This is a genomic window from Halorubrum lipolyticum DSM 21995, assembly GCF_000337375.1.
GTDB classification, from domain to species: domain Archaea; phylum Halobacteriota; class Halobacteria; order Halobacteriales; family Haloferacaceae; genus Halorubrum; species Halorubrum lipolyticum.
This window is the reverse complement of the sequence record NZ_AOJG01000041.1, coordinates 111,490-274,445: the sequence shown is the minus strand read 5'-3', so window position 1 is coordinate 274,445 and position 162,956 is coordinate 111,490. Positions and strand designations below refer to the sequence as shown.

199 protein-coding genes, 6 tRNA genes and 2 pseudogenes (1 of these 207 running past the window's edge) are annotated in these 162,956 nt (G+C 67.4%); 94 read left to right on the top strand and 113 right to left on the bottom strand.

Features of this window, described 5'->3' with window-relative positions; translation table 11 throughout:
• Positions 1–247: 247 nt before the first annotated feature.
• The gene (locus C469_RS16115) at positions 248–2,365 is read right to left on the bottom strand and encodes an ATP-binding protein (RefSeq protein ID WP_008008509.1); all 2,118 of its coding nucleotides are present in this window, start codon (positions 2,363–2,365) and stop codon (positions 248–250) included.
• Positions 2,366–2,494: 129 nt separating this feature from the next.
• Between C469_RS16115 and C469_RS16110 the strand changes: the two genes are divergently transcribed.
• On the top strand, positions 2,495–2,842 hold the full coding sequence (locus tag C469_RS16110) for a DUF5518 domain-containing protein (protein ID WP_008008507.1): 348 nt from the start codon (positions 2,495–2,497) through the stop codon (positions 2,840–2,842).
• A gap of 151 nt (positions 2,843–2,993) precedes the next feature.
• Here C469_RS16110 and C469_RS16105 read toward each other — a convergent pair whose 3' ends face one another.
• Positions 2,994–4,631: a tryptophan--tRNA ligase gene (locus tag C469_RS16105; RefSeq protein ID WP_008008505.1), complete on the bottom strand. Its 1,638-nt coding sequence runs from the start codon at positions 4,629–4,631 to the stop codon at positions 2,994–2,996.
• A 159-nt stretch (positions 4,632–4,790) separates the two neighbouring features.
• On the opposite strand from C469_RS16105, the gene C469_RS16100 reads away from it, so the two are divergent.
• The 4 genes from C469_RS16100 (at position 4,791) to moaA (ending at position 7,819) form a co-directional block, all read left to right on the top strand.
• Positions 4,791–5,216, top strand: a complete 426-nt coding sequence (locus tag C469_RS16100) for a universal stress protein (protein WP_008008503.1) — start codon at positions 4,791–4,793, stop codon at positions 5,214–5,216.
• A 38-nt stretch (positions 5,217–5,254) separates the two neighbouring features.
• Positions 5,255–6,034: an MBL fold metallo-hydrolase gene (locus C469_RS16095; protein ID WP_008008501.1), complete on the top strand. Its 780-nt coding sequence runs from the start codon at positions 5,255–5,257 to the stop codon at positions 6,032–6,034.
• 46 nt (positions 6,035–6,080) lie between these two features.
• Positions 6,081–6,746 carry a thiaminase II gene (tenA, locus tag C469_RS16090; RefSeq protein WP_008008500.1) on the top strand — a complete coding sequence of 222 codons (666 nt, stop codon included), beginning with the start codon at positions 6,081–6,083 and terminating at the stop codon, positions 6,744–6,746.
• Between the two features lie 68 nt (positions 6,747–6,814).
• Positions 6,815–7,819, top strand: a complete 1,005-nt coding sequence (moaA, locus tag C469_RS16085) for a GTP 3',8-cyclase MoaA (protein WP_008008499.1) — start codon at positions 6,815–6,817, stop codon at positions 7,817–7,819.
• 77 nt (positions 7,820–7,896) lie between these two features.
• On the opposite strand, the gene C469_RS16080 is transcribed toward moaA, so the two are convergent.
• The 4 genes from C469_RS16080 to C469_RS16070 form a co-directional block, all read right to left on the bottom strand.
• A tRNA-Arg gene (locus tag C469_RS16080) sits at positions 7,897–7,971 on the bottom strand.
• 64 nt (positions 7,972–8,035) lie between these two features.
• Positions 8,036–8,488, bottom strand: coding sequence for a lamin tail domain-containing protein (locus C469_RS17585; RefSeq protein WP_241430044.1), 453 nt, complete (start codon positions 8,486–8,488; stop codon positions 8,036–8,038).
• Positions 8,385–10,160 (bottom strand): DUF4350 domain-containing protein, encoded by a 1,776-nt coding sequence (locus C469_RS16075; RefSeq protein WP_449272124.1) that lies wholly within the window; start codon positions 10,158–10,160, stop codon positions 8,385–8,387. The genes C469_RS17585 and C469_RS16075 overlap by 104 nt, the downstream gene beginning before the upstream one ends.
• A gap of 710 nt (positions 10,161–10,870) precedes the next feature.
• Positions 10,871–12,172, bottom strand: a complete 1,302-nt coding sequence (locus C469_RS16070; protein ID WP_049911492.1) for a DUF1102 domain-containing protein — start codon at positions 12,170–12,172, stop codon at positions 10,871–10,873.
• A gap of 272 nt (positions 12,173–12,444) precedes the next feature.
• Between C469_RS16070 and C469_RS16065 the strand changes: the two genes are divergently transcribed.
• Positions 12,445–13,092 carry an AAA family ATPase gene (locus C469_RS16065; protein WP_008008494.1) on the top strand — a complete coding sequence of 216 codons (648 nt, stop codon included), beginning with the start codon at positions 12,445–12,447 and terminating at the stop codon, positions 13,090–13,092.
• Complete coding sequence (locus C469_RS16060; RefSeq protein WP_008008492.1) at positions 13,089–13,541, top strand: RNA-binding domain-containing protein; 453 nt, start codon at positions 13,089–13,091, stop codon at positions 13,539–13,541. Before C469_RS16065 ends, C469_RS16060 begins: the two co-directional genes overlap by 4 nt.
• 46 nt (positions 13,542–13,587) lie before the next feature.
• Here the strand turns inward: C469_RS16060 and C469_RS16055 are convergent, their stop codons facing one another.
• From C469_RS16055 to C469_RS16040, 4 genes are all read right to left on the bottom strand, one after another.
• A complete protein-coding gene (locus C469_RS16055; protein ID WP_008008490.1) occupies positions 13,588–14,148 on the bottom strand; it encodes a hypothetical protein in 561 nt (186 codons plus the stop codon).
• Positions 14,149–14,256: 108 nt separating this feature from the next.
• Positions 14,257–14,850 carry a GNAT family N-acetyltransferase gene (locus tag C469_RS16050; RefSeq protein ID WP_008008488.1) on the bottom strand — a complete coding sequence of 198 codons (594 nt, stop codon included), beginning with the start codon at positions 14,848–14,850 and terminating at the stop codon, positions 14,257–14,259.
• Between the two features lie 107 nt (positions 14,851–14,957).
• Positions 14,958–15,881: a DMT family transporter gene (locus C469_RS16045; protein WP_049911484.1), complete on the bottom strand. Its 924-nt coding sequence runs from the start codon at positions 15,879–15,881 to the stop codon at positions 14,958–14,960.
• A gap of 90 nt (positions 15,882–15,971) precedes the next feature.
• Positions 15,972–16,643, bottom strand: a complete 672-nt coding sequence (locus C469_RS16040; RefSeq protein ID WP_008008485.1) for an ArsR/SmtB family transcription factor — start codon at positions 16,641–16,643, stop codon at positions 15,972–15,974.
• Positions 16,644–16,804: 161 nt separating this feature from the next.
• Here C469_RS16040 and gpmI point away from each other — a divergent pair, with 161 nt between their 5' ends.
• The gene (gene gpmI, locus C469_RS16035) at positions 16,805–18,370 is read left to right on the top strand and encodes a 2,3-bisphosphoglycerate-independent phosphoglycerate mutase (protein ID WP_008008484.1); all 1,566 of its coding nucleotides are present in this window, start codon (positions 16,805–16,807) and stop codon (positions 18,368–18,370) included.
• Between the two features lie 70 nt (positions 18,371–18,440).
• A complete protein-coding gene (locus C469_RS16030; RefSeq protein ID WP_008008482.1) occupies positions 18,441–19,583 on the top strand; it encodes a thiolase family protein in 1,143 nt (380 codons plus the stop codon).
• 60 nt (positions 19,584–19,643) lie between these two features.
• Here the strand turns inward: C469_RS16030 and C469_RS16025 are convergent, their stop codons facing one another.
• Positions 19,644–19,928, bottom strand: a complete 285-nt coding sequence (locus tag C469_RS16025; protein WP_049911483.1) for a translation initiation factor eIF-1A — start codon at positions 19,926–19,928, stop codon at positions 19,644–19,646.
• A 122-nt stretch (positions 19,929–20,050) separates the two neighbouring features.
• The gene (locus tag C469_RS16020; protein WP_008008478.1) at positions 20,051–20,674 is read right to left on the bottom strand and encodes an AAA family ATPase; all 624 of its coding nucleotides are present in this window, start codon (positions 20,672–20,674) and stop codon (positions 20,051–20,053) included.
• Between the two features lie 189 nt (positions 20,675–20,863).
• Here C469_RS16020 and C469_RS17660 point away from each other — a divergent pair, with 189 nt between their 5' ends.
• The 3 genes from C469_RS17660 to C469_RS16010 all read left to right on the top strand — a co-directional run bounded on the left by C469_RS17660 (position 20,864) and on the right by C469_RS16010 (position 23,132).
• The gene (locus C469_RS17660) at positions 20,864–20,998 is read left to right on the top strand and encodes a hypothetical protein (RefSeq protein ID WP_008008476.1); all 135 of its coding nucleotides are present in this window, start codon (positions 20,864–20,866) and stop codon (positions 20,996–20,998) included.
• An 85-nt stretch (positions 20,999–21,083) separates the two neighbouring features.
• Positions 21,084–21,797 carry a carbonic anhydrase gene (locus C469_RS16015; RefSeq protein WP_008008474.1) on the top strand — a complete coding sequence of 238 codons (714 nt, stop codon included), beginning with the start codon at positions 21,084–21,086 and terminating at the stop codon, positions 21,795–21,797.
• A 72-nt stretch (positions 21,798–21,869) separates the two neighbouring features.
• Positions 21,870–23,132: a PQQ-binding-like beta-propeller repeat protein gene (locus C469_RS16010; protein WP_008008472.1), complete on the top strand. Its 1,263-nt coding sequence runs from the start codon at positions 21,870–21,872 to the stop codon at positions 23,130–23,132.
• A 159-nt stretch (positions 23,133–23,291) separates the two neighbouring features.
• Here the strand turns inward: C469_RS16010 and ndk are convergent, their stop codons facing one another.
• From ndk to rpl7ae, 4 genes are read right to left on the bottom strand one after another with little or no spacing between them, the layout of a single operon-like run.
• Positions 23,292–23,771, bottom strand: coding sequence for a nucleoside-diphosphate kinase (gene ndk / locus C469_RS16005; RefSeq protein WP_008008470.1), 480 nt, complete (start codon positions 23,769–23,771; stop codon positions 23,292–23,294).
• Positions 23,772–23,960, bottom strand: a complete 189-nt coding sequence (locus tag C469_RS16000; protein ID WP_008008468.1) for a 50S ribosomal protein L24e — start codon at positions 23,958–23,960, stop codon at positions 23,772–23,774.
• Positions 23,961–23,963: 3 nt separating this feature from the next.
• Positions 23,964–24,188, bottom strand: a complete 225-nt coding sequence (locus C469_RS15995; RefSeq protein ID WP_004046478.1) for a 30S ribosomal protein S28e — start codon at positions 24,186–24,188, stop codon at positions 23,964–23,966.
• A gap of 6 nt (positions 24,189–24,194) precedes the next feature.
• Positions 24,195–24,557 carry a 50S ribosomal protein L7Ae gene (rpl7ae, locus tag C469_RS15990; protein ID WP_008008465.1) on the bottom strand — a complete coding sequence of 121 codons (363 nt, stop codon included), beginning with the start codon at positions 24,555–24,557 and terminating at the stop codon, positions 24,195–24,197.
• A gap of 286 nt (positions 24,558–24,843) precedes the next feature.
• On the opposite strand from rpl7ae, the gene C469_RS15985 reads away from it, so the two are divergent.
• On the top strand, positions 24,844–26,289 hold the full coding sequence (locus C469_RS15985; RefSeq protein WP_008008463.1) for a bifunctional metallophosphatase/5'-nucleotidase: 1,446 nt from the start codon (positions 24,844–24,846) through the stop codon (positions 26,287–26,289).
• Between the two features lie 14 nt (positions 26,290–26,303).
• Here the strand turns inward: C469_RS15985 and C469_RS15980 are convergent, their stop codons facing one another.
• Positions 26,304–26,621, bottom strand: coding sequence for a DUF5785 family protein (locus C469_RS15980; protein ID WP_008008460.1), 318 nt, complete (start codon positions 26,619–26,621; stop codon positions 26,304–26,306).
• Positions 26,622–26,843: 222 nt separating this feature from the next.
• Here C469_RS15980 and C469_RS15975 point away from each other — a divergent pair, with 222 nt between their 5' ends.
• Positions 26,844–28,013, top strand: coding sequence for a glutathione-independent formaldehyde dehydrogenase (locus C469_RS15975; protein ID WP_008008458.1), 1,170 nt, complete (start codon positions 26,844–26,846; stop codon positions 28,011–28,013).
• A 65-nt stretch (positions 28,014–28,078) separates the two neighbouring features.
• Here the strand turns inward: C469_RS15975 and C469_RS17325 are convergent, their stop codons facing one another.
• Positions 28,079–28,246 (bottom strand): hypothetical protein, encoded by a 168-nt coding sequence (locus C469_RS17325; RefSeq protein WP_008008456.1) that lies wholly within the window; start codon positions 28,244–28,246, stop codon positions 28,079–28,081.
• Positions 28,247–28,409: 163 nt separating this feature from the next.
• Between C469_RS17325 and C469_RS17320 the strand changes: the two genes are divergently transcribed.
• Positions 28,410–28,562 carry a hypothetical protein gene (locus tag C469_RS17320; RefSeq protein ID WP_008008454.1) on the top strand — a complete coding sequence of 51 codons (153 nt, stop codon included), beginning with the start codon at positions 28,410–28,412 and terminating at the stop codon, positions 28,560–28,562.
• Positions 28,563–28,571: 9 nt separating this feature from the next.
• Here C469_RS17320 and C469_RS15970 read toward each other — a convergent pair whose 3' ends face one another.
• A complete protein-coding gene (locus C469_RS15970) occupies positions 28,572–29,699 on the bottom strand; it encodes a CobW family GTP-binding protein (RefSeq protein WP_008008452.1) in 1,128 nt (375 codons plus the stop codon).
• Positions 29,700–29,796: 97 nt separating this feature from the next.
• Between C469_RS15970 and C469_RS15965 the strand changes: the two genes are divergently transcribed.
• Positions 29,797–30,264 carry a hypothetical protein gene (locus tag C469_RS15965; protein WP_008008450.1) on the top strand — a complete coding sequence of 156 codons (468 nt, stop codon included), beginning with the start codon at positions 29,797–29,799 and terminating at the stop codon, positions 30,262–30,264.
• A gap of 495 nt (positions 30,265–30,759) precedes the next feature.
• On the opposite strand, the gene C469_RS15960 is transcribed toward C469_RS15965, so the two are convergent.
• Together C469_RS15960 and C469_RS15955 are read right to left on the bottom strand one after the other, a co-directional pair.
• On the bottom strand, positions 30,760–31,107 hold the full coding sequence (locus C469_RS15960) for a hypothetical protein (protein ID WP_008008448.1): 348 nt from the start codon (positions 31,105–31,107) through the stop codon (positions 30,760–30,762).
• The gene (locus C469_RS15955) at positions 31,104–32,141 is read right to left on the bottom strand and encodes an Mrp/NBP35 family ATP-binding protein (RefSeq protein WP_008008446.1); all 1,038 of its coding nucleotides are present in this window, start codon (positions 32,139–32,141) and stop codon (positions 31,104–31,106) included. Before C469_RS15955 ends, C469_RS15960 begins: the two co-directional genes overlap by 4 nt.
• Before the next feature lie 129 nt (positions 32,142–32,270).
• Here C469_RS15955 and C469_RS15950 point away from each other — a divergent pair, with 129 nt between their 5' ends.
• Positions 32,271–33,038, top strand: coding sequence for a response regulator (locus C469_RS15950; RefSeq protein ID WP_008008444.1), 768 nt, complete (start codon positions 32,271–32,273; stop codon positions 33,036–33,038).
• On the opposite strand, the gene C469_RS15945 is transcribed toward C469_RS15950, so the two are convergent.
• Positions 33,035–33,826, bottom strand: coding sequence for an isopentenyl phosphate kinase (locus C469_RS15945; protein ID WP_008008442.1), 792 nt, complete (start codon positions 33,824–33,826; stop codon positions 33,035–33,037). The genes C469_RS15950 and C469_RS15945 overlap by 4 nt on opposite strands.
• A complete protein-coding gene (gene mvk, locus C469_RS15940; protein WP_008008440.1) occupies positions 33,823–34,839 on the bottom strand; it encodes a mevalonate kinase in 1,017 nt (338 codons plus the stop codon). The genes C469_RS15945 and mvk overlap by 4 nt, the downstream gene beginning before the upstream one ends.
• A 137-nt stretch (positions 34,840–34,976) precedes the next feature.
• On the opposite strand from mvk, the gene C469_RS15935 reads away from it, so the two are divergent.
• From C469_RS15935 to C469_RS15925, 3 genes are all read left to right on the top strand, one after another.
• Positions 34,977–36,191, top strand: a complete 1,215-nt coding sequence (locus tag C469_RS15935; RefSeq protein WP_008008437.1) for an RNA-guided endonuclease InsQ/TnpB family protein — start codon at positions 34,977–34,979, stop codon at positions 36,189–36,191.
• Positions 36,192–36,376: 185 nt separating this feature from the next.
• Complete coding sequence (locus C469_RS15930; protein ID WP_008008436.1) at positions 36,377–36,979, top strand: mechanosensitive ion channel domain-containing protein; 603 nt, start codon at positions 36,377–36,379, stop codon at positions 36,977–36,979.
• Between the two features lie 45 nt (positions 36,980–37,024).
• On the top strand, positions 37,025–37,384 hold the full coding sequence (locus tag C469_RS15925; protein WP_008008433.1) for a DUF4870 domain-containing protein: 360 nt from the start codon (positions 37,025–37,027) through the stop codon (positions 37,382–37,384).
• A gap of 100 nt (positions 37,385–37,484) precedes the next feature.
• On the opposite strand, the gene rpsB is transcribed toward C469_RS15925, so the two are convergent.
• The 13 genes from rpsB to C469_RS15860 form a co-directional block, all read right to left on the bottom strand.
• The gene (gene rpsB / locus C469_RS15920; RefSeq protein WP_008008431.1) at positions 37,485–38,327 is read right to left on the bottom strand and encodes a 30S ribosomal protein S2; all 843 of its coding nucleotides are present in this window, start codon (positions 38,325–38,327) and stop codon (positions 37,485–37,487) included.
• A gap of 16 nt (positions 38,328–38,343) precedes the next feature.
• Positions 38,344–39,546, bottom strand: a complete 1,203-nt coding sequence (eno, locus tag C469_RS15915; RefSeq protein ID WP_008008429.1) for a phosphopyruvate hydratase — start codon at positions 39,544–39,546, stop codon at positions 38,344–38,346.
• Complete coding sequence (locus C469_RS15910; protein WP_008008427.1) at positions 39,546–39,725, bottom strand: DNA-directed RNA polymerase subunit K; 180 nt, start codon at positions 39,723–39,725, stop codon at positions 39,546–39,548. The genes eno and C469_RS15910 overlap by 1 nt, the downstream gene beginning before the upstream one ends.
• A 3-nt stretch (positions 39,726–39,728) precedes the next feature.
• Complete coding sequence (locus C469_RS15905) at positions 39,729–39,923, bottom strand: DNA-directed RNA polymerase subunit N (RefSeq protein ID WP_006628058.1); 195 nt, start codon at positions 39,921–39,923, stop codon at positions 39,729–39,731.
• 12 nt (positions 39,924–39,935) lie between these two features.
• A complete protein-coding gene (locus C469_RS15900) occupies positions 39,936–40,334 on the bottom strand; it encodes a 30S ribosomal protein S9 (protein ID WP_008008425.1) in 399 nt (132 codons plus the stop codon).
• Positions 40,328–40,777 carry a 50S ribosomal protein L13 gene (locus tag C469_RS15895; protein ID WP_008008423.1) on the bottom strand — a complete coding sequence of 150 codons (450 nt, stop codon included), beginning with the start codon at positions 40,775–40,777 and terminating at the stop codon, positions 40,328–40,330. The genes C469_RS15900 and C469_RS15895 overlap by 7 nt, the downstream gene beginning before the upstream one ends.
• The gene (locus tag C469_RS15890) at positions 40,774–41,127 is read right to left on the bottom strand and encodes a 50S ribosomal protein L18e (protein WP_008008421.1); all 354 of its coding nucleotides are present in this window, start codon (positions 41,125–41,127) and stop codon (positions 40,774–40,776) included. The genes C469_RS15895 and C469_RS15890 overlap by 4 nt, the downstream gene beginning before the upstream one ends.
• 39 nt (positions 41,128–41,166) lie before the next feature.
• Positions 41,167–41,251 (bottom strand) — tRNA-Leu (locus C469_RS15885).
• Between the two features lie 173 nt (positions 41,252–41,424).
• Positions 41,425–42,177, bottom strand: coding sequence for a DNA-directed RNA polymerase subunit D (locus C469_RS15880; RefSeq protein WP_008008419.1), 753 nt, complete (start codon positions 42,175–42,177; stop codon positions 41,425–41,427).
• Between the two features lies 1 nt (position 42,178).
• Positions 42,179–42,568 (bottom strand): 30S ribosomal protein S11, encoded by a 390-nt coding sequence (locus tag C469_RS15875; RefSeq protein ID WP_004046448.1) that lies wholly within the window; start codon positions 42,566–42,568, stop codon positions 42,179–42,181.
• A gap of 6 nt (positions 42,569–42,574) precedes the next feature.
• Complete coding sequence (locus tag C469_RS15870; protein WP_008008417.1) at positions 42,575–43,102, bottom strand: 30S ribosomal protein S4; 528 nt, start codon at positions 43,100–43,102, stop codon at positions 42,575–42,577.
• Positions 43,099–43,623, bottom strand: coding sequence for a 30S ribosomal protein S13 (locus C469_RS15865; protein WP_008008416.1), 525 nt, complete (start codon positions 43,621–43,623; stop codon positions 43,099–43,101). Before C469_RS15865 ends, C469_RS15870 begins: the two co-directional genes overlap by 4 nt.
• Before the next feature lie 57 nt (positions 43,624–43,680).
• Positions 43,681–43,766, bottom strand: a tRNA-Ser gene (locus C469_RS15860).
• A gap of 247 nt (positions 43,767–44,013) precedes the next feature.
• Here C469_RS15860 and C469_RS15855 point away from each other — a divergent pair.
• The 18 genes from C469_RS15855 (at position 44,014) to C469_RS15770 (ending at position 54,290) form a co-directional block, all read left to right on the top strand.
• Positions 44,014–45,054, top strand: coding sequence for a zinc-binding dehydrogenase (locus C469_RS15855; RefSeq protein ID WP_008008414.1), 1,041 nt, complete (start codon positions 44,014–44,016; stop codon positions 45,052–45,054).
• Positions 45,044–45,370 (top strand): hypothetical protein, encoded by a 327-nt coding sequence (locus C469_RS15850; protein WP_008008412.1) that lies wholly within the window; start codon positions 45,044–45,046, stop codon positions 45,368–45,370. Before C469_RS15855 ends, C469_RS15850 begins: the two co-directional genes overlap by 11 nt.
• 138 nt (positions 45,371–45,508) lie before the next feature.
• Entirely contained in the window at positions 45,509–46,087 is a 579-nt protein-coding gene (gene cmk / locus C469_RS15845) for a (d)CMP kinase (RefSeq protein WP_008008410.1), read from the top strand.
• Between the two features lie 88 nt (positions 46,088–46,175).
• Positions 46,176–47,153: an RNA-guided pseudouridylation complex pseudouridine synthase subunit Cbf5 gene (locus C469_RS15840; RefSeq protein WP_008008409.1), complete on the top strand. Its 978-nt coding sequence runs from the start codon at positions 46,176–46,178 to the stop codon at positions 47,151–47,153.
• Between the two features lie 75 nt (positions 47,154–47,228).
• Positions 47,229–47,299 (top strand) — tRNA-Pro (locus tag C469_RS15835).
• Positions 47,300–47,451: 152 nt separating this feature from the next.
• Positions 47,452–47,994 carry a hypothetical protein gene (locus C469_RS15830; protein WP_008008407.1) on the top strand — a complete coding sequence of 181 codons (543 nt, stop codon included), beginning with the start codon at positions 47,452–47,454 and terminating at the stop codon, positions 47,992–47,994.
• A gap of 268 nt (positions 47,995–48,262) precedes the next feature.
• On the top strand, positions 48,263–48,853 hold the full coding sequence (locus C469_RS15825) for a J domain-containing protein (protein WP_008008406.1): 591 nt from the start codon (positions 48,263–48,265) through the stop codon (positions 48,851–48,853).
• Positions 48,846–49,358, top strand: coding sequence for a hypothetical protein (locus tag C469_RS15820; protein ID WP_008008404.1), 513 nt, complete (start codon positions 48,846–48,848; stop codon positions 49,356–49,358). The genes C469_RS15825 and C469_RS15820 overlap by 8 nt, the downstream gene beginning before the upstream one ends.
• Positions 49,348–49,575 carry a hypothetical protein gene (locus C469_RS15815; protein ID WP_008008402.1) on the top strand — a complete coding sequence of 76 codons (228 nt, stop codon included), beginning with the start codon at positions 49,348–49,350 and terminating at the stop codon, positions 49,573–49,575. The genes C469_RS15820 and C469_RS15815 overlap by 11 nt, the downstream gene beginning before the upstream one ends.
• A 201-nt stretch (positions 49,576–49,776) precedes the next feature.
• Positions 49,777–50,013: a hypothetical protein gene (locus tag C469_RS15810; RefSeq protein WP_008008400.1), complete on the top strand. Its 237-nt coding sequence runs from the start codon at positions 49,777–49,779 to the stop codon at positions 50,011–50,013.
• Between the two features lie 169 nt (positions 50,014–50,182).
• Complete coding sequence (locus C469_RS16975; RefSeq protein ID WP_241430043.1) at positions 50,183–50,401, top strand: hypothetical protein; 219 nt, start codon at positions 50,183–50,185, stop codon at positions 50,399–50,401.
• Positions 50,401–51,258: a hypothetical protein gene (locus C469_RS15800; RefSeq protein WP_008008396.1), complete on the top strand. Its 858-nt coding sequence runs from the start codon at positions 50,401–50,403 to the stop codon at positions 51,256–51,258. Before C469_RS16975 ends, C469_RS15800 begins: the two co-directional genes overlap by 1 nt.
• Positions 51,259–51,265: 7 nt before the next feature.
• Positions 51,266–51,787, top strand: a complete 522-nt coding sequence (locus C469_RS15795; protein WP_008008394.1) for an HNH endonuclease — start codon at positions 51,266–51,268, stop codon at positions 51,785–51,787.
• Positions 51,788–51,799: 12 nt separating this feature from the next.
• Positions 51,800–52,051 carry a hypothetical protein gene (locus C469_RS15790; protein ID WP_008008391.1) on the top strand — a complete coding sequence of 84 codons (252 nt, stop codon included), beginning with the start codon at positions 51,800–51,802 and terminating at the stop codon, positions 52,049–52,051.
• Positions 52,041–53,063, top strand: a complete 1,023-nt coding sequence (locus C469_RS15785) for a hypothetical protein (RefSeq protein ID WP_008008389.1) — start codon at positions 52,041–52,043, stop codon at positions 53,061–53,063. The genes C469_RS15790 and C469_RS15785 overlap by 11 nt, the downstream gene beginning before the upstream one ends.
• Positions 53,050–53,331 (top strand): hypothetical protein, encoded by a 282-nt coding sequence (locus C469_RS15780; RefSeq protein WP_008008387.1) that lies wholly within the window; start codon positions 53,050–53,052, stop codon positions 53,329–53,331. Before C469_RS15785 ends, C469_RS15780 begins: the two co-directional genes overlap by 14 nt.
• Positions 53,321–53,542, top strand: coding sequence for a hypothetical protein (locus C469_RS15775; protein ID WP_008008385.1), 222 nt, complete (start codon positions 53,321–53,323; stop codon positions 53,540–53,542). The genes C469_RS15780 and C469_RS15775 overlap by 11 nt, the downstream gene beginning before the upstream one ends.
• Before the next feature lie 136 nt (positions 53,543–53,678).
• Complete coding sequence (locus tag C469_RS15770) at positions 53,679–54,290, top strand: tyrosine-type recombinase/integrase (RefSeq protein WP_008008383.1); 612 nt, start codon at positions 53,679–53,681, stop codon at positions 54,288–54,290.
• A gap of 126 nt (positions 54,291–54,416) precedes the next feature.
• Here the strand turns inward: C469_RS15770 and C469_RS17880 are convergent, their stop codons facing one another.
• Both C469_RS17880 and C469_RS15765 read right to left on the bottom strand, forming a co-directional pair.
• Positions 54,417–54,743, bottom strand: coding sequence for a DUF7344 domain-containing protein (locus tag C469_RS17880; protein WP_449272122.1), 327 nt, complete (start codon positions 54,741–54,743; stop codon positions 54,417–54,419).
• 437 nt (positions 54,744–55,180) lie between these two features.
• On the bottom strand, positions 55,181–55,429 hold the full coding sequence (locus C469_RS15765) for a hypothetical protein (RefSeq protein WP_008008381.1): 249 nt from the start codon (positions 55,427–55,429) through the stop codon (positions 55,181–55,183).
• 699 nt (positions 55,430–56,128) lie between these two features.
• Between C469_RS15765 and C469_RS15755 the strand changes: the two genes are divergently transcribed.
• On the top strand, positions 56,129–56,452 hold the full coding sequence (locus tag C469_RS15755; RefSeq protein WP_008008379.1) for a hypothetical protein: 324 nt from the start codon (positions 56,129–56,131) through the stop codon (positions 56,450–56,452).
• Between the two features lie 3 nt (positions 56,453–56,455).
• Here C469_RS15755 and C469_RS16540 read toward each other — a convergent pair whose 3' ends face one another.
• Together C469_RS16540 and C469_RS16535 are read right to left on the bottom strand one after the other, a co-directional pair.
• Complete coding sequence (locus tag C469_RS16540; protein WP_082230168.1) at positions 56,456–57,274, bottom strand: TaqI-like C-terminal specificity domain-containing protein; 819 nt, start codon at positions 57,272–57,274, stop codon at positions 56,456–56,458.
• Complete coding sequence (locus C469_RS16535) at positions 57,178–59,547, bottom strand: Eco57I restriction-modification methylase domain-containing protein (protein ID WP_449272123.1); 2,370 nt, start codon at positions 59,545–59,547, stop codon at positions 57,178–57,180. The genes C469_RS16540 and C469_RS16535 overlap by 97 nt, the downstream gene beginning before the upstream one ends.
• 1,130 nt (positions 59,548–60,677) lie before the next feature.
• Between C469_RS16535 and C469_RS15745 the strand changes: the two are divergent.
• Together C469_RS15745 and C469_RS16970 are read left to right on the top strand one after the other, a co-directional pair.
• A pseudogene (locus C469_RS15745) lies at positions 60,678–60,884 on the top strand (restriction endonuclease); the annotation flags it as partial.
• A 114-nt stretch (positions 60,885–60,998) separates the two neighbouring features.
• Entirely contained in the window at positions 60,999–61,697 is a 699-nt protein-coding gene (locus tag C469_RS16970; protein ID WP_147587335.1) for a hypothetical protein, read from the top strand.
• 246 nt (positions 61,698–61,943) lie between these two features.
• On the opposite strand, the gene C469_RS15740 is transcribed toward C469_RS16970, so the two are convergent.
• A complete protein-coding gene (locus tag C469_RS15740; protein ID WP_241430042.1) occupies positions 61,944–62,240 on the bottom strand; it encodes a winged helix-turn-helix domain-containing protein in 297 nt (98 codons plus the stop codon).
• Between the two features lie 29 nt (positions 62,241–62,269).
• Positions 62,270–62,566, bottom strand: coding sequence for a transcriptional regulator (locus C469_RS17795; protein ID WP_008008373.1), 297 nt, complete (start codon positions 62,564–62,566; stop codon positions 62,270–62,272).
• 239 nt (positions 62,567–62,805) lie between these two features.
• On the opposite strand from C469_RS17795, the gene C469_RS15735 reads away from it, so the two are divergent.
• From C469_RS15735 to C469_RS15695, 11 genes and pseudogenes are all read left to right on the top strand, one after another.
• Entirely contained in the window at positions 62,806–63,003 is a 198-nt protein-coding gene (locus C469_RS15735) for a hypothetical protein (protein ID WP_008008372.1), read from the top strand.
• Entirely contained in the window at positions 62,996–63,319 is a 324-nt protein-coding gene (locus tag C469_RS15730) for a helix-turn-helix transcriptional regulator (protein WP_008008371.1), read from the top strand. Before C469_RS15735 ends, C469_RS15730 begins: the two co-directional genes overlap by 8 nt.
• Positions 63,319–63,582 (top strand): hypothetical protein, encoded by a 264-nt coding sequence (locus tag C469_RS15725; protein WP_008008370.1) that lies wholly within the window; start codon positions 63,319–63,321, stop codon positions 63,580–63,582. The genes C469_RS15730 and C469_RS15725 overlap by 1 nt, the downstream gene beginning before the upstream one ends.
• Positions 63,579–63,854: a hypothetical protein gene (locus C469_RS15720; protein WP_008008369.1), complete on the top strand. Its 276-nt coding sequence runs from the start codon at positions 63,579–63,581 to the stop codon at positions 63,852–63,854. The genes C469_RS15725 and C469_RS15720 overlap by 4 nt, the downstream gene beginning before the upstream one ends.
• Positions 63,851–64,015, top strand: coding sequence for a hypothetical protein (locus C469_RS17075; protein ID WP_160163073.1), 165 nt, complete (start codon positions 63,851–63,853; stop codon positions 64,013–64,015). Before C469_RS15720 ends, C469_RS17075 begins: the two co-directional genes overlap by 4 nt.
• On the top strand, positions 64,012–64,140 hold the full coding sequence (locus tag C469_RS17655) for a hypothetical protein (RefSeq protein ID WP_261797451.1): 129 nt from the start codon (positions 64,012–64,014) through the stop codon (positions 64,138–64,140). Before C469_RS17075 ends, C469_RS17655 begins: the two co-directional genes overlap by 4 nt.
• Entirely contained in the window at positions 64,137–65,237 is a 1,101-nt protein-coding gene (locus tag C469_RS15715) for a tyrosine-type recombinase/integrase (protein WP_008008368.1), read from the top strand. Before C469_RS17655 ends, C469_RS15715 begins: the two co-directional genes overlap by 4 nt.
• Positions 65,238–65,575: 338 nt before the next feature.
• Positions 65,576–66,673, top strand: coding sequence for a DoxX family protein (locus C469_RS15710; protein ID WP_008008367.1), 1,098 nt, complete (start codon positions 65,576–65,578; stop codon positions 66,671–66,673).
• Between the two features lie 260 nt (positions 66,674–66,933).
• The gene (locus C469_RS15705; RefSeq protein WP_008008366.1) at positions 66,934–67,164 is read left to right on the top strand and encodes an AbrB/MazE/SpoVT family DNA-binding domain-containing protein; all 231 of its coding nucleotides are present in this window, start codon (positions 66,934–66,936) and stop codon (positions 67,162–67,164) included.
• Positions 67,165–67,538: pseudogene (locus C469_RS15700) on the top strand (PIN domain-containing protein).
• A 42-nt stretch (positions 67,539–67,580) separates the two neighbouring features.
• The gene (locus tag C469_RS15695; RefSeq protein WP_008008364.1) at positions 67,581–69,074 is read left to right on the top strand and encodes a replication factor C large subunit; all 1,494 of its coding nucleotides are present in this window, start codon (positions 67,581–67,583) and stop codon (positions 69,072–69,074) included.
• A gap of 42 nt (positions 69,075–69,116) precedes the next feature.
• Here C469_RS15695 and C469_RS15690 read toward each other — a convergent pair whose 3' ends face one another.
• Positions 69,117–70,349, bottom strand: a complete 1,233-nt coding sequence (locus C469_RS15690) for a sensor histidine kinase (protein ID WP_008008363.1) — start codon at positions 70,347–70,349, stop codon at positions 69,117–69,119.
• Between the two features lie 250 nt (positions 70,350–70,599).
• On the opposite strand from C469_RS15690, the gene C469_RS15685 reads away from it, so the two are divergent.
• On the top strand, positions 70,600–71,679 hold the full coding sequence (locus tag C469_RS15685; RefSeq protein WP_008008362.1) for a zinc-dependent alcohol dehydrogenase family protein: 1,080 nt from the start codon (positions 70,600–70,602) through the stop codon (positions 71,677–71,679).
• A 123-nt stretch (positions 71,680–71,802) separates the two neighbouring features.
• Here the strand turns inward: C469_RS15685 and C469_RS15680 are convergent, their stop codons facing one another.
• Both C469_RS15680 and C469_RS15675 read right to left on the bottom strand, forming a co-directional pair.
• Positions 71,803–72,696 (bottom strand): COX15/CtaA family protein, encoded by an 894-nt coding sequence (locus C469_RS15680; protein ID WP_241430041.1) that lies wholly within the window; start codon positions 72,694–72,696, stop codon positions 71,803–71,805.
• A gap of 572 nt (positions 72,697–73,268) precedes the next feature.
• On the bottom strand, positions 73,269–73,724 hold the full coding sequence (locus C469_RS15675) for a DUF5814 domain-containing protein (RefSeq protein WP_008008360.1): 456 nt from the start codon (positions 73,722–73,724) through the stop codon (positions 73,269–73,271).
• A gap of 172 nt (positions 73,725–73,896) precedes the next feature.
• Between C469_RS15675 and C469_RS15670 the strand changes: the two genes are divergently transcribed.
• A tRNA-His gene (locus C469_RS15670) sits at positions 73,897–73,969 on the top strand.
• Between the two features lie 169 nt (positions 73,970–74,138).
• Here the strand turns inward: C469_RS15670 and C469_RS15665 are convergent.
• Both C469_RS15665 and C469_RS16525 read right to left on the bottom strand, forming a co-directional pair.
• Positions 74,139–75,980, bottom strand: coding sequence for a sensor histidine kinase (locus tag C469_RS15665; protein WP_049911491.1), 1,842 nt, complete (start codon positions 75,978–75,980; stop codon positions 74,139–74,141).
• Between the two features lie 19 nt (positions 75,981–75,999).
• Positions 76,000–76,431 (bottom strand): hypothetical protein, encoded by a 432-nt coding sequence (locus C469_RS16525; RefSeq protein ID WP_241430040.1) that lies wholly within the window; start codon positions 76,429–76,431, stop codon positions 76,000–76,002.
• A gap of 136 nt (positions 76,432–76,567) precedes the next feature.
• Here C469_RS16525 and C469_RS15655 point away from each other — a divergent pair, with 136 nt between their 5' ends.
• Together C469_RS15655 and C469_RS15650 are read left to right on the top strand one after the other, a co-directional pair.
• The gene (locus tag C469_RS15655; protein ID WP_008008355.1) at positions 76,568–77,212 is read left to right on the top strand and encodes a hypothetical protein; all 645 of its coding nucleotides are present in this window, start codon (positions 76,568–76,570) and stop codon (positions 77,210–77,212) included.
• Positions 77,209–78,288 carry a hypothetical protein gene (locus C469_RS15650; protein WP_008008352.1) on the top strand — a complete coding sequence of 360 codons (1,080 nt, stop codon included), beginning with the start codon at positions 77,209–77,211 and terminating at the stop codon, positions 78,286–78,288. The genes C469_RS15655 and C469_RS15650 overlap by 4 nt, the downstream gene beginning before the upstream one ends.
• Before the next feature lie 70 nt (positions 78,289–78,358).
• Here the strand turns inward: C469_RS15650 and C469_RS15645 are convergent, their stop codons facing one another.
• Complete coding sequence (locus C469_RS15645; RefSeq protein WP_008008350.1) at positions 78,359–79,249, bottom strand: mechanosensitive ion channel family protein; 891 nt, start codon at positions 79,247–79,249, stop codon at positions 78,359–78,361.
• Positions 79,250–79,480: 231 nt separating this feature from the next.
• Between C469_RS15645 and C469_RS16520 the strand changes: the two genes are divergently transcribed.
• On the top strand, positions 79,481–79,840 hold the full coding sequence (locus C469_RS16520; RefSeq protein ID WP_082230167.1) for a hypothetical protein: 360 nt from the start codon (positions 79,481–79,483) through the stop codon (positions 79,838–79,840).
• A gap of 3 nt (positions 79,841–79,843) precedes the next feature.
• On the top strand, positions 79,844–80,173 hold the full coding sequence (locus C469_RS15635) for a hypothetical protein (protein ID WP_008008346.1): 330 nt from the start codon (positions 79,844–79,846) through the stop codon (positions 80,171–80,173).
• A gap of 248 nt (positions 80,174–80,421) precedes the next feature.
• Here C469_RS15635 and C469_RS15630 read toward each other — a convergent pair whose 3' ends face one another.
• Positions 80,422–82,107, bottom strand: a complete 1,686-nt coding sequence (locus tag C469_RS15630; RefSeq protein ID WP_008008344.1) for a Na+/H+ antiporter NhaC family protein — start codon at positions 82,105–82,107, stop codon at positions 80,422–80,424.
• 103 nt (positions 82,108–82,210) lie between these two features.
• On the opposite strand from C469_RS15630, the gene asd reads away from it, so the two are divergent.
• Positions 82,211–83,257, top strand: a complete 1,047-nt coding sequence (asd, locus tag C469_RS15625) for an aspartate-semialdehyde dehydrogenase (RefSeq protein WP_008008342.1) — start codon at positions 82,211–82,213, stop codon at positions 83,255–83,257.
• An 80-nt stretch (positions 83,258–83,337) separates the two neighbouring features.
• A complete protein-coding gene (locus C469_RS15620) occupies positions 83,338–83,964 on the top strand; it encodes a class I SAM-dependent methyltransferase (protein WP_008008341.1) in 627 nt (208 codons plus the stop codon).
• 18 nt (positions 83,965–83,982) lie between these two features.
• Here the strand turns inward: C469_RS15620 and C469_RS15615 are convergent, their stop codons facing one another.
• Entirely contained in the window at positions 83,983–85,974 is a 1,992-nt protein-coding gene (locus tag C469_RS15615; RefSeq protein WP_008008338.1) for a 3-hydroxyacyl-CoA dehydrogenase/enoyl-CoA hydratase family protein, read from the bottom strand.
• Positions 85,975–86,100: 126 nt separating this feature from the next.
• On the opposite strand from C469_RS15615, the gene C469_RS15610 reads away from it, so the two are divergent.
• On the top strand, positions 86,101–86,697 hold the full coding sequence (locus tag C469_RS15610) for a DNA-3-methyladenine glycosylase family protein (protein ID WP_008008337.1): 597 nt from the start codon (positions 86,101–86,103) through the stop codon (positions 86,695–86,697).
• 25 nt (positions 86,698–86,722) lie between these two features.
• Here C469_RS15610 and C469_RS15605 read toward each other — a convergent pair whose 3' ends face one another.
• The 8 genes from C469_RS15605 to C469_RS15570 form a co-directional block, all read right to left on the bottom strand.
• Complete coding sequence (locus C469_RS15605; protein WP_008008335.1) at positions 86,723–87,079, bottom strand: nuclear transport factor 2 family protein; 357 nt, start codon at positions 87,077–87,079, stop codon at positions 86,723–86,725.
• The gene (locus C469_RS15600; RefSeq protein ID WP_008008333.1) at positions 87,076–88,281 is read right to left on the bottom strand and encodes a potassium channel family protein; all 1,206 of its coding nucleotides are present in this window, start codon (positions 88,279–88,281) and stop codon (positions 87,076–87,078) included. Before C469_RS15600 ends, C469_RS15605 begins: the two co-directional genes overlap by 4 nt.
• Positions 88,282–88,351: 70 nt before the next feature.
• Complete coding sequence (locus C469_RS15595; RefSeq protein WP_008008332.1) at positions 88,352–88,921, bottom strand: hypothetical protein; 570 nt, start codon at positions 88,919–88,921, stop codon at positions 88,352–88,354.
• Positions 88,922–88,955: 34 nt separating this feature from the next.
• A complete protein-coding gene (mch, locus tag C469_RS15590) occupies positions 88,956–89,894 on the bottom strand; it encodes a methenyltetrahydromethanopterin cyclohydrolase (RefSeq protein ID WP_008008330.1) in 939 nt (312 codons plus the stop codon).
• 35 nt (positions 89,895–89,929) lie between these two features.
• Entirely contained in the window at positions 89,930–90,259 is a 330-nt protein-coding gene (locus tag C469_RS15585) for a hypothetical protein (RefSeq protein WP_008008328.1), read from the bottom strand.
• Between the two features lie 54 nt (positions 90,260–90,313).
• A complete protein-coding gene (locus C469_RS15580) occupies positions 90,314–90,769 on the bottom strand; it encodes a hypothetical protein (RefSeq protein ID WP_008008326.1) in 456 nt (151 codons plus the stop codon).
• Positions 90,770–91,337: 568 nt separating this feature from the next.
• Entirely contained in the window at positions 91,338–91,889 is a 552-nt protein-coding gene (locus C469_RS15575; protein WP_008008324.1) for a hypothetical protein, read from the bottom strand.
• A 75-nt stretch (positions 91,890–91,964) separates the two neighbouring features.
• Positions 91,965–92,309 carry a hypothetical protein gene (locus tag C469_RS15570; protein WP_008008321.1) on the bottom strand — a complete coding sequence of 115 codons (345 nt, stop codon included), beginning with the start codon at positions 92,307–92,309 and terminating at the stop codon, positions 91,965–91,967.
• Positions 92,310–92,399: 90 nt separating this feature from the next.
• On the opposite strand from C469_RS15570, the gene C469_RS15565 reads away from it, so the two are divergent.
• Both C469_RS15565 and C469_RS15560 read left to right on the top strand, forming a co-directional pair.
• Positions 92,400–95,132 carry an AAA domain-containing protein gene (locus tag C469_RS15565; RefSeq protein ID WP_008008319.1) on the top strand — a complete coding sequence of 911 codons (2,733 nt, stop codon included), beginning with the start codon at positions 92,400–92,402 and terminating at the stop codon, positions 95,130–95,132.
• A 157-nt stretch (positions 95,133–95,289) separates the two neighbouring features.
• A complete protein-coding gene (locus C469_RS15560) occupies positions 95,290–95,847 on the top strand; it encodes a diadenylate cyclase (protein ID WP_008008317.1) in 558 nt (185 codons plus the stop codon).
• Positions 95,848–95,966: 119 nt separating this feature from the next.
• Here C469_RS15560 and C469_RS15555 read toward each other — a convergent pair whose 3' ends face one another.
• Both C469_RS15555 and C469_RS15550 read right to left on the bottom strand, forming a co-directional pair.
• Positions 95,967–96,683, bottom strand: a complete 717-nt coding sequence (locus C469_RS15555) for a DUF47 domain-containing protein (protein WP_008008314.1) — start codon at positions 96,681–96,683, stop codon at positions 95,967–95,969.
• A gap of 105 nt (positions 96,684–96,788) precedes the next feature.
• Positions 96,789–97,838, bottom strand: coding sequence for a phosphoribosylaminoimidazolesuccinocarboxamide synthase (locus C469_RS15550; protein ID WP_008008312.1), 1,050 nt, complete (start codon positions 97,836–97,838; stop codon positions 96,789–96,791).
• 179 nt (positions 97,839–98,017) lie between these two features.
• Between C469_RS15550 and C469_RS15545 the strand changes: the two genes are divergently transcribed.
• Positions 98,018–98,707: a tRNA (cytidine(56)-2'-O)-methyltransferase gene (locus tag C469_RS15545; RefSeq protein WP_008008310.1), complete on the top strand. Its 690-nt coding sequence runs from the start codon at positions 98,018–98,020 to the stop codon at positions 98,705–98,707.
• Between the two features lie 6 nt (positions 98,708–98,713).
• Here C469_RS15545 and C469_RS15540 read toward each other — a convergent pair whose 3' ends face one another.
• A complete protein-coding gene (locus C469_RS15540) occupies positions 98,714–100,192 on the bottom strand; it encodes an ATPase domain-containing protein (protein ID WP_049911480.1) in 1,479 nt (492 codons plus the stop codon).
• A gap of 74 nt (positions 100,193–100,266) precedes the next feature.
• Between C469_RS15540 and C469_RS15535 the strand changes: the two genes are divergently transcribed.
• On the top strand, positions 100,267–101,751 hold the full coding sequence (locus C469_RS15535) for a PAS domain-containing protein (protein WP_008008306.1): 1,485 nt from the start codon (positions 100,267–100,269) through the stop codon (positions 101,749–101,751).
• A 17-nt stretch (positions 101,752–101,768) separates the two neighbouring features.
• Here C469_RS15535 and C469_RS15530 read toward each other — a convergent pair whose 3' ends face one another.
• Positions 101,769–102,854 carry a hypothetical protein gene (locus C469_RS15530; RefSeq protein ID WP_008008304.1) on the bottom strand — a complete coding sequence of 362 codons (1,086 nt, stop codon included), beginning with the start codon at positions 102,852–102,854 and terminating at the stop codon, positions 101,769–101,771.
• Between the two features lie 132 nt (positions 102,855–102,986).
• Here C469_RS15530 and C469_RS15525 point away from each other — a divergent pair, with 132 nt between their 5' ends.
• From C469_RS15525 to C469_RS15505, 5 genes are all read left to right on the top strand, one after another.
• Positions 102,987–103,511, top strand: coding sequence for a transcription factor TFIIE subunit alpha (locus tag C469_RS15525; RefSeq protein WP_008008302.1), 525 nt, complete (start codon positions 102,987–102,989; stop codon positions 103,509–103,511).
• Entirely contained in the window at positions 103,511–104,206 is a 696-nt protein-coding gene (locus C469_RS15520; RefSeq protein ID WP_008008300.1) for a DUF2110 family protein, read from the top strand. Before C469_RS15525 ends, C469_RS15520 begins: the two co-directional genes overlap by 1 nt.
• Positions 104,207–104,209: 3 nt before the next feature.
• Complete coding sequence (locus C469_RS15515) at positions 104,210–104,983, top strand: DUF5803 family protein (RefSeq protein WP_008008298.1); 774 nt, start codon at positions 104,210–104,212, stop codon at positions 104,981–104,983.
• Positions 104,984–105,021: 38 nt separating this feature from the next.
• Positions 105,022–105,747 carry a competence/damage-inducible protein A gene (locus C469_RS15510; RefSeq protein ID WP_008008296.1) on the top strand — a complete coding sequence of 242 codons (726 nt, stop codon included), beginning with the start codon at positions 105,022–105,024 and terminating at the stop codon, positions 105,745–105,747.
• A gap of 216 nt (positions 105,748–105,963) precedes the next feature.
• Positions 105,964–107,064 (top strand): ATP-NAD kinase family protein, encoded by a 1,101-nt coding sequence (locus tag C469_RS15505; RefSeq protein ID WP_008008292.1) that lies wholly within the window; start codon positions 105,964–105,966, stop codon positions 107,062–107,064.
• Between the two features lie 16 nt (positions 107,065–107,080).
• Here C469_RS15505 and C469_RS15500 read toward each other — a convergent pair whose 3' ends face one another.
• Positions 107,081–107,275 (bottom strand): hypothetical protein, encoded by a 195-nt coding sequence (locus tag C469_RS15500; protein WP_049911479.1) that lies wholly within the window; start codon positions 107,273–107,275, stop codon positions 107,081–107,083.
• Between the two features lie 229 nt (positions 107,276–107,504).
• On the opposite strand from C469_RS15500, the gene C469_RS15495 reads away from it, so the two are divergent.
• The 3 genes from C469_RS15495 to C469_RS15485 all read left to right on the top strand — a co-directional run bounded on the left by C469_RS15495 (position 107,505) and on the right by C469_RS15485 (position 110,686).
• Positions 107,505–109,727, top strand: coding sequence for a CDC48 family AAA ATPase (locus tag C469_RS15495; protein ID WP_008008290.1), 2,223 nt, complete (start codon positions 107,505–107,507; stop codon positions 109,725–109,727).
• Positions 109,728–109,795: 68 nt separating this feature from the next.
• Entirely contained in the window at positions 109,796–110,329 is a 534-nt protein-coding gene (locus tag C469_RS15490) for a DUF5815 family protein (RefSeq protein WP_008008287.1), read from the top strand.
• A gap of 141 nt (positions 110,330–110,470) precedes the next feature.
• Entirely contained in the window at positions 110,471–110,686 is a 216-nt protein-coding gene (locus C469_RS15485; RefSeq protein WP_008008286.1) for a hypothetical protein, read from the top strand.
• A gap of 34 nt (positions 110,687–110,720) precedes the next feature.
• Here the strand turns inward: C469_RS15485 and C469_RS15480 are convergent, their stop codons facing one another.
• The gene (locus C469_RS15480; RefSeq protein ID WP_008008284.1) at positions 110,721–111,758 is read right to left on the bottom strand and encodes a S66 family peptidase; all 1,038 of its coding nucleotides are present in this window, start codon (positions 111,756–111,758) and stop codon (positions 110,721–110,723) included.
• 158 nt (positions 111,759–111,916) lie between these two features.
• Here C469_RS15480 and carB point away from each other — a divergent pair, with 158 nt between their 5' ends.
• On the top strand, positions 111,917–115,141 hold the full coding sequence (carB, locus tag C469_RS15475; RefSeq protein WP_008008283.1) for a carbamoyl-phosphate synthase large subunit: 3,225 nt from the start codon (positions 111,917–111,919) through the stop codon (positions 115,139–115,141).
• Between the two features lie 67 nt (positions 115,142–115,208).
• Here carB and C469_RS15470 read toward each other — a convergent pair whose 3' ends face one another.
• Positions 115,209–115,793, bottom strand: coding sequence for a nitrous oxide reductase accessory protein NosL (locus tag C469_RS15470; RefSeq protein ID WP_008008281.1), 585 nt, complete (start codon positions 115,791–115,793; stop codon positions 115,209–115,211).
• Between the two features lie 105 nt (positions 115,794–115,898).
• On the opposite strand from C469_RS15470, the gene C469_RS15465 reads away from it, so the two are divergent.
• The 3 genes from C469_RS15465 to C469_RS15455 are packed head-to-tail and all read left to right on the top strand — an operon-like array spanning position 115,899 to position 119,696.
• Entirely contained in the window at positions 115,899–118,049 is a 2,151-nt protein-coding gene (locus C469_RS15465; protein WP_008008279.1) for a NosD domain-containing protein, read from the top strand.
• Positions 118,042–118,836, top strand: coding sequence for an ABC transporter ATP-binding protein (locus C469_RS15460; protein WP_008008277.1), 795 nt, complete (start codon positions 118,042–118,044; stop codon positions 118,834–118,836). The genes C469_RS15465 and C469_RS15460 overlap by 8 nt, the downstream gene beginning before the upstream one ends.
• A complete protein-coding gene (locus tag C469_RS15455) occupies positions 118,833–119,696 on the top strand; it encodes a hypothetical protein (protein ID WP_008008275.1) in 864 nt (287 codons plus the stop codon). The genes C469_RS15460 and C469_RS15455 overlap by 4 nt, the downstream gene beginning before the upstream one ends.
• Before the next feature lie 26 nt (positions 119,697–119,722).
• Here C469_RS15455 and C469_RS15450 read toward each other — a convergent pair whose 3' ends face one another.
• Positions 119,723–120,070 (bottom strand): DUF7471 family protein, encoded by a 348-nt coding sequence (locus C469_RS15450; RefSeq protein WP_008008273.1) that lies wholly within the window; start codon positions 120,068–120,070, stop codon positions 119,723–119,725.
• A 114-nt stretch (positions 120,071–120,184) separates the two neighbouring features.
• Between C469_RS15450 and C469_RS15445 the strand changes: the two genes are divergently transcribed.
• The 4 genes from C469_RS15445 (at position 120,185) to C469_RS15430 (ending at position 123,270) form a co-directional block, all read left to right on the top strand.
• Positions 120,185–120,688 (top strand): winged helix-turn-helix transcriptional regulator, encoded by a 504-nt coding sequence (locus tag C469_RS15445; RefSeq protein WP_008008270.1) that lies wholly within the window; start codon positions 120,185–120,187, stop codon positions 120,686–120,688.
• 141 nt (positions 120,689–120,829) lie between these two features.
• Complete coding sequence (locus C469_RS15440; protein WP_008008269.1) at positions 120,830–121,717, top strand: sulfite exporter TauE/SafE family protein; 888 nt, start codon at positions 120,830–120,832, stop codon at positions 121,715–121,717.
• Positions 121,718–121,790: 73 nt separating this feature from the next.
• Positions 121,791–122,477, top strand: a complete 687-nt coding sequence (locus tag C469_RS15435; protein ID WP_049911478.1) for an SCO family protein — start codon at positions 121,791–121,793, stop codon at positions 122,475–122,477.
• Positions 122,478–122,595: 118 nt separating this feature from the next.
• Positions 122,596–123,270: a DJ-1/PfpI family protein gene (locus tag C469_RS15430; RefSeq protein ID WP_008008266.1), complete on the top strand. Its 675-nt coding sequence runs from the start codon at positions 122,596–122,598 to the stop codon at positions 123,268–123,270.
• A gap of 6 nt (positions 123,271–123,276) precedes the next feature.
• On the opposite strand, the gene C469_RS15425 is transcribed toward C469_RS15430, so the two are convergent.
• From C469_RS15425 to C469_RS15400, 6 genes are all read right to left on the bottom strand, one after another.
• Positions 123,277–123,756: a universal stress protein gene (locus C469_RS15425; RefSeq protein WP_008008264.1), complete on the bottom strand. Its 480-nt coding sequence runs from the start codon at positions 123,754–123,756 to the stop codon at positions 123,277–123,279.
• 133 nt (positions 123,757–123,889) lie between these two features.
• On the bottom strand, positions 123,890–124,219 hold the full coding sequence (locus C469_RS15420; protein ID WP_008008262.1) for a hypothetical protein: 330 nt from the start codon (positions 124,217–124,219) through the stop codon (positions 123,890–123,892).
• The gene (locus C469_RS15415; protein WP_008008261.1) at positions 124,216–125,529 is read right to left on the bottom strand and encodes a PASTA domain-containing protein; all 1,314 of its coding nucleotides are present in this window, start codon (positions 125,527–125,529) and stop codon (positions 124,216–124,218) included. Before C469_RS15415 ends, C469_RS15420 begins: the two co-directional genes overlap by 4 nt.
• Positions 125,526–125,918: a hypothetical protein gene (locus tag C469_RS15410; RefSeq protein WP_008008259.1), complete on the bottom strand. Its 393-nt coding sequence runs from the start codon at positions 125,916–125,918 to the stop codon at positions 125,526–125,528. The genes C469_RS15415 and C469_RS15410 overlap by 4 nt, the downstream gene beginning before the upstream one ends.
• Entirely contained in the window at positions 125,908–126,465 is a 558-nt protein-coding gene (locus C469_RS15405) for a hypothetical protein (RefSeq protein ID WP_008008258.1), read from the bottom strand. The genes C469_RS15410 and C469_RS15405 overlap by 11 nt, the downstream gene beginning before the upstream one ends.
• A 76-nt stretch (positions 126,466–126,541) precedes the next feature.
• Complete coding sequence (locus C469_RS15400; RefSeq protein ID WP_049911477.1) at positions 126,542–127,075, bottom strand: hypothetical protein; 534 nt, start codon at positions 127,073–127,075, stop codon at positions 126,542–126,544.
• 232 nt (positions 127,076–127,307) lie between these two features.
• Here C469_RS15400 and C469_RS15395 point away from each other — a divergent pair, with 232 nt between their 5' ends.
• On the top strand, positions 127,308–127,901 hold the full coding sequence (locus tag C469_RS15395; RefSeq protein WP_008008254.1) for a flavin reductase family protein: 594 nt from the start codon (positions 127,308–127,310) through the stop codon (positions 127,899–127,901).
• Positions 127,902–128,277: 376 nt separating this feature from the next.
• Here the strand turns inward: C469_RS15395 and C469_RS15390 are convergent, their stop codons facing one another.
• Genes C469_RS15390 through C469_RS15380 form a run of 4 tightly spaced genes read right to left on the bottom strand, consistent with a single transcriptional unit; the run spans position 128,278 to position 129,924 of the window.
• Positions 128,278–129,318: a tyrosine-type recombinase/integrase gene (locus C469_RS15390; protein WP_008008252.1), complete on the bottom strand. Its 1,041-nt coding sequence runs from the start codon at positions 129,316–129,318 to the stop codon at positions 128,278–128,280.
• Complete coding sequence (locus tag C469_RS17070; RefSeq protein ID WP_160163072.1) at positions 129,315–129,452, bottom strand: DUF7542 family protein; 138 nt, start codon at positions 129,450–129,452, stop codon at positions 129,315–129,317. Before C469_RS17070 ends, C469_RS15390 begins: the two co-directional genes overlap by 4 nt.
• Positions 129,449–129,730, bottom strand: a complete 282-nt coding sequence (locus C469_RS16965) for a hypothetical protein (protein ID WP_147587334.1) — start codon at positions 129,728–129,730, stop codon at positions 129,449–129,451. Before C469_RS16965 ends, C469_RS17070 begins: the two co-directional genes overlap by 4 nt.
• A complete protein-coding gene (locus tag C469_RS15380; RefSeq protein WP_049911475.1) occupies positions 129,727–129,924 on the bottom strand; it encodes a ribbon-helix-helix domain-containing protein in 198 nt (65 codons plus the stop codon). Before C469_RS15380 ends, C469_RS16965 begins: the two co-directional genes overlap by 4 nt.
• A 110-nt stretch (positions 129,925–130,034) precedes the next feature.
• Here C469_RS15380 and C469_RS16515 point away from each other — a divergent pair, with 110 nt between their 5' ends.
• The 3 genes from C469_RS16515 to C469_RS15375 are packed head-to-tail and all read left to right on the top strand — an operon-like array spanning position 130,035 to position 132,121.
• On the top strand, positions 130,035–130,238 hold the full coding sequence (locus tag C469_RS16515) for a hypothetical protein (protein ID WP_082230165.1): 204 nt from the start codon (positions 130,035–130,037) through the stop codon (positions 130,236–130,238).
• On the top strand, positions 130,235–130,873 hold the full coding sequence (locus C469_RS16960) for a hypothetical protein (RefSeq protein WP_147587333.1): 639 nt from the start codon (positions 130,235–130,237) through the stop codon (positions 130,871–130,873). Before C469_RS16515 ends, C469_RS16960 begins: the two co-directional genes overlap by 4 nt.
• A gap of 51 nt (positions 130,874–130,924) precedes the next feature.
• A complete protein-coding gene (locus C469_RS15375) occupies positions 130,925–132,121 on the top strand; it encodes a hypothetical protein (protein ID WP_008008245.1) in 1,197 nt (398 codons plus the stop codon).
• Here C469_RS15375 and C469_RS15370 read toward each other — a convergent pair whose 3' ends face one another.
• Positions 132,122–132,484 (bottom strand): nucleotide pyrophosphohydrolase, encoded by a 363-nt coding sequence (locus C469_RS15370; protein WP_008008244.1) that lies wholly within the window; start codon positions 132,482–132,484, stop codon positions 132,122–132,124.
• A 51-nt stretch (positions 132,485–132,535) separates the two neighbouring features.
• The gene (locus tag C469_RS15365; protein WP_008008243.1) at positions 132,536–132,811 is read right to left on the bottom strand and encodes a hypothetical protein; all 276 of its coding nucleotides are present in this window, start codon (positions 132,809–132,811) and stop codon (positions 132,536–132,538) included.
• 89 nt (positions 132,812–132,900) lie between these two features.
• Here C469_RS15365 and C469_RS15360 point away from each other — a divergent pair, with 89 nt between their 5' ends.
• Positions 132,901–133,137, top strand: a complete 237-nt coding sequence (locus C469_RS15360) for a hypothetical protein (RefSeq protein WP_008008242.1) — start codon at positions 132,901–132,903, stop codon at positions 133,135–133,137.
• A gap of 75 nt (positions 133,138–133,212) precedes the next feature.
• On the opposite strand, the gene C469_RS16955 is transcribed toward C469_RS15360, so the two are convergent.
• The 13 genes from C469_RS16955 to C469_RS15300 form a co-directional block, all read right to left on the bottom strand.
• Positions 133,213–133,857 carry a hypothetical protein gene (locus C469_RS16955; protein ID WP_147587332.1) on the bottom strand — a complete coding sequence of 215 codons (645 nt, stop codon included), beginning with the start codon at positions 133,855–133,857 and terminating at the stop codon, positions 133,213–133,215.
• Between the two features lie 132 nt (positions 133,858–133,989).
• Positions 133,990–134,298 (bottom strand): hypothetical protein, encoded by a 309-nt coding sequence (locus tag C469_RS15355; RefSeq protein WP_008008240.1) that lies wholly within the window; start codon positions 134,296–134,298, stop codon positions 133,990–133,992.
• Positions 134,291–134,512 carry a hypothetical protein gene (locus tag C469_RS15350; protein WP_008008239.1) on the bottom strand — a complete coding sequence of 74 codons (222 nt, stop codon included), beginning with the start codon at positions 134,510–134,512 and terminating at the stop codon, positions 134,291–134,293. Before C469_RS15350 ends, C469_RS15355 begins: the two co-directional genes overlap by 8 nt.
• On the bottom strand, positions 134,509–134,715 hold the full coding sequence (locus C469_RS15345) for a hypothetical protein (protein WP_008008237.1): 207 nt from the start codon (positions 134,713–134,715) through the stop codon (positions 134,509–134,511). Before C469_RS15345 ends, C469_RS15350 begins: the two co-directional genes overlap by 4 nt.
• Positions 134,712–135,317, bottom strand: coding sequence for a hypothetical protein (locus C469_RS15340; protein WP_049911474.1), 606 nt, complete (start codon positions 135,315–135,317; stop codon positions 134,712–134,714). The genes C469_RS15345 and C469_RS15340 overlap by 4 nt, the downstream gene beginning before the upstream one ends.
• Positions 135,317–136,024, bottom strand: a complete 708-nt coding sequence (locus C469_RS15335; protein WP_008008233.1) for a hypothetical protein — start codon at positions 136,022–136,024, stop codon at positions 135,317–135,319. Before C469_RS15335 ends, C469_RS15340 begins: the two co-directional genes overlap by 1 nt.
• 74 nt (positions 136,025–136,098) lie before the next feature.
• Positions 136,099–136,812, bottom strand: coding sequence for a hypothetical protein (locus C469_RS15330; RefSeq protein WP_008008231.1), 714 nt, complete (start codon positions 136,810–136,812; stop codon positions 136,099–136,101).
• Positions 136,809–137,201: a hypothetical protein gene (locus C469_RS15325; protein WP_008008230.1), complete on the bottom strand. Its 393-nt coding sequence runs from the start codon at positions 137,199–137,201 to the stop codon at positions 136,809–136,811. Before C469_RS15325 ends, C469_RS15330 begins: the two co-directional genes overlap by 4 nt.
• The gene (locus C469_RS15320; RefSeq protein WP_008008229.1) at positions 137,201–137,572 is read right to left on the bottom strand and encodes a hypothetical protein; all 372 of its coding nucleotides are present in this window, start codon (positions 137,570–137,572) and stop codon (positions 137,201–137,203) included. The genes C469_RS15325 and C469_RS15320 overlap by 1 nt, the downstream gene beginning before the upstream one ends.
• An 87-nt stretch (positions 137,573–137,659) precedes the next feature.
• The gene (locus C469_RS15315; protein ID WP_008008228.1) at positions 137,660–137,929 is read right to left on the bottom strand and encodes a hypothetical protein; all 270 of its coding nucleotides are present in this window, start codon (positions 137,927–137,929) and stop codon (positions 137,660–137,662) included.
• Between the two features lie 12 nt (positions 137,930–137,941).
• The gene (locus C469_RS15310) at positions 137,942–138,667 is read right to left on the bottom strand and encodes a hypothetical protein (protein ID WP_008008227.1); all 726 of its coding nucleotides are present in this window, start codon (positions 138,665–138,667) and stop codon (positions 137,942–137,944) included.
• Positions 138,668–139,189, bottom strand: a complete 522-nt coding sequence (locus C469_RS15305) for a hypothetical protein (RefSeq protein WP_008008226.1) — start codon at positions 139,187–139,189, stop codon at positions 138,668–138,670.
• Positions 139,189–139,497, bottom strand: a complete 309-nt coding sequence (locus C469_RS15300; protein ID WP_147587331.1) for a hypothetical protein — start codon at positions 139,495–139,497, stop codon at positions 139,189–139,191. Before C469_RS15300 ends, C469_RS15305 begins: the two co-directional genes overlap by 1 nt.
• 137 nt (positions 139,498–139,634) lie before the next feature.
• On the opposite strand from C469_RS15300, the gene C469_RS16950 reads away from it, so the two are divergent.
• Positions 139,635–140,078: a hypothetical protein gene (locus C469_RS16950; RefSeq protein WP_147587330.1), complete on the top strand. Its 444-nt coding sequence runs from the start codon at positions 139,635–139,637 to the stop codon at positions 140,076–140,078.
• Positions 140,079–140,229: 151 nt separating this feature from the next.
• On the opposite strand, the gene C469_RS15295 is transcribed toward C469_RS16950, so the two are convergent.
• The 14 genes from C469_RS15295 to C469_RS15240 all read right to left on the bottom strand — a co-directional run bounded on the left by C469_RS15295 (position 140,230) and on the right by C469_RS15240 (position 148,470).
• Positions 140,230–141,054, bottom strand: a complete 825-nt coding sequence (locus C469_RS15295; RefSeq protein WP_008008222.1) for a hypothetical protein — start codon at positions 141,052–141,054, stop codon at positions 140,230–140,232.
• A gap of 3 nt (positions 141,055–141,057) precedes the next feature.
• Positions 141,058–141,630 (bottom strand): hypothetical protein, encoded by a 573-nt coding sequence (locus tag C469_RS15290; protein ID WP_008008217.1) that lies wholly within the window; start codon positions 141,628–141,630, stop codon positions 141,058–141,060.
• Positions 141,630–142,238, bottom strand: a complete 609-nt coding sequence (locus C469_RS15285) for a hypothetical protein (RefSeq protein WP_008008214.1) — start codon at positions 142,236–142,238, stop codon at positions 141,630–141,632. The genes C469_RS15290 and C469_RS15285 overlap by 1 nt, the downstream gene beginning before the upstream one ends.
• Positions 142,235–142,936: a hypothetical protein gene (locus tag C469_RS15280; protein WP_008008212.1), complete on the bottom strand. Its 702-nt coding sequence runs from the start codon at positions 142,934–142,936 to the stop codon at positions 142,235–142,237. The genes C469_RS15285 and C469_RS15280 overlap by 4 nt, the downstream gene beginning before the upstream one ends.
• Positions 142,929–144,149, bottom strand: a complete 1,221-nt coding sequence (locus tag C469_RS15275; protein WP_008008207.1) for a hypothetical protein — start codon at positions 144,147–144,149, stop codon at positions 142,929–142,931. The genes C469_RS15280 and C469_RS15275 overlap by 8 nt, the downstream gene beginning before the upstream one ends.
• The gene (locus C469_RS15270; RefSeq protein WP_008008206.1) at positions 144,146–144,460 is read right to left on the bottom strand and encodes a hypothetical protein; all 315 of its coding nucleotides are present in this window, start codon (positions 144,458–144,460) and stop codon (positions 144,146–144,148) included. Before C469_RS15270 ends, C469_RS15275 begins: the two co-directional genes overlap by 4 nt.
• Before the next feature lie 717 nt (positions 144,461–145,177).
• Positions 145,178–145,789, bottom strand: coding sequence for a tyrosine-type recombinase/integrase (locus C469_RS15265; protein WP_008008205.1), 612 nt, complete (start codon positions 145,787–145,789; stop codon positions 145,178–145,180).
• A gap of 93 nt (positions 145,790–145,882) precedes the next feature.
• Positions 145,883–146,116: a hypothetical protein gene (locus C469_RS17315; protein WP_169330839.1), complete on the bottom strand. Its 234-nt coding sequence runs from the start codon at positions 146,114–146,116 to the stop codon at positions 145,883–145,885.
• Positions 146,113–146,340: a hypothetical protein gene (locus C469_RS17310; RefSeq protein WP_008008204.1), complete on the bottom strand. Its 228-nt coding sequence runs from the start codon at positions 146,338–146,340 to the stop codon at positions 146,113–146,115. Before C469_RS17310 ends, C469_RS17315 begins: the two co-directional genes overlap by 4 nt.
• Positions 146,333–146,509, bottom strand: coding sequence for a hypothetical protein (locus C469_RS17305; protein WP_169330838.1), 177 nt, complete (start codon positions 146,507–146,509; stop codon positions 146,333–146,335). Before C469_RS17305 ends, C469_RS17310 begins: the two co-directional genes overlap by 8 nt.
• Complete coding sequence (locus C469_RS15255; protein ID WP_008008202.1) at positions 146,502–147,059, bottom strand: hypothetical protein; 558 nt, start codon at positions 147,057–147,059, stop codon at positions 146,502–146,504. The genes C469_RS17305 and C469_RS15255 overlap by 8 nt, the downstream gene beginning before the upstream one ends.
• A gap of 139 nt (positions 147,060–147,198) precedes the next feature.
• Complete coding sequence (locus C469_RS15250; RefSeq protein ID WP_008008201.1) at positions 147,199–147,840, bottom strand: hypothetical protein; 642 nt, start codon at positions 147,838–147,840, stop codon at positions 147,199–147,201.
• A complete protein-coding gene (locus C469_RS15245; RefSeq protein ID WP_008008199.1) occupies positions 147,837–148,223 on the bottom strand; it encodes a hypothetical protein in 387 nt (128 codons plus the stop codon). Before C469_RS15245 ends, C469_RS15250 begins: the two co-directional genes overlap by 4 nt.
• A 173-nt stretch (positions 148,224–148,396) precedes the next feature.
• Positions 148,397–148,470, bottom strand: a tRNA-Tyr gene (locus C469_RS15240).
• Between the two features lie 140 nt (positions 148,471–148,610).
• Between C469_RS15240 and C469_RS15235 the strand changes: the two genes are divergently transcribed.
• Both C469_RS15235 and C469_RS15230 read left to right on the top strand, forming a co-directional pair.
• Positions 148,611–149,483, top strand: coding sequence for a hypothetical protein (locus C469_RS15235; protein ID WP_008008196.1), 873 nt, complete (start codon positions 148,611–148,613; stop codon positions 149,481–149,483).
• A gap of 137 nt (positions 149,484–149,620) precedes the next feature.
• On the top strand, positions 149,621–150,205 hold the full coding sequence (locus tag C469_RS15230) for an NAD(P)/FAD-dependent oxidoreductase (protein WP_049911471.1): 585 nt from the start codon (positions 149,621–149,623) through the stop codon (positions 150,203–150,205).
• A gap of 50 nt (positions 150,206–150,255) precedes the next feature.
• Here C469_RS15230 and C469_RS15225 read toward each other — a convergent pair whose 3' ends face one another.
• Complete coding sequence (locus C469_RS15225) at positions 150,256–151,533, bottom strand: FAD-dependent oxidoreductase (RefSeq protein WP_008008194.1); 1,278 nt, start codon at positions 151,531–151,533, stop codon at positions 150,256–150,258.
• Between the two features lie 196 nt (positions 151,534–151,729).
• A complete protein-coding gene (locus C469_RS15220) occupies positions 151,730–151,963 on the bottom strand; it encodes a YgaP family membrane protein (protein ID WP_008008193.1) in 234 nt (77 codons plus the stop codon).
• A gap of 83 nt (positions 151,964–152,046) precedes the next feature.
• Here C469_RS15220 and C469_RS15215 point away from each other — a divergent pair, with 83 nt between their 5' ends.
• Entirely contained in the window at positions 152,047–153,939 is a 1,893-nt protein-coding gene (locus C469_RS15215) for a S9 family peptidase (RefSeq protein WP_008008192.1), read from the top strand.
• Between the two features lie 119 nt (positions 153,940–154,058).
• On the opposite strand, the gene C469_RS15210 is transcribed toward C469_RS15215, so the two are convergent.
• The 3 genes from C469_RS15210 to C469_RS15200 all read right to left on the bottom strand — a co-directional run bounded on the left by C469_RS15210 (position 154,059) and on the right by C469_RS15200 (position 155,981).
• Entirely contained in the window at positions 154,059–154,271 is a 213-nt protein-coding gene (locus tag C469_RS15210) for a hypothetical protein (RefSeq protein ID WP_008008191.1), read from the bottom strand.
• A gap of 273 nt (positions 154,272–154,544) precedes the next feature.
• The gene (locus C469_RS15205; protein WP_008008186.1) at positions 154,545–155,417 is read right to left on the bottom strand and encodes a sulfurtransferase; all 873 of its coding nucleotides are present in this window, start codon (positions 155,415–155,417) and stop codon (positions 154,545–154,547) included.
• 138 nt (positions 155,418–155,555) lie between these two features.
• Complete coding sequence (locus tag C469_RS15200) at positions 155,556–155,981, bottom strand: universal stress protein (protein WP_008008184.1); 426 nt, start codon at positions 155,979–155,981, stop codon at positions 155,556–155,558.
• 204 nt (positions 155,982–156,185) lie between these two features.
• Here C469_RS15200 and C469_RS15195 point away from each other — a divergent pair, with 204 nt between their 5' ends.
• Entirely contained in the window at positions 156,186–157,646 is a 1,461-nt protein-coding gene (locus C469_RS15195) for a DUF6498-containing protein (RefSeq protein WP_008008182.1), read from the top strand.
• 658 nt (positions 157,647–158,304) lie between these two features.
• On the opposite strand, the gene C469_RS15190 is transcribed toward C469_RS15195, so the two are convergent.
• Positions 158,305–159,492 carry a CBS domain-containing protein gene (locus C469_RS15190; RefSeq protein WP_008008181.1) on the bottom strand — a complete coding sequence of 396 codons (1,188 nt, stop codon included), beginning with the start codon at positions 159,490–159,492 and terminating at the stop codon, positions 158,305–158,307.
• Between the two features lie 109 nt (positions 159,493–159,601).
• Here C469_RS15190 and C469_RS15185 point away from each other — a divergent pair, with 109 nt between their 5' ends.
• A complete protein-coding gene (locus C469_RS15185) occupies positions 159,602–160,003 on the top strand; it encodes a cupin domain-containing protein (protein WP_008008180.1) in 402 nt (133 codons plus the stop codon).
• A gap of 19 nt (positions 160,004–160,022) precedes the next feature.
• On the opposite strand, the gene C469_RS15180 is transcribed toward C469_RS15185, so the two are convergent.
• Together C469_RS15180 and C469_RS15175 are read right to left on the bottom strand one after the other, a co-directional pair.
• Positions 160,023–160,826: a succinylglutamate desuccinylase/aspartoacylase domain-containing protein gene (locus tag C469_RS15180; RefSeq protein WP_008008179.1), complete on the bottom strand. Its 804-nt coding sequence runs from the start codon at positions 160,824–160,826 to the stop codon at positions 160,023–160,025.
• A 106-nt stretch (positions 160,827–160,932) separates the two neighbouring features.
• Positions 160,933–161,490 carry a DUF309 domain-containing protein gene (locus C469_RS15175; RefSeq protein WP_008008178.1) on the bottom strand — a complete coding sequence of 186 codons (558 nt, stop codon included), beginning with the start codon at positions 161,488–161,490 and terminating at the stop codon, positions 160,933–160,935.
• Between the two features lie 125 nt (positions 161,491–161,615).
• Between C469_RS15175 and C469_RS15170 the strand changes: the two genes are divergently transcribed.
• Together C469_RS15170 and C469_RS15165 are read left to right on the top strand one after the other, a co-directional pair.
• A complete protein-coding gene (locus tag C469_RS15170) occupies positions 161,616–162,509 on the top strand; it encodes an EamA family transporter (RefSeq protein ID WP_008008177.1) in 894 nt (297 codons plus the stop codon).
• 73 nt (positions 162,510–162,582) lie between these two features.
• On the top strand, positions 162,583–162,956 hold the beginning of the coding sequence (locus C469_RS15165) for a PAS domain-containing sensor histidine kinase (RefSeq protein ID WP_008008170.1). The gene runs 673 nt beyond the window's last position; only the first 374 of its 1,047 coding nucleotides appear in the window; the start codon lies at positions 162,583–162,585; its stop codon lies off the right edge, out of view.

Below are 162,956 nucleotides of genomic sequence, written 5' to 3'. Positions count from 1 at the left end.
CCATCAGAGATGTGTATAAGAGACAGGTCCGGCTGCTGGCGAACGAACACGACTTCTCCCGGACGGAGGCGTACCTGTTCTCCAGTCTCGTCGGCGGGCTGGAGGTCAGTCAGGTGGTCGACCCGCAGGTGACCGCGCGGAACGCGGTTCCGAGCGAGTACCTGTCGGTCCCGTTCTGACCTTATCGGTCCCGTTCTGACCCCGTTTTCACCACCCATTCGCCCCGACGAGCCTCTCGCACTGACCGTCACTCGTCGGCGGTGTGCCCGCGGTCAGCGAGCCGCCGTGCGGCGTCGCTCAGGCCGCCGGCCGGTCGGTCTGCGCTCTCTCCGGGATCCCGGTCGTCGCCGTCGGCGGTGCCACCGCTCCCGCCGTCACCGTCGGTAGCGGCGTCGGTGCCGGCGTCAGCGGTACCGGCGTCAGCGGTACCGGCGTCAGCGGCGCCAGCGGTGCCAGCGTCAGCGGTGCCAGCGGTGCCAGCGTCAGCGGCGTCAGCGTCACCGGTGGGAGCGTCGATGTCGCCGGCGGAAGCGCTCTCGCCGCCGAGGCCGACCTCCGCCGATCCGCCTCCGACCCCGATCTCCGACGGGTCGGCGTCGGGCGGGTAGCTCCGCTCGGCCGGCGGGACGAAGGCGGTCTCGACCGCGCGGACGATCTCGCGGACGCTCTCCTCGTCGAGCCGGTCGGCGTACGCCTCGCGGATCAGGTCGGGGACGGCGTAGGCGTAGTGCCCCCGGCCGGCGTGCCGGATGAGCCCCGCCCGGCGAACGGGGCGGTGGCGGCTGTACGCGTGGCCGGAGTCGCCGTCGCCGCCGGCGTCGATGTGGGCGGCGACGGGGTCGCTGACGCCCTCGCGGCGGTAGTGCCGGAGCATCCCCTGCGAGAGCTCCGGGAGGGCTTCGATCCGGCTCCGGAGCTCCTCGATGACGGCCTCGCGGGTGCCGAGTTCGACCGCGTCGTCGAACCGGAGCGCGCTCTCGGCCACGTCCGCGCGGGTGACCGGGTCGACGTCGGTGTCGGGCGGCGCGTCCGCGTCGCCGTCGTCGACGACCTCGTCCGGGTCGGCGGCGATGTCGACTGTATCGGCGTCGATACCGTCGGTATCGGCGGTGTCGGCGGTATCGCCTTCCGCCTGCCCCCCGGTCGCGGGCTCGTCGCCGCTCGTTCGCTCGCCGTCGCCCTCGGTCGCGGCGACCGCCTCGTCGTACGATTTGAGTACGGACTGGCCGTCGTTCTCGCTGGTTCCGCCGTCGTCGGCCACGGCCCGTCCGGCGCCGACCGCGGACCGCTCGCTCCCGCCGCGGTAGGGCGCCTCGGCCTTCCCGAGGAGCGCCTGCGCGAACTGGTCGGCCATGTTGCTCAGGTCGCGGGCCTCCTCCAGCTCGCGCTCGAGCTCGTGGATCCGCTGGTCCCGCTTGTCGAGCTCCTGTCGGAGGTCGGCGATCTCGGACTCCCGCCGCTCCTCCTCGTCGGAGATGGACTGGAGCTCGCCGACGAGGTCGCTGGAGACCGACTTGAGCTCCGGGCGCTCGAAGTCGTCGAGCCCGGGCGTCGCGCCCGCGTCGAACGTCCGCTTGCGGTGGAACTGGATCCGGCGGATCGACTCGTCCCAGTCGGTCATCAGGAACGCCTCGCCGTCGCCGAGGTCCTCGACGGCGCTCGCGTACTTCGAACCCAGGATGCGCCCGACCACCTTCGTGTCGTTGTCCCACGTGAGCCGGTGCCAGCAGAGCCAGTCGCACTGGGTGATGAAGTCCTTTTTCACGTCGGCGGGGCGCTGGCTGATCCCGACGATGCCGAGGCCGTGTTTCCGCCCGCGCTTGCCCACCTTGATCAGCATCTTGCCCGTCTCGTCCATCCCGCCGCCCTCCGGGATGTACTCGTGGCACTCCTCGACGACGAGCAGGAAGGGCTTCTTGAGGCGCTTCTCCTTGGCGAACAGCTGTTTGACGACCTCTAAGAGCAGCTCGTTGGCGGTGTCCTCCTCGAGGTACCCGGAGACGTCGAGGATGATCGGGACGTTCTGTTCCAAGGCGAGGTTCGCGAGCTTCTCGGCGTGTTCCGGGGAGACGACGATATCGCACTCGTCGTCGGCGCCGGCGTGCAGAATTTCATATTCTTCCTTAAGTCCGTAATATTCTCCGTCTGTGTCCACGATCATGACGGGAAATCCGTTAGATAACAAATTCTCAATAACGACGGACGCGGTGTTGCTCTTGCCGGACCCGCTCTTGCCGGTAATAAACGAACGGCCGGTGAGCACGTCGACGACCGGAAGCTCCACCGGTGATCCCGGATCCGCCGTCGCGTCGCCGCCGATCCCCTCGCTGACGTCCGCGACGTGGATCGTCTCCTGCTCGGTCATACTCGTGAGAGGTACCGCCCGCCCCATAAACTATCGGCTCAGGCGGCGTCGATGCGGGGAGACGCGAGCGGAGGGGCGGTCTCCGCCCCGTCCCGAGGAACTATACGCTCCGCCGGTGACGGTCGGCCCGTGACAGACAATACCTACCTCAACGCGCTACTCGGCGCGGTCGCGACGGTCCTGCTCTCGTTCACGGGCATTTCGCCCGTGCTCGGCGGCGCGTTGGCGGGCTACCTCGAAGGCGGCGAGACGAACGACGGCCTCCGGGTCGGCGCGATTTCGGGTGCGATAGCGTCGATCCCCGTTCTCGGAATCCTGGTGCTGGTCCTGTTCGTCGTCCCGGTCGCTCCCGATGCCGGCGTCGTGCTCGGGAGCGTCGTGCTGATCCTCGGGATTATCGCGCTCGCGTTCGCCTACACGATGGCGCTCAGCGCGATCGGCGGAGTCATCGGGAGCTACGTAAAACGAGAGCTGTAACCGAGCGACGATCCGAAGCGTGGCTCGCGAGCGGTCTCGTCGCGAACGCGCCCGGACGCGGTTGCTCACACCGTTATAAACGGCTAAATGCCGCGAGACAGCACACGTCACCGTATTGGTATATAAATGTCCGCCGCGATCAGCGATTGCCTCAGTGCTCGCCGCCGGTCCCGCGCCGGTCGGAGTCGAGGTCGATGTCGAGGTCGTCGAGGAGCTCCTCGGCCTCCGCGCGCTTCTCCTGGTGGTCCTCGAGGAACTCGCGCATCAGCTCGGCGGCCTGCTCCTTGCAGCCGCCACAGAGGCGCTCGCCGTTGACGCACTCGGAGTAGACGGTCTTGGTGAGCTCGTCGTCGTCGCCCGCGAGCAGGTAGGCGTACAGCTCGTACACCGGACACTCGTCGGCCTCGCCGCCGAGTTCGCGCTGCTCCTCGGCGGTGTCACGGCCGCCCGTGGTCGCCGACCGGACCTTGTCGTACCCGTCCTCGGGGTCGTCGAGCAGCGAGATGTGGCTCGCCGGGACTGACGAGGACATCTTCCCGCCGGTGAGCCCGGTCATGAAGCGGTGGTAGATCGAGGAGGGCTGACGGAAGCCGAACCCGTCGTGGTCGATCTCCACCTCGCGGGCGACCGACTCGGCCTCGCCGCGGGTGAGGTCGAACGCGTCGACGTGGCCCTCGAACACGCGCTTCTCGCCGTCGACCGCCTCGATCAGGGCCTCGAACGCCTCCTCGGTGGCGTTGCGGTCGAAGAAGCGCACGCGGGGGCGGAGCGGCTCCTTGCCGCCCGCGCGGAGCTTGTCGAGGGCGGTCGACTTGGCGGCGGCGAGGTCCGGGGCGTCGTCGGCGTCCGTCTCCGGCGGTTCATAGTCGGCGAGCCACTCTGCGGCGTCCCCGCAGCGCACGTCCGTCTCGGCGTCGTCGACCTCGCCGTCGTCGATTGCGTCGTCGTCGTCCCCCGCCCCTCCAGCCGCGAGCGCGTCGTAGGCGGCTCGCACCAACTGGCGCTCGTCGTCGTCGAGCTCGAAGGAGGCGAACGCCTCGGTCACCTTGAAGTAGCGCACGCGGGTCGCGAGGTCGCGGGTCAGCCGGACGTGCGGGTCCTGGTCCGGGCCGACCGGGATCACGGTGGGCTTCGGCTCGTCGACGAGCTGCGGGTAGAGGATGTCCGCGGTCTGGGTGACGACGCTCTGCATGTGCGAGATGTTGGTCTCGCCGTCGAAGCCGTAGATCGCCTCGAACTCCGAGAAGTTCGCCTTCGACCCGAGCTCGAAGCCGAGGTCCTGGACATCCCGGTTGTCGGACTGGCGGTAGATCTCGCCCTCCTCGGCGTCGAAGCCGAGCGCGAGGAGGCTCAGGAGGTAGTTGCGCGCGTGCTCGTCGATGTCGTCCCACGACATCCCCCGCGCGGAGTGAGCCTCCAGGTCGGCGATCAGTCCGAAGGCGTCGCCGCCACGCTCCTGATGCCAGATGATCTCGTCGAACACGAGCTTGTGGCCGATGTGGGGGTCCCCGGTGGGCATGAACCCGGAGAGCGCGGCGAACGGCTCGTCGTTGGCCATCGCCTCGGCGACCGCGTCGTACTCGCGGTGCCCGAAGATGACGCCGCGGCGCATCAGGTAGTGCGGGTCCGTCACGTCGCCGGCCACGTCGTCGAACGCCTCGATGCCGAACTCCTCGAACAGGTCCGCGTAGTCGCCGACCGACGCCGACCCCCACGGGTCGAGCGCGACGTCCTCGGTCGGTTCCGCGCGCTCGGTCCCGCCGTCCGTTCGGGGGGTGTCCTCGTCCATACGTCCCCTCCACTCGGTCGACGCAAAAACCGTTCGCTTGCGCGAGGGGAGTTGTCACGGTCCGGACTGCGAGGGGGGAACGGCGAGCCGGCACCGCGCGTTCCCACCGACCGGCCGAGCGGGCGTACCGTTATTTGTCGCCGGATCGAAGGGTCGGCCATGTACGACGACCTGCTGGTGCCGACCGACGGGAGCGAGGCGGTCGACCGCGCGCTCGATCACGCCGTCCGACTGGCGAGCGACCACGACGCGACGATCCACGCGCTGTACGTCGTCGACCGACGCATCGCCACCGCGAGCTCCGGGGAGCTCCACGACGAGGTCGTCGCCGACCTCGAGTCGCAGGGCGAAGCCGCGGTCAACGCGGTCGCCGACCGCGCCGCCGAGGCGGGCGTCGACGTCGAGACTCACGTGGTGGAGGGGACCCCGGACACCGAGATCGTCGACTACGCCGACGAGCACGGGATCGACGTGATCGTGATGAGCCCCGAGGGCAAGTCGCCGCGCGAGCGGATCCGGTCGCTCGGGAGCGTCTCCGACCGCGTGGCCGACGACGCGAACGTGCCGGTGTTCCTGATCAAGTAGCGACCGAGTTAGGTGACCGGGCGCACGGACACACGAGCATGGAACTCACCGTCCTCGGGTCCGGCAGCGCGATGCCGGTCCCGGACCGCGTGCAGGCCGGCTACCTCCTCGACGACGGCGACCGCTCCCTCCTCGTCGACTGCGGCAGCGGCGTCCTCCAGCGGCTCGCCGGCACCGACACCGGCTACGAGGGGGTCTCGACCGTCCTCCTGACGCACCACCACCTCGACCACGTCGCGGCGCTGTTGCCCCTGATGAAGGCCCGGTGGCTCGCCGGCGAGGAGCACCTCGAGGTCGTCGGCCCCGCGGGGACCACATCGCTCCTCGACGGTCTCCTCGACGTTCACGACTACCTCGACGGGCGGATCGATCTGGCGGTCCGGGAGGTGTCGGCGGCGCGGCCCTTCGCCGCGGCCGGGTTCGACGTGACGGCCCGCGAGACGCGCCACTCGATGCAGGGGTTCGCCTACCGGTTCTCGCCGCCGAGAAGCGATCTCGACCCCGCGGACGGACCGCTCGCGCTCTCGGGGGACACGGAGGCGTTCGCGGGCATGGCGTCGTTCGCGGACGGGAGCGATCTCTTGGTCCACGACTGCTCGTTCCCGGACGGGACCGACGTGTCGAACCACCCCAACCCCACGCAACTCGGCGAGTCGCTCACGGGCACCGATATCGACACCCTGGTACTCTCGCACCTGTACCCGCACACCGGCGGTCGCGAGCGCGAGATGGCGCGGAGTGTCCGGAACGCGGGGTTCGACGGCGACGTCGAGATCGCCAGCGACGGGCTTCGGATCGCGATCGCGGACGGGGATTAGCAAGTAATACCACAAAGTTATATCCCCGCCCGTCGAGCGCTCGACCATGACGTTCAGCGACGACCTCCTGACGGCGGGCACGGAGATCTGGGCGGCCCAGTTCGAGCACCCGTTCGTCCGCGAACTCGCCGCGGGAGACCTCGACGACGCCGCGTTTCGGCGGTGGCTCGAACAGGACTACCGATATCTCTTCGACTACGCTCGCACGTACGCCGTCGCGGGCGCGAAGGCGAGGGAGGAGGCGGCGATGGCGACGCTGCTCGGCGGGGCGGACGCCGTGTTGAACGAGGAGCTGGACCTCCACCGGTCGTTCGCCGCCGAGTACGGCGTCACGCCGGGTGACCTGGCTGCCGTGCGGAAGCGGCCGACCTGCGAGGCGTACACGAGCCATCTGGTTCGCACGGCGCACGAGCGGCCCGTTCCCGTCGCGGTCGCGGCGCTTTACCCCTGCATGCAGGGGTACCTCGACGTGGCCGACCACATGGCGGAGCTCGCGAACGGGGAGCACCGGTACACCCCCTTCATCGAGACGTACACGAGCGAGGCGTTCCGCGCGGAGACCGCGTCGATGCGCGGTCTCCTCAACGACTACGCGGAGGCGCACCCCGGCCACCGTGACGGGATGCGCGAGGCGTTCCGCACGAGCGCGCGTCTCGAACTCGCGTTCTGGGAGATGGCGTACGTCGGAGAGGAGTGGGCGGCCGAGACGTAACCTCCATCCGTTACGCTTCTCCACGATCGACCCGGATATTTAAGCAAACGCGGCGGTTCCGATCGGACATGGCCGGCCCACTCGCGGACGACTTCGGACGGGAGGTGACGGGGGTTCGGATCTCGCTTACCGACCGGTGTAACTTCGACTGCGTCTACTGTCACAACGAGGGGTTAGGCGACACGCGGGGACCGATGGAGCCGAGCGACGACGAGATGAGCGCCGACGACGTGGTCCGCTTCCTGGAGGTCGTCGAGGGGTACGGCGTCGACTCGGTGAAATTCACCGGCGGCGAGCCCATGCTCCGGCAGGACCTCGAGGAGATCGTCGAGCGCACGCCCGACTCGATGGAGGTGTCGCTGACGACGAACGGGACCTTCCTCCCCGGGCGCGCCGAGGACCTGAAGGCGGCCGGACTCGACCGCGTGAACGTCTCGCAGGACGCGCTCGATCCGGACGACTTCGCGGAGGTGACCAAGTCCGGCGCCTACGAGCGCGTGCTGGAGGGGGTCAAGGCCGCCGTCGACGCCGGGCTCGACCCCGTGAAGCTCAACATGGTCGTGTTCACGCACACCGCGGGCTACGTCGAGGAGATGGTCGAGCACGTCGCCGACAACGAGGGGCTCCAGCTCCAGCTCATCCAGTACATGCCGGAGCTGACCGGGAAGCCGGAGTGGAACGTCGACATCGGGCGCGTCCACGACTGGCTCGCCGAGAAGGCGGACCGCGTCGAGCGCCGCGAGATGCACGACCGGAAGCGGTACTTCGTGGGCGAGGAGAGCGACGACGCCACCGGCGGCATGGTCGAGATCGTCGACCCCGTCGAGAACGAGGACTTCTGCGCGAACTGCGGCCGCGTCCGCGTCACCCACGAGGGGTATTTAAAGGGCTGTCTCAACCGCAACGACGACCTCCGGTCGATGGGCGAGATGACCCGCGAGGAGATCGCCGAGACGTTCGAGGCCGTCGTGGCGAATCGGGTGCCCTATTACGGCGAGTACCTGGTCGAGAACGACGACGGCGAGTACGAGATCAACGAGGAGTATCTGGGGACGCCGAACGTGGCGGACTGAAGCGGGTTTATAAATCGTCCCGAAGCGGTTTTTAAATCGATCCGGTGGCGAGCACCACTGACCACACTGCGATCGAACGGGCACAGTGGGATTCGAACCCACGACCGTCGGATTAGAAGTCCGACGCTCTATCCGGGCTGAGCTATGTGCCCTCGTTCGAACTTCGAGCGCCCGGTTAAAAAACGCCGACGGTTCGCGCCGCGTTTGCTGCCGCGCTCAGTAGCCGTACTCGATCACGACCGTCCCGTCCGGGTCCTCGACGAACACCGTGTCGCCGCCGTTGTTCCAGACCGGCGACCCGCGACCCCAGTACACCGTGTCGTCGGTGTCGGTGCCCGAGCCGGTGTACAGCGCGATCGTGGCACCGGGATCGACGGTCGCTCCGGCGAACGCGTAGCTGTTGTCGGCGGCGTCGTACACCTCGTACCCGTCGAGATCGACCGCCTCGTCTCCCTCGTTGACGAACGCGACGTACTCGTCTTGCGTCGCGTCACCCTCCGGATCGGCGACGATCTCGTCGACTGCGAGCGGCGATCCGTCACCGCCGTCGCCGCCGTCGCCGCCGTCACCGCCGCCGTCGCCGTAGGCGTCGAACAGGTCGAAGCCGGTGTCGAAGTTGGTCGTCGTCGGGGTTATCGGCCCGCCGAGGTTGTTCTCCGCGTCGGTCACCTGGTCGCCGGTCCGCAGGTCGCTCCCGAGGTCGGCGGCGAGCGCGTCGAGGTTGTCGCGCGCGTCGGCGGCCGCGTCGAGACCGGCGCCCGCGAGGATCACGGCGCCGCCGTCGTCGCGGAAGTCCTCGATCGCGGCGACCTCGTCGCTCGTGAACGGGTCGTCCGGGGCGGTGACGAGGAGCGCTCGGGCGTCCGCGAGGTCGGGCCCGAACTCGCCGTCGTAGTCGTTCTTCCCGTCGAACTCGACCGCGAACCCCTCCAGGTACCGCTGGAAGAAGGCGGCGTCCTCGCCGGAGAGCGCGTAGTCGGCCGCGAACTGGCCGTGCCCCCCGTCGATGACGACGCCTCCCTCGCGGCCGTCCGCAGAGNACGGCGTCGATCAGGTTCGCGAGGAAGACGTAGTTGCCGTACGGCTCGGTTCCGGGGCCGCCCTCGCCGCTCTCGAAGCTCTCGTCGGGCAGCGGCCCGCCGACCAGCGCGACGTTGCTGTCGACGTCGACGCCCACGAGCGGGTCGCCGTCCTCGGATTCGACCGGGACGCGGTCGTCCGGGACCGATCCGCCGTCCGCGGCCGCGACCGCGGTCGCGTACGGGACGAACAGCTCGTCGACCGGGCCGTCGCCCACGACTGGCGTCGCGCTCACGTCGCTTTCCGCCCAGACGCCGCGGTCGTTCGCGCGCGCCTCGGCCTCGGCGCTCCAGAGCTGGTCGTGGAGTCCGAGCCCGGAGTCGTACACGCGTCCGTACCCGTCGGCGACGAGCGCCTCGTTGTACAGGGTGCCGTCGTCCAGCGTGACGAGTCCGAGCAGCCGTCCGAAGTCCCCGCGGAGTCCCTCGTTCTCGTCGAACGAGATGGTGACCGTCTCGCCCTCGGGAAGCTGGTCTTGCGCGTACGTCGTCGCCTCGTCGCCGTAGTCGAGGAGGGTGTCGACGTCGTCGATCCCCTCCCACTCCTCCGGGAGCTCCGGGCCGGCGCTGGTCTCCGGCGAATCGTGACCCAGCGTCCGAACGGTCTCGACCAGTTCGTTGTCGAACTGGACGTCGACCGTGTCGCCGTCGGCGACGCTGACGACCTCGACCTCGTACTCCTCGCTCGGGTCGAGTTCGAGCCCGAGACCGTCGCGGTCGGCGAGCAGGTCGGGATACGTCCCCGTGTCGAGCGCAGTCGTCGTCGGAGCGAAGTCGGCGCCGTCGTTGCTCTCGCCGTCCTCGACCTGGTTGTCGTTGAACCGGATCTGCGAGTCGATCCCGTTCGCCAACGCGTTGAGGTTGTCCGTCTCGTCGAAGTTGTCGAAGTCAGACTGGTCCATGAGCACGACGAGCCCTCCGGCGTCGGAGAAGGACGCGAGCGCGTCGAGCTCGTCGGTGCTGAACGAGTCCGTCGGCGACGTGATCACGATCGCGGACGCCGGCCCGAAGAGGTCGTCTTCGAGGTCCGTCGTCGCCTCCACGACGTAGCCGTTATCCTCGGCGTAGCCGGCGAACGACTCGTGGCTGGCGAGGTCGTAGAACTGGCCGTGCCCCTCGTCCCACAGCACCGTGTCGGAGTCGGCGTACGCGTCGAACACGTTCAACAGCACCTCCTCGTTGCCGTACTGGCCGAACTGAACGCCGTTCGTCGCGAACGGGACGCCGAAGGCGACGATGGGTCGGTCCTGGTCGACCGCCATCAGCGGCAGCGGCTCGTCGTCCGGGTAGGTGGTGTCGTCGCCGTTGCCGTCCGTGTCGACGGAGACCGCGGTGTCCTCGGCGGCGACGACGATCGCCTCGTCGGGGAGATAGCCGTCGTCGGCCAGCAGGCTCGCGGTCGAGTCGAACACCAGTTCGTCGACGAACTCGGGCTCGTCTCCCGGCTCCTCACCGGGATCGTCGCCCGGTTCATCGACCGGTCCGTCGCCGACGCCCAGCGTGATCGCGACCTCGCCGTCCGTGGGATCACCGCCGGCGTCGACCCGGATCCCGACCGCGACCGACTCCCCGGTGTCGAGTTCGACGCTCGGCTCCTCGGTGATCGCCTCGCCGTCGACGGTCAACTCGAAGTCGGCGTCGCCGAGCGCGCCGTCATCGACCTGCGCGAACAGTCCGAGGTCCTCGGTGCCCTGGTTGCGGACCTCGAAGACGTCGTCGAGCTCGTACACCGTGTTCGATCCGAAGCCGGTTCCCCCTCCCTCGACCCCGTCGAACACGAGCGCCAGCTCGCCCTCGTCGTCGACGGTGGCGAACTCCTCGTCGAGCGGCGAGAGCGCGAGCAGGGCGTTCGCGTCGTCGGAGAGCGCGATCGTCGCGTCGCGTTCGGCCGTCGCCGTGTCGAACGCGCCGGTGGCGATCGCCCCGCCGCCGGCCGCCGTCGCGCCGATGCCGATGAGGACGCTGCGGCGTCTCATAGCTCACCCTCCGCGAGGAAGAAGTCGGGAAACTCGTCGTCGTTGAAGTTGCTCGTGCGCGGTACGAACGGCGCGAATCCGGAGTTCTCTTCGTCGGTCACCTGATCGAAGTTGAACCGGAACCCGGCGTCGAGTTCGTCGAGTACCGCGTTCAGTACGCCGTTCGAGGTCCCGTCGAACGAGGCGGTTCCGTGGAGGAACACCGCGCCGCCGTCGTCGACGAAGTCGGCGAGCGCGGACCGCTCCGCGTCGGAGAACCCACCGTCACTCGCCACGTCGTCGTTGTCGGTGGCGACCATCACCGCGTCCGCGTCGTTGAGGGCGTCGACGAACTCCGATCCGATGGCCTCGACGTCGAATCCGCGGTCCTCGGCGACCGATTCGAGCGCGGAGAAGGCGTCGAGCGTGAGTGTCTGGCCGTGCGTCTCGTCGTACAGGACCGTTCCGGTACCGTCGAGGACGGTCTGCCACGCGTTCGCCATGAGCGTTCGGTTCGCATCAACGTCGCTTCCGTCGGAACCGAGGTCCGATCCGAATCCGAGGACGTTGCCGTCGACCGCGAGCAACGGGATTTCGGTGTCGTCCGGGTACGAGACGAATTCGTCGTCTTCTTCCGGATCCTCGTTTTCCGCCGTCGGCTCCGCGCGGACCGCGACGACGGAGTCGTCGTCGAGCGGGCTCCCGTCTGCGGCGACGAGACTCGACGTGGAGAAAAACTCCGTCATATCGATCGTCTCCGGCGGCTCCGGATCGGGCTCGTCGGGCTCGTCACCGCCGTCGTCCCCCTCGTCGTCGAAGACCGCCTCGATAGAAATGTCGATGGCCACGTCGTTGCTCGTGTCCACGTCTCCCGTCTGGATATGCGTACCGACCGAGCGTTGGTCGCCCACGCCGATGTCTATCACGTTGTCCGCGTCGTCGAGGGTCCCGCTCCGGTCGTCGGTGGGGTAGAGCCGGAAGTCGCCGTCGAACGACTCCGCGTCGCTCGACGCGGTGACCGAAACCGGCTGGGTCCCCTGGTTCGCGATCGCGAACACGGCGTCGAAGTAGTACTCCGAGTTGCGGCCGATCCCGTCGCTGTCGGCCGAGACCTCGGTGAAGTCGAGGGCGAGTTCGCCCTCCTCTTCGACCGCGTACTCGCTCTCCGAGATCAGCCCGAGATAGGCGTTCTCGTCGTCAGCGAAGTTCACCGTCGCGGTCCGCTCGGCCGTCGCCGTGTCGAACGCGCCGCTCCCGATGAGTGTTATCCCGCCGATACCGCTGGCCGCCGCTCCCGTGATGAGTGTTCGTCGTCGCATGAATCTCCGCGGCCGCCGTGCGTCGCCGCGGTCGTCCACCGTCCGAGAACCGGTCGCCGTCGGAGGGAAGCGGGCGAATGCAAGAGGATTGCTGGCACACGTCAGCCACGTTAAATGACTTTCCCGAATAGTTTATATAATTTTATACTATCTCTATTGAGTTTTCTATTCGACTCCACAGGTATATCGGGCCGTTCGAGCGCAACTTTCGGGCGGGCGAGTTCGGGACCCCAACAGCAGACCTAAGTCCGACACGGGACTACTCGCCGCTAATGAACGTCATCGGAACCGTCGGCCTCCCCGGCAGCGGGAAGGGAGAGGCGGCGAACGTGGCCGAAGAGGCGGGGATCCCGGTCGTCGTCATGGGCGACGTGATCCGCGCCGAGTGCCGCCGCCGCGGGCTCGACCCGGCCGAACACCACGGCCGGATCGCGGGCGCGCTCCGCGAGGAGGAGGGCGACGACGCGATCGCCGTCCGGACGCTCCCGCTGATCCGGGAGGCGGCGGCCGACGGCGAGCGCGACACCGTGCTCGTCGACGGGCTCCGCTCGACCGTCGAACTTGAGCGCTTCCGCGAGGCGTTCGGCGACGACTTCACGCTGGTGGCGGTCCGCGCCCCCTTCGAGCTCCGCGCGGAGCGGCTCGACGACCGCGGCCGCGACGACTCCGACTCCGACCTGGAGGCCCTCCGCGAGCGCGACGCTCGAGAGATCGAACTGGGCCTCGGCGAAACGCTCGAACGGGCCGACGTCGAGATCGACAACACCGGGACGCTGGCGGCGTTCCGACGCCGCGTCCGGGAGGCGCTCGGCGTCGCGGACGGCGAAGGAGAGCGCGGCAGCGCCGACCGGGAAGCCGACGCCGACCGGGAAGCCGACGCCGGTCCCGCGACCGCCGACGCCGGAGGTGACGGGTCGTGATCTACAGCGTCGACGTGCGCATCGAGGTCCCCGTCCGAGACACCGAGGCCACCGACCGGGTCGCCGACGCGGTCCGGAACGTGTTCCCGGACGCGGAACCGATCCACGAGGACGGCCGGCTGGTCGCCGAGGCGCACACCTTAGACGCCTTCTCGGACGTGCTCCACGAACAGGAGATCCTCGACACGGCCCGGCGGGTGTTCTTACAGAACAGCACCGACGAGGGGTTCGACTTCTCGCTGAAAAAGCAGGCGGCGTTCGAGGGCGTCGTCAACTTCGCGGTCGGCGAGCCGGACGAGCTCGGCGAGATCGACGTCGCGGTCCGCGTCCGAGAGCCGGACGTGGAGGCGTTCATCGACTACGTCGCGCCCGAGACCGACGAGGGTCGCCCCGTCGACCCCGCGCGGGAGTACGGCGACCGGATCGACCCCGAGGACGCCGGGTACTGAGGATTCTCCGGAACGGGTCGCCGAAGCGCGGTGCCGCTCCGCCGACTCAGTCGCTCAGTAGCGACGAGGCGGCCCCGCCGATCGCGCCGAAGACCGCCGGGTAGACGGCGCCGGCGAGCAGCACGGCGGTGACGATGTCGGGGGCGATCTCCCCGCCCCCGTACCGGAACAGGAACGCGCCGATCACCGCGAGCGGGAGGTACCCGGCGAGGACGAACGCGCCGGCCCTCGCTCCCTCGGTGGGGTCGGACGCGCCGGCGGCTCTGCCGGCGACGAGCCCGGCCACCACGAGCAGGAGCGGCGGGAGGACGAAGAGCAGTGACCCGCCGTCTGCTTCCATGAGGAGGTTCCGCGACGAGCCGCCGCCGATCTGGAACACGGTGTCGACGAAGTGGGTGTTGTAGAAGGCCCACCCCGCGGCCTGCCACGTCGGAATCGGATCGCCGCCGAACAGGTCGGCGAAGAAGTTGAATCCCGACAGCACCTCCTCGATCCGGTCGCCCTGCGTCACGTACACGACTAGATAGCCGAGGAGATACGCGACGGCGCCGCCCGCCGCGCCACCGATGAGTCCGCTCGTGCTGTTCGATTGGTCGGGGACAGACATGTGCTCGGAGTCGTTTCGGCCGTGGTAAGTGTCTGTTGGGTCGGCGCGCTCGCCGCCGACCGTGTCCGATCTCCGTGTCCCGACTCGGGTCTTCCCACCGCTTCCCGGCTACTCGGTCGCCTCGCGCCACTCCTCTTGTGAGATCGAGTAGCGGACCTCGTCGTGGACGCTCCCGTCCATGAAGGTTATTTGGTTCCGCAACAGCCCCTCGCGGCGGCCGCCGAGCCGGTCGACGTACTTCTCGATCGCTCGCTGCGACTGCTCGTTCTCGGGGAGGTGGCTGACGGCGACGAGGTCGAGATCGAGGTCCGCGAAGGCGACCTCGGCGAGCGCCGCGGCGCGCTCGCCCGAGTAGCCGCGCCCCCAGAACCGCTTGCGGAGCCAGGTGCCCAGAACGGCGGTCCGCTTCTCCCAGTCGACCGTGAGGCCGCCGAAGCCGGCGATCTCGCCGGCGCCGTCCTCGCCCTCGCGGGGGCGGATGACGTAGCCCGCCGCCTCGCCCTCCTCCCACCGCTCGCGGCCGCGCTCGAGGAACTCGAGCGTCTCCTTCTTCGTCTCGTGGGGGTCCCACGTGACGTGCTCGGTCACCTCGTCGATCCCGGGGTCCGACGAGCAGATCCGGTAGCACTCGTCGAGGTCGACGTGTTCGGGCCACCCGGGTTCCAACCGCAACCGGTCCGTCTCGATCGTCTCGGGGAACATACCCGCTCGTCTCGCGGGTGCGTATAAAAACCACCTCGGGTATGCGCCGCGTTGACGTGTTTTGCTCGCCTTGAGAGGGCGCCGCGTTGACGTGTCTCGCGAGTCGACTACCCGAGCACGCCGTACTCGCGGAGCGCGTCCCTGAACGCCGTCCGCTTCACCAGCGCGAAGCCGGCGCAGATGATCAGGAAGCCGGCGACGGTGTTGACGGTGATCGCCTCGCGCAGGAACAGCCACCCGGAGACCGCGGCGAACACCGGGGCGACGTACGAGACGAGGTTGATCTCGATCGGGCCGAGACGGTCGAGGAGGTCGAAGTAGATGAGGAAGCCGAGCCCGCTTGCGGCGATGGAGAGGTAGCCGAGCGCGAGGACCGCTTCGGCGGTCCACGCCACGTCGGCGATCGACTCGCCGAGCCCGAGCGACAGCAGGTGCATCAGGGCGGCGCCCAGAAGCATCGACCACGCCTCCATCGTCTCGATCGGGAGGTCGTCGTCGTCGGAGGCCCGCATCAGCACCGAGCCCAGCGCGAACGACGCGGCCGCCAGCAGCACGAGCAGCTTCGGGACCGTCCCGCCGCCGGCGAGGTTGCTCGGGTCCGGCGCGGCGAGCACGACCGCCCCGACGAGGCCGACGACGAGACCGATCACGCCGACGACCGTCAGCCGCTCCGAGGGGAGGAAGGCGCGCGCGAAGACCGTCGTCAGGACGGGCGAGAGGCTGACGATGACGGCGGCCACCGCGCTCGTCACCGCCGGGTCGCTCTCGCCGATGAAGAGGAACGCGTGGTAGGCGGCGATGACCAGCGTCGCGCCGACCGCGACGACGGCCCACTCGTCGCGCCCCCGCGGGATCGGGTCGTCGACGACGTACGCCGCGTACGCGAGCATGACGACGCCCGCGACGTCGTACCTGAGCGCGGCGAACAACACGGGCGGGAAGTACGCCAGTCCGGCCTTGATCGCCATGAACGCGGAGCCCCACACCGCGGCGAGGACGAGGAACAACGAGAGATTCCGTGCTCTGCTCACGCGTCGACCTCTCCCGGGAGCGCGCCAAAAGGTTCCGAAAGCGGCCGGGCGTGCGGGGATCCGCCTCCCGCGGGCGCTCGGGCCACGACCCTACCGGATCCGATAGCGGTCCACGTCGGCGGAGCCGTCGCGGGCGACGACGCCCACGTCGGCGAGCCGACGGAGGGCGTCCGCGACCGTCTCCTCGCGGGCGCCGACCTCGTCGGCGACCGCCGCGGGGGTGCCGTCGCTCTCGACCAGCGCGGCGAGGACCGCCGCGAAAAAGCGGCTGTCCGACTCGGTTCCGAGCCGCTCGTCGATCTCCGACAGCGTGTCGTCGACGCGGCCCTGCACCCACCGTTGGGCCAGCGAGAGCTCCCGATCGAGGTCCTGAAGCCGGCCGTACTCGCCGGCGAGGTCGGCCAGATCGCTCGTCGAGCCGGGGCCGTCCGGGACCTCTATCGTGAGGTGTTGACACCGCGACGCCATGTCGAAGCTGTTCTTCGCGGGGTACGCGCTCTTCGCGCCGAAGCCGTACGGGGAGACGCTCACCTCCAGCCGGAGGCTCCGCGCGATGCGGAAGTACTTGCGGCGCTGGTCGTCGGTGGTCGACTCGATGAGGCCGGCCTCCTCCAGCTTCCGCAGGTGGTCGATCACCGCCTTCGGGCTCACGTCGAGGTACTCCGAGATCTCCGTGACGTAGCAGGGCTTGGTCGCGAGCAGCCGGAGGATGCGCCGCCGGTTCTCGTTCCCGAGGAGATCGAGCAGTACCGCGGAGTCCATTAACGTATGGTTAGCGTCGGAAGGTGAAAAGGCTGACTTCCGGCCCGCGGACCGGGCGCCCGCCTGCGGGCGATCGGGTGACCGGTCTCGCCGCCGCTTCGCTCCCCCGCGGCGGTCGCCCGGAGCGAAGGGTAGTTACCCCGGCGCCGGGAACGGGCGGTATGGAAACGGCGCTCATCATCCTCGACGGATGGGGTCTCGGCGGCGGAGCGGGCGACCGCGAGGACGGAGAGACGGTCGACCCCTCGGGTCGGCCGGCGGGCCGCGACGCCGTCGCGGCGGCCGACACGCCGGCGTTCGACGCCGCGACCGATCGCGGCGCGGAGGGGCGGCTCGTCGTTCACGGCCGTCGCGTGGGCCTCCCGGAGGGCCAGATGGGGAACTCCGAGGTCGGCCACCTGAACATCGGCGCCGGACGGGTCGTCAAGCAGGCGTACACCCGGATCACGGACGCGCTCGCGGAGGGCTCGCTCTCGGACAACGACGCAATCGCCGACGCGCTGGAGCACGCGAAGTCGACCGGCGGACGGGTCCACTTCATGGGGCTCGTCTCCGACGGCGGCGTCCACTCCGACGTGGAGCACCTGCTCGCGCTGATCGACGCCGCCGCCGACGCCGGCGTGTCCGCGACGAGCCACGCGTTCACGGACGGACGGGACACCGCCCCGGAGATCGCCGACGGGTTCCTCGCGGACGTGACCGCGAAGGCCGACGAGCGCGGGACCGGCCACGTCGCGACGGTGATGGGCCGCTATCACGCCATGGACCGCGACGAGAACTGGGAGCGGACAAAGAAGGCGTACGACGCCATCGTCGAGCGCGAGGCGCCCCACGAGGCCGAGTCGGCGGTCGAGGCCGCAACCGAGGCCCACGCCCGCGGCGAGACCGACGAGTTCGTCGAGCCGACGCTGGTCGAGGGCGAGCCCGCCCTCGATGACGGCGACGCGGTCGTCTTCTTCAACTTCCGGGCGGACCGCGCGCGACAGCTGGTCAGGATGCTCACCGACACGCGGCCCGACTGGGGGTTCGATCTGGACCAGCCGTCGGTCCGGATGACCACGATGACCGAGTACGACGAGACGTTCGACTTCCCGGTCGCGTTCCCGCCCGAGATGCCCGAGAACACGATCGGCGAGGTCGTCTCCGACGCCGGGCTGACCCAGCTTCGGATCGCCGAGTCGGAGAAGTACCCCCACGTGACCTACTTCCTCAACGGCGGTCGCGAGGTGGAGTTTCCCGGCGAGATGCGCGAGATCGTCGAGAGCCCGGACGTACCGACCTACGACCTCCAGCCGGAGATGTCCGCGCCGGAGCTCACGGACGAGGCGGTCGGGATCATCGAGGCCGACGACCCCGACCTGCTGGTGTTGAACTACGCGAACCCCGACATGGTGGGCCACACCGGCGACTTCGACGCCGCGGTGGAGGCGGTCGAGGCGGTGGACGCCCAGCTCGACCGGCTCCTCGGCGCGGTCGCCGACGCGGGCGGCCACGCGGTCGTGACGGCCGACCACGGCAACGCCGACGACATGGGGACTCTCGAAGACCCCCACACCGCCCACACGTTCAACCCGGTCCCGTTCGTCTACCTGACGCCCGACGGCGACGACGGGGGACGCGAGGTCCGCGAGGGAGGCTCCCTCTGCGACATCGCCCCGACGCTCGTGGACCTGATCGGCGTCGACCGGCCCGCGGAGATGACCGGGGAGACCCTCCTCGAGGAATAAACGATAAACTCCGGTCGGATTCCCTCCGGTTCCACGCCGTTTTAAGTGTCTCACCGGCCAGTGATCGTTCATGACAGACGAGACCACCCCGGTTATCGCCGCCGCCTATCGAACGCCGCAGGGACGCGACGGGGGCGTCTACGCGGACGTCCGCAGCGAGGACCTCTCGACGCGCCTCATCGACCACACGCTCGCGGAGACGGGGCTGACGAGCGACCACGTCGACGACCTGATGTGGGGCGTCGCCCAGCAGCGCACCGAGCAGGACAACAACGTCGCGCGCGTCATCGCGCTGCTCTCGGAGCTCGGCGAGTCGGTGCCCGCGACCTCGATCAACCGCTGGTGCGCCTCCTCGATGCAGGCGATCATCTCCGCGTCGGACGCGGTCGCGGCCGGGAACCGCGACTGCGTCATCGCCGGGGGCGTCGAGAACATGAGCCGCGTCCCGATGGACGGCGACTCCTACCAGCACCTCCACCCCGAGCTCTCGGAGAAGTACAACGTCTTCCAGCTCCAGATGGGGATGACCGCGGAGAAGGTCGCCGAGGAGTACGAGGTGAGCCGCGAGGCGCAAGACGAGTACGCCGCCCGGAGCCACCAGCGCGCCGCCGAGGCGACGGAGTCGGGGCGGTTCGACGACGAGATCGTCCCCGTGGAGACCGACGACGGGCTCGTGGAGGAAGACGAGGGGATCCGCCCGGACACGACGGCCGAGAAGCTCGCCGGCCTCTCGCCCGCGTTCACGGGCGACGGCACGGTGACGGCGGGGAACTCCTCGCAGATCTCCGACGGCGCGTCGCTCACGCTCGTCACGAGCAAGGCGTTCGCGGAGGACCACGGCCTCGACGTGCTCGCGGAGGTCGGCACGAACAACGTCGCCGGCGTCGACCCCACCGTGATGGGGATCGGCCCGGTGCCCGCGACGCGGGGCCTGCTCGACCGCGCCGGGCGGACCATCGACGACTACGACCTCGTCGAGCTCAACGAGGCGTTCGCCTCCCAGTGCGAGTACTCACGGCGCGAACTCGGCGTCGACGAGGAGAGCTACAACGTCAACGGCGGCGCCATCGCGATCGGCCACCCGCTCGGCGCCTCCGGCGCGCGCCTCCCCGTCACGCTGATCCACGAGATGCAGAAGCGCAACGCCGACCGCGGGCTCGCGACGCTCTGTGTCGGCTTCGGACAGGGCGCGGCGATCGAGTTCAGTAGATAAGCGGTCGGCGCCGCCGCTCGGGGGTTCAAGAGTACGTCCCGTCGACACCGCACTGCGGCGCTATTGGATGTGGCCTTCGCGCCGGAGCTGGTCCGCGTCCTCGTCGTCGTACCGCCACTCGACGTTCGCCTTCTCGTCTTGCCAGGACCACGGCTCCGCGAGGACCACGTCGCCCTCGCTGATCCACGTCCGGTACTTCATGCGGCCGGGAATCCGGCCCATCCGCGTCTCGCCGTCGACGCAGCGCAGTCGCACGTGGTTCCCGCCGAGGTGTTCCGTCACCACGGCGAACACTTCGTCGTCGTTGGGCATTCGGAGGTTCCGACGCCCGGATTCTTCGCTCATACAGGGAGTACGACCGTCGCGCCTATAAGTGATGGGAGACGCGTGTGCGCGTATCCCGTGAAAATTGTTGGCACGGGACGGGGGTGGACCGTCTCTCGCGAAGCCGCGGCCGCCGCCCGCGCTCAGTCGCCGTCGGGCGCCGCCCCGCCGAACGCGGCGTCGACCTGCGCGTACGTCGCCGCCTGATCGTCCGAGTTATCGACGACGACGTGGTCGGTCTCGATCCGGTCGAACAGCTCCTTGAAGTGGAGGTGGACCTCGAAGTCGGCGTCGCTGATCCCGTCGCGGCGCTCGATCCGGCGCTCGACGACCGACTCGTCGCACTCCACCTCGACGAGCGCGAACCCGTCCGCGACGCGCTCGCCCGCCTCGCGGGCGTCGGCGCGGAACCGGGCGTCCGCGAACGTCGCGTCGAGGACGACGGCGGAGCCGTCTGCGACGCGGTCGCGGGCGCGGTCGATCAGTTCCGCGTAGACGGCCTCGGTCTCGGCGTCGGTGTACGCGGGCTCGTCGAACAGCTCCTTCCGGATCACGTCGGTCCGGAGGATCTCGCCGTCGACGCGGTCGGCGACCCGCTCCGCCACGGTCGTCTTCCCGACGCCGGGCAGCCCGCAGACGACGACCAGCGCGCCGGCCGACGGCTCCGTGGCGGTTGCCGCCTCGGTCGAGGCTCCGCTCGCCTCGCTCGCCGGGTCGGCGAGCGCCGCCCGAGATCGCCCGCTGTCGGTCGCGTCGCGGTTCGTCATCGCCGCCCCCTTCGCCCGTTCGGCGTCGGTCCCCCTCCGTCACTCATCCGTCCGCACAGTCCGTCGAGAGGTAAATGAAGCTTCCCTTCAGCGCCGGCCGGGACGCGGAGTCGGCTCGGTCGCCGTCACGACCGGACGGAAGCCCCGCCGAGCGAAGCGTTCAAATCCCGTCGCGACGACGGGTCTCGCATGAAGGACATGGAGTCGATCGTGCTCGATCAGGACGACGAGATCCTCGCGCCCGCGGTGGTGGTGGCGACGATCGCCCTCCTCGCCGTCTTCGTGGTCGGGTTCCTCGTGCAGATCGTCGGCCTGGTGGCTTGAGCACCCTCGGACCGATCGACGACGTTCCGCTCCCGATACTCGCCCCGTCCGTCTCCTTTTTAAACACGGGGGCGGGTCGACGGGTATGAGCCGAGATCTCTTGGCCGAGCTCCTCGAGGGCAACGACGAGCACGTCGCGTCCGCGGCCGCCGCCGACCTCGCCGCTCGGCGCGACGGCCAGCGGCCCCCGGTCGTCTCCGTCTGCTGTTCGGACTCCCGCGTGTCGCAGGAGGGCATGTGGGCGGTCGATCGACCGGGATTCCTCTTTACCGCCGGAAACATCGGGAACCGCGTGAGCGACCGCGTCGACGGCGAGCGCGTGCTCGCCGGCAGCGTCGCGTACCCGCTCGCCTACACCGAGACGGACGCGCTCGCGGTCGTCGGGCACACCGGATGCGGCGCGGTCGGCGCGGCCCTCTCCGCGGCCCGGACCGGGGAGTTCCCCGCCGAACCGGGCGTCAGGGCCGACGTGGAGGAGCTCGTTCCGATCGTCGAGTCGGGCCTCGACGCGCTTGAGCGCGGTGACGCCGCCGACGGCGCCGGCAGTGACAGCGAGGACCGCCCCAGCGTCCGGAACCGCCTCGTCGAGTACAACGTCCACGAGCAGGTGGCGATCGCCCGAGAGGCCGACGAGGCGGCCGGCGCCGAGGTGTACGGCTTCGTCTACGACTTCCACGGCGCGTACGGGGGACCGGACGGCGCCGTTTCCCTGGTGAATATCGACGGCGAGCGCGACCTCGACGCCCTCCGCGAACGGGTGGGGCCGGAGCACGCGGACCGCGTCGCGACGCTGTTGTAGGCCCGCCGTTTCGTGTCCGGCCGCCCGCCGCATCCGACAGCGGTATCACGCCGACGACCGAACCGATCGGTAATGGACCGCCGCGTTCTGTTCGCGAGTCTGATCCTGTTGGCCGGCGGCGCGACCGGCGTCAGCGTCGCGCTCTTCGCGTTCGTCGGCGTCGACGACGCCACGATCGACGCCGAGGTCGTCTGGGAATCGGAGCCCGTCGCCGGCGACGACGGCACCGGCGCGGTCGTCGCCACCATGGACGGGGACCCGCTCGTCCTCCAGTCGACCGTCGAGGACGGGGACCGGACGGTACGCGCAACCGCCGTCGGCGGCGGCGTGGAGTGGCGGACGACCGTCGACGGGGGATCCGCCGAAACCGATGACACCGGCGGCGACGGCGCCGATCCCCCGGCGACGAGCGGACTGGTATCCGGCCGACTCGGCGGCGACGAGGCGGTCGCGTTCACGACCGAATCCGGCTCCCTCGTCGTCCTCGACCCCACCGACGGCGCCGAACGGTTCGCCGTCGACCTCGGCGGGCCGAGCGGGCTCCGGCCGGCGATCGGCGATCTCGACGACGACGGCGACGGCGAGGTCGCCGCGGTCACGACCGACGGGCGGGTACTCACCGTCGACGACGCCGGCGAGACGGTGTTCGAGACGGACCTCGACGCGCCGGTAGAGCGGCGGCCGCTGGCGGTCGACTTCGACGAGTCCGACGACGCCGAGGGTGACGCGGGCGACGGCGACGACACCACCCGAGGGCTCGCGGTCGCGACCGCAGCCGACGGCGGGCACTCGATCAGCCTGCTCGACGCCGTCGGTGAGGTCCAGTGGACGGCGAGCCCGTCGGTCACGCCTCTGAGCTGGACGGCGGCCGACACGCGGAGCGGCCCGGTGCTCGCGCTCGGCGGCGCGAACGGGAACCTCGAGACGATCGACGTCGCCGACGGCGGGACCCGGTACGAGGTCGGCCTGCAGGACCTCCCGGTCAGCGTCGGCGACGCGGACCCCGGTCGGGTCCACGTCGGCGGGAGCGGGAGCGTCTGGGCGGTCGACCTGCTCGACGGCGAAGTCGTCTGGAAACAGCAGTACGGCGGCGATACGCGAGTGAACGAGCCGGGAGTCGCCGACATCGACGGCGACGGCTCCCCCGGGCCGGTGGCGGTGAACCGGAACGGGGGCGTGCTCGCGCTCAACCAGCAGGGAGAGGCGATCGCCCGCGGCGACGTCGGCGGCGCCGTCGTGTACGCGGGGCCGCTGTTCGCGGACGCGACCGGAGACGGGAGCGCCGAGGCGCTCGTCGTCACCGAGGACGGTCGGATCGTGGCGCTGTCCGACTGAAGAGCCGGGACTCTTCGCGGGGGGATTTATAAGCGGACACGGAACGGCTTCCCGTCGCAGTCCTCGTATTTCAGCGGTGATTTCACCGGAAACGAGGTGTGTCGGAATAGCTACCGCTCCCGGGCGCGGAACACGCGAAACAGAAAACCGCGTCGACGTTCAGTGCTGCTCGTCCTCGTACACCCACGCGGCGGTGTCGAGGCCGTAGTCGACGAGCTCGTCCTCGTCGAAGAACAGGTCGATCTCGCGCTCGTTGGCGCCCTCGTCCTCGTGGTCCGACGCGTGGATCACGTTGTGGCCGAGGTCTAAGCCGAAGTCGCCGCGGATCGTGCCCGGGGCGGACTCGGCGGGGTCGGTCTCGCCGACCATCGCGCGGACCTGTCGGGTCGCGTCCGCGCCCTCCCACACCATCGCGAAGACGGGGCCGGAGGTGATGAACTCGACGAGGCCGTCGAAGAACGGCTTGTCCTCGTGCTCGCCGTAGTGGTCGTGCGCGATGTCCTCGTCGATCCGCATGAACTTGCCGCCGACGAGCTTCAGACCGCGCTCCTCGAAGCGGGAGACGATCTCGCCGATGAGACCGCGCTGCACGCCGTCGGGCTTCACCATCACGAAGGTGCGCTCGTCGTGGTGACTCATCTACTCGCCACCCTGGTTGCGCCCTTCCTCGGTCCACTCGAGGTCGCGCGCCTCGCGGCCGAGGAAGTAGTTCTTCTCCGCCTTCGAGTCGACGAAGTGGAGGATCTGTCCGTTCGTCTTCACGTACATCGTGCCCGTGCCGGGCTCGATCTCCTCGCCGGTGTAGTCGCAGGTTCGTGTCTCGACCATTGGTTATCGCCCTCCGATTGAGTCGGCGTCGCGCTGGGTCTCCCGGAGCTGGAGCACGTCGCCCATGCGGACGGGGCCCAGGACGTTCCGGGTGATGATCCGTCCCTGGTTCGATCCCTCCTGGATGCGGCACTTGACCTGCATGGCCTCGCCGTGCATCCCGGTCTTGCCGACGACCTCGATGACCTCCGCGGTCGTCGAGTCGCCGGTGCCCTCTTCTGCGCTCATGGGTGGTTATCGGAGCTCCGCGACCTTCTCGCCGATGTCCTCGACGTCGTCGGCGGCGTCGCCGGCGTCGACGACGGCGGCGGCGGCCGAGCCGACTTCGAGGCCGGCGGCGTGGCCGACTTCGTCCTGGGTGTCGACGAAGACGACCGGGATGCCCTTCTCCTCGGCGAGTTCGGGGAGGTGCATCACGATCTCCTCGGGGGAGACGTCTTCGGCGACGATAACGAGGTCGGCGTTGCCGCGCTCGACGGCCTTCGTGGTCTCGTTGGTTCCTTTCTTCACGGTACCGGTGTCTCGGGCGACCTCGAGCGCTTCGAGCGATCGCTCGGCGAGGTCGGCTGGGGTGTCGTAGTCTACGTAAACGGGCATGTGTTGTTCACCTATCCTCCGTGCGGGCTCGCGTGTCCGTCCCGTGGTCGGTCCCTATCGGAACGGCACATCATCAACCCCACAGAGGCTGTGACCCGACGTAGTCCGGACACCCATAAAAGCGCTTTCAATGTCCTGCGCGTGTGCGAGCGGGGATCACGGGGCTCTCGCAGGTCGGCGCCCCGTCACCGGACTCCCGGCGATCCGACCGCGGTCGACGCCGCGTCGACCGTCGCTGCGACTCCGCGTTTTTTAAGCGTCGCTCGCCCCTCCGCTCGCACATCGAATGGTCCGTCTCGTTCACTACTCCGACATCGAGAACGTCTTCGACGCCCCCGAGCGGGCGGCCCGCCTCGCCGGCCGGATCCGCGACCTCTCCGGGCCCGACGCCGCCGTCGTCGCCACCGGCGACACGACCGCGCCGGGCGTCCTCTCGCTGGTCGCGACCGGCCGGCAGATACTCGACTTCTACGCCGCGACCGACACGATCCTCGACACGTTCGGCAACCACGAGTTCGACTACGGGCCGGACTCGCTCCGCGGGCTCGTCACCGACGCGCCCGCGACCTTCGTCTCCGCGAACGTCCGCGACGAGAACGGCGACCCCTTCGGCCGCGAGGAGGGCGTCGTCCCGTGGACGGCCCGCCGGATCGACGGCGCGACCGTCGGCTTCGTCGGCGTCACCGACCCCGCGACCGACTCGCTGAACCCCATGGCGGCCGACCTCACGTTCGACGAGCCCGTCGCCGCCGCGCGGGACGCGCTCGCCGAGATGCGCGCCGATGTCGCGGAGAGCGGCGACGAGTTGGACTACGCCGTCGTCCTCTCGCACCTCGGCGCCGGCGACGACGACCTCGCCCGCGAGCTCGACGTCGACGCGATCCTCGGCGGCCACGTCCACAGCCCGCGTAACGAGGTCGTCGCGGACACCCTGCTGGTCCGCCCGGGAGTCAACGGCGAAGCCGTCGTCGAGGTCGACTTCGGCGGGTCGGGGGACGCCGAGGCGGGGGACGGCGGCGGCGAAAGCGCCGCCCCCACCGCGGCCCTCCACGGGCCGGACGGCGCCGAGCCGGTCGCCGGGCTCGCGGACGCGCTCGCGGAGCGGATGGCCGCCGCGGACTTGGACGAGGCCGTCGGCCGCGTCGACGAGCCGATAGAGCGCGCGGGCGACGTGGTCCACGGCGGCGAGTGCCGCGTCGGCAACTTCGTCGCTGACGCGTTCCGCTGGGCGCTCGACGCCGACGTGGGGCTCTCGAACGCGGGCGGGCTCCGACAGGGCGACCCCCTCGCGGGCGACGTGACGAAGGCCGACCTGATCAGCCTGATCCCGTTCGAAGAGCCCGTGACGCTCACCTCGGTGACGGGTGCGGAACTCCACGACGTGCTCCGGGAGATGGCCGCCCCCGACGTTGACTTCGGCGAGGACGACTGGTGGCACGGTCACGTCTCGAACGCGCGGGTCGTCTGGGACGACGACGCCGAACTGATCCTCGAAGCCACCGTCGGCGGCGAGCCGATCGATCCGGAGACGCGCTACACCGTCGCCGTCTCGGAGTACCTGCTCCACTCCGAACACGAGTTCCCGACGCTCGCACAGCGCCACCGGATCGACGAGGCCGGCATCCAGTACGAGGTGCTCGCCGACTACGCCCGCGAACGCGGGATCGATCCCGAGATCGAGGGTCGGATCGAGATCGAGAATCGGGAGGAGTCCGCCGGCGAGAGTCGGTGAGAGAACGGAAACCGCTACGCGCTGCCGTCGACGAACTGCTCGGCGCCCTCGTAGAACCAGTAGCCGTTCTCTCGCATCGCGCGCCCGAGCTCCTGGTGGAACTCGACGAAGTCAGCGAACTCCGCTTTCTCGACGTTCTCGAAGATCTCCTCGACGGAGACGACCGTCTCGAAGTCGATCCGGATCGGGTGGTCGCCGTACTGCTCGACGTAGTCGGCGGCCGACAGCGGGAAGTCCTCGCCCTCGTCGATCTTCTTCGCGAGCACCGCGTGCCCGTACTGCCGCATGCCCTCGCTCCCCTGTTCGCCGTCGGGGTCGTGTGGCCAGTCCATACCTCTCGGTTCCTCGGGGCCGGCCATAGTCATTACGGAAGATGGCCCGAACTGGAGCGGTTCGATCGCGGGGATCGACGGAGGCGACCGACCCCTTCTCGTCGCCCACGGGAGCGCGAGAACGACTCGCTAGTAATTGAATTATGACTCAATTTATTAACAGTATACTATAATGTAAAAACATTTAGAATACCAGACGCCTACCGATCACACGGATCACACATGAGAGCTGTTGTATATCAAGGCCCGTACGACGTGGCCGTCGAAGAGGTAGACGACCCGGAGATCGAACACCCGAACGACGTCGTCGTCGACATCACGACCTCGTGTATCTGTGGATCCGACCTCCACATGTACGAGGGACGAACCGCGGCCGAGGAGGGGATCGTCTTCGGTCACGAGAACATGGGGATCGTGAGCGAGGTCGGCGAGGCGGTCTCGACGCTGGAGGAGGGAGACCGCGTCGTGATGCCGTTTAACGTCTCCTGCGGGTTCTGTCAGAACTGCGAGGAGGGGTACACCGGCTTCTGTACCAACGTCAACCCCGGCTTCGCCGGCGGCGCGTACGGGTACGTCGCGATGGGGCCGTATCCGGGCGGACAGGCCGAGAAACTGCGCGTCCCGTACGCGGACCACAACGCCCTGAAGCTGCCCGAGGGACGCGAACACGAGGACGCGTTCTCGCTGCTCGCGGACATCTTCCCGACCGGGTGGCACGGCACCGAGCTGGCGAACCTCGAGTCGGGCGAGTCCGTCGCCATCTTCGGCGCCGGACCGGTCGGCCTGATGGCCGCCTACAGCGCGAAGATCAAGGGCGCCGCCGAGATCTACGTCGTCGACCAGGTCCCGAGCCGGCTGGAGTTGGCCGAGGAGCACTGCGACGCCCACGCGATCGACTTCTCCGAGGGCGACCCGGTCGACCAGATCCTCGAGGAGCACGGCGGAATGGTCGACAAGGGCGTCGACGCGGTCGGGTACCAGGCGACCGACCCCGACGACGTCGACACCGCGACGGAGGACTACTCCTACCAGCCGGCCAAGGAGAACCCGGCGGTCGTGATCAACAACCTCATCCGCGTGGTCCGACCGACGGGCGAGCTGGGAATTCCCGGTCTGTACGTGCCGGAGGACCCGGGCGCGCCCGACGACATGGCCGCGCAGGGGCGGCTCGGCATCGACTTCGGGAAGTTCTTCGAGAAGGGGCTCAAGTGCGGCACGGGCCAGTGTAACGTGAAGGCGTACAACCGGTACCTCCGCGACATGATCATCGAGGGGCGCGCCGACCCGAGCTGGGTCGTCTCGCACCGCGTCAACCTCGACGAGGCGCCGGAGATGTACGAGGCGTTCGACGCCCGCGAGGAGGGCGTCACGAAGGTCCTGCTCGAGCCCTGAATCGCCGAAATACCGAGGCGCCGCCTCGCCCTCGCCGTTCCGATCTTTTTAAATCGCTCCGACAGTCAGGCCCGGAGCCACGCCTTCGGATGCTCGTCGCGGAGGTGCGACTGGTACCGCCCGATCAGCTCCGGGTACCCGTCGGCGACGCAGTGCCAATCGCAGTGGTCGCAGATGCGTTCGACCGCCTCGTCGCTCCCCTGAACGTGTCCGCCGCGCCTGTAGGTGACCATGAGTGTCTCGTCGCGGTCGATCCGCGTCTATAGGTACCGTACGGCACGAGCGACGTTCACTCTGTCGGCGCTCGGGAGGTGCGACCTCGCCGACGGCCGCGGGGCGCCGCGCTCCGCCCGCATCGCCGAAACCGGTATGTCGCTCCCTCACGTGGGCACTCGCATGTGTAAGTACTGCAACTGGGCGTTCCACGACGGCTGGGGGGAGCTGTTGAAGTACGACGACGTCTACCAGTCGGCGGTCGGCGCCGAGACCGAGTCCGCCCACGGGTTCCACGAGGAGTGGGACGATCTGCAGGCGGAGCTGGGGATCTGACTCGCCGCCTTAGAGGGGGAAGACGTCGACCGCCGATGCCTCCTCCGCGTCGGCCGCGGCCAACTCGTCGAGCTCCCCGCGGATCCGCGCCTCGTCCATCTCGCTCCCGATGAACACGAGTCGGGTGCGGCGGTCGTCGTCGGGTCCCCACTCGCCGATCGGACCCGCCTGCACCGAGGGCCCGGCCTGACTCACGCCGATCACCTCGTCCGTGCCCGCGACGTTCGCGACGCCCTTCGCCCGCACGATGGCGCCGTCCCAGTCGGCGAGCCAGTCGGCGAACGGCTCCGGGTCGAGGGCGTCGCCGGAGCGGTAGACGAACGAGTCGACCCCGTGAGCCGCGGCGGCGCCCGCGGCGTGGTCGTGGCCGTGCGCGTGACCGTCTTCTCCCTCCTCGCCCTCGTCTCCGCCCTCGCTCTCGACGATTTCGCGCTTCCACCCCGGCGACCGCTTGGCCGTCTCGAAGTCGAACCGCCCCGTGTCGAGCACGTCGCCGGGGTCGACCTCAGAGTAGCTGGTCCGGATCCGCTTCGCGCGCGGGCCGAGCCGGTCCGCGACCGACTCGATCTCGTCGAGCACGTCGTCGGGGACCATGTCCGTCTTGTTCAGCACGAGCACGTCGCAGAACTCGATCCCCTCGACGAGCACGTCCGCGAGGGGACGATCGGCGGCCGGCTCCCCGTCTCCCGGCAGGCTCTCGCCGGCGTCGAACTCCTTCCAGAACCCGTAGGTGTCGAGGACGGTCACCATCGTGTCGAGCCGGAAGCGCTCGGTCGGGTCGATCTCCGAGTCCTCGGTCCCCTCCGTGAACGCCCGCGCGACCGGGATCGGCTCGGAGATGCCCGACGACTCCACGAGGAGGTAGTCGAACTCCCGGGACTCGGCGAGCGCCGCGGCCTCACTCAGCAGGTCGTCCTGCAGCCGACAGCAGATACAGCCGTTCGAGAGGTCGACGATCCCCTCCTCGTCGTTCTCGCGCGCGACGAGCTCCGCGTCGACGTTCACCTCGCCCATGTCGTTCAGGATGACGGCGATCCGCCTGTCGCCGGGGTTCGCGAGCAGGTGGTTCACCAGCGTCGTCTTCCCGGCGCCGAGGTACCCGCTGAGGACGGTCACGGGAATCCGGTCGTCGCTCATGTGTGTCACCGTGAGACGTGCTATCAGTATGAAACGATCGATCAATGGGGTTCCGGCCGCCACAAAGTATTCCTCCGCGGCCGAGTCGCCTCCACGCATGCGACGCAGGGCCCTCCTCGCGACCGCGGCCGCCGTCTCGACCGCCTCGCTCGCCGGCTGTCCCACGCCGCCGTGGGGCGAGATTCCCGAGACCGTCGACGGCGCCGAGGTAACCCTCCGGCGCGAACACACCGCCGAGTTCGATTCCGGCGAGCCGAGTCCGTGGGACGCCGCCGTCCTGCTTCGCGCGGTCGACGCCGAACCGCCGCGCCTCACCGTCAGGGGACGCCTGCTCGCCGGCTCGCGCGACTGCTACCGCGTCGACCTGATCGAGGCGACCCTCGACGCCGACCGCCTGCTGCTCCGGCTGACCACCGAGGACGACCCGGACTGGGACGGCGGTCCGTGCTCCGATATCGGTCAAACGCATCCCTACGAGATCGCCGTCGCGTTCACGGAGGCGGCCGTTCCGGAGCGCGTCGAAGTCCGCCACGGCGACGAGACGGTGCTCGATGAGCGGGTTTGAACAAGCGAGTGAGGCCGAAATTATGACTCAAGATTTTATAAATGAACTGCGGTGGCGCGTGCCGATGAGCGCCCATCGGGCGCGAGTCGCACGCGCGAGGGAGTCGGTGGTCCGGAGCGAAGCGGAGGACCATCGACGAGGCTGGGGAGGCGTGAGGTGAGGTGCGGTGCGGTTGCGGGTGGGTGGGACTCAAAAGGGCAGTCGCCGGCGGCAACGCCGCCGGCTTCCAGAGGCGCGAAGCGCCTCGCTGCCGCGAGGGCGAAGCACGGCGACGGAAGCACCGCAGGGAGCGAGTGAAACGAGCGACTGAGAAGCGCACCGAGCCGCGCGAGTCCTCGCGGCTGGGACTTTGGAGGTCTTCACCGCCGATCCACTGTCGGCCGCTTATAAGCGAGCGGCTGGGCCTTTGGAGATGTTCACCGCAGCACCCGTAGCACCCATTTAAAAACGATCGATGAAAACCTCTCAGCCTGCTACCTAACTACCAACCCCGCCTTATCGCTCGATCCCGCCCTGCTCTTTGATCCGCATGATGTGCCGGACGTTCAGGTAGATCTCCTCCGGCGAGGTCTGCTCGTCGGGGTCGTACAGGTCCGAGACGCGGTAGAGGATCGCGGAGAGCTGCTGGCTCTCGGAGCTGTCTCCGCGCACGTCGGCGGCGATGTCGCGGAGGAACTCTCTAATCTCGTCGTCGTCGGGGAACTCCCCGGCGGCCGCGTCCGCGGCCGACGCCGGGACGACCGGGTCGACGCCGGCGGCGTCGAGGGGGTCGGCGGGGTCGTCCTCGTCCCCGGCGCGCTCGGCTTCCTCACCGCCCTCGTCTGCTCCATTCCCCCCGCTCATCGCCCCTCGCTCACCCCGCGTCGGCGCACCACGCCGGCGTTGTTCGCGACGTTCTCCACTATCACCCTGAACGCGTCCCCGGTCTCGCCCTCCTCTAAGACGACCGGCTCGCCGTCGTCGCCGCCGGTGCGGACCGCGGGGTCGAGCGGGACGCCGCCCAGGAAGGGGAGCTCGTGCTCCTGCGCCAACGCCTTCCCGCCGCCGGAGCCGAATATCTCGTGGAAGCCGCCGCAGTCGGGACACCGAAAGCCGGCCATGTTCTCGGCGATCCCGAGCACGTTCGTGTCGTGTTTGCCGAACATCCGGAGCCCCTTCACCGCGTCGTCGAGCGCGACCTCCTGGGGCGTCGTGACGATCACGGCGCCCGTCAGCGGGAGCGTCTGGAGGATCGTGAGCTGGGTGTCGCCGGTGCCGGGCGGCAGGTCCATCACGAGGTAGTCGAGATCGCCCCACTCCACGTCCTCGACGAGCTGGGTGATGATCTTGTGGACCATCGGGCCGCGCCAGATGACGGGGTCGTCCTCCCCGGTGAGGAAGTCCATGCTCATCAGCTTCACGCCGAAGCGCTCGGGCGGGACGATCGTCTCGCCGTCGGTCTGCGGGCGCTCCTCGGCCGAGACCATCCGCGGCACGTTGGGGCCGTACACGTCGGCGTCGAAGAGACCGACGCGGGCGCCGAGCGCCGAAAGCCCCGCCGCAATGTTGACGGCCATCGTCGACTTGCCGACGCCGCCCTTCCCGGAGGCGACCGCGATCACGTTCTTGACGCCCGGGAGCACCTGCTCGTCCGCGTCCAGCTTGTTCGGGATCGACGCCGACAGCTCCACGTCGAGGCCGGTGTCCGCGAGCGCGTCCCGCACGTCCTCAGCGATCGCGGACTCGTGCGGAGAGAAGGGGGCGCCGAGCGCGAGCGAGACGCGAATCTCGCTATCGTCCACCTCGACGTCGTTCACCAGCCCGAGCGAGACGATATCGTCGCCGAGGTCGGGATCTCCCACGTCCGCGAGCCGCTCCCGCACGTCCGCTTCGTTCATGTCCGAAGGGACGGTCGTGGGTCGAATAAGGGTTCTGTACGGACCCGAGAGCGTCGCCGTCCGGGGGTCACGCTCCCAGTCGGTTCCGATCCTCGAAGTGCTTATGGTGTGACGGAGTCGCGTTCCGATATGCACGACGGGACGGAGCCGACGGCGACGACCCGGCTGCTCCACGTCGAAGACGACCCCGCGTTCGCCGACCTCACCGCGACGTATATCGATCGCCTCGACCGAGATATCGACCACGAGGCCGTCCGAACGGTGGCGGCGGCCACGGAGCGGTTCGACGAGGACGCGTTCGACGCCGTCGTCTGCGATTACGACCTCCCCGACGGGACCGGCATCGACTTCCTCGAACGCGTCCGCGAGGTCGCTCCCGAGTTCCCCTTCGTCCTCTTCACCGGGAAGGGGAGCGAGGAGGTCGCCAGCGAGGCGATCTCGGCCGGGGTCACCGACTACCTCCAGAAGGGGAGCGGCGCCGACCAGTTCGAGATGCTCGTCAACCGGCTCCGCAACGCGGTCGATCGCTATCGGCTCGGCCGACAGGTCGAACGCAGCATCGCCGCGCTGGAGGCCGCCAGCGAGCCGATCGGAATCCTCGGCGCCGAGGGGACCTACCTCTTCGCCAACGAGGCGTACGCCTCGGTGTACGGGATCGACCGTGAGACGCTGGTCGGGACGCACTGGAAGCGGTTCTACCCCGAGGACGAGATCGAGCGGTTCACCGACGAGATCCTGCCGATCGTGACCGAGGAGGGATACTGGACCGGGGAGGCGACGGTCGACTGCGTCGACGGCGGACGGGTGCGCGAGCGGCTCGTGCTCACCCACACGACCGACGGGGGCCACGTGTGTATCGTCCGCGGGGCCGAACCGGTCGGAGACGGCCCGGCCTAGTCGATCCGCGTCCCGGCGTCCTCGCCGCGCAGGAACGGCGCCAGCCCCGCGGCGCCGAACACGTACGCGGGCGCGTCGAGCGCCAGTAGCTCCCGGACCTTCGCGGCCATCCCGCCCGACACATCGGTCGCGTCGCTCGCGCCCAGCGCGTCGGCGACCGACTCGAACGAGTCGATCGACGGGAGCACCGCGCCGTCGCCGTCGAGGACGCCCGGGACCGTCGAGCAGACGCCGACCCGCCGCGCGCCGAGCCCGACGGCGAGTTCGACCACAAGCTCGTCCCCGGAGACGACGGTGACCCCCTCGCCGGCGGTCGCGACGCCGTCGCCGTGGAGCACGGGGACGAACCCCTCGCCGAGCAGCGTCACGGTCGAGGAGAGCGGGAGGTCGAGGTCGCCGTCGACCCCGTCCGGGCGGGCCGAGAGCGAGAGCGGATGGACCGGTACGGCGGGGACGCCCCGCTCCTGCAGCCGGTCGAGGACCGCCCGATTCAGTTCGGCCATCGCGCCGTGGATGTCCGTCACCGCGACGGCGTCGTCGGTTCCCGTGGTCGTCGACACGCCGTGTTCGCTGGCGTGGTGGTGGCCGAAGCTCCCGCCGCCGTGGACGACGACGAGCCGCTCGACCGCGCCGTCGGCGAGCGCGCCCGCGACCGCGTCGCAGGCCGCGTCGAGGGCGTCACCGTCGAGCGTCTCGGGACGGTCCTTCTCCGTGATCAGGCTCCCCCCGAGCTTGAGCACGATCGGGGGGTCCGCGTCGGAGCCCGGACCAGTGCCGTCTCCCGTCACGGCTCAACCACCCGAACGCCCTCGGTCGCCAGCTCCGCGCGGAACGCCTCCTCACAGCCCTGCGTGAAGGAGAGCGCGGTCTCGGTCGCGTCGCTCGCGTCGAGCGCGACGATGCAGCCGCCGCCGCCCGCGCCGGTGAGCTTCGCGCCGTGCGCGCCCGCGTCGCGGGCGGCCCACACCATCGCGTCGAGCGAGCGGGCGGAGACGCCGAGCGCGGCAAGGAGGCCGTGGTTGAAGTCCATCAGCTCGCCCAGCTCCGCGAGCAGCTCCGGCGACGTCTCTTCCTCGGGGGCGGCGTCGGCGAGCAGGGTCTCACCGGTCCGGACCAGGTCGCCGACCGACCCGACGGTGTCGGCCGCGAACCCGTACTCCTCGCGCAGCTCACCGACGCCGGCCACGAGCTCGCCGGTGTCGCCGGCGCCGCCGTCGAAGCCGACGACGAACGGGAGGTTCGGCGCCGCGATCGGCTCGCAGTCGTCGCCCTCGACGCGGACCGCGCCGCCCATCGTCGAGCAGAACGTGTCGGCGCGCGAGGCCTGTCCGTCCTGCACCTCGTGTTCGGCGCGGTACGCGCGGTCGGCCAGCTCCCGGCGGTCGAGGGGATCGCCCAGCGCGCGCGTTGCGGCGTCGATCCCCGCGACCACGACGGCCGCGGAGGAGCCGAGCCCGGCCCCGAGCGGGATGTCGCTCTCGACGGTGATGTCGAAGCCGGCGTCGGGGGCGTCCGCCGCGTCCCGCGCCTGCTCGACCGCGGCGTCGACGTACCCCATCGCGGCCTCGACCAGCGGGGTCGGCACGTCCACGTCGGGGCGGTCCCCGGTTCCGCCGGAGTACTCCACCGTGAACCCGTCGAGCGAGAGGTCCTCGGCCTCGACGCGGACGTGGTCGTCCTCCCGGGGTTCGGCGGTCACGGTGGCGCGTCGCTCGATCGCCGCCGGCACGGCGGGCTCGCCGTAGACGACGGCGTGTTCGCCGAAGAGGTACACCTTCCCCGGCGCTTCACAGACGGTCATCTTTTTACAAATGGGAAACCCCGACGTTCACGGCGGGGAGGAACGTGACACGGTGCGAATCTACGCTACTCTCGGTTGCTGACATACTCCCCACTACGAGCAGAATTATTATAAATCTACTTCACTACATATGAAATATGGCGGAGGTGCGTCGCACGGTCGTCGTCAAACTCGACGTAGACGACAGCGACGCGACTCTCCTCCACGAAACCATCGAGGAGTATCTGTGGGCGTGTAACTACGTCGTCAAAGACGCATGGAAAGACGACTACAAGCCCACCTCCAAGACCAAGCTTCATGACCGAACGTACTCGGACGTGCGCGAACAGACGCGCCTCCAAGCAAATCTCGTTCAATCTGCACGCAGCAAGGCCGCCGAAGCCATCAAGGGCGTCGTCGCTCGGTGGAAGCGCGGCAAGAAGGCGTCACAACCACACTTCACGACGCCCTCTATCCGGTACGACAAACGGAGTGCGACGTTCCACGATGATCACGTGTCCCTCTCCACGGTGAACGGACGTATCGAAGCCGAATACGTCCTCCCGCCGGAGGGAGACAACCCGCACACCAAGTACCTCCGCAACGACGAGTACGAACTCACGGGTGCGACGCTTCAGTACCGCGACGCGACGGACACCTTTTTCCTCCACATCGGAACGAAGGCCGACGTGGAGTCCGAGATACCGGACCAAGGCGACGCCGAGAACAGCACAGTCCTCGGCGTGGACCTCGGTATCGAACAGATAGCCGTCACGTCGACCGGACAGTTCTGGAGCGGCGACTACCTCGCCCACCGTCGCCGGGAGCACGAGCGCGTGCGCGGCGACCTGCAACGGACGGGTACGGAGTCGGCCCATCGAACTATTGATCAGATGGGCAACCGAGAGACGCGGTGGGTAGAGGATTACCTCCACCGAATCTCGAAAGCCATCGTCCAAGAGGCGGTCGCACACGGGTGCGACAAGATAGCGTTCGAGGAGTTGACGGGCATCCGCGATCGGATGCCGGGCGCAAAGAAGTTCCATGCGTGGGCATTCCGCCGCTTGTACGACTATACCGCATACAAGGCCGAAGCGGAAGACATCGACGCCATGCAGGTAGACCCGGCGTACACGTCCAAACGGTGCTCGAAGTGCGGGACGACGCTGGACGAGAATCGTCCGTCGCAAACGCGGTTCTGTTGCCAGAAGTGTGGGTACGAGGTCAACGCGGATTACAACGCGGCGAAGAACATCGGGTTTCGACTACTCCGTGCGGGGCAAAAGTCTCCGCACGGAGGGGCGATCACTCACCTCGCCCTAAAGTCGGGGACGCTGAACGTGAACGGCGGCTACTCGCCTGCCACCCAGTAGGGTCGGCCAGAACGGGAGTCCACCGACAAGCTCTGCCTTTTAGGGCGGAGAAGGTGACACGAACTCCCTCTCTCCGCGTGCTCACAGGCGTTGCGCTTGTGGGCGGGGCGAGCAGAGGAGTATTCGGAGCGGCAAGCCCCTCCGACCCCGCCAGCTTTTCGGTATCGGCCCCCGTCGTGCGCGCCATGACGACGCTCCCGTCGCTTCTGACGCGGTCGATCGCGAACTTCGTCGACGGCGTGGCCGTCGCGATACCGCGGCTGCTCTCGGGGCTGGTCTTCCTCGCGCTGGCGTACGTGACCGTGCGAATCGTGCTCTCTCTGGTTCGAACCTCGATCAACCGGCTCTACGTCGGCGACCGCGAGCTCGTTGGCGACCTCCTCGTCACGCTCGCGGCGATCTTCCTGTGGTTCGGCGTCGCGCTGACGTTCCTCAAGATCCTCGGCATGGGCGACATCGCGGCGAGTCTGGGCACCGCCGTCGGCTTCATCGCGCTCGGCGTCTCCTACGCGCTCTCCGAGATGATCGAGGACACGGTGGCGGGCGTCTACCTCCTCCGCGACCCCGACTTCAACCCGGGGTACCGCGTCGAGGCGAAGGGCGTGACCGGAACGGTTGCCGCCATCGAGCTCCGGAAGACTAGAATCGACACGGACGCCGGCGATCGGGTCGTGCTGGCGAACCGGGAGATCGAGTCTCGATGGACCCACGACGTACCGGAGGCGGAAGAGGACGCGGGCGACACAGACGCGGACGACGCGGACGGCGAATCGACGCCGGCTGCGTAGAGAGCTGCGAAAACAATTAACTACCGGGCGCCGGATCTCGGCCCCATGTCCTCCACACCGGAGACGACGGACGCCGGCGCGGCAGGCGACGGTCACACCGACGGAAACACCTCCATGGCGGCCATCACGCATATTCTCGCGCTGTTCACGTGGCTGATCGGGCCGCTCGTGGTCCTTCTCGTCACCGACGACGAGTTCGTGAAGTCGAACGCGCGCAAAGCGATCAACTGGCAGATCTGGCTCACGATCTACTCGATTATCGCCGGAATCCTGATCCTCGTCGGGATCGGGATTCTGCTGCTCCCGCTGCTCGGCCTCATCGACCTCGTGTTCGTCGTCATCGCCGCGGTGAAGGCGGCCGACGGCGAGGTGTGGAGCTACCCGCTGACGATCGATCTGTTGTAGGCAGTAGCCGCGGTCCGTTTTCGAGCCGATCTCGCGCGATCGCCGCCGCTCGGGACCAATCAGAGCGTTTGCGAAAAGTCGAACTCGACGTCGAAACGGCCTACAGTTCGTCCTCGAAGTCGTCGAGGGCGAACACGGTGTCGGCGCCGCGGCGGTCAAGCGTCTCGTTGGCGAGGAGCCAGTAGACGACCGACAGCGCGCGTCGGCCCTTGTTGTTCGTCGGGATGACGAGGTCGACGTTCGACAGCTGGTTGTTGGAGTCGCACATCGCGATCACCGGGATACCGACGGTGATTGCCTCCTTGACGGCCTGCGCGTCGCCGATGGGGTCAGTGACCACGACGACGTCCGGCTCGATGTAGCCGGCGTAGTCGGGGTTCGTCAGCGTGCCGGGGATGAAGCGTCCCGTGCGGGCGCGGGCGCCGATGGCGTCCGCGAACTTCTCGGCCGGGAACCGGCCGTACTGCCGCGAGGACGTGACGAGGATCTGCTCGGGGTCGTAGTTCGCGAGGAAGTCCGCGGCGGTGCGGATCCGCTGGTCCGTCGTGCTCACGTCGAGCACGTACAGGCCGTCGTCGCGAACGCGGTGGATGAACCGCTCCATGTCCTTCGTCTTCTGCTGGGTCCCGATGTGGACACCGGCGGAGAGGTAGTCCTCGACGGGGATCAGCAGGTCGACGTCGTCGTCGGGCATGACGTCGTCGTCGAACGGGGAGGCGTCCTCCTCGTCCGCGGCGTCGTCCGTCGTCTCCTCCGCGGCCGCGTCGGCGGCCGCGCTCTCGGCGTCGGCGGGTGCCTCGGTTTCGGCGTCGGCGGACGCCTCATCGGCGGCCGCGTCGGCGGTCGGTTCCTCGGTCGTGTCGGCCTCCTCCTCGACCGCCGCGTCGACCGCCTCGGTCTCCGCGTCGTCGTCGAGTTCGACCGCGTCGTTGTCTTCGCTCATGCGTGGTGTCGGTCCGTCATACCGCGTCGTCCGCGATGCGGACCAGTTCGTTCAGCTTGGCGGTGCGCTCGCCGCCGACCGTGCCGGTCTTGATGAACCCGGCGTCGGTCGCCACGGCGAGGTGTGCGATGGTGGTGTCCTCGGTCTCGCCCGAACGGTGGGAGATGACCGTCTCGTAGCCGTTGCGGGCGGCGAGTTCGACCGCGTCGAACGTGTCCGACAGCGTCCCGATCTGGTTCGGCTTGATGAGGATGCTGTTGGCCGCGCCGACGTCGATCCCCTCCTGGAGCCGCTCGACGTTGGTGACGAACAGGTCGTCGCCGCAGATCATCGTCCGGTCGCCGACCCGGTCGGTCAGCTCCGCGAACGCCTCGTAATCGTTCTCGTCGAGCGGGTCCTCGACGTACGCGAGGTCGTACTCGTCGACGAGGCCGGCGACGTACTCCACCTGCTCGTCGGTCGACTTCGTCTCGTCGCCGTAGACGTACGCTTCGCTGTCGTCGTCGTACAGCTCTGCTGCGGCCATGTCGAGACCGAAGCGGATCTCGAAGCCCACGTCGTCTTCGACGCGGTCGACCGCCTCGTCGACGACCTCGAACGCGTCGGCGTCCGAGATGGGGGGCGCCCACGCGCCCTCGTCGCCCTTCGCGGCCGGCACGCCGCGCTCGTCGAGCACGTCCGCGACCGCCGCGTGGACCGCGGCGTTCGCAAAGACGGCCTCCGAGACGCTGGGCGCGCCGACGGGCGCCGCGAGGAACTCCTGAATGTGGGTCGCCTCCTTGGCGTGCTCCCCGCCGCCGACGACGTTGCCGAGCGGAACGGGGAAGTTCTCGCCGCGGAACGCGCCTCCGAGGTGCTGGTAGAGCGGCGCGCCGAGCACGTCGGCGGCGGCCTTCGCGGCCGCCATCGAGATGGCGACCGCGCTGTTGGCGCCGATCGCGGAGAAGTCGTCCGTGCCGTCGGCGGCGCGCAGCGCGCTGTCGACGGCGCGCTGGTCGCCGGCGTAGACGCCTTCGAGGCGAGGGACCGCGTGCTCGCGGGCCTTCGCGATGGACTCGTTCGCGGGCAGTTCGATCGCCTCGTACTCGCCCGTCGAGGCCCCGCTGGGGGCCGCCCCGCGGCCGAAGCCGCCGGACTCGGTGAGCACGTCGGCCTCGACGGTGGGGTTTCCGCGCGAGTCGAGCACGCGACGCAGCGAGATGCTGGTGATTCGTGTCATTAGTTGGATTCCCTCCGAACGGTGAACGGAAGCGCCCCCGCGTCGTACTCCTCGGCGGCGACGAGGATCGGCTCCGTCTGGTCCGTCTCGATCAGCACGGGCGCCCCGTAGGACACCTGCAGCGCTCGCGCGCCGAGGATCCGTGCTTTCTCGTATCGATTGTATCGCTGTCCTGACATGGTTTACTGGTACGGTGAGACGACGTCGACGAGGTCGCGGTGGCTGACCAGCATTCGGCGGCAGCAGTGCCGGTCGACGCCGAGGTCGTCGAGCACTTCGCCCGGGTCCTCGTCGCCCTCGCGGGCGCGCTCCTTGAATTCTTCCCAGTGTTCACCCACGACGTTGCCGCACGTGAAACACCGGACGGGGATCATCATGACTGGATCACCTCAGCGGTAGGACTTCTGGTAGCGGGCACGCGCGCCGGGTCCGCCCCACTTCTTGGGTTCGGACTGGCGCACGTCGTTGACCAGCAGCGTGCGGTCGAAGTTCATGTACGCGTCGCGCAGCTCGGCGTCGCCGAGGTGCTGGACGAGACCGCGCGCGATGGCGGTCCGCGTCGCGTCGGCCTGGCCGCTGAAGCCGCCGCCCTCGACGTTGACCTCGATGTCGACGCCGTCGCGGAGCTCCTCGCCCGCGATGCGGAACGGCTCCAGCATCTTGAGTCGCGCCTGCTCCGGTTCGACCAGCTCGACTGGCTGGGAGTTGATGCGAACGCGACCGGCGCCGTCGCGCACGGTGGCGCGGGCGACGGCCGTCTTCTTCTTGCCTGAGGTGTTAGTTACCATGTGACGTTGGCTCCCAGAGACTCGGAGATATCCCCGAGCGTCGTGAATTTGATGTTCGAGAGGCGGTCGAGCGAGGTGCCGTCGAGGACGACGCTCTCGACGTCCTCGTCGCGCTCGTAGGGGTTCCCGACGTACACGCGCACGTTCGAGAACGCCTCGCGGCCGTCCTCCGTCTTGTACGGCAGCATGCCGCGGATGGCACGCTTGAAGATCCGGTCGGGGCGCTTGGGGTAGTACGGCCCGCTGTCGGAGCCGAGCTCCGCGCGGGTGTGGTACGTCTCCATCGTCGCCTCCTCGTTACCGGTGATGACCGCGCGCTCGGCGTTGACAACGGCGACCGTCTCGCCGTCGAGGACGCGCTGGGCGACCTTCGACGAGACGCGACCGAGGATGCAGTCTCGGGCGTCGACGACGACGTCCGCGTCGATCTTCGCGAGACTCATCGGATCACCCGGACGTTGCTCCCTTCGGGATTCTGTTCAATGAACTGTTCGAGCGACACCGCTTCGCCGGCCTGATCGATCTTCGTACGGGCGGTGCCCGAGAAGTCGACGGCGGCGACGGTGACGTTCTTTTCGAGCACACCGCTGCCCAGCACCTTGCCGGGGACGACGACCGTCTCGTCTTCCTGAGCGTACCGCTCGATGCGACCCAGGTTGACCTCAGCGTGCGTGCGCCGTGGCTTCTCCAGTCGGGCGGCGATGTCCTGCCATACGTTGGCACCGGAATCGCGCGAGACCGACTTCAGATCGGCGATGAGGTTCTGTAGTTTCGGATTCGTCTTGCTACTCATAGCTGTCCCTCCTGAAGTGGAGAGTTAGTGAAAACGGAGTGCAGGGAGCAGGATTTGAACCTGCGGACCTCTACAGGACAGCGCCCTGAACGCTGCGCCGTTGGCCTGACTTGGCTATCCCTGCGTGCACTCCTGCGTAATCCGGCTCCCTTCAAACCACTTTCGGTCCCGTCGTCGGGACGGCCCGGATTCGATTCGGGCGTAAACCGCTCCGACACCGTGTCGGAGCGGATCGCGGCGCCGCGGCTCCGTGCAGGGGCGAGCGCCGAGCGTGTGGTTCGAAGGTCCGTCATTACGTTAGACTGCGACTTTCGTCTGTAGTTCGTCCGCGCGCTCCTCGATGGAGTCGATCGCGCGGAGCAGCAGTTCCTCGACGCTGAACGAGCCGTCCGTCTCGATGTGGAACACGAAGGCGCCGGGGACATCCTCGACGCTGACTTCCTTCCCGGGGAACCGCTCCGAGAGGTCGTTGTCGAACTCGTCGGTGAGCTCTATCGACCCGTCGGGCGTCTCGATGACCCCGCGGAGGATCCGCGGCTCGTCGTCGTCGAACTCGCCGAGGTCGCCCTCGACGGAGACGCGCTGAAGGTGGCGATACCCGACGGAGACGCCGCCCTGGTGTTTGGCGTGCTCCTTGCCGGAGTCGAGCACCGCGGTGGCCTCGAACTCCAACCGCTGTCCCTCCTTCAGCTCGATGATCGGGACGTTGTCGTCGGCGACCCCGACGAGCGGGTCGGCGCTCTCGATGTCGCCGGAGTACGCCGTCGCCGGGCCTTCGACGTCGAGCGCGAGAGTGACCTCGTCGCCGACCTCGAAGTCGTCGAGCGGCGTCGTCAGGGGAACGAGCCCCAGCCGAAGCCCGATCATCTCGTCGAACATGACGGAGGAGTTCTCGACGAACCGAACGGTGTCGATCGAGAACGTCGGGACGTCGGCGATCATCGCGCGGCGGATGCCGTTGGCGAACGCCGGCGTGAGCCCGCGGATCAGCACCCGCGCGCTGCGTTCGTCCCGTTCGACGTACTGGACGTCGAAGTCGTCTTCCGTCATGTCAGACTCGCTTGTTCTTGGGCGCCTTCGTCCCGTCGTGCGGGATGGGCGTGACGTCCTCGATCCGGCCGATCTCGACGCCCGCACGCGAGAGCGCGCGGATCGTCGCCTGCGCACCGGGACCGGTGGACTTGTTCAGGTTGCCGCCGGGGCCGCGCACGCGAACGTGCACGCCCTCTAAGCCGGCGTCCTTGACGCGCTCGGCGACGACCTCCGCCATCTGCATGGCGGCGTACGGCGACGCCTCGTCGCGGTTCTGCTTCACCACGGTGCCGCCGGACGACTTGGCGATCGTCTCGGCGCCCGTCTCGTCGGTGACCGTGATGAGCGTGTTGTTGAACGACGCGTACACGTGGGCGATGCCCCACTTTCCGTCCTCGGATTCACTCATGGTTGGTTACTCCTGTGACTCCGCGCGCTCGGGGTGGAGATCGTCCGCGAGCGGGCTGTTCTCGTCGAAGGCGATGGCGCCTTCGTCGTCCACGTCGACCTTCACCGACGGGCGCGTGACGCGGGCGCCGTTGACGGTGATGTGGCCGTGAACGATGAACTGGCGGGCCTGCTGGGTCGAGGACGCGAACCCCTGCCGGTAGGCGACCGTCTGGAGACGGCGCTCGAGCAGGTCGGTCACGTCCAGCGAGAGGACCGCGGAGATGTCGTCGTTGTCGCCGAGGATGCCGATGCGACGGAGCCGCGTAACGAACTCCGCGCCGGCCTCCTGGGCGGCGTCGACGTCGCCCTGAGCCTCGCCGAGCAGGCGACGCGCCTCGCGTCGCATGCTGCGCAGCTCGGACTGCGCGCGCCAGAACTCCTCTTTGTTCTTCAGGCCGTACCGCGAGAGGAGGTCGGACTCCTCGGCGATGCGCTCGCCCTGGTACGGGTGGTTCGGCGTCTCGTAGCCCTTGGTGTTCTTGCCGGTGCTCATTCCTCGTCACCCGCCGCTTCTTCCTCGGCCATCTCCTCGCGGATCTCCTCGACGTTGACCCCGATGGTCCCCTCCGAGCGACCCGTGGACTTCGTGCGCTGGCCGCGTACCTTCTGGCCGCGCTTGTGTCGAACGCCCTTGTACGATTCGATGATCTTCATCCGGTTGATGTCGTGGCGACGCTTCTCGTTGACGTCGGTGCCGACGAGGTGCGTCGTCTCTCCGGAGTAGAAGTCGTTCTGTCTGTTCGTCATCCACGACGGGACGTGGTCTTCGAGGTTCTCGGCGATGTCGACCACCGCGTCGAGATCACCCTCGTCGAGGAGCCCGAACGTGGCGTTCTTGTCCACGTCGGCCTTCTCGGCGACCAGCCGCGCCGTGCGCGTGCCGATGCCGTCGAGTTCGGACAGGCTTCGCTCGACCGTCTTCGTCCCGTCGAGGTCAGCGCCCCCGATCCGGACGAAGTACTGGAGGTCTTCCTCCTCCTCCGGCGAGTCGTCCTGTGATTCTTCCGTGCTCATGTGTTGGTTGTGGTGAGCCCTACCGGCGCGAATCCGGCGGTACTCGGTCCGTTCGAGCGTTGCGGCGGGGATTCGAACCCCGGAGGCAGTGACGCCACAGAGTTAGCAACCCTGCGCCTTGGGCCAGGCTTGGCTACCGCAACTCGCGTCGTATCATCGCCCTCGTGGACTCGGGACCCGGCGCCCCTGCAGTTCGTGCATCCGTATGGTCCCCCTTTCGGTACTTAAACATCACGAAAGGCTCGGGTCGGGTGTGCCCGGTTCACACCAGTGTGAGCGTTTGTCACGGCAGAACGGGTGTTTTATCCGAGCGGTGACACGGGAATCGTGTGCGCGGTTCGGGGTTCCGTTTGCCATACCGTTTAGTGGGTGCCGCGGATGGGTCCGAGTATGAAGGCCGTCCAGTTCGACGCCCACGGTGACCGCGACGTGATCGAGTACGGCGAGTTCCCGGATCCCGAACCCGACCGCGGCGAGGTCCTCGTCGACGTCAAGGCGGGAGCGCTGAACCACCTCGACATCTGGACGCGGCGCGGCATGCCCGGTATCGACCTCGAGATGCCGCACATCCCCGGCAGCGACGCGGCGGGCGTCGTCGAGGCGGTCGGCGAGGGCGTCACGCGCTTCGAGCCCGGCGACCGCGTCGCGGTGAGCGCCGGGGTCTCCTGCGGCGAGTGCGAGTTCTGCCGGCACGGCGAGGAGTCGCTCTGTCCGTCGTTCCACATCATCGGCGAGCACGTCCGCGGCGTCCACTCCGAGCTCGCGGCCGTCCCCGCCGAGAACCTCGTCCCCGTTCCCTCGGGCGTCGATTGGGAGGTCGCCGGTTCCGCCTCGCTCGTCTTCCAGACCGCGTGGCGGATGCTCCAGACCCGCGCCGACATCGAGGCCGGCGAGAAGGTGCTCGTGCTCGGCGCCTCCGGCGGCGTCGGTCACGCGGCGGTGCAGATCGCCGACCACGCGGGCTGTGAGGTGTTCGCGACCGCGTCCACCGAGGAGAAGCTCTCGCACGCCGAGGCGTGCGGGGCCGACCACGTCATCGACTACGAGACGAACGACTTCGCCGAGGAGATATCGGAACTGACCGGGCGACGCGGCGTCGACGTCGTCGTCGACCACATCGGGGAGGCCACCTACCCCGACTCGCTGAAGTCGATGGCGAAGGGCGGCCGGCTCGTCACCTGCGGCGCGACGACCGGCCCGAATCCCGACGCCGGGCTCAACCGGATCTTCTGGAACCAGCTATCGATCATCGGATCGACGATGGCGACCCCCGGCGAGGTCGACGACGTACTGGAGCTCGTCTGGGACGGCACCTTCGAGCCGCGCGTCCGCGAGACGCTGCCGATGAGCGAGGCCGCGCGCGCTCACGAGATGATCGAGAACCGTGAGGGCTTTGGCAAAGTGGTCGTAAAACCCGACAGTGAGCTCTGAATCCGACGGCGACGCGCGCGAGAGCACGGACGGCGGCTACGTCCACGCGCCCGGCGACGGGAGCGACGGCGCCGATCCGGCCGCCCCGACGGCGGAACCCGAGCCCGACGGGTTCGGGCGGAAGGGATGGGCGCTGACGGCGGTGCTGTTCACCTGTATCCTCGTCATCCCCGGGATCATCTACGTCTACCCGTACGCGGCGGGGGCGCTCGGGTTCTCGTTTTTCGCGACGTACCTCGCCTTACCGCTCATTCCGGCCGTCCTGCTCGGGGCGGTCGCGGTCTGGTCGATGACCGGTGCCACGCGGGATCAGTAGGACGACACCGAGGTCGCCAACCGCGAGGCGGTCGGCGGCCTCTCGTCGACGCGGTCGGCACCCCCTCGCCGACGCGCTTTGTTCACCACACGCGCGGCGAACGACAACCGTTTTGAACGACACCCGCGCAGTAGCGATATGTTGATCACCGTCTCCGGCCCGCCGGGAAGCGGGAAGAGCACGAACGCCGCGGGGCTCGCCGATCGGCTCGGACTCGACCACGTCTCCGGCGGCGACATCTTCCGCGAGATGGCGGCCGAACGGGACATGACGCCCGTCGAGTTCAACGAGTTCGCGGAGGAGGACCCCCAGATCGACCGGGACCTGGACCGCCGGCTCCACGAGATCGCCACGACCCGCGACGACCTCGTGTTGGAGTCGCGGCTCGCCGGGTGGCTCTCCGCGGACCACGCCGACTTCCGGTTCTGGTTCGACGCCCCGGTCTCGATCCGCGCCGAGCGCATCGCCGAGCGCGAGGCGAAGCCCGTCGACCGCGCGAAGGCCGAGACCGAACGCCGCGAGGCCTCCGAGAAGAAGCGGTACCGCGGGTACTACGACATCGACATCGACGACCTCTCGATCTACGACGCCGCGTACAACACCGCTCGGTGGGGGCCGGAGCCGTTCATCGACGTCCTCGTCGCGACCATCGACGCGTACGACCCCGCGACCGACGAGGGGAAGGCGCCGATCGAGGGCGTGAGCTACGACTTCTGACCGCTGAATCCACACTCACCGCACTCCCCGCACTTCCGACACCCACGCTCACCACACTCCCCACACTTCCGACACTCACATTCCCCGTATGACCCGAGATTCAGACGACACCGACGACGATACCGCCGACCCCCTTCGAGCTCCGCCCGGCGAGCGCTCGGTCCCGGAGCTGCTCCGGTTCGGCGTCGTCAACGTCGACAAGCCCGCCGGCCCCTCCTCCCACCAGCTCTCCGCGTGGGTTCGCGACGCGATCAACGACACGCTGGCGGCGCTGGACCCGGACGGCCCCCCGATCGCCGGGGTCGCGCACGCCGGGACGCTCGACCCCAAGGTCACCGGCTGTCTCCCGACGCTGACCGGCGACGCCACCCGGGCCGCGCAGGTCTTCTTAGAGGGCAGCAAGGAGTACGTCTCGGTGCTGGAGCTTCACGGGTCGCCTCCGGCGGACTTCCGCGACGTGGTCGCCGAGTTCGAGGCGGAGATCTACCAGAAGCCGCCGCGCAAGAGCGCGGTGACTCGCCGGCTCCGCACCCGCACGATCCACGACCTCGACCTGCTGGAGGTCGACGACTGGCAGGCGCTCCTCCGGATCCGGTGTGAGTCCGGGACGTACGTCCGGAAGCTGTGTCACGACATCGGTCTCGCCACCGGTGTCGGCGCGCATATGGGCCACCTCCGCCGCACCACCACCGACCCGTTCGACGACGGCGACCTGCACCCCTTACAGGACCTCGTCGACGGGCTCGCGTGGGCCGAAGACGGCGACGAGGCTTCCCTCCGCGAAGTCGTCCGCCCGGCCGAGGACGCGTTGGTCCACCTCCCCTCGGTGACGATCGCTCCCTCCGCCGCGCGCAACGTGGCCACCGGCGCGCCCGTCTACGCGCCCGGCGTCATCGACGCGGACGGTGTCGGCGCCGACGAGAGCCCGGGGCGGAACGGGGACGGCGACCCCCCGCTGGTCGCCTGTCACACCCCCGACGGCGCCGCGGTCTGTCTCGGGCGGCTGGTCGGTGACCCCGACGCGGAGTCGGGCGTCGTCGTCTCGCTGGAGCGCGTCCTCGTCTGAGGCCACCGTGGTCGGTCGGCGAGGGATGAAACGAAGTCCTTAATTACCGGACTCTCATTTTTCAGGATGCAGACGGGGACCGTGGGGTAGTGGTATCCTATGCGGATGGGGTCCGTATGACCTGAGTTCGACTCTCAGCGGTCCCATACGAAATTTTACACGAAACGTCTGAAACCGGCCAGCTTAGCCGCTATTACGGAGGTTTGGCATGACGGGGAACTGNCTCAGCGGTCCCATACGAAATTTTACACGAAACGTCTGAAACCGGCCAGCTTAGCCGCTATTACGGAGGTTTGGCATGACGGGGAACTGTCCAGTTCACCCGTCAGTTACGCTCGTCGAAGACACGAGCTACGACGTTCCGAGAGAGTATTGTCCACAGTGTGAGAGCGGCGAGCGGCGCGACTCAGAGCGGCAGTCAGTTCCAAGTGGAACTGTCCCGCTGGATTTCAAAGGCCAACGCGACGCCGACAGCGCGAGCTGGGAGCGCGCTGACCCGAAGGCGGCGCTGATCGAGCGCCGAGCGTGGAACACGTGGCTCGTCACGCTGCCGGACGGCGACGACGCACACCTCGTGACGCTGCAGAGAGATCACGGAGCCGTCGTCGGTGAGTGTGTGCTCGCCGAGAGCGGTGATCAGTGCCCGGCGCGCAAGTACAACGACGCCAGCGAGCCGTGCGCTCACCAGTGTACAGTCCGGAAGGCCGCGTTCGGTGGCATCGAGGACCTGTACGGTGACGTAGTCGAGATCTTCTCGGCGGAAGAGGTTGGGACCGCTCGCGCTGACTATCACATCGAGAGCGCAATGGCCGACGGTGGTCGCCGAGGTGGTGATCGATGACCTCCGTTTCGACTGTTTCGCGTGGAACAACTGGAACGTACGATTCGTACGAGTCCGTCCACCCGTCGTACGACACCGATTCGCTGGAAATTGGCGCTCTTGCCGCCTCTAAAGCCGAATCTGTGAAGTCGTACGAAGGTACGGGGGTGTGCAAGAATCGGTCCCCACGTGACGCACCCGAGTGTGTGCCCGCGAACTTTAAGCGGCGCGCGCGCCGCCGCGCATTATGCGGCCGTGGCCGTGCTCGCAGGCGTAGCGGGGTGGCGGCATGAGCCGTCTCGACTGGCCGGTGCGGTTCGAGCGAACGCCGGGGTCGGAGCGCGAGCGGAATCGGAGCTTCGAGGCGACGCTCGCGACGACGACCTCGGAACTCGAGACCGAGATGGACCGGATGGGCGTCGACCACTGGCGGGCGTCGATCGGGAACTCACACACGAAGTCGAACGGGCTCCCGCTGCACAACGCGAACCCGGACGATCCGGGCTTCGTGCTGCGGTGGACCGACGACGAAGAGCAGTTCGCGGTGGCGTGCGACGCCTCGCCGCTACTCCGCGACAACGTCCGGTACGTGCTCAAGTGGGTCAACGAGACGCGGATGCGGAGCCAGCGGCCGGTGAAGACGGGCGACTCGGAGTTCGCGGCGGCGCGGCTCCCGCCGGGAGACGGTGACCACGCAGTCGCCGGAACTGCCACGAGGCAACCGGCGCACGAGGTGCTCGGCGTCGCGCCGGATGCACCGGAGAACGTCGTCGAGTCGGCGGCACGGGCTCGGAAGGCGGAGACGCACCCGGACAACGACGGCGACCGCGACGAGTTCCAGCGCGTCGTCGAGGCCGAGGAGGTGATGCTCGATGAGTGAGTCGCGAGTCGCGAAGGCGACGATCAGCGACGACGAACGGCTTGAGGCGCTCGCCGAAGCCGAGGAGGAACACGGGTCGCTCGCAGACGCGATTCGGTTCGCGGTCTCGGAGGCGTACGTCGACAACGACGAGGCGAGCGAGAGCAGCGACGGCGAGATCCCGCTGAAGGCCCGCGAGGGACACCGGAAGCTCGTCGAGTGGACCGGGATCGGCGGCCGGATCGAGCTGGAGACGGCGGAGTCGGTTCTCGCGAACCACCTGAACATCAAGACCGACGCGATCCGGCGGATCGTGGTGAAGCCGCTGAAGGCCGCGGACGTGATTCGGCTCCACCAAGGCGTTCACGACGTGTGGGTCATCGTCGGATCGCTCGACGACACGACGGCAAGCGTCGACGCCGAACCAGACGCACCGGCGCCGAAGGCCGCGACGGACGGTGGGGAGGCGCGTGAGCGGCTCGACGAGCTGGCGGCGGCCGGCGCGGAGGTGGCCAATGGCGAGTAGTGAGCGCGTGGTCGGAGCCGCCGAGAACGTCGACAAGCGCGGTCCGTCCGAGCCTGAGCCCTACGAGACCGACCTCGACGAGCGACGCGTCATCTACGCGTACTGCTGTACGTGTGAGGAGACGGAGACGTTGCTGCTCGAGGTGGGCGACGACTCGCCGTGGGCTCACGACACGTCGAACGCGAGCCACGAGGTCGAGTACTGGAGGGAAGCATGAGTCGAGCAACATCGGCTCGCACGGCCACGAACGCCGACGCGAACGCTACTGACGGGGATCGACAGGACACCGGCAGCCGGCACCCCTCTCGAGACTGCGAGTGCCCGGCGTGCGACGGGGCCAACGGAGGGCTCCGGTTCTGTTCGAAGTGTCGCTACAACGGCTGTACCTCTGGGAAAGCGCTCTGCGGGGGTGGCGACGATGAGTAAGTCGGACGGCTACAAGGATCGCGGAATCACGGGGTTCCTCGCCCAAGGGCGGCAGATTCAGGAGGGCGATGGAAGTTTCACCGTAACGATTCCCAAGGCGCTGGCGATGGAGTGGGAGATCGAGCACGGAGACAACCTCCTGTTCACAGCCAGCGAGGGCGACGACAAGGCGACGATCCACAAGCCCGGCAGCGAAGGCGGATTCTCCCTGGGGGTGTCGGATGACTGATCGTCACCGCACAGCGGAGCAGAACCGCTCTCCGTCCGAGAACCTCACCGAAGCGGCCGGCGAGAGAGTCGCGACGGACGGTGGAACAGTACGGAGGAAGACGCCCGACACAGCGGCGACGGACCACCCGGCGGTTCTCGATGTCGACGTGGTCGGCGATCGAGCGCTGGTGAGCGTCGAGAAGGGCGATGTCTCGCTCGTGCTGGAAGCGCCGGCGGCGATCTCCGCCGAGGAGCTGGAACAGACGCTGAGCGGCGTGCCGGAGAGCATCGAGCGGACGACTGAGCGATTCGCGAAGACGACGACTATGAGTGCCAACACCACCGAAATCGACGAGAGTACCGACGCCGAGGACGCGACTGTCGAGGATGTCGGGGGTGGTGTCTAATGGCAGCGGCTGACGCGGAAGAGACCGAGGGCGCTGTCGAGGGGGAACAGACGCCGGACGTGGAGTCGGATCAGGCCGGAAACCTGTCCGTCGTCATCCGCTCTGAGGTGCTCCAGCAAGTCGTCGATCAGCTGCTGACGGTCGTCGACGAGGCGATCTTCCGGCTCGGGTACGATGGGCTGTCGGTCATGGCTGTCGACCCGGCGAACGTGGCCATGGTCGAGATCGAGGTCGAGCCGGGCGCGTTCGAGTCGGTCGGTGACGGGATGTTCCCGATCGGGCTGAACCTGCAGCGCCTCGACGACTACATCGACGGGGCGAGCGGCGCGGATCCGATCACGCTCACGTTCCAGCCGGAGACGCTCTCGGTGGAGATCGAGCACACGAACGTCGAGGTGGAAATGGCGGGCATCAACACGGACATGATGCGCGACGAGCCGGATATCCCGGATCTCGACCTCGACAGCGAGTTCACGGCCGATGCGGGGGTGGTGACGGAAGCGATCGAGAACAGCGCTCTCGTGAGCGACCACGTCGAGCTGGAGTCGGCTGTCGACGACGGGAAACTGGTCATCTGTGGGCACGGCGACACCGACGACATCAAGACGGTTCTCGGACCCGAGAAGATGTCGGAAGCGAACTTCGCGTCTGACGCGGTGGCGATGTACTCGGTTCCGTACTTGACCGGCGGGTCGACGCAAGGATCGAAGTACAGTGGACTACTGAAGCCGGTGAGCAGCGGGACGGATCTCCGGGTGCGGTTCGCTGAGGATACGCCGATGAAGATGGACTACGAATTCGCGGACGGTTTCGGCAGCGTGCGAATGATGCTGGCGCCGCGGATTCAGAGTAGGTGATGAAGGTGTGGGACACTATCACCTCGGTGAGAACCGCGTACAGCCGTTCGCGCGGTTCGAGCACGCGAAGCCTGGTGACGGGAGCGGAGCAGGCTACGAGCGCTGGCGTTCGACCGAACACCGGCCGCATACCGCGAGCGCCGGTCGCGAAGACGTGTACGTCGCGCACCACCGACTGCTCGCGGTCGTCGAGTGCTACTCGCTCGACGAGCCGATCGAGTCGGTACTCGAAGATCTCGCAGAGAAGGACGTGCACCACCGCAACTGCGTCAAGTGGGACAACCGTCCAGAGAACATCGAGCCGGTCGAGCACGCTCGGCACGCCTCGATCACGCAAGAGCAGGTCCGAGCGTGGGCGGAAGACGAGAAGCGAGAGCAGCGCCGGCGTGAAGACGGCGTCTCGGAGGAAGCTGTCTGCGACGGGTGTCACGAGCCGGCGGAACTGCTCGCGACATCGCCCGGCTTCGCCGGCGAGCGGTGTCTGGAGTGCGCGAAACAGGAGTCGGACGGAGAGCCGATCGAGGTCTAACGGAGGTCACCAATGAGCGACGAGAACCTGGAGCGGATCGCGGAGGCGATCGAGCTACAGAACGCGCTACTCCTGCAGTTGGTGCAGGATCAGCGGCGCGAAGCAGAGTGTGAGCGGCCGGGTGAAACGTCGCGGACGGATCGGGCGACGGCGACCTCGGTCGCTGACTCGTATGGGGACCTGTACGGCGGGTCGCTCGGCTCGTGGGAGTTCAAGCCGGTCGCTGAGCAGGTCGAGCAGATGGGTGATTACGATGGCGAGTGACACGACGAAGGGCGAGTGGAATCCCGGCAAGAAGTATCGGGCCATCCTCTCGCAGATCCAGGACGTGCTGTCCTCGGGCGAGAAGCGTACGGTTCGCGACGTGTACTACGCGCTCGAATCTCGCGGTCACAAGTGGGAGTACCGCTACGTGAAGCGGGCGGTCAAGAAGGGGCGACGCGCCGGCTACATCGATCCTGCTCAGATCGTCGACGCCTCACGGACGGCGGAGAACGTCGCAGCGACCGGCTGGCGTGATCCCGATCACTTCGTTGAAGATCGCGTCGACGAGGTGTGGAACGACTACTGGGAAGACTTCTGGCGCGAGCAGGAGTCCTACGTCGAGGTCTGGCTTGAGAAGCAAAGCCTCGCGTCAGTCTTCGCGCCGGTCTGCGAGGAGTACAACGTCCGCTTGGAGGCGACTCGCGGGGACTGGTCCGACTCGAAGGTCTACCAAGCGAGTAACCGACTCAGAGAGAAGATCGCCGACGGGAAAGATGTCAGAATCCTCTATTTCGGAGACTACAATCCCTCTGGGTTTCACGCTCCTGTCAGCATCCTCGACGCGATGGGGTACTACGGTATCGACCTTGGTCGGGACTTTCCTGGTTCCGACGATCCTCGATACTACGATGCCGAACACGGTGCTCCGTTCTGGTTCACAAACTACGACGGCACCTTCGAGCTGGAGAGGAAGGCTCTGAACACCGAACACATCGAGAAGTTCGAACTTCCCGAGAATCCGGTACCTTCGTCTTCGGACAAGGACGCGACGATCAAGCGGTCGTTCCGTCGGTACGTCTCCGATGGACGCGATACCAACGTCGAACTGAACGCACTGAAGGAGTTCGAGCGGGAGTTCCTCGAGGAGCTCGTTCGAGATGCGATCGAGGAACACGTCGATCTAGAGAAGAAACGCGAGGTCGAGAACCGAATCCGCGAGCGCCGAGAGCAACTCGCGGAGTGTATCGACATCAACCGGGACACTCTGGAGGTGGCCGATGACGACGAATGAGGAAGTCTCGGACGCGTTTGTCGCTGTCGTCGACGGCGTCGGCTGCGATGTCGCTCACCTGCGGAGCGAGTGGCGGCAGCGGACGGCCTACGGACGGATTCGGCTCACGCCGCTGCTCGTGGTGTACCCGTTCATTGCGACGTTCTACATCGGAGCGGCGGGGTTGATGTACTGGCTCTTCCGGGGAGTGGAGTTCGCTGTGGCCGGCTGGCAGCGGCTGTGTGACGTACGAGAGCTTCTAGAGCCGGAGGTCTACGATGGCGAGTGAACGCTCGGTAGCGTACCGGCACCTCACGCACCCGGCGACGTGGGTTGGCGTTGCGTTCGTCGCGGCTGGGGCGATCGTCCCCCTGGTGCTGTACCCTGAGCATCCGGGTGTCGTCTCGACGACGGCGTTGATCGCGTTGCTCTGTGGGATCGCTGCCACGCGCATGGCACAGTACACTGAGATCTCGAGAGAGGAGGGCGATACCGAGTGAGTATGAGATTGATGAACCGGTCGGAGGGTGTGTCAACGCCTAAGACGAGTTTGGGATTCTTTCTATAGACTCCCAAACTGACCGCTCTTCCCTGCTGTACTGCTTATAAACAACCCACCTCAGAACACACCGAAAAATGGATTCCCAAACTCAAGAGAAGGCGACAGTCTGGCTGAAACCGGAACAGGTCGAGAAGATGCGGAGTGCGACGGTCGAGTCGAGCGCAACGTACCTCGCTACTCGCAACGACGCGCTGCTCGCGACGCTGTACGACTCGGGGCTTCGCGTGAGCGAGGCGATCGCGCTCGATGTCGACGACCACTTGGACCTCGACGACGGGGTGATAGCGCTCCCGGCTGATCTCCAGAAAGACTACCCGACCGACCGCTCGCCGAGCTACACCGAGATCGAGCTCGCCGACGAGACGGTGCGGACGCTCCGGATGTACCTCGCCGGTCGCTGGAAGGACACCGCGGCGCTGTGGCCGTCGCGACAGTCGGACCGGATGTCGACCGAGTCCGTGCGGAACGTCGTACGAGACGCGGCTGTCGCCGCCGACGTGCGCCCCATGACCGTCGCCGGGCGAGGTAACCCGGAAGACGTGACGCCGCACACGCTCCGCCACAGCGTCGCCTATCGGATGCTTAACGTCGAGGACGGGAACACGTTCTATGACGTGCGGAACCGACTCCGGCACGCGAGTATCCAGACGACCGAACGCGTCTACGATCACATCGACCGAGTCTGACCGAAATCTATATCGAGATCTCCGTCTCTGCTGAAATCCTCTTTCGTTGATAGTCTAGCAAGACCGTGCTGAATACAGAACGCGAATCTATCATAGAGGGAGGGAAAGAGGAGAGTTACTTGTTTTTCAGATGCTTGGACTGTGGGTCTCCGAGATCGGTTCGAGAAGTGCTTCGAGAAGTTCGTCACCGTCGTATCGGACTGTCTCGGAACGGGGGTCGAAATCAAACGTATCAATTGTACCTAGTTTGGGAAGGTGGCTATGGCGTAGGGCAATTGCGAGTTTGTCACGCTCGCCTGGTGTCTGATCCTGCCTTTGGAGGTGGTTGACCAAGTCACTGATCGATACGTGACCAGTCTCAGTTTCTTGCAGGAAATAGATAATACACCGTCGCTCGTACTGGTCTAACAGTGCGAATCGTTGATTTATTTTCTCTGTGGTGTACTTGTCCATGCTCTCGTCTCACCTCTGACATTCACATCCAACATCATATAATTATAGGTTAATTGAACTTTATTACGAATAATCAGGATTTGTTCTACTGGCGGACGAGAGAGTCAAACGCGGGTGATGTCCGACTGAAATGCTGAGAGATGTTCTTTTTTGTGAAACGAGAACGTTTGATGCTAACTACACGCTCTGCATTCTGCAAACGGTTCTCATCAGTCACGGAGGATTTCTCCAGAGCCATATCTCCGCAGATCTCGATATGGCGATCTCTGAGGCCGGCCGGTTCGGGTTTGCTGCTGCCTGCTGAGGATCCGAGCCCATGCGCGAGCGTATGTACAGGGACGTGACGGGGAGGGGGAACGGACCGAGTCGATCGTCGCGAGAGAGCGTCGGCTCGGTGAGCGAGCTGACGGGCGAACGGTCGAAGGAAAAGACCGGGGTTACAGGTCGGCTTTCGACGCCGGGATCGAGCGGCCGGTCGAGCGTTTCGGCTGTGAGTCGTCTCCGAGACCGCCCACGTCGAGCGGTTGGACCGTGAGGACACCGTCAGAGGCGGACGAGTAGAGGTGCGCGTCGACCAACTCGTCGTCGTCGTCGACTAGTCCCCACTCGCGGAGGAGCTCTTTCGGGATGACCACGCCGCCGCTTCCGTTGCCGAGATCTCGCAGCTTGCGGATATCTCCGGACATCGATTACCTATTGTCTCGGTGGAACTTGAAAACACGGGTTTATTGTATCATTCTGGTGTATTCATATCCATAGATACGACAAATTTTCTGATTACTCGATCGTTCGATCGGAAGTTCGCTCGGAGAATCGCGGCGTCGGTGTCGACGACCGAGCGGTTGGGCAGGTCGAGTGAGAATGCACCGGCGACCGACTCGTCAGCGGAGACAGCGAGCCGAACACGGTATCCGGCGTGAGATCGCTACCGCGGTCGACGCCGTCGACGGTCTCGTCGATCGGTTCCGGGGAAGCTCGGCATCAGCTCGGCGGACGTTCAGAGAGGGAGCGGCAGATGAAACCGATTTCAATCACTCGGCGAGATCGAGCCGAACCCGGCCGAGTCGGGGATTACGCGCTCGCGCGTGCGCCAGCCCCCCACCCCCCCGCGGGATGGAGGTCGGCGTGAACGTCGAGAATCCGCTCGACGACAAGTAACTGAACGTGGTTGGTCGAATCGGCGTCAGCGACCACGCGGTCGAGCGGCGAGCGGGCGCGGCGGTCGGCGTCGCAGTACGCGCGCGGTTCGGAGTTGCGCACAGGGGTCCCCGGGGATGTACGAGGCTACACGCCGACGTGCGGGGAGGCGCGTCGACGTATGTACAGTTCCACTTTCAGTTCGGGTTCTGAGTACACTTTTGAAGAAAATCTGTGTCGATCGGTGCATGACAAAGGTACAGGAACTCGTTCGCAACGCCGACGGCACAATTCCCGATCCGGTCGGCTTTGACCCGTTCGATACTGTCGGAATCAAAACGCGCTACGTCGACAAAGCGGTGTACGCGCACACGTTTCCGCTCAAGCATCTCCTCTGTCTCCACGAGTCTAACTTTTGTGCTACGCTCAATCCCGATCTCACGGTAAATGAGTTGGTTGTAACGAGCCGGGAGCCGTGGGAGGAGCGACGGTTTCGCGTTACGATGCCCGACACGGTGACTGACGAGTTCTACGACCAGCTGGAGATGTACGAGAGAGCGAGTACTATCTAGAATTCACTCTAGTAGATCTAACGGCTGTACTGACTCGTGCTGGCTGTTGAACCGGTATACGTGCTCTTGTAAACTCTGTTCTGACATGTCGTAGAGTTCAAATACAGCTTCGTCGATCTCTTGCTCAAGTTCGTCAAGATCGCCCTCGTCGCGTTCTGAGATATCCTCTTGCAGTTCCGTGAGAGCTTCTATGGCTATGTCGTCACGTAGTGGGACAGGAATCGAGACAGTTTGATTTTGACGAAGTCGAGTCCCCTGAAGCGCTTCCTGCACGTATTCGGCTTTTCTCTCTGAATCGATCCCCTCCGAAAGTGACTGACCATCATCAAGAATTAAAGTGACATCTCCTTGGAGGTCGTTCTGAATAGATGGTGACGCGATGAACGACGAATCCGGTGTGAAGGTTACGTTGACGAACTCTTCCCCGCTCTCTCGCGCCTGTATGATATAGGGGTCAGGGAACTGGGGAATCTTCGCTTCTAAGTCTTTTAGATGGAGAATATCTTGAATCGCCGACTCAATCGTTCCACGAACATCTCCTTCTGGGATCTGAATCGGCCACTTCGAAATGTAATCCTCAATATATCTGAATGCTTTCCCCTTGTGAATACGTGAATAGTGCTTGTGATAGTATTCTAACAGCGAGGAATTCAAAACCCCTGCTATCACATACTTTTTGTCATCATCGACAACGAAACTATACACGCTCACATTATGCGGAGCCATTATTCCCTTCTCATCAAAGCACAATTTATTCCGCTGTACAAGATCACCAGTGAGGATTTTTGGGCGTGGTAATATCTCGATATTCTTCCGATACATGTACCGATACCNCCCTCGTCATGCCGATCGAGCCAGTCTACGTTGGCTCGCAGCTCGTTACTCAATTCTTGATATTGAGATGTACTCAGATCAGGGAGTCTGAAGTTTTCATTTCCGTTATCGTCGATGACCTCATCTTCCTCAATGACGCCCAACTCAAACGCAAGTCGGTTGTGGATCTCCTCACGCTCTACAGAGTCATTAGATAGTGTTTCCAAGACGATTGGTTCCGTGAAATATTCCCAAGTGAGGTTATACTCGTCGTGCAGTTCTTTTGGTCGAATTAATTCTGCTCTTTCATCTCCTTGTTTGTAGGGGACGAAGACTAGACGGTTGTCCCACGAGGGAAGCCATCGGTCAACATCCTCGCTACTAATATCGATCTTCAGTAGGTCTGTTTCGACAGTATATGTTTCATCAATCTCACGAGGAGTAATCGGGAGAGTATCTATCTCGGCGAACTTTTCCTTACTAATTCCAATAGTAGGATGAACGATATAAGCACTATCACCGCTGGTTTGAATACCAACTCTAATGTCGTCACCAACAAGGTTTGGTGCATCTTCTAATTTATTTTCTCTGATAACACGCCTGTCACCGAGCCGCAAGTCCATCCGCTCCTCGACTTTATCAAGGAGTTGCTGTTCTGTATCTGGGCAGAATGGCCATGTATCTGCTATCGGGAGTTGATTCGACACAGTGACCCGCTGACCATTAGCAGTATATCTAGTGGAATTTTCCTCTCGGTACACTTCTCCGCGGCTTACCCAGACCCGTTCTTGGAATACGGATGAATCTACGTCGAAAAACTCGATTGTCGGGTGAGGATCTCTCGAACGGATCGTTTCAACAAGTGCAGGAATATCGATGACATCCGAGTCATTAGTTACGTCCCATTGTCGAACACGTGTTCCAGTAATCGTATAATCACTGGTAAATGACCCATCTTCAACGAACGAGCTCCAGTCGTCGTTTTCAACTTCTTTTTCAACTGTAACAGTGGCAGTATAATTTGTTGCTTCAGGGAATATCGGAACGTCAGTGAAGTCGATGATCTCCTTAATTTCATTCTTAGCAAGTAAGGCTCGAACCTCTTTTGCGCCAGAATTGTAGAGAAAGCGGTTTGACACGACGAATCCCAGTTTCCCCCCGGTGTGAAGCATGTCGAGGCCGCGCTCGATAAACTCCATATAGGGATCTGATTCGCCCCAAGCCGAATAGTAGAGTTGCTGCATCCGTCGATTCTGGTCATCCCCAGTGTATCTATTCTGCTTAGCAACCCACGGTGGATTTCCGACGACGTAGTCATGTGAAATATCGTTCTTAACGACGGACGCGAGCACAACGTCCTCAATGAGTTTCAACAGTCGGCCATCGTTGTAGTCATGACGTAGCTCTTCAACAGTTCCGAGGAACCCGTTTGCTGTGTCAAGGAAGACGTTTGCAATCTGCTCTGTGTTGATGTGAGGCTCAAAGTAGTCGGTAAAGTATGACTCCAATTCGTCCTGCTCAACCTCATAGCGTTCTTGCCGACCACCGATTTCCTTGACCGCGTCGAATACACCGAGTAGTGCCGAGAAGTACTGCTGTTGGTTCTGAATTTCATGTAGAGTTTCCTCCTGTACGTGGCTAAACTCGGGTAGTTCGAAGGGAAGAGATTCAAAATCGCTACCCTGCCGAATTGGCAGAGGCATCTTGAATTCAATCATTCCTTCGTCGTGGCTGGCTGTGAGTGTCCGCTGTAGACCTTCCTCAACCTGGCTCTCATCGATAAGTGAGTCTGTGCGGTAAATCGGGAGTCGTTTGAGGACGAAACCAGGCCCTTCTTGCTCGACAGCTTCCCCGTACTCCGGCAGGATGTCGAGCATAAATCGAATCTGTGCAAGCACTACGGCGAAGGGGTGAATGTCCAATCCAACGAGTCGGGACCGTTCACACAGGTTACGGAGTTCTGTCGCCCAGTTCGTGTCCTCACCGCACTGTTCACGGTACTTCTCCAAGGCCTGAATTAGGAACGTACCTGAACCGCAAGAAGGGTCAATGAGCCGTTGTTGGCGAAGATCGCGGTCACTTTCCAGAGGATCATAACCCGCGGAGTCCAAAACGTATTCTGCCAAAGTGGGCGGTGTGTAGAATTCACCCAGCGCACGGCGGGTTTCCTGTGTGAAGTGTTTTTGATACAATTCTCCGAGCGGGTCGCCGCGGATGTTCTTGTAGTTGAAGCGTGAAACGGACAGGATGAATTCGAGCAATGTCCGATCAAACTCTTGCATGGCCTGCGGCCATTCAGTTTGACTTAGATCTCGGACATCACCTGCATCGTAATCCTCGACAGGAGCATTCCACCAATAATAAATATCCTGCTCGAAGATCGATTCCACGAGTTCCTGACGCATCTGGTCCATCAGATCTCTCGCAGCGATTGTGTAGGACCCCGTAGGGACGGTATCACGGAATTCACGCGTGTTCCCGAGTATGAACTCCGAGAGAGATAGAGAAGGGAAATCGAAGTCATCGCAGGCCTTCGCCAGCATGAATCGCCCGAGTAGCGACTGAACGGTTTCAACAGCGAACATGACTTTTTGCTTGTTCGCTGCTGATCCTGCGATATCTTGCCACTCATCGGGGAGATCACTCCATTTTGGTTCTGCTGAATAGTACTCCTCCCAGAACTCGTAAGCGTCCTTAGGGAATGCATTTTGGTCACGTTCAACGTAGTATTCAAGAAGATTGTACGTCTTTTCGAGCATTTCATAGAAGATGGTGTTCTGCTCGTTAGCGAAGGTAGACAGGAACTCATTCTGTCCAACTCGCTCACCATCAATTACCTCTCCAATGGACACAGAATCAATCGAATCAAGATATTCGGTAAGGTCGGCCTTCGTGCTGAATTCGTAACTTGGTTTGTGAAGGTTAGCGACCTCGTCAGCTTCGTCGTCCGTGATATCTTCTAGCGAATTGCGGAAGATGCGTTCCGCTCGGTTGCGTGCCCCTCGTTCATATAGAATAAATTCCTGTCCATCAGTCAAAGCACCATACTGTGATTTGAGAGGTTTCACATATTGCTCCCATAGTTGGGGCTTGTGACTCGCTAGATCCTCATCTCGAGACGGTTTCTTGAATTCGATCGTAAATACAGTGTTATCGAGGTCGTCTTTTCCCGAGTAGTCTGCACGTCCCTTTCCAACGATACTTTCCTCTGAGCGAATATCGACTCCGAAACCCTCGTATCCGAGTTCAGAAAAGAACCCTTCATCAACAAAAATATCCATTACCTCACTTTCGGAGAGGTTAGGATTCTGTTGGACGCTCTCGAAGATGGAACGTAGGATATCCTGCATTAAGTGCTACTGCACTGTCGACCTGTGATAAGGTTTCGGTCGGAATACTTTGCATGAGAATTGTCGTCGATCGGTTGAAGCCGATCGAGTTGCCCGATGTCGACGACGTGGCCGACGACCTGGAAAACTACCTGCAGACGAAGAAGCGCGCCGAGGAGCTCGACGCCAAGATCGAGCAGACGGACCAGCTTATCGACGAGATCGTCTACGAACTGTACGGGCTGACTGAGGAGGATATTGCGATTGTCGAGGAGGCTGTCGGAGAGTAACTAATCATTCCAAGAAGGGATAGAATTCAGTACAAATTCGTTGTCAGGACAATCTACTTCGGAGATACTTTTATGTTCAAAGACTGATTATTCTCAAGAGAGTTATCATGACTCGTGAACACTTTCAACTTCGAAGACGCTATCGCTGATACAATCCACGTAGATACTACTGGCGAGGATACAAAAATACGGTTTGACGGACAGACTCTCGGATTTGTTCCGTCTTCTAACGGGCCTGGATACTCCATCACGAACGATTGGAATAATCGACACTTTACGATCGGATTTGACGAAAATTCAGTTCTGTATCATCTCACCCGAGAAGATGATGATGATCGGAGGTCAGGGAAGGGAGACATGAAACGAGATGAATTCGTCGCTGAACTGTATGGATACGTACGTTTCTTAGCGCATCCAATCCACGAAGACTACGTAGATCTTGAACTGGTTGGTTCGTTCAATGTCGAGGCAGCGCGAGAGTATCTAAAAGAGAAAGGTGTGATCGAGTACACGGATACTGGATTGACGGTAGATAATTCTCAGAAAGACGATTTAGCAGAGGAATTAAGGAATAATCCTTCGGATTCTGGCGAACTATTGAGCAAGATGTTAGATCCGGTTCCTTTCGACGAAATCAGGGAAAGTGGTGAAATCATATTCGTCTACCCATCCTACGACCGTGTGGACTTAATCTTCCTTTATCCAAACGAACACGTAGGTGTTGTAGAGGCAGGGGAATTATCGAATAGATTGGCAGAAGGAGGAGGATCACAGATTATGGATCACGTATTCCGATCGATCACATCAGATTAAAGCCATCTCTGGCGCTATGTGAATTTCCGATATGGCCAAAATAAAAATCCAAGCCAAGAACGCGGAGCTCGAAGCACACGATATCCAGGAAGGTGATAGCGGATTAATTCTGAGAGATGAGGAAGGGAATCGCATCGGCTATGTTCCCTTCAAAAATCTTGACTACGCTGAGCCGGGTCAGTAGAGGTTCAATTAGAACCAAATTCCGCAGGAACTCTCCGCTACCTCTAACGGGTATCTGAAGAGTCACCCGAACCCGGCCCACCAGCCGGGGCGTGTCGCGTGGGGAGGTCGAAACGCGGGGAGCGGGCGGATCAGCTCGGCGTCGACGTAGCCAGCGAGGTAGCCAACACCACGTGTTGTGATCGACCAGTGGTCGTCAAGGTCGCCGCGATCGTCGACAGCGACCCAGTCGGCGTTCGCAAGAACGCGGAGGCGACTTCGAACGAGACGACCGCTGAGGTGGAGATCATGAGCGATCTGCCACCACGACGCGGGGTCTTCGCGGCTGAGATACTCAAGAATCTGATCGTCTTCCTGCACCAGCCAGTCCGCCGATTTCTTTATCATAATCAGGGTCCGGCATGCGCACCTTCGTCACCATTCTGTGTCTGTTCGTTGAGTTCCTCGGCGTCAAGATCTCCGTCGAGATACTTTTCGCCCTTTTCAGTCAGACTGTATACTCCGTTTGGAAGTCGGTGGAGAAGTCCATGATCTGCGAGTTTGTTAAGACGGCGAGAAATGTTTGGCCTGCTCGTGCGAATATAGTCTTCCTTATTCAATTCACTCGCAGATGTGGGGCCTCCGTCTTGGATAATTTCCATTATTCGGTCATCCCAAATGGTCATCCAATCAGTGCTCTTTCTCATTGTGCTCAATTTTGAACTGCTACATCTTCGTTTGCGGGTATCGATACTAAAGTAGTATATGGGTTAGATATTTCCTAAACTAGCATATTCTATCGAGCAGTACATTTATGAACAGTCAGTATAATGGTGTAGATACGGAGCCCGAGTGACGAACCCTCGGCTAGTGAGAAAGTGTAGGATCCCGGTCGCGGTGCTGAGACACCCGACCGGGTCGGGTTCTGTGCTGAAACCACAGAACCATGCGAACGAAGGCAACTGCGGGGCTTAAGCCCTGCGCGACGATCGGCGAACCGAGCGGGAACAACGACGGCGGCTGCGGGCTGTGCGAGGCGTCGGCGGACGGCTACGACGCGTCGTTCGGCGGCGCGCTCTGCAGAGAGTGCGCGGACGCGTTCGGCGACCTCCAGAGCGATCTGCGGGAGGTGCGCGATGAGTAGCGCGGCGCACGGCGAGACGCCCGAGATCGACGGGACGGGCGCTGTCGCCGATCTCACCGCGTTCCAGCGGGACATTCTCCGACTGCTCGACCACGAGGATCACCAGAAGGGAACCTCGATCCGAGCCGGCCTCGAGGCGTACTACGGGATCGACGTGAACCACGGGCGGCTCTACCCGAACCTCGACCAGCTCGTCGACAAGGGGCTCGTCGAGAAGGGCGAGCGCGACAACCGGACGAACGACTACGCGCTCACGGAGGCCGCCCGCGACGCCCTCGACCGCCGCGATCGGTGGGTCGCCGGAGGTGACGCCTGATGCCCGGGTTCGACGACCGGGTCGCGAATCTGACGCTGGAGACCTACCAGACGCGCGGCGAGGACTTCGACAACGACATCGAGACGAAATGGAGCGTTGACGCTCCCGGCCTCGAACTCCCGTGTTCGGGCGAGACGCCTGCGGAGGCGCTCCGCGTACTCGCCGCGTCGCTGGAGGAAGACGACGGAGCCGCCGAGATCGAGGAGCTACTCGCCGCCGAGTCCGAGGAGCCCGCGGAGTTCGACCCGTGGGGTGAAGCGTGAGGTTCACCCGCATCGCGGACGGCGAGGTGACCGCGTACACGGTCGGCGTCGAGCGCCTCGAACCCGATGCCGACTCGGAACTCGAGCCGGCGGGCTACCACTCGCCGCAACTGCTCTACGCGGTGATGACGCCCGGCGCGGTCGTCGCCGACTACGATGTCCACCGACTCGCCCGGAACCTACCGGGCGACGCCGGGTGGGTCGTCGACGAACTCCGCGATCTCGACTACGACGAGCTGGCGGGCTCCGACGCCCCGGAGGCCGACGCGTGAGCCGGCGCGTCGAGGTCGAACTTCGCGCGGGAGACCACGTCTTCCGCGAGGAGGTCGACGTGAGCGTCGTCGCGACCGACGACGCCGCGGTCGACATCGCCCGCCAGCGAGCGGGGATCGCTCCCGAGTCCTTCCGGACGGGCGAGGTGGTCGCGCCGTGAGCCGGAAGCTCTGGCGCTGTAGCAACTGCGACCGTCTCGTCGACCGGTTCGTCAACGGGAACTCCTGTCCGAACTGCGGGAGCCGGTCTTCGGATCACGTCGCAACGGGGATGCAGGGGTCATGAGCCTCGGAACCGAGAGCGGTGACGGGCTCCGGCCGATACCGCCGCGGACGGCTGTCGAGCGCTTCGTCTCGAAGCGCGAGATGGACAGCACGGAGCAGACGATCAGGACCTACAACGACCGGCTGATGCGGCTGGTGCGGTGGCTCGAAGCGGAGGACGTGCTGAACATCAACGATGTGGACGGGCGGATGCTACAGGAGTTTCTCGCCCATCGGCAGCAGTCGTGTAACAAGACGACGCTGAACAACGAGTTCGGGACGATCAAGAAGTTCTTCGAGTTCCTGGTCGCGATCGAAGCGACCGAACCGGAGATGCCGGACAAGGTGCAGCTGCTCAAGCCGTCGGCGACGGCCGACGAGCAGACGAACACCGAGAAGATCTCCCCGGCCCGGGCTCGGAAGATCCTCGCGTTTCTGGAGCGGTACGAGTACGCGAGTCGCAACCACGTCGTCATGCTGCTGATGTGGCGGTTCGCGTTCAGGTACAGCGATCTCCGCGCTATCGACGTGCGAGACCTCTCGCTCGACGGCGAGATCGACGAGGATCGCCTGCGGGAGATCGGCGAGGAGCCGGAGAACCTCCCGGACGAGATCGGCCCGCACCTCTACATGGTGAGTCGCCCGGGGACGGGGACCCGGCTCAAGAACCACCTGAAGAGCGAGCGCGTCGTCTCGCTGACCGACGAGGAGGTGCAGGTACTCCGGGACTACATCGAGACGAAGAGGGTCGGAGTGACGGACGATGCGGGACGCGAGCCGCTCGTCACGACGGTCCAAGGTCGCCCGACGGATGCGAGCGTTCGTCGGTGGATGTACCGGATGACGCAGCCGTGCCTGGTCGGCGACTGTCCGCACGACCGGGATCCGGACGATTGCGAGTTCCTGACGCACGGCCACGAGAGCGGTTGTCCGTCGACGCACGCTCCCCACCGCATCCGGACGGGGGCGATCTCCAACATGCGGGAGCAGGGGATCTCGGTCGAGGACGTGGCCGAGCGGGTCGACGCGACGCCGGAGACCGTGAGGCAACACTACGACTTCAGTGCGGAGATGAAGCGCTTGGAAAACCGACGCAGTCAGTTCGAGGATTTACAATGATAAACGAAGCGATAAGCGGGTCGAATAGCCCGTATGACGGCCGCTCAGCGGTCCCATACGAAATTTTACACGAAACGTCTGAAACCGGCCAGCTTAGCCGCNTAAGCGGGTCGAATAGCCCGTATGACGGCCGCTCAGCGGTCCCATACGAAATTTTACACGAAACGTCTGAAACCGGCCAGCTTAGCCGCCGTTGCGGCGGCCTCCCACGGCGGAGGCCTCCCTCCCCGGCCCACCGGTCTCGTTGGTCGACGATACGGAGATATCGAACGGTTCAGCGTTTCTCCCGAATGTCCATGAGGAAACACCGTTAGGTACGTCCGGTCCATAGGGACGGTATGTCTGTGCGCTCTCGGCCAGTCGCCGTTGCCGCGATCGCCCTGTTCGCGACGCTCGTCGCGCGGCCGGTCGCGGCTCACGTCGATTACGTCACCGAAGACACGGGAGACCCGCTCGACGCGGTGGCGTTCACCGTCGAGGTGTTGTCGGACCCGCTGAACGCCGCGGTGTTCGCGGGCGGCGGACTCGTCACGGTCGCCGGGCTCGCCGCGTACCTCTGGGTGCGACCGACGATCACCGACGTGGTCGTCCTCCGCGAGAAGCTCGCCGGCTACGCCGACCTCGTCCCGTGGATGCTGCGGCTCGCCATCGGGCTCCCGCTCGTCGGCGCCGGGTTTCAGGGGTACCTCTTCGCGCCGACGCTCACGTTCGATACCGGGGCGAGCCCGCTCCTGCGGGTGTTGTTCATCGGGCTCGGCTTCTTCGTCCTCTTCGGGCTCGCGACGCGGATCGCCGCGACGATCGGCCTGCTGACGTACGCGTGGGTCGTCCTCTCGGTCGACGCCGCCGCCGTCATCGCGATGGAGTACGTCCCGGTGCTGATCGCGCTCGTGATCCTCGGCGGGGGTCGGCCGAGCGCCGACGACATGCTGCTGGCGGTCGCGAGCACACCGGGGTCGTACTACGGCCGGATCGATCCCGTCCACCACCTGAAGTCGTTCCTCGACTCGTCCACGGCCCCGCTGCGCCGGTACGTCCCGACCGTCCTCCGCGTCGGGATGGGAGTCACGTTCGTGTACCTCGGGCTCATCGAGAAGCTCGCGGACCCCGGCAGGGCGTTGCTCGTCGTCGAGAAGTACGACCTCACGTCGGTCGTTCCCGTCGACCCGGGGCTGTGGGTCGTCGGCGCCGGCGTGGCCGAAATCGCGGTGGGACTCGCGCTCATCGCCGGGTTCTTCACCCGCGGCGCGGCCGCGCTCTCGTTCGTGTTGTTCACGACGACGCTGTTCGGCCTCCCGGACGACCCCGTCCTCGCCCACGTCGCGCTGTTCGGCATGGCGTCGGCCGTCTTCACGCTCGGGTCCGGCCCGCTCTCGTTCGACCGTCTGGTCGGCCGACCCGCGCTCGACGACGAGGCGGTCGTCGCGGCCGACTGAGGGCCCGAAGGCGGTGACGCGTCGGGGCGGCTCGCTGAGTAACGCTCCGCAACCACTACACGCGGCTCGCTCCTGGGTCCGGCAATGACCGATTAGGCGGAGCAGTCGGCCAGATCGCGTGTATCCCGCGTGTACCGGCGACACCGCTCGTCCCCGACAGACGAGGCACGAGTCGAGATGAGGCACGAGTCGAGATGACGTGATGGGTAGATAGATGATCCCGGGGAACTCTTTTTATTGTACCCACCGTACGATACAGCATGTCCGATGTGACGCTCGACGACCGGGGGCGTCTGACGCTCCCGAAAGAGATTCGAGAGCAGCATGGAGATCAGTATCACATCGTCGAACTTCACGACGGAATCAAGCTGATTCCGGTCGCGGACGACCCTCTCGACGCGCTTCGAGACGAGTTCGCCGACGTCGAGAAAACGGCCGATGAACTCCGGGAACGGGCGCGCGAAGCGGCGGTAGACGAGGCCGGGCGCTGAATGTACGCCGAGACCGACTTCCTACTCGCACTCATCAAGGATGAAGACTGGTTAGGCGAGGCGGCCGAGACGGTGTATCGAAACGATCGAGACGAACTGTGGACGTCGCAGTTCACTCTCATCGAACTCTTACTGGTCGCCTACCGCGAGGAACGCGACACCGAGCGGGTGGTGACGAACGCCGCGAGTCTCGTCGACGTTCGCGGCGACGTGGATACCGTTGTTGCGGCGGCGACGTACGTCGAAGACCACGGGTTCACACCCTTCGACGCGCTTCATCTCGTCGAATCCGACGGCGACACCATCGTCTCCAGCGACGAGGGTACGAGGGGTTCGCTCCGCAACTCGACCTGAAAGGGTTGAGCGAAGAGTAACGCTCCGCAACCACTAAACGCGGCTCGTTCCTTGCTCCGGTAATGGTCGACTGGACGGAGAAGTACCGCCCGAGCACCCTCTCGGAGGTCCGCGGCAACGACAAGGCCCGCGACGCGTTCGCGGAGTGGGCGCGCTCGTGGGACGACCACCGCGAGGCCGTCGTCCTCCACGGGAGCCCGGGCGTCGGGAAGACGAGCGCGGCCCACGCGCTCGCGAACGACATGGGGTGGGAGACGGTCGAGCTGAACGCCTCCGACCAGCGCACCGCCGACGTCATCGAGCGCTTCGCGGGGCGGGCCGCGCGCAACGCCACCCTCGGGGGGAGCGCGGCGGGCGGCGGCGCGACCGGCGGCGACACGGCCTCTCGCCAGCTCGTGATCTTAGACGAGGCCGACAACATCCACGGCAACTACGACCGCGGGGGAGCCTCGGCGATCACGGAGCTGGTCAAGGAGTCGGGCCAGCCCATCGTTCTCATCGCCAACGACTACTACGACATGGCGCGCGGGCTCCGCAACGCCACCGAGGAGATCGAGTTCCGCGACGTCTCGGCGCGCTCCATCGTCCCCGTCCTCCGGGACGTCTGTCGGAAGGAGGGGATCGAGTTCGAGTCGGACGCGCTGGAGCGGATCGCGGAGCGCAACCGCGGCGACCTCCGCGGCGCGATCAACGACCTGCAGGCCGCCACGGAGGGCCGTGACTCGATCGCGGTCGAGGACGTGGTCACCGGCGACCGCGACAAGGCGCTCGGCCTGTTCCCGTTCCTCGACGCGGTCCTCAAAGAGGAGTCCGCCGAGGAGGCGCTGCAGTCGGCGTACGCCGTCGACGAGACGCCGGACGACCTGACGAAGTGGATCGAGAACAACGTCCTCGACGTGTACGAGCCGATGGAGGCGGTCCGCGCGTACGACTTCCTCGCGAACGCCGACGTGTGGCTGGGTCGCGTTCGGGCCACCCAGAACTACACCTACTGGCGCTACGCCACCGACAACGCCGCCGCCGGCGTCGCCGCCGCGCGCGACGGCGAGAAGGGCGGGTGGACGCGCTACGGCCGGCCCCAGTTCTGGTCGTCCTCGGACGCGACCGCCGACGAAGTGGTCGGACGGATCGCGGCCGCGAGCGGCTGCAGCGTCGCGACCGCGCGCCGCGAGGTGCTCCCGTTCCTGCAGACGGTCACCCACCACTGCAAGCCACGCGAGCTGACGGTCGCGATGGCGGCCGCCTACGACCTCGACGAGGCGGGCGTCGCCTTCGTCACCGGCTCCGGGGAGTCGACGAACAAGGTTGGATCGGTCGTCGAGGACGCGCAGGCGCTCCGCGAGGAGCGGATGGAGGACCACGCCGAGGGCGCGTTCGCGGGCGGCCGTCGCGGGGGCGACGAGCCCGATCCGTCGGACGGCGCCGGCGACACCGGCGCTGCTGGCGACACGGGCGGAACGACGGTTGACGACGGAAGCGGCGGCGAGGGGACCGAAGACGGCGAAGACGACGCCGACGGTGACGACGGACAGGCGGGACTGAGCGACTTCATCTGACCGGAGGCGGCCGCCGGATCCGCTCGCTCGGCGCCGCGGCGCTCACTCGCCCGGCGCCGTTTCCGATTCGCCGCGGGAACCGACCTCGCCCGACTCGGAGGCGGCGTCGGACTCGCTCGGCGCGGCGTCGGCGGCCTCGGCTCCCTCGGCCTCGGCTCCCTCGGCCTCGACGAGGTCGACCCCGGTAAACTCGAACCGGGCGCCCCCCGCCCGGCTCTCGGTCACCGACACCTCCCAGCCGTGGGCCTCCGCGATGCGCTCGACGATGGAGAGCCCGAACCCCGTCCCGTCCCTGTCGCTCGAGTGACCCGGGTCGAAGACGGCGTCGCGTTCCGACGGGTCGATCCCCCCGCCGTCGTCGGCGACGTAGAACCCGTCCGGCTGCCGGCCCACGAACACTCGGAGCGACGGGTCGGGGTCGGTCACGGTCCCGGAGTCCGCACTTCCCGTCTCGAGAGCGGGTCCCTCGGAGCCGGAGCGATCGGTTTCGCTCCCCCCGAACGTCTCGGGGTCGATGCTGTCGGTCGGTCCCCCGGCGTCCCGTTCCACGGCAGCGACGGAGACGGCGTCCGGCGCCCCGTGCTCGACCGCGTTGCGAAAGAGGTTCTCCAGGGCCTGTCGGAGTCGGCTCCGGTCGCACTCGACCGGCGGCAGGGGGTCGTCGACGACCAGGACGACGCCTTCGGGGGTGCCGATCGTCCGCCACGCCCGGTCGACGACGCTCCGGAGGTCCGCCGTCGCGGTCTCCTCGACCGATCGGCCCTCGCGAGCGAGCGCGAGGAGGTCCGAGATGAGGTCGTCCATGTAGTCGAGGGCGCCGTGCGCGCGGTCCAACCGCTCGGCGGCCGCCTCGCCGTCGAAGTCCCGAGCCAGTTCGATGTTCCCGACCGCGACGGAGAGGGGATTCCGGAGGTCGTGAGAGACCACGCTGGCGAACTCCTCTAACCGCTCCCGCTGCTGTTCGAGCTGTCTGCGGCGCTCGACCCGGTCGTCGGCGGGGAAGAGATAGCCGACGACGTCGCCGCTCTCGTCGCGGGCGCCGCGCTCGTGTACCCACTCGGGGTCGCCGTCGACCGCGAGCCGGTACGTCACGTCGACCGCGCCCTCGTCGAGCGCGTCGCGGAGGCGGTCCCTGTCGGCGGACTCGACGACGCGGAGCCAGTCGGACCGCGGCAGCGACTCGGGGTCCAGCCGCGACTCGCCGGCGGCCTCGACGACGAGCCGCGTCGGGTCGCCGTCCGGGCGCCGATACGCGACTCCCGGTCGACGCTCCATCGGCTGTGTCACATCACACACACCTTACCGTGGAATAATAAATCTTTCTCAAATATCAGTTCCATTATCGTTCTTCACGTTGCCTGAGTTACATAATATGCGTCTCAAAAGCGTTAAAAAAGCGTACTACGGGCGAATACAAACGTGAGTGGCCAACGTTCGTTCAAAATCGTATCATTTATATACCACGTGTCAGACGCCACAACGGACCCGGACGCGGTTTTAATCCCCGGCGGACCGTGGGGCTCGTATGCGCGCGGCGATCCTCCGCGAACACGGCGAACCGTTGGCCATCCGCGAGGTCCCCGAGCCGGAACCCGACCGCGACGGCGCCGTGGTCCGCGTGGCCGCCTGCGGCGTCTGTCGGAGCGACTGGCACGCGTGGGCGGGTCACGGCGAGTGGGCCGACGACCGCGTCCCCCGCGGGCAGGTGCTCGGCCACGAGCCCGCCGGCGAGGTCGTCGCCGTCGGCGACGCCGTCGATCGGTTCGCCCCGGGCGACCGCGTCGTCGTCCCCTTCTCACTCGGCGACGGTACCTGCCCGCGGTGCCGTCGAGGCCACGGAAACGTCTGCGGCGACGGACGAGCGCTCGGCTTCGAGTCCGACTCCCCCGGCGCGTTCGCCGAGCGCGTCGCCGTCCCGGACGCCGACTACAACCTCGTCGAGCGCCCGCCGTGGCTCGACGCGACCGCGGCGGCCGCGCTCGGTTGTCGGTACATGACGGCCTACCACGCCCTCGCGGAGCGGGCCGACCTCGGCGGCGGCGAGCGGCTGGCCGTCCACGGCTGCGGCGGCGTCGGGCTCTCGGCGGTCCAGCTGGGCGACGCGCTCGGCGCCCGGGTCGTCGCCGTCGACGTGGACGACGACGCCCTCTCGTTCGCCCGCGACCTGGGCGCCGACGAGGCCGTGAATCCGAACGACCTCGGTGGCGACGAGACGGCGGTTCCGGACCGGATTCGGACCCTCACCGACGGCGGAGTCCACGTCTCGGTCGACGCGCTCGGAATCGCCGAGACGTGCCGCAACTCGGTCCGGTCCGTGCGCCCGCGCGGGACCCACGTGCAGGTGGGGCTGACCACCGAGGCCGAGCGCGGCGAGGTGTCGCTGCCGACCGACTGGATGACCCGCTGGGAGGTGTCGTTCGTCGGCTCGCGCGGGATGCCCCCGACCAGCTACGACGACCTGTTCGACCTGATCGAGGCGACCGATATCGATCCCGGAGCGCTCGTCGCCCGGGAACTATCGCTGTCGGAGGCCTCGGACAGGATCGCGGCGATGGGCGAGTACGGGGAGAACGGTGTGGAGGTCGTCACCGAGTTCGAGGAGTGACTCCCCTCACTGCCCCCGCTCGATGCCGAGCCCGGGGACCGCCGCGCGGTCCTCGACGCGTACCGTCTGCTTCGACGCGGTGACCCGTTTCGGCGCAGTGAGAACGTGTCGGCAGCGATCCGATCAGTCGCCGCGGACCGGCCCCGCCGTCGTCCCCTCCGCGCCGAGACCTCTGATCGCCCACGCGGCGCCGATCGCGAGCGCGGCGGCGACGCCGAGCGCGACGAGGTTGAGCCGCTGCCAGAACGCGGTGTACAACACCAGATCGCGGCCGAGAAGCAGGGTTCCGACGAGCGCGGCCATCGATCCGGCGGCGAGCAGGCGGACGGTCTTCGCGGTCGACCGGTCGAGTCCCGCGTAGCCGGTTCGGACGGCCTCGGTGGCGTACGCCACGGTCGCCACGAGTCCGAGGTGGCCGGCGAGTCCGGTCGCGTAGAAGCCGGCCTGCGCGCCCGGCGAGTAGGTGACGAACGGGACCGCGCGGGAGAACACCGCGCTGGCGACGATCCCCACCGCGGCGATCCCCACCGCGGCCCGGAGCAGCCGCGGGGAGCCACGGCCGCCGCCCCAGATCGTCGCGAATCCGAGCAGCGTGAATATCGCCAGCGCGACGATCAGGTGGGCGGCGTGCGTCGAGACGGTGTAACCGCCCGGGACGAGCCCGCCGACGGTGACGGTGACCGCGCCGACGGTGATCTGCAGCGGGAGGATGACCACCGCGAGCGTCGCCGCCAGACGGGTTCGCCGGTCTCGGCCGTCGAGCCACGCCCAGCCGGCGACGCCGATGATGAGGAAGCCGGTGACCATCGCCCACACGCGGTGGAACCACTCGATGAAGTCCGGGTTGACGGTCAATGCGGGGATGAGCTGGTCGGAGCAGAGCGGCCACTGGGCCTGACACGCCAGTCCCGAGCCGGTCGCCGCGGTGTAGACGCCGAGCGCGAACAGCGCCAGCGTCATCCCCGTCGTCGCCGCCGCGTATCGCCTGAAGGTCAGCCACGCGGGCCGAAGACTCATTGTTCGAGTTCGGGCGCGAGCGCACTTAGACCGTTCGGACGCTCCACGCGGATGGGAACGACAGCGAACGGATCGAGGACGGCCAGAAGCGGTTTAGCCTTATAAATAAACGGCGGTGGCGCGCGCCTCCGAGCGGGCCATCGGCCCGCGAGGAGCACGCGCGAGGGAGTCGGTGGTCCGGAGCGAAGCGAAGGACCACCGACGAGGCTGGGGAGGCGTGAGGCTGCGGTGCTGTGCGGGGTGGGACTCAAAGGGGCAGCCGTTCTCGGCGAACCCCAGCGACGCAAGGACTGCAGGGAGCGTAGCGACCGAGGACCGCAGCGAGCTGTGGGAGCCGAGAACGGCTGGGGCTTTGGAAGCCTTTACCGCCGATCCATCAACAGCGATTTATAAGCGACCAGCTGGGCTTTGGAGGCGTTCACGACCAGATTGCGGTTAGCTGTTTATAAGCGATCGAGCAGAACACCGGCGATCGTCGTCACTGCTCCGCCGACACCAACGCCCCCTTATAAATATACGATCGGCACGACAAAACCGTCCTCCGCGACACCGACACCATCGATTTCCAATCCTCACCCGGACAGCTCCCGCTTCGCTCGCCGCGCCCGCTCGGACATCTCCTCGTTGTTCTCGACGTCGGCGAGGGTCTCGATCGCCTCCAGCTGCCGCACGGAGTCGTCGAGGAACGAGAGCACGTCGCCGGTGTACGCGTACACCATGTAGTCGTCGCTCATCACGTCGACGATCGCCTGCGGGCCGAGCCCCTCGGCCCGGAGCTCCAACACGTACCGCATGAACTTCTCCTCCGGGCAGCCGCAGTAGGGGTTCGCCTGACAGTCGCAGTCGAGGAAGTCCTCCGCGAAGTCCAGGATCCGGTCCCGCGTCGTCGAGTCGAGCTTCGAGAGCCCGTCGCCGGTGAACAGCATGTCGAGCGTCGCGCCGGCGAACGCGCCCTTCGGGATGTTCGTCTCCAGCTGGGAGGCGAGCTGCCGGTGGTTCTTCACGTAGATCTTGTCGGTGAACGCCACGGTTGCCCGCGGATACGCCGGCCGGGAGTAAAAACCGCGTGGTCGTCGGAGCGGACCCGGTGTGACCCCTGCGTCCGCCGAACGGGCGTCGAGACCGGAACGTCACCGCACCGCACGGCCGTCCGGGAGTCGTAACGGTTATTTATCAAAGCGGGATAGATATCGACGCGTGTCCGGGTTAGGGTAGTGGACTATCCTTCAGCCTTGTGGAGGCTGAGACGCGGGTTCGATTCTCGCACCCGGACCTACACGGCGTCGCCGTGTGGCGTTTTCACCGGTTCTCAACACAACGAGAACCATATGTCTCAAGTCAAAAAGGCGGGTATCCGGGTGGTTCCAAAACCGTCCGAAGCATACCTGTCACAACGTCAGTTGACCGACTACCGAGACCACCGTTCGGCCCGCGCGAGCGAGTTATCCCGAGGCGTCGCCACCGAGTGCTCCGACGGCGGCGTCGCCGTCGACCGCTCGGTCGCTCGCCTCCGCTCGCGCGAGTTCCACGACGAAGACGGCGCCGCGCGGCTCGTTGTCTTCGATCCACACGTCTCCACCGAACTGTCGGGTCAGGACCGAGACGAGGTAGAGCCCGATCCCGGTGCCGGCGCTGTCGAGCCCCTTCTCGCCTTTCCCGAACAGCTCCGTCTTCTCCGCGTCGGGGACGCCCGGTCCGTCGTCGGCGACGCGGACGCGGACCCGGTCGTCGGCCGCCTCGAAGGTGACCGTCACCTCGGGGGCGGCGGTGTCGTTGTGCTGGACCGCGTTGTTCAGGAGGTTCCGGAACACGGACGCGAGCATCTCGTTCGCGAGGACGGTCGCTCGGGGCGGGTCATCCGGCACGCGGAACGTCGCGTTCGGGAAGGTGTCGCGCGCGGTGCGGACCTCGGCGGTCACCACGTCGCCGAGGTCGACCGGCTTCACGTCGAGCACCGCGTCTCCGGCGAGCGAGTCGACGAACTCGCGGGCCGTCTCGGTGAGCTCGATGACGTGCGCGGACTTCCGGAGCACGCGCTCGAGCGCGTCCCGCCCCTCCTCGTCGACGTGGTCGCGGAGGGTCTCGGTCCAGCCGTGGATCACGGCCATGTCGTTGCGGATGTCGTGGCGGACCACGCGGTTCAGCGCCTCCAGCTGCTCGGTCCGCTCTTCCAGTTGGATTCGGTACCGCTCCCGGTCGGTGATGTCGTCGATCGTGAGCAGCTCCCCGGAGGTCGCGCCGCCGGCGGTGAACGCGTTTCGGGAGACGTGGAAGAACCGGACCGTCCCGGTCGAATCGCGCGCCTCGCCGGCACCCTCCAGCGCACCGGTCCGATCTGTCGCATCGGTCCCGTCTGCCGAATCGATCCGATCTGCCGAATCGATCCGATCTGCCGAATCGATCCGGTCTCGTGCCGGGCCCTCGATCGCGATCACCCCGTCATCGTCGCTATCGACGGCGATCTGCGGGAGCACGGCGTCGAGCGGCTCGCCGACCGCGCCGCGGAGCGCGGGAAACAGGAGGCGCGCGGTCCGGTTGTAATCGCGGACGCGTCCGGCCTGGTCCAAGAAGATCGCCGCGTCGTCGCTCTCCGCCGCGAATCGGATCGTCTCGAACCGCTGGACGTAGACGAACAGCGTCCCGACCGCGAACAGCGCGACCCCCGGGGGCTCGTACATCAGCGGGAGGAGCCACGACAGCTCCCCGCCGAACACCGTCGCGGCCGTCGGAATCGCCGTGACGGCGACGAGTCCGACGAGCGGTCGACTGTCGGCGCCGGCGTAGTAGAACTGCTCGAGCAGCATGAAGAAGCCGACCGCGATAACCGCGTACGAGAGCCCGAGGACCGCCCAGTAGAGCAGCTCGTGCCGGATCGCGAGGTACGGAAACGGCTCGGAGACCCACGCCGTCGTGAAGTAGAGCTCGTGGAGGGGGTTGGTCGCCTTCAGCAGGCTCGTCGCCGCGAAGACGCCGACGACGAGCCGTCTGTACGGGGCGCGTCGCGGCGAGCGGCCGGTGTAGGCGGCACAGAAGTAGAGCCACGCGCCCACCGCGAGCAGCGCGAAAATGAAGCCCACGATATACGACGCCGTCTTGAGCGCCTCGCCGGGCGCGACGAGGTACCCCACGTAGCCGCCCGCCCAGACGGCGGACGTGAGGAGGAGCCCCATCAGTCCCTCGCGAGTCTCCGGGTGTCCGACGCGAGCGGCTCGCGGAAGGGCGGCGAGGCACACGACCGCCGAGAGCGCGAAGACGGCGACGTGCGCGAGAAAGACGAGATCCATCGTTCGACGGCTACATCCTTCACGTCCCGTCCGATAACGGTTCGGGTGTCGGTCCGACGAGCGGGGAGCGAACGACCCCGACCACAGCGCCGCGACCATCACCACCGTGAGGACCGCCAGCCAGAGGAGCGTCTCGATCGCCGCGCCGCCGACCGCGAGCGGCCGTATCAGCGCCGCGATCCCGAGGATACCGAGCACATTGAACACGGTTACCGCCGACGAGGCTGCCTACGGACATCCCCACGTGGCTCTCTCGCATGGCGACCAGCGGAACGGCGAGCTCCGGTGTCGAGGTCCCCGCCGCGACGATCGTCCCGCCGATCGTAAGCTCGCTGACGCCGAACCGCCGGGCGATCCGCACCGTCGAATCGACGAGCGCGCGGGCGCCGATCCACAGGCCGAGGACGGTGAGCGCGACGATCGCGAACTGGGCGGTCGACGCGCCGAGCATGCCCCTGATCGTTCTCGAACGGTGATATTAAAAACGATCTCGGGACCGCATTCGCTCGGTCCGCCCCGGTAACGCACCGTGTACTTATGTGTCGGTCGGGCGTCGTGAGGCCCGTTATGAACGGACGTGAGACGCCGTGAGGCGGCGCGGTCTGCTCCGGAGGAGCGCCGGGATCGGCGCGGTCGGCCTCGCCGCGCTCGCGGGGTGTACGGGCGGCGAAGACGACGGGCTGACCTTCGAGGAGGGGTTCGAGGACGGCGTCGGCGACTGGGCGTTCGGCGCCGCGATCGGTCCCGAGGTAGACCTCGACGAGTTCGACTGGGAGGCGTCCGTCTCCGAGGAGGAGGCGGCCTCGGGCGACGGCTCGCTCCGGATCTGGAACCAGGGCGACTACGACGACGGCGTCACCTGGGCCACTCACCCGATAGCCGTCGACGCCGGGGAGTCGTACCGGATCGAGGTGACCGGCCAGTTCTGGAGCGAGTCGGAGTCGTTCAACACCATCCGACACGCCCTGATGCGTCTCGGTCCGGAGCCGCCCGAGACGGAGGAGGACTTCCCGCAGCCGGGGCTCAACACCACCGACCTCGGCGAGACGCCGTACGGCGGGCTCCGCGACGCGCTGTGGCTCGCCGACGGCTGGCGCGAGTACGCCTTCGAGTGGACCACTCCGGAGCTGTCGACGGACACCCTCCACCTCAGCGTCGGCACGGCGGTGATCTGGGAGGCGGACGCGACGCACTACGTCGACGACCTCGCGGTGACCGTCGAGCCGCGATGAGCGGGAACCCGGAGCCGGCGTCGAGCGCGGACGACAACGCCGACGCCGACGACGCCGACAGCGACGCGAGCACCGCCGACACGATGCGAGAGCGCGCCGGCGAGAACCGGGCGAAGCTCTGGCTGCTGTTGCGCGCGAACCGGCTCGTCGTCGCGGGCGTCCTGACGATCGCCGTCTTCGTCGCGTTCGTCGCTGTGGCGGTCGCCTTCTCGCCGTCTCTCGCCGAGAAAGTCGGGTCGAGCGACCCGATCGAGACGATGTTCGCGTCGATGATCACGGTGATCGTCACGGGAACGACGCTCGTCGTCACGATCGGCCAAGTCGTGCTCACGCAAGAGAACGGCCCGCTCGGTGACCAGCAGGAGCGCATGAACGACACGCTCGCGGTCCGAGACACCATCGCGGAGCTGACCGGATCGCCGACGCCCACGGACCCCGCGGCGCTGCTCGACGCAATCCTCGGAGCCGCGGCCCGCCGCGCTCGGGATCTCAATGAGTCTGTCCGCGAGCGCGCCGGCGTCGAACGCGGCGAGACCGCCTTCCGGGAGGACGTCGACGAGCTCTCCGTGAGCGTCGTTGAGAACGCCGACGACGTGCGCGGCCAGCTCGACGGCGCGGAGTTCGGCTCCTTCGACGTGGTGTTCGCCGCCCTCGACTTCGACTACGGCCCGAAGATCGGCCGGGCCGAGCGCGTCGCCGCCGACCACGACGAGTCGCTCACCGACGCCGAGCGCGATCTGCTCGGGGAGCTGAAGGAGTCGCTGTCACTGTTCGGTCCCGCCCGCGAGCACGTGAAGACGCTGTACTTCCAGTGGGCGCTGATCGACCTCTCGCGCCTGATCCTCTACGCCGCGGTGCCGGCGCTGGTCGTCGCGGGCCTCACGCTCGCGGTCGTCGACGCCGGGACGTTCCCGGGACGCACCCTCGGAGTCGACCACGTGACGCTCGTCGTCGGGGGCGCGTTCGCGGTCACGCTCCTCCCGTTCTCGCTTTTCGTCTCCTACCTGCTCCGGGTCCTCACCCTCGCGAAGCGGACGCTCGCGATCGGACCGCTGGTGTTGCGGGACTCCGACTAGCCGCCCGCCGGCGGAGTCGCCCTCCCGACTCCGCCGGTGGCCGGGGTCTCGACGAACGTCCGCCGCGCAGTCACTCGCCCCCCGTGGTCGACGAATCGACCGCCTCGTCTCTCACGCTGACCGCTCCGGAGAGCAGCTGCGCGGACGGCGGAGCGAGCGTGATGCCCTCGTCGTCGAAGCGCCGCTTCACCAGTCGGCGGAAGTCGGAGCGGATCGTGAGGATGTCTCTGTTCCTCGGGTCGTCGGCCCAGAACTCCGCCTGTATCGTGATCGCGTTCTCTCCCAGTTCGACGATGCGCGTGGTCGGCGCCGGGTCGTCGAGCACCGGGTCCAGGGTCGTGACGACCTGCTGTAGCTCCAGCAGAGCCCGCTCGGTGTCCTCGTCGTAGGCGACGTACACCTGTTCCGTGAGCCGATACCGGTCCCGACCGTACGGGCGGGTGATCGCGTTGGCGGTGAGCTCCGTGTTGGGGACCGAGATCGTCTCGTGGTCCGGCGTCCGGATGCGGGTGACGCGGAAGTCGACCGCCTCGACCGTCCCGCTCCCGCCCGGCCACTCGATCCAGTCGCCGACGTTGAAGTCCGGGTCGGCGACGAGGAACATCCCGCTCACGAGCGACCCGAACACCTGCTGTCCGGCGATTCCGAGGGCGAACGTGAGCGCCGCGATGATGACCGCCGACTCGGAGAGTATCCGTCCGTACCCGGCGGCGATGATCCCCGTCAGGGTCGCGAACCCGATCATCGCCACCCGGAGGTACGTCTTCGTCGCGGTCTCGATCGTGGGGTTGTTGCGATTGCGCGCCTTCACGGCTCGTGTCGCCAGAGGGATGACGGCGAAGTGGCTCGCGAGGTAGACGACGCCGAACCCCACGGTGAACCAGAACAGCTCCGACAGCACCTGATTGTACGCCGAGAGGAGGTTCGTCAGCCACTGCGGGAGCGCGATCTGGCCGGTCATGTACCGAGGTGGGAGGCGTACCGGTTAAAAGCCCGACACCACGCTCACCGGCGGGATCGCCGCGCGCTCGGATCGCGTTCACCGATGCACCTCACCGAGCGGTCGAAATGTCGCCCTCGACACTCCCGGACGACAATCTACTAGTAGGGCTGGCGGAAGTAGATCGGTCTTGATCGTCGGTGACTTCGGTACGGCAGTACATTCATTACACCAGCACGTTAAGTACGATCTATGCCCGTCCGTATCGAAGAATTCGAAACAGGGAAGCTACCGGATAGTCCGAGCGTTCCCGAGCAGGTACTCGTCTACCTATATACGAATCGGGATAAGGCGTTCACCCGCTCAGAAATTGCGACCGGAATCGAGGAAGACCCGAACACGGTCGGAACCGCGCTCTCTCGGCTGAAACAGCGCGATCTTGTCCGACACAAAGGGGAATACTGGGCGGTAACCGAGGATTTGAACCGTGTTCAGGATGCGTACGATCTCCATACAGCGACGGAGAAACTCGACGGCGAGGATGGGGGCATCGATCCGGACGACTGGGACACCGTCGCTCCAGTCGAGCCCCATCCGAGTGAACGGGAGTAATAGATGCAACCGAAACGAGGAGATGTCGTTCGGAGTTCCGACCCGTTCAAGCTGGGCGAGGACCGCCAGCGTCCGTGGTTGATCGTCAATAACAGTTCACACCCGTTCGACGACGAGCAGTTCCTTGGAGTCGCCATCTCGACCAAGGAGTACGATGACTCGGTTGCGTTGAGTTCCGACGCGTGGGAAGTTGGCGGTGTTCCGCGCGATTCGTACGTCTCCCCGTGGGCGGTCCACTCGCCGCGGATCGAAGATCTAGTAGCGTGGCAGGGCCGGGTAACCGACGAGTTCACAGGTGCCGTCGTCGGTGAGATAGAGACGTATCTCCGGTAATTCGAAATGTCGCCCGCGACACTAACGACCGGTCTCATCTCCGGCGGCGTGCCGCGTCAACCGGGAAACCCTCGTGGCGGGCGGTCGCCTGCGCGGCGACGGGCGGGTCGCGTCTGCGACCGGATGTCACGCGCCTGGGTTCTCCGCGCGGTCATCGCTCCCATCGGGGAGTACTCGGGCGGGGACTGAGGGCGCGCACCCGGCAGTAGCCCCCCCGCGCTTTTAAATGGTCCGTCGGGCTCGGCGCTTCAGTCGTCCTGCTCGTCGCCGGCGACGACCACGCGCTTCCCGTCGTCCGTCTGCGGCTCCGAGACCGAGACGGGGTCGATCCCGCGACGCCCGGCGTCGAACTCGGAGAGGAGGTAGACGAGCGCGACGAGCGTCAGGACGCCGACCGGGAGCAGCACGAACGGCGTGATCCCGAGGAATCCCCACACGAGTAGCAGCGCCACCGAGACCAGTCCGACGGTGACCGCGTAGTAGATCTGGGTGCGGACGTGGTCGACGAGGTCAGCGCCGGTGAACGTCGCGGAGAGCACCGTCGTGTCGGAGATCGGGGAACTGTGGTCCCCGAAGATCGCCCCCGAGAAGATGACGCCGACCATGACCGCGACGAGGGTGTGTCCCTCCGCGCCGCCGCCGGTGATCTCCCAGGCGATGGGGACCGCGATGGGGGTCATGATCCCCATCGTCCCCCAGGAGGTCCCGGTCGAGAAGGCGATGAAGCCGGCGACGACCATCACGAGCGCCGGGAGGACGGACGCGGGGACCGTTCCGACCGTCGCCTCGGCGACGTACTGGCCCGTTTCGAGCGCGGAGATGACCTCGCCGATCCCCCACGCGAGCACGAGGATCGACACCGCGGTGAGCATGATCCCGAACCCGTCGACCGTGTACTCCGTCGCCTCGCCGAACCCGAAGATCTGGTAGGCCTTCCCGAGCAGGAACCCGGACAGCACCATGCCGAACGCGCCGATCATCAGCGCGGTCGCGAAGTCGGCGTCGATCACCGCGCTCCACAGTCGGTCGCCCGCGCTCCCGAACTCGGTCGCGAGGAGGTCGGTCAGAAAGCCCGCCGGCTCGAGCCCGCCCGACCAGAACGCCGTGGCGATCGTGACGGCGATCAGGACGGCGACCGGCCCGAAGAAGTTGATCAGCCGCGGCGTCGACGCCGGCGGCTCGCCCAGCTCGCCGGCCACGTCCTGCATCGGCTCCGCGTCTTCGCGAGTGACCTGCCCGGTCGTCCACGACCGGTGTTCGGCCGTCAGCATCTCGCCGTAGTCGCGGCCCCACAGCACGACGATGGCGACCATGGCGATCGCGAGGATCGCGTACATGTTGAACGGGATCGAGGAGAGGAACACCTCGAAGGTGCTGGGCCGGTTCGCCTCGGCGACGCCCGCCTCCGCGTACCCGTCGTCGATAAGCGACAGCTGGAACGCGACCCACGAGGAGATGCCGAGCGTGGCGACGGGCGCGGCGGTGGAGTCGACCACGTACGAGAGCTTCTCGCGGGAGATCCGAAGCTGGTCGGAGACGTCCTTCATCGCCGAGCCGACGATGGCGGTGTTGGCGTAGTCGTCGAAGAAGAGGACCAGCCCGAGGACCCACGCCGCCAGTCCCGCCTTTCGCTGCGTGTCGAGGCGTTCGATCGCCCAGTCGCGGACGGCGTAGGTCCCGCCGAGGCTCCACACCATCGCCACGCCCGAGCCGAGGAGCAGCGTGAACACGAGGATCGTCGCCTGGAAGCCGTCGTCGGCGATGATCGCCGCGACGATCCAGTCGAACGTCTGGACGATCCCGAGCCCGCCCGTGTAGATCACGGCCCCCGACCAGATACCGAGGAACAGCGAGAGGATCGCCTTGCGGGTGACGATTGCCAGCGCGATGGCGAGCAGCGGCGGAGCGACGGACAGTACTCCGAAGTCGGTCATGACACCAACTGTCACGAGGAAGTATATAAGTGTCGCGTCCACCGGCCGGCGGAATCGGCGCGTATCCGAACGCACTTACGTCCCTGTGACAGACTCACGCGCAATGTCTGTCCAAGTCGGTATCCTCGGCGCCACAGGCGCCGTGGGACAGCGGTTCATCCAGCTCCTCGACGACCACCCGACCTTCGACCTCGCCGCCGTCACCGCGAGCTCCGAGAGCGCCGGGAAGACGTACCGCGAGGCCGCCAAGTGGCGCGTGAACACCCCGATCCCGGACGACGTCGCCGAGATGGAGGTCGCGGAGACGACGCCCGCGGGGATCGCGGGCGACGACGTGGACCTCCTCTTCTCGTCGCTCCCCTCGGGCGTCGCGGCCGAGGTCGAGCCGGCGTTCTTAGAGGACGGGTACGTCGTCTCCTCGAACTCCTCGAACGACCGCATGGCGATGGACGTGCCCCTCACCATCCCCGAGATCAACCCCGACCACCTCGACCTGATCGAGGTCCAGCGCGACGAGCGCGGCTGGGACGGCGCGCTCGTCAAGAACCCGAACTGCTCGACGATCACGATGGTGCCCACGCTCGCCGCGATCGACGAGTTCGGCCTCGAAAGCGTCCGCGTCTCCACCCTGCAGGCCGTCTCGGGCGCCGGCTACTCCGGCGTCACCTCGATGGAGATCATCGACAACGCCATCCCGCACATCGGCGGCGAGGAGGAGAAGATGGAGACCGAGTCGCGCAAGCTCCTCGGCGAGTTCGACGGCGCGGAGGTCCGCCTCCACGGCGCCGACGTGGCCGCCTCCTGTAACCGGATCCCGACGCTCGACGGCCACCTCGAGAACGTCTTCGCCGAGTTCGCCGAGGACCCCTCGCCCGCGGACCTCCGCGAGGCGATGCGCTCGTTCGAGGGCGCCGGGAGTCTCCCCAGCTCGCCCGACCAGCTCATCAAGGTGTTCGGCGACGACGAGCCCGAGCGCCCGCAGCCCCGCCTCGACCGCACCTACGCGGGCGGCATGGGCATCGTCGCCGGGGGCGTACAGGCGACGAACGCCGGCGCGAAGTACAACTGCCTCGCGCACAACACGATCCGCGGCGCCGCGGGCGCCTCGCTGCTCAACGGCGAGCTGCTCGTCGAGGAAGGGTACGTATAAAAAGGTGAACTGCCGGTTTCAGTGATCGCGTGCGATTCCGACCGAAATTTTGAACGGTCGCGTCTCGGTACCGGTTCGGTATGGTCGACAAGGACGCCGTTCGCCGCGGGTACGACGCCGTCGCCGAGGCGTACGCCGCGGACCGGAGCGAAGACGGTCGCGGACGCGAGATCCTCTCTCAGTTTCTCGACGGCCTTTCCGAATCCGCGCGGATTCTCGACGCCGGCTGCGGGCAGGGGACACCGGTCCTCCGAGATCTGACCGCGACGGCGACTGCGACAGGGTTGGACATCTCCCGCGCGCAGCTGGAACTGGCCGCGGAGCGCGTCCCCGACGCGGCGCTCGCGCAGGGGGACATGGTGAGGCTGCCCTTCCGCGACGGCGCCTTCGACGCGGTGACGGCCTACCACTCGCTGATCCACGTCCCGCGCGGGCAACACCGAGAAGTCGTCGACGAGTTCGCTCGGGTACTAGCCGACGGTGGCAGACTGCTCTGCTCCGAGGGACCGGACGAGTGGAGCGGGGCGAATCCTGACTGGCTCGACACGGGCGTCGAGATGCAGTGGCACATCGCGGGCGTCGAGGCGACGCGAGACCACCTCCGAGACGCCGGGTTCGCCGCCGAATCGGAGCGGCCCGTCGGCGACCCGCCGGAGAACGGGGACGACGAGCGCTGGACGTTCTTCTCGGCGCGACTGGAAGGGTAGGCCGCCCCGGACCGCGACCTACTTCCCTTCGAACTCGGGCTCGCCATCGCCCATGAACGCCGTGATCCCCTCCATGAGGTCGTCGGTGTTCATCACGTGGCCGAAGCCCATCGCCTCCACCTCGAGGCCCGCCTCGCCGTCGGTGCGGCCGGCGTGGATCGCGCGCTTCGTGTACTTCTGGGCGATCGGCGGGCCGCCGGCGAGCTGTTCGGCCAGGTCCCGGGCGCGCTCGTCGAGCTCGTCGTCGGGCACGACCTCGTTGACGAAGTCGTAGTCGGCCATCGTCTCGGCGTCGTAGCGGTCGGCGGTGAGGATGATCTCCTTCGCGCGGCCCTCGCCGACGATCCGGGCGAGCCGCTGGGTGCCGCCCCAGCCCGGCAGCAGGCCGAGGTCGAGTTCGGGCTGGCCGAGTTCGGAGCGCTCGGAGGCGATCCGCATGTCGGCCGCGGTCGCGAGCTCCATCCCGCCGCCGAGACAGTAGCCGTCGATGGCGGCGACGACCGGTTTGTCCGACGCCTCCAGCTTCCCGAACGTCTGCTGGCCCTGTCGCGAGAGCTCGACGGCGGTGATCGGCTCGGCGCCGCCGGCGGCCATGCTCTGCACGTCGGCACCGGCCGAGAAGGCGCGGTCGCCGGCGCCGGAGAGCAGGATCGCGCGCACCTCGTCGTCGGCGTCGAGGCGGTCGATCGCGTCCGCGAGCTCGTCGAGTAGCTCGCCGCTGATCGTGTTCATCCGGTGCGGGCGGTCGATCTCGACGTGCCCGACGCGGTCCTCGACGGCGACGTTGAGGGTGTCGTAGGCGGCGAGCGCGTCGTCGCCGTCGCCTCCCGCAGCGCCCTCGCCTCCGCCGTGGAAGCCGCCCGCCTCGGCGGCCTCGCGGAGGGAGTCGGTCGCCTCGTAGCGCGCCTCGCCCGTCTCCTCGTGGAGGTCGTCGAGGGTGGCGACGAGCGTGTCGAGCCCCTCGCCGTCGGCGAGCTTCGCCGGCCCGTCCGGGAAGCCGGCGCCGAGCATCACCGCGCGGTCGATCGCGGGCGCGTCCGCCACGTCGTTGCCGACGAGCCCGGCGACCTCGTTGGCCATCACGGCGAGCAGGCGCCTGCGGACGTCGGCGTCGATCGCGTCCGAGGGGATCTGGGCGCCGTCGCCGTTCTCGTAGTCGTAGAAGCCCGAGCCGGTCTTCTTGCCGAGCTCCTCCGCCTCAACCTTCTCGACGAGGAGCGGGCAGGGCCGGTACGCCTCGCCGAGCACCTCGTGCATGTACTCGAGGACGTGGTAGCCCACGTCGATGCCGACCTGGTCGGCGAGCTCGAAGGAGCCCATCGGGAGTCCCATGTCGAACTTCGTCGTGGAGTCGACCGCCTCCATCGTGGCGTCACCGGACTCGACGATCCACGCCGCCTCGTTCATCAGTGGGACGAGGATGCGGTTGACGATGAAGCCGGGGCTGTCCTTCCGGACGCGGACGGGGGTCTTCCCCATCGACTCGGCGAGCCCCTCGATCAGTTCGAGCGTCTCCTCGGACGTGTGTTTCCCGGAGATGACCTCGACCAGGTCCATCCGCACCGGCGGGTTGAAAAAGTGCATCCCGCAGAAGCGCTCCGGCCGGTCGGTGACCTCCGAGAGCTCGGTGATCGAGAGGCTGGAGGTGTTGGTGACGAAGACGGTGCCCTCTGGCGCGTACTCCACCACTTCGTCGTACACGTCCTTTTTAATCGCCATCTTCTCGGGGACGACCTCGATCACCACGTCGGCGTCGGCGAGCGACGCCTCGAGGTCGACGAAGGTCTCCACGCGGTCGAGCGCGGCGTCGGCCTCCTCGTCGCCGATCCGGTCCTTCTCGGCGAGCTTGCCGAGCGACCACTCGATCTGGTCGTAGCCGTCTTGGACGAACTCCTCCTCGATGTCCCGCAGGGCCACGTCGTAGCCGGCGAGCGCGGCCACCTCCGCGATGCCGTGCCCCATGTTTCCGGCGCCGAGGACCGTTACGCGCTGGACGTCTTCGAGTTGCATACCGAAAGGGTCGGAACCGTCATGGTTGAACGTTTCCATCTTCCAAACGAGAAACTTGCTGTAAGTTTATCTGCGCGCGTCTCCCGGGGGAAACCCACTCCCGTCTCGGGGCCCAATCACGCTCCGATGAACGAGCGAGTCGCGGCGACCCTGCGCGAGGACCCGACGATGGCGCGGCTGATCGACCGGCACGGCCCGCTGGCGGTCGAGCCCGCCGGCGACGAGTTCGCGCGCCTCTGTACCTCGATCGTGAACCAGCAGCTCTCGACCGCCTCGGCGGCCGCCATCCACGAGCGGTTCGTGGACGTTCTCGGCGCCGATCCGACGCCCGACCTGGTGCTCGCGGCCGACGAGAGCGACCTCCGCGAGGCGGGTCTCAGCGGCACGAAGGTCGAGTACCTGCGGAACGTCGCCGCGGCGTTCCGCGACGGCGACCGCGATCTCACGCGCGAGGGGCTCGCCGACGCGAGCGACGAGGCGGTCGTCGACGCGCTCACCGAGATCCGCGGCGTGGGGGAGTGGACCGCGCGGATGTACCTCATCTCCGCGTTAGGTCGCGAGGACGTGCTCCCCCTGGGAGATCTCGCGGTGCGAAAGGGGATCGAACAGGTGTACAACGACGGGGGAGAGTTGACCCGCGCGGAGATGCGCGACATCGGCGAGGCGTGGCGGCCCTACCGGAGCTACGGGACGCGCTACGTCTGGGCCGAGTACGAGTCCTAGCCGGCCCGCTGAACCGTACTGAACCCTACTCGCCGTCCGCCGCCGCGTGCGTCTCCAGCGCTGAGAGCCGCCCGTCCGCGACCGAGAACACGTCCACGAACGCGAAGAGCTCGTCGCCGTCGGCGTCCAGTAGCCGCCCTTGGACGGCGACGCCGGGACCCTCGGGGTACACCGCGTCGACCGCGTGGCTCGTGTCGGTCATCGGGCGCTCGTCGCGCATGAACGCGACGAAGCGGTCGCGCCCCTCGAAGGTGCGGTCGGGGCGCTGCTGGACGAAATCGGGGGCGAGCAGGGCCGCGAGCCGGTCGTACTCCCCGGCGTCGAGCGCGTCGTAGTACGCGCGGACGAGCCGGTCGGGGTCGCCGATACGGGGCGCCGTCACGCCGCGAGCGCCTCGAACTCCTCGGCCGAGGTGCGGGTGCCCTTCGAGAGCACGGCGTCGCCGGCGCGGAGGGTGGTGTCGATGTCGTGACCGACGAGCCATCCCTCGTCGGGACGGCGGATGGCGATGACGCTGGTCGAGATGTCGGTCGCGGGGATCCCGTCTTCGATCCGAGTGCCCTCGAGGTCGCTCCCCTCGGCGATCACGGTCCGGGTGATGATCTCGTCGGACTCCTGGACCGCCATCTCCACGACCGGGTGGACGCCGATGTCGCGCATGACGCCCTCGGTGATCTCCAGGGCGGCGTCGGAGATCTCCTCGGTCGCGACGCCGAGGTGGATCAGCCCGCGCAGCGAGACGGGGTCGTCCGCCTCGCGGGCGGCCCGAAGCGTCCACGCCTCGAACCGCGACTGGAGCGCGTCGACTTCGATCTCCAGGTTCGACACCTCCTCGGCGAGCGCCTCGTTGTCGAAGAGGACCGAGCCGTACGCCAGATCGACCGCCAGCTCCGAGAGGTTCTTCATCAGCACGATGGAGTCGACGGCGCGCTCCAAGTCGTCGATGGCGGGCTCCGGGGGTTCGTCCGGGTCGAACGGGTCGCCGGTCAGCGTCGGGTGCACGTCGGTTACCCCCGTCTCGGGGCCGCGGAGGAGCGTCACGTCGCCGACTTCGATCCGGGTCGTCGGGCCGGGGTTGAAGATCCAGTCGTCGTCGCGCCGGATCGCGATGACGCGCACGCCCGTCTTCGACTCCAGGTCGATGTCCTTCAGCGTCCGCCCCGCGTACGCGGAGTCGGCCCAGACGGTGCCGCGGACCAGCGTCTCGACGCCCTCGGTGAGCGCGCCGCGCATCGCGTCGGGGAGGCCGATCTCCTCGGTGACGATCTTGGCGATGTCGCCGGCGGCGTCGGAGATCTTGTCGGCCGCGCCGACCACGCCGAGCACCGGCGCCAGCGTCTCGGCCTCGTCCGGGCTCCGGGCCGCGAGCATGAGGCTCATTCGCGCGCGCATCTGGAGCACGTCCATCCGGTGTTCGAGCTCGACGACCTCGTGGGCGATCGTCGGGCTCCCGTGGAGGACCGCGGAGTACGACAGGTCGATCAACAGCTCGGCGGTGTCTTTCATCTCCACGAGCAGGTCCTTCACGCTCGTCGGCTCGTACCGGACCCGCAGCGGTCCCTCCCGCCCGTCGAATCGTCCCATGGGAGTCCCTCTCCGGCTCCGAGTAAAAGGCTTGTCACGGATCGCCGGTCGGTCCCCGAAAACCCCCGTTTCAGACGGCGCTACCGGCGACGTAGGCGATCGAACCCGCCTCCGGAGGCGTCCTTTCGCCCGCCTGGCTCGTCTCGCTCGTCTCGCTCGCCCCGCTCGTCGCGATCCCCTCGGCGAGGTCGACGAGCGCGAGCCACCGCAGGAGGCGATCGGCGCGCTCGCGCCACGTCGCCTCCCAGTTCGGATCCCGGGCGCGGTCGTGTCGCGGCACCGACTCCCGCGTCGCCGCGAACAGGTCGGCGGGGGTGAGCGGTTCCGCGGGCGAGGCCGCTCGCAGCGCGGCGAGCGCCTCGGGAACGAGGAGCACGCCCTCGCGGAGCCCCTCGCGGACGCGCTCGGGGGTCGGCTCCGCGTCGGTCCTGACGAACCCGCGGGGCGTCTCTCGGACCAGCCCGAGCGCGCGCAGGAACGCCAGCCAGTCGTTCGCGGTCTGCCGGTCCGAGAGCCCCCGTCGGTCGCGGAGCCGGGCGCAGCAGTCGTCGGTGCTCCCCGGGACGAGCGGCACCGCCCGCTGGAACGCGCGGAGGTCGTCGAGCGAGTCGGGCGGTTCGGGGACCGGCTTGAGACGCATCAACGGCTCGGGCGGGCCGACGCGGCGGCCGGCATCAGCGGTAGCCGAACGACTCCGCCAGCAGCTCCTCGTCGGTCTCGCCGACCGCGTAGACGGGGCCGTCGATCACGTCGACCGTGACCTTCGCGGGGGCGAAGACGCGCTCGTCGACCTCGTAGAAGTCCCAGCCGGCGTCCTCGAACACCTCGACGAAGGGCGTCCCGTACTCCTCGCGAGCGGTCGAGACGATCTGGTCGAAGCGGTCGTCGTCGCGCGCGACCTGCAGGTGGACCTCCCCGCCGTACGCGAGGGCGTCGTTCGTCCGCCCCATCGCCAGGTCCTCGTCGCGGGTGGCCGGGGCCATCGGCGCCGCGCCCGAGGCGTGGAGCACGTCGGTCGGCTCGTAGCCGAGCTCCAGCAGGCGGAAGACGGCGAGCTCCGCGGCGCGGGCCGCGGTCGCGACCGAGCCCGCGGTCGAGCCGGTGGCGTACGCCGGCAGGAAGACGCCCTCGGCGTCGACCTCGGCGAGGTCGGCGACGTGCTCCGCGACCTCCTCGGTCGGGAGCGTCGTCGACTCGACGGCGAGCGTCGCGAACTCGGAGGAGTCGTAGTAGCCGACGCGCTCGAACTCGGTCTCCTGTCCGACGAGCGCGCGGGCCGGCCCCGAGCCGAGCCCCTCGAAGCCGGAGTCGAATTCGAGCTCCCAGCCCGCCTTCTGCGAGCAGAGCAGCGCGATGGCGGGGTGGTCGGTCGACAGCTCGACGTACTGGCGCGGCGCGCCCGCGACCTCGCCCATGCGGGTGCGGAGGTTCGCGAGGCCGGCGGTCTGGATCTCGGCGAGCAGCAGTCCCGCCTCGACGCCGCCCGCGGCGTCAACGCCGAAGTCGACGACGGTGGCGCCGTTGTCCAACTCGTAGCCGACGACGTCGAGCTCGCCGGCGAAGTCGAGCGCCTCGTCGACGAGCTCGATCGCGGTCCGGTTGATGCTTTCCATGTCCGACCGTTCTCGCTCCCGCAGTAAGTGGTTTGTCAGTCGTCGGCGTCGGCGGCGACCGGCTCGACGTGGAACACGTACCCCTCGTACGCGTCCTCCAGGTTCACCGGGGACTCGGCGGCGGTGTGGTCCGCACAGAGGAACGCGGTCGCCTCCACGGCGCCCGCGCCGGTCTCCTCCTGGTACCGCTCGGTGACCGAGAACGCCACGGGCTCGGAACAGCCCCGGCGGTGGCACTCGGTCGGCGGGTCGGCGGTCGGCTCCAGCTCGTCGCCGCGCTCTCGGGCCTCCGAGATGTCTCGCTGGATCCGTCGGCGCTCCTCGTCGCGTGCCTGTTTGTCGCGCCCCGATTTGGTGTCCGCCATACGCCCACGTCGCGCCTCAGGGGCATAACGCTACGGTCGGGTCGGACTCCGAACCTACCAGAAGCCGCCGCCCGAATCGCCGCCCGACCCGTCGGGTCCCGACGGTCCTCCCGGTCCGCGCGGCCCGCTCGGGCGGGGGTCGGGGTCGATCGCCACGAGCTCCGACTCGGCGCGCGGGTCGACCTCGCGGCCCTCCTCGTAGCGCACGAACGAGAGGTAGAACGGCTCGCCGCAGCCGGGTCCCTCCGCGTCCGGCTCCCGATACGGCTCGTCGCCGCCCACGTCCGACCCCCGCACCCCGTCGCGCGGGTCCCAGTCGACGCCGTCGCTCTCGCCGCAGACGAACCGGACGCCGTCGGCGTCGTCGCCCTCGAACGGCGCCGTCGGCTCGACGTACGTCCACCCCTCGAGGGGGTACGGCGTCACCGACTTGTCCGCGAGGTAACCGTCGCGCTCCAGTCCGACGAGCGTCCCGCAGTGCGGACAGTAGTAGGTGACCGGGTAGCTCATGCGATCCGTACGGGCGTCATTTATAAAGGATCGTCGGCAGGTGTGCCGCCGACTCGGTTGCGATCGCTTATAAAGAACGGTGCGGTGGCGCGCGCCTGCGAGCGGTCGCCACCGGCGACCGCGAGGAGCCCGCGAGGGAGTCGGTCGCCCGAAGTGGAGCGAGGGCGGCCGACAGGGCGAGAGAGAAGCTCTCGCTTGCAACCGGCGCTACGCGCCGGTGACGAGGCTGGGGAGGCGTGAGGTGCGGAGCGGTGCTGTGCGGGGTGGGTCTCAAAGGGGCAGTCGCGAGGGCGGCGCAGGCGTTCACGAGAGCGTTGCTCTCGTGAGCCAATCAGAACGCAAAGCGTTCTGATGACGACGCAAGCACCGCAGGAACGAGCAACGCGAGTGACGAGGAGCCCAGCGAGCGTGCGCCGCCCTCGCGACTGGGGCTTTGGAGGTATTCACCGCGCGGAGTCATCGTGTAGGTATGGCCGAGCGGATGGGGCTTTGGAGGTCGTCACCGCCAAGAAGTCGATCGCGTATGAAAACCCGCCAGCGACACCACACTCGACTTATAAACGACCGATCAGTGGAACCCGCGGTCGACGTCGTCCTCGTCGATCAGGTCCTCGAGTTCGGCGGAGAGCAGCTCCTCGGCCTCCTCGAAGGTGTCCGAGAGCTCGTCGAGCTCGTCCGGGCGCCCGTCGAACTCGTAGTCCATCGGGCCGAACGCCGGCGAGTCGATCGCCTCCATCACGTCCTCGAACAGGTGGTCGGGGCTCGTGGGCGCCTCAGCGTGGACCTTCAGCGTCTCGCGCAGCCGCGTCGCGGCGTCCTTGGCCTGCTCCTCGTCCTCGGGCGGCGACTGCACCGCGAACCGCCCGGGCGACTCCTCGTTCGGGAGCAGGGGGTCGAGCTCGTCGTCGACCCGGCGGGCGATCTTCGTCCCCACCCCGCGGAGGTCGCGGGGGTTCTTCGCGTACGTCTTCAGGTGGTAGACGCCGACGTTCGGGTGGCCGAAGTAGAGGTCCTCGCCGAGCCCCTCGCGCCTGGAGCCGGCGACCGCGCGCCAGCCGTCGGGGTCGGTCGAGTCGCTCGCGACGTCGGCGAGGATGTCGTCCCAGTCTCGCACGCGCATGTCACCGTCTCTTTATAAATGAGCGCGCTTGAGCGTGTCGGTCGCGGCGGATCGGCACTCCGCCGAGTGCGCTTTTCACTCGCTCGCGTGCCGGTACCCCAGCCGCGCGAGCAGCGCCGTCCCGGCGACGAGGAAGACGAGGGAGAACGGCGTGACGGTGCCGACCGCGACGTCGACGACCCCCCAGAGCACGAGCCCGGCGTACAGCGCGGTCCGGAACCGGTCCGTGTCGAACCCCTCGACGGCGACGCCCCAGACCACGAGCGCCGCGATGTAGCCGTTGACGACCACGTCGCCGAGCGCGGCGAGTCCCTGCGTCTCCAGCCGCGCGACGCCGCTGACCGCGGACAGCACCGCCAGCGAGAGGACGAAGACGACGATCGCGGGACGCCCGTAGCGGTAGAGGGTCGAGTCGCTCATGCCGAAGCGTTCGAGTGTGCGCTTATAAATGGCTGCGGACGCGGCCGATCCCACCGACAGCGTTTTTCGAGGCCGCCGCCGATGACGGCCGTGAACGTTCGGGGGCCGATCCTCTCCGTCGGGGAGGCGCGGACGGTGTCGACGTCGTACGGCGATCGCGAGCTCCGCGAGCTGCGGATCCGGCCCGAGCGGGGCGCGGGCGACCCGGTCGACGTGACGCTGTGGGGGAAGTGGACCGAGACCGCCGAGCACGCCGAGCCGGGCATGGAGCTGCTCGTCACCGACGCCGAGGCGGACGAATTCGGCGGCGAGACGGGGTACGCCACCACGGGCGACTCGTGGGTCGTGCTCGAACCCGACTTCCTCGTCGACGTGACCGGGATCCGGTCGTGGGTGCAGTGCCCGCGGATGTACTACTTGAACAAGCTCTCCGGGATCCCGCTCAACTACCCCGTGGTCAAGGGGACCGTCGTCCACGAGGTGTTCGGCGACCTGCTGCGGGGGATGGAGTTGGAGGCGTCGGTCGTCGACCGCGTCGAGGAGGCCGGCCTCGAACTCGGCCTGCTGGGGTACGAGCCCGAGGAGGTCGCCGACGAGGTGCGCCGCAACGCCGCCGCGATCGAGGGGTGGCTCGCGCAGGGAACGCTCTCCGACGAGGACACGTGGCGGTCGGAGTTCACCCTCATCTCGCCGACGTTCGGCCTGAAAGGGCGCGCCGACGCGCTCCGCCGCGGGACCCCCGTCGAGCTGAAGACCGGGAAGAACACCAAGCGCGAGCCGCGCTTCCACGACAAGATTCAGGCGGCCTGCTACGCCCTGATGTTAGCGGAGCGCGGCGTCGACCCCGATATCGGCACCTTGCTGTACACGAAGAACACCGCCCTCGACCGCAACGAGGAGTCGGGCGACCTGGCCCCCGCCAAGGAGTTCTCCGTCGGCCGCGGCCTCCTCGAGTTCGTCGTCCGCGAGCGCAACGCCCTCGCGGCGATGGAGTGGCGCGCGCTCAACGATCCCGGCGAGCGCCCCACGGTCCCCACGGGGTACGAGGCCGACGCGAAGTGCCAGTACTGCTTCGAGCAGGACACCTGCATGGTCGTCTCCGGCCGCCTCGACCAGGAGTCGAAGGCCGGCTCGGTCGGGACGCCCGTTCCGGACGAGGAGCGCGACTACTTCGACCGGTTCTACGTCGCCTTAGAGGAGGAGCGCCGCGAGACCCACGCCGAGTACCGGAAGCTGTGGGAGCAGACCCCCGAGGAGCGCGCCGCGGACGACCGCGCGCTCATCGACCTCGAACCGGTCTCGCAGACCGAGATCGACGACGCCCGGTGGGAGCTCCGCGCCCGCAAGCCCGACGACGCCGTCTCGAAGCTCCGCGAGGGCGACGTTGCGCTCGCGAGCGACGGCGACCCCGTGACCGGCCACGGCGAGCTCGGCCGGATCACCGCGCTCGACGGCGACGCGGTCGTCGTCGAGACCGACGAGCCAGTCGAGCTCCGGCGGCTGGACGTGTACCCCTCCGAGATATCGGTCGACCGCTCGCTCACGGCGCTCCACGACGCGATCTTGAAAGGGAGCGAGTCGCGCAAGGATGTGCTGTTCGGGCGGCGCGAGCCGGCGTTCCGGGCGGAGAGCGAGCGACCGCCCGGCGCGACCGGGAGCGACGACGCCGACACCGGCGACGACCCCTCCGACGCCTACATCGACAACAACGACGCGCAGAACGAGGCCGTGCAACTGGCCGTCGACGCCGAGGACTGCGCGCTCATCCACGGGCCGCCGGGGACCGGCAAGACGTACACCATCGCGCGGGCGATCCGCGCGCTGGTCGCCGGGGGGAACCGGGTGTTGCTCTCGGCGTTCACGAACCGCGCGGTCGACAACGCGTTGGAGGCCCTGCGCGATCAGGGGTTCGACGACGTCCTCCGAGTGGGGACCGAGACCGGCGTCCGCGGCGACATGCAGGACGTGCGGCTCGTCCAGCGCGGCGACCCGAACGCGAAGGCCGCCGAGCTCCGCGACGCGCCGGTCGTCGCCGCCACCACCGCGGCCTGCGGCTCCCGCGTCCTCCGCGAGTGCGAGTTCGACGTGGCCCTGGTCGACGAGGCCTCGCAGCTCACGGAGCCCGGCACCCACGCCGCGATCAACCGCGCGGACCGGTTCGTGCTCGTGGGCGACCACGAGCAGCTCCCGCCGGTCGTGCGCGCGGAGAACGACCTCCGAATGTCCCTCTTCCAGCGGCTCATCGAGAAATATCCCGACGCGAGCGTCATGCTCGACCGCCAGTACCGGATGAGCCAGCGCATCCAGGCGTTCGCCTCCGCCGAGTTCTACGACGGAGCGCTCCGCCCGGCGACCCCCGAAGTGGCCGGTCAGACCCTCCGCGACCTCGGCGTCGACCCCGCCGCCCTCCCCGACGGGCTCGCGGGCGGCGTGAGCTTCGTCGACCCGGACGGGACCCGCGACGGAAACCGGAACGTCCGGGAGGCCGAGCGGGTCGCCGAAATCGTCGACGCCTACGTCGCCGCCGGCGTCGATCCGGACGACATCGGCGTCATCGCCCCGTTCCGCGCCCAGGTCGCGGAGATCGGTCGCCGGACCTCGGTTACCGTCGACACCGTCGACCGCTTCCAGGGCTCCTCGAAGGAGGTGATCGTCGTCTCGCTGGTCGCGACCGGCGACCTCGACGGCCCGATCTTCGAGGACCACCGCCGGATGAACGTCGCGCTCACGCGGGCGAAAAAGCAGCTGACGCTGGTCGGCGACGCAGACGCGCTCGCCTCCGAGCCGTTCTACGAGCGCCTGCTCGACTGGGCGCGGCGGTAGGCGGTCGACGGCCCGACTCGCCGCCTCTCGTCCGGTCGAACCTGCTCAAAATCGGAGCGGGGTCGGCGACCGAGTGCGGCGGTCGAGTGCAACAGCGCGGCGAGTTCGGCCCGAGGAGAGTTTAACCCTGTTCCACCGCTAGTGTCACGCGAGACGAATGGAAGAACTCGATCGGGTTTTGAAGAAGTACGCCACCAGCCAGGATCTCATGGACCGGATCCGATACGTGGCCGAGACACTGAGCCTGGAGTTCGACAAGTGGGACGACCAGTACGTGAGCGGTCCGAGTCTGTACTTTCTGGTCGTCGCCGAAACCGATTTCGAGGAGTACACCGACCCGCTCGGAGAGAACATCTGGCCGACCGACCGGTGTAAGATCGTCCTCGACTCGCCCGAGGGGTTTCGCCGGGTCGCCGAAGACGTCGCGTTCAGCCGGGACGGCGCGATCATCGTGACCGGAGACGGGACGATTCAAGAGCAGATGGTTCGCGTTCGGAGCCCCAACCACGCGGAAGTGGCGGGGGTCGCGGAGCTCGAGTACCCCGACTGGATGGGGACCAAACACATGAGCGCCCTGGAAACGTCGCTCCGAAAGAACGTCCTGTGGGCGGTCACGCTCAGCGAGGAGGACGGCCGCGTCACCACGTATCTCGACGGCACGTATCAGGACTATCCCCGCGGAGAGATCGGCGGCCGGTGGCGACCGGAGCAGTAGCGACGCCTCAACCGACACGCCTCGGTCGGTACACCTCGACCCGCACGCCACCGTCACCGCGTCGCGTTTCACGCCGCGCCGCGTCTGACGGAGGGGATCGCAGCGGGGCCGCCCGTTCTCTACTCTCCGTTCGCCTCCGGGTCCGCCTCGGTGACGATCCCCGGCTCCTTGCTCGCGATGACGACCATCCGGTCGGTGAGGTCCTCGATCGTGTTCGCGAGCTCGTCCAACAGGATCGCGAGCTCCCGGTAGACGAGCGGCTGGTCGACCGCGTCGTCGGCGAAGGCGGTCGCGATGGCGTCGTTGCGGAGCTCGTCGCACTCGCTCTCGAGGCCGCGGATCGCCTCGATCCCCTCCGTGAGGGTCTCGGTGGCGTCGCTGCGGGCGAGCCCGCGGACGAACCCCTCGACCACGCCGCCGAGGACCGCGGTCATCTCGACGATTCGGGTGGCCATCTCCCGCATGTCGCGGAAGGAGTCGCCGTCGGCGTCGGGCCGCATCATGGCCACCTCCTGAACGATCCGCTCGGTGTGGTTCGGAACCACGTCGAGCTCCTTATAAAAATCGAGCAGCGCGGACTCGTTGAAGTTGATCCGGGTGTTCAACAGGCCGATGTCGTCCGGACCGGCGTTGGTGATGGTCCCGGTGAGCTCCCGGACCAGCTCGTCGCACTCGCTCTCGATCGCGGCGATCTCGTCGACCGTCTCGCGGTACGGCCCGTCGCTCGCGTACTCGTCGAGGGCCCGCGGGAGGAGGGCGACGCAGTCGTCGATCCGATCGAGGTAGGCGGCGGTCTGGGCCTCGAGTCGCTCCCCGAAGTCGGCGTCGGTGGACATGTGCCGACCCACGCGCGTCGGGGCTAAAGAGGTTCCCTCGCGTGTCGTCGATCGTGAGGGTTCGGGCGTTCTCTCCGGTGTCCGCGGACGCACAGTCGCGCCCGGCTACAGCTCGTCGACCGCGTCGAGCGCCGCCTCGATGTCGGGGGCGTCGAACCACTCCCGGCCGGTGTAGGCGTTCGTGCCCGCCGCGTACAGCTCCGAGACCGCGTCGACGACCGCCGGTGGGAGCGGGTCGGGACCCGGTTCGCAGAGTTCGCGCCAGTCGTCGATGTCGCGCTCGGCGACCGCGTCCTTCGCCTCTTTGACGGCCGCGACCCACGCGGGGTCGTTCGCCTTGTACCACTGGCGGACGACCTCCTTCGAGATCCCGCGCCCGCCGTACGAGAATCGGTTCTCGTCGAAGGTCCCGACCACGTCGGCGACGCGGAGCTCGCCGTCCGCGTACAGGCACTCGATCTTCCCGTCCTCGTGGACGAAGCCGGCCGCCTCGGCGCGCTCGGTGACGACCCGGTTCACGTCGCGCGCGAGCGACTCGAGGGCGTCGACCTCGGCGGCGCCCGCGATCCGGTCGGCCTCCTCGCGGGTGAGGTAGCGGTCCTGCTGCTCGTACTTCGTCGAGAACTCCACGACCGGCTCGGGGAGGTCGACCGGCCCGTCGGGCCACGCGTCGGCGTCGATGTCGGACTCCTCGTCGAGTCCGAAATCGCCGGGGTCGGCGCGGCGGCGCAGGCTGGACCCGACCGGGACCCGGTTGCGGAAGACGACCTCCAGGGGAACGAGGTAGTGCTCCCCGCCCGCGGCGTGGAAGGCGTCGTAGTCGTAGCCCGCGTCGGGCCCTTTATAAGGGAGGTCCGGCACCTGCGTCAGGTCGATGGCCATCTCCGTCGGCGGGGCGGTCGCGTCGGCGAGGGGGACGGTCTCACCGGTCTCAGAATCTGTGACCCCCCGATAGTGAGTCGGGACGCCCTCGCCCTCTAGCAGTTCAAAGTTGAACGCGCCCATCGCACAGAGGCTCGCGCCCTTGTCGGGGATCGCGTCCGGCATCTGCCCCCAGTCGAACACCGAGTAGGCGTCCGTGAAGACGAACCGCCCCCGACCGAGCCCGTCGGCGGTCGCGGGGTCGTCGACGCGGAACTCCTTGACGCTCGTCATACCGCATCCGGCGACCGCCTCCCCCATGAATCTTTCACTTACGTGGTCACCTCGATCCGGTTTCGGCGAGTACGATCCACGATTGTGGCCACATTCGTGGCGAGCGCGCCGTCGAGAGCCGGGAGTCGCGGGCGACTCCGCATCGAAAGGACCACGCCGCTCGCGGGCGCACCGCCGGTATGCACGATGCGCGCGAGGTCGTCGTCCTCCGGTACGGTCACCGGCCGGGACGCGACGACCGCATGACGACGCACGTCGGGCTCACGGCCCGAGCGCTCGGCGCCGATCGGGTGATCTTCCCCGACAACGCCGGACAGTCGGCGGAGACGGTGCGGGACATCACCGACCGGTTCGGCGGCCCGTTCGCGGTCGAGCTCCGCGACGACCAGAAGGCGATCGTCCGGGACTTCGAGGGGGTCGTCGCGCACCTCACCATGTACGGCGAGCGCGTCCAAGACGCGGAAGGCGAGGTCCGCGAGGCGGTCGGGCTCGGCGGCGCGGACGCGACCGGCGGGGCGTCGACGCCCCGCGACCTCCTCGTCGTGGTCGGCGGCGAGAAGGTGCCGTGGGCGCTGTACGAGCGCGCCGACTTCAACGTGGGCGTGACGAACCAGCCGCACTCAGAGGTCGCGGGGCTCGCGGTGTTCCTCGACCGGCTGTTCGAGGGCGCGGAGCTGGACCGCGAGTGGGAGAACGCGGACCGACGGGTGCTGCCGGAGGCGACCGGAAAAACGGTCGTCGACGCCGGGGAGGACTCCGGAGACAACGCCGATTCCGGAGACAACGCCGATTCCGGAGACAACGCCGATTCCGGAGACAACGCCGATTCCGGAGACAACGCCGATTCCCGAGCCGGCACCCGCGACTGAGTCGCCCTACGAATCGCAGTCGTCCCGCTTCGACTCCCGATCGACGACCTCCGGGGTGCCGCTCAGGATGCCGCGCAGCTGCGACATCGGCTCGCCGACGGAGATCCCGTGTTCGGTGATCTTGAACTCGCGGATCGTCCGCTCGAAGTCGCTCGTCCGCTTTTTGAGGACGCCGATCGCCTTCCGAAGCTCGCCCTCGACCTCGAGGTGCCGGAGGAAGACGATGTTGTCCGCGAGGTAGCTGATGTTCCCCATCGTCGCTTGGAACTCCCCCGTGACGTTCCGCGTCTCGTCGATGAAAATCCCCGTCACGCCCGTGTTCTTGAGGTAGCGTCCCAGCGCGTGCATCTGCTGGAGCATCATGTCCTCGTCGCCCCGCAGCGTCAGCCGGTACCCGGAGATCCCGTCGATCATGACGATGTCGGCGTCGCGCTCCTCGACCTCGTCGCGGACCATCCGCGCGAACTCCTGTGGCGACTGCTCTAACGCCTCCACCTCGTTCACCTGCAGGGTCCCCCGCTCCAGCATCTCGTCGACCGGGATGTTGACCGCGCGCGATCGGGCGAGGAACGTCCCTCGGTTCTCCTCGAACAGGTAGATCACGGAGCGCTCACCCCGACCCGCGGCCTCCTTCATGAACTGCGTGCTCAGGGTCGTCTTCCCGACGCCGGTCGGCCCGCTCACGATGGTGACGGTGCCGCGCTCGATCCCGCCGTGGAGCAGCTCGTCGACCTCCGGGATCCCCGACGAGATCTGCTCGAACTCGGCGTCGCCGTCGCGCTGTCCGGGCTGGAGCGCGGGGTACACCTCGACGCCCGCGTCGGTGACCCGGTAGGCGTGATCGCCGCTCTGCGTGGGCGACCCGCGGAACTTCGGGACGCTGACCGTCTTGCCGTACTCCGCCGCGTCGAGCCGGATCGTCCCGTCCGTGATGAACTCGAGGTCGTCCGTCGGCAGCGACGCGGTGTTCTGGACGGTGAAGAGCACCGTCGCCTCCCGGTCTTTCAGGAAGCGCATGAACCCGACCACCTGCTTCCGGAACTGGTAGTCGTCGGACAACAGGAAGCGAAGCTGGGTCAGGGGGTCGACGACGACGCGGTCCGGATCGACCGCGGTCACGCCCTCGACGATCTCCTCGGTCAGCGGGTCCCGCTCGACCTCGGCGGGCTCGAACACCTCGTACGACTCGTCTTCGACGAACACGTCCGCGCTCGGACTCAGGTCGAGGAACTCGATCGCGTCCGTGTCGAAGCCAAGCGCGGCCGCGTTCGCCTTCAGGTCGCGGACGTCCTCTTCGAGGTTGATGAACAGCGCCGTCTCCCCCTCGTCGACGCCCTGCTGGAGGAAGTGGAAGCTCAGGATCGTCTTCCCGCTGCCGGCCTGGCCGCGGACCATGTAGCTCCGCTCCGAGACGAGTCCCCCCGACAGGATCTCGTCGAGTCCCGCCACGCCGGTCGACACCCGCCCCGGTAGTGGTGTTGACATCTTGTCGGTCCGTTCGACGACCGGTCACATAAATGGATAACTCTTAGTGGCTGTGCGGTCTCTTTCTACGAAATATGGGTACGGGTCCCGGCGAGGTCGCCGACGAGTCCGCACCCGACGCGATCGCCGGGTCCGGTGAGGCCGACCGAGTCCTGCTGTTCATGCGAGCGGGACGCGACCGCGAGCTGGTGGCAGAGACGCTGGGCGAGCGCTACCGGATCGAGACGGCGACCGACCCGGCCGCGCTCGACTCGGAGTTCGACTGCTGCGTGCTCGACGCGGCCGCGTTCAGGGGAGTCACCGAGGCGCTCGACCGGCGACGCGAACGCGCGGAACCGGTGTTTCTTCCCTTCGTGCTGCTGGTGCGAGACGCCGACACCGAGGCTCCGCGGGACCCGTGGGAGCGCGTCGACGACGTCGTCGAACTCCCGGTACAGCGGGGGGCGCTGCGGTCCCGCGTCGCCAACCTCGTCGAGCGGCGGCGCACCGCCCTCCGGCTCGCGGACCGGGAGCGGCGTCTGGAGGCGGTCGTCCGGGAGCTCCGGGAGAAGGAGCGGGCGATGGACGAGGCACCCGTGGGAATCACCCTCGCGGAGCCGGGAACCGAGAACAACCCGCTGACCTACCTCAACGAGGAGTTCGAGCGGCTCACCGGGTACGGCCCGGAGATGCTCGGGAAGGACTGTCGGTTCCTGCAAGGGGCGGAGACGAACACCGAGACGACGGCGGCGATCCGCGAGGCGATCGACGACGAGCGGCCGGTCTCCGTCGACGTCCTGAACTACCGCGCCAACGACCAGAAGTTCTGGAACCGGCTCACCGTCGCGCCGATCCGCGGCGAGGACGGGAGCGTGATCCGCTACGTCGGGTTCCAGACGAACATCACGGAGCGGAAGATCCGCGAGCGGCGACTGGAGGTGATGGGACGCGTGCTCAACCACAACCTCCGGAACAAGATGAACCTCATCGAGGGGTACACCGACCTCCTGCGGCGCGACCCCGGCGAGGAACAACGCCGGAAATCGCTCGACGTGATCGCGGAGACGACCGACGACCTGATGGGGATCGCGGAGGCGGTGCGGAAGATCGACCACACGCTCTCGAAGACCGAACCGGACGAGGCCGCCGTCGAGCTGCGCGACCGGCTGTCCGAGCTACTGAGCCGGATGACCGACCGGTACCCCGACGCGACGTTCGAGCTCTCGCTCCCCGAGGGCGACGACCTCCTCGACGTGAGCGTGCTCGGCCTCCAGACGGCGATCGAGGAGGCCGTGGAGAACGCGGTCAAACACAACCCCGCCCCGAACCCGACGGTCTGGATACGGGTCGAGCGCGCGGACGAGGGATGGATCGACATCGAGATCGAGGACGACGGGCCGGGGATCCCGGAACACGAGACCCACGTGCTCGAACGGGGCGAGACGTCGCTGAAGCACGCGGACCGCCTCGGGATCTGGCTGATGTACTGGGTCGTGAGCAAGGCGGGCGGCGAGTTCTCGGTGGAGTCGTCCGAGACGGGCGGAACGGTCCTCCGGATGGCCGTCCCGGCGCATCCCTGACCGCGCGGATCGGCGAGTCACAGCGTCCGCTTCGACCGGAGTCTGGCGAGCCGCGTCCGCGCCTCCTGCCGGCTCGTCCCCCGCACGCGACCGGTCTCGGCGTCCGCCATCGAGACGAGCGAGAGGCGGTCGAGGAGGGGCGGCCAGTCGGCGGCGCCCGCGGCGTCGCTGGCGAACGCGACCGCGTTGCCGAGCCCGTCGCGCTCGGCGGTCCCGACCCGGGCGACCGCCGTATCCGCGTCTCGCCGCCCGCCATCGACGTAGAGCCGGTCGCCGACGGCCGCCGGGAGCCACGCCGGGAGGAGCAGGAGCCAGAGCGCGACCCCGGCGACCGCGTACGCCCACGACGGGACCCGCTCGCGCTCCGGCTCGTACCCGTGGATCCGATTGACGCGGCGGTCCGCAGCCGTCCGCTCGCCGCGGCGCCCGACGAGCAGGGTCGCGAGGAGCGCCACCGTCTCGACCGCCCCGAGCGCGGGGAGCAGCGCGGTCGCGACGAGCGCCTCGCGGGTCCGGAGCCGGACGAGCGCGTGTCGGAGCGCCGCGTCCCGGTCGGCCTTCGGCAGCGAGAGCAGCCGGGTCGAGACGACGAGCCGCGAGCCGCGGTGGCCGTCGGCGACGGCGACGTTGGCGGCGTCGGCGCGGACGACCGTCACCTCGGGGGCGTCGACGCCCACCTCCTCCGCGAGGGTCGAGACGCGGTCGGCGACGAAGTCGGCGGGGCGGTCGCCGAGTTCGGCCTCGGGGAGTCGGGCGATCCGGCGGTCGACCACGATCGGACCGACGAGCGCGGAGCCGCCCAGACCGACGGCGACGGCGGCGACGAGCCCGCCGACAGCGCCCGGGCCGGCGACGCCGAGCCCGGCGGGCCCGAGGAGCGCGGCGACGGGGACCAGCGGGACGGCGGCGAGCAGGACGGGGACGGCGAGGAGCGCGAGCGCGCCGACGACCCGGCGGACCCGCGTTCCGACCGTCGGGGAACTGGGCGCCGGGGATTCGGACGCGACCGTCTGTACCGACCGCTCCGACCCCGCCGGCTCGTCCGAGCCCTCCGACTCCGCCGACTCGTTCGAACCCTCCCCCGTGCCGCCGGTCGATGCCATACGACCGTGTCGTGTCAGACGCGGGGTAAAGCTTTGCCGGAGGCGGTCGCGGTCGGGATCGGCGGTGACTGCCCGAGGCGGTCACCGCTCCTTCCGGAGCTTTTAACCCGGTTCCTCCACCAGATCCACGTAATGGCTTTTGAGGATCTACTGAACGACCCCGTCATCCAGAAGTACCTCCACGAGCTGGTGGGGCCGACGGGGATGCCGGTCGCGGCCGCGCCGCCCGACGGCGAGGTCACCGACGAGGAGCTGGCGGAGGAGCTCGGACTGGAGCTCAACGACGTCCGACGCGCGCTGTTCATCCTGTACGAGAACGACCTCGCCACCTACCGCCGGGTGCGCGACGAGGACTCGGGATGGCTCACGTACCTCTGGACGTTCCACTACGACAACATCCCGGAGAACCTCGAAGAGGAGATGTACCGCCTGCTCGACGCCTTAGAGGAGCGGGAAGAGTACGAGCGTACTCACGAGTTCTACCTCTGTGAGGTGTGTTCGATCCGCTTCGAGTTCGGCGAGGCGATGGACTTCGGCTTCGAGTGCCCGGAGTGCGGCTCCCCGGTCGAGGCGATGGACAACGACCGGCTCCGCGAGGCGATGGGCCGGCGCGTCGATGAGCTCCGCGACGAGCTCAACGTGGACGTGACGGGCTGATGGTCGTCCTCGCAACCAAGTGCTACGTCGAGGGCGACGCCCGCGACCGCGCGCTCGACGGGATGAACTCGCTCGTCGCCAACGACGTGGGCGAGCTCGACGTCGACTGGCACGTCGGCGTCCGCGACGACGACTTCGTGCAGGTGGACGTGAGCGGCGAGGACGCCGAGGTCGCCCGCAACGTCCTCGCGGAGACGTGGGGCGAGATCGTCGCCCACGACGAGGGGCTGGCGGCCGGCGAGGAGTACGTCGGCACCCTCGAGTCGTGGGACGACGACGGCTTCGTGCTCGACGCCGGCGTCGAGGTGCAGATTCCGGCCGACGAGATCGGTCTCGGGAGAGGGTCGCCGGCGCAGGTCGTCGAGCGGTTCGGGCTGGTCCAGCACCTCTCCGTGCGCTTCGTCTACGGCGGCGACGTCGGCGACCCCGATTCGGAGCCGAGCCGGCTGGCGGACGCCGAGCGCGACCGCCTGTACGACTGGCAGCGCGGGGACGGGCGGCTCAACGTCAACTCGGCGACCCGCGGCGAGGTCCGGGCGACCGTGAACCGAGCGGGCCACGCGCAGGACATTATCACCGTCGAGCGACTGGGGCTCTTGGAACAGAGCGTCGTCTGCACCGAGGACACCGACCCGCCGGGGCTGTTGGCCGCGATCGGCTCGTACCTCCCGGCGGAGATGCGCTGCGTCGTCTGAGCCGTGAACCGACGCTTCGCACTCGCGGTCGCGGTCGTCGCGCTGCTGGCCGTCAGCGCCGGCTGTCTCACCTACGTCAACGACGGCGGCGACGTGGCGAACGGGACCCTCGACGCCGAGCCGCCGCACGAGTACGACTTCGACACCGAGCGCGACGCGTCGATCAACCTGTCGACGGGGACGCGGTACACCGCCGTGTACAACGTCTCCGGGGTCGACGAGATACGCTTCTACCGGCAGACCCCGTACACGGGCGATCAGCCCTTCGAGTTCGAGGCGTTCCGGTATCAGTCCCCCGACGGCGAGGTGCTGAACGGGACCGAGTTCCGCGCCCGCGGCGGCGAGGTCGAGCGCACCCCCGACGAGACGTGGGTCCGGTTCGGCGACGAGACGGAGGGCGGACGGCTGGCGATCTCCGCGTCCGGGTCGCCCCGCCGGTTCACCACGCTCACCTACATAGAGGGGTCGTACGCGGTGACGCTCCCGCCCGGCTTCAGCACCGAGTTCCCGATCGTCGGGCACGTCTCGCCGCGCGACCACGAGATCGAGACGGTCGACGGTCGCGACCGGATCACGTGGGACTCCGTCACGAGCGGGTCGGTCGTGGTCCAGTCGTACCGCGAGACGGACCTGCTCGTCTTCGGGGTCATCCTCGCGATCGCCGTGATCGCCGCGGTCGTCGGGACGGCGTACTTCCGGCGACAGCTGGAGGAGCTCCGCGAGCGGCGCCGGCAGATGGGGCTCGGCGTCTACGAGGACGACGACGACGAGGAGTAACTGGCGCCCTTTTTCAGTGCGCGACGCCTTGTGCGGGTATGGACGCCGCAATCGTCACCGTCGGGGACGAGCTCCTCGTCGGCGACACCGAGAACACGAACGCGACGTGGCTCTGCGGCCGACTCGACGACCGCGGCGTGACGGTCCGGCGCGTGACGGTCGTCCCGGACGAGGTCGCCGAGATCGCGCGCGTCGTCAACGAGTACCACGCCGAGTACGACGCCGTGCTCGTCACCGGCGGGCTCGGACCGACGCACGACGACGTGACGATGGAGGCGGTCGCGGCCGCGTTCGGTCGCGACCTCGCCGCCAACGAGGAGGCCGCTGACTGGCTCGCCGAGCGGGGGTACAGCGCGGAGGACCTGGTCGCCGAGACCACTCACCTCCCGGTCGGCTGTCGGCCGCTCGCGAACGAGGCCGGCGTCGCGCCCGGGGCCGTCGTCGAGTCCGTGTACGTCCTGCCGGGCGTCCCGGCGGAGATGGAGGCGATGTTCGAGACGGTCGCCGACGAGTTCGAGGGGACGCGGACCCACACCGTCGTCGTCGACGTCGACGAGCCGGAGAGCGAGCTGTTAGAGCGGTTCGCGGAGCTTCAGGAGGCGTTCGACGTGTCCGTCGGGTCGTATCCAGGCGAGAGCGTGCGGGTGAAGATCACGGCGGCGTCGGCCGACGAGGCGGCGCGCGCCGCCGAGTGGGTGCGGGAGCGGTCGGAGCTGGTCGATTCGGGGCTGGCCGATTCGGAGACGACCGATTCGGAGCGGTGAGAACGAGCGCGATCAGCGGTAGAGGTACGCGACCCACAGCGCGGTGATCACGAGGCTGGCGACGAGGACGGCGGTCGCGGTCGCGTCGATCGGGAGCGGCTCGACCGGAGCGGCTTCGAGGAGCATGGTTCGCGCTTGTCTTGGGGGCGTCTTAAACGTTGATCTTCGCGCGGCGAGACGCGTCCCGCTTAAGGGCTCGCCGCCGAAGAATCCGACATGCATGTCGGATTCGCGGTGAACCCGGTCGCCGGGATGGGCGGCCGCGTCGGGCTCAAGGGCACCGACGGGAAGGTGGCTGAGGCGGTCGCACGCGGCGCCGAACCCCGGGCGCCGGACCGGGCGCGGCGGGCGCTGGAGCGGCTCGCGGCGGTCGCGCCCGAGACGTGGGTCTCGACCGCGGCCGATCCGATGGGCGAGCGGCTGGTCCGCGAGGCGGGCTTCGAGCCGGTCCGCGCGGTCGACCCGTTCGACGGCGCGACGCCGGACCCCACGGAGACGACCGCGGAGCACACCGCGCGCGTCGTCGAGGCGTTCGTCGGCGGCGAGGACCCGGTGGACCTCGTCCTGTTCGTCGGCGGCGACGGCACGGCGACCGACGTGGCGACCGCGTTGGAACGGACGGGGTCCGAGGTCCCGATGCTCGGCGTTCCCGCCGGCGTGAAGGTGTACTCGTCCGTGTTCGCCGTCTCGCCCGAGGACGCCGCCGAGGTCGCCGCCTCCTTCTCCCGCACCGAGCGCCGCGAGGTGATGGACATCGACGAGGACGCCTACCGCGAGGGGGAGGTCAATCCGGAGCTCCGCGCGGTCGCGCACGTCCCGGTCGCCGACGACCTCCAGTCGTCGAAACAGACCGCGAGCGGGACCGTCGAGTCGCTGGCGGAGGGCGTCGCGGACGACATCCGAGAGCGCGAGGGCGAGGGCGTCACCTTCGTCCTCGGTCCGGGATCGACGGTCGGCGCGATCAAGGCGGAGCTGGGGTTCGAGCCCTCGCCGATCGGCGTCGACGTCTGGCGCGACGGCGAGGTGGTCGTCCGGGACGGCACCGAGCGGGAGATCCTCGACGCGCTCGGCGATGAGAACGTGATCGTCGTCTCCCCCATCGGCGGGCAGGGGTTCGTCTTCGGCCGCGGGAACCCGCAGCTGTCGCCGGCGGTGATCCGGCGCTGCGACCTGCGGATCGTCGCCTCGCGGACGAAGCTCGACGACGTGCGGGCGCTCCGGGTCGACACCGACGACCCCGACCTCGACGCGGAGCTTTCGGGCTGGGTGCGCGTTCGCGTCGGCAAGTTCGAGACGCGGATGATGAAGATCGTTTGACGCGGCTTCTCCGGACTCACGTCGACTGGTCGTCGCCCGCGACGGCAAAATAGACTTCGCCCACCACGATCGCGGCGGTCGCCGCGAGCGGAACGACGAGGACGCCGACGACCCCGAGCAGGTACAGCGCGACGCCGAGGAGCACGCCGGCGGCGAGGACCGCGAGCCGCGTGACGAGCATCCGCATCGGGTCGGAGAGGGAGTCTAACACGGACGGAGATGGTTTCCGAACGGATAAAAACCGACGGGCCGGCGCGCTCCGCGAAGACGGCGAAAACGCACCCATGCGACGGCGTTTTAAATACGGATGCCGTACCGTGCCATATGATGACACAGCTCGCCGCACCACACGGATCCCCCGAGGGATCCGGCGGCGTCGACAGGGGCAACAGGCTTATTCCCGAACCGAGAGGAGAGAGAGACATCCCCCGCGAGGAATCATGAACGAAGTCCAACTCGAAGTGGCGAAGGCGTACCCGAACGACTCGGGGCGCGGCATCGCCCGACTCGACCCCGACACGCTGTTGCACCTCAAGCTCTCGCCCGGCGACATCATCGAGATCGAGGGCGCGGAGACCACCGCCGCGAAGGTCTGGCGCGCCGACCGCCAGGACTGGAACACCGACACCGTCCGCGTCGACGGCTTCACCCGTCAGAACGCCGACGTGGGTATCGGCGAGCGCGTGACGATCCGGAAGGCGGAGGCCGAGAAGGCCGAGAAGCTCGTCTTGGCCCCGCCCGAGGAGGCGTCGGTCCAGTTCGGCTCCGACGCCGCCGGCATGGTGAAACGCCAGATCCTCAAGCGCCCGGTCGTCGAGCGCGACATCGTCCCCGTGATGTCGTCGACGAACCACCCGTTCATGCGGTCGCCCGGGCAGGCGATCCCGCTGATCGCGGTCGAGACCGAGCCCGACGGCGTCTGTCTGATCACCGAAGACACCGAAGTCGAGCTGCGTGAGGAGCCGATCTCCGGGTTCGAGAAGACCGGAGGCGGCATCACCTACGAGGACATCGGCGGGCTCCAGTCGGAGATCCAGCGCGTCCGCGAGATGGTCGAGCTGCCGATGAAACACCCGCAGATCTTCTCGAAGCTCGGGATCGAGCCGCCGCAGGGCGTCCTCTTACACGGCCCGCCGGGCACCGGGAAGACCCTGCTCGCGAAGGCCGTCGCCAACGAGACCTCGGCGTCGTTCTTCTCGATCGCCGGCCCGGAGATCATCTCGAAGTACTACGGCGAGTCCGAACAGCAGCTCCGGGAGATCTTCGAGGACGCGAAGGAGGAGTCGCCCTCGATCATCTTCATCGACGAACTCGACTCGATCGCGCCCAAACGGGAGGACGTGACCGGCGAGGTCGAGCGCCGCGTCGTCGCCCAGCTGCTGACGATGATGGACGGGCTCGAGACGCGCGGCCAGGTGGTCGTCATCGGGGCGACCAACCGCGTCGACAGCGTCGACCCCGCGCTCCGCCGCCCCGGACGCTTCGACCGCGAGATCGAGATCGGCGTCCCCGACGAGGTGGGCCGCAAGGAGATCCTCCAGATCCACACCCGCGGGATGCCGCTCTCTGACGACGTGAGCCTCGATCACCTCGCGGACGAGACCCACGGCTTCGTCGGCGCCGACATCGAGAGCCTCACGAAGGAGGCCGCGATGAAGGCGCTCCGGCGCTACCTCCCCGAGATCGACCTCGACGACGAGGAGGTCCCGCCGAGTCTGATCGACCGGATGATCGTCAAGCGCGACGACTTCTCCGGCGCGCTCACGGAGGTCGAGCCCTCCGCGATGCGCGAGGTGCTCGTCGAGCTCCCGAAGATATCCTGGGACGACGTGGGCGGGCTCAGCGAGGCCAAACAGCAGGTCCAAGAATCGGTGGAGTGGCCCCTCACGACCCCGGAGAAGTTCGACCGGATGGGCGTCGACGCCCCGAAGGGCGTGCTGCTGTACGGCCCCCCCGGCACCGGGAAGACGCTGATGGCGAAGGCGGTCGCCAACGAGACGAACGCGAACTTCATCTCGGTCAGGGGACCCCAGCTGCTCTCGAAGTGGGTCGGCGAGTCGGAGAAGGCGATCCGGCAGACTTTCCGGAAGGCCCGGCAGGTGAGCCCGACGATCATCTTCTTCGACGAGCTGGACAGCCTCGCGCCCTCGCGCGGGCAGGAGATGGGGAACAACGTCTCCGAGCGCGTCGTCAATCAGCTCCTCACCGAGCTCGACGGGTTAGAGGACATGGGCGACGTGATGGTGATCGGCGCCACCAACCGCCCCGACATGATCGACCCCGCGCTGCTCCGCTCCGGGCGGTTCGACCGGCTCGTGATGATCGGCCAGCCGGACCAGGGCGGCCGCGAGCAGATCCTCGACATCCACACCCAGGACACGCCGATCGCGCCCGACGTGAGCCTCCGCGAGATCGCCGAGATCACCGACGGCTACGTCGGATCCGACCTGGAGGGGATCGCTCGCGAGGCCGCCATCGAGGCGCTTCGCGACGACGACGACGCCGAGGAGGTCGAGATGAAGCACTTCCGGCGCGCGCTGGAGTCGGTGCGCCCCACGATCAACGACGACATCCTCGCGTACTACGAGGAGGTCGAAGAGCAGTTCAAGGGCGGCAGCGGCAACGCGATCCGCGACACCGGCGGCCGGATCGGGTTCCAGTAACGCTCGCGGCGTCGGGGGCGTCCGTCCCGTTCCGCGCCTTTTAACCCCGCCAGCGACCAACGGCGGGTATGTCCCAGCCGCGCGTCCCCGGCGGTGACGAGAACACGCTGGAGCTGCCCTGTGGGCAGACGATGGCGGCCGGCGAGCTGGACCTCGGCATGCGCGAGTTCGAGTGCGCCTGCGGCGAGACGCACGCGGTCGTGATGGATGTCCACCCGCCGGAACGGTTCCTCCCCGACTTCCTCGTCGAGGTGCTCCGCGAGGCGATCGAGACGACCAGCGAGGAGATGCCGGAGTTCGACACCCCGCACCTGCTCGGGGTCGTGTTAGAGGAGTTCCCGGAGGCCGTCGTCGCCTACGACGCCAGCGAGAACGCCGACGTGGGGTACGCGATGGCGTGGGTGACGGAGTTCGACTCCCGCCGGCTCCACGAGATCGTCGTCGAGCTCGTCGTCGAGCTGATGGAACACGCCGTGAGCCACGCCGACGACGACGACGCGCTCTCGGCGTTCGAAGCGGAGATGGTCGAGTTCGACGTGAGCGAGTTCGTCGACCAGTACCGCGCCGAGCGCGACCTCGAGGCCGAGGACCCCTACGCCTGACCGCGACCTTCGGTCTTTTAAAAGAGCTCCCCAGAAGCCGCTCAAACAGCCGAAAACGGCCGCCTCGGTCTCTCCTGTCAGACGTTCGTCCGACTCTTGTCTCACTGAACCCTATATATTCGGGGACCGTACGTAAGACGCATGAGCGCCGGCGAATACGACCGGTACGACCGGATCCGCGGGGTGCTCGCCGAGGCCGACGAGCCGCTGACGGCGCGGGAGATCCTCGCGCTCGCGGGGGAGTGCGAGGAGATCGACAGCCCGCACCGCGTCGCGACCGTGCTCGGCCGGTGGGCCGAGCGCGGCGAGGTCGAGGTGATCGCCGACCGGCCGTATCGGTACCGACTGGAGACCTGAGCGGGGAGGGCCCGCTGGAGACGGGTCCCCACGGTCAGCCCGGCCCGAACCGGAGCGAGCCGTCGGCCGGGTCGAGCGTCGCGACCGCGCCGAGCGGGAGCGGGAACGAGGGGTCGGTGTGGCCGAAGTCGTAGCCGAAGCCGGCGACCGCGTCCGGGGCGTATCGTTCGAGCTCGCGAGTGATCACGCCGCGCAGCTCGCCGGGGTATCCCTCGGGCTCCGGGTCCCACTCCAGCGTCGGCGCGTTCGTCCGTGGGCGCCCGACGAGGAGGGCGTCGAACCGCTCCAACAGCCCGCGCTCGCCCATCGCGCGGAGGGTGTAGCCGACCTCGCGCGGCGGCGGGACGTCCTCCGAGGTCTCCAGCGCGAGGACGGCGCCGTCCAGCCGGTCTGGATCGGGGAGGTACCGCGCCGCCTGGAGGTGCCACTTCACGATCGCGAAGGAGCCGCCCCAGACCCGGCCGCTGACCGGTTTCTCGGGGTCGGCCCGCGGGCCGACCCACGTCGTCGGACCCGGGTTGTCGCGCCACTCGCGCGGCTCGCCAGTCTCGAAATCGAACCAGTCGTCGGTCCACTCCGCGGCGAGCTCGACCCGGCCGAGCGACTCCTCGAATAGCGCGCGCCGGAGGTACCGCTCGGTGTAGGGGCGGAGCTCGGCGTCGCAGACGAGGTCCGGGTGGACGCCCAGCCCGTAGCTGACGATCCCGAGGTTCCAGAGGAACAGCCGGAGGTTGTCGTTGTCGCTGTAGCCGAGGAATCGGGTCGGGTTCGCCGCGAGCGCGTCGCCGTCGAGGTGTTTCAAGATCCGAATCTGGTCGTCGCCACCGGTGTACGCCATCACGGCGCCGACCTCGGGATCGACGAACGCGTCCTCGATGTCGGCCGCGCGCGCCGCGGGCGACGCCGGCTCGTCCCGTTCGGGCTCGGCCGTCGGGAACACCCGCGTCTCGACGCCGAGCGCGTCGAGCCGCTCGCGGCCGATCCGGAGCTTCGTCGCGTCGGGGGGCCGAGAGGGGGCCACGATCGCGAGCGATTGGTCGTCGCCGAGCGGTGAGGGCGTGGTGAACGCCATATTGACGGGCTGCGTCAGGCGTCCTGATAAATCGCCGGCACGCTTGGTACGGTGCCTCGTGAGTCATGAGACGACATACCTTGCGAAAATCGCAAACTCGCTGCGAGATTCGTATTCTATCGCCGACTTTATTACGATGAGCGTACTCCGTCGCGATAATGAGCGAGGACCGGACCATTCTACTCATCGGTAGCGGGCCGATCCAGATCGGACAGGCGGCCGAGTTCGACTACTCCGGCGCACAGGCGTGCCGCGCCCTCCAGGAGGAGGGCGCTCGCGTCGTCCTGGTGAACTCGAACCCGGCGACGATCATGACCGACCCCGAGACGGCCGACCGGGTGTACATCGAGCCGATCACGCCCGAGGCGATCTCAGAGGTCATCCGGATCGAGGAGCCCGACGGCGTCATCGCCGGGCTCGGCGGTCAGACCGGACTCAACGTCACCGCCGAGCTCGCCGAGGAGGGCATTCTCGAGGAGTACGACGTCGACGTGATGGGGACGCCGCTCGACACCATCTACGCGACGGAGGACCGCGACCTCTTCCGGCAGCGGATGGAGGGCCTCGGCCAGCCGGTGCCGAAGTCGACGACCATCTCGCTCGACGAGGGCGAGTCGGTCACCGACTTCGACGAGGCGGCCCTCCGCGAGCGCGTCCAAGCCGCGGTCGACTCGGTCGGCGGCCTTCCCGTCATCGCCCGGACGACGTACACGCTCGGCGGCTCCGGTTCCGGCGTCGTCGACGACTTCGAGGAGCTGGTCGAGCGCGTCCGCAAGGGGCTCCGCCTCTCGCGGAACAGCGAGGTGCTCGTCACCGAGTCCATCGCGGGCTGGGTCGAGCTCGAGTACGAGGTGATGCGGGACGCCGACGACTCCTGTATCATCATCTGCAACATGGAGAACATCGACCCGATGGGGATCCACACCGGCGAGTCGACGGTCGTCACCCCCTCGCAGGTCATCCCCGACGACGGGCACCAGGAGATGCGCGACGCGGCGCTCGAAGTCATTCGGGACCTCGGCATCCAGGGCGGCTGTAACATCCAGTTCGCGTGGCACGACGACGGCACGCCCGGCGGCGAGTACCGCGTGGTAGAAGTGAATCCCCGCGTCTCGCGCTCCTCCGCGCTCGCCTCGAAGGCGACCGGCTACCCGATCGCCCGCGTCACCGCGAAGGTCGCGCTCGGCAAGCGGCTCCACGAGATCGACAACGAGATCACCGGCGAGACGACCGCCGCCTTCGAGCCCGCCATCGACTACGTGGTGACGAAGGTGCCGCGGTGGCCCATCGACAAGTTCGACGACGTGGACTTCGAGCTCGGCACGGCGATGAAGTCGACGGGCGAGGCGATGTCCATCGGCCGGAACTTCGAGGAGAGCCTGCTGAAGTCGCTCCGCTCCTCCGAGTACGACCCGGCGGTCGACTGGGGCGCGGTCGGCGACGACGCCCTCGAGACCGAGTACCTCGAACGCCCGACGCCGGACCGGCCGTACGCCATCTTCGAGGCGTTCGACCGCGGCTACACCGTCGCGGACATCGAGGACCTGACCGGGATCAAGCCGTGGTACCTCGAGCGGTTCAAACGGGTCAGCGACTCCGCGCAGGCCGCCCAGAACGGCGAGTTCGCGCAGGCGGCCACCGCGGGCCACACGAACGCCGAGATCGCCGCGCTCGCCGGCGGCGGGACCGACGTCGACGCCGTCGAGACGGACGTGCCCGGCCGGACGTACAAGCAGGTCGACACCTGCGCCGGCGAGTTCGCCGCCGAGACACCGTACTACTACTCCGCGCGCCAGTCGGAGTTCGAGCGCGGACCCCTGAAGGGCGACGCCGCGGCGGGCGAGCTCGTCGTCGACAAGAGCGTCGACAGCGTGGTCGTCGTCGGCGGCGGCCCGATCCGGATCGGGCAGGGCGTCGAGTTCGACTACTGCTCGGTCCACGCGATCCAGGCGCTCCGCGAGCTCGGCATCGAGGCGCACGTCGTCAACAACAACCCCGAGACCGTCTCGACCGACTACGACACCTCCGACGGGCTCTTCTTCGACCCGATCACCGCCGAGGAGGTGGCCGACGTGGCCGAGGCGACCGGCGCCGACGGCGTGATGGTCCAGTTCGGCGGACAGACCTCGGTGAACATCGGCGAACCGCTCGAGGCTGAGCTCGAGCGCCGCGGGCTCGACTGCTCGATCCTGGGGACGAGCGTCGAGGCGATGGACCTCGCGGAGGACCGCGACCGCTTCAACGTCCTGATGGACGAGATGGGCGTCGCCCAGCCCGAGGGCGGCACCGCGACGAGCGAGGGCGAGGCGCTCGAGCTGGCCCACGACATCGGCTACCCCGTCCTCGTGCGCCCCTCCTACGTCCTCGGCGGGCGCGCGATGCGGGTCGTCGAGAACGACGCGGAGCTGGAGGAGTACATCGAGGAGGCGGTCCGGGTCTCGCCGGACAAACCCATCCTCGTCGACCAGTTCCTCGACGACGCGGTCGAACTGGACGTCGACGCCGTCGCGGACGGCGAGGACGTGCTGCTCGGCGGCGTGATGGAACACGTCGAGAGCGCGGGCGTCCACTCGGGCGACTCCGCCTGCATGATCCCGCCGCGCTCGCTCGACGACGAGACGCTCGGGCGGGTCCGCGAGGTCACCGAGGACATCGCCCGCGCGCTCGACACGGTCGGCCTGCTCAACGTCCAGCTCGCGGTGACGGGCGTCGGCGCCGACGACGCCGACAGCGAGGTGTACGTGTTGGAGGCGAACCCGCGCTCCTCGCGGACGGTCCCGTTCGTCTCGAAGGCGACGGGCGTCCCCATCGCGAAGCTCGCGGCCAAGGTGATGACGGACGACCTGACGCTCGCCGACCTCGACGTCGACGAGCAGATCCCGGAGCACCGCAGCGTGAAGGAGGTCGTCCTCCCGTTCGACCGCCTGCCGGGCTCGGACCCGCGGCTCGGCCCGGAGATGAAGTCGACCGGCGAAGTGATGGGCACCGCCCGCTCGTTCGGCAAGGCGTACGACAAGGCGCAGGACGCGACGAGCAAGCCGATCCCGGAGTCCGGCACCGCCGTCGTCGACCTCTCGGCCGACGAGTTCCCCGACCCGGACACCGAGGCGGGCGAGGCCCTCGTCGCGGGGTACGCCGAGCACTTCGAGCTGAGCGAGGCGACGGACCTGATCGAGGCCGCGAGGCGCGGCCAGATCGACCTCATCGTCTCGCGCCAGCGCGACTTGCTGGAGGTCGCCGTCGAAGAGGAGATCACCTACTTCTCGACGCACGCCTCCGCGAAGGCGGCCTTAGAGGCGATCGAGCACAAGGCCGACGACCTCGACGTGATGGCCGTCTCCGACCGGCCGAAGCGCGTCGAGAACTGGGGCGCGAGCGAGTAGGCGACCGTCGGTACTGCGGGACCGATTTATAAGCGATACGCGGCCCGGACGGGCCGCGCTCGGCTATTTATAACGCTTCCAGCGTCGACCGTTCCACCTCCTCCGCGGGCATCGGTTCGCCGCCGTACGCCTCGACGAACGCGTCGACGTCGCTCTCCTCGCCGAACGGGATCAGCTCGGGCCCCATGGCGCCGACGACCTCGCTGCGCGCGACGACGGTGAGGTCGGTCGTCCGCGAGAACGCGTCGCTCTCGACGTGCGAGGAGAACATCGTGTCGTCCCCCTCCTCGAACACCTCCTGCTCGACGAGCGAGTAGTCGGTGAGGAACGTCGCCAGCGGGGACCGCCCCGCGTCTGCCGCGTCGAACCGGTAGGTGTAGGTGCAGGTGCTGCTGCAGAACTGTCCCGGTCGCCCGCCCTCGGGCTCGTCGTCCTCGAAGTGGACCTGTCCGACCGGTCCCGGGTGGTCCTCGATGATCATGCCGCACTCGTCGCACGCGCGCTCGCCGTCGAGCGAGACTGGAGTGATCGACGCGCTCTCGTCGCCGAGACAGCCGGCGGCCGCGAGCGAGAGACCCGCGCCGACCCCGGCGAGGAGACCCCGACGCGACCAACTCGACCGCGATGTCGACGAGCGCTGGTGTTCGGTCATGAGCGATAGTTGCGTAACGACCGTCTTAGGCCCTCGGGACCGATTCAGACCGTCGTTCGAGGAACGAACCAGATCGGATAACCCCCGGGCGGTCGAACCGCCTCCGTGACGGTTTTCGACCCCTACGGCGATCCGTCTCGGGCGCTCCGGATCGCGCTCGGCGCGCTCCTCCTCGCCGCGGTCGTCGCGACGGCGGGGGCGTTCGCTGCCGACCCCGAGTCGGCCGCGCCCTCGCCCGTCGCCTACGACGACGCGGTCGAGCTCGGGCTCTCCTCCGAGACGGACGCGCTGATGGCCGGGTCGGCGCGGGTCCCGCGGACGCAGGTCTTCTACTCGCAGCTGCAGTACGTCGTCGGGTACAACGGCGTCGAGTCGTTCGCGGCGACGCTCGGGGACGGCCGGACCGAACGCCAGTTCGGCTACCCGATCGCCGCCTACGTCGAGACGTTCGACGACGCGCGGCCGGGGACGACCGAGACCGGGCTGTTCGAATCGACGTTCGCCGGCGAGTGGACGCCGGCCGCGGAGGCGGTCTACGTCGTCGGGAGCGACGCCCGGAGCCCGGCGGGCGAGACGGTCGTCCCGTTCCGCACGCGGGAGGCCGCCGAGGCGTTCGCCGCCGACCACGGCGGGCGGGCGGTCGGCTGGGAGGCGGTCCGGAGCCGGTCGTACGACACCGACTCGGCGGCGACGGTGCGCTCGATGGCTCCCGAGCGCTGGGACGCCGCCGACGAGCGGATCGCGGCCGCCGAGCGCCGCGCCGATCGACCGGTCTCGGTCGTCGTCGGGGAGGACGCGCCGACGGTCGAGGCGGCGGTCGCCGCCGCGCCGGCGAACACGACCGTCGTCGTGCCACCCGGGACCTACGAGGAGACCCTGACGGTGAACGAGTCGGTGACGATCGCCGGCGAGGACGCGCGGATCAGCGGCGACGGCGACGGGTCGGTGATCACGGTGCGTGCGCCGGACGTGGCGCTCACCGGGCTCTCGGTCGACGGGAGCGGGGGCCAGACGCGCGACCCGGAGGCGGCGCGCGAGGGGCGCGAGGGCGGTGGCGGAAGCGGCGAGTCGGACGCCGGCGAGGTGTGGGACACCAACATCCAGCTCGGCTACGGCCACGGCGACGCCGGGATCCGGGCGGTCGACGCGCCGGGACTCGTCGTCGACGACGTGACGGTCGAGGCGAACGCGAGCGGCCTGCTCCTCCGGGAGGGCTCTCACGCCGTCGTCCGAGGCCTCCGCGTCGACGGGACGGCCGAGTGGCAGGACGGCTTCATGGGGATCACGGGGATGCAGTCGCGGGTGACGGTGACCGACAGCAGGTTCGAGGGCGGCCGCGACGGGATCTACCTTCACCGCGCCGACGGCTCGGTCGTCCGGAACTCCACGTTCGCGGACAACCGCTACGGGACGCACCTCATGTACACGGGCGACGCGCTGCTCGCCGACAACGCGTTCCGGAACGAGCTGTTCGCGGGCATCACGGTGATGACGCGGCCGTCGGGCAACGCGATCGTCGGCAACGACGTGCGGAACTCCAGCGCGGGGGTGCAGGCCTCGGGCACCCGGACGTACGTCGGGTACAACACCCTCGTCGACAACGAGCTCGGCTTCTCGACCAGCTCGCGGGGGTCGCTGTACGAGCGCAACGTCGCCGCGGACAACGAGCTCGGGGCCCGCGCGACCACGGTCGTTCCGTCGAGCCGAGTCGTCGCGAACGACTTCGTCGGCAACGCGGAGCACGCGGCCGCCGGCGCGGGCGCGCTCCGAGTCTGGGCCGACGGCGACCGCGGGAACTACTGGGAAGGGGCGAACGTCGGGGTCCACGAGCCCGGGGAGCGAGCGTACCGGCCGACCTCCCCGGTCGACGGCGCGCTCCACCGCGAGGTCGCCGCCGTCGCCGTGCGCGAGTCGCCAGCCGTCGCCCTCCTCGATCGCCTCCGCGGGACCGTTCCTGGAGCGCGCTCGGGGAGCGTCATCGACCCGGCACCGGCGTCGGCACCGTACTCACCGGATCGGATCGACGCCGCGCTCGATCCGGGGGCGGGGGCGGTCCACGCCGACTGGCGCGCGGAACTGGACGGGCGGAGCGGGGACGGAGACGGGGACGCAGCCATGAACGCACGCGACCGCAACGCGACGAGCGGGGGTATCGATCCACGAGCGAAACGGAACGGTTCGACGACACCAGCGGCACCAGTGGCGCCAGCGACATCACCGACACCAGCCACGACGGAGGGCCCGGGCGATGCCTGACGAGCCCGTCGCGGCCCTCTCGGAGGTCACGCGGACGTACGGCGGCGTCCCGGTGCTCGAGTCGGTCTCGCTCGCGGTCGAGCCCGGCGTCACCGCCGTGATCGGTCCGAACGGGTCCGGGAAGTCGACCCTGCTCCGGGCGCTCGTCGGCGCGACGGAGCCGACCGCGGGCGAGGTCCGGCACCCCGGCGCGACCGGACCGAAGCCGATCGGCTACCTCCCGCAGCGGGTGCCGTTCCGCGAGGGGTTCACCGCTCGCGAGACGCTCGCGTTCTACGCGCGCCTCGTCGGCGACGACCCGGACGCGGCGCTGGAGCGGATCGGGCTCGGCGACGCCGGCGACCGGCGCGTGGAGGCGCTCTCGGGCGGGATGCGTCGCCTGCTCGGCATCGCGCAGGCGGTCCTCGGCGACCCCTCGCTTGTCGCCCTCGACGAGCCGGCGAGCGGCCTCGACCCGGGGATGCGCGAGCGCGCGTTCCGCGCGGCGACCGAGCTGGCCGACGGCGACACCGCCGTCGCGGTCTCCTCGCACGCGCTCGACCTCGTCGACGAGCACGCCGACCGGGTCGTGCTCCTCCGTCGCGGGGAGGTCGCCGCCGCGGGACCGCTCGACCGTCTGCTCGAGGAACGCGGCGCCGCCGACGCGCGGGAGCTGTACCGCGTCGTGGTCGGCGAAACGAGTGCGTCGGCTCCGGGAGAGGGCGATGGGGCGGGTGGCGACGAGGGCGAACGCGACGCCGGCGACGCGGAGCCGGGCGTTCACGTCACGGGGGTGTCGGACCGATGACCGGCCCGCTCACCGGGGTCGCGACCGTGTTCCGGCGCGAGCTCGCGACGGTGGTCCGGACCCCCGGCTACGGCGTGCTGGCGGTCGGCCTGCTCGCCGCCGTCGGCGGCCTCCTCGCGGCGGGCGGCGGGGGAGCGACCGGGTTCGTGCCGGCGGTCGTCGACCTGCTCCTCCCGACCGAGGCGCTCGTCCCGGTCGCCGCGGTGGTGTTGGGCTACCGCGCGCTGCTCGCCGACGGCGCGAGCGGCGAGCTCGCGGTGATCCGAACGTATCCGGTCCGCGTCGGCGAGTACGTCGCCGGGGTGTTGCTGGCCCGGACGGTCGCGCTCGTCGCCGTGGTCGGCGTCCCGTACGCCGTGGTCGGCGTCGGCGTCTGGCTGACCGCCGCGCCGGACACGGGGATCTTCGCGACGCACGCCGGCGTCGACTCGCCGCTCTTGTACCTCAGGTTCCTCGCGTTCGTCCTCCTCCTCGGCGCGGCGTACGTGTCGCTCGCGGCGGCGGTCTCGGCGCTCGCCGCGAGCCGCCGGAGCGCGATCGCGCTCGGCGCCCTCGCGCTGGTCGCGGGCGTGCTCGGCGGCGACCTCCTCCTGCTCCGCTCGCTCGGCGGCGGAGCGTCCTCGGCGACGATCCCGGGATCGCTCCCGCTGACGCCGAACGGGGCGTTCCGCGGCCTCGTCTTCGAACACGTGATCGGCGTCGCGTTCGCGCCCGAGGGCGACTTCGTTGCGACGGGTCGCGCGGTCGGCTCGCTCGTCGGCTGGACGCTCCTCGGCGCCGTCGTCGCGGGCGCGACGCTGGCGTACGGCCGCCGCGTCGACGCCGCTATCGAGCGCGTTCGAAGCGGGTTCGGCGGCTGAGACGGCGGTCGAGGTGTTTCTTCCGGTCACTCCGAGGCCGCGTCGTCGCCCACCGAACCCGGGGCGTGCGCGTACACCGCGTAGAGGACGACCGCCGCGATCAGGAAGTCGAGGCTGTGTTCGAGGAAGTGGTGGACCGGCATCGGCACGACGCCGAGGACGGTGCCCGCGCCGACGACCGAGCGGACAAAGAGGGCGCCGACGGCGACACTGATAAGTGCGTACTGCCGGCCTCGACGGCGGCGGTACGCGACGAGGCTCACGAGGAAGAGGAGCCCGGTGCCGACGCCGGCGACGAACACGACGGCGAGCAGCGGCAGCGACCCCTCTACGCCCCACCCGCCGACGGCCGCGCTCGCGGGAATCGGACTCACGCTGTCGAGTCGTACTGCGTCGAGCGACAAGAAGACACGCCCCGACCGCTCCCGATCGGAGGGAACGCGCGAGCGGTTTTTAAATACCGATCGGGTAGCTCGCGACGAGCACGCATGCCGGACACCAGAGCCCGGGTTCGTCGGCACGTCCGCGACACGCCGGGCGTCCACTTCAACCGGGTGAGCCGCGACCTCGACATCGCCACCGGACAGGCGCAGTACCACCTCCGCCGGCTCGTCCGCGACGGCGAGGTCGCGGTCGAGCGGATCGCCGGGCGCGCACACTACTTTGACCCGGAGTTCGACCCGTGGGAGCGGCGGGCGCTCGCCTTCCTCCGCCGGGAGACCGCTCGCGGGATCCTCGTCCGGCTCCACGCCGGCGGCCCGGCTCGGCCGGCCGCGCTCGCGGACGAGCTCGGCCTCGCGCGCAGCACCGTCTCGTGGCACGTCTCGAACCTGGTCGAGAGCGGGATCGTCGAGAGGTCCGACGACCGACCGATGCGGCTCTCGCTCGCGCGCCCCGAGCGGACCGCGGCGCTCCTCGACGAGGTGTCGGCGTCGCTCCCGGACCGGATCGTCGACCGGTTCGTCCGGACCGTCGACAGCCTCTTCGAGTGAGCGGGTCCCCCTCGCTCACCGGTTGCTTCTCTCGCCGCGGTCGGAGGCCCTTCTCTCGCCGCGGTCGGAGGCCCTCCTCTCGCCGCCGCGTTCGTCGATCGCACCAGATCCGTTAGGGCCGTCCCGCTCGACCGATCGGCTATGTTCGAACTGGGGGGCGGCCTCGACTCGCTGGCCCGTCAGACGCCCGTCCCGGCGACGGCGACCTGCGAGCCCGCCGGGACGATCCACGCCGCCGAGCCGCTGAGCCTCGGCGTGTTCCTGCTCGTCGGGCTCCTCGGCGGCGCCCACTGCCTCGGGATGTGCGGGCCGCTGGTCTCGACGTACGCGGACCGGATGCGGGCCGACGCCGCGGGCGGTGGCGGCGGCCGGAACCGGGTCGCGCGGACCGGCGGGAGCGACGACCTCACCGTGCGACAGGTGCGTCAACACGCGCTGTTCAATCTCGGGCGGGCGGCGAGCTACGCCGCGATCGGCGGGCTGTTCGGCCTCGCGGGGAGCCTCTCGTTCGTCACCGCGCGGACGGTGACGACCGCGGCCGACGACGTGCACGCGCTGACGGGGCTGGTCGTCGGCGCGGTCGTCATCGCGATCGGGCTGCGGTACGCGATCCGGCTGGAACTGCGGCGCCTCCCGGTCCCGGGCGTCGAGGCGGCGTCGGCCGTCGTCACCGGTCGGATCGTCCCCCGGGTCGACGCGTGGGTCGGCGACTGGCGGATCGTCGGGCTCGGCGCCGCGCACGGGCTCTTGCCGTGTCCCCTGCTGTACCCGGCGTTCCTCTACGCGTTCGTGCAAGGGAGCGCGCTCGGGGGCGCGGCCGCGCTCGCCGCGCTCGGGCTCGGTACCGTGCCGGCGCTGTTCCTCTTCGGGACCGCGTTCGGGTCCGTGAGCGTCGACACCCGGATGCGGCTCCACCGCGCGCTGGGCGTCGCCTTCGTCGCGCTCGGGTACATCCCGCTCCAGCACGGCCTCGCGACGCTCGGGGTCCCGCTGCCGCACCCGCCGATCCCGTACTACTCTCCCTTGTGAAGAACCGGGCGGAGAAGCGCCGTTCGACGCCCGCACCAGACCGGTTATGCGGCCGTGGGGCGTCGGTTTCGGTATGCAACGGCGAGCGCTGCTCGGAGGGATCGCCGCGGCGACGGCCGGCGCGGCCGCCGGCTGTACGTCCGCGCTCGGCGGCGAGCCGGAGGGCGTCGTGCTCGACCCGCAGGAGGACCAGATCGCGGACAGCGAGGACCTCGCGTACCCGGCGTACGGCGAGCCGCTCCCCGCGTTCGAGCTGCGGGACCCGATCGCCGGAGTCACCGTCGACAGCGAGGCGGTCGACCGGACCGCGGTCGTGACCGGGGTGTTCACCTTCTGTCCCGCGGAGTGCGGAGTCCTCCTCCGTCGGCTGGTCGAGGTGCAACGGCGCGTCGCCGACGCGGGACTGACCGACGAGACGCTGTTCCTCCCGATCACGTTCGACCCCGAGCGCGACGACGCGGCGGCGCTGCGCGATAACGCCGAATCGATCGGCGTGAATCTCGACGCGGGCAACTGGCACTACCTCCGGCCGGAGACCCCGGAGCGAGCCGAGGCCGTCGTGGAGGATCGGCTCGGGATCGGGTTCGAGCGCACGACGGAGAGCGACCGGCTACAGGGGTACGACTTCCAGCACATCGTCGTCACCCTCCTCGTCAACCCGGACGGGGTCGTGGAGCGCGCCTATCGCGGCGAGACGATCGATCGCGACCGCGTCGCCGGCGACATCGAGGCGGTCGTCGAGGCGTTCGCCGACGGCTGAGACGAGGGCGAATCACCGGGCTCTCGCCGAGCGGGAGCGCGGCAACCGAGGGCCCCACCGAGCGGGAGCGCAGTACCGGGGGAACGCACATGACGACCGGACGCGTACGCCCCCGACAGTGAACGTCGACATACTGCTGTACGACGGGTTCGACGAGCTCGACGCGGTCGGGCCCTACGAGGTGTTCGACTACGCGCTGGGCTACGCCGCGGAGGCGGCGGGCGACGGAGCGGGCGACGACGCCGAGTCCGCCGAGCGGCCGGGTCGCGTCCGGTACGTCACCCTCGACGAGCGCGACCGGGTGACTGCGAGCCACGGGACGCGGGTCGGCGTCGACGGCGTGCTCCCGGAGCCGGACGGCGACGAGGCCCCAGACCTGCTCGTCGTCCCCGGCGGGGGCTGGACCGCGCGCGACGAGGCGGCGAGCGCGTGGGCGGAGGCGCAGAAGGGCGACGTGCCGCGCGCGCTCGGCGAGTACCACGCCGCCGGCGTCCGGACCGCCGCGGTCTGTACCGGCGCGATGCTGCTCGCGGCGGCGGGCGTCACCGGCGGCCGGCGCGCGGTCACCCACGCCTCCGCGATCGACGAGCTCCGAGAGTCGGGCGCGACGGTCGTGGACGCGCGCGTCGTCGACGACGGGGACCTGCTCACCGCCGGCGGGGTCACCTCGGGGATCGACCTCGCGCTGTACCTCGTCGAGCGGGAGTTCGGCGCCGGGCTCGCCGACCGCGTCGCGACCGTCATCGAGTACGAGCGTCGGGACGCGGTCGCGGGCACCGACGGAAACGCCTGAGCCAGGTCAGTCGTTGGCGCCGTCGTCGGGAATGGGTGCGGCGTCGTCGGCGCCGTCGCCGGCCTCGTTGGTCGTGATGTCGCCGTCGGCGTCGACCGTGACCACGGTGCAGTCGAGCTCGTTCCGGAGGTACGCGTCGATGTCGGGGTCCGAGAGGAGCTTCTGGACCATACGGCGCCAGCGCCCGGCCTGCTTCGAGCCGATGACGACCACGTCGGCGCCCTCGGCGACGATCTCTTCGAGGATGGTCTCCTCGACGAGGAACCCGCGGCGGACGACGTATCGCGCGCGGTCCAGCGACCCGATCCGCTCTTCGACCGCGCGTTTCAGGTCGCCGCGAGAGACCCCGCCCGAGCTCTGATACAGGTCAACGTGGAGGACGGTGAGGTCCGCGTCGCGCTCTTCGGCGACGCGGGCGGCCTCCCGCAGCGTCGCCGCGGAGTGCGACGACGGCGGGAATCGGACCGGGACCACGACGAGAGTCATGTCTGGAGAAATGCATTCGGGGAATAAATACGCTGTTGTGCGAATAATCGAGTTGAGAATCGAGGGGCGCCCGTCAGGCCACGAGAGCGCCCGTCAGGCCACGGGAGCACCTGTCACGTCACGGGAGCACCTGTCACGTCACGGGAGCACCCGTCATCGCCGCGAACCGTTCCGGATCGAACCGGACGCCGCCGACGGCGTCGATCCACGGGAGCTGCCCCAGCCGCCGAGCGCGCCCGTGCGGGAGGCGAACGATCGCGAATCCCGACCGGTGGTGGAGCACCAGTCGCCCCGTCGTCCCCACCAGCCCGAGCAGGCCGGTGACGAACGCCTCGTGGTCGACCGTCTCCGCCCGTTTCACGAAGAAGAACCCCTCCGCCTCGGGGTCCGGTCCGGCGACCTCGATGGAGGCGCCGAACCGCTCCGCGACGGTCGTCTGGCCGCCGCGGCCCGGGGCGCTCATCGGTCCGCCGCCATTCGGGCCGCCTGCTCGATCCAGCCCTCTGCCCTGCTCGTCGATGCCAGAGTGATTTCGGCGACGGTCTGCGGGTCGAGCGCCGCGAGCTGTGAGACGTTTCGGACGCCCTTCTCACGGAGGCGACTCGCGTACGTCGGGCCGATACCGGACACCTCCTCGAGCGCGATCGGCTCGCCGTGACCGCCGAGTCGTTTCTGGAGCGCGACGATCTGCTCGACCGGAAGAGACAGTTCGGCGGCGATCTTCTCGGAGTCCAGGTTGACCAGCGATTCGAGGTCGGTGACGCCGGCGCGGCGGAGCCGTTCGACGACCGCCTCCCCGTTCTCGGGATCGACGTCGATGACTGCCCGTCTGAACGCCTCCATGCGGGCTCGTTCGTCGTCGGGATCGGGCGCGTCGGACTGGTCGTCGCCCTCGCCTCCCGACTGGGCGTCCGATTCCGGAGACGGTTCCGGCTCGGACTCGCCCGGCGTCTTCGGTTCCGCGGGCGCCTCGCTCGTCGTCTCCGGTTCGTCCTCCGGTGTTTCCGGCTCACTCTCCGTCGTCTCCGGTTCGTCCTCCGACGCCTCGGAGAGCACGAGGTCGACGGGCGACCCGGGTTCGGCGACGGCGTAGGGCTCGGGGAACTGCTCGACGACGGTGCCCGGTGCGGCCTCCGGGTCGGCGACGCGCTCGACCGTCCCGACGGTCAGGTCGGCCGCGGCGAGCCGGCGCGCCGCGACCTCGCGCGGCTGCCCCCGCAGATCCGGCACGTCGGTGTACGTCGGCCCGGCCTCTGCCGGCTCCCCGCGCGGCGCGCGCAGTCGGAACGAGACCTCGCTGAGGTTCGCCGACACCGACGATTCGTCCAGCGACGGCAGGTGCATCCGGATCCCTTCGTCGGTCTGGATCACGTTGGTCTTGAGCGTGAAGTCCACGTCGTCGACGCGGTAGCGCTCGCTCGCCAGGTCGTCGTCGACCTCTTTGAGCGCCGCGCCGAGGTTCGAGAAGACCCGCTTCGGCTCCACCGCCGGCCGCTGGGCCTCCAGCTCTCCGACTCGCTCTCGAAGCGTCTCGCGCTCCGCCTCGGTCTTCGAGAGCTGCCGTTCGAGGGCGGTCCGCTCGCTTCGAACGTCCAGCATGTCGGTCTGCAGGCGGACGAGCGACGCCTGCTGTTCGGTGATCAGCCGTTCGACCGCCGCCCGCTCGATCGTCTCGAACTTGTCGACGTCGAGCTGGGGGATCTCCTCGAGCTGGAACGTCTCGGCGAACCGGGTCGCGTCGGCGTCGAACGCGAAGCGATCGCGTTCGCTCATCGGCTCCGGGACTCCGGCGGGACGGGAGCGATGCGGAGCCGCACCTCGCTGGCGATCTCGGCGTCCAGGTCGTACTCGTCCGCGGTGCGGTGGTTCAGCGGGACGGCGCTCACGACCGGCTTGTATCCGCGGATCTCGTTGGTCTCCGGGTCGCGGATCTCCCGGCCCTCGATCGAGAGCGTCATCTCCAGGTCCGCTTCGACGTCGGCGAACCGCAGCCACGACGCGTCGAGGTCGTACGCGAGGCTGCCGTCCTCGATATCGCGGTCGATCTCGCGCTGGACCGCCATCGACCGCCGGTCGAGTTCCTCTTGGCCCTCCGCGACCGAGAACGCGACCGTCCGGATGAACTCCTTGAGCGGTCGCGCGAGCCACTCGTCAGTCGGCACGCTCGCCTCCGCGTGGCTCGTCGGCTCCCGGCCGCGAATCAGTTCGCACCGGAATCGGCGTCGGTTCGAGACGCGCGGCCAATCGGGCGTTCGCGCCGGCTTCCCGGCCGAACCGTCGCCGATCGATCACCGACCCCGTGTCCGCCCGGAATTCGGTCGTGCGGTCGGCGCGGTCGGTGTGGTCGGCGCGGTCGGTACGGTCGGTCACGCTGACGTCGAGTTCGACTTCGATCGTCGTCTCGCTGAACCGGTACCAAGCGGGCGTGATCCCGAGTTCCAGCAGGGATCGGCTCTCCGTCGGCGCCGTCTCCGTGGTCACCTCGCCGTCGGCGTCGATCGTTTTCGTGATCGACGGGACGACTTCGAGTTCGGTCTCCGCGAGCGACGCCGCCGTCTCGGCGGTCCGCGCGTCGAGCGCGGTCTGGGCGTCGGCGACGCCCGCGGCCAGCAGGTAGACGAGGTCGTCGAACGGGAGGTCCGCGGCCGTTCGTGTCGTTCGAACCGGAGCGGTACTGCGCGGTGGTCGGTGGTGTGCTCGTAATGGCATGGGTCTCAACGATGCCGGCTCCCGTCGGTCGTGCGGGTCTCCGCGGAGACGCACGCGTGGAGCGCGGCGGGGTCGGTCACTCCGTCTCCTCTTCGTCGTCCTCGGTCTGTCGCATGTCGACGGTCTCGACCTCGGGGAAGAGGTACGGCGGCTCCGGAACCGGGACCATCGTGGTCTTCAGCTTGCTCGTCCCGTGGACCTCCTTGCCGAACTTCCGGTTGTGGCTCACGTCGGTCTGGATGCTCCCGCCCCACAGCCCGAATCCCGCGTGTGCCTCGGCGCTCACGTCGATGTTCGTCTCGCGTTCGGTGGTCGTCTTGATGTCCATTTCGACCTCGATGACGGCCTCCGAGAACTGGTAGAAGGTCGGGAACAGCCCGGCCTGCAGCAGCGAGACGTCCATCGGGGTCGCCTCCTCGTAGGTGACGTCGCCGTTCGTGTCGATCGTCCGCGTGATCGCCGGGACGACCTCGATCTCCGTGTCGGCGAGGATCTTCGCGACCTCGACCGAGTTCATGTCCAACTGGTTCTGCGCGTCCGCGATCCCCTGCCCCATGCTCGCGATCATCTCGGGGAACGGCACGTCGAGTAGCTCCTGTCCTACAGACATTCTTAATCATCTATCGCAATGAATATTAAACACGTATGTAATATATCGGGGATGTTTTTGCCGGTTTTACGCCGCTCTTTCGGACGCTAATCGACGGACGAAACGCCGGTGGCGATTTTCAATCTCTCTCTCAGGGACTGTATCGTCGACTATACTCTGATCGCGGCGAGCGGCGCGGTCGTGTCGGGCAGCCGCGAGAATGCTTATACAGCCCATACTTGGATACACACCAATGGACATCGACCCGGACGAGTCCGTCGACGACATGTACCGGCTCTTAACGAGCATCATCGTCCCTCGCCCTATCGGGTGGGTCTCGACGCGGAGCGCCGCCGGCGTCGACAACCTCGCTCCGTACAGTTTCTACATGGGAATCATCGAGGCGGAGCCGCCGATCGTGATGTTCTCGGCCGAGGACCGAGCCGAAGGGATCCAGAAGGATTCGACGCAGAACGTCCTCGAAACGGAGGCGTTCGGTCTCAACTTGGTCACTTCTGACTTGGTCGAACAGATGGACCGGACCAGCCAGAGCGTCGACGGCGAAACGGACGAGTTCGACCTCGTCGGGTTAGCACGGCGGGAGGCTGACACCGTCGACGTGCCGCTCGTCGCCGCCGCCAAGGCGACCATGGAGTGTACGCTTCACGACACGCTCTCTATCGGCGATCACACCGTCGTCTTCGGACGTATCGAACTGATCCACGTCGACGACGCACTCCTGACCGACGGGAAAATAGACGTCCGGAAGATCGACGCAATCGGGCGATTGACCGGATCGTACTACGCCGAACTGGAACCGTTTCAGGTCGACCGCGACTGGCAGTAGTCGGCTACAGTCGGTCACGGATCGGTTATAAAGGAGTCCGGCCTCCCCGAATTGAACTCGCCGAGACAGTCCGGGCGTGCGGCTCGCTTCGCTCGCCGGTCCGGGCTGTGACTCGTCTGCTCAATTCGGTCCGTGAGACTTCTGGCTGCTCACGTTGTTCGCAACAGAAGTCCGCCCTCCCCGAATTGAACTCCGGAAGACGGTCACGCTCACTCGGTTCGCGTGCTGCGACTTCCGTGCCCAATTCGGGTCGGTTATCCCTCACAGACAGCAACCGCTCGCTGTCGCTCACGGTTGCTGAGGTTCAGTCCGCCCTCCCCGAACGCATGATCTCTGCCGTCGCTACCCGTCGCTGACCGTTGTGGTGCTTGTCGGTTCATATGTCGAAGTACCTCCGTCGCTGCGCCGCTTTCTCGCGCTCGCTGCGTCGATCGTAGTGCTTGTCGAGAACGTCGTCGCTCGCGTTGAGCCGGTCCTCGACCAGATCGCGTTTCACGTTCGCTCGCCGATACGCCGTGACCCTCCCACTCCGCACGTCGTGGGGTGACCGTGCGGACGGACAGCGGCTCATGTGGCCGGTCTCGGTGAAGTCGCAGGTGTCCGGGTCCTCGTCGTGAGGGCACGGCTCTCCGCGCCAGCAGGGCCGAGTCACCCGGTAGAGGTTGCTCCTGATCGACGACGAGCTGATGCGCCCGTGCTTGGTCGACAGGAGCGGCCGTCGGCCGTGTTCGTCGGTCGTGTCCTTCCGCGGGCCGTCGATGTAGTCGCGGAGTACGGTCGCCACCTCGTGACTGATCGCGTTCCAGCGCGTGCCGGGACCCTTGTTCTTGAGGGGCGTGCCGGTGTCCGGCCGGTGGACGAAGTGGATCGCCGGCCCCTCACCTCGGGCGCGGGTTCCTTCGAGGTCGAGATCGCCGAGATCGAGGCCGCGGATCGCGCCCGACCGGCATCCCGTATGCCACAGCAGCAGGAGGATGACGTGGCGGCGGCTGGCGTATGCGTACTTGTCCAGGTGTTCCAGAATCGCGACGGCGCGATCCGGGTCGAGCGTGCTGTCGCTCACCTGATCGGCGCGGTCGGCGACCGGGAGCGGGAGCTTGTCCCAGAGTTCCTCCTCGACGGCGTCGATCGTCGCGCAGAAGCGGAGGAACGCGCGGATCGTCGCGAGCGTTCCCCGGAGCGTGACGGTCGCGATCTCCTGTCCGGAGTAGCCGCCGTCGCGGCGCCAGACGCGGAACTCGTAGAGGTCCCGGCCGGACAGCTCGTTCATGTTCGTGAGCCCCACCTCGTCGGTCCACGCGACGAAGGCGCGAAGGTCGTAGAGCTGGGACTCGCGGGTGTTCTCGCTGATGTCCTCGCGGCCTCGCAGGTAGAGGTCGACAGCCTCCGACGGCTCGATCGGTTCGAGGTCCGTCACTTCGCGACCACCTCATACTCGGTCTCGTGGCCGGTCTCGTCTTCGTGGTCGAGCGCAGCGTTCGCGGCGACCGTCTTCGAGATCTTCACCTGCTCGAAGTCGCAGTCGCGACAGACGACGTGGACGCGGGTCACGCGGGCAGCACCTCCCCCGTTCTGAACTCCCTGGGCGGGATCCCGGCGCGGCGCCGTGCGAGGTCGACGGCGGCGGTGTCGGTTGCGAGCGGCGAGACGGGGATCTCGACCGTTCTCATTCCGTGCGTCGTGCGCAGTTCGACGGCGCGGACGACGGCGTCGGGCCGTCTGCGCACGTCGGGAACGCTGAACGTGGCGGCCTGCTCCGCACGCTTTTTACGGTCGCTCGCGTTTTCTTCGGTGGGCCCTGAGGGTGTCTCTTTAGTCTGGGTCATCACGCGGGGCCCTTCTTCGATTCGCCGTCCGTCGTCGTGAGCGACTGCTCCGGGACCGCGAAGGGAGAGTCGTCGGCCTGACGGATCAGGAAGCGGATGTACTCAGCGCGGCTCATCCCGTGTTCTTCGGCTTGTTCGGTCACGTCGTCGACCATCTCCATCGGCATGTTGACGGTCACATTGACTGATAGCGCCATGCGACCTTACGTTGAGAGATGAATAACTTAATACTTTCTCCATCTCAGAGATTTGGAGATTACAAACTGTAATCCAGAGATTATTGAGTTAGTAACTTCACAGAAGGTACATGAGCGGTGCTTACGACCCGGATCAAGAATCTACAAATGTCACAGCCCGTGTAAATGACGAGTTCCTCGACGACTTTGATCGAGCTCTAAAGAAAGCGCAAATCGAGGGGAAAGTCCCAATGGACATGACCCGTGCGGAGGCCATACGACAACTTATGGCTGCTGCTATTGAGAATCCCTCTCTATTTGCGGAAAATAAATGAGATTGTACATTAACTCAGGAAAGCACGCCAGCAGAAAGATCGATCAGAGAATAAGTGAAATTGAACAGAACGTCTCTTCTCCAGATGTGGTATTTACAGAAGATTCCGTAAGGAGCCCTACTCTAAGAGAATACGTTAGTACGTTTGCCTTAGCGCCGCTGTTGGTTGGTACTATGATTCTATGGGGGAAGGTCGTTCTACCAGCAGTTCAACTAGCTTTTGAGAAGGATAAGAAGATTGAAAAACATCTTGAGATGGAATATGGAGCAGATATTGTTCCGACGGATGCCCCCGCTCTTGAGCTCATCCAGAATGAATCAAAGCTTTGGAGCATGTCTAATTGGATTTCACTGGGGCTAATCTGGTTCATAGTTCTGTACACCGGGATATTGAATGAATATTTGCTTATTTTCACTATTCTATTTGGATTCGGTGTCAGTCTGTTTCTAGCATTCTTAGCTGGGAATCAGTATGCCAGAAACAGGCACATCGCAGAGCGAATTCGGTCTCACTCTGAGAAATATGATGAGGCCGTTCTCGTTACTGGCGGCGAACATCAACAAGGAATCACCGAACTTTTACACAGCTCTGATGCGGTCGATGTTGAGAATTCGAGTCAGAGCAACCAGCAGTGAATACATTCTATACGACACAATTTATCACCGATTCCAACTGTACTCTACTTGATGCGATCTGACCTCCTGAACGCTCCCGTCTACAAGTTCTCCGGTCGAATCGAACACTGGCTTACAACGTTTCACCGTGGCTTCTGGGGCCTTCCCGATGGAGAGCGAAGCAAGTGGGAAAGCATCTCGGCAGGCGACGTGTTCCTCTTCCACGGCACCAAGCCGGAGTACATCAACGATAACGACGCTGGCGGCGGCGTGATCGGCGTCGGCGTCGTCGGCGGGTTCGACACCAAAGACGAAGCCGTCTGGCTGGAGGAGCTGCAAGGCGGCCGAGACTATCCGTATCTGATCTACTTCGAGGAGATGTACTGGTTCGGCGACAGCGACGCCGTTGAGAACATCCCCGTTTCTGAGAAGGAAGAGGCCCAGATCATCGACGAGTGCCATGCCCTCTCCGAAAACATCCTCACGTTCGGAGAGATGCGCGAGGACGCCGGCTACTCGTTCAATCCGATGGGGGTCATGTCCGAGGTCAAGGAGATCCAAAAGCTCCGACCGCTCCTTGAGGGCCGTCTGCGGGACCTAGAGGCCGACGAGCGCGACACCCCCTCGGCGGCACACGCCTCCGAAAGCGACGGCGAGTTCGTCACGAGTCAGCCCGGTTCCACGGATACCGGCGGACTTGACTCGGGGACTCGTCAGGAACGCGGTGGCGGTTCCAGCACCAGCTCGGGCCAGAGTGGCAGCAGCGGGGGATCCTCCAGTGGCTCCCGACGAGATCGGAGCGGCGCCGATGACCTGGAGGTGACCGGCGACGAGACGGAGGTCAGCTTCGTCCGAGACACCGCCGACACCCAGCGGAAGAATCAGGAGCACGAGCGCATCCTCGACGTGGTTGAGGAGACGCTCGGGGACAGCGGGTTCACCGTCGAAGAGACCGAGTACAGCGACCTGATCGCCACTCGCGACGACACGCACCTGCTGGCAGAGGCGAAGTACATCCACGAGGGCAACGAACGCGACCAGATCCGATACGCGATCGGGCAGCTCGCCGAGTACCGCTACCGCGACTTCCGACTCGACGACCTCGACGACGACCCGCTCCGGTTCCTCGTGCTGTCCCAGCGCCCCACCGACGGCTACGCGCGCTTCCTAAAAGACCTCCAGAACGAGGGCATCTACACGGTCTGGGTCGACGATGACGCGATCAAGGGCCCGAGCGAATCGGCATCAGTCTTCAGCGACCTGCTCTAGCTAGTCCCGCTGCCAGCGACTGAGATCCTCGGTCATCTCCGTGGCCGTTTCCTCATCGAAGCGCTCCTCGTTGTCCGCCATCTTCTCCTCGACGGCCTCGGCGAGGTCAATGTCGAACTGGTCCGCCATCGCGATCGAGTAAATCACCACGTCGGCGATCTCCTCCTTGACGCGAGCTCGCACTTCGGAATCAGACCGGACCTCCTCGGAGGGGTGGTTGTCGTGCCACAGAAAGACCTCCAGCAGCTCGTTCGCTTCGACGCTGATCGCCTCAGCGAGGTTCTTCGGCGTGTGAAACTGGTCCCAGTCGCGATCGTCGACGAAACGTTCGTAGCGTTCCGTGAGGTCGTCGAAGCCGGTCATCGTTGAGAGTTCTCACGTGGAGCTACATCAAAACCGGCGAGAAGCAGTCAGTTATTCCAGCGGGACGGCCTCGCCGGCGAGGTACTCCTTGATCTGGTCGATCTCGGCTTCCAACCGGGCAACCTCTTGTCTCAACCGTTGGCGCTCCAGCTCCGCCTCGATGTATAGCGAGAGATCCATCCCCCGCCGCGGCGTCGCCGGCTCCAGGTAGTCAGCGGCGCCAGCGTTGGCGCCCATCATTCCCAGCACCTCGCCGAAGGCCTGCTGCGCCTCCGGTCTCAGCATCCGCCGGAAATCCTCCAGCTCCTTCGCGCGCTGCTCAACCATCGTCTGCTGCGTCCTACTTGGCGGCACATCTCTCCCGAGCGGGTGTTTAAAGAAAGATGTAAGCCTTGTGCGCTGAGTAAAAGTGAAACATGTCTCTGGAGGACGCTTATCGCGCGGATCTGCAGGAGTTGGTCGCTGCCCTCGACGATCGCGGAATCTTCCGACCGGGTGAACGTGAAGCGTGGATCGAGGGGATCGAGCAGGCCGACGGCACGAGCGAGCTGATGATCACCGGCGAGGCACTGCACAAGGCGATGCTCGACCGGGAGGGCGTCGACGAGGTCGTGAGTGAGCATACGAAGGAGCGGACGGAAGCGTTCGTTTAGACTGATAATTGGGGTGTTCATCAGCATCGCCAGTAACAATTCTAAAAATTATGCGTCTTCGCGAATTATTGGATATTACTTGTAGAAAAAATACCACGCTGATGTCTTCGAATAGTTTGGATCCCTGCTCTGAGATCCAGAAGAAGAGGACCCCTCATAGTCTGAATCGCCAAGAAGAGCCATCCCTACTAAAAGAACAAATATCATTTGTGCTACATAGATGTACCAGGAATACTCTGGGAATAATTCTTTTAATACATTTCCCAGATTATAGACACTCAATGGCAGTGCAATGAGGTACACCGGTGCACCAACTAGTGCGAGAAGAAATCCTCCAGTCTCAAATATTGGAGCAATGGATTCTGCGGCAGAGTTGCCTACAATAGTCTCTAATACAGATCTTATATCGTGCGCTATGAATATTCCCCCAAAAAAGAAGACAAATGCTATAATATATAATATTTGATAATCAGTCATCAAAGCAATGTCGTCGGTTAGTGACAATACTTTTAATCCCTCCATTACCAGGAGTGGTCCAACAGTACCCATGATACCTGCCACAACGAGCAAAACTCCACCTACTAATAGCGCGGAAATCAAGAGCAATCCCTTAATTATCATCCAACAGAGCTTAATGAAGCCCCAGACGATCCCCAACGGTGATTTTAATTCTGGGTCAGTCTCACTTTGTGATTGAGTATCCTCATCATCTTGAGACATAAGATACTATTACAGTAAAGTCATATAATACTGTGTTCTTAATGCATACTTACCAATCACTGATAATATATACTGATTTTAATTACATGACTTTTACATCAGTATTCTGTCTTCATTCGGTTCACCGCATCATTATTCCTGCTGTTCGATCCGCTTAACGATCGGGTGAACGAGCCGCTTCCAGAGTTGATCAAACGGTGTCGGGAGCACGGTTGCGTGCTCAATCGCGTCATCGATAGAAACTACCCAGCCGAGACCTCCAAGCACCAAGGTCGTTAGCGTCGCTGCTGCTCCGACAGTTGGGTAGTAGGGCCATATCGAGGCGAACGCGAACAGCGCGCCGACAGCGGCGACTAGTTGCATGATGAGCCCGAGGTACATGTGGTGCGGCGCGAGGGCGTCCCCGTCCGGTTCCGACTCGGGATCGAAGAGGTCACTCATCAGCGGCCTCATCCGTCGCTGCTTCCATCGCCTCGCCCTCCTCGACGCCCGGCGGCGGCTCGTAGGGGAGCCGCGACGCCAGCGCACGGCCGAACCCGCGCATCCGTTCCTGCGCGAAGTAGACCGGCGTCATCGCGCCAGCGAGGTACGCCAGCATCACCATCGCCAGCGTCGTGGCGTTGTTGCCGATCGCGGAGGTGAACGGTTCGATCACAGCAGATCCCCCTCACGGAGTGCCTGCCGGTGTTCCGCGACTCGTTGCAGTAGCCCCTCATGGGCCTCAACGCCCTCCTCTCCGAAGAGCGCCCGATGCTGCCGTTTCTGTCGCTCCCACATCGACGCCACGAACGCTACTGTTGCGAGCCCCGATGTAGCCGTGATCGTCGCTGCGGCCGGGTAGAGGATGCCGTCGATCACGCCGGCATCACCCCGCCGACGATCGACCAGAGCGGCCGGGTGTAGGTGTAGGCGACCCCGGCGAGCACGATCGCGCCGAGGCCCCACCCCCACGTCGGCACGATCTCCCAGAGCCCATCGAGTAGCGAGAGGCTCACGCCGCCGCCGTCGTCGCCGGAGCCCCCACCGGGCCACGCTGAGCCCTCATCGTCCTCCGGCGCTTCCTCTGGCGCGTCCTCCTCATCGGCGAACACGTCGACCGACTCAGAGATCCGGCTCGACTCCTCACCGGTCTCTGCCATCCGGACATACGCCTCGTACCGGTGCGTCCCGTCGCTCTCCGGCGCCTCGAAGGTCACCTCCGACGTGGCCTCGTAAGACACCGCGATGTCGTGCTGCTTGGCGCACACGGTGTCGCCGACGTGCTCCTCACCGTTCGGGCCGACCAGCACGCCCTCGGCGAGGAGCCCGTAGTTGTTGCCCTCGTTGCAGCGATTGGCGTTCCACGGGTTGATGAAGTTGCTCGTGTTCGTCATGTCGATCCGGGCCGTTGCCCGGTCACCCGGATTCAGCGAATCGGGCAGATCGACATCCTCTACCTGCACGCCCTGGGCTCCGCTCATCAGCTACCTCCCTGTGTGACGTAGAGCGCCCCGCCGCCCACCGCGAGCAGCGCCACGGCGCCGAGAGCCGGCGAGAGCCCGCCGCCGCCCGACGACCCGCCGAGTTGGTCGGGCACCGGCAGAGACTCCATCAGCGCGCCGATGTCCTCCTCGAAGGCCGCCCGCTGGTCGGCGAGCGCGGCATCGATCTGCTCCTCCATGTCGGCGTTGGTCGACTCGCTTGCGTTGTCCGGGGCGGAGCCGTCGCCCTCGCCCCAGATCCCTTCTGAGGCCGCCTCCTCGTAGTCGCTACTGTCGTCTCCCTGTACCGGCTCGGTGTCGTTGACCGTGCTCTCGGTCCCATCGTTCGTGATCGTCGTGTACCCGCTGCCCGATCCGCTGTCGGTCCACGAGTCGCCGTCGTCGCCGTCGTTGTCGCTGCTGCTGTCGGTGTCGAACGAGTCGCCGCCGTCGCTGCCGTCGCTGTCGTCACCCCACGTATCGCTCCCGTCGCTGCCGTCGCTGCTGTCGGCGTCGTTGACGGTCGACTCCGTCCCGTCGTTGGTGATCGTGACGTACCCGCTGCTCGAACCTCCGTCGTCGTCATCTTCCTCCTCGTTCTCCTCGATCTCGTCGGCGAGGTTGACCGTCCCCCCGTCGACCACGTCGCCGTCGTCCGTGTCGTCGTCGTCGGTCGAGCCGCCGCCCGAGGTCACGTCAGCGATCATGCCGCCCCTCCGTCCCGCTCGCTGGTCGTGCCGCCCGGTTCGCCGCCGGTCGTGTGAGTGTTGTTTATCATGGTTTAGACCTTCATGATGAACGCCAGCGCGTAGAACGGCGGGCGGTTCTCGTGGGGTTCATCCCCACCTGTATCTTCTATATTTGCTGGGTCGTGGTCCTGCGAGAATTCCGTGCCGTAGTTTGTACCTCCACCACCGGGGCTAACGGCGTTCGTGCCGTGTGTGTGTGAAGGCATCTCTGACTCGGTGAGTTGGACCGAATCGGATCCGCCCGTATCACCCGCCGCGTACTGGCCCCCAGCACCCGCCACGAAACGGTCGCGGAGGTCGGGGGTGCCGTCGCTCCCGTCGCAGAGGGTCCACCCGCTCGGCACGTCGCCCGTCGAGCCGGACCACATCGTTATCACACCGCTGGGAACCGGATCGTGCGTGTCTGCTTCGGGCGTGTAGTTGCTCGCCTCGAACAGTCCGGTAACGTCGCCGTCCCGCCCGTTCACCGTCTGCACGGGCGCCGCGTTCGACGCCTCGCTGTCGGTGTATCGGTTTTGGACGGGGGCGAGGTCCGACACCTGCTGATCGGTGCGGTGGTCGCCCTCGGAGACGCCCGAGAGTTGCCCGTGCTCGGTGACGGTCTGCTCGGTCCACTCGGTTCCGGTGTAGACGAAGGCCGCGTCTTCAGTCAGGTGATACAGGCTCTCGCCCTCCTCTGCGTCGTCGGGGAAGAACGACTCTACGTAGTCGTATCCGCCGCCACCGCCCGAGGCGATCCCGGTCATTCAGCCACCTCGAACGTGACGATCACACCGTCGCCAGCGGTCGGCGTGCGGATGTAGATCAGCGACGTGTCCGTGACGGGGAACTGGCGGCCGTCGCCGATCTGCGCGAGTGCCGAGAGTTGCGTGTTCTCGTCCCCGACGTAGACGTTCCCGCTGTTCGCCTCGCGGTACTCCACTAGCACCTCGACGCCGTCCGGTACGTCGCGAGCTGGGAGCGCCTCGGGATCGGTCCCGCTGGTCGTCACCTCGATCTGCGTGAGGCCGTCGTGGTTCCCGACTCTGTCGGCGATCTCCATCTGCTGTTTCTCCGTGGCCGGAGAGACCTGATCGCCCTGCTCGTTCTGCACCTTCCGGATCTGTTGGACCTCCGTGTTAGTGTCAAGCCCCATTATTCACCTCCTCCGGTCTTCTCGAAGCCGATTGGCTGCACGGTGTACCGGCGCCTCGCGTCGCTGAGGTTCGTCACCTCGCAGGTGAGTGACTGGCTGAACGAGTAGGCCGGGGCGAACGTGATCGCCTTGTCGTCGATGTCCGTCGGCGGGACGGCCGATTCGGGATAGATCACTTCCGAGTCGTCGACAGTCGCCTTATAGACGCTCTCGGGGTGCTTCGAGATCGCGAGGATCGGCAGCACGAACCCGCCGCCGGTCCGCTGTTTCGTCTCGTAGGCGACTGTCGCTCTCTCACCCGGCTCGAGCGTGACCGTCTCGGGCTGGTTGAGGGGGCGGTCGTCTTCAGCAGGTTCAGGGACGCTATTCATCGTCTTCGTCCCCCAGTACCTCGCTCCTGAGCCGGCCGATCTCCGTCTCGTCGAGCTTCTCGGTCTTGGTGTTACTAGTCGATCCCATCAGGCGCTCACCCCGTTTAGCGCGAGGTAGAGGAACCCGAGCGTCCCGATTGCGCCGATGATGTCCGTCAGCAGTCGCAGATCCTCGCGCGACCACTTCGAACTCTCAAGCCACGCCGCGATCGGCGACTCGATGTTCACTACTTCGGTACTGGTCTCCAGCGCGGTCGTTCGGTTCGACTCGGACCCCGTCGTCGTTACGGGGCCGTCGCTCATGGACGTGCTCTGCCACGGGTCGCCGTTGACTGTCGTCGTCGAAAAATCGGACATGGTCGAACCTCGCTACCGGCCCATGTCGGCGCTGACGGCCGACCTGAGCCCTTCGATCTCGCCGTTGGCCTTCTGGGCGGGAGCCTGCAGGAGCACGTTCGTCGGCTCCGTCTCGTCCCCGTCCGGGTCGGTCCAGCGGACCTGATACGGTGCCTTGATCCGAGCGGTCAGCTCCATGTCGCTCGCGATGAAGCGCTCCAGGGGCGACTCGTCGAGCGAGAGGAACTCCGGCTGCTCGGACTGGTTCGCCTGATGCACGAGTCCGAGATTCGCCTCGTAGAGCTTCGCGCTCGCCGACTGCTTCGCGCTCGGCGTCTTCTTCCGGAGCTGGAACGTGGCCGCCTTCCCGCTGATGTAGTAGGCGTGAACGGTGACGGCCGATCCCGGCCCGGAAACGGTGAACTCGTTTGCGTCGTGGTCGATCGACTGCGGCGACCCCTGATAGTCGCCGTCGAACCAGACCGCCACGTCCTGCGTGTCCGGACACTCGACGAGATCGTGCGTCACGGTGAACGTCTGATCGCTCCCGTCTCCGGCCGTGGTGAACGACTCGTAAGCGGGGATCGCGACCCGGAGCGGGTTGCTCCGGCCGCTCCGGAGCGCGAGCGCCGTGTCGGCCACGAGCGTCGCGATCTCGGAGAGCGACCCCTGCGAGTTGGTCTCCGTCTCGAACTGCCGGGGCGAGAGCGTCGTGTTCCGACGACTCGCCTCCTGCAGCCGGTCCATCACGTCGGACATCTACCGCGAACCCTCCTTCACGGCGGCGTTGTCGACGTAGAACTCCGACTGCGACCAGTCGATCTCGGCGGCCGACTCGACCGCCACGTAGAACGCGTCGATGTCCCGCACGTCGTGGAACGGCGCCGCGCCGGTGTTGGAGGCCGCCTCGGGGTACTCCAGCACGACCTTCGCGTTGTCGATGTTGTCCACGTCGCGCTGGGTCGTGAGGTCGTTCTGGTTCCAGAACGAGATCTGCTCGACCTGCTCGCTCACCTTGTGGGTGTCGTCGTCGCCGGCCCGGCGGATCTCGAACTTCATCCGCGTGTTCGTCGGGAGCGGGTCTCCGTTCGAGTCACGGAGCTTCATGTAGATCGGGATCCCGACCTCGGAGCCGCGGTCGACCTGATTCAGGAGCCGGATGAAGGTGCCGCGGTCCGGGTCGATCTCGGCGATCGGCGTCGCCCGCTCGATGCCCGACGCGTTGGTGTGTTTCACGACCTCATCGGCAGCGTCGCCGTTCGAGATGTACACGTCGACCATCAGGCGAACACCTCAGTCAGGGCGTCGCGAACGCCAAAGCGCTCCATGAGCGCGAGCAGGAGGGCAACGCCGCCGCCGACCTGCATGTGTCGCTTCGTCCGACCGTCGATCATCGGCGCGTATTCGGCGCCAGCGATCACGGCGACGCCGCCGAGTTCGGCGGGGGTGTTGAAGCCGGCGACCTGGTGACCGTCGGCGACGTATCCGAGCGATTCTCCCACGAGGACCCCGCCGCCGACCGCGCCGGCGTCCATCATGAACTGCTGATCAGCCAGCTTATCGAAGCCAGCCGTTACATCATAGGCCATTGCAAAATGAGCAAAAACGCACTATATGTTAAATAACAGACAAAATATGGCTGTCAATTAATGTCAAAAGTCACTGTCTGCTGAGCGAAAAATTACTACCCAGAAAACATATAATTAATCAGTCTGTACTGGTCAGTATGCCAATTGATATTGATTCAGACAAGTGGGAAGGAGGAAGCTACATCGACTGGCTAAGAATTGAAGTTGTGAATCGTCTACGGAGGAATGACGATAAGGCATACTCGGTCGCCGAAATAACAGAGCATCTCGAAGATAACAACTCAATAGTATTTCCGGAATTCGTTGAGAGGAATGACCAAGCTCAAAACAAGTTTAGACAGTCTCTGGTCTTTGATAGACTCCAAGATCTTCTATTCGAAGACTGGGTTGATGTGAAAGTTATCGACGGAACACACTACTTCACTAAGAAATCAGGAGCACCACATATTGCTGCTCAAGTTCGATATGAGATCCCAGACAGACTCGATGATCTAGAAGAAGAAATAGATGAAAGGCCGGAACGTCTTGAGGAGCGACTTAGGTGGTTGGAACACCGTGTTGGAGAGGCTCACGGATACTAAACGGGGCGGCGTCCAGATGACCACGCCTGCATAATCAAGCGAAGTGTCTCGGCATTACTCGGCTCGTTACCGTCGCGAGCCTTGCTGATCTCTGATTTAATATCTTCGAATTGTTGAGTATCATCGCTACGAAGAGTGATCTGTGTTCTTGTCATAACCCCACCTCGATCCGCTTTCCTTCCGCGCCGACGTGGTCACACTCCGGTTCATACTGGTTCGACTCGACGCGCTCGATCTTGCCCGAGTCGTCGCTGTAGATCCACTCGGAGTTGACCGTCTGGGGCTCGCCGTCCGGTCCCTCCTCGACCCACTTCCGGACGGAGATCGCGCCGTCGTCGGGGGCGTGCAGCTTCGCCGGGAGGTTCGGCACCTCCTGTCCACCCGTGTTGTGCGCCTCCTTCGGGTACTCTAGCACGTCCTTCACCGCGTTGAGGTCGTTACCGGACTGGTAGCCGCCGAGGAACCGCGCCGTGCAATTGCCGACCACTTTCTTACAGAGTTGGGCGAGTCGCTGGGTCACCCAGATCGACGACGTGGCCGACCCGCCCTCGGTCCGACCATCGGTCGCGAGGTCCTTGATCTCGTCGGGGTACCCCTCTCCTTCCGGGGCGATTCCGTGCGCCTCGTCGATGACGATCAGCACGTCGTGGTCCGACTGTCGGCACGCGAGGATCACGTCCCGAGAGACCTCCTGCCAGTCGTCCTTGTCGACGTGGCGGCCGACGACGACCGCCTCGTTGCGGTCGATCATGTTGCCCCACACGTCCGGCCCGAAGTGATCCCGCTCTCGAGGGCCGGCGAACCAGTGCGTCGCGAGTCCTGGTCCGGTCTCCTTGCTCACGAGACCTCGGAACTCGTCGGACGTGTCGAGCACGACCACCCGATCGAAGGTGTCGCCCTTGATGTTCTTCTCGGCGAGAGCGTGCGCCAGCCACCCTTTACCCCATCCCGAAACGGCCGATACCAGCATGTGCATGGGTTACTGCACCCGTTCGGTGAGGTCTTCGAGTGCTTCGCCGTTCGTCTCGATCGGGCCAGCGATCACCTGCTGGAAGACGCGGCCGGGATCGAAGTCGACGATCTCCTCTTCGAAGACGTCGAGGTCGACGCCGAACGTCTCGCGGACGTGGACCGCGGCGAGGTCGCGGTCCGTTCGGTCGGCGACGGCGTCCCCCGCTCGGTCGCGGAAGCTGTCGGCCCACTCCTCGATCTGCGCGTTCCAGTCATCGGCGCCGGTGCCGGCGAACCCGCGCGCTCGGTCGGCGTTTTCCAGCTCGTCCGGCGCGAGTTGGTCGACGTAGAGGCGCCACGGATCCCCGACGACGTGCGCCCCGACCGCCTTCGCGAGCGCCGTCACTCGCTCCTCGGTGTCCGGCGGCTCGTCGAGGCCGACTTCCTCGGGGTCGATGCCGAGCGCGTCGGCGTGATCGCGCATCTTCTCGCGGTGGTCGCGCTCGATCCCGGCGAGGATCGAGGCGTAGGCGCGGATCTGCTCGTTCTCCTCGGGATTCGCGACCATCCGCTTCATCGCCTGCTTCTGGAGGCCCAGCATCACGCGCTCACCCCCTCAGAAAGCGAGCCGACGATATCGCCGGCGACATCGCTGTCCTTCAGGAGCACGGTGCCGCAGACGATCGCGGTCGAGAAGAGGAGCGCTTGCTTGTCGCTCATCCCCTCCATCCCCATGTCCGAGACCACCGCGTCGAACTTCTGATCGAGTTCGACCGGCGGTTTCGTCGCGAGCGCTTCGACCTCTTCGGCCGACATCGCGTCGGCGTCCTCGTCGTCGCGCATCTCCGTGGCCACCTCCGGGAGCAAGACCGCGAGCGACTCGACATACATCTCGCCCCAACCCCCTTCCGAGGGGGCTTCAGTGGGGGTCTCGCCCCCCTTCTCTCCCCCTTCGTCGGGGGTATCGTCGGGGTTGGTCGCGTCGGGCGATTCGGACCCCTCTTCTGGGGGGTCGTCACCCCCTTCCTCCTCTTGGATCTCCTCGGAGATCGCCGCGAGGTCGATGTCGGCCCGCTCGTCGTCGTCGATTGGGGGCCGTTCGTCCCCCTCATCACCCCCTTCGTCGGGGGTATCGTCAGCGTCGGCGGGGGTCTCGTCGTCGGGCGATTCGTCCGGGTCGGCGTCGTCGTTGGTAGGGTCGTCAGTCATGTTTCGGTCGGCGTGTACTCCATGTCGTCCGTGTCGGTGCCTTCGAAGGGGTCAGATCCCCCATCTTGCCCCCATCCAGTGCCCCCACGTCCCCCCTCGTCGTGGGTATCGTCGGGGTTGGTCGCGTCGGGCGATTCGGTACCCCCTTCGGTGGGGTCCGACCCCCGTCCACGGAGCAGCACCGCGACGGCGAGGGCACCAGTACCCAGCACGAGGGCTGTGCCGAGCCCCGGTCCGGCCCCTTCAGAGGGGTCTGAAGAGGGGGTCTCGTCACCCTCTCCGTCGCTACCCTCCTCAGAGGGGCCCGGATCGGCGTCTTCAGGGGGGTCGTCAGAGGGGGTATCTGCGCCCTCCCACTGCGCGGCGTATTCGTCCGCTTCGTCGGGCGATTCTGCACCCCCATCGGAGGGGTCCGGATCGAGGGTATCCGCGCCCCCTTCGCCAGTACCCACCTCAGAGGGGTCCGAATTGGCGTCTTCAGGGGGATCGTCAGAGGGGGTATCGCCCCCCTCGTCTCCCCCTTCGTCGTCGTCGCGCGCTTCGTCGAGGCCGTAGGCGACCGGATACCAGTCGTGATGTAGCCGGTCGGTCGCAGCGTCGACGTGCTCGTCGTCCTTCCGTCCGTGGAGGTGCGACCGGAGCCCCTGCGGGCTCCCCTCGTAGTCGCACCCCTCGATCTTGCAGGCGAGTTCAGGCATCGGTCTCCTCGAAGTTGTCTAGGGTCTCCTCGCCGCCCGTCGCGGCGAACTGGCCGAGTCCCTCTCGGGCGCTGGCGTCGTCGGCAAAGCCGCGAGAGCCGCTTCGGACGTACCCGCGGTTCTGCGCCCGGCGGTGTTCTTCGGAGGGCGCGTCGCGGCCCTCGTCGGCCTCGACGCCGAAGCGACCGAGGCCGCCATCGGGGTCGGGGTCGTCGACGTGACGATCGTCGCGAAGCAGTTGCTCGGTCGTGTTGCTCTCGCTGCTGGAGCTGCCGAGCGCGGCCGGTCGCTCCGGGACCGCCGGCCGGACCGGCGCGCGGTCCGCGAGGTCGGCGTCGGTCGGGTCGCGACCGCGTCCCGGCTGGCCGTGGAGTCGGTCGTCGTGGCTCCCGTAGAGGTTTAGGAGCGCCCGGTGGTGGCCTTCGAGCGCCTTGAACCGCTCCGTGTTGGCGTCGCTGATCCCCTCTTCGATCGCGTCGATCGCGGCGGCTGCGCGCTCGGCGTTCCGGAACTCACGCTGTACCTCGTCGAGCAGACTCGCGAGCCGCTTCACGCTCACCTTGTAGCCGCTCCACGAGCGCGACAGGGCGCCCTTCGTCTCGCCGTCGAGGTGGTCGTAGGGGACCGCCTCGGCGAAGTCGAGCAGCGACGACACCTCGGTCTCGTCGGCGCCGCAGTCCTTCGTGAGGTGCTCGCAGGCGTCGGCATTGCCGTGCTGGCACATGTTCCGAGCGTGGTCGCACTCTTCGCCCTCGACGCGAGCGGCGGCGGCCGCCTCCTTCTGGAGCGCCTCGCCCTCGATCGGGCCGTCGCTCACGTCGGCGCCTGTCTGCTGCTGGCGCACCTCTTCGATCCGGCCGGTGTTCTCGTCGGCGGTGAGTTCCGGGTCGTAGTACGCCTCCCAGTCGTCGATCCCCGCGTCGAGAAACGCGGCCTTGACCGCGGTCGCCTTCCGGTAGTTGTTCGACCCCGTGAACGGGCCGACGCGACGCTTTTCACCGTCCGTGAGTTCTGCGTGCCCGGCGCCGCCCTCACGGTCGGCGCGGCCGTCGGCGGCGACGCCGCGGATCTCGGCCTCGACGTCGTCAGGGATGTCGTCGGCGAGCTCGACCTTCGCGAACCGTCGGTCGAATCGGCCGGTGAGGTGGTCGGCGTAGTCGTCTCGCACCGCGTTGGCGTCGTCTCGGGTGCCGAGTTCGACGATCTCCGTCACGCACAGCCCTCCACGATGTTCGATCCGACCGGGAGCGACGGCGACGGCAGGGGTTCTCCGTCGTCGACGCGTGCCTCTTCGGCGGCCTCGCCGTCGACGGCGTCGGAGCCCATCCCGTCGCGAAGCACCAGGGCGTCCGCGCCGGTCGGGTTGAGGTCGCAGTAGCGACCCGGTTCCTCGTCCCAGTATGGACACGGCAGGCGGTACGCGGTCGCCCGGCGGTAGATCTCGCGGAGCCGCGAGAGTGCGGTCCGCTCGCCCTCGTCCTCCGGCTGGAGCGCGAGGGCGGCGCCGGCTTCAGAGGCGCGCATCAGCGTCCCTCTCCGTTTCGAACTGTTTAGCTGGCAAAGTGTTACTGGTCAAGCAGACCATATCAGCAAATTACGCGGCGATATTATGTTTCTTATCGCTGAATAAGTAATTAAATAATAGGCGTACTACTCTTCACATCAGCGTTCCCGCAATAGCCGTTAGTGTCCCAATAAGAGCTATACTAATCCCAATCATACGACACTCACGTTCAAGAGTTAGGTCCAAAAGTTCCACAATTGCTCTTTGTGGACGTTGGAAGTCGTATTCTCTCCAATCCTCCCCAACTTTAGCTCGTAGCTCCACAGCTCCAGTTTGGATTTCATTTGGCGTCTTGTCAGGCAAGTCCTCACGTAGGTTCATGTCAAGATAGTCTACAAATGTGTAACAAATTACTCGGTCGGAAAAAGTGAATCTCCGCCCCTTCCTCGCTGATAAGACATACTCTCGTGCCTCGTAATAATCGCTTAGTAGTCTAGAATGCTGATAATATCTAATCCGTAGATATCGTGGTAGGTCTGGAAGTGACAAAACAACAGTTCCTATCAATACAAGAGCGATCCCTATCGCCGAGACAATCGGTGACCAATTAATCATCAATTGAGACAAGGTACGGTCTATACGTTTAGTTGTGTGTTATATGATTGAGGCGGCCAGAAGTTCGTATCCAGTATCTCTGATACAGGTTGTCTCCGGTTGAGCGTCCCCTGACCGCGTATTTACACGCGGTCTATATGGTCGTAGACTCGCTCGGTGGTCTGGATCGTCGCGTGCCGAAGCCGGTTCCGCACGTCGTAGAAGGTGTGACCTTCCTCGACGTTGAGCATCCGGTAGGCGACGCTGTGCCGGAGCGTGTGCGGCGTCACGTCCTCCGGCCCGCCTCGCCCTGTGACCGTCATCGGTCGCACGTCGGCGCCGACGGCGGCCTCTCGAACGACGTTCCGAACGGATTCGGTCGTCATCCGGTCGGACTGTCGTGACGGCCACAGAGCCGCGGTCTCCTTCCAGCGACCGGCAAGGTACGTCCGGAGCGTCCGGACGGTCTCGTCGGCCAGCTCGATCTCGGTGTAGCTCGGCGTGCGGTCGGTCGGGTAGTCCTTCTGGATGTCTGCCGGGAGCGCGAGAACGCCGTCGTCGAGGTCGACGTGGTCGGCCACGTCGAGCGCGACGGCCTCCGCGACGCGGAGCCCGGAGTCGTAGAGCGTCGCGATCAGTGCGTCGTTCCGAGCGGCGAGGTAAGGCGCACTCGCTTCGACGGTCGCGGAACGCATTCGGTCGACCTGCTCCGGCTTGAGCCAGACGGTCGCTTTGTCCTGAGTTTGGGTTTCCATTGTTCGGGGTGTTTCGAGGTAGTTGGTTTATAAACGGTTCAGGGGAAGGGAGGTGCGAGTTTGGGTTTCTGTATAGAGAATCCCAAACTCATCTTAGCGGTTGTCACACCCCGTTGATTCAGGCACATTCAGACCGTTATTATATATGTCAGACAGGCTTACACCGAGGAAAATGGTTGACTGGGGTCTAGGAGTGCTTTCCGACTGGTTCGTGTTCGCACTGTTTGGTGGTGTTTTGCTGGCGATCGCCATCATATTGATGCGAATGCGCTGATAGAGTCCCTCGTCAAATCGTTCAACGTTGCAGGCACGGTTGTCGGCGTTCATCGGCCCACCTCGACGTACTCGACGACGTGCGCCGCGTTCTGCTCGTCGTGCTCGACGAACCGGGTCTCGCCCGGTTCGACGTGGATGCGCTCGCTGTGGCCACACGAGATGCACGTCACCTCGTAGATCCGGTGTCGCCAGCGGTCGGCCGCCGGCTCGGTGTCGCGCTTCCCGCGGAGATCGATGTTTGGCGCCGCACCGACGACGGTCGCCTCGTTACGCATCGTCCACCTCGTCGCGGTCGTCGTCGTCGTCCTCGACGAACCCGATCGTCATCTCGCAGCGTGAGCAGTAGGCCGTCGTCGTCCGGTGCTCCCCGGTTGCGCGGTTGGTCCACACCTTCGCCGTCTCGATCCACTCGTGGCCGAACAGCCAGCAGCGCAGGTTACGCATCGCGGGGACCTCCGTCGGTCCGCACGGCGCCAGCGAGATCGGCGAGTTCGGCCGGCTGCCGGACCACCAGCACGCCCCACTTCGGTTTCACGACCCGCTTGCCGCCGACTCGCTGCCGTTCGAGCGGGAGGACCACGCGCCGCTTCACGCTCCCCTTCGGGATGTTGAGGCGGTTCGCGACCCGGCTCATCGCGGTGTCGACATCGATCCGCGACTGGAACGGCGAGGCTTCGTCGCAGAGCACTTCGTAGCCCCGGCGGACGACCGGATCGTCCGGGAGGTACGCAGCCACGTTCGCCTCGTTGCTGTCGCGGTTCGCGTAGGTCTCGCGCAGCGCCGTCCGGATCGCCGCCGACCGCGACCCGTGCTCGTCCGCCGCGTCGTCGAGCGCGTCGAGGAGGTCGTCGTCGCTCACTCGCGCCGACACGCGCTTCCCGCTCGTCTCGGCGCTCATCGACTCACCTCGCTTCCGGTGGCCGCGCTCGGCTCGGCCGTCCACGCGCAGCAGCGCGCGCGCCGCCTGCTGTTCGCCCGCACAGCGCTCGTGCATGAGGGGGGACGCCGTTCTGACGACGCGCCCCCGTCTGTGTGACACGGACCGGTTCCGGCAGTAGCGTTCTTGTTACCCCCGAAGACTGCGGAATCGGTCTGTGTGACACGGTCGGCGTTTGTCACACGGATCACGGCGTTCATCGGTCGACCCCCTCGCCAAGCAGGCGACGATCGTCGGTGACCCCGTCGCGCCGGGCGGCGGTGCCGCCGTCGGCGCGGAGCTGCTGTTCGCGCTCGGCGACCTTCTCGCGGGCGACTCGGAGCCGGTTCGAGACCGTGCCGGGGCTGCTGTAGCCCTTCTTTCGCTGGTACTCCCGAACGCCCATGTCGGCGAGGTCGCACTTGAGGTAGGCGTCGCGCTGCTTGTCCGTGAGGTACGGGTAGCGTCGTTCGGCGGGGTCGACGGCGTCGAGGTCGCAGATTCGGATCGTCCGGCCGTTGATGTCACGCTCCGGCGTCACGCCGGTCCACGCCGCCTTTCTGATGGCGCAGAGGTGGACGCACGGACCGTCGTTGTACTCCCAGCCTTTGCAGTCGCAGAGCCCGACGTGGTGGTCACCCTCGCTGGCCAGAACGACGTGGTGCCACTCCTCGCCGTTTGGGCTCTTGACCTTGAACCCGAGCCGCGACACGATCTCGATGTCGGACTGGTAGGGAACCGCCTTCTTCCAGCTCGTGTCTTCGCTGCCGGCGAGTCGGTCGAAATTGATCGACTCGCCGATCTGCGTGTCGACGCGGCCGAACTCTTCGAGCCCGCTGCGAGCGTTTGCTCGACTCATGGCGGAGAACACCCCCGGACGAAGGTGCCGACGCCACCGGCATGTCTGTCGAGAATGTGATCCCGAACGGACTCCGCAACGTCCTCGGGCGGGACGGCTTCCTCGTGGATGTACTCCGATTCGACGGAGACCTCTGTGCCCTCGACGGTCGTCTCGGTCAGAACGTTGACGTGGTAGTACTGGTCGCCGCGTCTTTCGTAGCCGTTCCAGCCGGCGCTGTCGCTCCAGAGCTGGAGACGCGCGTCGCAGTTGCCCTCTTCGACCGGCTGAAAGAGCTGATCGACACGGAGCGTTTCGACCCGCTCGCGCTCGATCTCGACCGCGTCGCCCTCGAGGTCGACAGCGACCTGAATCTCCTCGTCGCTGTCTCGCTCTGCACTCATGCCGCACCCCCGTCAACTACGAAATTCGCGGGACGGCGTCGAGGGGGGTACTGTACCTTGTTGCACTCCGATTTTTCCGGGTGTCTTCTGAAAACGCGGACTAATCGCTCACGTCTTCTACGGTGAAAGTACGACAAAAGCGCCGTAGAGGCGCTTTCGCCGTAAAATTCGGATCCGCCCTCCCCGAATTGAACGGGGGACAAGTCGATCTACAGTCGACTGCTCTACCAGGCTGAGCTAAGGGCGGTTACCGTATTCTACCCGCCGGATCCGACTTAAGGGTTCTCTTTCAAACGCGGTGTGATCCGCCGTACCGCGGACGGCTCGACGACCCGCACCGCACCCGCCGCGCGCGGTTTTTAAGTCGCTCGCGGCGGGAGCGGGGGTATGGCCGACGGCGACGACCGACAGGCGACGTTCGGGTCGGACGGGAGCTTGGAGACCGACACCACGCCGGACGCGACGGGCGAGAACGACTTCGGCGAGGCGAAGGAGCCGAACGAGACCGACGGCGGGTACAGCCGGTACGTCGTCTCCAGCCTCCTCCAGAAGGCGGTGCGCCGCTCCGACGAGGAGGTCGCCGCGTGGGCCGCCTGGGAGCTTGCCCGCTCCGGCTACGCGTGGAACCTCTGGGACCGCCTGAACCTCTACGTCGTCGAGGATCTCCGCGCGGGCAGCGAGGTGGCGCTCACCGTCGAGCGCTACGAGGAGCTGGCCACCGAGCGCTGGGAGCCCGCCGAGTGGAAGGGCCGGCTCTGCGCGATCCACGCCGCGCTGGCCGCGGCCCGCGCGCGGTCGACCCGCGAGGCCTCGAACGCCGACGCCTACTTCTCCGCCGTCGCCGAGGTCCGGGCCGAGGCCCGCGAGCGCGGGGAGGAGCCCGCCCACGACTTCCCCGTCGGCGACCTCGAACCCGAGGGGACGTTCGACGCGGTCTTCGACGGCCACACCGGCGAGGGCGCGCGTCGTGACCGCGGCACGCGCTTTTTCAAGACCCACGGCGCTCGGGTCGGTCCGGAGGGCGAAGACGACCAGAGCGCCCGCTGGCAGCGCCTCGCCATGCTCCTTGACGACGAGACCGACTACTCGCCCGCCGACCTCGACCGCGCCGTCGAGCCGGTCGACCCCGAGGCCCCGTGGGGCGAGCCAGGGACGAGCCGCGACGGCGACGACGAAGCGGAGAGCGACCGAGACGACCGAGACGCAGACCGGGACGAATCCGGCAACTCGTCCGGGTCGCTCTCCGACTTCTCCTCGTAGCCGTCGGCCGCGTCCGACGGCCGCGCCGTCCCGGATCGCCACGGACACGCCGTCCCGAATCACCACGGACGGGTCGGTACCACACCGCTGTCACCGGTTCCGCCAAGCCTTATCGGGCTGCGACCGGAATGGCGACCATGGCAGACGTAGCAATCGTCGGCGGCGGACCGGCCGGGCTCAGCGCGGGACTGTTCACGGGTAAGAACGGGCTCGACACCGTCCTGTTCGACACCGACGGCACGTGGATGCACAAGGCGCACCTGTTCAACTACCCCGGGATCGGCTCGGTCGGCGGCAGCGAGTTCCTCGCGACCGCCCGCCAGCAGGTCGACGACTTCGGGGTCACCCGGAATCAGGGCGAGGAGGTCACCGGAGTCGAGGAGCACGGCGACGGCTTCCTCGTGACGACCGAGGCGGACGAGTACGAGGCCGACTACGTCGTGCTGGCGACGGGCGCGAGCCGGGACCTCGCCGAGTCGCTCGGCTGCGAGTTCGACGGCGACCTCGTCGACGTCGGCGTCTCGATGGAGACGAGCGTCGAGGGCGCCTACGCGACCGGCGCGATGGTCCGCGCCGAGGAGTGGCAGGCGGTCATCTCGGCCGGCGACGGCGCCGCCGCGGCCCTCAACATCCTCTCGAACGAGAAGGGCGAGCACTACCACGACTTCGACGTGCCCGACACCGCGACCTCGGTGTTCGGCGGCCTGATCGACGACGAGTAACGCCCGCTCGCGGTCGCCGCGTTCGCTTTTTTATAAGGGTGTACGACCGGTCAGTCGTCAGCGGCGCCCGCGACGTCCAGATCCGTCGGGTTCGCCCCGCCGTACCGCTCGACGAACACGTCGAGCTCGGCCGGGTCGTCGGCGCCCGGCAGCCGCTCGGCGGCGGTCTCGCACGGCTCGTCGACGCCGAGCCGCTCGCAGACGCGGTCGGCCGTCACCTCGGCCATCTCGCGGTAGGTCGTGAGCTTCCCGCCGACCACGCTGAAGAGGTTCGGCACGCCCTCGTCGCCGTGGTCGATCAGGGTGAAGCCGCGGGAGATTCCCCGTCGGTCGGATCCCGCCTCCTCGGGGGCGTACAGGGGGCGGACGCCCCACCACGTCCGGACCTCCGGTGCGTCGGCGACCGCCGGGAGCATCGCCGCGCACTCCTCGACCGAGCGCTCCACCTCCCAGTCGGCGGTCTCGTAGTCGTCGGGGTCCGAGACGGGGACGCTGGTCGTGCCGAGCACGACCTCGCCGTCGTGCGGCACGACGATGTCGCCGTCGTCCGGGTCGCGACACCGGTTCAACACCGGGCCGAGCCCCCCGTGTTCGACCGAGACCATCACGCCGCGGCTCGGCGCCATCCCGACCTCGACGCCGGCCATGTCGGCGATCCGGTCGGCCCACGCCCCGGTCGCGTTGACGACGTAGTCCGGCTCCAGCGTGTCGTCGACTTCGCCGCCGACCCGGACGCCGACGACTCCGCCCCCGTTCTCGTCTCCATCGGCGATCTCGTCCCCCTCGTCCCCGTCCCCCTCGGCGACCTCGATCCCCTCGACCGGCGCGTGCGGGTACACGTCGGCTCCGTGTCGCTCGGCGTCGGCCGCGTTGGCGGCCACCAGCCGGGAGGGGTAGATCACCCCGTCGGGCACGCGGAACGCCTCGACGACGCGCTCGGAGAGCCCGGGAACCAGCTCCCGGGCCGCGTCGCCGTCGAGCCGCTCGGTCTCGATCCCGACGGCCTCGCAGGCGTCCAGCTTCTCCTCGAAGTAGTCGGCGTCGTCGTCGGCCAGCCGGACGAACAGCCCGCCCGTCTCGCGCACGCACTCGCCCGCGATCTCCCGGAGCGTCCGGTTCTCGGTCAGGCACTCCGCGGCGCCCGGCGCGTCGGCTTCGGCGTACCGAGCCCCGCTGTGAAGCAGCCCGTGCGAGCGACCCGAGGTCCCGCTCGCGAGGCCGCCCCGGTCGACGAGGGTCACGTCGACCCCCCGGAGCGCGAGGTCTCGGGCGATCCCGGTCCCGGTCGCGCCGCCGCCGATCACGAGGACGGTCGAGCCGTCGCTCACGAACGCTCACCTCGGACACCCGCGAACCGGGCGACGAAAGCGCACACGCGGTCGGTCGGTCGGCGTTGGATCCTCATGTGAGACGTTACGACCACACACACTTGAGAGTGCCGTCGGCGGCGGTCTCGAAACGCCGGAAAACACAGGCTCTCGGACCGCTATCGCGTCGATCGGACGGGGACGATCGGCCGCCGCGCTATCGCGACTCGCCCGCCGGCGCCGGACACGTGTCGACGCCGAGGAGGGCGTAGAGCCCGCAGGTGCCGGTCGCCGCGGTGCCGAGCATGAGAAGCGCGGCGACCCCGAGCACGGGCGCGAGGAGTTCGGGGAGCGGCACCGCGCCGCCGAGGGTTCCGAGCGAGGCGATCCCGAGGACCGCTCCGAGGGCGATTCTGACGCGCTTGTCCGCCGCACCGACGTTCTGTTGCATACATCACAATACAACACACAACCGTAAATACGTTTGCACGGCCGGGAAAGCTTGAAGACGACACGCCCGCCGTTTGCGATCGGATGTCTGACACAGACGACGTGCTCCGCGAGCTCGCCTCCCTCCCGACGATCGCGAGCCCGCGGGTGTCCCCCGACGGCGAGACGATAGCCCTCTACTACGACGTGACCGGGCGCAACGAGCTCCACCTCCTCGATCCGAGCGACGGGTCGCTGAACCAGTTGAGCGACGGCGAGGTCCCGCGCTCGGTGCGCGCCGGATTCGAGTGGGACCCGACCGGCGACCGGATCTTCTACCACCGCGACGACGACGGCGACGAGCAGCACGACGTGTGGGCGATGTCGCTCGACGGCGAGAGCGAGCCGGTCGTCGAGACGGACGGCCAGACCCACCTGTTCGACGTCGGCGAGGACGGCGAGACGCTGCTGTTCGGCTCCACCCGCGACGGGCAGATGAACCTCTACCGGCACGACCTCCCGAGCGGCGAGACCGGGAAGCTCACCGACTACGAGCGCGCCGCCGGCTCGGGCCACCTGTCGCCCGCCGGCGACCGGATCGCCTACTCGACGAACGAGACGGACGCCTACGAGAACAGCGACGTGTACGTCGCCGACGCCGACGGCTCGAACCCTCGGAACCTGCGGATCGGCGAGACGGGCGCCGAGGCGCGGCCCGTCGACTGGGGGCCCAAGGGCGACCGACTCCTCGTGAGCGACAACGCCACCGACCTCGGTCGGAGCGGGATCGTCGACCTCGCCGAGGGGGTCGACGACGCGACGGTGACCTGGTTCGGCGGCGACGAGTTCGAGGAGTCGCCGAGCCACTTCCTCGAAGACGGCGCCCGCTTCGTCGCGAGCCGGACGCGCGGGGCCGTCACGGTCCCGGTCGTCTACGACGTCGAGACGAGCGAGTCGCGCGAGCTGGAGTTCCCGGCGGGCGTCGCCAGCGTGGCGGACGGTCGGCTCGGTGACGACCGCCTCCTCGCGTACCGGACCACGTCGAGCCGGCGGCCCGAACTGGTCGCGTACGACCTCGCGAGCGACGCGACGGAGACAGTTCTCGACGCCGAGTACGGGCCGTTCGCCCCCGACGACTTCGTCGAGCCCGAGACGGTCTCGTTCGCCTCCGACGGCGTCCCCGAGACCCCGGCGCGCGCGGTCGACCACGACCCCTCCGAGGAGTTCGAGATCGACGGGCTGCTGTTCGACTCCGGACGCCGCCCCTCGCCGCTGATCGTCAATCCGCACGGCGGTCCGCGACACCACGACATGCGGCGGTTCAGCTACCGGGTCCAGTTCCTGCTCTCGCGAGGCTATTCGGTGTTACAGGTGAACTACCGCGGTTCCACGGGACGCGGTCGCGAGTTCGTCGAGGAGCTGTACGACGACTGGGGCGGCGCCGAGCAGGGCGACGTGGCGACCGGCGCCGAGCACGTCCTCGACGAGTACGACTGGCTCGACGAGGACCGCGTCGTCGTCTACGGCGGCTCCTACGGCGGCTACTCCGCGAACTGGCAGCTGGTCCAGTACCCCGGCCTGTACGACGCCGGGATCGCGTGGGTCGGCGTGAGCGACCTCTTCGACATGTACGAGAACACGATGCCGCACTTCCGGACGGAGCTCATGGTGAAGAACCTCGGCGAGCCCGACGCCAACGAGGCCCTCTACCGCGAGCGCAGCCCCGTGACCCACGTCGCGAATCTGGACGCGCCCCTCCTGATCGTCCACGGCGTCAACGACCCGCGGGTGCCGGTCTCGCAGGCGCGCATCCTCCGCGACGCGCTCGCCGACGCCGGCTTCGAGGAGGGCGTCGACTACGAGTACGAGGAGCTCGGCGAGGAGGGGCACGGTTCCGGCGACATCGACCAGAAGATCCGGTCGCTGGAGCTGCTCGACGACTTCCTCGACCGCCGGATCGGCGCGGAGCGGACCGCCGTCGCGTCGCTGGACGACTGAGCCGCCGGACGTTCAGTGACGCCGGACGTTCGGTGCCGCCGAAGCCCTCGACGGTAGAGGTGGCTCTCGATCTGACGGGGGTCCCACGCGCCGTACCGCCCGGAACCGAGCCAAACCAGTCACCCGACGAGCAGTTCGATCGAGCCCAAAAACGCCATCCCGATCCCGACGACGCGCGTGAGCGTCACTTTCCACTCCGCGGGTTCGACATCCGACCAGGACCGCTTGCTCCCGATCGAATCTATCTGCTCTTCGAACCGTGCGAACTGGTACGGCCAGGCGGCGTGTGGAATCCCGACCGCGAGGAGGAAGAGCGCGAGTGCGAGGGACACACCGGTGCCCGTGTGAGAGCGGTAATAGGTTTTCTGGAACTCTCTCAACCCCCTCTCCCTCGTATCACTCTTTATAAAGGATTGTCGCGGCCGCTCACGAGTATTTAAACACCGGATCGCCGCCGCCGAGCCGTCCGCTCTCGCGGTCGATCGAGAGGCGGTCTTCGCCGAGTCGTCGCGTCCGCCTCGGGCGGCGGTCCGTCCGGTGAATCGGGCCTCACCGGACTCGGTTGTTTAAAAAGACGAGCGGATCTCAGCGGCCGCGAAATCTCCTTACTCGCCCGTCTCGATCGGCGCGCCGACGAGGTTCCCCCACTCGGTCCACGAGCCGTCGTAGTTGCGGACGTCGTCGTAGCCGAGCAGCTCGTGCAGGAGGAACCACTCGATCGACGAGCGCTCGCCGACGCGGCAGTAGGCGATCGTCGACTCGTCGCCGTCGACGCCGGCGGCCGAGTACAGCTCGCGGAGCTCGTCCGCGCTCTTGAACGTGCCGTCCTCGTTCAGGGTGGTCCCGATCGGGACGTTGCTCGCGCCGGGGATGTGGCCGCCGCGCTGGGCGGTCTCGTTGAGGCCCTCGGGGGCGATGACCTCGCCGGAGAACTCCTCGGGGGAGCGCACGTCGACCATCGGGAGCCCCTCTTCGATGGCGTTGTCGATGTCGTCTTTGTACGCGCGGACGCTCTCGAAGGGACCGCGGGCCACGTACTCGCGCGGCGTGAAGTCGGGCTCCTCGGTCGTGAGCGGGTAGTCGTTCTCGACCCAGTACCCCTTTCCGCCGTCGATCACGCGCACGTCGTCGTGGCCGTAGTACTTGTAGATCCAGTAGCCGAACAGCGCGAACCAGTTGGGGACGCGGCCGCCGCCGTACACGACGACCGTCGTGTCGGCCTCGATGCCGGCGTCGCCGTTTCGGGCCGCGAAGTCCTCCTTCGAGACGATGTCGCGCTCGGTCTCGTCGGTGAAGACCTCGTCCCACTCGAAGTTCAGCGCGCCCGGGATGTGTCCCTCCTCGTAGGGCGTGTACTCCGACTCGTCGGTGACGGTCGGATTGTTGATCTCGACGAGCCGGTACGCGGGGTCGTCGCTCTCGAACTGCTCGAGGTTCGATTCCACCCAGTCCGCCGTGACGAGTACGTCTTCTGCCATCACCCGTAATAGGGCACAACACGGCTTTGAAGGACCGATAATGGCGGTTCTTTCCGGCGCCTGTGACGCCGGTGGTCCCCTCCAGAGCGGCGAGAACGGAGGGTACGGGCCGCCGCGGTCAGGTTTGACGGCTGACAGCTACCGGATCACCGTCACGGGCACGTCGGCCTTGTCGACGACGCTCTTCGCGACGCTGCCGACGACCTGCTCGCGCTCCTCGCTCAGCCCGCGGTGGCCGACGTAGATGGCGTCGACGGCCTCCTCGTCGGCGTAATTCGTGATCGCGTCGGCGGGGCGACCGGTGAGCAGCTGCGTCCGCACGTCGATCGGCTCGTCGCCGACCGCCTCCTCGGCGACCGCGCGGGCGTTCTCTAAGACGCCCTGTCCCGCGTCGACGGCGGCCTCCTCCCCCGGGAGGATGATCGTCCCGTCGACCAGTTCCGAGTCCGGCGTCAACACGTGGGCGATCTCGAGCGTCTCGTAGAACGCGACCGCCTGCCGCGCGGCGTATCGGACCGCTTCGTCGCTCTCCGTCGACCCGTCGGTTGCAACGAGATAGCTCATACCCGGAGATGGCGCCGGTACCTACATAACTCCTGTCCGCGGTTCCCGGGTCGTGAGGGAGTGAGGCCGCTCCCTGACGCGGAGCGTACCAATGAACGTGTCCGCGAGTCGACCCGCGGGTCGACCCGTGAGTCGGTTCCGCGGGCCGATCCGCGTTCACCGGTGCTTATAAACACGGCCGGTCGTTTCGGAAAACGACGACGGATGCCCTCCATCGCTCACCGCGGCCGCCGGAGTCCCTCCGGTGCCACCGGGTTCCTCCCCGTCCTGCTCGCCAACCTGATCCCGCTCGTCGGCGTGTTTCGCCTCGGCTGGGACCCCGCGACGCTCGCCGCGGTGTACGCGATCGAAGTCGTGCTGTCGATCCCGATGGCGGGCGCGACGGCGCTGTTCGCGGCCAGTCCGCCCGCCGAGGACCGCGAGTCGGGCGTCATCAGCGTCACGGAGACACCGCTGGCGAGCAAACGCGGCGCGTTCCGCCCGGTCTCGTGGCTCCCCCCGGTCTACCCCCGAAACCTCCCGTTCGCGGCGGCCGTCTGCGGCGCGACCGCGTGGATCGCGCTGTTCGTCGGCGTCACGTTCTCGCAGGCGTTCGACGTGCCGGCCCTGCTCGGTCGTCCGACCGTCCTCGCGTCGGCGCTCGCGCTCCTCGCGGGGCAAGCGGTCGAGGCCGCCCGCGACTACTTCGGCCGACGGCGGTACGCGGAGACCTCGCCGTACGCGGTCGTGGAAACCCCGACGAGGCGGGGGGTCTTCCTGCTGTTCGTCCTGTTCGCGCTCCCGCCGCTCCACGCCGCAGGCGGCGGGGTCGCCGTGCTCGCCGCCTTCGTCGCGGCCAAGCTCGTCGTCGAGTGGTCGGCGTTCCGGACGGCTCACGGCGACGACGCCAGCGGTGGCGGCCGACTCACCGACTGGCTCTCCGGTCCGACCGAGTCGCCCGAGGACCCGGAGCCGATCGCGGTTCCCGACGCCGAACCGGACGCCCGGATCCCGGTTCATCGCCGGACCGCCGTCGCCACCGCCGTTCTGAAGACGCTCGTCGGCGTCGCCCCGGTCTACGCGACCGGCTTCCTCGTCGCGTGGATCGCCGCTTTCGGGCTGTTCGTCGGCGGGGACCCGTCCGGTGCCGTCGTCCGCTGGTCCGCGGTCGCCCTCTCCGCGTTGTACCTCGGCGCGCTCGCCGCGAGCGCCGCCGGGTTCGCGCTCGCCTACGCGCCGATCGAGTACCGGCGGTACGGCGACCGGCTGGTCGCGTACGACGCGTGGCTCGACGAACCGCAGTGGGCGGCCTCGGTCGACCGTCTCCGCGGGGCGAGCGTGGTTCACACCCGGCTCCCGGACCGCGCGTTCGACGCGACGACCGTCGAGCTCACCGCCGGCGTCGGCGACGACGAGACGGAGCGGGTCGTCGGTCCCGTCGCCGACGGGGAGGCGCTCGCGTCGGCGTTCGACCTCCCGGTCCGCTCGACCGACCTGCCGGCGATGGACCGCCCGATCGCCGCGGTCGCGGTCGCTGTCGGGCTCGCGCTCGCGGCCGGCGCCGTCGCGTTGATCGCCGGTCCGTGGGGCTCCTCGGCCGATGTCGTACGGGTCTTCTTCCTGCTGCCGTTCGCCGTCTGGTCGGTACGATGGCTGTGGCGGCAGGCGTACGACGAGCCGGAGTGAACAGATCCGGTGACACGCTCAAAATACCGCTTCTACACGATTGCAGCCGGTGAGGGGACTGTGGCGAGCGATTACGGGAGTGGGTATAGCGAGTTGGGTGAGTGGTTGTTTATACGCGACCGAGTGGTGTTGCTGTCGGCTATTTATAAGGGTACGGCGATACTGCGGTGACGACCTCCAAAGCCCCAGTCGCCGAGGGCGGCGCACGCTCGCTGCGCGCTTCAGTCGCTCGTTTCACTCGCTCCTNCGATACTGCGGTGACGACCTCCAAAGCCCCAGTCGCCGAGGGCGGCGCACGCTCGCTGCGCGCTTCAGTCGCTCGTTTCACTCGCTCCTTGCAGTGCTTACGTCACCTGCGCCGCCCTCGGCGACTGCCCCTTTGAGTCCCACCCATCTGCAACCGCACGACCTCAGGCCTCCCCAGCCTCGTCGGCCGGCCTCCGCTTCGCTCCGGCCGGCCGACTCCCTCGCGGGCTGGCTCGCGGCCGCCGATGGCGGCCGCTCGCAGGCGCGCCACCGCCGTTCACTTATAAACGATCGTCGCCGTCGCTCACAGTTGCTTAAATACCCTATCGCCGTCACCGATCTGCAATACCCACTCCCGCTATCGATCAAGGGCGTCCGCTAGCGATCGTCTATGGACCGGCGCTCTCGGACCTCAGAACAGGCCGGGACCTCCCTCGGGCTGCTGTCGGCGTCCGCTGATGACGCTCGGGGTGCCGCCCGTCTGGATGATGTTGAACGCGGTCATCAGGTCCGAGCGGGAGATGAGTCCGACCAGCTCGTCGTTCCGGTCGACGACCGGGAGCCGGCCGACGCCGTTCTCCTGCATCGTCTGGAGCGCGGTCATCGCGTCGACCTCCGGACCGACGCCGACCACCTCGCTCTCCATCACGTCCGCGACTTGGTAGGCGTCGCGCTCGACCTCCCGGATCGACCGGGCGTCCTCGAGGGTCACCATCCCGACGAGGTCGTCCCCGTGGAGCACGGGGTAGCCGGTGTGGCGCTCCTCGAACATCCGACTCATCAGCTCCGCCACCGAGGTGTCCTCGGTGACGACGTGGAGGTCCTCGCGGCGGGTCATCACGTCGGCGACGGTGACGTCCTCGAAGGCGGCCTTCAGGGTCGTCTGCTGGGCCTCGCCGGAGGCGGCGATGTAGATGAAGAAGGCCAACACGATGAGCAGGAGCTGGAAGGAGAAGAGCCCGATCAGTCCCATGAAGAAGGCGAATATCTTCCCGATCGTGGCGGCGCGCTGGGTCGCCTGCGCGTGCGGCTGGTTCCGCGCGAGGAGCGCCCGGAGGACGCGCCCGCCGTCCATCGGGAAGGCCGGGAGCATGTTGAACACCGCGAGCACGATGTTCAACAGCGCGAGGTAGCCGAAGACGAACAAGACCGCGTTCGATCCGACCGGCGCGAGCACGAACACGCCGTAACAGACGAGCCCGACCGCGACGCTGACGACCGGTCCCGCGATCGCGATCCAGAACTCGTGTTTCCAGTCCTCGGGGAACTCGGTGAAGCTGGCGAGCCCGCCGAGCAGCCACAGGGTGATCGACTCGATCTCGTAGCCGTACCGCATGGCGACGATCGAGTGGCCGAACTCGTGGAGGAGGACGCCGCCGAACAGCCCGAGTGCGGCCGCGAGCCCGAGCGCCCACGGCGTGAGTCCCCCGGCGAGTGCGCCCGGGTTGATGATCTCGGCACCGAGTGCCGTGTTCATCGTCTCGGCGATCATCCCGACCTGCGAGCCGATGAGGTAGGCGAAGAGCGGCAACACGATCAGGAACGTCCAGTTGAGCCTGACCGGGATCCCCAGCGCCGTCCCGATCTTGATTCCACGCATACCCGCGGATTAGGCGGGTGGGTGGTTAAACGTCCGGGCGACGGTGGGGCGGCGTCGCGTACTCCCGACTCCCCGTCGTTTATAAGGCGCCGGCCGGCGATCGGCCGGTATGCGCGACACCACCGACGACGCGACGACGGCCGGCGAGCCGGCTCCCGTCGTGAAGCGCGGCGACGAGATCGACTCCGAGGCGGTCGACGCCGCCGACGGCCTCCGGAAGAGCGTCCTCCTCGACGAGTCGGACGGCGCCCCGAACTTCGCGATGCGGCGGTTCGACCTCGCGGCCGGCGCCGCGGTCCCGCGGCACACGAACGCGGTCGAACACGAGCAGTACGTGCTCTCCGGCGAGTACGTCGTCGGGATCGGCGAGGAGGAGCACGTGGTGGGTCCCGGCGACGCCCTCCTCATCCCGGCGGGGGTCGAGCACTGGTACCGGAACGAGAGCGAGGAGCCGGGGGCGTTCCTCTGCGTCGTGCCGAACGGCGACGACGAGATCGAGCTGGTCGAGTAGCTCGTCTCCCTCCCGTCGCTCACTCGATCGTCCCGACACGGTCCGCGACGTAACCGAACTGGTCGCGGTAGCCGTACGGCGACAGCAGCACGGGGTAGAAGGGATCGTCGGCGCGGAGCTGCTCGTCGCCGGCGGCCGCGAACGCCTCGCCGGCCTCGACGCGCTCGAAGTTGCGCGCGAACACCTCGTACGTCTCGGCGCTCGGCTTGGGGATCCGTTCGCGGAGCCGGAACACCGCCACGTCCTCGCGCCCGCCGGCGTCGACCACGCTCTCCGCGCCGGGCGCCGGGACGACGCCGGTCGCGGCCAAAAACGCCCGGGAGAGCCAGTAGGCGTTGTCTGCGGCGCCGTCGGAGCCCTGCAGCCCGGCCTCCACCTCGAGCGTGTGCGGGTGTTCGATGAGCCGCCCCTCGGTGAACGCGTCCGTCTGGATCACGGCGTCGACCGGGAGGTGCGGGGCGACCGCGCGGGCGACCTCGTCCATCGAGTCGACGACGGCGAACGGCTCGGCGTACGACTGCGTCGAGTGGATCGCGAGCGTGGAGCAGCCGTCGAGCGCGTCGAGCAGCTCGGCGGCGAGCCGCACCTCGTGTGCCTCCGCGTCCGGGTCGCCGGGGAACGACCGGTTGAGGTCGGCGTCGAGGTAGCGCGCCCCGGCGTCGAGCGCCGCCTCGTTGGCGACGATCAGCCGCACCGGGCGCTCCACGTCGAGGTCGGCGTCGATGAGCCGTCGGACCGCGCGGGCGCCGCAGGGCTCGTCGCCGTGGATCGCGCCGACGACCGCGACCTCCGGCTCCCCCTCGCCCAGATCGTGAACGTCCATACCTCCGAGAGAAGCCGCGCCGATAAGTGGCGTTCGGATCCGGAGCGCGGCTCGGCTCCGCTCGTCGATTCGCGTTCCCTCTCCGACTCGATGTCCTTTCCCCGGCTCAGTGTGCCTCGTCGAGCGCCTCCGCGTACTCGTAGTCGGCGGGGTACGCCTCGGGTCGGGCGCCGTCGATGGCGATCGTCCACCCGTCGATCGCGGTCGGGTCGCCGAGCGCGGCCCGGAGCGTCGCCCGGACGTCGTCGACGTCGACGCCGTAGAAGTCGCCCGGGAGCCCCCGGAGGTACTCCAGCGCGGTCTCGAACAGCGACCGCATCCCGTCGTCGTTCTCGAAGTCCACGCGCTTGTACGCCCCGGCCGCGACCTGCACCATCCCGTGGAGGAACGCCGACTCGGCGGTGCCGCTGCCGTAGTTGTACCACTCGTCTTCGAAGCAGTCGTGCGACTCGTGGTACGCGCCGGCGTTGAACAGCCGGACCCCGTGCTCGGTCGCCCGCCGGAGGGTGGCGTGCTCCCAGTGGCCCCCGGCGATCCGCGCGTCGGCGCTGGGTCCCCCGTCGTCCGCGTCGTCCTCGCCCGTCGGTCCCTCGTCCGCCGCGTGCCACCCGGTCGGATTCCCGAGCGGCGGGGCGACGCCGGGGTCACGGGTGTGCTCGTCCATGGGAGCGCGTCGCGCCCGCAGCGACCTAACCGTTTCGCGGGGGCGGCGAGCGGAGCCGACCCGCGGCGACCGACCCCGCGGCCGGATCGAACGCTTCTTTCCCCCACCGATCGTCGGGTCGGTCAATGGACGCCGGTCTCCTCTCCGCGATCGGCGCCGCGATCGTCTGGGGGGTCTACATCTTCGTGCTCAAGCGCTCGTTCTCGGGGTACCCGCCCGCCGGGCTCACGGTGCTGATCAACGCCTCGGCGATCGCGTGGTTCCTCCCCGTCACCCTCGCCACGAACGACCTCTCTCCCGACGGAACCGGTGGCGTCGTCCGGGCGGCGGCCGGCGTGGACCCCGCCGCCGTCGCCGTCGTCGCCGTGACCGCGGTGGCGACCGCGGCCGCGTTCGTCCTCTTCCTCCGAGCGATCGAGAGCGGCGACGTCTCGTACGTGACCCCGATCAACAAGGTCGTCCCGATGTTCGTGCTCCCGCTCGAGGTCCTGCTGCTCGGGGAGGTGCTCGCGCCGATACAGGTGGCCGGCGTCGTCGTCGCCACCGCCGCGGTGTACGTCGCGAACTACGAGCCCGGGAGCCTGCTCGCGCCGCTGGTCAGCGCCGTTCACTCGCGGCCCGCCCAGCTCGCCCTGGTGAGCGCGGCGTGTTACGCCGTCGCCGACCTCGGGAAGCGGGTGGCGCTCCAGGAGCTCGCGATTCCCGGGACGCTGTGGGTGCCGCTGCTGCTCACGGGCGCCGGGCTCGTCCTGTTGCCCGCCGCGATCCGGAATCCACCGACCGTGACGCGCAGCGACGCGCCGAAGTTCGTCGCCGGCGGCGCCCTGGTCGCGCTCGGCGAACACCTGACCACGGTCGCGTTCGCGGCGCTGCCCGCGAGCGTCGCCTCCCCGGTGATCAACACGCAGGCCATCGTCGCCGTCATGCTCGGCGGGATCGTCCTCGGCGAGCGCTACTTCCGGGTCCGGCTCGTCGCCGCCCTCCTCGCGGTCGTCGGCGTCGGGATGATCGCGCTGTGACCCGATTTCCGCCCTCGTCCCGGCCCCGCGACCGACCCGCAAAACACGTCACGCGGGGGTGCGAAGACGACGTATGAACCGCGACGAGGGCTCCGATCCGGCGGCGCACGCCGAGTCGGTCGTCGCCGCGCTCGGCGACGGCGCGTACGTCCTCGACCCCGACCGGAACCGCGTGTTCGTCAACGACCGGCTCCGGGACGTGACGGGGTTCTCAGACGACGTCCTTCTCGGAGAGCACCCCGAGCGCGTCGTCGCGGAGGGGTACTGGAACGCCGACACGGGCGAGCGCTACCGCGAGGCGGTCGAACGCGTCCTCGCCGGCGAGGCGGACGACGAGCGGGTCCAGCTCACGACGACGCTCGGCGACGGCAGCGACGTGACCACCGAGACGCGACTGACGCCGATCGAACGCGACGGCGACGTCGTCGGCGCGGTCGGGGTCATCCG

Coding starts and splice junctions, on each gene's coding strand:
- C469_RS15300 (WP_147587331.1), bottom strand. CDS start 139,497: ATGGCCTATGATGTAACGGCTGGCTTCGATAAGCTGGCTGATCAGCAG.
- C469_RS16115 (WP_008008509.1), bottom strand. CDS start 2,365: ATGACCGAGCAGGAGACGATCCACGTCGCGGACGTCAGCGAGGGGATC.
- C469_RS15905 (WP_006628058.1), bottom strand. CDS start 39,923: ATGATGATCCCCGTCCGGTGTTTCACGTGCGGCAACGTCGTGGGTGAA.
- C469_RS15330 (WP_008008231.1), bottom strand. CDS start 136,812: ATGACCGGGATCGCCTCGGGCGGTGGCGGCGGATACGACTACGTAGAG.
- C469_RS15695 (WP_008008364.1), top strand. CDS start 67,581: ATGGTCGACTGGACGGAGAAGTACCGCCCGAGCACCCTCTCGGAGGTC.
- C469_RS15955 (WP_008008446.1), bottom strand. CDS start 32,141: ATGAACGAAGCGGACGTGCGGGAGCGGCTCGCGGACGTGGGAGATCCC.
- C469_RS17320 (WP_008008454.1), top strand. CDS start 28,410: ATGTGTAAGTACTGCAACTGGGCGTTCCACGACGGCTGGGGGGAGCTG.
- C469_RS15545 (WP_008008310.1), top strand. CDS start 98,018: ATGCACGATGCGCGCGAGGTCGTCGTCCTCCGGTACGGTCACCGGCCG.
- C469_RS16520 (WP_082230167.1), top strand. CDS start 79,481: ATGCCCGTCCGTATCGAAGAATTCGAAACAGGGAAGCTACCGGATAGT.
- C469_RS15215 (WP_008008192.1), top strand. CDS start 152,047: ATGTCTGACACAGACGACGTGCTCCGCGAGCTCGCCTCCCTCCCGACG.
- C469_RS15610 (WP_008008337.1), top strand. CDS start 86,101: ATGAACGAGCGAGTCGCGGCGACCCTGCGCGAGGACCCGACGATGGCG.
- C469_RS15200 (WP_008008184.1), bottom strand. CDS start 155,981: ATGAGCTATCTCGTTGCAACCGACGGGTCGACGGAGAGCGACGAAGCG.
- C469_RS15540 (WP_049911480.1), bottom strand. CDS start 100,192: ATGTCAACACCACTACCGGGGCGGGTGTCGACCGGCGTGGCGGGACTC.
- C469_RS15375 (WP_008008245.1), top strand. CDS start 130,925: ATGCGATCTGACCTCCTGAACGCTCCCGTCTACAAGTTCTCCGGTCGA.
- C469_RS15555 (WP_008008314.1), bottom strand. CDS start 96,683: ATGTCCACCGACGCCGACTTCGGGGAGCGACTCGAGGCCCAGACCGCC.
- C469_RS15960 (WP_008008448.1), bottom strand. CDS start 31,107: ATGAGCGGGGGGAATGGAGCAGACGAGGGCGGTGAGGAAGCCGAGCGC.
- C469_RS15890 (WP_008008421.1), bottom strand. CDS start 41,127: ATGAGTAGCAAGACGAATCCGAAACTACAGAACCTCATCGCCGATCTG.
- mvk (WP_008008440.1), bottom strand. CDS start 34,839: ATGACCGTCTGTGAAGCGCCGGGGAAGGTGTACCTCTTCGGCGAACAC.
- C469_RS15730 (WP_008008371.1), top strand. CDS start 62,996: ATGAGTAGCGCGGCGCACGGCGAGACGCCCGAGATCGACGGGACGGGC.
- C469_RS15585 (WP_008008328.1), bottom strand. CDS start 90,259: ATGGCGGACACCAAATCGGGGCGCGACAAACAGGCACGCGACGAGGAG.
- C469_RS15280 (WP_008008212.1), bottom strand. CDS start 142,936: ATGCCTGAACTCGCCTGCAAGATCGAGGGGTGCGACTACGAGGGGAGC.
- gpmI (WP_008008484.1), top strand. CDS start 16,805: ATGGAAACGGCGCTCATCATCCTCGACGGATGGGGTCTCGGCGGCGGA.
- C469_RS15505 (WP_008008292.1), top strand. CDS start 105,964: ATGCATGTCGGATTCGCGGTGAACCCGGTCGCCGGGATGGGCGGCCGC.
- C469_RS15710 (WP_008008367.1), top strand. CDS start 65,576: ATGTCTGTGCGCTCTCGGCCAGTCGCCGTTGCCGCGATCGCCCTGTTC.
- cmk (WP_008008410.1), top strand. CDS start 45,509: ATGTTGATCACCGTCTCCGGCCCGCCGGGAAGCGGGAAGAGCACGAAC.
- C469_RS15680 (WP_241430041.1), bottom strand. CDS start 72,696: ATGAGTCTTCGGCCCGCGTGGCTGACCTTCAGGCGATACGCGGCGGCG.
- C469_RS15190 (WP_008008181.1), bottom strand. CDS start 159,492: ATGCGTGGAATCAAGATCGGGACGGCGCTGGGGATCCCGGTCAGGCTC.
- C469_RS15400 (WP_049911477.1), bottom strand. CDS start 127,075: ATGTCTGTAGGACAGGAGCTACTCGACGTGCCGTTCCCCGAGATGATC.
- C469_RS15770 (WP_008008383.1), top strand. CDS start 53,679: ATGGATTCCCAAACTCAAGAGAAGGCGACAGTCTGGCTGAAACCGGAA.
- C469_RS15580 (WP_008008326.1), bottom strand. CDS start 90,769: ATGAGCTACCCGGTCACCTACTACTGTCCGCACTGCGGGACGCTCGTC.
- C469_RS15715 (WP_008008368.1), top strand. CDS start 64,137: ATGAGCCTCGGAACCGAGAGCGGTGACGGGCTCCGGCCGATACCGCCG.
- C469_RS15480 (WP_008008284.1), bottom strand. CDS start 111,758: ATGGCGTTCACCACGCCCTCACCGCTCGGCGACGACCAATCGCTCGCG.
- C469_RS15600 (WP_008008333.1), bottom strand. CDS start 88,281: ATGGGACGATTCGACGGGCGGGAGGGACCGCTGCGGGTCCGGTACGAG.
- C469_RS15470 (WP_008008281.1), bottom strand. CDS start 115,793: ATGACCGAACACCAGCGCTCGTCGACATCGCGGTCGAGTTGGTCGCGT.
- C469_RS16540 (WP_082230168.1), bottom strand. CDS start 57,274: ATGTATCGGAAGAATATCGAGATATTACCACGCCCAAAAATCCTCACT.
- C469_RS15530 (WP_008008304.1), bottom strand. CDS start 102,854: ATGGCATCGACCGGCGGCACGGGGGAGGGTTCGAACGAGTCGGCGGAG.
- C469_RS15965 (WP_008008450.1), top strand. CDS start 29,797: ATGCGACGCAGGGCCCTCCTCGCGACCGCGGCCGCCGTCTCGACCGCC.
- C469_RS15230 (WP_049911471.1), top strand. CDS start 149,621: ATGGCAGACGTAGCAATCGTCGGCGGCGGACCGGCCGGGCTCAGCGCG.
- C469_RS15690 (WP_008008363.1), bottom strand. CDS start 70,349: ATGGAGCGTCGACCGGGAGTCGCGTATCGGCGCCCGGACGGCGACCCG.
- C469_RS15985 (WP_008008463.1), top strand. CDS start 24,844: ATGGTCCGTCTCGTTCACTACTCCGACATCGAGAACGTCTTCGACGCC.
- C469_RS15755 (WP_008008379.1), top strand. CDS start 56,129: ATGACAAAGGTACAGGAACTCGTTCGCAACGCCGACGGCACAATTCCC.
- C469_RS16515 (WP_082230165.1), top strand. CDS start 130,035: ATGAGCGGTGCTTACGACCCGGATCAAGAATCTACAAATGTCACAGCC.
- C469_RS15650 (WP_008008352.1), top strand. CDS start 77,209: ATGAGCGGGAACCCGGAGCCGGCGTCGAGCGCGGACGACAACGCCGAC.
- C469_RS15615 (WP_008008338.1), bottom strand. CDS start 85,974: ATGCAACTCGAAGACGTCCAGCGCGTAACGGTCCTCGGCGCCGGAAAC.
- C469_RS15620 (WP_008008341.1), top strand. CDS start 83,338: ATGGTCGACAAGGACGCCGTTCGCCGCGGGTACGACGCCGTCGCCGAG.
- C469_RS15495 (WP_008008290.1), top strand. CDS start 107,505: ATGAACGAAGTCCAACTCGAAGTGGCGAAGGCGTACCCGAACGACTCG.
- C469_RS15290 (WP_008008217.1), bottom strand. CDS start 141,630: ATGCTGGGCCTCCAGAAGCAGGCGATGAAGCGGATGGTCGCGAATCCC.
- C469_RS17305 (WP_169330838.1), bottom strand. CDS start 146,509: ATGCGTAACCTGCGCTGCTGGCTGTTCGGCCACGAGTGGATCGAGACG.
- C469_RS16955 (WP_147587332.1), bottom strand. CDS start 133,857: ATGTCTCAAGATGATGAGGATACTCAATCACAAAGTGAGACTGACCCA.
- C469_RS15485 (WP_008008286.1), top strand. CDS start 110,471: ATGAGCGCCGGCGAATACGACCGGTACGACCGGATCCGCGGGGTGCTC.
- C469_RS15820 (WP_008008404.1), top strand. CDS start 48,846: ATGAGTGAGTCGCGAGTCGCGAAGGCGACGATCAGCGACGACGAACGG.
- C469_RS15185 (WP_008008180.1), top strand. CDS start 159,602: ATGCGCGACACCACCGACGACGCGACGACGGCCGGCGAGCCGGCTCCC.
- C469_RS15380 (WP_049911475.1), bottom strand. CDS start 129,924: ATGGCGCTATCAGTCAATGTGACCGTCAACATGCCGATGGAGATGGTC.
- C469_RS15315 (WP_008008228.1), bottom strand. CDS start 137,929: ATGTCCGATTTTTCGACGACGACAGTCAACGGCGACCCGTGGCAGAGC.
- C469_RS16095 (WP_008008501.1), top strand. CDS start 5,255: ATGGAACTCACCGTCCTCGGGTCCGGCAGCGCGATGCCGGTCCCGGAC.
- C469_RS15370 (WP_008008244.1), bottom strand. CDS start 132,484: ATGACCGGCTTCGACGACCTCACGGAACGCTACGAACGTTTCGTCGAC.
- C469_RS16065 (WP_008008494.1), top strand. CDS start 12,445: ATGAACGTCATCGGAACCGTCGGCCTCCCCGGCAGCGGGAAGGGAGAG.
- mch (WP_008008330.1), bottom strand. CDS start 89,894: ATGGAAAGCATCAACCGGACCGCGATCGAGCTCGTCGACGAGGCGCTC.
- C469_RS15950 (WP_008008444.1), top strand. CDS start 32,271: ATGCACGACGGGACGGAGCCGACGGCGACGACCCGGCTGCTCCACGTC.
- C469_RS15175 (WP_008008178.1), bottom strand. CDS start 161,490: ATGGACGAGCACACCCGTGACCCCGGCGTCGCCCCGCCGCTCGGGAAT.
- tenA (WP_008008500.1), top strand. CDS start 6,081: ATGACGTTCAGCGACGACCTCCTGACGGCGGGCACGGAGATCTGGGCG.
- C469_RS15970 (WP_008008452.1), bottom strand. CDS start 29,699: ATGAGCGACGACCGGATTCCCGTGACCGTCCTCAGCGGGTACCTCGGC.
- moaA (WP_008008499.1), top strand. CDS start 6,815: ATGGCCGGCCCACTCGCGGACGACTTCGGACGGGAGGTGACGGGGGTT.
- C469_RS15880 (WP_008008419.1), bottom strand. CDS start 42,177: ATGACGGAAGACGACTTCGACGTCCAGTACGTCGAACGGGACGAACGC.
- C469_RS15170 (WP_008008177.1), top strand. CDS start 161,616: ATGGACGCCGGTCTCCTCTCCGCGATCGGCGCCGCGATCGTCTGGGGG.
- C469_RS15810 (WP_008008400.1), top strand. CDS start 49,777: ATGAGTAAGTCGGACGGCTACAAGGATCGCGGAATCACGGGGTTCCTC.
- C469_RS15395 (WP_008008254.1), top strand. CDS start 127,308: ATGGACATCGACCCGGACGAGTCCGTCGACGACATGTACCGGCTCTTA.
- C469_RS15320 (WP_008008229.1), bottom strand. CDS start 137,572: ATGAATAGCGTCCCTGAACCTGCTGAAGACGACCGCCCCCTCAACCAG.
- C469_RS15435 (WP_049911478.1), top strand. CDS start 121,791: ATGCAACGGCGAGCGCTGCTCGGAGGGATCGCCGCGGCGACGGCCGGC.
- C469_RS15800 (WP_008008396.1), top strand. CDS start 50,401: ATGGCAGCGGCTGACGCGGAAGAGACCGAGGGCGCTGTCGAGGGGGAA.
- C469_RS15570 (WP_008008321.1), bottom strand. CDS start 92,309: ATGAGCGACTCGACCCTCTACCGCTACGGGCGTCCCGCGATCGTCGTC.
- C469_RS15335 (WP_008008233.1), bottom strand. CDS start 136,024: ATGATCGCTGACGTGACCTCGGGCGGCGGCTCGACCGACGACGACGAC.
- C469_RS16525 (WP_241430040.1), bottom strand. CDS start 76,431: ATGCTCGGCGCGTCGACCGCCCAGTTCGCGATCGTCGCGCTCACCGTC.
- C469_RS17310 (WP_008008204.1), bottom strand. CDS start 146,340: ATGCGTAACGAGGCGACCGTCGTCGGTGCGGCGCCAAACATCGATCTC.
- C469_RS15930 (WP_008008436.1), top strand. CDS start 36,377: ATGACGACGCTCCCGTCGCTTCTGACGCGGTCGATCGCGAACTTCGTC.
- C469_RS17880 (WP_449272122.1), bottom strand. CDS start 54,743: ATGGACAAGTACACCACAGAGAAAATAAATCAACGATTCGCACTGTTA.
- C469_RS17315 (WP_169330839.1), bottom strand. CDS start 146,116: ATGAACGCCGACAACCGTGCCTGCAACGTTGAACGATTTGACGAGGGA.
- C469_RS15250 (WP_008008201.1), bottom strand. CDS start 147,840: ATGAGTCGAGCAAACGCTCGCAGCGGGCTCGAAGAGTTCGGCCGCGTC.
- C469_RS15910 (WP_008008427.1), bottom strand. CDS start 39,725: ATGTCAGGACAGCGATACAATCGATACGAGAAAGCACGGATCCTCGGC.
- C469_RS15840 (WP_008008409.1), top strand. CDS start 46,176: ATGACCCGAGATTCAGACGACACCGACGACGATACCGCCGACCCCCTT.
- C469_RS15855 (WP_008008414.1), top strand. CDS start 44,014: ATGAAGGCCGTCCAGTTCGACGCCCACGGTGACCGCGACGTGATCGAG.
- asd (WP_008008342.1), top strand. CDS start 82,211: ATGTCTGTCCAAGTCGGTATCCTCGGCGCCACAGGCGCCGTGGGACAG.
- C469_RS15245 (WP_008008199.1), bottom strand. CDS start 148,223: ATGAGTGCAGAGCGAGACAGCGACGAGGAGATTCAGGTCGCTGTCGAC.
- C469_RS15295 (WP_008008222.1), bottom strand. CDS start 141,054: ATGCACATGCTGGTATCGGCCGTTTCGGGATGGGGTAAAGGGTGGCTG.
- C469_RS15735 (WP_008008372.1), top strand. CDS start 62,806: ATGCGAACGAAGGCAACTGCGGGGCTTAAGCCCTGCGCGACGATCGGC.
- eno (WP_008008429.1), bottom strand. CDS start 39,546: ATGACACGAATCACCAGCATCTCGCTGCGTCGCGTGCTCGACTCGCGC.
- C469_RS15995 (WP_004046478.1), bottom strand. CDS start 24,188: ATGAGCGCAGAAGAGGGCACCGGCGACTCGACGACCGCGGAGGTCATC.
- C469_RS15725 (WP_008008370.1), top strand. CDS start 63,319: ATGCCCGGGTTCGACGACCGGGTCGCGAATCTGACGCTGGAGACCTAC.
- C469_RS15630 (WP_008008344.1), bottom strand. CDS start 82,107: ATGACCGACTTCGGAGTACTGTCCGTCGCTCCGCCGCTGCTCGCCATC.
- C469_RS17325 (WP_008008456.1), bottom strand. CDS start 28,246: ATGGTCACCTACAGGCGCGGCGGACACGTTCAGGGGAGCGACGAGGCG.
- C469_RS15525 (WP_008008302.1), top strand. CDS start 102,987: ATGGCTTTTGAGGATCTACTGAACGACCCCGTCATCCAGAAGTACCTC.
- C469_RS15305 (WP_008008226.1), bottom strand. CDS start 139,189: ATGGTCGACGTGTACATCTCGAACGGCGACGCTGCCGATGAGGTCGTG.
- C469_RS16070 (WP_049911492.1), bottom strand. CDS start 12,172: ATGCGACGACGAACACTCATCACGGGAGCGGCGGCCAGCGGTATCGGC.
- C469_RS15420 (WP_008008262.1), bottom strand. CDS start 124,219: ATGAGCGCCCCGGGCCGCGGCGGCCAGACGACCGTCGCGGAGCGGTTC.
- C469_RS15195 (WP_008008182.1), top strand. CDS start 156,186: ATGCCCTCCATCGCTCACCGCGGCCGCCGGAGTCCCTCCGGTGCCACC.
- rpsB (WP_008008431.1), bottom strand. CDS start 38,327: ATGAGCGAAGACAACGACGCGGTCGAACTCGACGACGACGCGGAGACC.
- C469_RS15790 (WP_008008391.1), top strand. CDS start 51,800: ATGAGCGACGAGAACCTGGAGCGGATCGCGGAGGCGATCGAGCTACAG.
- C469_RS15875 (WP_004046448.1), bottom strand. CDS start 42,568: ATGAGTGAATCCGAGGACGGAAAGTGGGGCATCGCCCACGTGTACGCG.
- C469_RS16020 (WP_008008478.1), bottom strand. CDS start 20,674: ATGACGAACCGCGACGCGACCGACAGCGGGCGATCTCGGGCGGCGCTC.
- C469_RS15415 (WP_008008261.1), bottom strand. CDS start 125,529: ATGAGCGAACGCGATCGCTTCGCGTTCGACGCCGACGCGACCCGGTTC.
- C469_RS15560 (WP_008008317.1), top strand. CDS start 95,290: ATGGAAGAACTCGATCGGGTTTTGAAGAAGTACGCCACCAGCCAGGAT.
- C469_RS15975 (WP_008008458.1), top strand. CDS start 26,844: ATGAGAGCTGTTGTATATCAAGGCCCGTACGACGTGGCCGTCGAAGAG.
- C469_RS15980 (WP_008008460.1), bottom strand. CDS start 26,621: ATGGACTGGCCACACGACCCCGACGGCGAACAGGGGAGCGAGGGCATG.
- C469_RS15365 (WP_008008243.1), bottom strand. CDS start 132,811: ATGGTTGAGCAGCGCGCGAAGGAGCTGGAGGATTTCCGGCGGATGCTG.
- C469_RS15895 (WP_008008423.1), bottom strand. CDS start 40,777: ATGAGTCTCGCGAAGATCGACGCGGACGTCGTCGTCGACGCCCGAGAC.
- C469_RS17660 (WP_008008476.1), top strand. CDS start 20,864: ATGAAGGACATGGAGTCGATCGTGCTCGATCAGGACGACGAGATCCTC.
- C469_RS17795 (WP_008008373.1), bottom strand. CDS start 62,566: ATGAGAAAGAGCACTGATTGGATGACCATTTGGGATGACCGAATAATG.
- C469_RS15925 (WP_008008433.1), top strand. CDS start 37,025: ATGTCCTCCACACCGGAGACGACGGACGCCGGCGCGGCAGGCGACGGT.
- C469_RS16030 (WP_008008482.1), top strand. CDS start 18,441: ATGACAGACGAGACCACCCCGGTTATCGCCGCCGCCTATCGAACGCCG.
- C469_RS15575 (WP_008008324.1), bottom strand. CDS start 91,889: ATGCGCGTGCGAGACTGGGACGACATCCTCGCCGACGTCGCGAGCGAC.
- C469_RS15815 (WP_008008402.1), top strand. CDS start 49,348: ATGGCGAGTAGTGAGCGCGTGGTCGGAGCCGCCGAGAACGTCGACAAG.
- C469_RS16055 (WP_008008490.1), bottom strand. CDS start 14,148: ATGTCTGTCCCCGACCAATCGAACAGCACGAGCGGACTCATCGGTGGC.
- C469_RS15865 (WP_008008416.1), bottom strand. CDS start 43,623: ATGAGCACGGAAGAATCACAGGACGACTCGCCGGAGGAGGAGGAAGAC.
- carB (WP_008008283.1), top strand. CDS start 111,917: ATGAGCGAGGACCGGACCATTCTACTCATCGGTAGCGGGCCGATCCAG.
- C469_RS16040 (WP_008008485.1), bottom strand. CDS start 16,643: ATGGACTCCGCGGTACTGCTCGATCTCCTCGGGAACGAGAACCGGCGG.
- C469_RS15870 (WP_008008417.1), bottom strand. CDS start 43,102: ATGAGCACCGGCAAGAACACCAAGGGCTACGAGACGCCGAACCACCCG.
- C469_RS15665 (WP_049911491.1), bottom strand. CDS start 75,980: ATGGATCTCGTCTTTCTCGCGCACGTCGCCGTCTTCGCGCTCTCGGCG.
- C469_RS16010 (WP_008008472.1), top strand. CDS start 21,870: ATGGACCGCCGCGTTCTGTTCGCGAGTCTGATCCTGTTGGCCGGCGGC.
- C469_RS15255 (WP_008008202.1), bottom strand. CDS start 147,059: ATGCACGAGCGCTGTGCGGGCGAACAGCAGGCGGCGCGCGCGCTGCTG.
- C469_RS15360 (WP_008008242.1), top strand. CDS start 132,901: ATGTCTCTGGAGGACGCTTATCGCGCGGATCTGCAGGAGTTGGTCGCT.
- C469_RS16100 (WP_008008503.1), top strand. CDS start 4,791: ATGTACGACGACCTGCTGGTGCCGACCGACGGGAGCGAGGCGGTCGAC.
- C469_RS15445 (WP_008008270.1), top strand. CDS start 120,185: ATGCCGGACACCAGAGCCCGGGTTCGTCGGCACGTCCGCGACACGCCG.
- C469_RS15490 (WP_008008287.1), top strand. CDS start 109,796: ATGTCCCAGCCGCGCGTCCCCGGCGGTGACGAGAACACGCTGGAGCTG.
- C469_RS16015 (WP_008008474.1), top strand. CDS start 21,084: ATGAGCCGAGATCTCTTGGCCGAGCTCCTCGAGGGCAACGACGAGCAC.
- C469_RS15340 (WP_049911474.1), bottom strand. CDS start 135,317: ATGAGCGGAGCCCAGGGCGTGCAGGTAGAGGATGTCGATCTGCCCGAT.
- C469_RS16950 (WP_147587330.1), top strand. CDS start 139,635: ATGCCAATTGATATTGATTCAGACAAGTGGGAAGGAGGAAGCTACATC.
- C469_RS15425 (WP_008008264.1), bottom strand. CDS start 123,756: ATGACTCTCGTCGTGGTCCCGGTCCGATTCCCGCCGTCGTCGCACTCC.
- C469_RS15935 (WP_008008437.1), top strand. CDS start 34,977: ATGGCGGAGGTGCGTCGCACGGTCGTCGTCAAACTCGACGTAGACGAC.
- C469_RS15205 (WP_008008186.1), bottom strand. CDS start 155,417: ATGGCAGAAGACGTACTCGTCACGGCGGACTGGGTGGAATCGAACCTC.
- C469_RS15645 (WP_008008350.1), bottom strand. CDS start 79,249: ATGACCGGCCAGATCGCGCTCCCGCAGTGGCTGACGAACCTCCTCTCG.
- C469_RS15535 (WP_008008306.1), top strand. CDS start 100,267: ATGGGTACGGGTCCCGGCGAGGTCGCCGACGAGTCCGCACCCGACGCG.
- C469_RS15405 (WP_008008258.1), bottom strand. CDS start 126,465: ATGCCATTACGAGCACACCACCGACCACCGCGCAGTACCGCTCCGGTT.
- C469_RS15830 (WP_008008407.1), top strand. CDS start 47,452: ATGACGGGGAACTGTCCAGTTCACCCGTCAGTTACGCTCGTCGAAGAC.
- C469_RS15765 (WP_008008381.1), bottom strand. CDS start 55,429: ATGTCCGGAGATATCCGCAAGCTGCGAGATCTCGGCAACGGAAGCGGC.
- C469_RS15325 (WP_008008230.1), bottom strand. CDS start 137,201: ATGGGGCTTGACACTAACACGGAGGTCCAACAGATCCGGAAGGTGCAG.
- C469_RS15355 (WP_008008240.1), bottom strand. CDS start 134,298: ATGAGTGACCTCTTCGATCCCGAGTCGGAACCGGACGGGGACGCCCTC.
- C469_RS15235 (WP_008008196.1), top strand. CDS start 148,611: ATGGCCGACGGCGACGACCGACAGGCGACGTTCGGGTCGGACGGGAGC.
- C469_RS16960 (WP_147587333.1), top strand. CDS start 130,235: ATGAGATTGTACATTAACTCAGGAAAGCACGCCAGCAGAAAGATCGAT.
- C469_RS15520 (WP_008008300.1), top strand. CDS start 103,511: ATGGTCGTCCTCGCAACCAAGTGCTACGTCGAGGGCGACGCCCGCGAC.
- C469_RS15685 (WP_008008362.1), top strand. CDS start 70,600: ATGCGCGCGGCGATCCTCCGCGAACACGGCGAACCGTTGGCCATCCGC.
- C469_RS16025 (WP_049911483.1), bottom strand. CDS start 19,928: ATGAGCGAAGAATCCGGGCGTCGGAACCTCCGAATGCCCAACGACGAC.
- C469_RS15595 (WP_008008332.1), bottom strand. CDS start 88,921: ATGCGTCTCAAGCCGGTCCCCGAACCGCCCGACTCGCTCGACGACCTC.
- C469_RS15285 (WP_008008214.1), bottom strand. CDS start 142,238: ATGACTGACGACCCTACCAACGACGACGCCGACCCGGACGAATCGCCC.
- C469_RS15220 (WP_008008193.1), bottom strand. CDS start 151,963: ATGCAACAGAACGTCGGTGCGGCGGACAAGCGCGTCAGAATCGCCCTC.
- C469_RS15180 (WP_008008179.1), bottom strand. CDS start 160,826: ATGGACGTTCACGATCTGGGCGAGGGGGAGCCGGAGGTCGCGGTCGTC.
- C469_RS15310 (WP_008008227.1), bottom strand. CDS start 138,667: ATGTCCGACGTGATGGACCGGCTGCAGGAGGCGAGTCGTCGGAACACG.
- C469_RS15440 (WP_008008269.1), top strand. CDS start 120,830: ATGTTCGAACTGGGGGGCGGCCTCGACTCGCTGGCCCGTCAGACGCCC.
- C469_RS15705 (WP_008008366.1), top strand. CDS start 66,934: ATGTCCGATGTGACGCTCGACGACCGGGGGCGTCTGACGCTCCCGAAA.
- C469_RS15900 (WP_008008425.1), bottom strand. CDS start 40,334: ATGGTAACTAACACCTCAGGCAAGAAGAAGACGGCCGTCGCCCGCGCC.
- C469_RS15270 (WP_008008206.1), bottom strand. CDS start 144,460: ATGCGCGCCTCTGAAGCCGGCGCCGCCCTCGCGCTCCAGCCGGAGGAC.
- C469_RS15460 (WP_008008277.1), top strand. CDS start 118,042: ATGCCTGACGAGCCCGTCGCGGCCCTCTCGGAGGTCACGCGGACGTAC.
- C469_RS15550 (WP_008008312.1), bottom strand. CDS start 97,838: ATGACGAGCGTCAAGGAGTTCCGCGTCGACGACCCCGCGACCGCCGAC.
- C469_RS15780 (WP_008008387.1), top strand. CDS start 53,050: ATGACGACGAATGAGGAAGTCTCGGACGCGTTTGTCGCTGTCGTCGAC.
- ndk (WP_008008470.1), bottom strand. CDS start 23,771: ATGAGTCACCACGACGAGCGCACCTTCGTGATGGTGAAGCCCGACGGC.
- C469_RS16105 (WP_008008505.1), bottom strand. CDS start 4,631: ATGGACGAGGACACCCCCCGAACGGACGGCGGGACCGAGCGCGCGGAA.
- C469_RS15785 (WP_008008389.1), top strand. CDS start 52,041: ATGGCGAGTGACACGACGAAGGGCGAGTGGAATCCCGGCAAGAAGTAT.
- C469_RS15455 (WP_008008275.1), top strand. CDS start 118,833: ATGACCGGCCCGCTCACCGGGGTCGCGACCGTGTTCCGGCGCGAGCTC.
- C469_RS15635 (WP_008008346.1), top strand. CDS start 79,844: ATGCAACCGAAACGAGGAGATGTCGTTCGGAGTTCCGACCCGTTCAAG.
- C469_RS15775 (WP_008008385.1), top strand. CDS start 53,321: ATGGCGAGTGAACGCTCGGTAGCGTACCGGCACCTCACGCACCCGGCG.
- C469_RS15265 (WP_008008205.1), bottom strand. CDS start 145,789: ATGGAAACCCAAACTCAGGACAAAGCGACCGTCTGGCTCAAGCCGGAG.
- C469_RS16000 (WP_008008468.1), bottom strand. CDS start 23,960: ATGGTCGAGACACGAACCTGCGACTACACCGGCGAGGAGATCGAGCCC.
- rpl7ae (WP_008008465.1), bottom strand. CDS start 24,557: ATGCCCGTTTACGTAGACTACGACACCCCAGCCGACCTCGCCGAGCGA.
- C469_RS16050 (WP_008008488.1), bottom strand. CDS start 14,850: ATGTTCCCCGAGACGATCGAGACGGACCGGTTGCGGTTGGAACCCGGG.
- C469_RS15825 (WP_008008406.1), top strand. CDS start 48,263: ATGAGCCGTCTCGACTGGCCGGTGCGGTTCGAGCGAACGCCGGGGTCG.
- C469_RS15510 (WP_008008296.1), top strand. CDS start 105,022: ATGGACGCCGCAATCGTCACCGTCGGGGACGAGCTCCTCGTCGGCGAC.